General features: G+C 68.1%; 224 protein-coding genes, 2 tRNA genes and 4 pseudogenes (1 of these 230 running past the window's edge). 114 read left to right on the top strand and 116 right to left on the bottom strand.

Annotated features, from left to right (window positions below):
• Positions 1-1,551, top strand: the 3' portion of a protein-coding gene (locus ACQEVO_RS22285) for a DNA/RNA helicase domain-containing protein (RefSeq protein ID WP_432916298.1). It extends 333 nt beyond the left edge of the window; 1,551 of the gene's 1,884 nt are visible here — the last part of the coding sequence; its start codon lies off the left edge, out of view; the stop codon is at positions 1,549-1,551.
• A 43-nt stretch (positions 1,552-1,594) separates the two neighbouring features.
• Here the strand turns inward: ACQEVO_RS22285 and ACQEVO_RS22290 are convergent, their stop codons facing one another.
• Entirely contained in the window at positions 1,595-2,818 is a 1,224-nt protein-coding gene (locus ACQEVO_RS22290) for a DUF7221 family queuine tRNA-ribosyltransferase-like protein (protein WP_432916301.1), read from the bottom strand.
• On the bottom strand, positions 2,815-3,231 hold the full coding sequence (locus ACQEVO_RS22295) for a VUT family protein (RefSeq protein ID WP_432916304.1): 417 nt from the start codon (positions 3,229-3,231) through the stop codon (positions 2,815-2,817). Before ACQEVO_RS22295 ends, ACQEVO_RS22290 begins: the two co-directional genes overlap by 4 nt.
• A 259-nt stretch (positions 3,232-3,490) precedes the next feature.
• On the opposite strand from ACQEVO_RS22295, the gene ACQEVO_RS22300 reads away from it, so the two are divergent.
• Both ACQEVO_RS22300 and ACQEVO_RS22305 read left to right on the top strand, forming a co-directional pair.
• Complete coding sequence (locus ACQEVO_RS22300; protein WP_432916306.1) at positions 3,491-3,643, top strand: hypothetical protein; 153 nt, start codon at positions 3,491-3,493, stop codon at positions 3,641-3,643.
• 73 nt (positions 3,644-3,716) lie between these two features.
• Positions 3,717-4,100, top strand: coding sequence for a nucleotide pyrophosphohydrolase (locus ACQEVO_RS22305; RefSeq protein ID WP_432916309.1), 384 nt, complete (start codon positions 3,717-3,719; stop codon positions 4,098-4,100).
• 422 nt (positions 4,101-4,522) lie between these two features.
• On the opposite strand, the gene ACQEVO_RS22310 is transcribed toward ACQEVO_RS22305, so the two are convergent.
• The 12 genes from ACQEVO_RS22310 to ACQEVO_RS22365 form a co-directional block, all read right to left on the bottom strand.
• Complete coding sequence (locus tag ACQEVO_RS22310; RefSeq protein ID WP_432916312.1) at positions 4,523-4,855, bottom strand: hypothetical protein; 333 nt, start codon at positions 4,853-4,855, stop codon at positions 4,523-4,525.
• A 288-nt stretch (positions 4,856-5,143) separates the two neighbouring features.
• A complete protein-coding gene (locus ACQEVO_RS22315) occupies positions 5,144-6,055 on the bottom strand; it encodes a hypothetical protein (RefSeq protein WP_432916315.1) in 912 nt (303 codons plus the stop codon).
• A 632-nt stretch (positions 6,056-6,687) separates the two neighbouring features.
• Entirely contained in the window at positions 6,688-8,127 is a 1,440-nt protein-coding gene (locus ACQEVO_RS22320) for a DNA cytosine methyltransferase (protein WP_432916318.1), read from the bottom strand.
• The gene (locus tag ACQEVO_RS22325) at positions 8,124-8,510 is read right to left on the bottom strand and encodes a hypothetical protein (RefSeq protein ID WP_432916321.1); all 387 of its coding nucleotides are present in this window, start codon (positions 8,508-8,510) and stop codon (positions 8,124-8,126) included. Before ACQEVO_RS22325 ends, ACQEVO_RS22320 begins: the two co-directional genes overlap by 4 nt.
• A 6-nt stretch (positions 8,511-8,516) precedes the next feature.
• Complete coding sequence (locus tag ACQEVO_RS22330) at positions 8,517-9,539, bottom strand: hypothetical protein (RefSeq protein WP_432916324.1); 1,023 nt, start codon at positions 9,537-9,539, stop codon at positions 8,517-8,519.
• Positions 9,540-9,656: 117 nt separating this feature from the next.
• Positions 9,657-11,126, bottom strand: a complete 1,470-nt coding sequence (locus ACQEVO_RS22335; protein ID WP_432916327.1) for an SLOG family protein — start codon at positions 11,124-11,126, stop codon at positions 9,657-9,659.
• Between the two features lies 1 nt (position 11,127).
• A complete protein-coding gene (locus ACQEVO_RS22340) occupies positions 11,128-13,116 on the bottom strand; it encodes a hypothetical protein (RefSeq protein WP_432916330.1) in 1,989 nt (662 codons plus the stop codon).
• Between the two features lie 15 nt (positions 13,117-13,131).
• The gene (locus tag ACQEVO_RS22345; protein ID WP_432916333.1) at positions 13,132-13,506 is read right to left on the bottom strand and encodes a hypothetical protein; all 375 of its coding nucleotides are present in this window, start codon (positions 13,504-13,506) and stop codon (positions 13,132-13,134) included.
• A gap of 32 nt (positions 13,507-13,538) precedes the next feature.
• Entirely contained in the window at positions 13,539-14,159 is a 621-nt protein-coding gene (locus ACQEVO_RS22350; protein ID WP_432916336.1) for a hypothetical protein, read from the bottom strand.
• A gap of 41 nt (positions 14,160-14,200) precedes the next feature.
• Positions 14,201-16,234 carry a hypothetical protein gene (locus ACQEVO_RS22355; protein WP_432916338.1) on the bottom strand — a complete coding sequence of 678 codons (2,034 nt, stop codon included), beginning with the start codon at positions 16,232-16,234 and terminating at the stop codon, positions 14,201-14,203.
• Entirely contained in the window at positions 16,231-17,289 is a 1,059-nt protein-coding gene (locus ACQEVO_RS22360) for a hypothetical protein (RefSeq protein WP_432916341.1), read from the bottom strand. Before ACQEVO_RS22360 ends, ACQEVO_RS22355 begins: the two co-directional genes overlap by 4 nt.
• Before the next feature lie 357 nt (positions 17,290-17,646).
• Positions 17,647-17,796, bottom strand: a complete 150-nt coding sequence (locus ACQEVO_RS22365; RefSeq protein WP_432916344.1) for a hypothetical protein — start codon at positions 17,794-17,796, stop codon at positions 17,647-17,649.
• 641 nt (positions 17,797-18,437) lie between these two features.
• Between ACQEVO_RS22365 and ACQEVO_RS22370 the strand changes: the two genes are divergently transcribed.
• Entirely contained in the window at positions 18,438-18,638 is a 201-nt protein-coding gene (locus ACQEVO_RS22370) for a hypothetical protein (RefSeq protein WP_432916347.1), read from the top strand.
• A 22-nt stretch (positions 18,639-18,660) separates the two neighbouring features.
• Here ACQEVO_RS22370 and ACQEVO_RS22375 read toward each other — a convergent pair whose 3' ends face one another.
• The 5 genes from ACQEVO_RS22375 to ACQEVO_RS22395 form a co-directional block, all read right to left on the bottom strand.
• Positions 18,661-19,572, bottom strand: coding sequence for an NAD-dependent epimerase/dehydratase family protein (locus tag ACQEVO_RS22375; protein ID WP_432916350.1), 912 nt, complete (start codon positions 19,570-19,572; stop codon positions 18,661-18,663).
• Between the two features lie 15 nt (positions 19,573-19,587).
• A complete protein-coding gene (locus tag ACQEVO_RS22380; RefSeq protein WP_432916357.1) occupies positions 19,588-20,937 on the bottom strand; it encodes a helix-turn-helix domain-containing protein in 1,350 nt (449 codons plus the stop codon).
• 133 nt (positions 20,938-21,070) lie between these two features.
• Positions 21,071-21,994 (bottom strand): tyrosine-type recombinase/integrase, encoded by a 924-nt coding sequence (locus ACQEVO_RS22385; RefSeq protein WP_432916358.1) that lies wholly within the window; start codon positions 21,992-21,994, stop codon positions 21,071-21,073.
• A gap of 106 nt (positions 21,995-22,100) precedes the next feature.
• A tRNA-Ile gene (locus ACQEVO_RS22390) sits at positions 22,101-22,174 on the bottom strand.
• A 149-nt stretch (positions 22,175-22,323) separates the two neighbouring features.
• A complete protein-coding gene (locus ACQEVO_RS22395; protein ID WP_432916361.1) occupies positions 22,324-22,647 on the bottom strand; it encodes a hypothetical protein in 324 nt (107 codons plus the stop codon).
• Between the two features lie 82 nt (positions 22,648-22,729).
• Between ACQEVO_RS22395 and ACQEVO_RS22400 the strand changes: the two genes are divergently transcribed.
• The 3 genes from ACQEVO_RS22400 to ACQEVO_RS22410 all read left to right on the top strand — a co-directional run bounded on the left by ACQEVO_RS22400 (position 22,730) and on the right by ACQEVO_RS22410 (position 25,474).
• Positions 22,730-23,179 carry a nitroreductase family deazaflavin-dependent oxidoreductase gene (locus tag ACQEVO_RS22400; protein ID WP_432916364.1) on the top strand — a complete coding sequence of 150 codons (450 nt, stop codon included), beginning with the start codon at positions 22,730-22,732 and terminating at the stop codon, positions 23,177-23,179.
• A gap of 984 nt (positions 23,180-24,163) precedes the next feature.
• Positions 24,164-24,670 (top strand): glycine-rich domain-containing protein, encoded by a 507-nt coding sequence (locus ACQEVO_RS22405; RefSeq protein WP_432916367.1) that lies wholly within the window; start codon positions 24,164-24,166, stop codon positions 24,668-24,670.
• Positions 24,671-24,796: 126 nt separating this feature from the next.
• Positions 24,797-25,474 carry a VTT domain-containing protein gene (locus ACQEVO_RS22410; RefSeq protein ID WP_432922910.1) on the top strand — a complete coding sequence of 226 codons (678 nt, stop codon included), beginning with the start codon at positions 24,797-24,799 and terminating at the stop codon, positions 25,472-25,474.
• Between the two features lie 306 nt (positions 25,475-25,780).
• On the opposite strand, the gene ACQEVO_RS22415 is transcribed toward ACQEVO_RS22410, so the two are convergent.
• A complete protein-coding gene (locus ACQEVO_RS22415) occupies positions 25,781-27,316 on the bottom strand; it encodes an aldehyde dehydrogenase family protein (protein WP_432916370.1) in 1,536 nt (511 codons plus the stop codon).
• 223 nt (positions 27,317-27,539) lie between these two features.
• On the opposite strand from ACQEVO_RS22415, the gene ACQEVO_RS22420 reads away from it, so the two are divergent.
• From ACQEVO_RS22420 to ACQEVO_RS22450, 7 genes and pseudogenes are all read left to right on the top strand, one after another.
• A complete protein-coding gene (locus tag ACQEVO_RS22420; protein WP_432916373.1) occupies positions 27,540-27,998 on the top strand; it encodes a DNA-binding protein in 459 nt (152 codons plus the stop codon).
• Positions 27,998-28,471, top strand: a complete 474-nt coding sequence (locus tag ACQEVO_RS22425) for a Zn-ribbon domain-containing OB-fold protein (RefSeq protein WP_432916375.1) — start codon at positions 27,998-28,000, stop codon at positions 28,469-28,471. The genes ACQEVO_RS22420 and ACQEVO_RS22425 overlap by 1 nt, the downstream gene beginning before the upstream one ends.
• Positions 28,464-29,534: a lipid-transfer protein gene (locus ACQEVO_RS22430; RefSeq protein ID WP_432916378.1), complete on the top strand. Its 1,071-nt coding sequence runs from the start codon at positions 28,464-28,466 to the stop codon at positions 29,532-29,534. Before ACQEVO_RS22425 ends, ACQEVO_RS22430 begins: the two co-directional genes overlap by 8 nt.
• Positions 29,531-30,685, top strand: a complete 1,155-nt coding sequence (locus tag ACQEVO_RS22435; protein WP_432916380.1) for a thiolase domain-containing protein — start codon at positions 29,531-29,533, stop codon at positions 30,683-30,685. Before ACQEVO_RS22430 ends, ACQEVO_RS22435 begins: the two co-directional genes overlap by 4 nt.
• Positions 30,686-30,886: 201 nt before the next feature.
• The gene (locus ACQEVO_RS22440; protein ID WP_432916383.1) at positions 30,887-32,086 is read left to right on the top strand and encodes a thiolase C-terminal domain-containing protein; all 1,200 of its coding nucleotides are present in this window, start codon (positions 30,887-30,889) and stop codon (positions 32,084-32,086) included.
• Positions 32,087-32,097: 11 nt separating this feature from the next.
• On the top strand, positions 32,098-32,811 hold the full coding sequence (locus ACQEVO_RS22445; protein ID WP_432916386.1) for a TetR/AcrR family transcriptional regulator: 714 nt from the start codon (positions 32,098-32,100) through the stop codon (positions 32,809-32,811).
• Positions 32,812-32,868: 57 nt separating this feature from the next.
• A pseudogene (locus ACQEVO_RS22450) lies at positions 32,869-32,985 on the top strand (type II toxin-antitoxin system prevent-host-death family antitoxin); the annotation flags it as partial.
• 486 nt (positions 32,986-33,471) lie between these two features.
• Here the strand turns inward: ACQEVO_RS22450 and ACQEVO_RS22455 are convergent.
• The 3 genes from ACQEVO_RS22455 to ACQEVO_RS22465 all read right to left on the bottom strand — a co-directional run bounded on the left by ACQEVO_RS22455 (position 33,472) and on the right by ACQEVO_RS22465 (position 36,820).
• Complete coding sequence (locus ACQEVO_RS22455; RefSeq protein WP_432916389.1) at positions 33,472-33,906, bottom strand: hypothetical protein; 435 nt, start codon at positions 33,904-33,906, stop codon at positions 33,472-33,474.
• 251 nt (positions 33,907-34,157) lie between these two features.
• Positions 34,158-35,747 (bottom strand): AMP-binding protein, encoded by a 1,590-nt coding sequence (locus ACQEVO_RS22460; protein WP_432916392.1) that lies wholly within the window; start codon positions 35,745-35,747, stop codon positions 34,158-34,160.
• Positions 35,748-35,899: 152 nt separating this feature from the next.
• Positions 35,900-36,820, bottom strand: a complete 921-nt coding sequence (locus tag ACQEVO_RS22465) for a LysR substrate-binding domain-containing protein (protein ID WP_432916395.1) — start codon at positions 36,818-36,820, stop codon at positions 35,900-35,902.
• An 88-nt stretch (positions 36,821-36,908) separates the two neighbouring features.
• Here ACQEVO_RS22465 and ACQEVO_RS22470 point away from each other — a divergent pair, with 88 nt between their 5' ends.
• Positions 36,909-37,745, top strand: coding sequence for an oxidoreductase (locus ACQEVO_RS22470; RefSeq protein ID WP_432916398.1), 837 nt, complete (start codon positions 36,909-36,911; stop codon positions 37,743-37,745).
• 258 nt (positions 37,746-38,003) lie between these two features.
• On the opposite strand, the gene ACQEVO_RS22475 is transcribed toward ACQEVO_RS22470, so the two are convergent.
• Together ACQEVO_RS22475 and kdgD are read right to left on the bottom strand one after the other, a co-directional pair.
• Positions 38,004-39,593 (bottom strand): aldehyde dehydrogenase (NADP(+)), encoded by a 1,590-nt coding sequence (locus ACQEVO_RS22475; protein WP_432916401.1) that lies wholly within the window; start codon positions 39,591-39,593, stop codon positions 38,004-38,006.
• The gene (gene kdgD / locus ACQEVO_RS22480; protein ID WP_432916404.1) at positions 39,594-40,508 is read right to left on the bottom strand and encodes a 5-dehydro-4-deoxyglucarate dehydratase; all 915 of its coding nucleotides are present in this window, start codon (positions 40,506-40,508) and stop codon (positions 39,594-39,596) included.
• Between the two features lie 105 nt (positions 40,509-40,613).
• Here kdgD and ACQEVO_RS22485 point away from each other — a divergent pair, with 105 nt between their 5' ends.
• The 3 genes from ACQEVO_RS22485 (at position 40,614) to gudD (ending at position 44,489) form a co-directional block, all read left to right on the top strand.
• Positions 40,614-41,597: a LysR substrate-binding domain-containing protein gene (locus ACQEVO_RS22485; RefSeq protein ID WP_432916407.1), complete on the top strand. Its 984-nt coding sequence runs from the start codon at positions 40,614-40,616 to the stop codon at positions 41,595-41,597.
• 127 nt (positions 41,598-41,724) lie between these two features.
• Positions 41,725-43,146 (top strand): MFS transporter, encoded by a 1,422-nt coding sequence (locus tag ACQEVO_RS22490; RefSeq protein WP_432916410.1) that lies wholly within the window; start codon positions 41,725-41,727, stop codon positions 43,144-43,146.
• A complete protein-coding gene (gene gudD, locus ACQEVO_RS22495) occupies positions 43,143-44,489 on the top strand; it encodes a glucarate dehydratase (RefSeq protein ID WP_432916413.1) in 1,347 nt (448 codons plus the stop codon). Before ACQEVO_RS22490 ends, gudD begins: the two co-directional genes overlap by 4 nt.
• 112 nt (positions 44,490-44,601) lie before the next feature.
• Here the strand turns inward: gudD and ACQEVO_RS22500 are convergent, their stop codons facing one another.
• Together ACQEVO_RS22500 and ACQEVO_RS22505 are read right to left on the bottom strand one after the other, a co-directional pair.
• On the bottom strand, positions 44,602-46,593 hold the full coding sequence (locus tag ACQEVO_RS22500) for a TIM barrel protein (protein WP_432916416.1): 1,992 nt from the start codon (positions 46,591-46,593) through the stop codon (positions 44,602-44,604).
• Between the two features lie 10 nt (positions 46,594-46,603).
• A complete protein-coding gene (locus ACQEVO_RS22505) occupies positions 46,604-47,518 on the bottom strand; it encodes a shikimate dehydrogenase (RefSeq protein WP_432916418.1) in 915 nt (304 codons plus the stop codon).
• Positions 47,519-47,637: 119 nt separating this feature from the next.
• Between ACQEVO_RS22505 and ACQEVO_RS22510 the strand changes: the two genes are divergently transcribed.
• From ACQEVO_RS22510 to ACQEVO_RS22525, 4 genes are all read left to right on the top strand, one after another.
• Positions 47,638-48,300: a TetR/AcrR family transcriptional regulator gene (locus tag ACQEVO_RS22510; RefSeq protein ID WP_432916421.1), complete on the top strand. Its 663-nt coding sequence runs from the start codon at positions 47,638-47,640 to the stop codon at positions 48,298-48,300.
• Positions 48,301-48,487: 187 nt separating this feature from the next.
• A complete protein-coding gene (locus ACQEVO_RS22515; protein ID WP_432916424.1) occupies positions 48,488-49,831 on the top strand; it encodes an MFS transporter in 1,344 nt (447 codons plus the stop codon).
• 174 nt (positions 49,832-50,005) lie between these two features.
• Positions 50,006-50,491 (top strand): RrF2 family transcriptional regulator, encoded by a 486-nt coding sequence (locus ACQEVO_RS22520; protein WP_432916426.1) that lies wholly within the window; start codon positions 50,006-50,008, stop codon positions 50,489-50,491.
• A 118-nt stretch (positions 50,492-50,609) separates the two neighbouring features.
• Complete coding sequence (locus ACQEVO_RS22525; RefSeq protein ID WP_432916429.1) at positions 50,610-51,833, top strand: NAD(P)/FAD-dependent oxidoreductase; 1,224 nt, start codon at positions 50,610-50,612, stop codon at positions 51,831-51,833.
• Between the two features lie 226 nt (positions 51,834-52,059).
• Here the strand turns inward: ACQEVO_RS22525 and ACQEVO_RS22530 are convergent, their stop codons facing one another.
• Together ACQEVO_RS22530 and ACQEVO_RS22535 are read right to left on the bottom strand one after the other, a co-directional pair.
• The gene (locus tag ACQEVO_RS22530; RefSeq protein ID WP_432916432.1) at positions 52,060-53,259 is read right to left on the bottom strand and encodes an MFS transporter; all 1,200 of its coding nucleotides are present in this window, start codon (positions 53,257-53,259) and stop codon (positions 52,060-52,062) included.
• Positions 53,256-53,909, bottom strand: a complete 654-nt coding sequence (locus ACQEVO_RS22535; protein WP_432916435.1) for a GntR family transcriptional regulator — start codon at positions 53,907-53,909, stop codon at positions 53,256-53,258. Before ACQEVO_RS22535 ends, ACQEVO_RS22530 begins: the two co-directional genes overlap by 4 nt.
• A gap of 173 nt (positions 53,910-54,082) precedes the next feature.
• Here ACQEVO_RS22535 and ACQEVO_RS22540 point away from each other — a divergent pair, with 173 nt between their 5' ends.
• Positions 54,083-54,877: a thioesterase family protein gene (locus ACQEVO_RS22540; protein ID WP_432916438.1), complete on the top strand. Its 795-nt coding sequence runs from the start codon at positions 54,083-54,085 to the stop codon at positions 54,875-54,877.
• Between the two features lie 7 nt (positions 54,878-54,884).
• On the opposite strand, the gene ACQEVO_RS22545 is transcribed toward ACQEVO_RS22540, so the two are convergent.
• The gene (locus ACQEVO_RS22545) at positions 54,885-55,490 is read right to left on the bottom strand and encodes a TetR/AcrR family transcriptional regulator (RefSeq protein WP_432916441.1); all 606 of its coding nucleotides are present in this window, start codon (positions 55,488-55,490) and stop codon (positions 54,885-54,887) included.
• A gap of 63 nt (positions 55,491-55,553) precedes the next feature.
• Between ACQEVO_RS22545 and ACQEVO_RS22550 the strand changes: the two genes are divergently transcribed.
• Entirely contained in the window at positions 55,554-56,063 is a 510-nt protein-coding gene (locus tag ACQEVO_RS22550; protein WP_432916443.1) for a GNAT family N-acetyltransferase, read from the top strand.
• Between the two features lie 119 nt (positions 56,064-56,182).
• On the opposite strand, the gene ACQEVO_RS22555 is transcribed toward ACQEVO_RS22550, so the two are convergent.
• From ACQEVO_RS22555 to ACQEVO_RS22565, 3 genes are all read right to left on the bottom strand, one after another.
• Positions 56,183-57,982, bottom strand: a complete 1,800-nt coding sequence (locus ACQEVO_RS22555) for a hypothetical protein (RefSeq protein WP_432916445.1) — start codon at positions 57,980-57,982, stop codon at positions 56,183-56,185.
• A gap of 152 nt (positions 57,983-58,134) precedes the next feature.
• Positions 58,135-58,278 (bottom strand): hypothetical protein, encoded by a 144-nt coding sequence (locus ACQEVO_RS22560; RefSeq protein WP_432916448.1) that lies wholly within the window; start codon positions 58,276-58,278, stop codon positions 58,135-58,137.
• A 2-nt stretch (positions 58,279-58,280) separates the two neighbouring features.
• Positions 58,281-58,604, bottom strand: a complete 324-nt coding sequence (locus ACQEVO_RS22565) for a hypothetical protein (RefSeq protein WP_432916451.1) — start codon at positions 58,602-58,604, stop codon at positions 58,281-58,283.
• Between the two features lie 131 nt (positions 58,605-58,735).
• Between ACQEVO_RS22565 and ACQEVO_RS22570 the strand changes: the two genes are divergently transcribed.
• Entirely contained in the window at positions 58,736-59,314 is a 579-nt protein-coding gene (locus ACQEVO_RS22570; protein ID WP_432916454.1) for a TetR/AcrR family transcriptional regulator, read from the top strand.
• 199 nt (positions 59,315-59,513) lie between these two features.
• On the opposite strand, the gene dmpG is transcribed toward ACQEVO_RS22570, so the two are convergent.
• From dmpG to ACQEVO_RS22585, 3 genes are read right to left on the bottom strand one after another with little or no spacing between them, the layout of a single operon-like run.
• The gene (dmpG, locus tag ACQEVO_RS22575) at positions 59,514-60,560 is read right to left on the bottom strand and encodes a 4-hydroxy-2-oxovalerate aldolase (protein WP_432916457.1); all 1,047 of its coding nucleotides are present in this window, start codon (positions 60,558-60,560) and stop codon (positions 59,514-59,516) included.
• Entirely contained in the window at positions 60,557-61,528 is a 972-nt protein-coding gene (locus ACQEVO_RS22580) for an acetaldehyde dehydrogenase (acetylating) (protein WP_432916460.1), read from the bottom strand. The genes dmpG and ACQEVO_RS22580 overlap by 4 nt, the downstream gene beginning before the upstream one ends.
• The gene (locus tag ACQEVO_RS22585; RefSeq protein WP_432916462.1) at positions 61,525-62,367 is read right to left on the bottom strand and encodes a 2-keto-4-pentenoate hydratase; all 843 of its coding nucleotides are present in this window, start codon (positions 62,365-62,367) and stop codon (positions 61,525-61,527) included. Before ACQEVO_RS22585 ends, ACQEVO_RS22580 begins: the two co-directional genes overlap by 4 nt.
• Positions 62,368-62,591: 224 nt before the next feature.
• Between ACQEVO_RS22585 and ACQEVO_RS22590 the strand changes: the two genes are divergently transcribed.
• Positions 62,592-63,455 carry an SDR family NAD(P)-dependent oxidoreductase gene (locus tag ACQEVO_RS22590; RefSeq protein ID WP_432916465.1) on the top strand — a complete coding sequence of 288 codons (864 nt, stop codon included), beginning with the start codon at positions 62,592-62,594 and terminating at the stop codon, positions 63,453-63,455.
• Between the two features lie 12 nt (positions 63,456-63,467).
• Here ACQEVO_RS22590 and ACQEVO_RS22595 read toward each other — a convergent pair whose 3' ends face one another.
• The 4 genes from ACQEVO_RS22595 to ACQEVO_RS22610 all read right to left on the bottom strand — a co-directional run bounded on the left by ACQEVO_RS22595 (position 63,468) and on the right by ACQEVO_RS22610 (position 66,307).
• Positions 63,468-63,959 carry an SRPBCC family protein gene (locus ACQEVO_RS22595; RefSeq protein ID WP_432916468.1) on the bottom strand — a complete coding sequence of 164 codons (492 nt, stop codon included), beginning with the start codon at positions 63,957-63,959 and terminating at the stop codon, positions 63,468-63,470.
• 110 nt (positions 63,960-64,069) lie between these two features.
• Complete coding sequence (locus tag ACQEVO_RS22600) at positions 64,070-65,287, bottom strand: RNA polymerase sigma factor (protein WP_432922913.1); 1,218 nt, start codon at positions 65,285-65,287, stop codon at positions 64,070-64,072.
• Positions 65,284-65,619, bottom strand: a complete 336-nt coding sequence (locus ACQEVO_RS22605) for a YciI family protein (protein WP_432916471.1) — start codon at positions 65,617-65,619, stop codon at positions 65,284-65,286. Before ACQEVO_RS22605 ends, ACQEVO_RS22600 begins: the two co-directional genes overlap by 4 nt.
• A gap of 61 nt (positions 65,620-65,680) precedes the next feature.
• A complete protein-coding gene (locus ACQEVO_RS22610) occupies positions 65,681-66,307 on the bottom strand; it encodes a DUF4203 domain-containing protein (protein ID WP_432916474.1) in 627 nt (208 codons plus the stop codon).
• 155 nt (positions 66,308-66,462) lie between these two features.
• On the opposite strand from ACQEVO_RS22610, the gene ACQEVO_RS22615 reads away from it, so the two are divergent.
• From ACQEVO_RS22615 to ACQEVO_RS22635, 5 genes are all read left to right on the top strand, one after another.
• A complete protein-coding gene (locus tag ACQEVO_RS22615) occupies positions 66,463-67,230 on the top strand; it encodes an IclR family transcriptional regulator (RefSeq protein WP_432916476.1) in 768 nt (255 codons plus the stop codon).
• A gap of 62 nt (positions 67,231-67,292) precedes the next feature.
• The gene (locus tag ACQEVO_RS22620) at positions 67,293-67,547 is read left to right on the top strand and encodes a type II toxin-antitoxin system Phd/YefM family antitoxin (protein ID WP_432916479.1); all 255 of its coding nucleotides are present in this window, start codon (positions 67,293-67,295) and stop codon (positions 67,545-67,547) included.
• Complete coding sequence (locus ACQEVO_RS22625) at positions 67,544-67,936, top strand: type II toxin-antitoxin system VapC family toxin (protein WP_432916482.1); 393 nt, start codon at positions 67,544-67,546, stop codon at positions 67,934-67,936. Before ACQEVO_RS22620 ends, ACQEVO_RS22625 begins: the two co-directional genes overlap by 4 nt.
• Before the next feature lie 74 nt (positions 67,937-68,010).
• Positions 68,011-68,304 carry a methyltransferase domain-containing protein gene (locus ACQEVO_RS22630; RefSeq protein ID WP_432922916.1) on the top strand — a complete coding sequence of 98 codons (294 nt, stop codon included), beginning with the start codon at positions 68,011-68,013 and terminating at the stop codon, positions 68,302-68,304.
• A gap of 10 nt (positions 68,305-68,314) precedes the next feature.
• Positions 68,315-69,130, top strand: coding sequence for a class I SAM-dependent methyltransferase (locus ACQEVO_RS22635; RefSeq protein WP_432916485.1), 816 nt, complete (start codon positions 68,315-68,317; stop codon positions 69,128-69,130).
• A gap of 34 nt (positions 69,131-69,164) precedes the next feature.
• On the opposite strand, the gene ACQEVO_RS22640 is transcribed toward ACQEVO_RS22635, so the two are convergent.
• Complete coding sequence (locus ACQEVO_RS22640) at positions 69,165-69,743, bottom strand: dihydrofolate reductase family protein (protein WP_432916488.1); 579 nt, start codon at positions 69,741-69,743, stop codon at positions 69,165-69,167.
• A gap of 196 nt (positions 69,744-69,939) precedes the next feature.
• Between ACQEVO_RS22640 and ACQEVO_RS22645 the strand changes: the two are divergent.
• The 7 genes and pseudogenes from ACQEVO_RS22645 to ACQEVO_RS22675 form a co-directional block, all read left to right on the top strand.
• Positions 69,940-71,250: pseudogene (locus tag ACQEVO_RS22645) on the top strand (transcription termination factor Rho, short form); the annotation flags it as partial.
• A 245-nt stretch (positions 71,251-71,495) separates the two neighbouring features.
• Positions 71,496-72,113, top strand: a complete 618-nt coding sequence (locus ACQEVO_RS22650; protein WP_432916491.1) for a TetR/AcrR family transcriptional regulator — start codon at positions 71,496-71,498, stop codon at positions 72,111-72,113.
• Positions 72,114-72,300: 187 nt separating this feature from the next.
• Positions 72,301-73,827, top strand: a complete 1,527-nt coding sequence (locus tag ACQEVO_RS22655) for a nitric oxide reductase activation protein NorD (RefSeq protein WP_432916494.1) — start codon at positions 72,301-72,303, stop codon at positions 73,825-73,827.
• 113 nt (positions 73,828-73,940) lie between these two features.
• Positions 73,941-74,744 carry a CbbQ/NirQ/NorQ/GpvN family protein gene (locus tag ACQEVO_RS22660; RefSeq protein ID WP_432922919.1) on the top strand — a complete coding sequence of 268 codons (804 nt, stop codon included), beginning with the start codon at positions 73,941-73,943 and terminating at the stop codon, positions 74,742-74,744.
• A 144-nt stretch (positions 74,745-74,888) separates the two neighbouring features.
• Complete coding sequence (locus ACQEVO_RS22665; RefSeq protein WP_432916497.1) at positions 74,889-75,614, top strand: hypothetical protein; 726 nt, start codon at positions 74,889-74,891, stop codon at positions 75,612-75,614.
• A 35-nt stretch (positions 75,615-75,649) separates the two neighbouring features.
• Complete coding sequence (locus ACQEVO_RS22670) at positions 75,650-76,090, top strand: hypothetical protein (protein WP_432916499.1); 441 nt, start codon at positions 75,650-75,652, stop codon at positions 76,088-76,090.
• Between the two features lie 37 nt (positions 76,091-76,127).
• Positions 76,128-77,093, top strand: coding sequence for an aminoglycoside phosphotransferase family protein (locus tag ACQEVO_RS22675; protein WP_432916501.1), 966 nt, complete (start codon positions 76,128-76,130; stop codon positions 77,091-77,093).
• On the opposite strand, the gene ACQEVO_RS22680 is transcribed toward ACQEVO_RS22675, so the two are convergent.
• Positions 77,078-77,932 carry a 3-hydroxyacyl-CoA dehydrogenase gene (locus ACQEVO_RS22680; protein WP_432916503.1) on the bottom strand — a complete coding sequence of 285 codons (855 nt, stop codon included), beginning with the start codon at positions 77,930-77,932 and terminating at the stop codon, positions 77,078-77,080. The two genes, ACQEVO_RS22675 and ACQEVO_RS22680, sit on opposite strands and share 16 nt — an antisense overlap.
• Positions 77,933-78,143: 211 nt before the next feature.
• Between ACQEVO_RS22680 and ACQEVO_RS22685 the strand changes: the two genes are divergently transcribed.
• The 3 genes from ACQEVO_RS22685 (at position 78,144) to ACQEVO_RS22695 (ending at position 80,644) form a co-directional block, all read left to right on the top strand.
• Entirely contained in the window at positions 78,144-78,722 is a 579-nt protein-coding gene (locus tag ACQEVO_RS22685; protein WP_432916505.1) for a TetR/AcrR family transcriptional regulator, read from the top strand.
• 58 nt (positions 78,723-78,780) lie between these two features.
• Entirely contained in the window at positions 78,781-80,016 is a 1,236-nt protein-coding gene (locus tag ACQEVO_RS22690; protein WP_432916507.1) for an NADH:flavin oxidoreductase, read from the top strand.
• Positions 80,017-80,266: 250 nt separating this feature from the next.
• Entirely contained in the window at positions 80,267-80,644 is a 378-nt protein-coding gene (locus ACQEVO_RS22695) for a hypothetical protein (RefSeq protein WP_432916510.1), read from the top strand.
• A 142-nt stretch (positions 80,645-80,786) separates the two neighbouring features.
• Here the strand turns inward: ACQEVO_RS22695 and ACQEVO_RS22700 are convergent, their stop codons facing one another.
• A complete protein-coding gene (locus ACQEVO_RS22700; protein WP_432916513.1) occupies positions 80,787-82,241 on the bottom strand; it encodes a glutamate decarboxylase in 1,455 nt (484 codons plus the stop codon).
• Positions 82,242-82,757: 516 nt separating this feature from the next.
• On the opposite strand from ACQEVO_RS22700, the gene ACQEVO_RS22705 reads away from it, so the two are divergent.
• Positions 82,758-83,180 carry a VOC family protein gene (locus ACQEVO_RS22705; RefSeq protein WP_432916516.1) on the top strand — a complete coding sequence of 141 codons (423 nt, stop codon included), beginning with the start codon at positions 82,758-82,760 and terminating at the stop codon, positions 83,178-83,180.
• Positions 83,181-83,216: 36 nt separating this feature from the next.
• Positions 83,217-84,845 carry an MFS transporter gene (locus tag ACQEVO_RS22710; RefSeq protein WP_432916519.1) on the top strand — a complete coding sequence of 543 codons (1,629 nt, stop codon included), beginning with the start codon at positions 83,217-83,219 and terminating at the stop codon, positions 84,843-84,845.
• Positions 84,846-84,880: 35 nt separating this feature from the next.
• Here the strand turns inward: ACQEVO_RS22710 and ACQEVO_RS22715 are convergent, their stop codons facing one another.
• The 3 genes from ACQEVO_RS22715 to ACQEVO_RS22725 all read right to left on the bottom strand — a co-directional run bounded on the left by ACQEVO_RS22715 (position 84,881) and on the right by ACQEVO_RS22725 (position 87,997).
• Positions 84,881-86,455 (bottom strand): bifunctional phosphatase PAP2/diacylglycerol kinase family protein, encoded by a 1,575-nt coding sequence (locus tag ACQEVO_RS22715; RefSeq protein ID WP_432916522.1) that lies wholly within the window; start codon positions 86,453-86,455, stop codon positions 84,881-84,883.
• 132 nt (positions 86,456-86,587) lie between these two features.
• A complete protein-coding gene (gene msrA / locus ACQEVO_RS22720) occupies positions 86,588-87,052 on the bottom strand; it encodes a peptide-methionine (S)-S-oxide reductase MsrA (RefSeq protein WP_432922922.1) in 465 nt (154 codons plus the stop codon).
• A 129-nt stretch (positions 87,053-87,181) separates the two neighbouring features.
• Complete coding sequence (locus tag ACQEVO_RS22725) at positions 87,182-87,997, bottom strand: class I SAM-dependent methyltransferase (RefSeq protein ID WP_432916524.1); 816 nt, start codon at positions 87,995-87,997, stop codon at positions 87,182-87,184.
• 351 nt (positions 87,998-88,348) lie between these two features.
• Between ACQEVO_RS22725 and ACQEVO_RS22730 the strand changes: the two genes are divergently transcribed.
• Positions 88,349-89,593, top strand: coding sequence for a cytochrome P450 (locus ACQEVO_RS22730; protein ID WP_432916526.1), 1,245 nt, complete (start codon positions 88,349-88,351; stop codon positions 89,591-89,593).
• A gap of 10 nt (positions 89,594-89,603) precedes the next feature.
• Here ACQEVO_RS22730 and ectC read toward each other — a convergent pair.
• Positions 89,604-89,699 (bottom strand): annotated as a pseudogene (ectC, locus tag ACQEVO_RS22735) (L-ectoine synthase); the annotation flags it as partial.
• A 13-nt stretch (positions 89,700-89,712) separates the two neighbouring features.
• Positions 89,713-90,672: an alpha/beta hydrolase fold domain-containing protein gene (locus ACQEVO_RS22740; protein ID WP_432916528.1), complete on the bottom strand. Its 960-nt coding sequence runs from the start codon at positions 90,670-90,672 to the stop codon at positions 89,713-89,715.
• 391 nt (positions 90,673-91,063) lie between these two features.
• On the opposite strand from ACQEVO_RS22740, the gene ACQEVO_RS22745 reads away from it, so the two are divergent.
• The 11 genes from ACQEVO_RS22745 (at position 91,064) to ACQEVO_RS22795 (ending at position 97,870) form a co-directional block, all read left to right on the top strand.
• Positions 91,064-91,627, top strand: coding sequence for a hypothetical protein (locus ACQEVO_RS22745; RefSeq protein WP_432916530.1), 564 nt, complete (start codon positions 91,064-91,066; stop codon positions 91,625-91,627).
• 5 nt (positions 91,628-91,632) lie between these two features.
• Positions 91,633-92,733, top strand: a complete 1,101-nt coding sequence (locus tag ACQEVO_RS22750) for an SRPBCC family protein (RefSeq protein ID WP_432916533.1) — start codon at positions 91,633-91,635, stop codon at positions 92,731-92,733.
• A complete protein-coding gene (gvpJ, locus tag ACQEVO_RS22755; RefSeq protein ID WP_432916536.1) occupies positions 92,730-93,119 on the top strand; it encodes a gas vesicle protein GvpJ in 390 nt (129 codons plus the stop codon). The genes ACQEVO_RS22750 and gvpJ overlap by 4 nt, the downstream gene beginning before the upstream one ends.
• Positions 93,116-93,910 carry a GvpL/GvpF family gas vesicle protein gene (locus tag ACQEVO_RS22760; RefSeq protein WP_432916539.1) on the top strand — a complete coding sequence of 265 codons (795 nt, stop codon included), beginning with the start codon at positions 93,116-93,118 and terminating at the stop codon, positions 93,908-93,910. Before gvpJ ends, ACQEVO_RS22760 begins: the two co-directional genes overlap by 4 nt.
• A gap of 3 nt (positions 93,911-93,913) precedes the next feature.
• Positions 93,914-94,174: a gas vesicle protein GvpG gene (locus ACQEVO_RS22765; protein WP_432916542.1), complete on the top strand. Its 261-nt coding sequence runs from the start codon at positions 93,914-93,916 to the stop codon at positions 94,172-94,174.
• On the top strand, positions 94,171-94,470 hold the full coding sequence (gene gvpO / locus ACQEVO_RS22770; protein WP_432916545.1) for a gas vesicle protein GvpO: 300 nt from the start codon (positions 94,171-94,173) through the stop codon (positions 94,468-94,470). Before ACQEVO_RS22765 ends, gvpO begins: the two co-directional genes overlap by 4 nt.
• Entirely contained in the window at positions 94,467-94,862 is a 396-nt protein-coding gene (locus ACQEVO_RS22775; RefSeq protein WP_432916548.1) for a gas vesicle protein, read from the top strand. The genes gvpO and ACQEVO_RS22775 overlap by 4 nt, the downstream gene beginning before the upstream one ends.
• Complete coding sequence (locus ACQEVO_RS22780; RefSeq protein ID WP_432916551.1) at positions 94,855-95,643, top strand: GvpL/GvpF family gas vesicle protein; 789 nt, start codon at positions 94,855-94,857, stop codon at positions 95,641-95,643. The genes ACQEVO_RS22775 and ACQEVO_RS22780 overlap by 8 nt, the downstream gene beginning before the upstream one ends.
• On the top strand, positions 95,640-95,861 hold the full coding sequence (locus ACQEVO_RS22785) for a gas vesicle protein (RefSeq protein WP_432916553.1): 222 nt from the start codon (positions 95,640-95,642) through the stop codon (positions 95,859-95,861). The genes ACQEVO_RS22780 and ACQEVO_RS22785 overlap by 4 nt, the downstream gene beginning before the upstream one ends.
• Positions 95,854-96,147 (top strand): gas vesicle protein K, encoded by a 294-nt coding sequence (locus ACQEVO_RS22790; RefSeq protein ID WP_432916556.1) that lies wholly within the window; start codon positions 95,854-95,856, stop codon positions 96,145-96,147. The genes ACQEVO_RS22785 and ACQEVO_RS22790 overlap by 8 nt, the downstream gene beginning before the upstream one ends.
• A 91-nt stretch (positions 96,148-96,238) precedes the next feature.
• Positions 96,239-97,870 carry an acyl-CoA dehydrogenase family protein gene (locus ACQEVO_RS22795; RefSeq protein WP_432916559.1) on the top strand — a complete coding sequence of 544 codons (1,632 nt, stop codon included), beginning with the start codon at positions 96,239-96,241 and terminating at the stop codon, positions 97,868-97,870.
• 163 nt (positions 97,871-98,033) lie between these two features.
• Here ACQEVO_RS22795 and ACQEVO_RS22800 read toward each other — a convergent pair whose 3' ends face one another.
• Entirely contained in the window at positions 98,034-98,792 is a 759-nt protein-coding gene (locus ACQEVO_RS22800; RefSeq protein WP_432916562.1) for a PaaX family transcriptional regulator C-terminal domain-containing protein, read from the bottom strand.
• A 767-nt stretch (positions 98,793-99,559) separates the two neighbouring features.
• On the bottom strand, positions 99,560-100,612 hold the full coding sequence (locus ACQEVO_RS22805) for a GAF domain-containing protein (protein ID WP_432916565.1): 1,053 nt from the start codon (positions 100,610-100,612) through the stop codon (positions 99,560-99,562).
• Positions 100,613-100,840: 228 nt separating this feature from the next.
• On the opposite strand from ACQEVO_RS22805, the gene ACQEVO_RS22810 reads away from it, so the two are divergent.
• Positions 100,841-101,692 carry a mycofactocin-coupled SDR family oxidoreductase gene (locus tag ACQEVO_RS22810; protein ID WP_432922925.1) on the top strand — a complete coding sequence of 284 codons (852 nt, stop codon included), beginning with the start codon at positions 100,841-100,843 and terminating at the stop codon, positions 101,690-101,692.
• A gap of 71 nt (positions 101,693-101,763) precedes the next feature.
• On the opposite strand, the gene ACQEVO_RS22815 is transcribed toward ACQEVO_RS22810, so the two are convergent.
• Together ACQEVO_RS22815 and ACQEVO_RS22820 are read right to left on the bottom strand one after the other, a co-directional pair.
• Positions 101,764-102,447, bottom strand: coding sequence for a DUF3159 domain-containing protein (locus ACQEVO_RS22815; RefSeq protein ID WP_432916568.1), 684 nt, complete (start codon positions 102,445-102,447; stop codon positions 101,764-101,766).
• Between the two features lie 194 nt (positions 102,448-102,641).
• Positions 102,642-103,196 (bottom strand): TetR/AcrR family transcriptional regulator, encoded by a 555-nt coding sequence (locus ACQEVO_RS22820; protein WP_432922928.1) that lies wholly within the window; start codon positions 103,194-103,196, stop codon positions 102,642-102,644.
• A 223-nt stretch (positions 103,197-103,419) separates the two neighbouring features.
• On the opposite strand from ACQEVO_RS22820, the gene ACQEVO_RS22825 reads away from it, so the two are divergent.
• Positions 103,420-104,439 carry a Rieske 2Fe-2S domain-containing protein gene (locus tag ACQEVO_RS22825; RefSeq protein WP_432916571.1) on the top strand — a complete coding sequence of 340 codons (1,020 nt, stop codon included), beginning with the start codon at positions 103,420-103,422 and terminating at the stop codon, positions 104,437-104,439.
• A complete protein-coding gene (locus tag ACQEVO_RS22830; protein WP_432916574.1) occupies positions 104,436-105,521 on the top strand; it encodes an NAD(P)H-dependent amine dehydrogenase family protein in 1,086 nt (361 codons plus the stop codon). Before ACQEVO_RS22825 ends, ACQEVO_RS22830 begins: the two co-directional genes overlap by 4 nt.
• A gap of 70 nt (positions 105,522-105,591) precedes the next feature.
• Here ACQEVO_RS22830 and ACQEVO_RS22835 read toward each other — a convergent pair whose 3' ends face one another.
• The 3 genes from ACQEVO_RS22835 to ACQEVO_RS22845 form a co-directional block, all read right to left on the bottom strand.
• Positions 105,592-106,773: a glycoside hydrolase family 76 protein gene (locus tag ACQEVO_RS22835; RefSeq protein ID WP_432916577.1), complete on the bottom strand. Its 1,182-nt coding sequence runs from the start codon at positions 106,771-106,773 to the stop codon at positions 105,592-105,594.
• A 163-nt stretch (positions 106,774-106,936) separates the two neighbouring features.
• Complete coding sequence (locus ACQEVO_RS22840; protein WP_432916580.1) at positions 106,937-107,611, bottom strand: 3-oxoacid CoA-transferase subunit B; 675 nt, start codon at positions 107,609-107,611, stop codon at positions 106,937-106,939.
• The gene (locus ACQEVO_RS22845; protein WP_432916583.1) at positions 107,608-108,375 is read right to left on the bottom strand and encodes a CoA transferase subunit A; all 768 of its coding nucleotides are present in this window, start codon (positions 108,373-108,375) and stop codon (positions 107,608-107,610) included. The genes ACQEVO_RS22840 and ACQEVO_RS22845 overlap by 4 nt, the downstream gene beginning before the upstream one ends.
• A 184-nt stretch (positions 108,376-108,559) precedes the next feature.
• Between ACQEVO_RS22845 and ACQEVO_RS22850 the strand changes: the two genes are divergently transcribed.
• Complete coding sequence (locus ACQEVO_RS22850) at positions 108,560-109,345, top strand: IclR family transcriptional regulator (RefSeq protein ID WP_432916586.1); 786 nt, start codon at positions 108,560-108,562, stop codon at positions 109,343-109,345.
• A 171-nt stretch (positions 109,346-109,516) separates the two neighbouring features.
• On the opposite strand, the gene ACQEVO_RS22855 is transcribed toward ACQEVO_RS22850, so the two are convergent.
• A complete protein-coding gene (locus ACQEVO_RS22855) occupies positions 109,517-110,425 on the bottom strand; it encodes an alpha/beta hydrolase (RefSeq protein WP_432922931.1) in 909 nt (302 codons plus the stop codon).
• 210 nt (positions 110,426-110,635) lie between these two features.
• Positions 110,636-111,112 (bottom strand): hypothetical protein, encoded by a 477-nt coding sequence (locus ACQEVO_RS22860; protein ID WP_432916588.1) that lies wholly within the window; start codon positions 111,110-111,112, stop codon positions 110,636-110,638.
• A 416-nt stretch (positions 111,113-111,528) separates the two neighbouring features.
• Between ACQEVO_RS22860 and ACQEVO_RS22865 the strand changes: the two genes are divergently transcribed.
• The gene (locus ACQEVO_RS22865; protein ID WP_432916591.1) at positions 111,529-111,960 is read left to right on the top strand and encodes a hypothetical protein; all 432 of its coding nucleotides are present in this window, start codon (positions 111,529-111,531) and stop codon (positions 111,958-111,960) included.
• Between the two features lie 65 nt (positions 111,961-112,025).
• On the opposite strand, the gene ACQEVO_RS22870 is transcribed toward ACQEVO_RS22865, so the two are convergent.
• The 6 genes from ACQEVO_RS22870 to ACQEVO_RS22895 all read right to left on the bottom strand — a co-directional run bounded on the left by ACQEVO_RS22870 (position 112,026) and on the right by ACQEVO_RS22895 (position 118,551).
• Positions 112,026-112,724: an MspA family porin gene (locus ACQEVO_RS22870; protein WP_432916594.1), complete on the bottom strand. Its 699-nt coding sequence runs from the start codon at positions 112,722-112,724 to the stop codon at positions 112,026-112,028.
• A 967-nt stretch (positions 112,725-113,691) separates the two neighbouring features.
• Entirely contained in the window at positions 113,692-115,272 is a 1,581-nt protein-coding gene (locus tag ACQEVO_RS22875; RefSeq protein ID WP_432916597.1) for an MFS transporter, read from the bottom strand.
• Positions 115,269-116,339, bottom strand: a complete 1,071-nt coding sequence (locus ACQEVO_RS22880) for an ABC transporter substrate-binding protein (protein ID WP_432916600.1) — start codon at positions 116,337-116,339, stop codon at positions 115,269-115,271. Before ACQEVO_RS22880 ends, ACQEVO_RS22875 begins: the two co-directional genes overlap by 4 nt.
• A gap of 29 nt (positions 116,340-116,368) precedes the next feature.
• On the bottom strand, positions 116,369-117,097 hold the full coding sequence (locus ACQEVO_RS22885) for an ABC transporter ATP-binding protein (protein WP_432916602.1): 729 nt from the start codon (positions 117,095-117,097) through the stop codon (positions 116,369-116,371).
• Positions 117,094-117,939 (bottom strand): ABC transporter permease, encoded by an 846-nt coding sequence (locus ACQEVO_RS22890; protein ID WP_432916605.1) that lies wholly within the window; start codon positions 117,937-117,939, stop codon positions 117,094-117,096. Before ACQEVO_RS22890 ends, ACQEVO_RS22885 begins: the two co-directional genes overlap by 4 nt.
• Positions 117,940-118,086: 147 nt before the next feature.
• Entirely contained in the window at positions 118,087-118,551 is a 465-nt protein-coding gene (locus ACQEVO_RS22895; RefSeq protein ID WP_432916608.1) for a MarR family winged helix-turn-helix transcriptional regulator, read from the bottom strand.
• 481 nt (positions 118,552-119,032) lie between these two features.
• Here ACQEVO_RS22895 and ACQEVO_RS22900 point away from each other — a divergent pair, with 481 nt between their 5' ends.
• From ACQEVO_RS22900 to ACQEVO_RS22910, 3 genes are all read left to right on the top strand, one after another.
• Positions 119,033-119,413, top strand: a complete 381-nt coding sequence (locus tag ACQEVO_RS22900) for an SHOCT domain-containing protein (RefSeq protein ID WP_432916611.1) — start codon at positions 119,033-119,035, stop codon at positions 119,411-119,413.
• A gap of 46 nt (positions 119,414-119,459) precedes the next feature.
• Positions 119,460-119,771: an amphi-Trp domain-containing protein gene (locus tag ACQEVO_RS22905; RefSeq protein WP_432916614.1), complete on the top strand. Its 312-nt coding sequence runs from the start codon at positions 119,460-119,462 to the stop codon at positions 119,769-119,771.
• 206 nt (positions 119,772-119,977) lie between these two features.
• Complete coding sequence (locus ACQEVO_RS22910; RefSeq protein ID WP_432916617.1) at positions 119,978-125,443, top strand: carboxyl transferase domain-containing protein; 5,466 nt, start codon at positions 119,978-119,980, stop codon at positions 125,441-125,443.
• A gap of 218 nt (positions 125,444-125,661) precedes the next feature.
• On the opposite strand, the gene ACQEVO_RS22915 is transcribed toward ACQEVO_RS22910, so the two are convergent.
• The 4 genes from ACQEVO_RS22915 to ACQEVO_RS22930 form a co-directional block, all read right to left on the bottom strand.
• Positions 125,662-126,213 (bottom strand): hypothetical protein, encoded by a 552-nt coding sequence (locus ACQEVO_RS22915; protein ID WP_432916620.1) that lies wholly within the window; start codon positions 126,211-126,213, stop codon positions 125,662-125,664.
• 326 nt (positions 126,214-126,539) lie between these two features.
• Positions 126,540-127,352 carry an ABC transporter ATP-binding protein gene (locus ACQEVO_RS22920; protein ID WP_432916622.1) on the bottom strand — a complete coding sequence of 271 codons (813 nt, stop codon included), beginning with the start codon at positions 127,350-127,352 and terminating at the stop codon, positions 126,540-126,542.
• Positions 127,349-128,431, bottom strand: coding sequence for a FecCD family ABC transporter permease (locus ACQEVO_RS22925; RefSeq protein WP_432916625.1), 1,083 nt, complete (start codon positions 128,429-128,431; stop codon positions 127,349-127,351). Before ACQEVO_RS22925 ends, ACQEVO_RS22920 begins: the two co-directional genes overlap by 4 nt.
• A complete protein-coding gene (locus ACQEVO_RS22930; protein ID WP_432916627.1) occupies positions 128,428-129,399 on the bottom strand; it encodes a FecCD family ABC transporter permease in 972 nt (323 codons plus the stop codon). Before ACQEVO_RS22930 ends, ACQEVO_RS22925 begins: the two co-directional genes overlap by 4 nt.
• 217 nt (positions 129,400-129,616) lie before the next feature.
• Between ACQEVO_RS22930 and ACQEVO_RS22935 the strand changes: the two genes are divergently transcribed.
• Positions 129,617-130,636 carry an ABC transporter substrate-binding protein gene (locus ACQEVO_RS22935; RefSeq protein WP_432916630.1) on the top strand — a complete coding sequence of 340 codons (1,020 nt, stop codon included), beginning with the start codon at positions 129,617-129,619 and terminating at the stop codon, positions 130,634-130,636.
• Between the two features lie 70 nt (positions 130,637-130,706).
• Here ACQEVO_RS22935 and ACQEVO_RS22940 read toward each other — a convergent pair whose 3' ends face one another.
• Positions 130,707-131,162: a DUF664 domain-containing protein gene (locus ACQEVO_RS22940; protein WP_432916633.1), complete on the bottom strand. Its 456-nt coding sequence runs from the start codon at positions 131,160-131,162 to the stop codon at positions 130,707-130,709.
• Between the two features lie 198 nt (positions 131,163-131,360).
• Here ACQEVO_RS22940 and ACQEVO_RS22945 point away from each other — a divergent pair, with 198 nt between their 5' ends.
• Entirely contained in the window at positions 131,361-131,864 is a 504-nt protein-coding gene (locus ACQEVO_RS22945) for an SRPBCC domain-containing protein (RefSeq protein ID WP_432916636.1), read from the top strand.
• A gap of 30 nt (positions 131,865-131,894) precedes the next feature.
• Here the strand turns inward: ACQEVO_RS22945 and ACQEVO_RS22950 are convergent, their stop codons facing one another.
• Both ACQEVO_RS22950 and ACQEVO_RS22955 read right to left on the bottom strand, forming a co-directional pair.
• Positions 131,895-132,401, bottom strand: coding sequence for a PIN domain-containing protein (locus ACQEVO_RS22950; protein ID WP_432916639.1), 507 nt, complete (start codon positions 132,399-132,401; stop codon positions 131,895-131,897).
• Positions 132,323-132,550 (bottom strand): CopG family transcriptional regulator, encoded by a 228-nt coding sequence (locus ACQEVO_RS22955; protein ID WP_432916642.1) that lies wholly within the window; start codon positions 132,548-132,550, stop codon positions 132,323-132,325. Before ACQEVO_RS22955 ends, ACQEVO_RS22950 begins: the two co-directional genes overlap by 79 nt.
• Before the next feature lie 137 nt (positions 132,551-132,687).
• Between ACQEVO_RS22955 and ACQEVO_RS22960 the strand changes: the two genes are divergently transcribed.
• Positions 132,688-135,069: a protein kinase domain-containing protein gene (locus ACQEVO_RS22960; protein WP_432916645.1), complete on the top strand. Its 2,382-nt coding sequence runs from the start codon at positions 132,688-132,690 to the stop codon at positions 135,067-135,069.
• A gap of 207 nt (positions 135,070-135,276) precedes the next feature.
• Here ACQEVO_RS22960 and ACQEVO_RS22965 read toward each other — a convergent pair whose 3' ends face one another.
• Entirely contained in the window at positions 135,277-136,506 is a 1,230-nt protein-coding gene (locus ACQEVO_RS22965; RefSeq protein WP_432916648.1) for a cytochrome P450, read from the bottom strand.
• Between the two features lie 146 nt (positions 136,507-136,652).
• On the opposite strand from ACQEVO_RS22965, the gene ACQEVO_RS22970 reads away from it, so the two are divergent.
• Positions 136,653-137,285, top strand: a complete 633-nt coding sequence (locus ACQEVO_RS22970) for a TetR/AcrR family transcriptional regulator (RefSeq protein ID WP_432916651.1) — start codon at positions 136,653-136,655, stop codon at positions 137,283-137,285.
• Positions 137,286-137,296: 11 nt separating this feature from the next.
• The gene (locus tag ACQEVO_RS22975) at positions 137,297-137,944 is read left to right on the top strand and encodes an enoyl-CoA hydratase-related protein (RefSeq protein ID WP_432916654.1); all 648 of its coding nucleotides are present in this window, start codon (positions 137,297-137,299) and stop codon (positions 137,942-137,944) included.
• Between the two features lie 47 nt (positions 137,945-137,991).
• Here the strand turns inward: ACQEVO_RS22975 and ACQEVO_RS22980 are convergent, their stop codons facing one another.
• Entirely contained in the window at positions 137,992-138,750 is a 759-nt protein-coding gene (locus ACQEVO_RS22980) for an SDR family oxidoreductase (RefSeq protein ID WP_432916657.1), read from the bottom strand.
• 107 nt (positions 138,751-138,857) lie between these two features.
• Here ACQEVO_RS22980 and ACQEVO_RS22985 point away from each other — a divergent pair, with 107 nt between their 5' ends.
• The 3 genes and pseudogenes from ACQEVO_RS22985 to dhaL all read left to right on the top strand — a co-directional run bounded on the left by ACQEVO_RS22985 (position 138,858) and on the right by dhaL (position 141,669).
• Complete coding sequence (locus ACQEVO_RS22985) at positions 138,858-139,502, top strand: TetR/AcrR family transcriptional regulator (RefSeq protein ID WP_432916660.1); 645 nt, start codon at positions 138,858-138,860, stop codon at positions 139,500-139,502.
• A 197-nt stretch (positions 139,503-139,699) separates the two neighbouring features.
• Positions 139,700-139,894, top strand: a complete 195-nt coding sequence (locus ACQEVO_RS22990; protein ID WP_432916663.1) for a hypothetical protein — start codon at positions 139,700-139,702, stop codon at positions 139,892-139,894.
• An 86-nt stretch (positions 139,895-139,980) separates the two neighbouring features.
• Positions 139,981-141,669 (top strand): annotated as a pseudogene (gene dhaL, locus ACQEVO_RS22995) (dihydroxyacetone kinase subunit DhaL).
• Positions 141,670-141,868: 199 nt separating this feature from the next.
• Here dhaL and ACQEVO_RS23000 read toward each other — a convergent pair.
• Positions 141,869-142,099 carry a hypothetical protein gene (locus ACQEVO_RS23000; RefSeq protein WP_432916666.1) on the bottom strand — a complete coding sequence of 77 codons (231 nt, stop codon included), beginning with the start codon at positions 142,097-142,099 and terminating at the stop codon, positions 141,869-141,871.
• 205 nt (positions 142,100-142,304) lie between these two features.
• Here ACQEVO_RS23000 and ACQEVO_RS23005 point away from each other — a divergent pair, with 205 nt between their 5' ends.
• The 11 genes from ACQEVO_RS23005 to ACQEVO_RS23055 all read left to right on the top strand — a co-directional run bounded on the left by ACQEVO_RS23005 (position 142,305) and on the right by ACQEVO_RS23055 (position 150,004).
• Complete coding sequence (locus ACQEVO_RS23005) at positions 142,305-142,871, top strand: RNA polymerase sigma factor (RefSeq protein ID WP_432916668.1); 567 nt, start codon at positions 142,305-142,307, stop codon at positions 142,869-142,871.
• Positions 142,862-143,476 carry an Asp23/Gls24 family envelope stress response protein gene (locus ACQEVO_RS23010; RefSeq protein ID WP_432916671.1) on the top strand — a complete coding sequence of 205 codons (615 nt, stop codon included), beginning with the start codon at positions 142,862-142,864 and terminating at the stop codon, positions 143,474-143,476. The genes ACQEVO_RS23005 and ACQEVO_RS23010 overlap by 10 nt, the downstream gene beginning before the upstream one ends.
• Positions 143,466-143,834, top strand: coding sequence for an Asp23/Gls24 family envelope stress response protein (locus ACQEVO_RS23015; RefSeq protein ID WP_432916674.1), 369 nt, complete (start codon positions 143,466-143,468; stop codon positions 143,832-143,834). The genes ACQEVO_RS23010 and ACQEVO_RS23015 overlap by 11 nt, the downstream gene beginning before the upstream one ends.
• Positions 143,834-144,163 carry a hypothetical protein gene (locus ACQEVO_RS23020; RefSeq protein WP_432916677.1) on the top strand — a complete coding sequence of 110 codons (330 nt, stop codon included), beginning with the start codon at positions 143,834-143,836 and terminating at the stop codon, positions 144,161-144,163. Before ACQEVO_RS23015 ends, ACQEVO_RS23020 begins: the two co-directional genes overlap by 1 nt.
• 62 nt (positions 144,164-144,225) lie before the next feature.
• Complete coding sequence (locus ACQEVO_RS23025) at positions 144,226-144,717, top strand: Asp23/Gls24 family envelope stress response protein (RefSeq protein ID WP_432916679.1); 492 nt, start codon at positions 144,226-144,228, stop codon at positions 144,715-144,717.
• A 31-nt stretch (positions 144,718-144,748) separates the two neighbouring features.
• Positions 144,749-144,940: a hypothetical protein gene (locus tag ACQEVO_RS23030; protein ID WP_432916681.1), complete on the top strand. Its 192-nt coding sequence runs from the start codon at positions 144,749-144,751 to the stop codon at positions 144,938-144,940.
• Positions 144,937-145,257: an Asp23/Gls24 family envelope stress response protein gene (locus ACQEVO_RS23035; RefSeq protein WP_432916684.1), complete on the top strand. Its 321-nt coding sequence runs from the start codon at positions 144,937-144,939 to the stop codon at positions 145,255-145,257. The genes ACQEVO_RS23030 and ACQEVO_RS23035 overlap by 4 nt, the downstream gene beginning before the upstream one ends.
• Positions 145,254-145,826, top strand: a complete 573-nt coding sequence (locus ACQEVO_RS23040; protein WP_432916687.1) for a DUF6286 domain-containing protein — start codon at positions 145,254-145,256, stop codon at positions 145,824-145,826. Before ACQEVO_RS23035 ends, ACQEVO_RS23040 begins: the two co-directional genes overlap by 4 nt.
• A gap of 127 nt (positions 145,827-145,953) precedes the next feature.
• Complete coding sequence (locus ACQEVO_RS23045; RefSeq protein WP_432916690.1) at positions 145,954-146,529, top strand: alkaline shock response membrane anchor protein AmaP; 576 nt, start codon at positions 145,954-145,956, stop codon at positions 146,527-146,529.
• A gap of 47 nt (positions 146,530-146,576) precedes the next feature.
• Positions 146,577-147,938 carry a glucose-6-phosphate dehydrogenase gene (locus ACQEVO_RS23050; RefSeq protein WP_432916693.1) on the top strand — a complete coding sequence of 454 codons (1,362 nt, stop codon included), beginning with the start codon at positions 146,577-146,579 and terminating at the stop codon, positions 147,936-147,938.
• Positions 147,939-148,039: 101 nt separating this feature from the next.
• A complete protein-coding gene (locus tag ACQEVO_RS23055) occupies positions 148,040-150,004 on the top strand; it encodes a neutral/alkaline ceramidase (RefSeq protein WP_432916696.1) in 1,965 nt (654 codons plus the stop codon).
• A 47-nt stretch (positions 150,005-150,051) separates the two neighbouring features.
• Here ACQEVO_RS23055 and ACQEVO_RS23060 read toward each other — a convergent pair whose 3' ends face one another.
• A complete protein-coding gene (locus tag ACQEVO_RS23060) occupies positions 150,052-150,876 on the bottom strand; it encodes an NADPH-dependent oxidoreductase (RefSeq protein ID WP_432916699.1) in 825 nt (274 codons plus the stop codon).
• A gap of 320 nt (positions 150,877-151,196) precedes the next feature.
• Between ACQEVO_RS23060 and ACQEVO_RS23065 the strand changes: the two genes are divergently transcribed.
• From ACQEVO_RS23065 to ACQEVO_RS23075, 3 genes are all read left to right on the top strand, one after another.
• Positions 151,197-152,423, top strand: coding sequence for a cytochrome P450 (locus ACQEVO_RS23065; protein WP_432916702.1), 1,227 nt, complete (start codon positions 151,197-151,199; stop codon positions 152,421-152,423).
• A 198-nt stretch (positions 152,424-152,621) separates the two neighbouring features.
• The gene (locus tag ACQEVO_RS23070) at positions 152,622-152,888 is read left to right on the top strand and encodes a hypothetical protein (RefSeq protein ID WP_432916705.1); all 267 of its coding nucleotides are present in this window, start codon (positions 152,622-152,624) and stop codon (positions 152,886-152,888) included.
• Between the two features lie 47 nt (positions 152,889-152,935).
• Positions 152,936-153,331: a hypothetical protein gene (locus ACQEVO_RS23075; protein ID WP_432916708.1), complete on the top strand. Its 396-nt coding sequence runs from the start codon at positions 152,936-152,938 to the stop codon at positions 153,329-153,331.
• 271 nt (positions 153,332-153,602) lie between these two features.
• On the opposite strand, the gene ACQEVO_RS23080 is transcribed toward ACQEVO_RS23075, so the two are convergent.
• Positions 153,603-153,675, bottom strand: a tRNA-Asn gene (locus ACQEVO_RS23080).
• Positions 153,676-153,881: 206 nt separating this feature from the next.
• Between ACQEVO_RS23080 and ACQEVO_RS23085 the strand changes: the two genes are divergently transcribed.
• Complete coding sequence (locus tag ACQEVO_RS23085; RefSeq protein ID WP_432916711.1) at positions 153,882-154,130, top strand: hypothetical protein; 249 nt, start codon at positions 153,882-153,884, stop codon at positions 154,128-154,130.
• Between the two features lie 10 nt (positions 154,131-154,140).
• Here ACQEVO_RS23085 and dnaG read toward each other — a convergent pair whose 3' ends face one another.
• From dnaG to ACQEVO_RS23100, 3 genes are all read right to left on the bottom strand, one after another.
• Complete coding sequence (gene dnaG / locus ACQEVO_RS23090; RefSeq protein WP_432916714.1) at positions 154,141-156,060, bottom strand: DNA primase; 1,920 nt, start codon at positions 156,058-156,060, stop codon at positions 154,141-154,143.
• Positions 156,061-156,348: 288 nt separating this feature from the next.
• On the bottom strand, positions 156,349-157,593 hold the full coding sequence (locus tag ACQEVO_RS23095) for a deoxyguanosinetriphosphate triphosphohydrolase (RefSeq protein ID WP_432916717.1): 1,245 nt from the start codon (positions 157,591-157,593) through the stop codon (positions 156,349-156,351).
• 64 nt (positions 157,594-157,657) lie between these two features.
• Positions 157,658-158,356, bottom strand: coding sequence for a YdcF family protein (locus ACQEVO_RS23100; RefSeq protein WP_432916720.1), 699 nt, complete (start codon positions 158,354-158,356; stop codon positions 157,658-157,660).
• 428 nt (positions 158,357-158,784) lie between these two features.
• On the opposite strand from ACQEVO_RS23100, the gene ACQEVO_RS23105 reads away from it, so the two are divergent.
• Positions 158,785-159,687 (top strand): cutinase family protein, encoded by a 903-nt coding sequence (locus ACQEVO_RS23105; protein WP_432916723.1) that lies wholly within the window; start codon positions 158,785-158,787, stop codon positions 159,685-159,687.
• Between the two features lie 63 nt (positions 159,688-159,750).
• Here the strand turns inward: ACQEVO_RS23105 and ACQEVO_RS23110 are convergent, their stop codons facing one another.
• Entirely contained in the window at positions 159,751-160,428 is a 678-nt protein-coding gene (locus tag ACQEVO_RS23110) for an MBL fold metallo-hydrolase (RefSeq protein ID WP_432916726.1), read from the bottom strand.
• A 144-nt stretch (positions 160,429-160,572) separates the two neighbouring features.
• Complete coding sequence (locus ACQEVO_RS23115; protein WP_432916729.1) at positions 160,573-161,958, bottom strand: glycine--tRNA ligase; 1,386 nt, start codon at positions 161,956-161,958, stop codon at positions 160,573-160,575.
• Positions 161,959-162,176: 218 nt separating this feature from the next.
• Between ACQEVO_RS23115 and ACQEVO_RS23120 the strand changes: the two genes are divergently transcribed.
• Together ACQEVO_RS23120 and ACQEVO_RS23125 are read left to right on the top strand one after the other, a co-directional pair.
• On the top strand, positions 162,177-162,527 hold the full coding sequence (locus ACQEVO_RS23120; protein ID WP_280396901.1) for an ArsR/SmtB family transcription factor: 351 nt from the start codon (positions 162,177-162,179) through the stop codon (positions 162,525-162,527).
• A 3-nt stretch (positions 162,528-162,530) separates the two neighbouring features.
• Complete coding sequence (locus tag ACQEVO_RS23125) at positions 162,531-162,971, top strand: Fur family transcriptional regulator (RefSeq protein WP_432916732.1); 441 nt, start codon at positions 162,531-162,533, stop codon at positions 162,969-162,971.
• Positions 162,972-163,031: 60 nt separating this feature from the next.
• Here the strand turns inward: ACQEVO_RS23125 and ACQEVO_RS23130 are convergent, their stop codons facing one another.
• Positions 163,032-164,009, bottom strand: coding sequence for a hypothetical protein (locus ACQEVO_RS23130; RefSeq protein ID WP_432916735.1), 978 nt, complete (start codon positions 164,007-164,009; stop codon positions 163,032-163,034).
• A 106-nt stretch (positions 164,010-164,115) separates the two neighbouring features.
• Here ACQEVO_RS23130 and ACQEVO_RS23135 point away from each other — a divergent pair, with 106 nt between their 5' ends.
• On the top strand, positions 164,116-164,769 hold the full coding sequence (locus ACQEVO_RS23135; RefSeq protein WP_432916738.1) for a TetR/AcrR family transcriptional regulator: 654 nt from the start codon (positions 164,116-164,118) through the stop codon (positions 164,767-164,769).
• Here ACQEVO_RS23135 and ACQEVO_RS23140 read toward each other — a convergent pair.
• The 6 genes from ACQEVO_RS23140 to ACQEVO_RS23165 form a co-directional block, all read right to left on the bottom strand.
• Complete coding sequence (locus ACQEVO_RS23140; RefSeq protein ID WP_432916741.1) at positions 164,751-165,176, bottom strand: YbjN domain-containing protein; 426 nt, start codon at positions 165,174-165,176, stop codon at positions 164,751-164,753. The genes ACQEVO_RS23135 and ACQEVO_RS23140 overlap by 19 nt on opposite strands.
• Positions 165,173-165,982, bottom strand: a complete 810-nt coding sequence (locus tag ACQEVO_RS23145; protein WP_432916744.1) for an isoprenyl transferase — start codon at positions 165,980-165,982, stop codon at positions 165,173-165,175. The genes ACQEVO_RS23140 and ACQEVO_RS23145 overlap by 4 nt, the downstream gene beginning before the upstream one ends.
• 61 nt (positions 165,983-166,043) lie before the next feature.
• Positions 166,044-166,781, bottom strand: coding sequence for a DNA repair protein RecO (gene recO / locus ACQEVO_RS23150; protein WP_432916746.1), 738 nt, complete (start codon positions 166,779-166,781; stop codon positions 166,044-166,046).
• A gap of 9 nt (positions 166,782-166,790) precedes the next feature.
• Positions 166,791-167,435, bottom strand: a complete 645-nt coding sequence (locus ACQEVO_RS23155; RefSeq protein ID WP_432916749.1) for a GntR family transcriptional regulator — start codon at positions 167,433-167,435, stop codon at positions 166,791-166,793.
• Between the two features lie 90 nt (positions 167,436-167,525).
• Positions 167,526-168,401, bottom strand: coding sequence for an ABC transporter permease (locus tag ACQEVO_RS23160; protein WP_432916752.1), 876 nt, complete (start codon positions 168,399-168,401; stop codon positions 167,526-167,528).
• Entirely contained in the window at positions 168,398-169,180 is a 783-nt protein-coding gene (locus tag ACQEVO_RS23165; RefSeq protein ID WP_432916755.1) for an ABC transporter ATP-binding protein, read from the bottom strand. Before ACQEVO_RS23165 ends, ACQEVO_RS23160 begins: the two co-directional genes overlap by 4 nt.
• 307 nt (positions 169,181-169,487) lie before the next feature.
• Between ACQEVO_RS23165 and ACQEVO_RS23170 the strand changes: the two genes are divergently transcribed.
• The 9 genes from ACQEVO_RS23170 to puuE all read left to right on the top strand — a co-directional run bounded on the left by ACQEVO_RS23170 (position 169,488) and on the right by puuE (position 178,299).
• Complete coding sequence (locus ACQEVO_RS23170) at positions 169,488-170,657, top strand: nitrate ABC transporter substrate-binding protein (protein WP_432916758.1); 1,170 nt, start codon at positions 169,488-169,490, stop codon at positions 170,655-170,657.
• A 32-nt stretch (positions 170,658-170,689) separates the two neighbouring features.
• Positions 170,690-171,688, top strand: a complete 999-nt coding sequence (locus ACQEVO_RS23175; protein ID WP_432916761.1) for an isopenicillin N synthase family dioxygenase — start codon at positions 170,690-170,692, stop codon at positions 171,686-171,688.
• An 88-nt stretch (positions 171,689-171,776) separates the two neighbouring features.
• Positions 171,777-173,093 carry an amidohydrolase family protein gene (locus tag ACQEVO_RS23180; RefSeq protein WP_432916764.1) on the top strand — a complete coding sequence of 439 codons (1,317 nt, stop codon included), beginning with the start codon at positions 171,777-171,779 and terminating at the stop codon, positions 173,091-173,093.
• Positions 173,090-173,617, top strand: coding sequence for a 2-oxo-4-hydroxy-4-carboxy-5-ureidoimidazoline decarboxylase (uraD, locus tag ACQEVO_RS23185; RefSeq protein WP_432916767.1), 528 nt, complete (start codon positions 173,090-173,092; stop codon positions 173,615-173,617). The genes ACQEVO_RS23180 and uraD overlap by 4 nt, the downstream gene beginning before the upstream one ends.
• Positions 173,614-174,528 (top strand): factor-independent urate hydroxylase, encoded by a 915-nt coding sequence (gene pucL / locus ACQEVO_RS23190; RefSeq protein ID WP_432916770.1) that lies wholly within the window; start codon positions 173,614-173,616, stop codon positions 174,526-174,528. The genes uraD and pucL overlap by 4 nt, the downstream gene beginning before the upstream one ends.
• A gap of 71 nt (positions 174,529-174,599) precedes the next feature.
• Positions 174,600-174,983, top strand: a complete 384-nt coding sequence (gene uraH, locus ACQEVO_RS23195; RefSeq protein ID WP_432916772.1) for a hydroxyisourate hydrolase — start codon at positions 174,600-174,602, stop codon at positions 174,981-174,983.
• An 18-nt stretch (positions 174,984-175,001) separates the two neighbouring features.
• Positions 175,002-176,270 (top strand): DUF6986 family protein, encoded by a 1,269-nt coding sequence (locus ACQEVO_RS23200; RefSeq protein WP_432922934.1) that lies wholly within the window; start codon positions 175,002-175,004, stop codon positions 176,268-176,270.
• A 7-nt stretch (positions 176,271-176,277) separates the two neighbouring features.
• Positions 176,278-177,339: an allantoicase gene (gene alc, locus ACQEVO_RS23205; protein ID WP_432916775.1), complete on the top strand. Its 1,062-nt coding sequence runs from the start codon at positions 176,278-176,280 to the stop codon at positions 177,337-177,339.
• 3 nt (positions 177,340-177,342) lie between these two features.
• On the top strand, positions 177,343-178,299 hold the full coding sequence (puuE, locus tag ACQEVO_RS23210) for an allantoinase PuuE (RefSeq protein ID WP_432916778.1): 957 nt from the start codon (positions 177,343-177,345) through the stop codon (positions 178,297-178,299).
• A 102-nt stretch (positions 178,300-178,401) separates the two neighbouring features.
• Here the strand turns inward: puuE and ACQEVO_RS23215 are convergent, their stop codons facing one another.
• The 14 genes from ACQEVO_RS23215 to hrcA form a co-directional block, all read right to left on the bottom strand.
• On the bottom strand, positions 178,402-179,637 hold the full coding sequence (locus ACQEVO_RS23215) for a cytochrome P450 family protein (RefSeq protein WP_432916781.1): 1,236 nt from the start codon (positions 179,635-179,637) through the stop codon (positions 178,402-178,404).
• A complete protein-coding gene (locus tag ACQEVO_RS23220) occupies positions 179,634-180,917 on the bottom strand; it encodes a cytochrome P450 (protein ID WP_432916784.1) in 1,284 nt (427 codons plus the stop codon). The genes ACQEVO_RS23215 and ACQEVO_RS23220 overlap by 4 nt, the downstream gene beginning before the upstream one ends.
• Positions 180,914-181,492 (bottom strand): GTP-binding protein, encoded by a 579-nt coding sequence (locus tag ACQEVO_RS23225; protein WP_432922937.1) that lies wholly within the window; start codon positions 181,490-181,492, stop codon positions 180,914-180,916. Before ACQEVO_RS23225 ends, ACQEVO_RS23220 begins: the two co-directional genes overlap by 4 nt.
• 28 nt (positions 181,493-181,520) lie before the next feature.
• A complete protein-coding gene (locus ACQEVO_RS23230; protein ID WP_432916787.1) occupies positions 181,521-181,880 on the bottom strand; it encodes a DUF742 domain-containing protein in 360 nt (119 codons plus the stop codon).
• Complete coding sequence (locus ACQEVO_RS23235; protein ID WP_357422027.1) at positions 181,877-182,290, bottom strand: roadblock/LC7 domain-containing protein; 414 nt, start codon at positions 182,288-182,290, stop codon at positions 181,877-181,879. Before ACQEVO_RS23235 ends, ACQEVO_RS23230 begins: the two co-directional genes overlap by 4 nt.
• Positions 182,291-182,292: 2 nt before the next feature.
• Positions 182,293-183,873 carry a sensor histidine kinase gene (locus ACQEVO_RS23240; RefSeq protein ID WP_432916790.1) on the bottom strand — a complete coding sequence of 527 codons (1,581 nt, stop codon included), beginning with the start codon at positions 183,871-183,873 and terminating at the stop codon, positions 182,293-182,295.
• A 546-nt stretch (positions 183,874-184,419) separates the two neighbouring features.
• The gene (era, locus tag ACQEVO_RS23245; RefSeq protein ID WP_432916792.1) at positions 184,420-185,334 is read right to left on the bottom strand and encodes a GTPase Era; all 915 of its coding nucleotides are present in this window, start codon (positions 185,332-185,334) and stop codon (positions 184,420-184,422) included.
• The gene (locus ACQEVO_RS23250; RefSeq protein WP_432916795.1) at positions 185,327-185,677 is read right to left on the bottom strand and encodes a cytidine deaminase; all 351 of its coding nucleotides are present in this window, start codon (positions 185,675-185,677) and stop codon (positions 185,327-185,329) included. Before ACQEVO_RS23250 ends, era begins: the two co-directional genes overlap by 8 nt.
• Positions 185,670-187,001: a hemolysin family protein gene (locus ACQEVO_RS23255; protein ID WP_432916798.1), complete on the bottom strand. Its 1,332-nt coding sequence runs from the start codon at positions 186,999-187,001 to the stop codon at positions 185,670-185,672. The genes ACQEVO_RS23250 and ACQEVO_RS23255 overlap by 8 nt, the downstream gene beginning before the upstream one ends.
• Complete coding sequence (gene ybeY / locus ACQEVO_RS23260; RefSeq protein WP_280397187.1) at positions 186,998-187,567, bottom strand: rRNA maturation RNase YbeY; 570 nt, start codon at positions 187,565-187,567, stop codon at positions 186,998-187,000. Before ybeY ends, ACQEVO_RS23255 begins: the two co-directional genes overlap by 4 nt.
• A gap of 82 nt (positions 187,568-187,649) precedes the next feature.
• Positions 187,650-188,732, bottom strand: a complete 1,083-nt coding sequence (locus ACQEVO_RS23265) for a PhoH family protein (protein ID WP_432922940.1) — start codon at positions 188,730-188,732, stop codon at positions 187,650-187,652.
• A 192-nt stretch (positions 188,733-188,924) separates the two neighbouring features.
• On the bottom strand, positions 188,925-189,668 hold the full coding sequence (locus ACQEVO_RS23270) for a 16S rRNA (uracil(1498)-N(3))-methyltransferase (protein WP_432916802.1): 744 nt from the start codon (positions 189,666-189,668) through the stop codon (positions 188,925-188,927).
• A gap of 4 nt (positions 189,669-189,672) precedes the next feature.
• Positions 189,673-190,830, bottom strand: a complete 1,158-nt coding sequence (gene dnaJ / locus ACQEVO_RS23275; RefSeq protein WP_432916804.1) for a molecular chaperone DnaJ — start codon at positions 190,828-190,830, stop codon at positions 189,673-189,675.
• A 213-nt stretch (positions 190,831-191,043) separates the two neighbouring features.
• Positions 191,044-192,075, bottom strand: a complete 1,032-nt coding sequence (gene hrcA, locus ACQEVO_RS23280; RefSeq protein WP_432922943.1) for a heat-inducible transcriptional repressor HrcA — start codon at positions 192,073-192,075, stop codon at positions 191,044-191,046.
• A gap of 195 nt (positions 192,076-192,270) precedes the next feature.
• Between hrcA and ACQEVO_RS23285 the strand changes: the two genes are divergently transcribed.
• From ACQEVO_RS23285 to ACQEVO_RS23300, 4 genes are all read left to right on the top strand, one after another.
• Complete coding sequence (locus tag ACQEVO_RS23285) at positions 192,271-192,981, top strand: YbaB/EbfC family nucleoid-associated protein (RefSeq protein ID WP_432916807.1); 711 nt, start codon at positions 192,271-192,273, stop codon at positions 192,979-192,981.
• Between the two features lie 28 nt (positions 192,982-193,009).
• On the top strand, positions 193,010-193,336 hold the full coding sequence (locus ACQEVO_RS23290) for a type VII secretion target (RefSeq protein ID WP_432916810.1): 327 nt from the start codon (positions 193,010-193,012) through the stop codon (positions 193,334-193,336).
• Positions 193,337-194,230, top strand: a complete 894-nt coding sequence (locus ACQEVO_RS23295) for a WXG100 family type VII secretion target (protein ID WP_432916813.1) — start codon at positions 193,337-193,339, stop codon at positions 194,228-194,230.
• A 207-nt stretch (positions 194,231-194,437) separates the two neighbouring features.
• Positions 194,438-194,959 (top strand): hypothetical protein, encoded by a 522-nt coding sequence (locus tag ACQEVO_RS23300; RefSeq protein WP_432916816.1) that lies wholly within the window; start codon positions 194,438-194,440, stop codon positions 194,957-194,959.
• Positions 194,960-195,011: 52 nt separating this feature from the next.
• Here the strand turns inward: ACQEVO_RS23300 and hemW are convergent, their stop codons facing one another.
• Positions 195,012-196,217, bottom strand: a complete 1,206-nt coding sequence (gene hemW / locus ACQEVO_RS23305; protein ID WP_432916819.1) for a radical SAM family heme chaperone HemW — start codon at positions 196,215-196,217, stop codon at positions 195,012-195,014.
• A 290-nt stretch (positions 196,218-196,507) separates the two neighbouring features.
• Here hemW and ACQEVO_RS23310 point away from each other — a divergent pair, with 290 nt between their 5' ends.
• The 6 genes from ACQEVO_RS23310 to ACQEVO_RS23335 all read left to right on the top strand — a co-directional run bounded on the left by ACQEVO_RS23310 (position 196,508) and on the right by ACQEVO_RS23335 (position 202,246).
• Positions 196,508-196,600, top strand: a complete 93-nt coding sequence (locus tag ACQEVO_RS23310; RefSeq protein WP_357054283.1) for an Ms4527A family Cys-rich leader peptide — start codon at positions 196,508-196,510, stop codon at positions 196,598-196,600.
• A gap of 134 nt (positions 196,601-196,734) precedes the next feature.
• Complete coding sequence (locus ACQEVO_RS23315; RefSeq protein WP_432916822.1) at positions 196,735-198,483, top strand: nitrite/sulfite reductase; 1,749 nt, start codon at positions 196,735-196,737, stop codon at positions 198,481-198,483.
• A complete protein-coding gene (locus ACQEVO_RS23320; protein WP_432916825.1) occupies positions 198,480-199,244 on the top strand; it encodes a phosphoadenylyl-sulfate reductase in 765 nt (254 codons plus the stop codon). The genes ACQEVO_RS23315 and ACQEVO_RS23320 overlap by 4 nt, the downstream gene beginning before the upstream one ends.
• Entirely contained in the window at positions 199,223-200,170 is a 948-nt protein-coding gene (gene cysD / locus ACQEVO_RS23325; RefSeq protein ID WP_432916828.1) for a sulfate adenylyltransferase subunit CysD, read from the top strand. Before ACQEVO_RS23320 ends, cysD begins: the two co-directional genes overlap by 22 nt.
• Position 200,171: 1 nt before the next feature.
• On the top strand, positions 200,172-201,500 hold the full coding sequence (locus ACQEVO_RS23330) for a sulfate adenylyltransferase subunit 1 (RefSeq protein ID WP_432916831.1): 1,329 nt from the start codon (positions 200,172-200,174) through the stop codon (positions 201,498-201,500).
• Complete coding sequence (locus ACQEVO_RS23335) at positions 201,500-202,246, top strand: sirohydrochlorin chelatase (RefSeq protein WP_432916834.1); 747 nt, start codon at positions 201,500-201,502, stop codon at positions 202,244-202,246. Before ACQEVO_RS23330 ends, ACQEVO_RS23335 begins: the two co-directional genes overlap by 1 nt.
• Before the next feature lie 24 nt (positions 202,247-202,270).
• On the opposite strand, the gene ACQEVO_RS23340 is transcribed toward ACQEVO_RS23335, so the two are convergent.
• From ACQEVO_RS23340 to ACQEVO_RS23380, 9 genes are all read right to left on the bottom strand, one after another.
• The gene (locus ACQEVO_RS23340) at positions 202,271-203,068 is read right to left on the bottom strand and encodes an HAD family hydrolase (protein WP_432916837.1); all 798 of its coding nucleotides are present in this window, start codon (positions 203,066-203,068) and stop codon (positions 202,271-202,273) included.
• Positions 203,069-203,170: 102 nt separating this feature from the next.
• Positions 203,171-205,240: an Hsp70 family protein gene (locus tag ACQEVO_RS23345; RefSeq protein WP_432916840.1), complete on the bottom strand. Its 2,070-nt coding sequence runs from the start codon at positions 205,238-205,240 to the stop codon at positions 203,171-203,173.
• 414 nt (positions 205,241-205,654) lie between these two features.
• Positions 205,655-207,244 (bottom strand): FAD-dependent oxidoreductase, encoded by a 1,590-nt coding sequence (locus tag ACQEVO_RS23350; protein ID WP_432916843.1) that lies wholly within the window; start codon positions 207,242-207,244, stop codon positions 205,655-205,657.
• 18 nt (positions 207,245-207,262) lie between these two features.
• On the bottom strand, positions 207,263-208,282 hold the full coding sequence (locus tag ACQEVO_RS23355; protein ID WP_432916846.1) for an AurF N-oxygenase family protein: 1,020 nt from the start codon (positions 208,280-208,282) through the stop codon (positions 207,263-207,265).
• Positions 208,283-208,761: 479 nt separating this feature from the next.
• Entirely contained in the window at positions 208,762-209,757 is a 996-nt protein-coding gene (locus tag ACQEVO_RS23360; RefSeq protein ID WP_432916849.1) for a sulfate/molybdate ABC transporter ATP-binding protein, read from the bottom strand.
• 19 nt (positions 209,758-209,776) lie between these two features.
• Positions 209,777-210,583, bottom strand: coding sequence for a sulfate ABC transporter permease subunit CysW (cysW, locus tag ACQEVO_RS23365; RefSeq protein WP_432916852.1), 807 nt, complete (start codon positions 210,581-210,583; stop codon positions 209,777-209,779).
• Positions 210,580-211,419: a sulfate ABC transporter permease subunit CysT gene (gene cysT / locus ACQEVO_RS23370; RefSeq protein WP_432922947.1), complete on the bottom strand. Its 840-nt coding sequence runs from the start codon at positions 211,417-211,419 to the stop codon at positions 210,580-210,582. The genes cysW and cysT overlap by 4 nt, the downstream gene beginning before the upstream one ends.
• Before the next feature lie 84 nt (positions 211,420-211,503).
• Positions 211,504-212,532 carry a sulfate ABC transporter substrate-binding protein gene (locus tag ACQEVO_RS23375; protein ID WP_432916855.1) on the bottom strand — a complete coding sequence of 343 codons (1,029 nt, stop codon included), beginning with the start codon at positions 212,530-212,532 and terminating at the stop codon, positions 211,504-211,506.
• A 139-nt stretch (positions 212,533-212,671) separates the two neighbouring features.
• On the bottom strand, positions 212,672-212,881 hold the full coding sequence (locus ACQEVO_RS23380) for a hypothetical protein (protein ID WP_432916858.1): 210 nt from the start codon (positions 212,879-212,881) through the stop codon (positions 212,672-212,674).
• A gap of 170 nt (positions 212,882-213,051) precedes the next feature.
• On the opposite strand from ACQEVO_RS23380, the gene ACQEVO_RS23385 reads away from it, so the two are divergent.
• Complete coding sequence (locus ACQEVO_RS23385) at positions 213,052-213,714, top strand: class I SAM-dependent methyltransferase (protein ID WP_432916860.1); 663 nt, start codon at positions 213,052-213,054, stop codon at positions 213,712-213,714.
• Between the two features lie 34 nt (positions 213,715-213,748).
• A complete protein-coding gene (locus tag ACQEVO_RS23390; protein WP_432916863.1) occupies positions 213,749-215,773 on the top strand; it encodes a glycoside hydrolase family 15 protein in 2,025 nt (674 codons plus the stop codon).
• Between the two features lie 163 nt (positions 215,774-215,936).
• On the opposite strand, the gene ACQEVO_RS23395 is transcribed toward ACQEVO_RS23390, so the two are convergent.
• From ACQEVO_RS23395 to lepA, 3 genes are all read right to left on the bottom strand, one after another.
• Positions 215,937-217,742, bottom strand: coding sequence for a hypothetical protein (locus ACQEVO_RS23395; protein WP_432916866.1), 1,806 nt, complete (start codon positions 217,740-217,742; stop codon positions 215,937-215,939).
• A gap of 104 nt (positions 217,743-217,846) precedes the next feature.
• Positions 217,847-220,354, bottom strand: a complete 2,508-nt coding sequence (locus tag ACQEVO_RS23400) for a hypothetical protein (protein WP_432916869.1) — start codon at positions 220,352-220,354, stop codon at positions 217,847-217,849.
• Positions 220,355-220,570: 216 nt separating this feature from the next.
• Entirely contained in the window at positions 220,571-222,448 is a 1,878-nt protein-coding gene (gene lepA, locus ACQEVO_RS23405) for a translation elongation factor 4 (RefSeq protein ID WP_432922950.1), read from the bottom strand.
• 112 nt (positions 222,449-222,560) lie between these two features.
• On the opposite strand from lepA, the gene ACQEVO_RS23410 reads away from it, so the two are divergent.
• On the top strand, positions 222,561-223,136 hold the full coding sequence (locus ACQEVO_RS23410; RefSeq protein ID WP_432916872.1) for a type II toxin-antitoxin system PemK/MazF family toxin: 576 nt from the start codon (positions 222,561-222,563) through the stop codon (positions 223,134-223,136).
• Positions 223,137-223,161: 25 nt separating this feature from the next.
• On the opposite strand, the gene ACQEVO_RS23415 is transcribed toward ACQEVO_RS23410, so the two are convergent.
• Entirely contained in the window at positions 223,162-223,962 is an 801-nt protein-coding gene (locus ACQEVO_RS23415; RefSeq protein WP_432916875.1) for an aquaporin, read from the bottom strand.
• A 388-nt stretch (positions 223,963-224,350) separates the two neighbouring features.
• Between ACQEVO_RS23415 and rpsT the strand changes: the two genes are divergently transcribed.
• A complete protein-coding gene (gene rpsT, locus ACQEVO_RS23420) occupies positions 224,351-224,611 on the top strand; it encodes a 30S ribosomal protein S20 (protein ID WP_280397213.1) in 261 nt (86 codons plus the stop codon).
• Between the two features lie 147 nt (positions 224,612-224,758).
• The gene (locus ACQEVO_RS23425; protein ID WP_432916879.1) at positions 224,759-225,004 is read left to right on the top strand and encodes a hypothetical protein; all 246 of its coding nucleotides are present in this window, start codon (positions 224,759-224,761) and stop codon (positions 225,002-225,004) included.
• Positions 225,005-225,222: 218 nt separating this feature from the next.
• Here ACQEVO_RS23425 and holA read toward each other — a convergent pair whose 3' ends face one another.
• Positions 225,223-226,194 carry a DNA polymerase III subunit delta gene (holA, locus tag ACQEVO_RS23430; RefSeq protein WP_432916882.1) on the bottom strand — a complete coding sequence of 324 codons (972 nt, stop codon included), beginning with the start codon at positions 226,192-226,194 and terminating at the stop codon, positions 225,223-225,225.
• Between the last annotated feature and the right edge of the window lie 41 nt (positions 226,195-226,235).

Consider the following 226,235-nt stretch of genomic DNA (forward strand, 5'->3'; position numbering starts at 1 on the left):
GAGCACCTGGTCCGTGGCAGCCGCCTCATCGGCGATAACCTGCACCCCATCGAGCAGGTGCGCGGGTACTGCCGGTATATGGAGCACTACATCGCGGTATTGCATCATCGTCCGGAAGCACTCCACGGGGTCGCGTACCTGCACAATGCAACCCGAACCTCGGTCGGTGGCCTGTTTCTCATGACCCCCGACCGCCTCGGCAGACTGTTCACCGGCAGCGATCGGCAAGCCTTCGGCGAGTATCTGGCTGACCGGTTCGCCCCGAAGTCCGCAGCAGCCGCGGCCGATCGACTGCTTGCGAGCGAGAACAGGGAGCGAAAGCCGCTCTTGCAGGTCACAGCCAAAGAGCTGCCTGCCGCTACCGACCGTACGCTCCTCGACAACCAGCGACTTGCCTACGACACAGTGTTGAACCGGGTCGAAGCAGCCATCAGCGATCCCCGCAAGAGCGTGATCATTATTACCGGCGGCCCGGGAAGCGGAAAGACCATGGTCGCGGTGTCGCTGCTCGCCGAACTGCGGCGGCAGCAGCGTAGCGTCAGCTATGCCACTGGCTCGTCGTCCATCACGGAGACCATGCGCCGATACGCTGGCCGTGGTATTCCGAAAAAGGAATTGAACAATGTGTTCGCGTATTATCGCGACTTCGCCCGGGTCGAGCCCAACTCTCTCCAGGTCTTGCTCTGCGACGAAGCGCATAGGATTCGCGAGACTTCGACGCACCGGCGCCAGTCGCGGTTGTTGCGAACCAACCGCCCACAGGTCGATGAGCTCATGGCCGTCGCCCGCGTTCCTGTTTTTCTGCTCGACGAGTACCAGGTCGTGCGGCCCGACGAAGTTGGTCGCGTTCCCCACATCGAGGAGCACGCGGCGCGGGCCGGCTACCTGGTGCACAAGATCCCTCTCGAGGGGCAGTTTCGTTGCGGTGGCAGTGCCGAGTACGACGAGTGGGTGCTGCGCCTCCTCGGAATCCGAGTCGGTGGACCCACATCGTGGTCAGGACACGGCTTCGACATACGTGTGGCAGCATCCCCGCAGGAGATGGAAGACTTCCTCCGATCGAAGATCGAGGACGACGGTGCCACCGCCCGTATGACCGCGGGGTACTGCTGGCCTTGGAGTGCGCCGAACAACGACGGGTCACTGGTTCCCGATGTACAGATCGGAGACTGGCATCGCCCCTGGAACAAGAAGTCGCCCACGATCGGAGGTGAAGCGCCTCCGTCGACATTCTGGGCCAACGACCCGCGCGGCTTCGGGCAGATCGGGTGTATCTACACTGCTCAAGGCTACGAATATGACTGGGCGGGTGTCATTCTGGGTCCAGACATAGCCTACGACGGCCGCCGACTCCGAGTCCGCCGTGAACATACCGAAGACTCCGCACTGAAAAGCACCAAGAAGAAGGTTCTGCCTGATGAGACTGCAGAAGAACTGATCCGCAACGTCTACAAAGTCCTGCTCACACGCGCTATGAAGGGGGTCGTGCTTTACGCCTGCGACCCAGCTACCAACGAGTATCTCGCCACCCTGGTCAGCGGCGGTACGTAGATCGCAGCGCGATGCACTGGATACTGCGCCTGCCACGCTTCGATTAGGTGAGATCGAACAATGACGGCTCCGAAGAGCCGACCTCTACATGACGATGGCCGCCATCGACACCTTCGGGTTGCGCGTCGGCCAACTCCGCGGCGGTCAGGGTGGCAATAACGTGGTCGGCAGCCGCGCGATTGGCCGGGTCGGCGTCGATATCCCATTTGCGCCGCAATTCGCGTAGTTGATCGAGAAGGGGTCGGTCGTCGGTGTCGGCGATGATCTGCCCGACGCGGGCGGGGCTGAGGCTCATGAGGGTGGCGATCTGGCGGATGGTCATGCCGTCACGGTGAGCCCAGCGAATGGTCGTGTCGCGTTCCAGGCGGGCGGCTTCGTCACGGAAACCCGAGAGCGCCAACCGGTGTGAGGCGCGAGCACTTCTGTCCAGTTTTCTGGACACCGACCGGCCGCGGGAAGGCTTCGCGCAGGGCGGGTTCCGAGTGGCGTGCCCGGCGAGTGAGGCCAGGACGCGGTGTCGCCATTGGAAGGCGTAGCGGATGCAGTTGGCGCAGTTCTTGTGCCCGGTGCAGCCGGGCAGGACCGGGGAGCGGCGGGCGGCATAGGACCAAGCGAGGCTGTCGGAACTGGCGAGCATCGACCCATAGGCACCGAGGCCGGCGGTTTTGATACCGAATCCATGCAACCGGACCCCGGGCACCGCCGCAGTGAGCGCGGCGATGATCGCTGCGGCTTCGGTGGTGGCTTCACGCCGGCACACCGACCCCAACCCGACGGTCGGTTCGGCGGCCAGGTCCACGCCCTGTTCGGCATAGCGAGCCGCGCAGGCGAGGTAGTCGTCCAGTTGGTAGCCCTGCAGGACCGGGATGAACGGCAGATCCGGTGCCAGTGAGCGGAGTTCGAGGTAGTTGTCGACGGTGCGGCGCTGATGTTCGACCACTGACAGGCCGGTGCCGACGAAGGTGTTGGTGCCAATGCGGCCGCCCTGGATGATGATCGGCTCGCACATCCAGTCCTGCGGGGCCGCCCACACCAGCCCCCCGATCTCGTCGCGGTAGCGGCGCACCCGGGCGACATACTGGGCGGGTGTGGTCGTGGTCCAGGCACCGTAGTCCTTCAACTCGGTGAACCCACCAGAGTCCAGGGCCCATTCACCCCGGGCTCGGGGCAGGGTTTTGCGGTCGCGAAGGCGGCGGTCGCAGACGAACAGAGCTTCGGTGGTGGCAGTGAACCAACTCGGCTGATGGGTGCCCAAGAAGAATTTCATCGCCGCACTCTCCGTACCCGCAGGACCCCGATGACCACGCTGGCGATCACGACGCCGTAGGCCTTGCCCAGCACCTGGCCCGGCAGCAGGGCCAGTGACCCGAACGCGATCCACAGGAACAGCATCGAGTCCAGGACCGCACCCGCGATCCCGCCGAGCAGCACCGCCCGTGTCCATCGCGGCGCCAGCCAGGTGAAGATCACAAAATCGGCCAACTCGCTGACCGCGAACGCGACCGCCGAGGCCGTGGCCACCGCAGGGCTCGCTATCAGATAGGAAGCCAGGGCCCCGACTGCCAGCGCGGCCAGGGCGACCTGTTTCCCCCAGAGGTACTGCACCCCGTCACGCAGGACCAGCGCTGGGCCGACCACGAAGACACCGGCGGGGGCCATCAATCCGAATCCGACTGCCACGACCCCGACGTTTTCGACCAGCCAGTTGGCCGCGAGGACCGATCCGAGGTACGCGCCCAGCACAACCGCGGCAGAGCCTCGCTTCTCTGGTGGGAGGATCCCGAGTCGCAGCGGTCGGTCGGGGGCGGGAATTTGCGCGGCGTTCGTCATTATTTCCCCAGTTCAAAGGTGGACGTCCACCCAAATTTTATCATTACATACGGGTGGACGTCCACCATGGGATAATGGGATAATGCCTAGTCAGCACCGATTTCCGGTCATGACCGTTCGAGCGGACCCCGACCTACACGAGCGGTCGAAAGCAGCTGTTGCCGCGGTCGATTCGAACCTGAACGCTCACGTGGTGGCATTCCTTCGCTGGCTCGTGCACGACACCGACGAGTTGCCGACCCGGCCGGCGGAACCCCCATAGCGTGGCATACCCAGATCGGGCCCTGACCCAGTCGGCGCCGCCGCCGGTTCATGGGAGCTGATAGAACAAAGCGATGGCCATCCTTCAGCTCCAAACCCTAATCGCGCGCTTCGCCGCGGAACGAGAATGGGAGCGCTTTCATACGCCAAAGAACCTCGTGATGGCCCTGACCGGCGAAGTAGGTGAACTCTCAGAACTGTTCCAGTGGCTTACCGCCGAGGAAAGCGCGACCGTGATGCACCATCCGACGCGCCGGACACGGGTTGAGGAAGAAATCGCCGACGTCCTCATCTACCTGCTGAGGCTGGCCGACGTCTTGGACATCGATCTCGTGGCAGCTGTCGAGGCGAAGTTGCTTGCAAACGCAGAACGTTACCCGGTCGAAGAGAGCCGCGGCCGCGCCGTGAAACACTCCGACCTGAAGGACTTCCCGCTGAACAAGCCTCAGCAGGGATAACGCCGGAACCTGAGGATCTGCCGGTGGTCGTCTTAACCACCACGACTCGAACCAAGCCACCTCCCCCTAGTTGTGGTCCTACCACACATACCGCGGAACGCTACCGCTCCCGGCCCTGATTACTCGCCCACCAAGCCGCTCCCCTTGTGGTCCCCTTCCCCCGCTTTGCGGTCTCCTTCGCCTTCTCCTTCCGGTTTCCCATTCTCTGAATGCTTTTGTTTGGTGTTGGCTCTTGCCCTGCCCGGCCGACACTCTCTCTGATCAGCGTAGCCAGAGAGAGTGTCGGCCGGGCAGGGCAAGAGCCAACACCAAACGCCCCAGCTAGAAGCGATTTTCGCCGTGATCTGATGCGATTCTGATCCGACTCGCAGTCGGATCAGGTCCGAATCAAATCCGCATCAGGTCCGGATCACGAATTAGGATCAGCGTTCTCGGCGGTCGGATCCGTTCGGGGTCAGCGCATGGGCGGAGCACCACTGCCAGGTCTCGACCCAGCCCTTCCGGTCCGCGGTGGGGATGGCGAACCAGACCCACCCGATCCAGGCTCTGGTATTGCAGCCAGCCCAGGCGTGGAGAAGTCCGGGCACGGTGGCAGCGCTATCGAGGCCGGCCGACTTCGCACGCATCGACACGGCGTCGCGGCGGGGCACGGCCACAGCAGCGAGGACGACGTTCAGGTCCACCAGCACAGGGGACGGTGGATCGACGACGCGCCGCAGCGGGGCCGAGAAAGCATCGTTCCACTTTTCGAACATATTTTCGATTATGCTCGGCGGATGACCACGGTCGGCAACGTGGTACGGATCGGCGAGTCCAGTGACTCCGCATTCAAGGCGCAGGAAGTCGACCAAGACGAGGCGCACGCCGCGATCGAACCGACCAAAAAGGCTCCCGGGCGGCCCCCTTCCCCATGCCGCTGTCGGCCCTAATTATCTAGAAGTCCGACACCTAGCTTCCCACCCCAGAGGCGGCGAATCGCCATAGACGCAACCGAAGGGCTCGTCGACGCGTGACCGGCGAGCCCTTCGGTTGGCGATACCGCCTTACGCCGCTTCCGATGAGCCAGGGAGGGTGTAGCGCTCGGCGGCGAACTTCATGAACTCCGCAATGAGGTTTTCCTCCTCAGCCTCGAACGCCCGCAGCGTGACAGCGAGGTTCGTCGAGCGCCCCCGCGCAAGGGCCGCCTGGCGCTTGAGCTGGTCCTTGGGCGTCTTGAGCAGCTTGCCGTCACGCTCGACTGCCTGTTCGAGCTGGGCCCGGCTGAGGATAGTGGTCTCGTAGAAGCGACGGGGCGACAGCAGCAACGAGGGGCGCACCCAGTCCTTCGGCACAAGCAGCAGCGGCTTGCCCATTACATGGGGCAGAGTCACAGACTTCTGCGTCCATGCGCGGGCGTCGGGGTCCCATACCTGCCGGTTGATTGAGGTAACACCTTCTCCGACCGACTTGAACTGCGGGTAGGTGGCGACCATCTCCGCCGTGAACTCGGCCAACGGGCCGTAGATCAGCCGGGTCGTCAGATCGGAGGGAATGTCCTTGTCGATCCCCTTAACGAAGAGCGGGATGGCTTCGATCTCCCGCAGAAAGCCCACCCGAACCAGCAGATTCAGCTCGTTGATCAGGGCATCCCAGATCCAGCGGCCGACAATTTCCGAGCCGCCATGCCCGTTGATACCGCGTGCCGACATGCCGAGGCGAGTCTCCCTCGGCTCAACGAAGTGCTGCAGAAGATCGAGCCCACGACGCCAGTCAGCGGCCGACCCGGACAACACACATCCCGTGACCTCTTTGAAGAAGGTATCGGTGCAGTAGTTCGCCATGTCAGCGAACGGCTGCGGAGCCCGCATCAACCGGATAGCGTACGTGTCGAGGAACAAGCGGTTATCGACCGAAAGTTCGACGTCCGCGAAGGGAACGGGTCCACCGATCCCGTAGAACTCAGAAATAGCAGGCATGCGCAGCCCACCCCTTTCGTTGTCAGCACCAGACATGGGAAGAGCTGGGATGGCATCCCACTACGACTCCGGCTACGCTGACAGCGACCTGCGAAGTGTCACTGCCGTGCGCTCCACGCCCGGCAAATGGTCTGCCCTACGTTGGCGCGAGGGCAGACCATTTTTTCTTGGGCGACTCCGCTGTCCGCATGGCCGATCACGAAGCGCCAGCATCTTTGCAGGTCATCCAATTGAGAGCCAGGGTACATCGGCCGCGCGACACGAACATGCTTTCGAAACGTTCGCGAGACCTGCGCGAGACCAAGCAAGATCACACGCCGGATTGTAACGAAACGATCACGGAATTACATCGTTGCCATTTCGCCAGTTAGGGACGAACTTCACATGCGCATTGCATGCGAATGGTGGTTCACATCGAATGTCCGAATGTTAGCTTCCTCACATTTCCGGAAAAGCTGACACTTGGGCACGTAAGCGATATTTTGTCGCCCGCTGCCGAAACTTCCTGCTCAGGGATCATCAACGAAGTCATTGGTTCAGAAGGCCAGCCCAAGTGGTCGCGGAATGACTGAGCCATAGCACACAGCGAGACCCGCCACCGACGTGGTGACGGGCCGCGCTGTGCCGATATCTCAAGCAGGCACCTGGATAGGAGCACCAAGGCTCAGAGCTTCGGCAACCGCACTGATCAAGTCTCGGGCAGCGGGCGGGGTGACGGCGTTGCCGGCGAGGCGAACCTGTTCGCGGCGGTTGCCCGCCATGATGTAGCTGCGGTCGAAGGCCATGGCCTGTTTGATTTCGTACGGTTCCAGCATCCGGAACTCGCAGTCCTCGAGCCGGGCGGCTCGGCTGGCCAACCCGTGATGTGTCCCGGCCGCCGCGACCGTGTCCAACGGGTCTCTGCTGGTCTTGGCGGTGTTGTGGTTGCGCAGCGGTATCACCATCGCCCAGCGATCCCGCGTGGTCGCCGTGCCATGCGGATCCTCGGTACTGCGTGAGGTGCCGTTACCGTAGTAAGGCACAAGCACCCCGGTCTCCGACCGTGTCGTCATCGTTCGCATCGGGCCCGCGATCGGCTGGGCCTGCTTCCCATCGCGACCCTCGACCGGCACCAACAGCGCGTCGGTCTCGCGGGTGGTCCGCGTCGGCATGGCCGCGGTCAGCGGTATACCGGTTTCACGCCAGGTGCCGCCTGCCGGGACCAGCACCGGGATGCTGGCGTATTTGTCGAGGCCGGCCTGGATCCGCCCCAACGTCTTCGCCGCCAGCGGTTTCGCGCGGTCGCCGATCCGCTGCCCGCGCAGATTCCAGTCGATGACCGTCGCCGCGGGCAACCATGCCGGTTCGACGATCGTGTTGCGGCAGGTCACCGAAGGGCAGCGCCATGCGTACTGGGCACGGTAGCGGCCCCAGGGCCGTGCTGGGTTCTTCCAAGCCTGCACCGTAGTCACCTCCCGCTCGCAGTTCGGGCACCACGCTCGGGGGCGGGTCCAGCGGTCGAGGTCCGGCGCGGACTCCCCGGCGCGCCAGAACACCACGTACATGCGGTCGCGGGACTGCGGGGCGGGGGTGCCGCCGGCTTGGGCGTGCATGCTGTTGAGATAGACGATCCGATGCCGGTAGCCGAGGCTTTTCATCGCGGTCAGCCAGGAGTCGAATAGCACCCATTTCGCGGCGTCGACGACGTTTTCGACCACAACGGCGCGGTAGCGGTGGTGCTCCGCGAACCGCACCACATCCCACATCGTCGCCCGGGAGCGTTCGGCGGCCTCGTTCGGCAGTACTTCCCCGAACAGGTCCGGTGTGGCGTCGATATTGCGGCGCCGGCCCTTCGCCCCGGAGTGGTTGGTGCATTCCGGGGATGCCCAAAGGATGTCGGTGCGGCGGTAACGCCGGGGGTCGACCTGGGACAGGTCCGCGCAGTCGTGATCGGTGTCCGGATGGTTGGCGTTGTGGGTCTCCACGGCCAGGGGCCAGTGATTGGCGGCGAGCAGGACCTGGACGCCGGAGACCTGGATGGCGCCGGTGCTGGATCCGCCGGCCCCGCAGAACAGATCGGTCAGGGTGATCATCGGGCGGTCTCCGCAGTGCCGAGCTGAAGCTGGGTGGTGTCGTCGAGGTAGCGCCATTGAATGCGGGTGACCTCGGTGTCGGGCCGGCAGCCCTTGTGGGTGGCGCAGAAGAATTCCACGAACTCGGCGGGGCTCATCTGCGGGAAGCCTTCGGCGGTCACCTCGGCCGGGGTGATATCGGCGAGGGGTTCGCGGCGGGTTGAGACGACCTCGATGTCGACGATGCGCACCAGGGGCTCGCCGCGGCGGCGGCCCATGACCTTGCGGCACAGGGTGAGCCGGTCGCCGGCGCGCAACATCTTCCAGCCGACTCGGCGGGTGACGGTCTTGCTGCGGTCGCGGACCTGGTTCTCGGTCAGGGAGACGGACATCAGTCGGGGCATGGGGGTTCACTCCTGGATATAGGTGCGGGCGGCGGTCAGGGTGCGGGTGACGGTGGATGAGGAGACGTCGACGTGGTCGGCGATCCGGGCGTGGGGCCAGTTCTGCTCGTGGCGCAACCGCAGGATTTCGGCGACCTTGCTCGGGTCGCGGCGGCCGGCGGGGTCGGCGTTGCAGACCGCTTCGGCGACGGTCTCCCACTGGTCGATGCGTTTGGTGCGCACCGGCGCGGAGACGTTGCTGCTGTCGTCGGCCTCCGGTGCGGTGTAGTGCACAACCTCATTGCTGGTGCGGCGGTCGCCGATTTCCAGTTCCGGAATGACCGGGCTTGCGGCGAGGGTGGGGCCGGTCGTGTGGGTTTCGGTCCATTCCTCACGCACCGCGACGGTGCGCACGGGTGCGGAGCGGTGCGCAGGATCGGGTTCGGTGCGCGGCTCTGGTGCATTGTGGTGCTCACGGATGATCATGTGGGCCAGGGCGGCGCCCATCCCGAGGACTGCGACGGGGAGGCAAGCGACGAGCACGGTCACCGGGGCGGGAGCTCGGGTGATCTCGGCGGCGGTCATGAGGTGGTAGGCGACCTGGCCCACAGCGCCCAGTGCGAGGCTTCCGAAGGCTGACCACATGGCGTAGCTGCGGGTTTTCTTCGAGCGGATGCGGCCGGATAGCCAGACGTAGAGGGCGTAGGAGGCGTAAGTCTCCATCCCGATCGGCAGCGTGATCGCGGTGTTCACTTCGAAGTTGTCCGCGATCCCGGGCAATGGGTTCACCGGTCCGAAGCCGGTGAGTTCACCGAGCCCGACCCAACCGGACCAGATCGCTACGAACGCTGGCAACGCCAGCAACAGCACCGGCCATGCCCGCAGGGGGCGCTGCTTCTCCGGCTGTGCACCGCCTTGTGCACTGTCGTGCGCACTGGTGCGCACGGCCTCGCTGCTGTGCACCGACTCGGTGAATGCTGCGGGTTGTGGCGCGTGATCGTGTGGTTCGTGAGGGTGGCTGGGCTGTAGCTGGTTCGTGGTGTCGTTCATGATTGGTGGTCCTTCTCTCGTTGTGGTCTCGTGCTGCGGGCCAGCGGTTCTGCCTTGTGCATTGGGCTGGCCCGCAGAGGTTGTCGGGATCCGGAGGCTGGAGCCTGCGGTCGGTGGTCAGCGGGAGCGGGCTGGGCGGCGGATGCGGTCCCACCCGTCGGGGCGCATGACGGCGCGTTCCCGGGCGGTCATGCGCTGGTGGTCAGGCGGTGGCTGTTCCTGCTGAGTTCCTGGCCTGTCCAGATACGGCACGGGTTCGAGGTCGTCGATGCCGTGGCCGGCGTCGAAGTGGTCGGAGAGGTCTTTGCCGTCGCGGGCTTGGACCACCCGCACCTCCCCCACCAGACCGTGCAGGGTGTCGGCGACCTTGGCGGCGTGCCGGTATCCGGGGCGGTCGCGGTCGGCGACCACGAACACCCGCGCTGCCCCTTTCAGCCATTGGGCGTGTTCGGGGTTCCAGGATCCGGCGCCCATGGCGTTGCAGGTCGCGACCAACCCGGCCCGTTCGGCGCGGGCCACGTCCTTTTCGCCTTCGCAGATGTAGATCTCGCGTCCGCGTTTGATCCCGTCCAGCAGTTCGGGCAGCTTCCACGGGATCGGGGCGAAACCGGTCCCCTGCCACTGCTGGCCGGTCCACTGCCGCTGGCTGAACTCCTTGGCCCGGCCGTGCTCGTGCGGGGTTTCCCGGCGCAGTACCGCGCCTTCGGTGCGGCCGTCGGGCCATTTGTAGATGTAGGCTTCGACGTCCTCCCGCGGCCCCGTCGCCGCACCAAGGTCGGGTTTTCGCATGGCGATCTCGAATCCGGCGGCCCGGATCGCTCGCTCCACCGCTGGCAACTTGCCCGGCCCGCCAGCCCGCTGTGTACTGCTGGCCGACCGGGTGTGGCGGCGCTGGCTAGGGTCGCGTTCGGGCAGGTTGTCCCACAGATCGCGCACACGCAGCCCGATGCGTTCCATCACGTCGTGGTCATCGCAGCCGTTGGCGGCGAAGCAGCGCACGATGGTCTTGTGCTGGCCTGGGTCGTAGCGGACCCCAAGGGAAGGGTTGTGGTGGCCGCCGTCGCCCTCGTGCACCGGGCACAGGAACCGGGTCCAGGTCTCCGCCGACCGGTACCCCTTCCCCGGGCCGACCCGACGCTCCAGCGCTTCCACGATCACCTGGTAGGACGCTCCCGTAGGACGCTGGTTCTCCCGGGGCCGCGCCGCCAGGGCGTGGGGGCGTTCGCGTCCCGGGGCGGTGTATTCGCAGACCTGGATCCCTGCGGCTTTGGCGAGCCCGATGGTGTGGGCGGTGCCGCGAGAGTCGGCCTGGTTGAACGCCAGGCAGATATCGGCGCCGGCGGCGACCATCTCCTGATTCCGCAGGGGCCCGGCCTTCTTGCCGTGCTGGTCCCAGTCGGCGCGGTGGACTTCGACTTTCCCGCCCCAGCCTTGCCAGATCTCGGCGGCGATGCGGTCGGCGCCGCGGGAGTCACCGTGGATCAGGACTGCTCGGCTGCCCTTGTAGGCGGCCAGGGCTTCGCGGATGGTGTCGCTGTCGGTCCACGACCGCGACCCGGTGACCAGGATCCGGAATTCGGGCAGCATCTCACCGGCTCCGTTCGATCCGGTTGCGGTGATGCCCGTTGCGGCCTGGCGCCGGCCACGGCTGCGTGTGGCTGTCGTTCCGGAGGCAGTCGGCGCGGTCGAAGGAGGCTTTGAGCACCGGTTCGGCCTGGTCGGGAGGGGCGGAGGGTTCCGGAGGGATCAGGCCCTTCTTCTCCCCGTAGGACAGCAGGACCTCGTCGGGGGCGTTCTGTACCCATTCGCGCAGTCGCTCGCTCATCACCTCGCTGTCGCGCTCGGTAGCGGCCCGATGGCGCAGGTTGGTCAGGAAACTCGCGCGCCGGCCGAGCACGCTGTCGCGCTCCTCCCGCCCGGATTCCGTGCCCAACTCCGGTGCAGGGCTGGGCCTCTCGACTTCTCCGCCGTTGCCGGCGTCGCGGCGGGCGCGGCTCCCGGAGCGCTGATCTTCGGGAGTCATTCGCGCGACTTTGCGCACAGCCTCGTCCCGTTCGCCGCGGTAGCGGTCCACCTCCCGGCCGAGATCCCGATTTCGGGCTTCCAGGGACTGCACACGGGCCTCGGCGGCGTCGAGCTGCGTGCGCAACTCGTCGCGATCCACGGTCACCGAGTCCAAACCCTGTCGCAACACGGCGATCTGGTGGTCCCGCTCCTCTTGGGCCTGCGCCAGCTTGCGGATCCGTTCCTTGATCTCCTCCAGCTCCGACGGTGTCACCTCCGGGTGGGGCCCCCGTGAGACCGGTTCGGGTGCCGGTCGGTGTTGCTGCTGTTCGGCTTGCTGCGACGCCAGGTGCCGGTCGCGGTGCTCGGTGAACTGTTCGGAGACTTCGAACGGGTCGTCGTGCTCCATGTGGAGCGGTGCGTGGGTTCCGGTCTCCCACACCACGGCCGTGACCGGCGTGGATGGTTCGATTTCCAGGTCCCGGGCCCGGGTGGCCGTCCAGTCCAGGGCCTGGGCTCGGCCGGCGTGCCAGCGCTGCTCGACCGTTTCCTGCTCCGCGCCGGGTGCCCGGTAGCGCAACTGTGTCTCGAATCGGTCGGTGTCGGTGCGGGCATGGCTGCGGTCTCGGATCGCCGCCAAGACTTCCGGTGGGGCGAAGATGCCGGCGTCGGGTTTCTGCCAGTACGTGCCGTCGCTGGTGCGGATGATGCCCAGGTGCTGCTCCAGGGCGTCGCCGACCTCGTTCGGTTCGCCGTTGCGCTCGAACAGCGTGCGCCCGGAGGGGCCGGACACCTTGATTCCGAAGGTGGTGTTGTCTGTCCACATGGTGTGGTTGAGCTCGGCGTAAGCCCACTCCAGACCCTCGCGTGTCTCGCCGTACTCCCGTGTCGCGGTCTCCGACTGGCCATCGCCGCCCGTCCAGGTCACCTCGGCTACGAACGGCTTACGCTCCTGCGCCCGGGGTCCTCCGGCGGGCTGCGGCGCCAACCTTCGGGTGGGCTGCTGGCGGTCGAACCACTGCAATTCCCGGGCGACCCGGGCCCGGTACCGCAGTGCGTCGATGCCACGGACCTTGTGAGCGCGGGCGAACAGCATCGGCATCCGGGTATCCGTGTAGGGGAATGCGGTTGCGGCGTCGAGGCCATCCAGGGCTATCCCCTGCTCGATCTTCGTGAGCCGGGAGTTGGACACGATCCGCTGCCGCAGTTCCATGCCGTGGCGGGCGACGGAGGCGGCGTCTTTCTGATGCTGTTCCCAGCTCAGCTGCGGGTCGGTGGCGCGCTGGTCGACGGCGATGATGTGCTGTTGGTAGCGGTGGATCATCTGCGAGGTCCACGACAGGTGATGGGCGCGTTCGGTCTGCTCGGTGCGGCGCTGCCGACGCAGCTCCAGGCTGATCTGGCGGCGGATCTTGCGTTTGTCCCACCAGGTCGCGGCTTGGGCGTGCAACCGCATCATGTGGGCCATCGAGTGCCCGAACTTGCGTACCTCGGCCATGATCTCGTCCTCGACGGGGCGATCGGACATATCGGTTTCTCCTTCACTAAATGGGGTGCCGCCCGGCAACGGCACCGGGAAAGTCAGGGGTCAGCGCGACCGTGTGGGTCGGGCGTCGCGGGCGGCGAGCTGCTGCTCGCGCTCCTCGCACGCAGGTTCGGTGAGCTTGAGGCGGGAGGCGTGGCCGCGGGTGCGGTCCAGGTAGAGGCTCGCGTCACTGAGTTCGTAGGCGGTGTCGTCCAGGGCATCGAGGACGGCGAGCACCTCCCGGTCAGGGGTGGTCGGCTTGCCGAGGGCGTCGACGTCGAGGGCGTCGGGGTCCTCCGCGAGGTGCCCGTAGCGGTTCCGGATGGCCCGCAGTCGGCGCTGGACCTCGCTGATCTGTTCTTCCAGTTCGCCCAGCTCGATGTACAGGTCCGAGGGCACAGGGAGAATCGGGGCGCGGTCGGTGTGGTGGTGGGTCATGGTCGGGGTGTCCTTCCTTGTTGTGGACCTGGTCAGGCCGGGGTGGTACGGCTGGTTTCGTGCTTGGCGCGCGCGTTCTCGGCACGTTTGACCGCGCGGCGGGCGGTGCGGCTGGTCGCGGATGCGGCGGCGGCGATTGCGCCGGTGAGGGCGTGGCTGGTGGAGCCGATGGCCTGCGGGATCGGCGGGCGAAGTGCGGCGTTCCACCACAGGTAGGCCAGCCACCCGGCGCTGTAGACCGCGAGCGGGCCGACCACAACGAGGGGTTCGCCCCACCCGGCGACGACTCCGAGACCAGCCACGACGGCCGAACCTTTGGCGCTGCCGCGGATAAGCCGGGCCCGCGCAGCCCTGGCCGCGGCCTCGCGCTCGACCGCCTCGCCGCCGATCCCGTCCGTGCACTGCCCGGGAGCCTCGTCTTTGACCAGCCGCAGCGTCGGTGTGCCCGAATCGGCGGAGGACGGGGCTTTCGCGGGCGGCCGGACGATATCCTCGTCGGGCGGAGAACCGTCGGCGAGAACGGCGTTGAGGTAGTCGGTGAATTCGTCGCCGATGATGTCGGCGATCTCGCGCGGGTCCTCCCACTTCTGCTGGTCGGCGTCGTGGTCGTTGTCGTCGGGTTCGGGGTTTTCGGGGCGGTTGTTGATACGCATGACGCACTGGTCCTTTCGAATGGATGGAGAAACCGGGCCGGTCAGGCCGCGGCGCCGCCCTCAGCGGCAGGCTTGCGGGAACCGTGGGGCTTCTTCTCGGCGGCCTTTTCGGCGGCGGGAGTGCCCGGCAGCGGCGTGGTTTCGTCCTTCTTGACCTGCACGACCCGGCCCCACTGCGCGCGACGGCCGCGGCCGTAGACGACGTCGCCGGTGTCGAACTGGCGCAGGATGTCGGGGTCGACCAGCCAGCCCTCGCCCACCGAGATCTGGCCTTCGTCGCCGTGACGCTGGCCTTTGATCAAATGCCGCGACGGCAGCGGCATGCGGACGGTGCCGAGGTGCTTGCACAGGTCACCGGCGTTCTCGTTGTAGCCGAGGATCAACCCACCAGCACACGACTTCAAAAGCCGGTTCAGCGACCACTCATCGGCGGCCAGGCCCTCGGCGGACTGCGCGGCGAACGCCAGCGCCACGCCCTGGGAACGGCCGCGCTCGCACACGTCGATCAGGCCGATGGAGCCTTTGTTGGTGGTGGTCGCCGAGACTTCGTCGATGATCACGGTGACGCTGCGCCGCTGGTCCTTGGCGGTGCGGCCGGCGCGCTGCATCACCATCCGCAGGATCGAGGCGACCTGGGCGCGGGCGGCGTCCTTGTCCAGACCCGGGACCGTCACGTAGAGGACGTCGAGGTCGTTGAGGTCTTTGCCGCCGTCGAACACCATCTGCCCGTTGTGGTCCTTGAGCAGGTCGAACAGGTTGGTGGCCTTGATCAGCATGTCGTCGATCTGGTCGACCTTCTCCCCCTGCAACGCCGCGATCATGCGCTTGACGTCGGGCGAGTTGCCCCAGATATCGAGCAGCTTTCGGCCGTTGAGGCGTTCGACGAACTCCGTCGAGGACCGCGGCGGACCGACCGGCGGATCCACCACCAGCGACACCACGCGCCGACGCAGTTCGTCGAAGTGCTGGCCCTCGCTGGTGGATGCTTCACCAGCGGTGAACATCTCGCCGAATACGCCCCGCATATCCCGCGCCGGCATGTTGAAAGCGTCCAACCGGTCGAACTCGGGCACGATCGCGATGCGGGCCGGCTCGACGCCTTTTCGCAGCGCCAGGTCCCGGACCTCACGGCCGAGGATCCGGTCGTCTTCGCCGCCTTTGCACGACACCAGCACCAGCAGCGGGCGCGGGTGCTTGCGGCGCATCGCGGGGACGTCTTTCCAGCGCTGCCAGCCGTTCCACTCGTATTCGAACTTGCCGAACGCGTAGCGCTTGATCAACTCGGTCTTGCCGCCGCCGGTGCCCGCCACGATCCCGACGTGCCGCTGGGCCTGCTTGTGCGGGACCACCAGCCAGTTCTCGTGGCGCGCGGTCAGCTCCTGCCACACGCCCGAGGGCTTTGAGGTCGTGATGTCGGCCAGAGGACCGAGCACGATCCCATCCGCGCTGGTGAACGGAGCACCGTACTTCGCGGCGCGGGCCGCTCGGGCGAACTTGCGGGCGACCATCGCGTCCTTCACCCGCTCGGTGCGCGCCAGCGACTTGAGGCCGACGGTGTGAGTCTTGTGCACGAACTGCGCCCACCAGTACGTCGCCGCCAGCGCCGCGATCGGGGCGCCGAGGGTCAGCATCATCCGAACCCCACCCAGGTCACCGTCGGCGACCCGGGAGGCGCCGGACCACAGCAGGGAGGCCGGGACGGACCAGGATCCGCCCATCAGCGCCGAAGACGCCGGCAGCAACAGCGAGGCGACGGCAAAGTTCCGCAGCCGGTGCGGGGACAGCGGCCACTGGGCGGCCACGGCCACGATCATCACCAACAGGGCGACGATCACCACCCCACACACAGTCGCGGCGCTCGCGGCGTCGCCGACCGTGCTCAGGTCGATGGACGGGAGGTCCCAGCCCTCGATGTGCTTGATCGGCGGCGCTTCTGGGGTGATCGGCCCCGCGTGGTCAGGCTCCGCGCCGGGGGCGGGGACCGATTCGGGTGCGGCCGGTGGCGTGGGTATGTTGGTGCCGAGGGGGTCGCAGTCCTTCGGCGTGATCAGTGAGTGGCATTCGGGATTGCTCATGATGCTTCCTGAGTGAGATGAAGTCCGGAACGGCCACGACGGGCGGCGTGCTTCTGGTGGAGGGCAGCCAGATAGCTGCTCCATTCGTCGTCGAAATCACCGGTGGCCCACAGCAGCCGGTCATGCCCGGGACGCAATTCACGCGGCAGCCGGGCGTAAGCGGCTTGGACCAGGTCCAAGACCCGGGCCGAGCGGCACAGGTAGAGCAGCCCGACAATCTGCTCCTCTTCGGCCTCCAGCGCCGAGCGCACCGCGCCGGCCAGCGCAGCGTCCATGTGGGCGCGTTCGCGTTTCGGGGTCAGCTCAACTTCCAGCGCCCACCACCCGCGCGTGCCGTCGACCTCCCCGTAGAACCGGCCATCGTGGACATGCGGGCGATTGCGCTTCGGATCCCGGCTCGTGCTGAACAGCATCGGCCGCGACTTCGACTCATTGGCTGCCAGTTCCGCACGTCGGCGCAGGTGACGCTCGGATACCCACAAGGTGGGGTCGTTGCCGACCAGCATGATCCGCGCCTGCGCCACCGCCCGGTAGTGCTCGGCATACATCAGCGGCGGCGTCCAATCCGCCGGCCGCCACCCCAAATACCGGGCCGCGGTGTCCCGCTTGGGCACCACCCACGCCCGGCCGCGCTGCACCTGCTTCAACGGATGCACCTGACCGGACCTGATCAAGCCGTTGGCCAGGTCGTAGGCACTGGAGACCGTGGTGGACAAGAACCAGGCCAGCACATCGACCTGCATTGCGTGCATATCCACCAGCCCGGCCACGGCCACGTCCTGGCGCGCGGTCGTCCTGCCGCTGACCGGAGCCGCGAGGATACGGCCCAGGGAGCCGTAGGGGACACCGATCTCGTCGGCGACCTCCCGCTTCGTCATCCCCTGCGCCCGGAGCGCGGCCGCCTCGCCCAGGCACGCCTCGACCTTCGCCAGCGAGATCCCCAACTTCCGGGCGATCTGGCCATAGGTCAGTCCCTGGTCACGCAGGCCCGAGGTGATCTCCGCGCGGTGACGGCGCTCCAGGCCGGCGTACCGCTTCTCCTCGTCGGGGTTCATCGCGCCACCCCCGCCACCTGGTCACGCGGGACACACGATCCCGCCGGCTCCGCAGGTACACCCGCGTTCGCCGACCGGCAGACGTTCGGGGACGGCTCGTAGCTCTGCTGATCGATCCACGCCGCGGTGCAGCCGCCCATCCCGATCAGGATCAGCGCAGCCCAGGCCACCAACTGGCCCGTGATCGGCAGTGCCCGAATCGGGGCAAATACTGCGCCTGTGCCAGTGAACTCGGGGCCGGCCATGCTCTGAAAGGCGTGATTGCCGCGCACCCGGTCGTAATGTGTTGGCCCGTTCACCGCGACCGCCCCCGCTCGACTCCGAGAAGCAGCTGCACCGGATCGTGTGTGTACGCACTCATCGACGCACCCCCGTCCGGCGACTGAACCGCCACAGCGCGATCGCGCCCAGCAGCATCACCGCGAATCCGACAATCTCGGGCTCGACCAGCACCAAGTAACCGATCGAGAGGGCCGCGATCCCGAAGAAGAAAGTCCGTGGCCGCATCAGGAATCACCGGCCCTGGCACTTTTCGCCCCACGGCGGCGACGTGACTGCGCCGATTTGAGCGCTAGCCGGGTGAAGTGCGCTCGCCGCGCGCTATCAGCACGGAACGCCCGTTCTTCCGGGCTCAGCAGCCCATCCGGATCCACGAGACGTTCGAACTTGCTCCACATAGCCGCACGGGCCTTCTCCGTACGTGCAGTTCTGTCAGTTGTCCTGGCCCAGGACTCATAGGCTGCGATCCGCGCTCGCATAGAGCGCTCAGTCGGCGTGCTCATACCGCACGACCTGCGGCAGCGAATCGATCGACTACGATAAACATGCTTCAGGGGCTCCGATCTCTGAAGTGGCAAAGAATGCTGAAGCGGCTGGAACCGCTTTGGTGCTGAACTCCCCGGTAGCTGGAACTGCCGGGGAGTTCTTTTTTCGCTCATCACGAATCGCTGGAACAATCCGCATGAGCGAACAAAACCTTGCTGTGCTTCTCCTTTCGCCCTGAGGGGTGAACTTCTATAGCTCTAAGAATGCTCGAAGGCGGAGTCGTGCGGTGTGCCAATCTGTCACCGCACCTCAGGGTGGCTAGCCACCCCTAACGCTACCAGACCTCTGGACTAATGGCTAGCCACCATGACATGCTGTTACACATGCCAAGCAAGCATCTGAATCCGGCTCGCGTGTATCGGCCCGACGTTGAGCTGTACGAGCGCGCTCAGGCGGCCGTGGCGTCGGTCGACTCGAACATGAACGCCCACATCATCGAATTCTTGCGCTGGGTGGCAGGCGATACCGACAATCTGCCCGCTCGCCCAAAGTCCACGAAAAGTGGACGGGCGCAGATAAAGTGATTCCTATCTCGAAATACCGAACTTACTGAGCCTCAGATACTGCGGACCAGGCGTCTCGGACAATCTCCGCGATGCTCGAACGTTCAGGTGACCAGTTCAGTTCGGACATAGCCTTCGCGGGGTCACTCACTAGCGCCTCGGGTTCACTCACGGGGGGACGATGCTCCAGCGGAATTTGCCGTCCCGTCACGCGCTCGGCGGCCGCCACCACATCCAGAACGCTGTACCCAACCCCACTGCCGATGTTGTATCGCGTCGACTTCCCCGCGGCCGGAAGGTGTTCTACACAAGCCACGAAGGCCGCCGCGGCATCAGCTACATGCAGATAGTCGCGTACCGCTGCTCCTTCTCCGTTTACCGGCAGTGGCCCATGCCCCATAGCAGCAGCGAGGACCCGAGGTACCAGCCGAGTCGGATCCGGGTCGAGTCCACCAGCGACGTTCAGCATCCTGACCGTGATGGCAGAGATTCCAGCACCCTTTGCTTGCGCCTCAACAGCTAGCTCCGCGGCGAGCTTGCTGCTCGCATAGGGATGCGGCGGCGCGTCGGGCATGTCTTCGACCATCGGCTGACTTTTCGGTGTTCCGTATATCGAGCCCGTCGACGCGAGGACGATCTTCTTCACCCCAGCGCGAGCCATAGCGTCCAGCAGTGCGATGGTCCCGGCAGTATTCACGCGGAAGTATTTGAGGGGCTCAGTGAGCGATTCGCGGGCCCGAGCGACGCCGGCAAGATGGCATACCACGTCGACCCCTTCCATCGTCTGACGAAGGGCGTGCACATCGAGGAGATCAGCCAACCGAACTTCAGTGGCACCGGCAACCGTTGCCCCGGCGGCGCGAACCATAGCTACGGGGCTGTGCCCAGCCGCGGCCAAGGCCGCGACAACCTCCCGACCGACATAGCCGTTTGCCCCCGTGACGAGTACGCGCATGCTCCGATCATGTCATCACGGCAGCAGAAGATCGCGATACTTCCAGGTGAGAGCTACACAGGCAGCAGCTGATGCAGCGAGAGGCTCATGGTTGAGGATCCGACGAACGGTAGCAGGGGTCCATTTGATCCCGACCGTCCCAACTTCCGAGGGATAGATTTCACCCTCGGAGTTCTGGGACACCATGTCAGCGAACACCACGTCGAATACATCCGAGTCGATGACCGCCACTGTCAGGATTTCGCCCGCTGGCGCCAGTGGGTCCATGCCGATTCCGAAGCACCACGCGCGAACTTTGCCAGCACGACGCCCCTCGGTGAGAGTCCGAAAAGGTTCATCGTCATAGTCCACTGGCGTTCCACTACTGCCGTCGTGCTCGGGCGCGTCGAGGAACTCCTCCGAGAACTCGCGAAGCATGTTCCGCCATAGATCGAAGTCGCGCGCGACGTTCGCAGGGCCAATGGCTGCGGGCTGGAAAACTCCTGCGGGAATGATGTGGGTGAGCCCCGCTGCAAGCGTAACTTTCGTCGATCCGCGCCGGTGAAGGAAAAAGGTATCGCCATCGGGAGCACGTCGGATCGTCAAGGTGTTGATGCTCGGCAGCACCGGCCGGCGCCCAGTATCGAAGAGGTCGCCAACCATGGCTCGGAATGGCAGATCCTTCAGGTCGAGACTCCGATTCCTTCCCTTCGAAATCCAGGCAGCCGCGGTCTCGTGGGCGATCACTTCACATACATCGACCATGTCGAAGTACGTTGTGAGACCAAATCTCATATGACAGCCCGAAGTACCGAAAGAGACGTTGAGCAGCCGATACGATGTGCGGTTCTCGAAGAGGGTCGGCCGGGCGACACTCCGGATCGCCTGGCTGTAGCGTCCGTACCGCGCTCCGTTCGGTCGCACCGGCCTATACCGCTCGGACTCCAATTCGCTTCCGTCCAGAACAGGCGCGGGAGGGTCAGCGTCAAATTCAAGTTGAATGTCATCTAGGTCGACGGGTGTCGGTGCCATCCAACCGGGGCGGGTAACACAAGTGGTCCCTTCGATGCCGCATACAGGATCCCAGTAGAGGCGTGCCGCAGCCGCCGTGAGCGCATGGCGGTTCTGGTTCAGTGTTTGCCGTACCAGTCGCCAGTCTGTCACAGCAGAGGTGCGCTCGCCCTGGCCTTGATCGGGCGCATCCAGTAGGCCGAAGGTCTCGGGGGGAAGGTCCATCGCCTGGGCAAAGCGGCGCAACTGCTCAACATCTCGACACGTTCGCGCACCGCTGACGTACTTCGACACCAACGTACGATCGACGCCGAGTACGCGGGCCATCTCCGCATGCCCGGACAAGCCGTGCGCCCGCATATAGGCCTTGATCACCTCACCCAGATTTGCGTTATACGCAGGTACTGACATAAGGATCCACCCATCCAGTGACCGACAAAAAACGGTGGCTAGCCACCAAAAATCTTACCAGCTTGAGCGGTGGATAGCCACCACCGGAAAGGCGCACTTACAGCTTGTCCCCCAGCCGTGCGCGCCTGTGCGCCGTCTTTGCCCGCTCGGTCGCGACCGACTTTCCGTACCGATCGAGCATCTGACGCGACCGCCAGCCCGCAAGCATCATCAGGTCCTGCTCCTGACCACCGTTGGCCAGCCAGTTATGGGCGAACCAGTGGCGCAGCATGTGCGGATGAATGTGCTCGATGCCCGCAGCCTTGGCCCGGCGCTCCAGCATCTGACGAACGCCGTGATCCGTCATCGGACCCTGCCGGCCAAGCCAGAGACGGTCACTCTTCGATCCGAATGGATGCTGAGCCCTCGCCCGCAGGTAGCGACGCAGAGCGATCCTGGTCTTGTCGCCGAATGGCGAGGACCGCGGCCGGCCACCCTTTCCGATGACGAGAGCCGTATCCTCCTCGAAATCCAGGGCGTCGACCCTGAGGTTGGCTACCTCGCCGCACCGGCAACCCGTGTCGGCGAACAGCCTGATGATGGCGTTGTCCCGCCTCGACTCGAAATCCGTACCCGCGCATTCCTCCAGAAGCGTACGAAGCGACTCCAGAGACGGCACCGGCACCAACTTGTCCGGCGCGTCGGGGAGAGACATCTTGTCGAACGGATCGGCTTCGATGATCTCCTCAGCGGCAAGATACTTGAAGAACTGCTGGAGACTCCGGTACTGGCTCCGTGCGTACTGCGGCGACAACGGCGCACCAGTCCGGCGATTCGTCCGCTGCAACAGGCTTTCGATGTAGGCGCCGATATGGTCCCTGGTGATGTCAGGTGCGTTGGTGGGCAGGGACTCCGCCAGCAGGTAATCGGCAAAGTACCCGATATGGACGCGGTACACCTCGACCGTCTTGGGTCGCCGGTTCTTGCGTCGAAGCTCGGTCGCGAAGTCCTCGACAAGTTCGCGAATATCGTCCAGATTCACGGTCCCCACCACCTGAGGGTACCGCAATAATCTATTCGTCGAAGAGCGCTGTTCTAGATCGAAAGCTCTCGACAGTTTCACATAACCCCAGGTGAGGGGCCTTTTGTGGGGCGGGTGGGGCTCGAACCCACGACCAATGGATTATGAGTCCACGGCTCTAACCGACTGAGCTACCGCCCCATGCCGCGACCAGGGGTCGCAAGTGTGGGATGGTACCCGCTCGGCGGAACGGTGGCCAATTGCCGGTTCCGGGGTACGCGCGCAGTTCTGACCCTGTGGAGCGCGGCAGATCGGGGCGATCGGCCGGATGACCCACCGCCCCGGACCAGTCATCCGCGGCCGCAGACCCGGTTCAGTTCGGTGGTGTAGGGGTCGAGGTCGGTGACGTTGTCGTCGACCAGCGCGTTCGCGTAGCCGGTGATCGCGGCCTTCTCCTCACCTTGCGCGAGAACCGCCAGACCGTTCAGCCGCTCGGACAGCGCTGTCGCGGTTGCCGCGTCCATGGTGCCGCCGCTCATATCGATCGCGGCGTTGACGAACTCGATGGCCCGGTCGCACAGGGGTGATTGGGCCTGGGCAGGGGCAGCGGGCAGGAAGAGTAGAAGGGCCGCGGTCGCGGTGAGCGCGGTGGCGAACGACGTCGTTTTGATCATGTGGCTTCAATCCCTCTCAGAACCCGGCCGGAGAATGATGCCACAATGCGTCCGAAGGGATGTCGTCGGCGAAGGAGGGGTTGTGGCCGGGTTGTTCGTGCGGGCGTTGCAGGCGCATCAGTGGGTGTACGAGAAGAGCGGTGGGCTGGTGGGACACCGGCTGCTGTTCGGGAATCCGACGCTGCTGCTGCGGACCGTGGGGCGGAAAACCGGCCTGCCGCGGACTTCGGCGCTGACCTACGCGAAGGACGGGGCGGATTTTCTGGTGACCGCTTCCAACGGTGGGTCGCCGCGGCCGCCGGGGTGGCTGGCGAATGTGAAAGCGCGGCCCGAGTGTGAGATCCAAGTGGGGCGGCGCGTGATTCCGGTTGTTGCCCGGGCGACTCTGCCCGATGATCCGGAATACACGCGCCGCTGGGGTTTGGTGGACGCGGTGAACAAGGGTCGGTACAGCGAATACCAGAAGAAGACCCGGCGCCCGATTGCGGTGGTGGTGCTGTCGCCCGCGCAGGGAGCGAATCAGTCGGAGTAGCTTTCCGATCCGACCCGCGCCCGAGTTCTGCGCGATACGAGGTCCTCCGGCGGCCGGCTGGCGAGATGGACGACGGAGGCAACGAGAATCAGGATTGCGAGTACTACCAATGCGGTAACCACGGCACGCACAGTAATGGGGCGCGGGGGGCGCTGCACCCGAGAACGGTCTATGCCTGTTCATGAATTACGTTGTTTGGTAAGCGAATTCGCAAGTAACCCAATATTCTTCGCAGTACGCGCCAGTACACCGGATTATTTGAGACACAGGCGGGGATCTACGAACATTCTGTGGAAATGCGGAGTTCCAACGTATATCAAATTGATATAATTCGGGCGCGCCGCGCCGACTCGGAATCGAATACCCAAGGGCCACAACAAGTTCGAAAACCCGTGCGCCCGTCGGCGAAGCCGGCAGGATTCCCGAGCGCGCTCTACCGAATAATACACGCAACTATCGGTTACATCCATTTCACCGGCGGACGGAACATACGCGAAGCCATCGGCCACCTGTTCCGATGCCGTGCACTGCGAGACGCGTCGGCCGCCTGATCAGCAACCACCGCCTCCGCCACCACCACCGCAGCCTCCTCCCCCACCGCCGCCACCGCAGCTGCTCCCACCACCACAGCTGCTTCCGCCGCCGCTCGATCCGCTGTCACCGGAACTCCAAGCGCCGGAACCACTGTTATAGGTCCAGCCGCCCGGTCGCCTTCCGCCCCCGGCACCCGTCCCCCGGCGTACGCCGGAGCCCGCCTTGCTGATCAGCAGGACGAGTCCCACGATCACCCCCACACAGAGCAGGCCCATCATCAAGAGGACGAAGAACCCCAGAAAGATATCCATGACTCCACGGTAGCGACGAACGGTGCGGCGGCGCACCGGCTTACACGGTCAGGCCGGGGAGACGGCCGGTATGCGGACCCCATCGGATGCCGCCCCGGGCCGGGCACCACGACCTCCCGCGCGCCCGGATAATGGCGGTGTGTTCACTTTCGCCCGATCCCGGCGCCGCCGTATCGATCCCGCCACCGTGGAAGAGGCTGTTCGTGAACTCGAACTTCCCGAGGCCGTGTACAAGACCTGCCCCTGGGAACCACGCGACCTCGTGGCCACCGGATTGCGGCAGTGGTTGCGCTGCTGCGGGCCGGCGCTGGCCGACGATCAGGTGATCGGGATGCCGTCGCGGGCGGTGGACGAGGCGTGGCACGGGTTCATCCTGTGCACCCGGCGCTATGCCGATTTCTGCGATCGGGCCTATGGGCGGTTCCTGCACCACCATCCGGACGGCGCGGGGCCCACCGACGCCGGTGATATGGCGGGACAGTTGGGGCGAACCGTCGTGGCCTGGTCGCTGGCCGCCCGGCCCGCCGAGGAGTGCGTGCTGTGGGATCTGGACTCCCGGCTCGGGCTGCCGGACCCCTGGGGCATCCCGGCGCAGCGGGTCGCGGAGATCGAGGCCACACTGCGCGAGCGCGCGCACGGGCACTGACCGGCTACCGTTCCGCTAAATACGCCCGAAACGGGCAATCCGGAAACCAAGGGCGTATTCTCCTGCGGTATCTTCGGCGGGGTGAGTTACTCAGCCGCCGCAGCGGTCACCACCGAACTTGCCCTGATGCCGGGTTTCCTCGACCCGGTGAATCTGCTCAATTCGTTCGGCACCTGGGTGTTGCTGGGCCTACTCCTCGTGGTGTTCATCGAATCGGGTCTGCTGTTCCCTCTGCTGCCCGGTGATTCACTGCTGTTCACCGCAGGGCTCATCGCCGCGTCCAAGTCGACCGAAATCGAACCCTTCGCGCCCATCGGGGTACTCCTCGTACTGATTCCGATCGCGGCGATCGCCGGCGACCAGGTCGGATACCTGATCGGGTCACGGGGCGGAACGGCGTTGTTCAAGAGCAACGACGCGAAGATATTCAAGAAGTCCTATATCGACGAGTCACACGCGTTTTTCGAGAAGCACGGGCCGATCACCATCGTGCTGGCCCGGTTCGTGCCCATTGTGCGCACCTACGCACCGCTGGTGGCGGGCGCGGCGAAGATGAAGTATTCGGTGTTCCTCACCTACAACGTGCTCGGTGGTGTGCTGTGGGGCGCGGGGGTCACGATGCTGGGTTATCTGCTCGGGCAGATCGAGTTCGTGCGCGACAATATCGACTACATCTTCCTGCTGATCGTCGCCGTGTCGGTGCTGCCCATCGTGTGGGAGGTGTTCAAGCGGTACCGGTCGGGACGGACGGGGAACTCCGCGCCGAAGGACAGCGACGAACCGGTCGACCACCCCGCCGCCTGATACGCACGCCCTTCGGCCATACCTGCGGGCGGGTGGGCACGGACGCCGACCCCGGGCGCACCGGGTGCCGCATTCGGCACGGACCTCCGCACCTCGGCATGCTGTTCCCAGCATTCGGTGGCCGCGTCGTTCGGCCGTTCCCGCGCGCACCTCTGCGACTGCCTCCGAGCCGGCGTCAGCAGTGCGCCTCGGACCCGTACACAACAGCGCGGCCGCCCGGGATATCCCGGGCGGCCGCGGCGTGTACACAGCACCGTGCGGAAGTCGCCCGGCCGCGCGAACGTTTCCGGCGGCCGGGCCGCGATCTCAGCGCACCAGGCGGCGGAGCAGCTTGTTGCCGAACAGGGTGCCGATGGTCTTCTCCAGCGTGGCGGCGGTGGCCTCGCTGTAGGGGTACCAGATGTTCTCCTTCTTCAGGCCCCAGCGATCCAGCAGCACCGGCTGCGGGTGGGCGAAACCGCGCAGCGCGTCGCGGCCGTTCACCTGACCCATCCCGCTGTCCTTGCGACCACCGAAGGGTGCCTCGGCGACGCCGTAGATCACCGAGGCGTCGTTCTGCACCACGGATCCGGTTTTCAGCTGTTTCGCCAACCGGATGACCTTGGCCTTGTCCTTGGTGAACACGCTGCCGCTGAGCCCGTACTGGCAGTCGTTGGCCATCCGCACAGCTTCTTCCTCGTCCCGGACGCGCATGATCGCGACGATCGGGCCGAAGGTTTCCTGCTGCATGATGTCCATATCGTGGGTCACATCGACAACCACGGTGGGCTTGAAGAACACGCCCTGGGCGGTATCGGATTCGCCGCCGAGCAGGACGGTCGCGCCCTTGGCCTTGGCATCCTCGACATGCTTTTCCACGATCTCGAGCTGGCGGTCCCAGAACAGCGGGCCCACGTCCTGCCCGGAGGGACCGTAGGTGACCTCGGCGGCGCGTTTGCGCACCTCTTCGATGAACTTGTCGGCGATGCTCTCCACCACGTAGATGCGCTCGACACCCACGCAGACCTGCCCGGTGTTGAACATCGACAGGTACACCGCGCCGAGCGACGCGCGGTCCAGGTCGGCGTCGGCGCAGACGATCATCGCGTCCTTACCGCCCAGTTCGAGGGTGCAGGGGATGAGCCGGCTCGCGCACGCGGCGGCGATCTTCTTCCCGGTGCCGACGCTGCCGGTAAAGGAGATCTTGTCGATATCGCCGTTCACCAGGGCCGCGCCGGTTTCGCCGTCGCCGTGCACGACCTGCAGGACGTCCTCGGGCACACCGGCCTCGTGCAGGACCTTGACCGCCCATTCGCCCGAGCGCGGAGTGACCTCCGAAGGCTTGAGCACCACCGAGTTGCCGGCGAGCAACGCCTGGGCGATCGGGTTGAGCGAGAGGATGAAGGGGCCGTTCCAGGGCGTGATGACCCCGACGACGCCGAGCGGCTGGTAGTTGATGACCAGCTTCTTCAGCGGCAGCATATAGCCGTGCAGGCGCCGGTTCTCGTCGGCCAGATCCTTGGGGGCGCGCCCGCTCCAGTAGTTCAGGAAATCGCAGGCCGGCACCATTTCCACGGCCAGCGCCTCGACGCGTGGTTTACCGGTTTCCCGCATCACCGTCTCGACGATCTCGTCGCGGCGTTTCAGCAGCACCGAGACCGCGTTGCGGATGATCTCGGCGCGCTCTTTGACCGGCCGGGCGGCCCAGCCCGGTTGGGCGGCGCGGGCCGTGGCCAGCGCCGCGGCGACATCGTCGGCCGTGCTCACCTCGATTTCGCCGACGCGTTCGCGGGTCGCGGGGCTGCGCAGCTCGAGCCGGCGGCGTCCGTCGGCGGTCGGCTCCAGCTGTTCAACGATGGCCATGGTGATCTCTCCTCACCCGAGGAATTGGAACAGGTTCTACTTTAATCCGGAGCTTACGTCATGGCCGCGCGCCGTGCAGCAAGGTTCACCCACGCGCCCGGCCGCGGCGGCGGCCCGATCTATCAATTGATTCAATCAAGTGATTGACATCGGCGGTCACGCGGGTCACGATCGAGGCGCGGTCGCAGTGTGCCCGACCGCGCACCCGAGCCGCAGGAGAACGATGACAGCCGAATCCCCGGGCGCGAGTCTCACCGCGCCGTACACCATCGAATTCCCGTACAACCGGACGGTCGGCGAGAAGATCGGCACGTTCCTCGGCGGTCTGCGCGACGGCGAACTGTACGGGGTGCGTACCGAATCCGGAGCTGTGCTGTGCCCGGCCCTCGAATTCGACCCGGCCACCTCGGCACCCACAGGTGAACTGGTCCGGCTGGAACCCCTCGGCACGGTCGCGCACTGGACCTGGGTACCCACCCGGCCCGGCGACGAGATCGACGCCGATCATTTCGCCTGGGCGCTGATCGCCATCGACGGCACCGAAGGCTCCCTGTTCCACGCCGTGGATACCGGCGGCGACCCGGCCCGGCTGTCCGCCGGCCTGCGGGTACGCCCGCGCTGGCGGGCGGAACGGGTCGGCAGTATCCGCGATATCGTCTGCTTCGAACCGGTGGAGGCGTGATGAGCACCCTGCCCACCCCGGTGGAATCGTTCACCAGCCCGCACAAGGTGGATTACACCTTCGTCGCCGGCACCGGCCGGTCGACCTTCCTGCGCGGGCTGAAACACCGCACACTGCTGGCCCGCCGCTGCGGGACCTGCGAGCGGGTGTACCTGCCCGCGCCGGAGTTCTGCTCGCGCTGCCTCGTCGAACTGTCCGAGCCGTTCGAACTCGGCGGCACCGGTGTGGTGAAAACCTTCTGCGTGGTGAACTTCCCGTTCCCCGGCCAGACGATCGACCCGCCGTACCTGGTCGCCTATATCCAGGTGGACGGCGCGGACACCACCCTCATGCACCTGATCCGGGATGTCGAACTGAGCGAGGTCCATATCGGTATGCGGGTCGAACCGGTGTGGTGCGCCGAGAAAGACCTGGACACATCCATGAACAGCATTCGCTACTACCGGCCGGTCACGGGAGGTTCCGATGCGTGATATCGCGGTGGTGGCATTCGCACAGTCACCGGGTACGGCGGCCGATCGCCGCGACGATATGGCCGAAATACTGCTGCCGGTGATGCGGGAAGCCCTCGCCTCGGCGGGGATCGACCGCACCGAGGTCGATTTCTGGGCGTCCGGCAGTCACGATTTCCACGAGGGACGGACGTTCGCCTATATCGAATCGCTCGATGCGGTGGGCGCGTGGCCGCCGATCTCCGAATCGCATGTGGAGATGGACGCGGCGTGGGCCGCCTACGAGGCGTGGTCGTGGCTGCAACTCGGCGAGGGCGAGATCGCCGTGGTCTACGGCGTCGGGCGCGGATCACTGGCACACGACCTGGACCAGGTGGCCGGGACCCAGCTCGACCCCTACTTCCTGGCACCGCTGCGGCCACATCAGGACGCGCTCGCCGCGCTCCAGGCGCAGGCGCTGATCGCGGCCGGTGCACTGGACGAGAAGCAGATGGCCGAGGTGGTCGCCCGGGCCCGGGCCGGTGCGATGGGTAATCCGGCCGCCCAGGTCTCGGGTGAAGTCACGGTGGACGAATTGCTGGCCGCGCCCTATCTGGCGTCGCCGCTGCGCGAGCACGACCGCGGGCCCATCGGGGATGCCGCCGCCGTGCTGGTGCTGGCCGCCGGTGATACCGCCCGGCGTTTGGCGCAGCGCCCGGCCTGGGTGCGCGGTGCCGATCACCGGATGGATTCGCACTATCCGGGCACCCGGGATCTGACCCGCGCCGACACCGTCGGTATCGCGGCGGCCAAGGCGGCCCGGCAGGCCGGATTCGCCGCCCGCGACGTCGATATCGCCGAATTGCACACCGAGTACAGCTATCAAGAACCGCTGCTTGCGGAGGCACTCGAATTATCCGGCGCGACAATCAATCCCGGCGGCGGACCGCTGGTCGCCCGGCCCACCACGGCGACCGGACTGATCCGGATCGGCGACGCCGCCCGGCACATCCTGAGCGGTCGCGCGGACCGCACCCTGGCGCATGCCACCAGCGGGCCCGCGCTCCAGCAGAACATGATCTGCCTTTTGGAGGGAGACCGATGAAACTCGCGGTCGTCGGAATCGGCCAGAGCAAACAGGCCAAGAAACGCAAGGTCACCATCGGTGCGATGGTGCGCGAGGCGGTAGACGAGGCGATGGCCGACGCCGAACTGGAATTCGGCGATATCGACGCCATCGTGCTGTCGAAGACACCGGATCTGTTCGACGGGGTGATGAACCCGGAGCTGTATCTGGCCGATGCCATGGGGGCGCGCGGGCTGCCCGTGACCCGGGTGTTCACCGGTGGCAGCGTCGGCGGGCACGCGGCGATCTACGGGGCCCATCTGGTGCAGGCCGGACTGGCGCGGCGAGTACTGGTGGTCGCGTATTCCAAAGAGTCGGAAGGTGATTTCACCTGGGCGCTTTCCCGGGGGCTGCCGTTCAGCGCGCAACTGGGCGCGGGGGCGGGCGCGCATTTCGCTCCGGTGATCCGGGAGTACATCCGCCGATCGGAAGCACCCGAGCACATCGGGTGGCAGATCGCGGTCAACCACCGGCTGAACGCCACCCGCAACCCGTACGCCCATATCCAGCTGCCCGATATCACCGTCGAGCAGGTGCGGGAATCGCGGATGCTGTGGGATCCCATCCGATTCCTGGAATCGTGCCCCTCCTCGGACGGTTCGTGCGCGGTGGTGATCACCGGCGAGGACGATGCCCACCACACCGGGCGCCCACCGGCCTGGATCCACGGCATGTCGTGGCGGACCGAGACCGGGCATTTCGCCGGGCGCGACGAGGTGAATCCGGAGGCCGGCCGGCAATGCGCCGCCGACGCCTACCGGCAGGCCGGGATCACCGACCCGGCGCGCGAGATCGATACCGCCGAGCTCTACATCCCCTACAGCTGGTTCGAGCCGATCTGGCTCGAGAACGTGGGCTTGGCCGAGGTCGGCGAGGGATGGAAGGTGGTCGATTCCGGGCAGACCGCGTTCGGCGGGTCGCTTCCGATCAATCCCTCCGGCGGTGTGCTCTCCGGAAATCCCACCGGCGCAACCGGTTTGCTGCGTTTCGCCGAGGCGGCCATGCAGGTGCGCGGGACCGCGGGCGAACACCAGGTGCCCGATGCGCGGCTGGCCGTCGGACACGCGATGGGCGGGGCCGCCCAGTTCCACGCCTTGTGGGTGGTCGGTTCCGAGCCCCCGCAAACCTGACCGCCGGGTACACCGGTGTTATGACCACCCGGCCACTTCCGGAGCCGCACGGACGGACGAACTCCGCCCCGGCCGGCATACCGCCCGTCCCGCGCACGCAGGAAGACGGCGAATCCGATTACCCCCGGCCGGCCCCGAGCAGGCGCGGACCGGGGACGGCACTATCGCGGATCACAGGACCCGCACAGACGAGGAGAGACCATGACCGAGCGGGTATATGTCGCCGGTGTCGGGATGACGAAGTTCGAGAAGATCCAGTCCCGGGACTGGACCTACCCCGAGATGGTCGCCGAGGCGGTGAACCAGGCGCTCACCGACGCCGGAGTGACCTACGACCGGGTGCAGCGCGCCGCCGTGGGCTATGTGTTCCAGCCGTCCACGGCGGGCCAGCGGGCGCTGTACGAGATCGGGCTCACCGGGATCCCGATGGTGAACGTCAACAACAACTGCGCCACCGGGTCGAGCGCTCTGGTGCTCGCGCGGGAATGGGTCCAGGCAGGGCTGGCCGATATCGTGCTCGCGGTCGGGTTCGAGCAGATGACCAAACAGGCGATGTCCGGTGACGGATCGGTCCCGAAAGTCACCACGGTCGACTGGCATATGGACGCCCTGAAAGCGGCCGCCGGTTTCGGCGCCGCCCCGATGACGGCGCAGTTCTTCGGTGCCGCCGCCAATGAACATATGAAGCGGTACGGGACGACGCGAGAGCAGCTCGCCCAGGTCGCGGTGAAGAATCACGAACATTCCACCCGCAACCCGAAAGCCCAGTTCCAGGACGCCTACACCCTCGAGCAGGTGCTCGGTGACAAGCTGGTCTCCGATCCGCTCACCCGCTCCCAGTGCTCCCCCATGTCCGACGGCGCCGGCGCGGCGGTACTGGTGAGCGAACGCTACGTCCGCGAACACGGACTCGACCGGGCGGTGCCGATCCTGGCCCAGGAGCTGGTGACCGATACCGGCGCATCCTTCGAATCGGGTTCGATGATCGATGTGGTGGGCGCGCCCATGGCCCGTATCGCCGGGCAGCGGGTGCTCGAGGCCGCGGGGGTCGGGATCGACGAGATCGACGTCCTCGAACTGCACGACTGCTTCTCGATCAACGAACTGCTCACCTACGAGGCGCTCGGTATGTGCGGCGAAGGTGAATCGGGTGCACTGGTCGAATCCGGTGCCACCACCTACGGCGGCCGCTGGGTGGTGAACCCGTCGGGCGGACTGATCTCCAAGGGGCATCCCCTGGGTGCCACCGGGTTGGCGCAGTGCACCGAACTCGTTACACAGGTGCGGGGCGCGGCGGGCGACCGGCAGGTGGACGGCGCGCGGCTGGGATTGGCGCACAATCTCGGGCTCGGCGGTGCCTGTGTGGTGACCCTCTACGGCGCGCCCGGCGCCGTCTCCTAGAGTTCTCGGTCATGACGCGAAGCCGGGTGCGGACGGGTCGGGACGAACGCCCGCCCGCACCCCCGCACGCGCAACCGGGAACCGAGATCGTCAATTCCCTCGCACCGGATCCCGATCTCCCCACCGATCAACGTCTCATCCTCGCCGCCGAACGCCTGTTCGCCGAACGCGGTATCGACGCGGTGTCCCTGCGTTCGGTGATGGCGGAGGCCGGCGCGAACGTCGCCTCGGTCCACTACCATTTCGGCTCCAAGGACGCCCTGGTCGAAGCGCTGATCAGCCGCCGCAGCGAGCAATTGCACACCCGCCGCGCCGAATTGCTCGACGCCGTGGAGAAATCCGGGGCGCCGGATGCCCGCGCCCTCGCCGACGCGTTCGTCCGCCCGGTCGGCGAACTGGCAGCCGCCGGCGGAACGCCGTGGATCCGGCTGGTCGCCGGCATCATGAGCAGCAATCACCCCGCGCTCACCCGGCTCACCGAAGGTTTCGCCCCGCAGGCCCGCCGCTTCAACGACCTGCTGCAACGGGTCGCCCCGGATACGCCGCCGCGCACCATCCGCTTCCGCCTCACCCAGGCCATGAACCTCACGTTCCAAACCCTGGGCGACCCGGAAGGCTTACAAGGCATGCTCGCGCTCAGCGGCACCCGCCTCTCCCCCGCCGAACTGCTCACCGAACTCATCGACACGGTCACCGCGATCCTCACCGGCCCACCCGACCGCTGAGCAGCGAGCTCCTCGACCGAACGATATCCCCGGTACATCCGCGTGTACCCTCCCAGGGTGGACGATCGGCTGAGTATCCGCGAGGCTCGCGCACAACTGACCTCCGTCGTGAACGCCGCGAGCCGAGACGGGCATATCACCGTCATCACGCGCGGCGGCGAACCGGCAGCCGCGGTCATTCCACTGTTCATGCTTGCCGAAGTCGAGCATGGGAAGACGAGCAGCTCGGCCGTATGGCCGACGAAGCCCTTGCCGAAGGCGGTGAGCCCGAACGCATCACGCTCGGCCAGATGATGGACGAGGTGCTTGCCTCCGACAAAGACGCCGGCGCGTGAAATACGAGCGCATGGACTCCCGTGGCGCGACGCGCACTCCGGGCGATCCCGCAGGAAGACGCATTACGCCTGCTGGTCGCCCTCACTCTGCTGGGTGACGACCCTATTGGGGTGATTGCGTAGAACTGATCATCCTGGCCGTATCCGCGGGACATCGTCGAGACATCTACGGGCGGTAGGGGTCGCCGCTGACCGGGCCGGTCGACAGCGGCGGGGAGTGGCCGCTTCGCCGACTCCCCGCCGCCTGGTGCCGCTGAGTGCCGGATTCGACGGACCCGCTATCACTGCCGGGCGCGAAACCGGTGCGTCGATTGTCCGGTCCGGATCAGGGCACCGCACAACCGGTGCCCGCGTTGATTCCGGTGCGGACCTCGATGGGTGCGCTGGTGACGGTTACGCCGCCCTGTTCGGCGCTGATGAAATGGGTTCCCGGGTTCGGCGGGGTCCACGTGGTGGTCGCGATGATGCCGTTCGGTGTCGCGACCGGCGGATTGAAGCCGACCACCACGCCGTTGTCGCGGAAGGTCACCGGTTGCGTGTTGTTGTTGACCGCGGCCCGCACCTGGTAGGAGCAGGTGGTGCCGAAGGGCGTGGTGATGCCCATGCTCCGGCCCGCATCGGCGCCCACGTTCTGCGGTACCGCACCGGCGCCGGGGGCCGCGAGAGCGAGCGCGGTGGCGACGGCGCCGAGGCCGGTGACGGCGGCTGCGCCGCGGACGGCCCGGCGCCTGGTGCGGGAACTGCTCTGGGTCGTAGTCATCGTTGATCACATCCCAACTGGTTCCATCGTGCGGACCCGGATGGCCCGCTCGCGAGCTGTTGTCGTGGAGCTGTGTCCAGCGTGTCAGTGCTGCGATGGTTCGTTGTCGACGCGCCTCAACGGCGGTACCCAGTCTGATCCGGTTCACCGGATGGGTCCAAGGTTTCGCCGGCATCGGTGTGATAACGACGGACCGAATCGCCGTGCGACCGGGCGGATTGCAGGGCCCCGCCCGGCCGTGCCGGCAATGCTCAGTTGACCTGCCGGCCCTCGCCCCAGTACTGGGCGCGCAAGGCCTTCTTGTCCGGTTTGCCCAGCGGGCTGACCGGGATACTGTCGGCGAAATCGACGGTCTTCGGCGTGTACACCGCGCCCTTGCGATCCTTGACCAGCGCCTGCAATTCCTCGACCTCGACGGTCTGTCCGTCACGGAGCACGACCACGGCCTTCACCGCTTCGCCCCACTTCTCGTCCGGCACCCCGATCACCGCGGCCGCACTGACGGCCGGATGTGCCGAGAGCACATCTTCGACCTCGCGCGGGTAGACGTTGAAACCGCCGGAGACGATCATGTCCTTCTTACGGTCGACGATGTAGAGGAAACCCTCCTCGTCCTGCCGGGCGATATCCCCGGTGTGCAGCCAGCCGAATTCCGTTGCCTCGGCGGTCTGTTCGGGTTTGTTCAGATAGCCGTTCATCACCAGCGGGCCACGCACGCACACCTCGCCCGGTTCACCCTGGGGCACCTCGTTGCCCTTCTCGTCGAGCAGGGCGACGTTCAGCCACGGCACCGGGCGCCCGCAGCTGGCGAGGCGCTCCGGCTTGTCCAGGTCGTGGTCGCCGCGGCGCAGCACCGAGATCGTCATGGGGCTCTCGGCCTGGCCGTAGAACTGGAAGAAGATGGGCCCGAACTTGCGGATCGCCTCGGCGAGCCGGGTCGGCGAAATCGCGGAGGCGCCGTAGAAGACGGTCTGCAGGCTGGACAGGTCGTACTTGTCGAGATCGGGGCTGTCGAGCAGCGCGTACAGCATGGTGGGTACCAGCATGGTCGCGGTGATCTTGTACTTCTCGATCGCCTCGAGGACCTTGGTGGGATGGAAGTACGGCAGCACCACGATCGAGCCACCCTGCTGGGCGGTGGGGTTCCAGAAGGCGGCGCCGGCGTGACTGAGCGGGGTGCACACCAGGAAGCGGACCTCGTCGGGCCATTCCCATTCGGTCATCTGAATCCGCAGCATGGTGGTGCTGCCGCGGAAGCTCATCTCCACGCCCTTGGGCTTACCGGTGGTACCGCCGGTGTAGGCGAGGCTCATGGTCTCGTTGGGGTCCACATCGGGACCCTTCAGCGGCGCGGGGGTGAAACCGGCGGCGAGTTCGATGAGGTCGGTGCCCGCCTCGGACGGGCCGAACGAGAACAGGTTCCGCAGTGCCGGAACCTTGTCCCGCAACTGCGCGGCCCGCTCGTCGAAACCGGTGGGGTCGAAGATCAGGGTTTCCACCCCGGCATCCTCGAGGACGTAGGCGTGGTCGTCGAGCGACCCCATCGGGTGCAGCGCCATGGCCCGGGAGCCGTTCACGTTGTTGGCGCCCTGGGCGAAGATCACCTCCGGCCGGTTGGCCGAGAGCACGGCCACCGGCGATCCGACGCCCAGGCCGGCCGAAGCCAGCGCCTGCGCGAACCGGCTGATCTGATCACGCACGTCGCGATAGGTCAGGGTGGCGTCATCGATATGGACCGCGGTGCGGTCGGCATAACGCTCGAGAGCCTTGCCCAGCAGATCCACCGCCAAGGGCTCGCGGTGCAGGAGGGCGCTCTCGTCGACGTGCGGTTCAGTGTTCATTCGTCTGCCTTTCGAGCCTGCTCGCACGAGCGGCCCAGCGAAGTGACCGTGGCCCCGGCGCGGTCCCGGACCGGCGACCACCCCGCGGGGGCGCCGTGTCCCGGGACCTCGTCCGAGGCTCGCAAACCGCGAAAACTATAACACGTTCTACTTTATCCGGGGGCCGGATCCCCGGACCCGGACATACCGGTCAGCACGGATCGGCAGGCAGCCACATAGCCGCGCACCAAGGGCCGTTCGTCCGCGCGCCGCCAGGCCAGCGCCAGTTCGCTCGGGCCGATCCCGCGCACCGGTCGCACGACAACACCCGCGTGCGCGATCAACGGAGCGTTGCCGGCCGCCAGCAGCACCACGCCGTCGCCGTTCAGGACGGACTCATAGGTTTCCTCCGTACCCGATATCTCGCCACCGATGATCGGAGGCCGCCCACCGCGCTCGTCGACCGCCAGGAAATGGTTGCGCAGCGCGGGCGCCGATTCCGGGAGGGCCAGAAACGGCTCGTCGAGCAGCTCGGTGAAATCGACGATGTCGCGGCCGGCCAGCTCATGTGATTCCGGCAGGGCGACCACTCGCGGCTCGCGGGCCACCACGACCCAGTCGTAACGCCGCGCCTCGGCCAACGGCAGCCAGACATAGGCGACATCGCTGGATCCGTCGGCCAGGCCGGTGCTCGGATCCGTCCAGCCGACCTGGCGCAAAACCGGTTTGGCCGCCGGGTACGCGGCCGCGAACCGCGACCGGACCGCCGGGAGCAGACCCCGGCCCGGACTGGTACTGATGCCGATCGTCAGGGTCGCCCGCTGGCCGGCCTTCACCAGCTCCACCTCCGCACGGGCGGCGTCCCATGCGGCGAGTACGCGGCGTGCGTGCGGCAGCAGCGCCTCCCCCACCGGAGTCAGGCGCACGGAGCGCCCCGTCCGGTCGAAAAGCGGGGCGCCCAATTGTTGTTCGAGCGCCCGGATCTGTTTGCTCAGCGCCGGCTGCGAGACGAACAGGCGCTGGGCCGCGCGGGTGAAGTTCAATTCTTCGGCCACCGCGGCGAAATAGCGCAGCTCGCGTCCGTGGACATCCATAACCAACGGTTATCACACCGGGTCTTGGACAGTTTCCCGGCGACACCGCAAGATCGTTCCCGAAGCACGAACCATGAGGAGACGAACCGTGAGCAATCCCAAGATCTGGCTGATCACCGGCGCGACCAGCGGCTTCGGCCGCGCGCTCACCGAGGCCGCGATCGAGGCCGGCGATACCGTGGTCGCGGTGGCCCGCCGCACCGCCGCCCTCGACGATCTGGTCGCGGCCTATCCGGACCAGATCGATCCGGTCGCTCTCGATATCACCGATACCGCCCGGATCGAGACCGTCGTCGCCGATATCACCGCGCGGCACGGCCGTATCGACGTCCTGGTCAACAATGCGGGCCGGACACAGGTGGGTGCCGCGGAGGAAACCACCGACCGGGAACTGCGCGACCTGTTCGACCTGCATTTCTTCGGCCCGGCCGCACTCACCCGCGCCGTCCTGCCCGGGATGCGCGCCCAGGGCTCGGGCGCCGTCGTGATGATGAGCAGTGTCGGCGGGCAGATGTCGTTCGCGGGTTTCTCGGCCTACAGCGCCACGAAATTCGCCCTGGAGGGCTATGCGGAAGCGCTGGCCGACGAGGTCGCGCCGTTCGGGATCCGCGTGCTGGTGGTGGAACCCGGCGCGTTCCGCACGGGCCTGTTCGGGCCGGGCGCGGCCTACTTCAGCGCCGAGATGCCGGAATACGCGGAGACCGCGGGGACCACGCGCCGGATGGTCGAGAACGGCGACGGCACCCAGCCGGGCGATCCCGCCAAAGCCGCCGCCGCCATCCGGGCCGCGCTCGACGCCGACCACACCCCGCTGCACCTGCCCTTGGGCGAGGATGCCGTGGATACGGTGCTCGGCCACCTCGACGGAGTCCGCGCGGAAGTTACCGCCTGGGAGAAGGTCACGCGGGCAACGGCTTTCGACTGAGTCCGCGGCGCAGCACAATCCCCGGCCATCGGCCGTTCGACACCGGGCGCACACGGCGGACGGTCCCGCCGCGAACCACCGTGCGGACCATCCGTCCACGGCGCCCCTTCGCAGGCAGCGCTTCGTGGGAGCCGGCACTACCCGGTCGCCACGGGGACCCCTATCGAGACGCACACCCAGCCCCAGCCGGCCACGCACGACGGCAGCACCCCTGGACCGACCGGGACTTCCGATGTCGAGAGCGCTGGGCAGCCGGGGTCAGTCCCGGGTGACCGCCCCGTCGACGCGCCGCCAGATCCCCAGCGGGTTATCCGTGCGGATCTCCTCGGCCAGCAGTTCCTCCGGCACGTTCTGGTAGCTCACCGGGCGCAGGAACCGTTCGATGGCACGGGTCCCCACCGAGGTCGTGGCGGGCGCGGAGGTGGCCGGGAACGGGCCGCCGTGGACGACGGCATGCCCGACCTCCACACCCGTCGGCCAACCGTCGAACAGCACCCGTCCGGCGATCAGTTCCAGCTTGCCCACCAGCGGCCGGGCCGTTGCGCGGTCGGCGGCGGTGGCGTGCACCGTGGCGGTGAGCTGGCCCTCCAGCTCGTCGGCGAGGGCGAGCAGGTCGGCCGGATCGGCCGCACGCACGATGATCGAACTCGGGCCGAAGACCTCGTCCTGCAGTTCGCGGGTGGCGCGGAACCGTTCGGCGGTGGTGACGAACAGATGCGGATCACCGGAACAACTCGTGGTGCCCGCGGTGCCGCTCGCCGCGAGTTCCACCCCGGCGGTTCCGGTCAGCCGCTCGACACCCGCCGCGAAGGATTCGGCGATACCGGCGTTGAGCATGGGCGCACCGGCGGCCGACCCGACCGCCGCCCGCGCCGCGGCGACGAATTCGCCGGCACCCGGGCCGTCGGCCAGGAAGACCAGGCCGGGGCTCGTGCACAGCTGGCCGACGCCGGTGGTCAGCGAGGCTACGAACTCTTCGCCCAGCCGGGCGCCGTGTTCGGCCAGCGCACCGGGGAGTATGAATACCGGGTTCACGCTGGACATTTCGGCGAATACCGGAATCGGTACCGGGCGGGCGGCCGCGGCCGCGGTGAGTGCGAGCCCGGCCCGGCGGGAGCCGGTGAAGCCGACCGCGCGGATATTCGGGTCGCGCACGAGCGCGAGGCCGGTATCGACACCGCCGTGCAGCAGCGCGAAGGTCCCTTCGGGCAACTCGTGTTCACGGACCGCTGCCAGCACAGCCCGTGCCACCAGCTCGGAGGTCCCGGGATGCGAGGGATGCGCCTTCACCACGACCGGCGCCCCGGCCGCGAGCGCGGAGGCGGTATCGCCGCCGGCCACCGAGAAGGCCAGCGGGAAGTTGCTCGCCGCGAACACCGCGACCGGGCCCAGCGGGATACGGCGCTGGCGCAGATCGGGTTTGGGCAGTGGGGTGCGCGCCGGATCCGGCCGGTCGAGCCGGGCGCCGGTCCAGCTGCCCTCGCGGACGACGTCGGCGAAGAGCCGCAACTGGCCGGTGGTACGGGCGATCTCACCGCGGATGCGCGCCTCGGGCAGGCCGGATTCGGCGATGGCCCGCTGCGCCAGGGCATCCCCCAGCTTCTCGATCTCGCTCGCGATGCTGTCGAGGAAGGCGGCGCGGCGGGTGAAATCGGTGGCCCGGTATTCGTCGAAGGCCGACCAGGCCGCCGCAGCGGCGCGAGCGACCATGGCGGTATCGGCCTCCCGGAACTCCGGTTCGAGGGTGTCACCGGTCGCCGGGTTCACCGCACGGAAAGCTCCGGTGGTGCCGGGTATCTCGGCCGTTCCGACGAGATTGGCGCCGGTGAGGAGTTCGGCGGTGGTCATTCAGCTCACCTTCTTCACGAGGTCGGCCAGTTCGGCCAGTTCGGTGTCGTCGAGGTCGGTCAGCGGGCTGCGGACCGGGCCCGCGGGGCGGCCCACCACCTTCATACCCGCCTTGATGATGCTCACCGCGTACCCGGGTTTGCGGTTGCGCAGATCGCAGTACGGGATCACGAATTCGTTCAGCGCGTTCAGGACGAAGGCGGTGTCCCCGCGGCGCAGGGCGTTGTAGAACGCGAGCGCGAATTCGGGAACGAAATTGTAGATCGCCGAGGAATAGGTGGTGACTCCCAGCGCCAGGTAGGGCAGCGCGAACATTTCCGCGGTCGGCAGCCCGCCCACATAGGTGAGGCGGTCGCCCACTCCCGCGTAGATCCGGGTCATCTGTTCGATATTGCCGATGCCGTCCTTGAAGCCGACCAGGTTCGGGCAGCGGTCGGCGAGTTCGGCCACCGCCGATTCCGAGTAGGCGGCATTGGCGCGGGAGTAGATGATCACGCCGAGGTCGGTGGCCGCGCACACCTGCCGCACATGCTCGACCAGCCCCTCCTGGCTCGCCTCGGTGAGGTAGGGCGGGAGCAGCAGAATGCCGTGGGCGCCGGCGCGCTCGGCGGAGCGAGCCATCTCGACCGCGGTCGCGGTGCCGTATCCGGCGGGCGCGATCACCGGCAGCCCCTCGGGCGCCTCCCGCACCGCGGCGGTGACGACCTGTTCGACCTCGGCCGGGGTGAGCGAGAAGAACTCGCCGGTACCGCCGGCGGCGAACAGGCCGGAGGCGTCGTAGCCGCCGAGCCAGGCGATGTTCTCCCGGTAGGCGGCTTCGTCGAAGGAGCCGTCGGCCCGCAGATGGGTGACCGGGAAGGACAGCAGGCCGGAGCCCAGCTTCCTGGCGATTTCCTGCGGAGAGGCAGTGGTCATGGCGTGCGCTCCTGTTCGGGGGGACCTGCTGACCTCACCCTAGGAACCATTTATGATTCACGTCCAACACTGATTACATATCTATCAATACAAGGTCGGTATCGGATGTTCACGTTTGTCCAGCTCACCCATTTCGTCGCCGTGGCAGAGGAATTGCATTTCGGCCGCGCCGCCGAACGGCTGCGGATGACCCAGCCGCCGCTGAGCCGGCAGATCCAGCTCCTGGAGAAGGAGGTGGGCGCGGAACTGTTCGACCGCTCCAACCGCACCGTGAAACTCACCCGCGCCGGTCGTGCCTTCCTGCTCGACGCCCGCCGCCTGCTGCAGCAGGCCGAACGGGCCGCGCTCTCGGTCCGGCGGGTCTCGGCCGGCACCGGCGGGGTCCTGCGCCTCGGCTTCACCGGGGCGAGCGTGCACTCCGGGCTGCCCCGGGTATTGGCCGCGGCGCGGGCGGCGCTGCCCGATGTCGATGTGGAGTTACGCGAGATGGTGACGATGGACCAGGTGGAGGCGCTCTCGGAGGGTGCGCTGGACCTGGGCCTGGTCCGCCCGCCGGTCACCCGGCCCGACCTGCGCACCCGCACCTTCGTCCGGGAGGGCCTGATCGCGGCGATACCGGCCGCACATCCGCTCGCCGAGGACACCGGCGCGCTGCCGGTGGGCGCGCTGCACGGTGTCGACATGGTGATGCACGCACCGGTGGAGGCGCGGTACTTCCACGAACTGGTCACCTCGGTGCTGCACGCGGCGGCCGTGGTCCCGGTGGTCACGCAGTACATGACCCAGGTGCACAGCATCCTCGCCCTGGTGAACCTGGGCTGGGGTGTGGCGCTGGTACCCGAATCGGCGGCGGGGATGCGGTTCGATCAGGTGGTGTACCGGCCGCTCGCCGAGGTGGGCGCGCTGGTCGAACTGGACCTGGTGTGGCGGCAGGGGAACGAGAATCCCGCCTTGGGGCGGCTCATGCCGGAGCTGGCGGTGGCGGATACCCCAGCCTCCGACGGTTGGCCGACAGGCGACTACCGCGACGAGGCCGCCGAACAGCGGGAGGGAAATCCCGATACTTTTCCTGTATCAATTCATCCGTAATTAGTGTTGGACGGGAATCACCCGTGCTCTTTACATTTTGTCTGTGAGGCGAGTCACCCGCCCTCATCCGACCTTTTTCCACGGCACCCCGTGAGCGCGGTGGTGGTTCGACCGAAAGGAGTGAACGATGCCGTTCACTCAACAGCAGACGGCGGAACTCCAGTCCGCTGTGTCGAAATTCTTTCGACGCGTCGTACCGCTGTTCATCATCATGCTGATCTGCAATCAGCTCAATCGTTCCAATATCGGCTACGCCCGCGAATATCTCGAGGCCGATGTCGGTATCGGCGCCGCCGCCTACGGTTTCGGCGCCGGTGTCTTCTTCATCGCCTATGCGCTGTTCGAACTGCCGAGCAACGTGATGATGGAAAAGTACGGGGCACGAATCTGGCTCACCCGCATCATGGTCAGCTGGGGCCTGGTCTCGGCCGCCATGATGTTCGTGCAGAACGCCACCATGTTCTATGTGCTGCGCTTCCTGCTCGGCGCGGCCGAGGCCGGTTTCTTCCCGGCCGTCATCTTCTACCTGGCCAAATGGCTACCGAACAGTCATCGCGGCCGCGCCACCGCGCTGTTCGTGGCCGGGTCCTCGGTCGCCGCCGCCATTTCCGGCCCGCTCTCCGGTCCGTTGCTGTCACTCGACGACACCCTCGGACTGCACGGCTGGCAGTGGCTGTTCGGTATCGAGGGAGCGGTATCGGTAATCGTCGGCATCATCGCCTACGCCTTCCTGGATTCTCATATCAAGGACGCGAAATGGCTCACCGCGGGCGAGAAGAAAGCGCTCGTCGACACGATCGCCGCCGAGGAAACCGATAAAGCGGCCAATTCCGGTGTCTCGCATCGGGCTTCCCGCTGGCGCATGCTGCTGGACCCGAAGCTGATGCTCTTCTGCTGGATCTACTTCGCGATCCAGTTGTCGATCTACGCGAATACGTTCTGGCTGCCCTCGATCATCCGGCGCATCGACGGGGTGAACGATATAACCGTCGGCCTGCTCTCCTCGCTGCCGTGGATCTGCGCGGTGGTCGCCATGTACTTCTCGGCCCGGATCGGCGACCGCACCGGCAACCGCAAACCGCTGCTCATCATCGCGCTGCTGACGGCCGCCGTCGGCACCTATTTCGCCGCCATCGCCTCACCGTGGCTCGCGCTGGTATTCCTGTGCATCGCCGCGATGGGCTTCAAGAGCGCCTCGCCGCTGTTCTGGTCCATCCCGCAGTCCGGTCTGCATCCGCTGGTGCTGGCGCCCGCCATCGCGATCATCAACTCGATCGGTAACCTGGGCGGGTTCGTCGCACCGTACGGGTTCGGGCTGGTGAAGGAAGCCACCGGCGAGGTGACCTGGGGTCTGTACGCACTCGCCGCGGCGTCGGTACTCGCGGCCGCCTCGGTGCTGCTGGTCCGCCGGGCCGGCAATCGGCAGGAACTCGCCCATCCCGCGCCGGAGCCGCCCGGGCCCGGCTCCCCCACCACCACAGAATCGCCGGCCCCGGTCCCCGAAACCGGCCGCACCGGCGCCGTCACCACCCTGGAGAAACGCGCATGACCACCCCGACCCGCACCCCTCGCGTCACCGATATGCGCGTCGTGCCGATCGCCGGCCACGACAGCATGCTGCTCAATCTCAGCGGCGCCCACGCCCCCTATTTCACCCGCAACCTGGTGATCCTCACCGACTCCGACGGCCGCACCGGCGTCGGTGAAGTGCCGGGCGGCGAACGGATCCGCGCGACCCTCTCCGACGCACGCGACCTGGTGCTCGGCCGGACGGTCGGCGAGTACCATGCCGTACTGGCCGATATCCGCCGCACCTTCGCGGCCCGCGACGCCGGCGGCCGCGGTAACCAGACCTTCGACCTGCGGGTCACCGTGCACGCGGTGACCGCGGTGGAATCGGCGCTGCTCGACCTGCTCGGCCAGTACCTCGAAGTACCGGTCGCCGCGTTGCTCGGCGAAGGTATGCAGCGCGAGCGGGTGCCGGCGCTGGGCTATCTGTTCTTCATCGGCGACCGGGCCCGCACCGATCTGGCCTACCGATCCGGCGCCGACGAACCCGCCGACGCCGACGACTGGATGCGGCTGCGGCACGAGGAAGCCCTCACCCCGGACGCCGTGGTCGCGCTGGCCCGGGCCGCCCGGCAGCGCTACGGCTTCCGCGATTTCAAACTCAAGGGCGGCGTCCTGCCCGGACCCGAGGAAGCCGCGGCGGTACGGGCGCTCGCCGAGGAGTTCCCGGACGCCCGGATCACCCTCGACCCCAACGGCGGCTGGCTGCTGCGCGAGGCGATTCCGCTGTGCCGCGACCTGCGCGATGTACTCGCCTACGCCGAGGACCCGGTCGGCCCCGAGGGCTCGTTCTCGGGTCGCGAGGTGATGGCCGAGTTCAAACGGGCCACCGGATTGCCGACCGCCACCAATATGATCGCCACCGACTGGCGCGAACTCGGGCATACCGTACGCACCGGGGCGGTGGACATTCCGCTGGCCGACCCGCATTTCTGGACGATGGCCGGTTCGGTGCGGGTGGCTCAGCTGTGCGACGCCTGGGGGCTGACCTGGGGATCGCACTCCAACAACCATTTCGATGTCTCACTGGCCATGTTCACCCAGGTGGCGGCCGCCGCGCCCGGCGAGATCACGGCCATCGACACACACTGGATCTGGCAGGACGGGCAGCGCCTCACCCGCGACCCGTACCGGATCGTCGACGGCGAACTCACCGTTCCGCAGCGCCCCGGACTGGGTATCGACCTCGACGAGGACCGAGTGGCCGCCGCGCACGAGTTGTATCAGCGGGAGGGCCTGGGTGAGCGTAACGACGCCGCGACCATGCAGTACCTGATCCCCGGCTGGACCTTCGACAGCAAACGACCGGCCCTGAGCCGCTGAGATCTCCGGCCCACACGGCGCCGGATACATGGTCGCCCGCAGCCCGATCGGCTGCGGGCGAACGTGTCTGAGCACCCGTCGATCCGGCTGTCACGTGACGCCGGAGCAGCGGCTAGCTCGCTGCGCGGAGCGCGTCCGCTGTCATCTGTGCCGCCAGCCGGACTGCGGCATTGTTCTCGCCGTAGCCCTGGTATCCGCCTATGCGCTGTACCACTTCGAAGAAGAGGTCGGCGCCGACGGTGCGGGTGAAGAAGTGGAAGAACTCGCCGTCGGCGTTCGCGTCGTACAGGATGCCCGCGGACCGCATCCGGTCCAGCAGTTCGGGCGTGAGCGGGAAGCGAGCCCCCAGATCCTCGTAGTAGTTCCCCGGAATCGGCAGCGGCACATACCCTCTGGCGCGGAAATCCGCGACCGTCGCGAAGATATCGGTGCACGAGAACGCGATATGGCTGATACCGCCGCGCCGCGGGGCCGGCAAATGGGCTGTCCCGGAAATACTGCCGGGCACCATGTTCAGCAGGATCCGCACCGGATGCTCGGCCGCGGCACCGCCGGGGCCGGTCCAGGTGAGTGCCTGCGTCCGGATCAATCCCATGGCGTCGGCGACATCGACCCCTTCGTGCGGCTGCATACCGAACACCGAACGCAACAGCAGCATGGTGCCGTCCCAGCTGTCGGCCGGCACCGCCAGCGCGATGTGATCGACACCGGTGAACTGCGGGCGCTCCCGGCGCCACTGCTGTTCGTAGCGGGGGTAGGTGTCGAACGCCGACAGCCAGCCGGCGGCGCTGCCCGGGCCGCGAATATCGACCCAGGTGGCGTCGGTGATCTCGAGTCGCACCACATCCGACTCCGGGCCGTCCTCGGCGCCGGGCAACCGGACCTCGCGGGTGGGGACCGCCAAGGCGCGGGCGCGGCGGGCCCACGCTTCCGGATCGTCGGAGCGAATCCCGATCTGGGAGAGGACGGGCAGATCCGCGGGGATACCCGGCGCGGTCCATACCGTGCCGGGGGTCGCATCGACCGCGAGGGTGAGCGGGCCGTGCCGCCAGAGCTGCAGGTCGTGATCGCGATGCCGGCCGAGCAGATGGAAGCCGGTGTGTTTCAACACGGTCTGCAACTCGTCGGCCATACCCGGACCGGCCGCGAGGCGCAGCGATACCACCCCTTCGATGGGCGCGGGCGGGGGCGGCTCGAACAACTCGAGCCCGCGGGCCTGCGGTTCGGCGGCCTGCACGCGCGCCACCTCTTCCTGCAGATGCAGCAGCGAGCGGTAGGCGTCCGCGGCGGTGCGGCCGGTCGCGGACTGCCGGAAGACGTCGTTGAACACCTCGAGCGACCAAGGCCCGGTGTACCCGGCGGCCTGGACGTGCGCGCCGAAGGCGGCGAGGTCGAAATTGCCCTGCCCGGGGAAGTTCCGGTGATGCCGGCTCCAGGACAGCACGTCCAGCGACAGCCCGGGGGCGTCGGCCAGTTGCAGGAAGAAGATCTTGTCGCCGGGGATCTCGCGGATACCGCTGGGATCGTCGCCGCGGGACAGGATGTGGAAACTGTCCAGGCAGGTGCCCAGCGCCGGATGATCGACGTATTCGACGATCCGCCAGGCGTGCCGGTAGGTGTTCACATGCGCGCCCCACGCCAGCGCCTCGTAGGCGATACGCAGCCCGCGCTGCCCCGCGCGTTCGGCCAGGGTCGCGAGCTGCTCGGCCAACCGCGCATCGTCGTGGACCGCGCTGGGCAGGGGTGAGGAGCAGACCAGCATGGTGTCGCAGCCCAGCGTCTGCATCAGGTCGAATTTACGTTCCGCGCGGTCGAGGTTGCGCTGGAACTGCTGCTCGTCGGCCGAATCCAGATCCCGGAACGGCTGGTACAGGTCGATGGAGAGGCCCAGGTCGGCGGCCCGCTGCCGCAGCTGAGCCGGGGCGAGCGTGGAGCTCACGAAATCGGGTTCGAAGATTTCGAAACCGTCGAAACCGGCCGCGGCGATCGCGGGCAGTTTCTCCTCCAGCGACCCGCTCAGCGATACGGTCGCCACCGAGGTCCGCACCCGGCCGGTGGTCCGGCGCGGGCCGAGCTGCGTGATATGAGCACCTGTCCCGTTCATGGAAGCTCCTTCAAAGCCGGTACGTACGGTCGGCGGAGGACGAAGCGAAGGCCGCGGTATCGGATTCTTCGGCGGCGCACAGCGACAGCAGATGCGCGCGCATCCGGTCTGCGTCCGGTTCTACCCCGGTGAACAGCCGATATGCCTCGACCGCCTGATAGACGGCCATGCCGCCACCGTTCAGCGTGCGGGCCCCCGCCGCCTCGGCAGCCCGCACCAGCTCGGTACGCAGCGGCCGGTAGACAACCTCGGCCACCCACAGATCCGGTCGCAGGGCCGCCGCGGGAACGGCCGAGCCCGGGTGCTCCGCCATCCCCATCGGTGTGGCATGGACCAGACCGTCGGCGCCGGCCAATGCGGCCTCGAGGGTCGCGAGTGGCCGGCTGTCGATCACCGCTCCCGGGAACACGGTCACCAGCGTGCGGGCGAGCCGCTGGGCGCGGACGGCGTCGGCGTCGACCAGGGCGAGATGGCCTACACCCCGGCTGAGCAGGGCGTAGGCAACCGCGGCACCGGCGCCACCGGCACCGATCTGCACCACCGAGCGCACCGGGGCATCGGCCAGTTCGCGATCGAAGGCCCGGCCGAAGCCCGACCAGTCCGTGTTGTGGCCGACCGCCCGGCCGTCGTCGAAGACCACCGTGTTCACCGCGCCGAGCCGGGCGGCGTCCGGTGTCAGCTCGTCGAGGCAGTCGATAACGGCCTGCTTGCACGGGTGGGTGATATTGAGTCCGCGAAAACCCAGGTCGCGGGCGCTACGCACCAGCCTGGGCAGATCGGCGACGGTGAGCCCGAGCGCGTCGAGATCGATGATCCGGTAGAGGTACCGCAGACCTTGCCGCCGGCCTTCCTCCTCGTGGAGGGGCGGCGTGAGGGACGGCAGCACGCCGGTCCCGATCAGGCCGCACAGCACGGAATCGGTCACGTCGACCTCCTGGCCTCGGATAGCTAATGTACGAACTAGTGAGTTAATTAACGCTCATCTCGCCGCCGCGGTCAAGTCTCCGCACCGGCCGCCGGTCGGCCGCCGACTACAGTTGCCCCATGCCCGCGAACGACACCAGCCTGGAAAAACCCGTCAAACGCAGGCGCAACAGCGACCGCACCAAGGAGAACATCCTGGAGGTCGCGACGGGGGAATTCTCGGACAACGGCTACGCGGGCGCCCGGGTGGACGTGATCGCCGAACGAACGCACACCACCAAGCGGATGATCTACTACTACTTCGGCGACAAGGAAGGCCTGTACCGCGCCGTCCTCGAACGCGCCTACGGCGCGATCCGCGCACTCGAGGCCGAACTCGACCTCACCGGTCGCGACCCGGTCGAAGCGATTCGCGCGCTCGCCGAACTCACCTTCGATCACCACGAACAGCATCCGGATTTCATCCGCCTGGTGGCCAACGAGAATCTCCTGCACGGCGAGCACATCCGCAAATCCGACGTGCTCATGCGACTCGGTGCGCCGGCCGCCGACCTGCTGTCGGCAATCCTCGCCGAGGGCCAGGACAGCGGACTGTTCCGCACCGATGTCGACGCCCTCGACGTCCACATGATCATCAGCAGTTTCTGCGTGTTCCGGGTGGCCAACCGGCATACCTGGCAGGCCTTGTTCGGCCGCGACCTGACCGACCCGGCCACCCGCGACCACCAGCGGCGGATCCTGGCCGATATGGTCGTCGCCTTCCTGGAGCGCCCCGCGGCCTGACCCGGCAAGAAACCCGCGCCGGCGAGCACGCATCGGGGACGGCGGTCTCGCATCTAATGAACTATTTGGTTAATAATGGTTGCCACGCGCCGTGAGCCCCGTTACATTGACCTAACCAGGGCGCGATACGCACAAGCGTTCATCATGCGAACATTGCGCGCCGAGATGTCACATTCAGGAGAACCCCATGACCGCCAGCACTCTAGACGTGCCCGGATCCGGCGCGCAGCGCCCGGCCGCCACCGCAAAGGTCAAACGGGCCGCTGTCGCCAGCTTCCTCGGCAGCATGCTCGAGTACTACGACTTCTACATCTACGCGTCGGCGGCGGCCCTGGTGTTCGGCAAGGTGTTCTTCGCCGATTCCGACCCGGCCACGGCCACCCTGCTGTCCCTGGCCACCTTCGGCGTCGCCTATATCGCGCGGCCGGTCGGCGCCGTCCTGCTCGGCCACTTCGGCGACCGGGTGGGCCGCAAACGCGTGATGCTGCTGACCCTGGTGCTCATGGGTACGTCAACATTCCTGATCGGCTGCCTGCCGACCTACGACGCGATCGGGGTCGCGGCGCCGATCCTGCTGGTGCTGCTGCGGGTGGTGCAGGGCATCTCCGCCGCGGGTGAGCAGAGCGGCGCCGGCTCGCTGACCCTCGAACACGCACCCATGGGCCGGCGCGCCTTCTTCACCAGCTGGACGCTCACCGGCACGCAGGCCGGTTTCATCATCGCCACCGTCGTCTTCCTCGCCGTCGCGACCCTGCCGGAATCGGCGCTGCTGTCGTGGGGCTGGCGAGTGCCGTTCTGGTTCAGCCTGCTGGTCGTGGTGGTCGCCTATGTGGCACGCCGCAAACTCGAAGAGCCCGAGGTGTTCCAGGAAGAACAGCAGGGGCAGAAAATCGCGAAGTTCCCCGTCGTGGAGCTGTTCCGCAACCAAGCCGCCGATGTGCTGCGGGTGGTGTGCTGCGCGTTCATCGCCGTGGTGAGCACCGTGTTCGCGGTGTTCGGCCTGGCCTTCGCAACCAGCGACGAGGTCGGGATCAGCAAAACCACCATGCTGCTGGTCGCGGTCTCGGCGAACGCGCTCGCCCTGCTGATGCAGCCGGCACTGGCGATACTGGCGGACCGGGTGGGCCGGAAGCCGGTGTTCATCACCGGAGTCCTCGGCTGCGCCGTCATGGTCTTCGTTTACTTCCACGCCGTCATGTCGGGGAATGTGGCGCTGATCTTCCTGGCCGCACTGGTGTTCATCGGCGTCGCCTACAGCGCCCCCAACGCCATCTGGCCGGCCTTCTACGCCGAGATGTTCAGCACCAAGGTGCGCTTCTCCGGTATCGCCATCGGCACCCAGCTCGGTTTCGCCGCGGCCGGGTTCGCGCCCACCATCGCCTGGACACTGGTCGGGGACAGCCGCACCAACTGGCTGCCGGTGGCCGTACTGGTCGCGGTGTGCTGTGTGGTCTGCGCGGTGGCGGCGTTCACGGCGCGGGAGACCTATCGGGTGCCGCTGACCGAACTCGGCAAACCCGCGCTGCGCTGACGAACCGGCGCCCGCCCTGCCCGCGCCGCGCAGCAGCCCCGGCACTCTTACACGGGTGCCGGGGCTGCTGCGTTATCGAGCCGACAGAATTCGACGCAGCGGCCGGGACTCCCCTTCCCGACACTGTCGCCCTCCCACTTGCTTCCGCAAAAGGGGATATCTAATATCCCTGTTATGAAAATGGGTGAAGGCGTCGAGTGGAGCCTGCACTGCTGTGTCACCCTGGCCTGGGCCGAGGAGCAGTGGCCGGTCTCGATCGGCCGGCTCGCCGCGTGGTTCGACCTGCCCGTGGAGTACCTGAAAAAGCGGCTACAAGCCCTCGTCCGCGCCGGGATCCTCACCTCGACGCCCGGGGTGCGGGGCGGGTTCGGCCTGGCTCGACCGCCGGAGAAGATCACCCTGCTCGATATCGTGACCGCGATCGAAGGCGGCACCGACCCGTTCCGCTGCACCGAGATCCGGCAGCGCGGGCACAGCGGTCGCACCGCCACCACGGATTTCACCCATCAGTGCGGTATCGCGCTGGCCATGCGCCGCGCGGAACTGGCCTGGCGGCGTGAACTCGCGGCGCAGACCATCGCCGATCTCGCCGCCGCGGCACCGGCAGGCTCGGCGGAACGCACCCGGCGCGAGATCGCGAACGCGGGCAGGAGCGGCTGATGGACCGGAACTGTGCGGGAGCTCTGCCCGGGTCCCGGCGCGGCGTACCCGATCACCCGGACGGCTGCGCGATCGCCCCGGGAACTGTTCGAAACTTCCAACCGGCGAGGAGACGAGTGTGTCCGGAATAGTTGTGGTGGGCGGCGGTTTCGCCGGCGTGTGGAGCGCGGCCGGTGCGGTGCGCCTGGCTCGCGCGGCGGGTCGTGAGCTGCCGGTCACCCTGGTCTCCCCCGGCGACGATCTGGTTATCCGTCCCCGCCTGTACGAGGCCGGACCCGACCGGATGCGGGTCGCGCTGGACCGGATCCTCGGACCTGTGGGCGTGCGCCGGGTCGCGGCCGCAGCGACCGGGATCGATACCACCGCGCGGACGGTCACCGCTGTCGGCAGCGACGGCCGAACCGATGAGATCGACTACGACCGCCTGATTCTCGCCACCGGAAGCGAACTCGTCCGGCCGGAACTGCCCGGCGCCGAGCTGCTGTTCGATGTGGACACACTCCCCGCCGCCACAGCGTTGGACGCCCATCTCAACCGGCTACCCGACCTGCCGCCCGGCGACGGCCGGTTCACCGCCGTCGTCGCCGGCGCGGGGTTCACCGGCCTGGAGATCGCCACCGAACTCGCGGACCGGCTCGGCGCGCTCGCCGCGACCCGGGCGCCCGGCGAACGGGTGCGGGTCGTCCTGGTGGAGCGGGCAGACGCTCTCGGCCCGGAACTCGGGCCCGGGCCACGTGCGGAGATCGCCGACGCCCTGGCTGCGCTCGGCGTGGAATCCCGGCTCGGCGTGAGTGTGGCGGCGGTGGAACCGGATCGGGTCGTATTGTCCGACGGCACGCACCTCACCACCCGCACCGCGATCTGGACGGCGGGAGTGCGGGCCGGCGCACTCACCGCCGCAATCCCCGGCACCCACGACCGGCTGGGCCGGTTGGCGGTCGACGAGAACCTGGCGGTTACCGGTGTGCCGGGGGTCTACGCGGCCGGAGATACCGCCGCCGCGGCCGCCGAACCGGGACACCAGGTGATGCAGTGCTGTCAGCACGCCCTGCAACTGGGCAAATTCGCGGGCCACAATGCCGCCGCCGATCTGCTCGGGCTGCCCGCCGCCCCGTTCACGGCGGCCCCCTACGTCACCTGCCTCGACCTCGGTTCCCACGGTGCGGTGTTCACCAACGGATGGGATCGCCGGGTGGTGGCGACCGGGGCGGTCGCGAAGGACCGCAAACGCAAGGTCAACGAACTGTGGATCTACCCGCCCACCGACGATCCGGACGAACTCCTGCGCCAGGCCGACTACCGGTTCTCGGTCCGCCAGATCACCGAACCTCGCCGGGTATAAGCGACCGGCGCCGGTCGAGGAGCCCACTCCGGTCGCCGGCGCGCAGGCCCACCTGAACGCCGGACTCCGTGACCCCGCACGCCGGTCGGGTCTCGCCGGCACAGCAGAAAGACCTGTTCACCGGTCGGCCGTTGTGTCGTACGTTCGGGCTCTTACCGCTGCACTCGGCCCGCGGCACAGTTCGGCCGAGCGCCGGGCCCGTCGAAGAGGGTCGCGGTGGTGCCGGTTATCGCGCGCCGACCAGTTGCTTCTCCGCGACCTCGCCCGCGGGCAGATGAGCCCGCGAATACCGCAGGATGACCGCGGAACCCGACAGCGCGACCAGCACCAGCACACCGAGCAGGACGGGGTAATCCGCTACCGGACCGAGCAGGCTCAGCAGCGACGGCAGCAGGAAGCCCAGATAGGCGAGCGCGTAGTAGGCGCCGGTGAGCGCGGCGAGTTCGTGTGGCGCCGCGAGGCGCTGTACCTCCAGCAGGCCCGAGACCAGCGCGATCCCGTACGCGCAGCCCAGCGCGAGCGCCGCGGTCAGCGCCAGCGCGGGTGATCGGACGATCGCGGCAAACGTGCTGATCAGCAGACCCAGCGGCAGCAGGGTCATCGAGACGAGCACCGCGCGGGCGCTGGTCGTGCGGTCGAGCCGTTTCGCCAGCGGTTGCACCAGGGTGCCGGCGACCAGGGTGCCGACCGTCAAAGTGGTGGAATACAGCAGGCTCCACCGCCCGACCCGGTCGCCGACGAGTTGCGGCATGATCGCGTAGGCCACCGCCGCCGAGCCGAAGATCCACGGGGCCATCGGCATGATCACCCGACGGAAACGGGGATGACGCAGACCAGCGAACTGACCGCGGGCCGGCGTCCCCGGCACTCCGGTTTCCGGCACCCGGAACACCAACGGCAGGACCGCGAGCGCGAGCAGTGCGTGCACGAGATAAGGCGTAACCATGGGCGCCGGCCCCCATTGCGCGAGGCCACCGGCCACGGCCGCGCCCAGCGCGAAACCGGCGGTGAGCCATAGCGCGGCGCGACGGGCACCCGTTCCGGGCGCCGCGCCGGCGCGGTCGCACAGTTCGGTGACCCAGGTGGTGCCGACCGCCATCGCCACCGCGACCCCGCACCCGGTGATCAAACGGCCCACGGCGATCCAGCCCACTCCGGTCGCCCCGGCGGCCAGCAGCAGGCTCGCTGTCAGCGACGCCAGTACCCCGGCGAGCGCGACCGGGCGCCGGCCGAACCGCTCGGACAGCCCGCCGGTTACCAGCAGTCCGGGAACGAGTCCGAGCACGTAGGCGCCGAGCAGCGCGTTCACGGTCAGCGCCGAATAGCCGGCGTCCCGGTACATCACCAGCAGCGGCGTGAACTGGTTACCTCCCCACGCGGAGACGAAGATCGCGGCAAGCGCGGCCTGCGCGGAACGGCCGGTCATCGCCGGTGCGTCCCGTCGAGGTGGGCGCGCAGGGCGGTGGTGAACGCGGCGGCGTCGCCCGCTTCGATGATCTCGATCAGCTCGCCGTGCTCGCGCAGCACCACCGGGATGTGGTCGGGTACCGGCCCCAGCGCGGCCACGTTCATCCGGCGCTGCCGATCGGCCAGCCCGGTGTAGAACCGGATCAGCAAGGCGTTCCCGCCGGCCTCGACCAGGGTGCGGTGGAACCGTTCGTCGGCCTCCGCGAAGGCATGGAGGTCGCCGCTCTCGGCCCGTTCGCGCTGCACCTCGAGCGCGGCCCGCAGTTTTTCGACAGCCGGCGGCACCCGATCCGGGGCGCGCAGCAGCCGCCGCACCGCGGCGCTCTCCACCGCCTCCCGGGCGTCGAGCACATCCTCGGCCTCCCCCGGCGGGACGGGCGCCACGATGGCGCCACGCTTCGGTACCAGCGTCAGCAATTCCTCGGCCTGCAACCGGACAAATGCCTCGCGCACCGGGGTACGGCTCAGCCCGAGCCGGCCGGCGATCTCGGTCTCGCTGAACAGGTGGCCGCCCGGGAGTTCGCCGGAGAGCACCAGCTCCTTGGTGAGCCGGTAGGCCCGATCGGCGGCACTCGCGGGGGGCTCGGAGGGGCTGGAAACAGTCGGCACGCAGCCACACTAGCTGATAGATACAAGCTTGTATGCAAGCATGTACCCCAACTCACAACACCAAGTTCAGGCCTCCGCCACCACAGGATCGGCCGAACCACCACGAGAGGCACTCGGTAACGTCAGCGCCGGTACGACCAGCGGCGATCGCCGAGCAAAGAACGGACAACGACGTGCACGAGGCCTTCTACCTGCCCGACCCCGCGGACCCACAGCGGTTCGTCTCCACCGAACTGACTCGCGGACCGTGGTCACCCGACGCCCAGCACGCCGGACCGCCCTCCGCATTGCTCGGGCATGTGATCGAGCGGTGTGAACCGCGGCCGGGTTTCCAAGTGGGCCGCGTCGCCGTCGAAATTCTCGGCCCGGTTCCGCTGGCCCCGCTCACCGCGGAGGCCCGGCTGGTGCGGCCGGGTCGCAGTGTCGAACTGATCGAGGCGACACTGTCCTCCGAGCGCGGCCCGGTGATGCGCGCCAACGCCTGGCGGTTCAAACTCGCCGACCCCGATCTGGACCTACCGGCACAGTTCCTCCCGACCGGTTCGCGGCCCGGCCCCGAACAGGCGCCGGCACCGGAAGCGTTCCCGTCCACCCAGCCGGTCGGCTTCCACACCGGTATCGAATACCGTTTCGCCGCAGGATCTTTCGCCGAGCCCGGCCCGGCCGTCTGCTGGATCCGGCTGAAGTATCCGATCGTCGCGGGCACCACCCCGAGCCCACTCGAACGCACACTCGCGGCCGCCGACTCCGGCAACGGGGTCAGCTCCGTACTGGATTGGAACCGCTACCTGTTCATCAACACCGACCTGACCGTCACCCTGCACCGGCAGCCGGCCGGGGAATGGGTCTGCCTGGACGCGGTCACCCATCCCCAGCCGCACGGTATCGGCTTGGCCGAATCCGAACTCTTCGACGAAAAAGGCCCGCTGGGCCGCAGCACCCAGACCCTGTTCATCGGCCCGCGATAGGGGTCGATCACCCCGCCCGGCCGGGTTCGGCCGGGACACCGAACCTGGACCGCACGGCCCGGTCCACCCGTTCGGCGTCGCCGGTCGCGAGGAGGTCCAGCAGAGCGCCCCGGAGCACGGCCAGCACCTCGGTGCGCTCGGCGAGCCCCGCCTCGGTGTCCCGTATCCGGCCGGGCTGGGCGGCGGCGAGCAGCGCGAGCCAATCCGCGACCGTCGCCTGCGCGAAACCCGCCCAGGGACCGTCCGGTTCGACCAGCGACCGGGCGTACCCCTCCACCCAGAGTGCGAGCAGCGCGCGATGAGCGGGATCGGCCAGCCAGGTCCACAACAGCGCCGCGACCCGGGGCAACCGGTTCTCCACCGCCGCACCCGGCGGTAACTCGCCGAGCCGGGCGAGCAGCGCGAGTTCGTCCGCGCGAGCCCGGCCCAGCAGGGCTTCGACGAGCCCGTCCTTGCTACCGAACAGATACAGCAGCACCCGCGGGCTGGTCCCCGTGGCCTTCGCGAGGGGCCGCAGGGAAAGCTCTGCCAGCCCGTGCTCGAGCACGTAGCCGTAGGCGGCTTCGAGCAGTTCGGTCCGCCGCGCCGACGGAGTTGCGTTCGAGTGCACCATTTGTGCATTCTGACATCACTGAAACAGTCGTTTCAGTTGCGGCTACCCGATGCGGAGGACCTCATGACCGCGGCCTACGACGACGCGCAGCCCCGGGCGACGATCCGCGAGTTCGGCGAACCCGGCGATCTGGGCTGGGTGATCCAGGCGCACGGCGAGCTCTACGCCGGGGAATTCGGCTGGGACAGCAGTTTCGAAACCCTCGTCGCCGATATCGCCGCCGACTATGCGCGAGCACACGATCCGGCCCGGGAAGCCGCCTGGATAGCCAACCTCGACGGCGAACGGGTCGGCTGCGTGTTCTGTGTCCGCGAGGATGCCGAGACCGCGAAGTTGCGCATCCTGCTCGTCCACCCGAAGGCACGCGGGCAGCGGCTGGGTGAGCGACTGGTCACGACCTGCCTGGAATTCGCGCGCGACGCCGGCTACCGGCGCATCACCCTGTGGACGAATTCGGTTCTCACCGCGGCCCGGCGGATATACCTCGCGCAGGGCTTCGAACTGGTCGACGAAGCTCCGCACCACAGTTTCGGCCGGGACCTGGTCGGCCAGAACTGGTCGCGGGACCTGTAAGCGCCCGGGAGGCTTCGTCCGGAGCGGTCCGCGCGATACCAACTCGACGTGCCGCGATATCGCGAGGCCGGCGTACGTCTCGCCCGTGGACGCGGATATCCGGGAGCGGGCCCGGGTGCTCATCCGCGCACAACCTGGTCCGCGGTGCGAACGGCACGTGCGGAGTGGGCGGCAGTGTCGGTCCACGGCGTGCGACCCGGCACTGTGGTCGCCGGGACGGCACCGGCCGAGTTTGCCGCCGCCGCCGGGACCGCACCCGCCGACATGGGCCCTGCCGCCGGGACGGCACCCGCCGACGTAGCCCCTGCCGCCGACGTGACACCGGCCGCCGACGTGGCACCAGCGGCCATGGACGCCGAGGGTGCACCGCGCATCCCGGCCTCCGAGGTCGCGTCGACGGACGGCGCCACCGAGGCTCGGGGTGAAACCGGCGGCGGCACCACCGGGCCCGCGACGGGACCCGACTGTCGCGGATCGGCGGCACCGTTCTCGCTACGCCAGGTCCCGGCGCGTGACGTCCACGGTGTCGTGGACAACCCCGGTGATGCGGAACCGTCCGTACCGCGTGTTGTGAGCCGACCCGGCTGGTCCGGTGCGTTTCCCGGCCGGCCGTTTTCCGCGGCCGAACCGGGAACCCGTGCCCCGGGAAACCTTTCGGGCGCGCCGAGCGACATGCCGGGGTAACGCGAGACCACTGAACCGCTTTCCGGGTACCGCGATGTCGCGCCCGGATCCCGGGGATACTGCGGAGCCGCGCCGCCCGGATTCTGCGACGTCCCGCCCGGTAACCCCGGATACTGCGGAGCTTCGCCCCCTGGATACTGCGACGTCCCGCCCGGGGCATCTGGATACTGCGGGGCTTCACCCCCTGGATAGCGCGGCGTACCGCCCGGGTGCGACGGCACCGTCGCGGACGGATGCTGGGCCATATGTTCGTCGAACTGTTTCCGGAGAGCGTCGAGCTCGGCGGTGATACTCCGGACATCACCGGCGATCCGGTCGTTCGCGGCCACCGCCTGGCTCAATATTTCCCGGCCGCGCCCGAATGCCTCGTTCAGCACATCGAGCGCATGCATCGGCACCGGCGTTCCGGGAGGCGGGGCGGCGCCGGCGCGCGTGTTGACGGTCTCGATGAGCGAATCGACCGCCAGCTGCCCCTCGTCGGAGACCCGATCGGCGCCCGCGGCGATCAGCGTCAGGGCCTTGGCGTCGAGTTCGGCGAAACCGGCCATGACAGTGTTGAGACGCTGTGCTTTCTTGCTGTAGTCCGGCACGCCCGCTGTTTCCGCGCCGCTCGCGGACTCCGGCAGTTCCGGTGCGGGCGGCGCGGTTCGCTCGCCGGTTCCGAAACTCTTCCACACCGAGCAGAGGTAACCGGGCAGGCTCAGATACATCTCGCCGACCGCACCGGCCCCCGTGAGATCGGCGGGCATCTGCAGATTCGACATCGCCGCGGGACATCCCCCGTTCCCGATATCGGTGGTATCGATCGAGACGATCTGCGGGGACTGCGGCGATACCGCGTAGGCGCCGAACCCGCCACCCAACGCGGCGAGCACCCCGCCCTCGCGTTTGGGGCCGTGTACCAGGACCAGCCCTGCCTTGTGGTCCACGTGCCGCTTGACCGCGCCGGCGATTCCGGTGTCCGCAGCCTTGGCCAGCCCCTTCTCCACCCCCTCTTTGACGAGCTTTCCCGCCAGATTCGCACCCCAGGCACCGCCCACGCCGCCGATACCGGCGACGAGGGCTTCCTCCACCGCGTCGCCCGTATCTTTGTCGTCGACCAGGGTCGCGCCGAGGAAAGAACCTGCCATCGCCCCGAGGAAGGCTCCCGGCGGGCCGAGGAAACCTCCGGCCACCGCGCCACCGATAAGACTTCCGGCATCCGCCCCGGAGAAATCCAAGTCGAAAATACCCACACGGCAAGTTTTTTCGCCGCACGACAGGTGTTTCCGGCTCCTGACAGAACCCTGACGGGTACGCCGGGCTTCTTTGACGACGTATTTCCGGGCCGGGCGCTACCGTCCCCCGCGGACGCGCCACCGGAAACGACTCCGGCGCGCGCCGCCGCTCAGCCGCGCGGAGCGAGCGCGACCACCGGAATGACCCGTCCCGCAGTGCGGGCGAAATCGCGCAGCGCGGGCAGGATCTCGGCCATCGCGCTGTACAGCCGATCGTATTCCGGCCCGGCCACGATCACACGTGCCCGAGCCACGCTCATCGGACGGTGGCCGGAACCGGATTCGGCTTACCCAGCCGCTCGTTCCACCGGAACGCGCCACGCATACCGTGGAAGACGGTCATGATCAGCCCGCCTGCGCAGAGCGCCGCGAATCCGGGCCACCAGTGCGCCGGGAGGTCGGCCCAGTAGCCGAGCAGTACGGCCATGATCAGCCCGGACGCCCCGGCGAGCGCATTACGCACCGGCGCGTTGCCGAGGACATTCGGGAACTCCTCGCCCATCATCCCTTTCGCGAAATGCGGGAAGGCGTTCACGCCCAGCACCCCCGCGAGAAAAGCCGGAACAATCGTTTGCCACATCAGAGCACCCCATTTCAGTCAACGCTTGTAGTCCGAAACTAGCAGGCTCACCACTTTCGGTCAACACTCGTTGTCCGAATTTTTCCCCGGCGCCCGGAACCACCCGGACGGACCGGTCCTAGGCTGGTCAGGTGCCCGATGAACAGCCGACCCGAGCCGAACAGCGTCGCCGTACCCAAGAGCGCATACTGCGCGCCGCCACCCTGCTGTTCGCCGAATCCGGCTACGACCGCACCACGATCCGGGCCGTCGCCGCCGCGGCAGAGACCGATCCGAGCCTGGTCATGCGATATTTCGGCTCCAAAGAAGAACTGTTCGCGCGCGTCTCGGTCCCCGAACCCGACGCACCGATCAGCGGCACCCCGGATCAGGCGGCCGAACAACTCCTCGACGCCCTGGCCGCCAAACTCGGCACCCCCGATACCGCGACCCTGGCCGCCATCCGCACCATGCTCACACAGACCGAAACCGCCGGCACCGTGCGCGCGGCGATGACCGAACGCCAGCGACAGGCGGCCCAGCACCTGAGCCCGGACGACGCGGACCTGCGCGCGGGCCTGATCGGCGCCGTCACCATCGGCGTCGTGATCAGCCGCCACCTACTCGGCCTGGACGCCGTACGCGACGCCTCCCCCGACCACATCATCGAACTCCTGCGCCCGGCCGTCCACGAGATCGCCCACGGCACACCCCGGCACCGCGACAGGTAGCTCGATCCCGGCCGGTCGGACTTCGTCGGATCGGCCCCGCGCGGGCGAGACAGACAGTCAACTGTTCGAGAACGGCGCCGAACACAACCCGGCTCCGGGCACTATCGCACCACTGCGCACAAGTGCTGCCGAACGCAAAACGCTCCCGGAGCGGAGGGTCGATACCACTCGCTCCGGGAGCGCCTCTGCGATCAGCCCGTCAGGCCGGCTGTTGTGCGGCTTCCCGTTCGGCGACCATGGTGAGCGCGATATCGACGATCATGTCCTCCTGACCGCCGACCAGGCGGCGGCGGCCGGCTTCCATGAGCAGGGTGCGGACATCGATCCCGTAGCGTTCGCTCGCCGCTTCCGCGTGCCGCAGGAAACTGGAGTAGACACCGGCGTAGCCGAGGGTGAGGGTTTCGCGGTCCACCCGCACCGGGCGATCCTGCAGGGGCCGGACCAGATCGTCGGCGGCGTCCTGGAGGGCGAAGACATCGCAGCCGTGCTTCCAGCCGAGCACATCGGCGACGGCGACGAACGCCTCGATCGGGGTATTGCCCGCGCCCGCACCGTGTCCGGCGAGGGAGGCGTCGACCCGGGTGACGCCGTTCTCCACGGCAACCACCGAGTTCGCCACGGACAGCGAAAGATTCTCGTGTGCGTGGATTCCGAGTTCGGTCTTCGGGTCGAGCACGTCGCGGTAGGCCAGGATCCGGTCGCGCACACCGTTCATGGTGAGGCGGCCACCGGAATCGGTGACGTACACGCAGTGCGCGCCGTAGCTTTCCATGAGTTTCGCCTGCTGGGCGAGTTCGGCGGGTTCGGCCATATGGCTCATCATCAGGAAGCCCGAGACGTCCATCCCGATCTCGCGGGCGGTCGCGATGTGCTGGGCGGCGACATCTGCTTCGGTGCAATGCGTGGCGACGCGCACCGACCGCACACCCAGACCCCAGGCGCGCCGCAGATCCTCGGCGGTACCGACACCGGGCAGCAGCAAGCTGGTCAGCCGGGCATTCTTGATATTCGCGGCGGCGGCTTCCAGCCAGGTCCAGTCGCTGTGCGAACCGGGGCCGTAGTTCACCGACCCGCCGGCGAGGCCGTCACCGTGCGCGACCTCGATCGCGTCCACACCGGCGGCGTCGAGCGCGGCCACGATCTTGCCCACGTTCTCCGGGGTGATGCGATGCCGGATGGCGTGCATACCATCGCGCAGGGTCACATCCTGGACGAAAACCGAGGTCACCGATTCCGTCGAGCTCATCGTCCATTCTCCTTCTGCTGGCTGTTCTGCGCGATCCGCTCGGCGACCTGCAGTCCGGCCGAGGTCATGATGTCGAGGTTCCCGGCGTAGGCGGGCAGATAGTGGGCCGCGCCCTCGACCTCGAGGAACACCGACACCCGGTGGGTCGGGAACAGGGCGTTGTCCTTCGCCAGCAGCGTATGCACCGGCTGGTCCTGCGGGATCGGGTCGATCTGCACTTCCTGCTTGAGCCGGTATCCCGGCACGTAGGCCGCCACATCGTCGACCATTTTCACGACCGAGGCCTTGATCTGCTCGTGCGAATCCTCGTCGGGCGCGTTCACCAGGCAGAAGACCGTATCGCGCATGATCAGCGGCGGTTCGGCCGGATTCAGGATGATCACCGCCTTACCGCGTTCCGCGCCGCCCACGGTTTCGATGGCGTGCGCGGTGGTCTCGGTGAATTCGTCGATATTGGCGCGGGTGCCCGGCCCGGCGGATTTCGAGGCGATGGACGCCACGATCTCGGCGTAGGGCACCGGCACGACCCGCGACACCGCGGCGACGATCGGGATCGTCGCCTGGCCACCGCAGGTCACCATGTTCACGTTCTGCGCCTCGAGGTGTTCCTCGAGGTTCACCGGCGGCACCACGAACGGGCCGATCGCGGCGGGCGTCAGGTCGATCAGGCGTTTACCCAGCGGGGCCAGGCGGGCGTGGTTCTGCTCGTGCGCCTTCGCCGAGGTGGCGTCGAAGACGATTTCGATCTCGTCGAAATTCGGTAGCGCGATCAGGCCCTCCACACCCTCATGGGTGGTCGGGACCTTCAGGCGCGCCGCGCGGGCCAGACCGTCGGATTCGGGGTCGATACCGACCATCGCGCCCATTTCCAGGAACCGGGAATGCCGCATGACCTTGATCATCAGATCGGTGCCGATATTGCCCGACCCGATGATCGCGACCTTGGTGCGTTTGCCGTTGTCACTCATTGGGAGACCTCCGAAGCGGTGGTGAAGGAAGCCGATACCGTCCCGAGGCCGGAGATGGCGGCGGTGACGGTGGCGCCGGGGTGCAGCGGCCGCATCGGGCCGAGCGCACCGGAGAGGATCACCTGGCCGGCGCGCAGCGGCTCCCCGAAGGTGCGGGCCTGCTGCGCGAGCCAGGACAGAGCGTTGAGCGGGTCGCCGAGGCAGGCGGCGCCGTTACCGGTGGAGACTTCTTCGCCGTCGATGCTCATGCTCATGGTGACCTCGACGGGCTCGAAATCGTCGAGGGTCCGGCGTTCGCTGCCGAGCACGTACAGCCCGCTCGAGGCATTGTCGGCGACGGTGTCGGCGAAGGAGATGTTCCAGTCGGTGATCCGGCTGTCCACGATCTCGAGGGCGGCCATGGCCTCGGCGACGGCCGCGCGGCACTGGGCGATATCGAGCGGTCCCTCGGCAAGATCCGCCCCCAGCAGGAAGGCGACCTCGGCCTCGGCCTTGGGCTGCAGCAGCCGGTCGATCGGGATCACATCGCCGTCGGCATAGGCCATATCGGAGAAGAGCACCCCGAAATCGGGCTGGTCCACCCCCAGCTGCTGCTGGACGGCCTGCGACGTGGCGCCGATCTTGCGGCCGACCACCGTGACACCCGCGGTGATCCGGGCGGCGTTGAACCGCTCCTGGATCCGGTAGGCCGTGGCGACATCGTCGGGACCGATCAGACCGTCCCGTAGCGGCGCGCAGGTTATCCGGGTCTCGGCCGCGGTGATCAGACGCTGCGCGGCCTGGGCGACGATCGACTCGTCGACACCGGACGCACTGGTGCCCTCGACAGTGGTTGCCACCACTACCTCCGTTCTCCTCATCGTTGGGTTGCTACCAGTGCACACCGCTTCGCCCCAGCTGAACAGCGAAATGGTCCACTGACCGGACCACCCGGAGATCCAGGGGCAATCTGTCGCGCGATCCGCACCCCGGACCGCGCGACGGCACACTCACGACGGCGAATGTCCGATACAGCACCTGATACGTTGAGCGCCCTGTACGGCAGTTCGAACAGGAGATCGGTATGCAGGTCGCGGGAAATGTCTTCGTAGTCACCGGAGCCGGAAACGGAATCGGGCGCTGCGTAGCGCGGGAGTTGGTCGGTCGCGGCGCGATCGTCGCCGGCGCCGACCGCGACGAAAAGGCCCTGGCCGGCACCGCGGACCTGGTCGCGGACCCGTCCCGATTCACCGCCCACACCCTCGATATCGCCGACCGCGACGCCGTCGCCGCATTCCCGGCCACCGTCCTCGCCGCCCACGGCCGGGTGGACGGACTGTTCAATATCGCCGGGATCGCCCAAGAGCTGCAGACCATCGCCGACCTCGGGGACACCCGGATCGAAACCCTGATGCAGGTGAATTTCTTCGGCGCGGTGTGGATGACGCGGGCGTTCCTCCCGCATCTGCTGGAGCGGCCCGCGGGTGTCGTCCTGAACACCTCGAGCCTGTCGGCGATCGTCCCGGTGCCGGGTTCGGCCGTGTACGGGGCGTCGAAAGCCGCCCTCGCGCTGTACAGCTACGGCTTGGCGCAGGATCTGCGCGGCCGCTCGAACGTCACGGTGACCACGGTGCTGCCGGGTTCCGTCTGGACCGACCTGGTGCGCAAGGTTTCTCAGCAGATGGGTGCGCCCGAGAACGTCGCCAAGGCTTTCTCGGGGAAACCGGAGCACGTCGCCCGCCGGATCGTCGACGCGACCATGAAGGGCAAAGGCCGGGTCGTCATCGGCAAGGACGCCCGCGTCTACGATTTCGTCCGGCGGTTCAGTACCCGCGCGGCCGATCGGCTGTCGTATCTGCAGGTCGGGCACGGGGTCTATCCGAAACGCACCGCCCCGGTCCGCGACGAACCGGCCTCGGTCACCGGACCCGTCACCCGCCGCCGATAGGTGGTTCGCGGATCAGTACTTCGGGAACGGCTGCCCCGTGCCGGTTGTGATCAGTTGCCGCAGGCTGGTCTCGATATAGAACTTCCAGCCACGGGAGCACGCCTCGAAGCATTCGGATTCGGCGGAGTTCAGGCCCTCGTGGGTGAAATGGAGGGTGGCGCCTTCCGGCGTGCCGGTGATATCGAAGACAACGTGGGTGCCGGTCCACTCGTGCCGGTCCTCGACGAAGGTGAGGAACGAATCCACCACCTGCCAGACGACCCGCTTGCCCGGTACGAGCTCGGTGATACAGAACCGGCTGTACCGGATGCCCTCTTTCCCCTCCCGGGCTGTCTCACCCGCGTACTTGCTGTCGTCGGTGAAAACGAACTCGTCGTGCACTGCGGCGGTATCGCCGATGATGTTCTCGCTCCACCATTTGCGCACGTCGGTGACGGCGGCGAAGACCTCGCCGGGGGTGTGGTCGACGCTGAGGGTGGCGGTCAGCTGCTCGGTATGCGACATTTTCTTGCCTCTCTTTCCGGTGGTGTTGCCCCACCGACGAAGCAGGTCGCCCGGGATCGACATCGCCCCGGATTTTCTCCGGAAATTTTTCGACGGAAATGATCGATCGGTCAGAGGCTGCCGAGGCGATCGGTCAGATAACGGCGTTCGGCCTCGGTCGGCGCCAGTATCAGTGCTTGTTCGTACGCGGCTGCGGCTTCGGCGCGGCGACCGGCCCGGCGGAGCAGATCGGCACGGGTCGCGGGCAGCAGGTAGTACCCCGCGAGTTTGCCCGATTCGGCGAGTTCGTCGACGCGGGCCAGACCGGCCGGGATACCGTCGGCCATGGCGATCGCCACGGCGCGATTGAGGTCGACCACCGGCGAGGGCGCCAACCGGGCGAGCTCCCCGTACAAGATCGCGATCTGCGGCCAGTCCGTGGCTGCAGCGTCGGGCGCGGTGGCGTGGCACGCGGCGATCGCCGCCTGCACCTGATACGGCCCGGGGCGCCGCATGGCCAGCGCGTCGTCGAGCGTCGCCACTCCTTCGGCGATCAGCGCACCATTCCAGCGGGAGCGGTCCTGGTTCTCCAGTGTGACCAGCACACCATCTTCGGTTCGCTGTGCCCGGCGGGCCTCGAGCAGGAGCATCAATGCCAGCAGGCCGCGTGGTTCCGGTTCGGCCGGCAGCAGGCGCATCAGGACTCTGGCGAGGTGGATTCCCTCAGTGGTCAGCGCCCGGCGGCCGTCCGGCTCGTCGTAGCCTTCGTTGAAGATCAGGTACAGCACGGCGAGCACCGCGGACAATCGTTTCGGCAGCTGATTCGCCGGTGGGACCCGGAACGGGATGCCCGCCTCGACGATTTTGCGCTTGGCACGCACCAGGCGCTGCGCCATCGCCGGCTCGGCGGTCAGGAACGCCTTGGCGATCTCCGCGGTACTCAGGCCCGCCAGCGTACGCAAGGTGAGCGCGACCCTGGCCGGGAACGGCAGCGCCGGATGACAGCAGGTGAAGATCAGCCGCAGCCTGTCGTCGGGTATCTCTTCGGCGGCAGGCTCCTCGGCCGTCCTCGCCAGTACGGCGAGTTGACGCATCTTCGCTGCCCCGGCGGTATCGCGGCGCAGCCGATCGGTGGCGCGGTGGCGCGCAGTCGTCGTCAGCCAGGCGCCCGGCCGGCTCGGGACGCCGTCACGCGGCCAGGTCGCCAGCGCCGCGGCGAACGCGTCCTGCGCACAGTCTTCGGCAAGGTCCCAATCACCGGTCAGCCCGATCAGGGTGGCGACCACCTGACCCCACTCGTCCCGATACGCCGCCTCGACCGCGGCCCGAACCCGCTCCGGCACAGTTATTCCCACACGGGGCGAACCTCGACACAACCCCGCCGCGCGTAGGGATGCCCTGCCGCGATCTCGATCGCTTCGTCCAGATCGGCGCATTCGATGATGTCGATACCGCCGACGAAGTCCTTCGTCTCCGCGAACGGACCGTCGGAGACGAACGTCTCCCCATCACGCACACGGACAGTCGTCGCGTCCGCGACCGGACGCAGCCGCGCCCCGCCGAGCCTGGCTCCCCGCCGGTCCACATCCGCCGCCCACCCCTGGTACGCCGGGTCCGCCGCGATCTCCTCGTTGGTGGGCGAAGCTGTTTCATCGTCGCAGATCAGCAGGACATATTTCATGGCGCCAATATGCCCGACCGGCCCACATCGATCAACGCCGCACACGTGCCATGCACTGCGGTCAATTTCCCGGCGCCCCTCCATCCCCCTGGCCCCCGCCCGTGTCATCGTCTCGGTCGACGACGAGGTGCCGGATCCCCAGTTTCTCGGCGAACAGGTGCCGCTGGGTGATCCAGCCGAGTACCGACAGCGCGATCCAGGCCAGCGTCGAGGTGATCTGCTGCCAGCCCGCCTGCGGGTTGCGCAGGAACTCCAGTGAATCGCTCATCCGCGCGACCCCGCTGAGCACCATGCCCGCACCGCCGATCGAGGTGAGCCACAGCAGTGCCCGGGCCCGGAATTTCTCCGCCAGGAACGCGCCGGCCACACAGCACGCGAGCGCCACGATCATGCTCAACGCCCAGTTCTTGTCACCGGGCTGCAACAACATCGCCAGTTTGGTGCCGATCATCGCGCCGGTGAGACCACCGATGAAATACGACGCGAACCGGAAGATCAGCGAGGTCACCACCCACGACGAGAGCGCCCCGATCAACCCGACCAGTAGCAACCACCAGAAGGAGGCATCGAACAGGTCGGCGATCAGCCAGCCGATACCGAACCCGATCGCCAGGATCCCCAGGTGGACCGAGCGGATGCCGTAGAAGCACAGCAGCGCACCGACCACCGCAACGATGATGCCGTTCACGGGCACTCCTCTCGACTGCCGAGCACGAGCGGGACAGGCGATACCGCCCTCACCCTAGCCCCCTCCGGCCCACCCTTCCGGTAGCACGCGGTCGGCCGCGGCGCAGCTCAGCAGTAGAATGGTCCACTGAACGGACCAGCCCGAGAAAGAGAGCCATGCCGGAACGACAACTCGACGACCGGTCCGTCCTGGGCCGTGCACTACTCATCCTCGAGGCATTCGGCGTCGAGGACCAAGCCGTCGGATTGTCCGAGCTCACCCGCCGCACCGGACTCCCGAAAGCCACCGTGCATCGCATGAGCCGCGACCTGGTGGCGGCCCGCCTGCTCAGCTCCTCCCCCGACGGCTACCGTCTGGGCCGCGGCCTGTTCGAGCTCGGTATGCGCGCCGCCACCGAACGCACCTTGCTCGAGGTCGCGATCCCGTTCCTGCAAGACCTGTTCACCCGCACCAGCGAAACGGTGCACCTCGGCGTCCGCGACGGCGACGAAGTGGTCTACATCAGCAAGATCGGCGGCCACCGCCAGGCCCGCGCCCCCTCCCGCATCGGCGGCCGAATGCCGTTGTACTGCACCGCGATCGGCAAATCCTTACTCGCCCACTCCGGCCCCGAAACCATCGACCGCATCCTCGCCGGCCCCCTCGTCCGCCGCACCCCGCGCACCGTGGTGGCCCCGGGCCTCCTACGCGCGCAACTCGCGCACGCCGTCGAAACCGGAGTCACCTTCGAACACGAGGAATCCACCCTCGGCATCGCTTGCGTAGCCGCCCCCATCCTCGACGGCAGTGACGAACCCCCCGCCGCCATCTCGGTCACCGGCCCGGTCACCCGCTTCCGCCCCGAAACCCACGCCGCCTCGGTCCAAGCCGCCGCCGCCGGCATCGCCTCCATCCTCGCCCGCCGCCCCCAAGCCCTGCCCTGACCCCGACGCCGTCCAGGCGATCGACCCTTGCTACGCACGTAGCAAAAGTCTACGCTCGTAGCATGAGTTCGCTACCCGCCAGAGACCTCCGTAATCACACCGCGGAGGTGTTGCGCCGGGTCGAGGCCGGTGAAGAGTTCGAGATTCTGAAGGACAACCGGCCGGTGGCGAAGATCATCCCGCTCCCGCACCGCCGCCAATGGGTTCCGGCTGCGGAGATCATCCAAGAATTGATGCGGCTGGGACCCGACACGACCGGTCTCGCGGAAGAACTACGCGAAATCCTGCCCGACACCACGGATGACCTGCCGTGGTGAGCGCCACGCGAGCGATCGCGGACACATCCATTTTCATCGGTGCGGAGGAACGCCGATTCGACCGTTCCCGATTCGAGGACTACGAATGGGGAGTATCGGTGGTCACGCTGGGCGAGCTACGCCTCGGAGTGATCAACGCCCGCGACCCGGAGGCTGCAGCGCGCAGACTCTCCACCTATCAACTCGCGCAGCGATTCGAACCCCTCGAGGTGGACGAGCTGGTAGCCGAGACGTGGGCCCTACTGGTTTCCCGGCTACGCGGCGCCGGTCGAAAAGTGCCGATCAACGACAGCTGGATCGCAGCCACCGCGCTGACTTACGGAGTGCCCGTCGTAACTCAGGACAGCGATTACGACGGTATGCCGAACCTCGACGTTGTGAAGTTCTGAAGGAACCCGGACCCGTCGACCCACTCGGGTGTTGTCGTTCGATCAGCTCTTCGAGTGGACCGGCTGCAGCAACGATATTCGTCGACAGCGCAGAATCGGTGCCTTTGCCGACTGCCGACTTCGATCTCGCCGTCGCAGCGACAGCAGTCCACTGGTTCGATCTCGATACTGTGCTGCCGAAACTTCATCGCGCGTTGGTGCCCGGAGGTCATTTCGCCTTCTGGCGCAACGCATTCGGTGATCCGACCGCCGACCCCACCCCGTTCCGGCAGCCGGTCGCGGCGATCACCGCGCGCCGCGGCAACCAACCACCGTGGCGCGCAGTGCGTAACCGCGCGACTACAGCGGAAGGTCGGCTCCTGGAGTAGCGTCGGCGGTGTGTCGGACACCCAACTTGTCGGAGTGCAGAAGACTCTCAGCCCCGTCCTCCGAGCCAAAGCACTGGACAACCGGCTACCGGACCCGATCCTCGGCGACGAATACGCCGAGGAGACGATGCGGCGCCTCGACCCCGGCTACGACAAACGCCTGTTCGGTACCAGCCAGATGGGCCTTGCCGCCGTGGTGCGCGCGAAAACCCACGACGACTGGGCGCGGAGCTTCCTCGCCGAGCATCCGGACGCGGTGGTACTGCATCTCGGCTGCGGTCTCGACGCGCGTGTCCACCGGATCGACCCGCCTGCCACGGTCGACTGGTACGACCTGGACTATCCCGCCATCATCGAATTGCGGCAACAGTTCCTCCCGCCGCGCGAGCACTACACCCTGATCGGGTCCAGCGTCACCGACCTGGCCTGGCTGGACCGCATTCCCCGTGGCCGGCCGGTGCTGATGATCGCCGAGGGACTGGTGCCCTATCTGACCGAGGCCGAGCTGCGGCAGCTGCTGACCAGTGTCGTCGAGGCATTCCCCAGCGGCCGCCTACAGTTCGATACGGTGGCGGTCTGGGCGTGGCGCACCTCGAAATGGGACCCCACGCTACGCAAGTACGGGACCCGGTTCCATTGCGGCTTCGACGATCCCGCCGCCCTGGCCGAGTGGCACCCACGGCTCGAATTCATCGATGAGGCACCGCTGAACGATTCGCCGGTGCTCATGGCCAAGGCGCCCGCGAACGCACGCCGCCTGTTCCGCCTGTTGAATCTGCTGCCGGGTATGAAACGCTCTACCCGTATCGTGCGGTTCGGATTCTGAATGTACGCCGGCCGATCAGCGATCTACGCCCTACTCAGGTGTGCAGAGTAGGGCGGTAGATCAGTTCCTGGATATTGCCGTCGAGTGTCCGGTTCTCCAGCAGTTCGAGGTCGAAATCTTCGGCACCGCGGAAAATCGGGTCCAGTCCGCTCTTGCCGGTGATCACCGGGAAGAGCGTGACCTGGATGCGGTCCACCAGACCTGCCGCGAGCAGGGACCGGTTCATCGACAGGCTGCCGTGTGAGCGCAGCGGAACGGTGGACTCCTGCTTCAGCCGGGTGACGATATCGACGGCGTCGCCGTTGGCGAGGGTGGCGTCCGGCCAGTCGAGGGGGCCTTCGAGGGTGGTCGATACAACGGTTGCCGGGAGGTTCCGCATCCGGGTGACCCATGGGTCGCGCACATCGGAGTCCGCGGTGCTCGCGGCCAGCATCTGCGCGAACGCGCGGTACGTGTTCGCGCCGAGGACCATCCTCTGTTCCTCGTTGTATACGGCGAGGCGATGGTCGAGCAGTTCGGGGCCCTGTTTGCCCCAGTACCCGGTCCAGTTGCCGCCGGCGGCGCCGTAGCCGTCGAGGCTGGAGAATACGTCGAAGGTGTAGGTCGCGGTCATCTGCTCTCCTCGGGTGCGGTCGAACGAGTACAGGAATCGAGACCGGATCTCGCGCCGGAACTCATCGCCACGCGCGGGAACAACCCGGCACCGTTGCGTGTTGTATCAGGTGCCGCTACTGTAGGGGCAGTCTTCATCTTGTGGATGTAGGTGGCTCACTCCCTCCCACAAGAATCCGCATTCGCCGTTCCAGTGTTCGAATGCCGTCGACTCGGCACAACGTTCCGGCCGGCCGTGTTCCGGCCGCCACGATGCCGCCGTTCATCACCTCCGCGCCCGTGGCGTGCGCCGATCGCAGCATGCACTGTTCACCGCTACCGGCCATTCACCCAACTCATACCTCAGGAGAAAAGCCATGCAAGACAACATTATTCATAGACAGGACAGCTCGGCCGGCAACAGCCCGGTATCGATCACCGGGATCCTCGACCTCACCGACAACCATGCCGCGCTCCGGGTCGACGGGTATCTACCCGGACCGCGCGACGCTCATGTACCACGGCGCCTGATCCGCGAGTTCGGACTCCGTCGCGGCGACACCCTCACGGGCACACTCGGCACCGACCGGGAGAGCGCGAAACTCCCGCCCTTGGCCCGGGTCGAGAGCATCAACGGCTTACCGCCCGACAGCGCGAAGTCGCGACCGCATTTCGCGGACCTGGTACCGCTGTACCCGCAAGACCGCCTGCGGCTCGAAACCGAACCGCACGAACTGACCACGCGGATCACCGATCTGGTGATGCCGATCGGGAAGGGGCAGCGCGCCCTGATCGTCGCCCCGCCCAAAGCGGGTAAGACCTCCGTGCTCCAGTCCATGGCGCACGGCATCGCCAAGAACCATCCCGAATGCCAGTTGATGCTGGTGCTCGTCGGGGAACGCCCCGAGGAGGTGACCGATCTGTCCCGCGCGGTACCGGCCGAAATCGCCGCCGCGACGTTCGATCAACCGGCCCGCGACCATATCGCGCTCGCCGAACTGGCCATCGAACACGCCAAACGCCTCGTCGAAATGGGCCGCGACGTGGTGGTCCTCCTCGATTCGCTGACCAGGCTGGCCCGCGCGTACAACCTGGCCGCCGCCGGGTCCGGGCGCATCCTCTCCGGCGGGGTCGACGCCGCGGCGCTGGCACCACCGAAGAAATTCCTCGGCGCCGCCCGCAATATCGAGAACGGCGGCTCGCTCACCATCATCGCCAGCGCGCTGGTCGAAACCGGCTCGCTCGCCGACACCGTGATCTTCGAGGAGTACAAGGGCACCGGAAACGCCGAACTGAAATTGGACCGGCAGGCCGCCGACCGGCGGCTGTTCCCGGCGATCGATATCGACCGCTCGAGCACCCGCAAGGAGGAGCTGCTCCTGTCCCCCGATGAGCGCACCGCCACGCATTCACTGCGCGCGACCCTCGCCGGCCGCGATCCCCGGCAGGCGCTGGAGCTGCTGTTGACCGGCCTCGGGCAGACCGGATCCAACGCCGAATTCCTCACCCAGATCCGTACCGCGAACTGATCCTCACCTCCTCGGTGCCGCGTTCAGCAGCGCTGGCCGCCGCCGGTCGACGCGGAAGCCCTGATGACGCTCGCCCGGGCCGCAGATGTTCACGACGATCGAGAGCATTGCAGCGTCTGCCGCGGCATTCGCCCGCCGCGCCGACTCCCTCCGAACTGTAAGACGTTCTGCACCAGTGTGTCACGCATTCTGTTGACTTCCGTCATTGAAACTTTTTATTGACATTTTTCAATGACTACTCCCTAATGGGTTGCGTGAACGCACCGACGCAGCAGCCCCGCGGCCGCGAAGCCCGGCGCCTGGAAACCCGGGAGCGGGTCTTCGAGGCCGCCGTTGCCGAGTTCCGGCGCACCGGCACCGCCGGTGCGGATGTGGGCGCCATCATCGAGGCCGCCGGGGTCGCGCGGGGTACGTTCTACTTTCATTTCCCCAGCAAAGAGCATGTGCTGCTGGAGCTGGAACGGCGTGAAGAGGCACGCGTCGCCAAGGAGTTCGCCCGGTTCGTCGCCCGGCCACACGACCTGCCCGCCGCGCTGCAGAAGGCGGTGCGGCTGGTGCTCTCGGTCGAGCGCCGGGTGGGCGCGATCCTGTTCAAGGATGTCCTCGGGCTGCACTTCGCCCCGACCCGTCCGCCGGACGACGAATGGACCGATCACCCACTGATCGTGCTGGTGGTCGAGGAGATCGGCCGGGCCCGCGCGGCCGGCGAGGCGGCCGACGAGGTCGATCCCTTCCACAGCGCGGTGTTCTTCCTGCTCGGGCTCTACGCCCTGCTCACCACCACCAGCGATTCGAAATCCGTGCGAGCGTCGATGCTCGACAACTACGTCACCGTCGCCCTGCGCGGGATGGAGCCGAGATGAGCATCCGCCGTCCGGCTATCGAGAACAGCACACACCGGAGGTTCCCATGTGGCAAGACATCGTGCGCCTGATCGTCGCCTGGGGCTCCATGGGGGCCGTGATCGGGTTCTGGTACTGGGTCATGCGCAATATCGGGACGTTCTGAGCCACCGGATCGGATGAGCGACCGAGGCACAGGTAACCGGCCATGGATGTCCGCGAAACCCCCGCCGCCGCGCTGGAGCGCAGTTGCGCCGTCACCGCGGTCGCGTTCTCCGCGCGGCGCCGCGAGGGTGCCCGGCTGATCACCGGCGAACGCCGGGCGTTCGGCCTGAACGCCACTCAAACTGTCGTGCACGTGCCCTATCCGCCCCTACCGGGCTGGACCCGCCGCACCGTGACCTGCGGTGTCGCCCTGCAGTGCGCGCCGTCGAAGGAACGTATCGCCCGGTACGCGCTGCACGAACTGTCGCCCCGGGAACTGGCGAGCCTCGCCGTGGTGGAAGGCGCAGTCGCGCTGGGGTGGGTCGCCGCGCGGTTCCCCGGCCTGATCCCGGAACTACGTCGCGTACTGCCCGATCTCGAGATCGGCGATCCCGAACTGGAAGGCCTGGCGATACTCGATCGGGCGGTGGCGGCGGCCCGTTCGTCCCGTATGCAGGCCCCGCACCCGATCCTCGGGGTGCCGCCGCTCACCGTTCCCGCGCGTGGCCGGGTTTCGCTGGCGGTCCGGCGGATGTACGGGCGGATGCCGTGGACAACGCCGCGCACCGACTCCTATCGCGCCATGGCGGTACCCGTCGGCGGGGAGGGTGGGGTGCGCAATCCCAATCTGCCGCCGCCGAGCCGGCCGGAGAACGAGGAACTCGAGATCTCGCCGGACCGGCGGGCCGGGATCCCCTACCCCGAATGGAATATGTGGACCGGTAGTTTCCTGCCCGGTCACGTCGCCGTCCTGGAACGCCGGCAGGCCAGGGCGGCACACAGTCCCGCGCCCGTCGCGGTGGATGTGCGGCGCTGGTTCGCCGAGCGCACCCACCGGGCGATGATCGGCGGCCGCGAAGACGGTTCCGATCTGGATATCGACCGCTATATCGGCCACTACGTGGACCTGCTGACGGGCGCGGCACCGCAGCCGCGAGTGTTCCGGGAACTGCTGCCCGACGCCCGGGATGTGGCCACCGCCGTTCTCCTGGACGGGAGTTCGTCACTCGGGGTGCATCAGGGGCGCACGTTCCGGCTGGAGCTGGCGTGCGCGGACGCGCTGTCGCAGGCGATGGCCGCGGTCCGCGAGCGGCACGGGATCTTCGTGTTCACCGGGAACACCCGGCATCGAGTGGAAGTGCGCTGCCTGAAGGATTTCGAGGAACCGAGTTTCGTGCATCCGGGTGCCCTCGGCCTGGAAACCGGCGGCTACACCCGGCTCGGCGCACCGGTCCGGCACCTGACCAGCCGCCTGCTCGCACAACCCGCGCAGCGGCGGCTGCTGCTGATCCTCGGCGACGGCCTGATCTCCGACGAGGGGTACGAAGGGCGTTACGCCTGGGCGGATGTCGCGCACGCCGTCGAGGAAGCCGGGGAAGCCGGTGTCGCCGTCTACTACCTCGGCATCGGGCCGGTACGCGTCGATCCGCTGCCCACCGTTTTCGGGGCCCGGCGTTCCCGGCGGATTCACCGCGTCGAGGACTTGCCCCGCGTACTCGCCCACGTCCATCGCGAATTGGTGGCCGCGTGAAGGGGCGTGGGGCGGGAGCGAAGAGGCGGCGCCGCCGGGTTGCCACCGGTCGCCACGCCGTCGCGCACGGGACGCGGCGCACGCTGCGCCCGGCGACCGGATGAGAGGTGATGATGAACACGGACTATTACTCGACCGGTAACGATATCGAGTTGTTCGACAAGGCTTTTCAGCGACGCATACCGGTGATGCTCACCGGGCCGACGGGCTGCGGGAAGACCCGGTTCGTGGAATACATGGGGCAGCGGCTGGGGCGGCCGGTGGTGACGATCAGCTGCCACGACGACCTCACCAGCGCGGACCTGGTGGGCCGGTTCCTGGTGACCGCCGGCGATGTGGTCTGGAACGACGGCCCGCTCACCACCGCGGTGAAGGAAGGCGCGATCTGCTATCTCGACGAGGTGGTCGAGGCCCGGCACGATTCGCTAGCGGTCCTGCATTCGCTCACCGATCACCGCCGGTCGCTGTATCTCGACCGGGCCGGCGAGGTGGTGCCCGCACCGGAAAACTTCATGCTGGTCTGTTCCTACAACCCGGCCTACCGCAGTTCGCTGAAGGAACTCAAACCGTCGTTCCGGCAGCGTTTCATGACCTTGACCATGGACTATCTCGATCCCGACCGCGAGGCCGCGGTGGTGGTCGCCGAAACCGGGGTGGCGCGGGAGGTCGCCCGGCGCCTGGTCGACTGCGCCCGGACGATCCGCGAAGCCGACGAGGTCTTCCACTACGAGCCGCCCTCGACGCGGGTCCTGGTCACCACCGCACATCTCATCGCCGCGGGCGCCACCGAATGGGACGCCGCCCAGGCGTGCCTGCTCGCGCCGCTGAGCAGTAACGGCGCGATCGGCGAAGGACTGCGCGAAATAGCGGCGGCCGCCCTGGCCGCCGCGGAGAACCCGGCCGCGCAGCCGGTGTAGAAGGAGGAGCACAGCCCATGAACGAACAGGACCGCCGGCGACGGCGCGCGCTGATCGCCGTCCAGATCTTCGCCTACGGATTCCTCCTGGCGATGTTCCTCATCCAACTGCATATGTATTCGACCCGGGATTGGTAGGACCCCCGTGAAACTCTCGGCTGTATCTCTCCCCTGGCGTGGCGCGGCGGCAGCGTCCGGCCCCAAGGATTCCTACGACGCACACCACGACGAATCCCGCCGTGCCCAGCGCGAAGCCGATTGGTGGCTGACCGGTGGGACTCTTCTGATGGGCACGCTGGTGCTCGGTATCGTCGGCCTGCCGATCTTCCTGCGCGGAGTGTGGCTACAGCGCCGGGCGCAGCAGTCCGGGCTGTCGGTGCGGCCGATCATCGTCACCCTGATCGGCTATCTGGTGATCCTCGACGCCGCGCTCAACAGCCTCGGCTGGGCCCTCGACCTGATCGCCAACCACACGCTGATCAACCGCGTCATCCTCACCGCGTGGGGCAATTTCTTCGACGCGGGCTATTTCTGGCACTACAACGAACTGTGGATCGGCGGTGCCGGCGCACCCGGCGAGAAGGGCTGGGAAGTGGCCCTGATGCTGACCGTGTTCCCGATGCGGATCGCCGCCGCCATCGCCTTCCTGCAGATGAAACGCTGGGGACACCAGTGGATGATCGTCACCTGCTGGTTCGGGCTGGTGATCTGGATCGGCTACACGTTCAACATGACCATGTACGCCGATGTGCGCTACGACGGGGTCGTACTGCCGGTGATCGGCTGGTGGCTCTACGACATCTTCTATATCACGCCGTTCCTGGCGATTCCCTACCTGCACACGGTCAATCGCGAGATCTTCTCCGACTGACCGGACGGCTGCCGAACCGCTCGAAGGACTCCCATATGAGCACCTCCACCCCCACCACCGATCCGGGCACACCCGAACTGCCGCCGGGCACCACCGCACCGTACGCGCGGATGCACAAATGGTTGCGGCGGGCCATCTTCGTCTGCCTGTTCGCGCTCGTCATCGAGGGCGCGTTCACCGTCCCGGCGCTGGCGCTCTGGTACGGCTGGCCCACCCTTTCGTTCACCGAGATCTGCAGTGAACTGATGAAGGTCAGGTACTCCGACGACACCCTCGAATGCCAACACCCCTACCCGTTGTCCGGCCCGCCGTTCGGCGGGCCCCCGGAAGCGGCGGGCCAGCAAACGGCCCGGGACGAGTGGGGTATCCAGCCGAAACCCGGCTGGGACCGGATCGGGTTCCGCGAACTGATCCAGATCCGGGACGATCGCCTGGCCCGCCAGGAGGCCGCACAGCAGCCGCCGCCGCCACGCTGACGGAAACGGCGGCCGCCCGGCATGCAACGATCGGGGCATGGCCGATTTCCTGACCCCGGAACAGATCACCTGCCGCACCGTCGCGGCGCTGGACGCGGCGGTGGGCGCGGGACGCGACCTCGGCCTCACGGTGACCGACGCCTCGGTGCTGTACGACCTGTTCTCCGTTGTCGTCCACCTCGCGCCCGCACCGGTGGTGGCCCGGATCCCCGTGGTGCTCCCGCACGGGGAACCCGATGCCGTGCCGCGCCGGCAACGAGCCGAACTGGATGTCACCACCTGGCTCGCGGAACGGGGCGTGCCGGTACTGAAGCCCAGCCCGCTCGTACCGTCCGAACCTGTTCGGCGCGAAGGGTTTTCGATGACCTTCTGGGAACTCGCCGAGGAGGACAAGAGCCGGGAGCCCGATTACGCGGCGAATTCCGAACTGGTCGCGGGGCTACATGCCGCCCTGCGCGACTATCCGGGCCCGCTGTCGTTCCTGTCCGCGGCCGAGCCGCGGGCCGTCACCGACAGTCTCGCGCAGCTCGCGCACCGGCCCGAGCTGCTCGACCCCGCGGATCTGGACCGGGCCGTGCGCGAGTGGCGGATCCTGGAACCGTACGTACGCTCCCGCGAACTCTTCGAACAGGCATTCCCCGGGATCGATATCCAGCCGGTGCACGGTGATTCCCCGCCCGCCAACATCTTCTACGGGGTGGACGGCGACCGGTACTCCGATTTCGAGCTGATCACCCTCGGGCCGGTCGAATGGGATCTGGCCGGTCTCGGGCCCGACCTCGAAGCCGCCTACGACCGCGGCGCGCTCGGTCACGGTTTGCGGCCGCTGGACAAGGACGTGCTGGGTTTCGTGAACGCGGTCGGGATGCTGCGGGCGGTCGCGACCCTCGCGCTCGCCCCGCAGCTTCCCGTGCTGGTCGATTATCTGAAGCCTGCGGTCGAGCAGTGGCGTTCCCTGCCGTTCGCCGGGGGGATGGCCGCAGCCGGTCAGGAGTACTTGTAGAACCCTTCGCCGGTGGCGACCCCGAGTTTGCCCTTGTCGATGTAGTTGTCCTTCAGCCACGCGGCCAGGTCGCGGGTGTCCTCGCCGGCGATCAGGATGTTGTAGGGCGTGTTCAGCCCGACGATATCGAGGATCTGGAACGGCCCCGTCGGCGCGCCGGTGGCGATCCGCCAGGTCTTGTCGACAGCTTCCGGTTCGGCGTAGCCGCCCGCGGCGAGTTCGATCGCGGAGTTCAGAAACGGCACCAGCAGCGAGTTCAGGACGTAGCCGGATTTCTCCTTGTGCACCTCGATCGGCACCATTCCGATCGACGAGGCGAAATCGACCAGTGCCCGGAACACCTGTGGTTCGGTATGGGTGGTGCCCATGATCTCGGCGGTATTGAACTTCCACACCTGATTGGCGAAATGCAGGGCGAGGAACCGGCCGGGGCGGCCGGTGAACTCCTGCATATCGCTCGGTAGCAGGGTCGAGGAGTTGGTGGCGAAGATCGCGTGGTCGGGGGCGGCGTCGGCAAGTTTGCGATAGGTCTGCCGTTTGATCTCCAGGACCTCCGGTACGGCCTCGATCACCAGATCGGCATCGGCGACCGCGGCCGCGAGGTCGGTGGTGAGGGCGATCCGCGCGCGGGCCTGTTCGGTCTGCTCCGCGGTCGCGCCCATCACCTCGTCGCGATAGGTGGCGGCGAGCGTGGCCAGCCGGTCGGAAGCCGCGTCCAGCGCCGCCTCACTGATGTCGTAGGCCTGCACCGGGTAGCCGTGATAGGCGGTCTGGAAGGCGATCTGCGAACCGAGCACGCCGGTTCCCAGAACTGTGACCGTACGGATCTCGATGGTCATCGTGTTCTCCTCCTCGTCGGATCGGCCGGGCCCCGGGGAACAACCCCTCGCGACGCACAGAACCCAGTGGACCCCGAATGCCCGGGATTGCGGGGATACGACTCGCACCCGGGTTTGCGATCGGATAACGACCCGGCTCACCCGGAACCTTTTCAATCAATATTTCAATCACTGATTGAATTTTGTGCGGCCGGGTGGTTCACTGACCCCCATGCCCCAGAAAGTCTCGGCCGCCACCCGGGAACGCCTGCTCACCGCCGCCGAACGGCTACTGCTCACCGAGCGCTACGACGAGGTTTCGGTACGCCGCATCTGCGCCGAGGCCGGCGCCAACCCGGCGGCCGTGCACTATCACTTCGGATCCAAAGAAGCCCTGGTCGCGGCGCTGCTCGAGGCCCGCCTCGGCGCCCTGTGGGCCGATCGGCTCACTGCGGTCACCACCGATCGGCGCCCCGTCGCCGAGATCGTGGACACGGTGCTCGCTCCCTTCACCGATCTCGCCGCCGACCCGCTGGGCCGGCTGCATCTGCGCCTGCTCGCCCAATGCGTCCTCGGCCGGCAGGTCGTGCACTGGCAGCAACAGTGGTTCCGGATCGACTCGTGGTCCGGGCTGCTCCCGCAGGTGGCCGAGCGGGAAAGCCGGCGCCGCTGGATGCTGGCCTTCGACCTGATCATCATGCGTTTCGGCGCGGCGGCCGCCGACGACCGGCCCATTCCCCCGCACACCGTGGCAACCCTGCGCGACTTCGTCGTCGCCGGGTTGACCGCGCCCACAGAAGACCCTCGATGATGCGATACCCCCGCGACAGCCTCCGCGGATCCCATCGACGAGCCGCGAAGGAGATTCAGTGAACGACGTATTCGCCCCGGCCACCCTGGGGCCACTCACCCTGCGCAACCGGGTGATCAAGGCCGCCACCTTCGAGGGGCGCACACCCGAGGCGCTGGTCACCGACGATCTGATCGAATTCCATCGCGAGGTGGCGGCCGGCGGGGTCGGGATGACGACGGTGGCCTACTGCGCGGTCGCGCCGGGCGGCCGGACCGACCGGCATCAGATCTATATGCGGCCGGAAGCCGTCCCGGGCCTGCGCCGGCTCACCGACGCGGTCCACGCCGAGGGCGCCGCGGCCAGCGCCCAGATCGGGCACGCCGGTCCGGTCGCCAATGCCGCGTCCAATCGCACCCCCGCGCTGGCGCCCAGCCGGTTCTTCAGCCCGCTCGGAATGGCACCGATGAAGGTGCCCGATATCGCGGAGATCACCGAACTGGTCACCGCGCACGCCGACGCCGCGAAACTGGCGGTCGAATCCGGATTCGACGCGGTGGAGATCCATTTCGGGCACAACTACCTGGCGAGCTCGTTCCTGAGCCCGCTGCTGAACCGGCGCAAGGATGCCTACGGCGGTTCGCTGGAGAACCGGGCCCGCTTCCCCCGCGAGATCGCCCGCGCGGTGCGCGAAGCGGTGGGCGACCGGATCGCGGTCACCGCGAAACTGAATATGGAAGACGGGGTCCGAGGCGGTTTCACGCTTCCGGAATCGTTGCAGGTGGCGTCGTGGCTGGAGGCCGACGACGCACTGGACGCGCTCGAATTGACCGCGGGCAGTTCGCTGCTCAATCCGATGCTGCTGTTCCACGGGGCGGCGCCGCGGCGCGAGTTCGCGAAAACACTGCCCGGGCCGGCGCGGTGGGGTTTCCGGTTGATCGGGAAGGCGTTCCTGCGCGAATATCCGTACGAGAAGGCGTATCTGCTGGAGCGGGCCCGCCAGTTCCGCCGCGAACTGTCGATGCCGCTGGTGTTGCTGGGCGGGATCACCGATCTCGAGTCGATGCGGCTGGCCAGGGCGGAGGGTTTCGAATTCGTCGCCATGGGCCGGGCCCTGCTGCGGGAACCGGATCTGTTGCGGCGCATCCGATCCGATGCGGCCACCGAGTCGGCCTGCGTGCACTGCAACGAATGTATGCCGACGATCTACAGTCGCACCCGATGCGTACTCCGGCTCGATCCCCCGGCACCGGCTATCGCCATCGATCGAGCGGCGGGTTCCGGGGCGAGCTCCGAAAAGGCTGACCGGCAATAGTTTTCCCGTGCAGTCGGTCGGCCGGCAGCGCCGGTCGGTGGCGACTTCCACCGCACGCCGGGCAGTGACGCCACGGTGCGGCCGAACGCGATGAGAACGCGGTGCCATCCGCCGCTTCGATCCGCAACCAACGAGCACCTATTGATTGTGCCGTTAGATAGCGGTATGGTTCTGTTCATCGAAAACGCGCTTCCCACAGTGCGATTACCGCAGACGACCCGTCACCGGCGGGTAGACCGATAGAGGAACCATGCGCCGTAGCCCACGCACCCACCGATTCGCCGCCCGTCTCGCCGCCACCGCTGTGATCGCACTGGCGCCGCTGGCCGTCACCGCGGCCCCCGCCCTGGCCGACCCGGTCGCGGTCGCACCCAGCGACGAGGTCACCGATATCAGCCGCCCCGGCCGGCACAACCACGGCCGCCACGACCACGGCTGGAACGGCCGGCACGACCGCGGCTGGAACGACCACAGCTGGAACGGCCGGCACGACCGCGGCACCGGCTGGGACCGCGGCCACCGCAACCGGCACCGGCACGGCCATCCCGGCTGGAACCGGGGCTGGGACCACGGGCACGGCCTGCCCCTGCCCTGGCATTTGCTCCCGGGCACCGGCAGCGCCTTCTGACACAGAACCGGGACGCCGATCGGGAGATGACACCGGCGGGCCCGGTGCTTCCCGACCGGGACGCCCGGCCCGAGGGCGTCGCCTCGATGGGCGCGGAGCAGTCGGCGATCGGCTCCGCACCCATCGAGGTCGCGCCGTACTCTCAGCCCGCGCTGTCCGTCCGGGGAGCACCACCGGACCCCGGCCCCTGGATATCCACGTCGGCACCGTGCGAGAACGACGCCGATTCCTTGCCCCGCTGCGGCGCGCCCTGGGCACGCAACCGGGGCAGTGCCCGTTCGAAGGCGCCGACCAGCAGATCCGCCAAATCGTGGCTGAAACCGTTGCGAACCACGATGCGGAGCACCTCCAGATCCTGCCGATCGGCGGGGAAGGTGTAGGCGGGCACCAGCCAACCCTGTTCACGCAGGGCCGCCGAAACATCGAACACCGAGTACCCGGTCTCCTCCGGTGCGAGCGTGAATGCGAACACCGGTAACTGGCTGCCGTCGGTGAGCAACCGGAACGGGCCCAACTCGGCGATCCGGCGGGCCAGCGCCATCGCGACCTCCCGGCTGTAGCCCTGCACGCGTTCGTACCCGCGACGCCCGAGCCGAAGGAACGTGTAGTACTGCGCCACCACCTGGGCGCCCGGCCGGGAGAAATTCAGCGCGAAGGTCGGCATCTGGCCGCCGAGGTAGTTCACCCGGAACACCAGTTCCTCGGGCAGCGCCGCGGTATCCCGCCACAGCACCCAGCCCACACCCGGATACACCAGCCCGTACTTGTGCCCCGAGGTGTTGATCGAGGCCACCCGCGGCAGCCGGAAATCCCATTCCAGATCCGGATCGCAGAACGGCGCGACCATGGCGCCGGACGCGCCGTCCACATGCACCGGAATATCCCAGCCGTGCTCGTCGCGGAGCCGATCCAGCGCGGCACAGATCTCGGCGACCGGTTCGTAACTGCCGTCGAACGTGGAACCCAGCACGGCCACCACACCGATGGTGTTCTCATCGCAGCGCGCCGCCGCCTCGCCGGCGGTCAGATGGAACCGCTCCCCCGACATCGGCACCAGCCGCGCCTCCACATCCCAGTATTCGGCGAACTTCTCCCAGCACACCTGCACATTGCTGCCCATCACCAGATTGGGCCGCCCGGTGGACTGCCCGGCCGCCCGCCGCCGCTGCTGCCAGCGGCGTTTCAACGCCAGCCCGGCCAGCATGCACGCCTCGCTCGAACCGGTGGTCGAACAACCGACCGCACGATCAGGGTTCGCGGCATGCCAGAGATCGGCGAGTATCCGCACACACCGCTGCTCGAGCTCCGCGGTCCGCGGATACTCGTCCTTGTCGATCATGTTCTTGTCGAAACATTCGCTCATCAGCGCCTGCGCCGCCGGCTCCATCCACGTGGTCACGAACGTGGCCAGATTGAGACGGGCATTGCCGTCGAGCAGCAACTCGTCGTGCACGATCTGGTAGGCGGTATCACTGTCGATCTCGGCGTCCGGGAGCCGGAAGCGCGGCACCTCGATCGGCTCCCGGCTGAACACGGGATTCACCGCGACCTGCTCACGATCGATCCCCGGCGAATGCGCCGGATGGCTCAAAGCCATGGAAAACCTCCGCAGGCATCCGGCCGGGCGCCGGTCGCCCGGTCCGCTCGAATCCACCGAGTATTCCCTGGCCCGCCGTCTTCCCGCCGCACCCCGAAGCCCACGGCGGGTCGCTGTGTTTATTGGCGCCGACTCCGTCGGCGCGGGTTTTGGCCCCCCTAAGTCCCTGCTGTCAGCACTCGACACTCGCGGCTGCGCCGCATCGCATCGAGCACTGACAGCAGGGACGGGCCAAAACCTCCAAGGGCCTCGTAAGACTCGGCACCGCCGTGGTCGCGTTCGATTTGGCTCTGAATGGCTCGCTGAACCCGTCGGCGTCGTGGTTGCGTTCGGGTCGCGGTGATCGGTCCTCCACATGTCTCGCCTCGGCGCCGCGGCCGGGCGGTTAGGCTTGGACGCGGGCCGGCCTCGAATGCTTCTGGACTCGGTTGAACAAATATCGACGGGGATGGCCCGGGTTGCCGGCTGTGTTTCCCGGCATCTTGCATCCGCAATCACCTGGCGAAGGAGATCCGCGTGAAATCCGTCAATCCGTATCTGATGTTCAACGGCAACGCCGAGGAGGCGTTCACCTTCTATCGGTCCGTTTTCGGCGGCGAACTGCAGCTGATCCGGTTCGGCGATATGGGGGAGGCCGAGAATCTGCCCGCGGAGGCCAAGAATTTGGTGGCGCATGTGGCGCTGCCGCTCAACGGTGTCGAACAGATCCTGATGGGTTCGGACTGTCCGCCCGGGCAGACCGTCGATGTGTCGAGCAAGCCGAACTTCACCGTATGCCTGGAACTCAGTGATGAAGACGAGGCGCGGCGGCTGTTCGAGGCGCTCGCCGTCGGCGGCACGGTGGATATGCAACTCGCCAAAACGGAATGGACCCAACTGTTCGGGATGCTCACCGACCGGTTCTCCATCCCGTGGATGTTCGACTTCGGCGGCCAGTAGACCCCGGCCCGCGGCCCGCCTGCGATGAGCTCACCGATGAGCGACCACCCGGAGCCGGCGACCCGGTCCGGTTCCGGGCTGGTCCTCGCCGTACTGTGCGCCGGACAGTTCCTGATGACCCTCGACAGTTCGGTGATGAACGTATCGATGGCGACGGTGGCACAGGATCTGGGCACCACCATCACCGGTATCCAAACCGCCATCACCCTCTACACCCTGGTCATGGCCTCGCTGATGATCACCGGCGGGAAGATCGGCGCGATCGTCGGCCGGCGACGGGTATTCGGGATCGGGCTGATCATCTACGGCGCGGGTTCGTTCATCACCGGCCTGGCACCGAATCTCGGGATCCTCCTGCTGGGCTGGTCGCTGTTGGAGGGCATCGGGGCAGCGCTGATCATGCCGGCGATCGTATCCCTGGTCGCGGCGAATATCCCGGCCGAACGCCGCAATGCCGCCTATGGACTGGTCGCCGCCGCGGGTGCCGCGGCCGTGGCCGTCGGACCGCTGCTGGGCGGAGCCGTCACCACCTACGCCTCATGGCGGCTGGTGTTCTTCGGCGAGGTGGTGATCGTCGCGGTGATCATGCTGCTGCTGCGCCGGATGGCCGACAGTCCGCCCGAGCAGGCCCGGCTGGATATCGTCGGTTCGGTCCTGTCGGTGGGTGGGCTCGGCATGATCGTGTACGGCGTCCTCCGATCCAGTGAATGGGGCTGGATCCAGGAACGGCCCGGGGAGCCAGGCCTCTTCGGCCTCTCCTTGGTGGTCTGGCTGCTGCTCGGCGGGCTGTTGCTGCTGTACCTGCTCCGGGAATGGCTCGCCAGACTGATCCGGGCCGGCCGCGAGCCACTGTTCGACCCGGCGCTGCTGCGCAACCGGCAGCTCAACGGCGGGCTGGGCATGTTCTTTGCCCAATTCTGCGTACAGGCGGGGGTTTTCTTCGCCGTCCCGCTGTTCCTGTCGGTCGTCCTGCAACTCGACGCCCTCGGCACCGGGGCCCGGCTGCTCCCGCTCTCGGTCGCCTTGATCGTGACCGCGGTGGGCATTCCGAAGTTCGTACCGCGGGCCGGCCCCCGGCGTGTGGTACGGCTCGGCCTGGTCTCGATGATCCTCGGCATCCTGTTGCTCGCGGCCGGTATGGACCCCGGCGCGGATGCGCGGGTGGTCGCGATCCCGATGCTGCTGATGGGTGCCGGGCTGGGTGCGCTGGCCTCGCAACTGGGCGCGGTCACGGTCTCGGCGGTCCCCGAATCACGCAGCGCCGAAGTGGGCGGGTTGCAGAACACCGCCAGTTACCTGGGGGCCTCACTGGGGACCGCGCTCATCGGCTCCGTGCTGATCGCGACCCTCACGACCTCGGTCACCGCCGGTATCGAGAACGACCCGCGGATTCCCGCCGCCGTCCAGCAGCAGGCCGCCACCGAACTGACCGACGGTGTTCCGTTCCTCTCCGATACGGAGCTACGCGACGCGCTCGGCGCCGCCGGGGTGGACGAGGCGACGGCCGACGCCGTGGTCGCGATCAACTCCGACGCACGCCTGGACGCCCTGCACACCACGTTCGCCCTGACCGCTCTGCTCGCGATGGCGGCGCTGCTGATCACCCGCCGGCTCCCCGCGCGATCCACGGTCGCGGAGGCCACGGAACCGCAGGGTTCGAGCTGATCACCGGCGACCTGGACCGTGCGCCGATCGCGGGGCTATCCCCGGCGGGGGTCGCCGAGACCGCGCATCGCCAGGGCGATGCGGCCGCTCATCGGGACCCGGAACACCTCGGGTAGCCACGGTGCCCGGCGGTGGTGCGGACGGCTGCGGTTGGCCCACAGCGGATTCGATTCGTCGCGCCGATAGACGGCCAGCTGGCCGGCCACGGTGAACCGCAGGTGGGTCGCGCTGCCGATCACCTCACCGTCGGCGGCGAGCGCCTCGGGCACCGGCAGATGGACCCGCAACTCGGGCATCTGCCGCTCCCCGTACACCCGGCTGTGCCCGATCGCGGCCAGCAGCAGCGCGACCACCGCGCGGGTACGTGACCAGCGCAGATCCGCCCGCAGCCAGCGCACATCGAGCAGGCCCGAATCGAGACGGTCGCGGAAGGCGGGCACCGCGCCGTGCGGATGGTAGGGGCCGTTGCCGACAAACAGGAACCACACCCGTTGCCAGCGGCGGTCCAGATAGATCTCGATGGGTTCGGCGCGGCGCAGGGTGACCACGAGCGCCGCGGCGAACGCGGGCCATTTACCCCAGCGTTTCTGCCATTTCTCCCGCAACCGCACCAGGTCGGGGTAGGCGCCGAGGCTGAATGTGTTGATCAGATGCCTGGTGCGCGTTTCGTTTTCGTCGCCGTATTCGACCGCGGCGATATCGACCGCCACCGCCTCGCCGACGCCGGTCGCGTCGATCACTTCACGCAGATCGTAGACCCCCAGATCGCGCGCGAAATGGTTGAGCGTCCCGGTAGGAATCACCACCAGCGGCAAACCCTTGCGCAACGCGACCGCGGCCACCGCGGCCACGGTGCCGTCGCCGCCGGCCACGCCGACCGCCAGTACCGGCTGCCGCTGCTCGGCGATGGCCTGTTCGAGGTGGACGGCGCAGTCCAGGTCGGGGCTGGTGCGCAGCACCGTCGCGGCGGGCAGGGCGGCGGCGATATCGTCGGTCGGGTCGTAGTTCGCGTCGCCGGAAATTGGATTGACCATCACCACCAGGCCTTTGCCCTCGGCCAGCACCGGCACCTCGGGCACCGGGGCCGCCAGTGCCTCGTCCGATTCCCGCACCGGCCACCAGCGCCGGGTGGCCAGTGCGATACCGGAGCCGACGGCCGCGCCGACGAGTACATCCGAACCCCAGTGCACGCCCGTATGCACCCGGGAATAGGCCACGGCGGCCGCCACCGGCGCCACCACCAGACCCGCGCGCGGGCTCTCCATCGCCACCGCGGTGGCGAAGGCGGCGGCGCTCGCGCTGTGCCCGGAGGGGAACGACGACGAGGTCGGTGCCGGGGCCAGCCGCCGGTGCGCGGGCATCAGTTCGGCGGCCGGCCGGCGGCGCGCGAACACGGATTTGAGCACGATATTGGTGACGAAACTCGCGCCCGCCACCGAGGCGACCCCGCGCAGCGCGCCGCGCCGGGTCGCTCCGCCGCGGGAGGCCAGTAGGGCCGCGCCCACCATCCACAGCACACCATGGTCGGCGCTACAGGTCAGGCGCAGCAGACCCGCATCGGCTTTCGTGGCGGGCAGCTGCGCCACCGTATCCCCCACCGCCTGATCCAATCGCCCGATCCTGCGGAACCGACGGCCTGTCCACCTACTCACCCGCCCGACACTACCGAGCGCGCGGGTGTACCCGCGACCCGTGGCGGCGCCGCCGGATTCGCCGGTGCGGCGCCGGAACCCGGCCGCCACTCAGGCCGTGGTGCGCCGTTTCGGCAGTTTCCAGCCCGGCCGGGGGAAATGGCAGGTGTAGCCGTTGGGGAAATGCTGCAGGTAATCCTGGTGTTCGGGTTCGGCCTCCCAGAACTCGACTGCCGGCGATACCTCGGTGACCACTTTGCCCGGCCACAACCCGGAATCCTCGACGTCGACGATGGTCTCCAACGCGACCCGCTTCTGCTCCTCGTCGAGATAGAAGATCTCGGAGCGGTAGCTGGTGCCGATATCGTTGCCCTGGCGATCCTTCGTCGTCGGGTCGTGGATCTGGAAGAAGAATTCCAGCAGGGCCCGGTAGTCGGTCTGTTCCGGGTCGTAGACGATCTCCACCGCCTCGGCGTGCCCGGGATGGTTGCGGTAGGTCGGGCGGTCGTTCTGCCCGCCGGTGTAGCCGACGCGGGTACCGAGCACCCCCGGCTGCTTACGGATCAGCTCCTGCATACCCCAGAAGCACCCACCGGCCAGGATCGCCTTACGCGTTTCCGTCACGCTTCCTCCTTCGTCCCCCTCATTATCGGCCTCGGTTACAACACCCGGGGCGTCCGGGAAAGTCCCCCGGCCGGACCGCGGTCATACCCGCCGCGCGGTGACCAGCAGATACTCCCATTCCATCCGGCCGTTCCCGAGATCGAACCCGGCGGCGAGATCGGTGAGTTCCCGGTCCAGTTCCGCGGCACGCTCCGGTTCGGCCGCCAGTGCCCGGTAGACGGCGATGGTGGGGCCGTAGTTGGCCTTGAAGAATTCCCGGAACGCGTCGGCGTCGGGGAAACAGTCCACCGCGGCGTGCTCCCGGCGCATCTCCAGCCCGGTGACCTGATCGCCCAGCAGTTCGGTGACGTGCTCTTCCGAACCCCACAGCGGCGGCGGCTGCGCCCCTTCCGGTGGTGGCGGCGCGAACGGTTTCATGGTGGCGAACATCCGTCCGATGAATCCGGTGGGCGTCCAGTTCACCAGCCCGATGGAGCCACCGTCCTTGGTCACCCGGAGCAGTTCACCGGCGGCGGCGCGGTGGAACGGCGCGAACATGATCCCCACACAGGAGATCACCACATCGAATTCGCCGTCGGTGTAGGGCAGCGCCTCCGCGTCGGCCTGCTCCCAGCGCAGACTCACGCCGGCGACCGCGGCATTGCGGCGCCCGGCCTCGAACAGTTCCGGCGTCAGATCACTGGCCACCACCTCGGCGCCGGTGGCCGCGGCCGGTATCGCCGCGTTACCCGACCCAGCCGCGATATCCAGCACTTTCTTCCCCGGTCCGAGGGGGCAGGCCCGCACGAGGCGGCTCCCCAGTTCCGGAATCACATCCGCGGCCACCCGTGGGTAGTCACCCGCCGCCCAGATCGCTCTGTGCTTGGTCTTCAGATCACTGGAAAGGGACTGCGTCATCGTCTGCTCCTCGTGGAACTCGCCTGTCACGGCATCTCGCGCGCCCTCCGGATCACTACCTCTCGCTGCCGCGTGGTCGTCGTCGAATCGCCCGGTCTGCTCGCTACCGGACCGCCCCAATTGTCGGCCTCCCCGAGGTCGCACCGCAATCCCCCGGCCCGCCCGGCTGCGGCGCCGGCGAGCCCGCCTGCCCGCCGCGTAGACATGACGTGGATGGGACATTCGCAGGTAAATCCGCTGAGCCGCAACGCAATATATGCATGGTTCGCGTAGGGTTCCACTTCGGCGCCGGGAGCCGGCCGACCCGCCCGCAGGCTCTCGGCACAGTGTGCAAGACAGTATGGAGCTCTTTTGACGACGCGACAGTTCGACGCCCCCGCCGCCCGCCCGATCCACGGCTCCCCGCTCGCCGACGGCGGCCCGCGGATCCCGCTGTACGCGCCGGAGTTCGCCGAGAACCCGCACCGCGTATACCACGAGATGCGCCGCAGGCACCGGTCGATGGTGCCGGTCGACCTGGCTCCCGGGGTGCCGGCGACGCTGGTGATCGAGCACGGGGTAGCGGTGCGCATCCTCAACGATCACGAGCATTTCCCCGCGGATCCGCGCACCTGGCAGAAGGAGATGCCCGCCGACTGCCCGGTACTACCGATCATGGAGTGGCGGCCGGTACCGGCCCGCAGCACCGGGAACGCCTTCCGGCGCTACCGGTCGGCGAATGTGGCGGCGCTCGCGGATGTGGACCTGCACGGGCTGCGCACGGCGGTCGAAAGTCTGGCGACCCCGCTGATCAACGCGTTCTGCGAATCCGGCCACGCCGATCTGCTCATGCAGTACGCCTTCCCGTTGACCTTCGGAGTCTGCAATACGCTGCTGGGCTGTCCCCCGGAGATCGGGCAGCGGGTATCCGCGGGGATGGCGGCCATGTTCGAAGGCGTCGATGCCGGCGAGGCCAACCGCATGATCAACACTGCGCTCGGCGAACTGGTCGCCCACAAACGCTCGAACCCCGGCGACGATGTCACCACCCGGCTGCTCCAGCACGAGGCACAGCTCGACGAACAGGAGATGGTGCATCAGCTGGCCGGTCAATACGGCGCGGTGATCGAACTCCAGCAGAACCTCATCGCCAACACCCTGCTGCTGATCCTCACCGACGACCGTTTCGGCGGCAGTGTGCTGGGCGGCAGCCTGTCCACCCGCGACGCGCTGGACGAGGTGCTGTTCGACAATCCGCCGATGGCGAACTTCCTCATCACCTATCCGCGGCAGCCGATCCTCATCGAGGATGTATGGCTACCGGCCCATCAGCCGGTGGTGATCAGCATCGCCGCCTGCAACCACGACCCCGCCATCCGCGCGCACGACCAGCGCGGCAACCGCTCACATCTGTCGTGGGGCCTGGGCCAGCGCAGCTGCCCCGCGCAGACCCCGGCCTACCTGGTGGCCCAGGAGGCGATCGATCAGTTGCTCGACGCCCTGCCCGAGATGGAACTGGACCTCCCCGACGGCCCGGACTGGCGGCCGGGCCCGTTCCACCGCTCGCTGACCGCACTGCCCGTGACGTTCCCGCCCGCGCCGCCGTTCCCCGGCTAGACGACGGAACCTAATCGCTGCTCGGAGGTACGGCGGGCGAGAAGACGCAGTACATCCGCAACCGGGTGTCGGCGATGATCGTGTGACGCTCATGGCCGTCGAGCACGGTTCCGGTGATGTCATCGGTGGTCCGCACGATCATTGCCGGTTCCTCCTTCGCTGGTCGCGGGAATTGCCGTGGGCGCGGTGCGCAGGAAATGCAGGAGTTCGCCGGTGGCCTGCCGGGCTTCGGGGATGTTCTTCATGATGAAGTTGTGGATCATGCCGGGGTATTCGTGCAGTTCCACCGGCACTCCGGCCGCGGCACCGAGTTCGGCGACCCGCCGGGCGTCGGGTAGCAGGATGTCGCGGTGGCCGATGAAGACGATGGCCGGTGCGATACCGGTGAGGTCGGCGAACGCCGGACTGATGTGCGGATCGTCGAGAGCGCGTTCGCCCGCATACCAGCGCCCGGCCTGTTTCAGGCCGGAGACGCCTAGTTCCGGGTCGCGGTCGTCGAGATCCAGCGACATCGGGTCGTCGGTGGCCAGATCGATCCACGGGGAGAACAGCGCGAGGGCCCGCGGCTGTGGCCGGCCACTTTCGTACAGGTGGCGGGCCAGGGTGAGCGCGAGGGTGCCACCGGCCGAATCACCGAAGACGATGCGGTTCTCCGGCGCGGTCTCGCGGGTGACCAGCTCGTAGGAGTCCTCGACCATGGGGACGATCGCCCGGTGGTCGCATTCGGGCGCCAGCGGGTACATCGGCAGGCTGTAGGTGCAACCGGTCTGCTCGACGATCCGGGCCGCGAACCGCCAATGATGCGGTTCGGTCGATTCGACGAAGCCGCCGCCGTGCATATGGAAGATATGCCACGGCGAGCCGGGGCCGCCCCGCGGTGCGATCGTGAACACGGGATGGCCGTCGACCTCCCGGCGCGTCACGTCGTACTTCGCGGTGATCCGCCGCGGCGGCCGGGAACGCTTCTGCACCTGGTGCCGCGGTAGTCCGGCGCGCATGGCCGCCGGGTCGGCGTAGAACCGCTTACTGTGCCACAACCGCATCCGCGCGATCAGCGCTCGCGCACGCAACGACGTCATGGTGCGCTCCGCAGCACCCGGGCGCGCCTGATCCCCAGGCCGGCGCCGGAATGAGTACCCGAGTCGGGCATGGTCGTCCTCCCGTCTCATCGCTGTCCGAGCCCGGCGGGCACGTTGCCTCTTCAGGCGCGTGCCACCTCCGGTCTGTCCGATCGGCATTACCGCTGCGGCGGCGACTAAACAGGTGCGGCCGGTAACACGCGGTGTCCACCGGGCTTGCGGGCTTCGGCCGGGCTCGATCTTTCATGCGTTTACCGGGGTTACGCCTGCCGGGTTATCGGCGTACGGTCGGCCATGGAGAGCTTTATGTGGCCTGAGCCACATTTCTACGTCACGGCTATGGCCGCATCCTGTCCGCCCGTGAGCGGGCGATGCCGAACGAGGAGTGCCCATGAAGTGCGGAATGCGGATGGCAGGGGCGGTCGGCGTGGGCTATGTCCTGGGCCGGACCCGCAAGATGAAGCTGGCGTTGATGCTGGCCGGTGTCGGATTGAGTGGCCGGGGCGGGCCGCAGGCGGTGCTGGAACGCACGACCTCGGCGGTTTCGTCCTCCCCCGAATTCACCAAGATCGCCGAAACGGTGCGCGGCGAACTGCTCGACGCCGCCCGGGCCGCGGCCGTGACGGCCGCGAGCAACCGCATCGACTCGCTGAACACCCGGCTGCAGCGGCACGGCGACCTCGGCCGAGAGCTCGGCGACGCGGCCCCGGACCTGGACACGGAGGACGAATACGAACCGCCCGAGGACGAACCGGCCGAGGACGGCGAACCGGCCGAACCCGCACCGGACAAGAGCCGGACCGCCACCCGCGCCCGGCCGGCCGCCACCCGGCGATCCGGTGAGCGCCGGGCACGGACGCCGGCCCGCGCCACCGCCTCGGCCGCTTCCCGCCGCGGGGACGACGCCGGCGGGACGGCCACCAGGGCCGCGCCCGTCCGCCGGACGAGGCGGTGAACGCCATGTCGACGAAAGCTCCCTCGGGACAACTGCAGAACTCGCTGCAGCAGCTCGCCGCCACGATCACCGAACGCGCCGTCTCCGGGGTGACGGACCGGCTGTCCGGAACGACCGAACGGCTCACCCAGGTGGCCGAGGGCGGCGGGAGCGGCTCACTGCTGTCGGCGGTGACCGGCGCGCAGAAACTCGCGGAAGGTAAATCACCGCTCTCGGCCGTCCTGAGCACCGGTGCCGAGAAGATCGGGCACTCGGTCAAGGAAAAGTTCGGGGCCGCCGAAGACGCGTTGACCGGCGGAAAGGGAAAGGGCTCCGGCGGTAAGAAGCTGAAGCTGACGAATATCGTCGAACATATCGACATCGGCGTGCCGATCGATCTCGCCTACGACCAGTGGACCCAGTTCGCCGACTTCCCGAAGTTCATGAAGAAGGTCGAAACCGTCGACCAGGTGTCGGACGAGAAACTCGAATGGTCCGGCAAGGTGTTCTGGTCCAAACGGAGCTGGCAGTCCACGATCGTCGAGCAGGTCCCGTTCGAACGGATCGTCTGGCGTTCGAAAGGGCAGAAGGGCTATATCGACGGCGCGGTGACCTTCCACGAGCTCACCCCCGACCTCACCCGCGTCATGGTGGTGCTCGAATACCACCCCGCCGGTTTCGTCGAGAAGACCGGCAATCTCTGGCGGGCCGCGGGGCGGCGGGTCCGGCTGGAACTCAAGCATTTCCAGCGGCAGGTGATGACCGACAGCGTGCTGCATCCCGAGGATATCGTGGGCTGGCACGGTGAGATCCGCGATCGCGAGGTGGTCGAGGACGACGAGACCGCCCGCCGGCGCGAACAGGACGATACCGCCGAGGGCACGGAGTCGGACAGCGGCCCGGAGGCCGGCGAGGACCTCGACGACGAACCGCTCGACGAGGCACCGGCCGACGACCAACCCGCCGACGAGACACCGGCCGACGACGTACCCGACGACGAGGCATCCGGCGCGGAGGCATCCGATCCGCAACCCACCGGGAAGCGTGCCCGCACCCCACGGCCCGCACCCCGGCGCCGGTCCGCGACCGGAACCCGTGCGAATGCCCGGCCGGGAGCGCGGCAATGACTGTGGAACCGGTCGGGGGCGCCGGCGGCGGGGGTATGACGGCCCGGCCCAATTCGTCGAGCCTGGCCGATGTCGTCGACACCATTCTCGACAAAGGCCTGGTGATCGACGCGTTCGTCCGGGTATCGCTCGTCGGCATCGAACTGCTGACCATCGACGCCCGGGTGGTGGTGGCCAGCGTCGATACATATCTGCGTTTCGCCGAAGCCGTGAACCGGCTCGAAATCTCGAGTAGTGAACCGACCGGCCTGCCGGGTCTGGTCGGGGATATCACCGAGGGCGGCGCCGAGCGCAAGACCAAGGGCGCATTGGAGGCCGCGGGCGAAAAGGTCGTGGACTTCTTCGACGATGTCGAGAGCCGCCGGCAGGAGCACAAGAACCGATGACCAGCGAACAGGCCGGCGAGCCCCACGCGGCGGACGCGGGCGGAGACCACGTCGTCTACGTCTACGGCATCGTGCCCGCGGATGTGGAGCCCGAAGCCGGGGCCGCCGGCATCGGGGATCCGCCGAGCGCGGTCGCCGTGCTGCGGTCCGGCGAGATCGGCGCCTTGATCAGCGATATCCCGCAACGCCCGCTCGGCACTCCCGAGGATCTGACCGCCCATTCGGAACTGCTGGACGGTTCGGCGGCCGTCGCTCCGGTCGTGCCACTCCGGTTCGGTGCGGTGATGTCCGACAGGGAGTCGGTGGAAAAGCAGCTGCTGCAACCGAACCACGACGAGTTCCGGGCGGCGTTGCGGGAGCTGGAGGGTCGCGCGCAGTTCGTCGTCAAGGGCCGCTATGTGGAGGCAGCGATCCTGCGGGAAGTGCTCGACGAGAATCGCGAGGCGGCCCGGCTGCGCGAGCAGATCCGGGGCGCACCGGAGGAAGCCACCCGCGACGCGCGAATGACACTGGGCGAGATCATCTACCGGTCGATCGCGGATAAACGGGCGGCCGATACCCGCCGCGCTGTCGACGCCGTGGCCGGGGTCCGGCCGGCTGTGGCCGAACGGCCACCCACGCACGATCAGGACGCGGTTCACCTCGCGATCCTCGTCGAGCTGTCCCGGCAGCAGGAACTGGAGCAGGCGCTGGCCGAACTCGCCGGACACTGGGACGGCCGGGTCGAGCTGAGCCTGCTGGGCCCGATGGCGGCCTACGACTTCGTGATGAAACGCGAACCCGAGGGCTGAGCCGTGGGCTTGTTGTCGTCATTGTTCACGTTGCCGCTGGCACCGGTGCGTGGGGTGATCTGGCTGGGTGAGGTGATCCAGGACCAGGTCGAACAGCAGCTGCACGATCCCGCGGATATCCGGCGCGAACTCGATGAACTCGAAGCGGCCGCGGCCGCGGGCCGGCTGTCGGAAGCCGAACACCGGGCGGCCCAGCAGCAACTGCTGAACCGGCTGATCCGGCCGCCGGACGACCCACCGGCGGGAAGGAGTGATTCCAGGTGAACGAGGCCGAATCCGCACCACCCCCGCTCACGGCAGCGCAGGCCGGGGCCACGGCGATCGATCAACTGGCCGAGCTGACCCCGAAACAGATTCTGGGCGCCACCTCCACCGAGCCGACGGAGGACGGGTGGCTGGTGGAAGTGGAGGTGGTCGAGGATCGCCGCATCCCCTCCTCTGCCGACATGCTCGCGCTGTACGAGGTGGAGATCGACCCGGACGGAAATCTGCTGGCGTACCGGCGGACCCGGCGTTACGCCCGCGGCAGCGCCGATATCGGCGGACGGGGAATGCGATGACGGTCGTGGGTGGTGGTGGTTCCTCGGTACCGCAGCCGTACGGCGGCGAGCACCGGTCGTCGAACCTCGGCGATATCCTCGAGCGGGTTCTCGACAAGGGGCTGGTGATCGCCGGCGATATCCAGGTGAACCTGCTCGATATCGAGCTGCTCACCATCAAACTCCGCTTGGTGGTGGCCTCGTTGGAGACGGCGAAGGCCGTGGGGATCGACTGGTGGGAAACCGACCCGTGGCTCAACAGCAATGCCCGCGCGCTGGAACAGCGGCAGGATCACGACCTCGCACTCGAGAACCGCAAACTACGCGACCGCATCGCCGAGCTGGAAGCCCGTACCGAGCCCAGCCCGTCGCTGGAACGTCGCCGCGAACTCGAGGAGCAGGACCGTGACTGACGGTCTGGGCGTGTGGCTGTACGCGGTGGCGGGCACCGAAGTGTCTACCGGAGCGCTCGGTGACCTCACCGGTGTGGCTGGCGAGACCCCGCGACCGGTGCGCTCGGGAGAGCTGACCGCCGTCGTCGGATCGGTGCCGCTCGCGGTATTCGGCGATCAGCCGCTGCGCCGCAATCTCGAGGATCTGGACTGGCTGGAGGCCACCGCCCGGGCACACGATGCCGTTATCTCCGCGCTGCTGCGGCGCGGTCCGGTGATCCCGCTACGGCTGGCCACGGTCTTCCTCGACGAGGAGCGGGTCCGGCACCTGCTCGGGGAGCGGCGTGCCGATTTCGAATCGGCGTTGACGCTGGTGCGCGGCCGGACCGAATGGGGTGTGAAGGCCTACTGCGACCGCTCGGCGCTGGCCGCCGCGGTGGCGGAGTCCGATACCGCCGGCGCCGGTGCCGGTAAGGGCACCGCCTATCTGGCCAAGCGCCGCGCGCAACTGTCGGCCCAGGACACCGTGGAGCGCGACGCCGCCGCGCGGGCAGAGGAGATCCACGAGCAGTTGGTGCGGCACGCCGCCGCGGGCCGCTGCCAGCCGCTGACGGATCCGGTGCTGCACGGGCACCGCGACTGGCTGGTCCTCAACGGCACCTACCTCGTCGACGACACCGGCGCCGGCGATTTCGCCGCAGTGGTCACCGAACTCGACCGGGCCTTCCCCGGGATCCGCCTCGAACTCACCGGGCCCTGGCCGCCGTATTCGTTCGCGGGCGTGGACCGGGCCCTCGCATGACCCGCCCCGGCGGCGAACGCCGCGTCGCGCTGATCGATCTGCTCGACCGGGTGCTGGCCGGCGGAGTGGTCATCTCCGGGGATATCCGGCTCTCGATCGCCGATGTCGATCTGGTCCAGATTTCCTTGCGCGCGCTCATCTCCTCGATCAAGACCCTGTCCGGCCCAGCGCTCGAACCGGTCGCACGCGAGCCCCTGGAGCCCGCGCCCCATGACTGAATTCGAGGGGATCCCGCCCCGTATCGACGCGGACCCGGAATCGGTGGAACGCGGTCTGGTCACCCTCGTGCTCACCCTGGTGGAACTGTTGCGGCAGCTGATGGAGCGGCAGGCACTGCGGCGGGTGGACGAAGGCGATCTGACCGACGCGCAGATCGAACGGATCGGTACCACGCTGATGCGGCTGGAAGAACGGATGGACGAACTGCGCGACCATTTCGGCCTCACCCCGGAGGACCTCAATATCGACCTCGGCCCTCTCGGCACCCTGCTCCCCCGGGAATGATGGGTATTGCATTTTTCCATCGCACGACTCAAACTCGTAATATCCACGCCGCACCGATCCGGTTCGCCGTCCACGAAGGAGAACAGTCGCCGTGCCGACCCATCACGTGACCAATCAGGTCCCCCCGCTGGTCGATTACGATGCCGCCGAGGTGCCCGTCATCCTCGAGGCGCTGGAACGCGGCGGCGCCACACACGCCCTGGACGAACTGCACGAGATCGGCCGGCTGGCCGGTAGCGCGCACGCGCAGGAACTCGGTGATCTCGCCGAGGAGCATCAACCGGTACTGCAGACCCACGACCGGTACGGGCACCGCATCGACGAGGTCCGCTACGACCCCAGCTACCACGAACTCATGCGGCACGCGGTCCGCTTCGGGCTGCACGGCGCCCCGTGGGCCGATACCCGGCCCGCCCCGCATCTGGTGCGCGCGGCGAAGACGAGCGTGTGGTCGCAGGTCGACGCCGGGCACGGCTGCCCCATCTCGATGACCTATGCCGTCGTGCCGGCCCTGCGGGCCAACCCCGAACTGGCCGCCCGGTACGAGCCGCTGCTCACCAGCGCGGAATACGACCCGGTCCTGCGCCCGCTCGCCGACAAACCCGGGCTGATCGCCGGTATGTCGATGACCGAGAAACAGGGCGGCTCCGATGTCCGCGCGAACACCACCACCGCGGTCCCGCAGGCGGACGGCTCCTACCGGATCACCGGGCACAAATGGTTCACCTCGGCGCCCATGTCGGATTTCTTCCTGGCCCTGGCGCAGGCACCGGGCGGGCTGTCCTGCTTCTTCGTACCCCGCGTCCTGCCCGACGGCACCCGCAATCCGTTCCACCTGCAGCGGCTGAAGAACAAACTGGGTAATCACTCCAACGCCAGCAGCGAGGTCGAATACGACGACACCGTCGCCTGGCTGGTCGGCGACGAGGGCCGCGGCGTGCCCACGATCATCGAAATGGTCAACTTGACCCGGCTGGACTGCACGCTCGCCTCGGCCACCGGAATGCGCACCGGAACGATCATGGCGATCCACCACGCCCTGCACCGCCGGGCGTTCGGCGCGAACCTCGTCGATCAGCCCCTCATGCGCAATGTGCTGGCCGATCTGGTGATCGAGGCCGAGGGCGCGACCACGGCCGCGCTGTGGCTGGCCGAACTCACCGACCGCGCCACCGCGGGCGACGAGGCCGCCGATCTGCTGCGCCGCATCAGCCTCGCGGTGAGCAAGTACTACGTGTGCAAACGCGGGCCCATCCACGCGGCCGAGGCGCTGGAATGCCTGGGCGGCAACGGCTACGTCGAGGAATCCCGCATGCCGCGGCTGTACCGGGAAGCACCGCTGATGTCGGTATGGGAGGGTTCGGGCAATGTCGCCGCGCTGGACGTCCTGCGCGCGCTGGCCAAACAGCCGGCCACTCTGGGCGCTTTCCTGGACGAGGTCAAGCAGGCCGCCGGTGCCGATGCCGCGCTCGATACCGCGATCGGCCGGCTGGAAGCCGAGTTCACCGATCCGGAGACCCTGCCGCATCGCGCCCGCCGCATCGTCGGCGATATGGCCCTGGTACTACAGGGCTCGCTCCTGGTCCGCTACGGGCATTCCGCTGTCGCCGAAGGTTTCACCCGCACCCGCCTCGGCCACGACCGCGGCGATGTCTTCGGCACCCTGCCGGTGGGCCTGGACACCGGTGCGATCATCGAACGCCTGACCCCGAAGCTCGGCTGACCGCGTTCACCTCCGTCCGCAGTATCCCTGGCGAGGGTGCCGAAACGGAGAATCGCCGGCGCTACCTCGACCTCGGCCACCGAAGCCCGGCCGGGGCCCTGGTAGCGCACCGGCAACCCGATGGCCGGCACCGATACCCGCCGCGCCGCTCGGCGCGGCGAATTCATCGGGCCGGAAGCGGTTTGGTTTCGATCAGGTTCGCGGCGAAGCCCTGGAACTCGGTAACGAACATTTCGTAGCGCTCGCGGATGAGCTGCCCCGGCCAGTCCGCGGGGAGCAGTTCCGGGGGTAGCACCGGATCGTCGAGAAGATGACGTACGGTCGCCGCCGCCACCGCGAACCGGGTGCCCATGGCCTCGGCGTCGCCGAGGGCCGCGAGCAGTTCCCGGGCCCGCTCTGCCCAGCGGACCGGAGCGAACAGCCGGTCGGCCAGCGTGATCGCCGGTTCCTCCGGCTGTCCCGTGAACAGGCTCACGCGCTGCCGCGCCGCGCCGGGCAGCTCGACGGCGATATTGTCCGGCCGGCACCAGACGCCTTCGCGTAATTCGCCGAACCGGGCCAGTCGCAGGGTTTCCCGGAACGCGGCGCGATCGGTGGAATCCGCGGCGCCGACGGTCACGATCGCCAGGATCCACCCGCCTTCCCATACGCGTGGATCCGGGGAGATCGCCCGATCCTGGCGGCGCTGGCGTTCGGCGAGCCGCTCCGAGAGCCGGTAGGTCGCGTCGGCGCCGCGTTCGAGATCACCGGCGGCGACCATCCGGGTCAGCGCGGCGCGCACGGCCGACTCCTGCAACCCCAGCCCGGTGCCGACCCGCACGATCCAGCCGGCCGGAGCCTGCGCCGGGTGGGAACCGAGCAGGACGCTCAGGATCGCCGAACGCGCGGTGAGCGCCCGGACCCGGGCAGGAGTGCCAGACATGGGCTGATCGTATCGACCGCGTGCCGAACGGGTGCTCGCGCGACCACCGGCAGCGAGTGACCGTGCCGGCGCCCGCGGTCAGCAGACAGCAGGTCCGGTCAGGGTCGGTGCGGCGGAAACCGGTGGAATCACTTCGAGCAGCCCGGGGACCGGCCGGACAGTTCCGAGCAGCGGTGCGGCCCCCCATGGACCGCGGCGTCGGCGAAGCGCGGGTTCGAGCGCGGCACGACCTATCCACCCGCCACACCGGCATCAGCAACGGGCCGGCTCGATCGAGACGGGGCCGGCCGATAGTCGGCCGAATGCCGTAGGCACGCCGCGGACCGGCGGCCGGGCGGTTCGACGACCAGCGCACGCATAGCGCACCACGGACCACGACCGGAGGAGCGCGGCGAGCCCCCTCTACCCGCCGCGCTCGGCCGGTTGTGCCCGCGAGCCGAAGCAACCCGAGTGCGGTCCGAATCCTGTCGACCGGCCCCGGATACACCCGCCCGCACCCACGGTTGGTACCGCGAAGGGCTGTGGTGGCGAGGAGAATCGAGTGCATGCCGGCCCTGCTCGATCGGTACGACGGCATGCCGAAGGCAGCCGGGATACCGGACCAGGCGCGGGCAGGGCCCCGGTGGGGGGCGTCTGCAAGGCTCAGGGGAGCCTGCGCGAAACGTCCGCGGCCCGGGAGGGTGGCCGGAAGGGGCCGGCCCTCGAGGTGGACGAGCGGAACGCCGATCGACTCTAAACGATCTTGCAGAAGGTCGCAATGCGAGCGGCTAGCCGCCCTCTACCAGCACATTCCCCGCTTCGTCCTCGATTCCGATCGGCTCGGGATGGACCAGTACCAGCCCGAGAGTGCCGGAAACGGCCGGGTCGATCATCCGGCCGGCGAAGCGCGAATGGACCCACCCGCCCGTCAGCGACCTACTGCGGGTGCGCATGGTGGAGCGCACTATGCCGTGCGCGGCGAGTTCGGTCAGCAGGCCCGGGATCCGCGCGATGTCGTCGGGATGCAACCCGGGTGTCTGCCCGGTCGAGACGCCGTGGCCCGCCCACTTCGGATAGCCGGTCAGCCATTGCAGTACGCACGGCGCCGGCCAGCGGCTCTCCACGACAGCTCCGAACATTTCGGCGGTCTCGGTGATCGCCATCGAGACGGTGGCGTCCAGGAGCTCGAACCCCAGGTCGGCCCGATCCGCAGTGGCGGTCGCGTCCTGGAGGATCACCCGCACCCGCGGTCCGGAATCGGTGCGCAGATAGCGCTGGGCGTAGAGCAGAACTCCCACGGCGCCGTCGGTACGGCGGACGATCACCGACCCCGAGGACCGGTAGCCGGGCCCGGCGGTGAGCAGGTCCTCCCACAGCCGGACGAGATCGGCGATGCGGGCCACCCGCTGGAAGAAATCGAGGGGCCCGTAGACGGCCCGGTCGCGTTCGACGGCCGGGACTCCGGCCAGATCGAGGAACTCCGGTGTCACGTGCAGGCGCGGGGCGCTGTCGGGGAACATCTCCCAGTGCCCCACCGCGCACGGGGCCGCCCGGGTGGTGTCGGCGAGATCGGTGCCGGCGACGATCTGCACTGCGGGGACGCCGTGGTCGGGGCCGGAGACCGGGGCCGCCAGGTAGGTGACTCCGGTATCGGCGGTGCGCACGGCCGGGCGCCCGTCCGCTTCGACCTCCCGGATCAGCCGCTCCACCAGCGCCTTCTCCTGGCCGCGCAGGACCGAGGACACCCGCCGGAAATCGCGCGGCCGCCCACCGGCCGCCACCACCTGCGGTTCGGCGCCGGGCACCAGTTCCACCAGCAGATCGAGATCGAGATCGGTCATCGGCGTCGCCTCCTACTCCACGCTCGGCGGTGCACAGTCTGTCATGGTCACGTGACCGCCCCGGCGCACCGGCGCGGCTCGTCGATCGATGCGACCCAGCTCCCGCCGCATACGTCTGGACAGCTGTCTGGACGTCTGATTGCGGGCTGCGGTAGCGTTTCAGCGGATCGGCTCCCGCGCGCGGATACAGCCGGTCGCCGGGAGTACAGAAAGGGCGTGATGCCAGCAATGCCGAACACCGAGGGACCCCTACAGGGGCAGGTCGCAATGGTCACCGGGGCCGCCCGCGGACAGGGTCGAGCGCACGCCCTGCGCCTGGCCCGCGAAGGTGCCGACATCATCGCGATCGATATCTGCGCGCCCGTCTCCGAGACCGTCACCTACCCGGCGCCCACGCCCGCCGATCTCGACGACACCGCGAAAGCGATCTCCGATATCGGCCGGCAGGTCCTGGCCCGCCAGGTCGATATCCGCGACCTGGCGGCACTGCAGCAGGTGGTGGCCGACGGTGTCGCGCTGTTCGGGCGGCTGGACATCCTGGTGGCCAATGCCGGGGTGCTGAGCTGGTCCCGGCTCTTCGAGATGACCGAGGAGCAGTTCGACACGGTGGTCGGGGTCAATCTGAACGGCACCTGGCGCACGATCCGCGCCGCGGTCCCGGCGATGATCGAGGCCGGTAACGGCGGTTCGATCATCATCGTCAGTTCGTCGGCGGGTGTGAAGGCCACGCCGGGCAACGGCCACTACGCGGCCTCGAAGCACGGCCTGGTGGGTCTCACGAACTCGCTGGCGCTCGAGGTCGGCGAATACGGTATCCGGGTGAATTCGATCCACCCCTATTCGGTGGACACCCCCATGATCCAGCCCGAGGCCATGGCGACCCTCTTCGGTGCACATCCCACGTTCCTGCACAGCTTCCCCCCGGTCCCCTACCAGCCGGCCGGCGGCCACGGCGACGGGCGCAACGGTTTCATGTCCCCCGACCAGGTCTCCGATGTGGTCGCCTGGCTGGCGGGCCCGGCTTCGGCGACCAGCAGCGGCAACCAGATCGCCGTCGACGCCGGCGCGCTCAAGTACTGAGCGAAGTACCGCGGCACGTACACCGAGTGGCCCCCGCCGCTCGAGCGCCGGGGGCCGGTCGCGCGGCGGCATCACGCCTGCGCGAGCAGGCGGGTGCTGCTGCGCCGGAACGCCCAGACCACGACCACCGCGGCAAGTACCGTCAGCGGCGTGCCCATCGCGATCTTGGCGACGGCCAGCCAGGTTGTGGAGTCGGCGAGATACAGCCATTCCTTCACCACGAACCGACCCCCGAAGACGACCGCCGCGGCCAGCGTGGCGATATCGTGCGCACGCAGTACCGACTTGTCGGCGCGCCAGCGATGCGCGTTGCCGTGCAGCAGATTCCACACCACCCCGGTCAGCGGACGCCGGGCGAGCACCGAGGCAGAGGTGACAACGAACCCGGCCAGCGCCGCCCAGATTCCGACCACGAAGAAATCTTTCGCCGAGCCGGTCCACAAGACGATGCCCACCGCCACGGCCAGACCCAGCAGCCCGCCGATCGCCGCGGCGAAGCGTTCCCCGCGCAGCAACCGGAACACGGTGAGCACCACGGCAACCGCGATCGATACACCGATCGTCACCGGCAGCGACACCACGGCGTTCGCGGCCACGAAGACGACGACCGGAACCGTCGAGTACACGAATCCCAGCGGCCCGCCGAGCTGGTCCAATACAGTCGCCCCGGCCCCGGCCGGTACGGCAGTGCCCGGTACGTCGGCGACGGGCGCGGCGGACGGTCCGGTCTCACACGGATTCTTCTGGTCGATCATGGTTTCCGTCCTTCCGACGGTGACGATGCGTGCTCGACAACCAGGAAAACCTGTGCCGTAACGGCATGGTCAAGTGAACATCGTTGCGGCAACGGTGGAACCGGATCCTGTGGCGCTGTCCGGGCGCGGACTCAGCCGTGGCCCCAGCGCACGACCAGTCGGGTGACAACCATCCACAGAGTGGTATGCCGCGCTCAGTTCTCCAGGTAGGCGACGAGCGCGCCGATCAGGCCGTCGAGGGCGTCGTCGAGATCGCCGTAGGTACCCAGTGTGCGTTCCGAGGTGATCCCGCGCATGGCGGCGGGGATCAGGGCGGCCACCTGCCGGATTTTCACCGGGTCCACGCCGAGGTCGGCGAAGGCACGTTCACAGGCCTTGTCCCAGTTGGGTTTCCAGGAGGCCAGTTCGGCGGCGGTGCGCGGGTAGTCGCGTTCGAGTTCGGCATGGTCGCGGGGCAGCGCGGCCCGCAGGGTTTCGATGGCGAGTGATTCGGGGCGGCGCAACCCCGTGGCCATCGCGTGGATCAGGGCGGATACCCGATCCCGCAGCGTGCCGTCCGCCGCGAGCCCGGCGGGCAGGTCGCCGCGTTTGTCGGCGGTATGGCGCAGCACCGCGGCCCACAGGCCGTCGATATCGCCGAATTGGTACTTGATCACACCCCAGGTCGCGCCGATATCGCGGGCGATGCGGTTACCCGAGACCGCGGCCGGGTCGCCGGTGGCCAGCGAGGTGATCGCGGCCTCGAGCATGCTCTCGCGGGACGCGATCCCGCGTTTGTTCGCGCGCCGAGGACCCACCACATCTGTCACGCGGCCCGATTGTACTGGTGACAGCGCGGCCCAACCAGTTTCACAGAACCCTCTTGTTTTATTTCACAGAGGCTTCTATGCTCGGGATCGCCACGCGCCGGACCCCTCGCACCAGGTCGCGAATGGCTCCCGTTGCGCCCCTCGCCGAGCCCGGAGGATCGAGATGGCAAAGCCGCCGCTGTCGATGGAGCCCACCGGCTGGTTCCAGGTCGCCTGGTGCGCGGAGATCCCCGTCGGCGCCGTGCACAAGATGAAGTATTTCGGCCGCGAAATGGTCGCCTGGCGCACGGCGTCGGGACAGGTCGCGGTTTTCGACGCCTACTGCGAGCACCTCGGCGCCCACCTGGGTTACGGCGGGCGCGTCGACGGTGAAAACCTGGTGTGCCCGTTCCACGGCTGGGAATGGAACCGGGAGGGCCGCAATGTGTGCATCCCGTACGAGAACCACCCGAACAAGGGCCGCCGTATCCGCAGCTACCCGGTCGCCGAACGCAACGAAGCCGTGTGGATCTGGTACGACACCGCCGGCCGCGCACCCTACTTCGAGGTCCCCGATATCTTCACCGCGTTCGGCGACCACCGGACCGCCGCCGACTACTACCCGCCGGTGCCCGCGGCCACCCTGTTCCGGCCGGGCCTGGAACTGCATCCGCAGTACGTCATGGAGAACGGCGTCGATTTCGCACATTTCAAATTCGTGCACAAAACGCCGTTCGTCCCGGAATTCACCCGGCACGATTTCGCCGGCCCCGTCTCCTATGTCGACTTCACCATCGCCTTCGACGAGAACATCCGCGAAGACCAGGTCAACAGTGGGGTCGAATCGATCAACGCCGGGCTGGGCTGTTCGATCACCAAGAGCTGGGGCATGATCGACAACCGCACCATGCCCGCGGTGACCCCGGTCGACGACCGCACCTGCGATGTCCGGTTCACGGTGTGGATCGGCCGCAAACCCGGCGACGACAGTCCGGAGATCGGCCGCTACGGCAAGACGATGGCCGATTTCGTCATCGAACAGTTCGACGCCGATATCGAGATCTGGTCGCATCAGCGCTACTCGGACCCGCCGGCCCTGTCGCGCAAGGAATTCGACGGTTTCACCGCCCTGCGGAAATGGGCGGCGCAGTTCTATCCGGACGGCGCACGCACCGAGCAGACGACAGAAAGGTCCATCCGATGAGCACCTCCGAGAAGATCCGGGTTTTCCAGGTGGCGACCGGCAACCTGGGTACCGAGATGATCGGCCGGATCCGCGACCACCCGGACCTCGAACTCGTGGGCCTGCACTGCTATTCGCCGGACAAGATCGGCCGGGACGCGGGCGAGATCGTCGGTATCGGCCCGATCGGCGTCACCGCTACCGGATCGGTCGACGAGATCGTCGCCGCCCGCCCCGATGTGCTCACCTTCCACGGCGTGTTCCCCGACGAGGATCTGTACGAGAAAGTCCTCGAAGCGGGTATCGACGTGGTGACGACCGCCGACTGGATCACCGGTTTCCACCGCGACACCAACCATCCGCATCCCTCGGGCCGCAAGGTCAGCGAGGTCCTCCAGGCCGCCTGCGAGCGCGGCAATTCGACGTTCTACGGCACCGGGATGAATCCCGGCCTGGCGCAGATCCTCGGTATCGTGCACACCGCCGATGTCGCCGAGATCGAGAACATCACGGTCACCGAATCCGTCGACGTCTCCTGCCACCATTCGGTCGACACCTGGAAGGCCGTCGGCTACGGCCGCCCGGTCGACGATCCGACGATTCCCGATTCGCTGCACAAATACACCGCGGTCTTCGCCGATTCGGTGTATTTGATGGCCGACGCCTTCGACCTCGCACTCGACGAGGTGACCTTCGGTTACGAACTCGGCGCCTGCACCAAAGATGTCGACCTGGGCTGGTACTTCCTGCCGAAAGGCTCACTCGGCGCGAACTACATCAAATATCAGGGCATGGTCGACGGGGTGGCGCGGGTGGAATCGCATCTGGAATGGCAGATGACCCCGCACACCGATCCCGCGTGGAATATCAAGGGCTGCTACATCACCCAGGTCACCGGTGATCCGAATATCTACAGCAAACATATGATCTTCCCGCGCAAGGGTATGGACCTGTCGAACCCGGCGAACTTCGCGTCGATCGGGATGACGGTGACCGGTCTGCCCGCGCTCAACGCGATCAAATCCGTCGTCGCCGCCCGGCCGGGGATCATCACCAGCGCCGATCTCCCGCTGCGCAGCTTCGCGGGCCGCTTCAAACGCTGATCCGGCGCCGGAGCCGTCCGCCGGCGGCACAGCCCGGAATCGGCGCGGCCCCCGGTGCCCGGACAGAGAATCAGTGCCCGGCGGCGGCGAGCCGGTGATCGGCTTCGAGCAGCATCCAGCCGCTCAGTTGTACCGAGAGGTCGCGGCTCAGGTTCGCGGCGGTTCCGGAGGAGTCCGTGAGCTGGAGGAAGGTCCCCGGGTGGTCCGGTACCCGGACCGCGCGGGTCCAGTCCGCGCCGAACAGCGGCAGCCCGTCCACCTCCGCGCGATGCTTCCAGGCCGCCTGCGCGGAGGTGCGCACGATGTTCGCGGCGGTGCCATCGCCCAGCGCGAGCGCGGCCAGCGCGAGATACCGGGCGAAAATACCCATGAAAAGCCCGGTATCGTCGCCGGCGGCCGCGGTGATCACCCCCGACTCCGTGAGCCCGGCCTCGGCGGCGGCCACCAGTTCGGCCGCCCGGCGCCGATGCCCGGCGTCGCCCGTGCGTATCGCGAGCTCGGTTTCCAGACCGATGGCCACGCCCTGGCAGTAGGTGTGCACGGACCGGTCCACTCGCCCGCCGGGCTCGTGCACACCGTCGAGGATCAGGCCGCTCGTGCTGTCGCGTAGTCGCGTGTACAAGAAGTCCGCGAGCTCACCGGCGCGGGACACCTCGCCCAGCCGCGCCAGGGCGATACCGGTCGGGCCGATCGCCGGGGTGTTGTAGTAATCGTCGCCGATCCGCCAGGGCACGGCCCCGACCTCGGGATTCCAGCCTTCGAGCAACGCGGTGCGCAGATCGCCGACCGCGTCGCCGAACCGGATACCGAGCAACCGGTCGGCCCGCTCCAGCGCCAGCACCAGCCACGCCATATCGTCGTAGTACCGGTTGGTCCAGCCCGTGAGGTTCCGGGTGCGGATACCGCGCGCGAGGGCGGTGACCCGGTCGAGGCGTTCGGGGGTGCGGGCGCGGTGTGCCGCGTCCACCGCGCAGTCGAGCAGATGCGCCTGCCACCAGTAATGCCATTGCGCGAACACCTGTTCCGGCAGACCCCCGGGCCAGGCGAGCGCGCCCAGGCGCATCCGTGGCAGCCCCCACAGCGCCCGCACATGCCGGGTCACGATCGCACGCTCCGCCAGATCGGCCCGTTTCCCGTACTCCCCAGGACCGACGACCACCTTACGGGTGATCGTCCCCGCCTGTGTCGGTTGCGCCAGCGCCGTGAGAGTGATCCCGGCGCCCGCCGCGAACAACACACTGCGCCGGCTCATCTGTATGTTCCGGCGATCCATCCGCTCGGACCCCTCTTGCCGAAAACGATCATCTGAGCTGAAGAACAGGGCACCGGAATTCTATCCCGGTCCGGCCCTCCGCGCGCGGCGCCGTCCTCCCGGCCGGCTCCCCCGCCGCCGCTAGACCGCCGGAACCCGCAGGTCAGCGCGCGATCAGCGGTCCGGTCACCGTCAAGGGCGCCCCGGTCGCGGCCCGCACCTGATCGACGCTCACGCCCGGGGCCGTCTCCCGCAGCAGCAACGTGCCGGCACCGGCCACATCGATCACGGCGAGATCGGTGATGATCCGGTGCACCACTGCCCGGCCGGTCAGCGGCAGCGTGCATTCTTCGACGATCTTGGGCGCACCGCCGCGATCGGTATGTTCCATCACCACGATGACCCGCTCCGCGCCGTGCACCAGATCCATCGCCCCGCCCATACCCTTGACCATCTTCCCGGGCACCATCCAGTTCGCGAGGTCCCCGGTGGCCGAGACCTGCATCCCGCCGAGTACCGCGGTCCCGATATGCCCGCCGCGGATCATCCCGAACGAAAGCGCCGAATCGAAGAACGCGGCCCCGGGTTCGACGGTGACCGTCTCTTTGCCCGCGTTGATCAGGTTCGGATCCACCGCGTCTTCGGCAGGGTAGGGACCGGTGCCGAGGATTCCGTTCTCCGAATGCAAGGTCACCCGCACCGACGGATCGAGATAGCCGGGGATCAGGGTGGGCAGGCCGATGCCGAGATTCACATAGTCGCCGTCGCGTAGTTCGGCGGCGGCGCGGCGCGCCATCTCCGGCCGGCTCCAGCCGGGCCGGGTGTCGGGGCCGGTCATCCGTTCACTCCTGCCTGTTCGCGGGTGGTGCGCTTCTCGATGCGGGTCTGCTGCGGTCCGGTTTCGACGATCCGCTGGACGAAGATTCCCGGCAGGTGCACCTGTGCCGGGTCGATCTCACCCGGCTCGACCAGTCGCTCTACCTGCGCGATCGTCACCCGTCCGGCCATAGCGGCCAGCGGGTTGAAGTTCATCGCCGCCTTGTCGAACACCAGGTTGCCGTCGGTATCGCCCAGTACCGCGTGCACCAGCGCGAAATCCGCGGTGATCCCGGTTTCGAGTACATAGTGTTTGCCGCCGAACTCCCGGGTCTCCTTCGGTGGCGACGCGATCGCGACGGTTCCGTCCGGGTGGTAGCGCCACGGCAGCCCGCCGTCGGCGATCGGCGTCCCGACGCCCGCGGGGGTGAAGAAAGCGGGGATCCCGGCTCCGCCCGCCCGCAACCGTTCGGCCAGGGTGCCCTGCGGTGTCAGTTCCACCTCGAGTTCCCCGGCCAGATACTGCCGGGCGAATTCCTTGTTCTCCCCCACATAGGACGCGGTGACCCGGCGGATACGGCGCGGGCCCAACAGGATTCCCAAGCCGTGGTCGTCCACACCGCAATTGTTGGAGAACACCTCGAGCTCGCCGGCTCCCGAATCGGCCAGTGCCGCGATCAAGGCGTCGGGAATTCCGCACAAACCGAACCCGCCGACGGCGATCGTGGCGCCGTGCCCGATATCGGCGACGGCTTCCGCCGCCGATTCCACCACCCGTGTGCCCACAGGCCAGCCCTCCTCGTCTTTCACTACGCCGCGTTGCGATCGGTGAGCGAACGCGGTCGATCCAGCGCTACTCAACCAAGAGGCCAGTTCAGATGACAATAATTTCTCCACTTCAGCGGAGAACCGATCGCTCGGCGAACCATCCATCCAAGATGTGTTCACTGAATGGACGTATGCTGAGCGCGTGGAGGACAAGCCGCACGTCATCGGTCGCGCCACCGCACTGCTGCGCGCCCTCGGCGATCACGAACCGTCCGGGGCCTCGACGACCGAACTCGCGCGCGCCACCGCCGTCGCCCGCCCCACGGCCCACCGGATGCTGGTGGCGCTGGCCGCGGCGGGGTTCGCCGATCGCGACAACGCCACCGGCAAGTGGACGCTGGGCCCGGAGATCTACCTTCTCGGAGCGCTCGCCGCGGATCGCTACGATATCGCCGCCGGCGCCCGCGATATCCTGCGCGATCTCGCCCGCGAGACCGGTGAGAGCGCATTCCTGTCGGCCCGCCGCGGCGACGAAACCGTCTGCGTGGCGGCCGAGGAAGGGAGTTTTCCGCTCCGCTCCCATGTGCTACATCCCGGGATCCGGTTCCCCCTCGGCGTCGCCTCCGCCGGACTGGTGATCCTGGCGCATCTGCCCGACCGCGATATCGACGACTACCTCGGCCGCGCCGACCTCACCGGCGGCCACGGCCCCGCGCATTCCACCGCCGCCCTCCGGGACCGGATACACCGCACCCGGGTCGACGGGTATGCCACCAACCCCGGTCTGCTCGTCGAAGGCAGCTGGGGCATGGGCGCCGCCGTCTTCGACCACCGCGACGCACCCGCGTGGGCGCTCAGCCTCACCGGCGTAGAAACCCGGTTCTCCGCCGAGCGGCGGCCGGAACTCGGCACCCTGCTCCTGCGCGCCGCGCACCGTCTGACCCTCCGGCTGCGGACCCGTCTTCCCGCGAATCCGGACCGCGCCTGAGCGGTATTCCGCCCCTGGCGCGAGGGCCCGGCTGCCGACGGATACACAGCCGGCACCCGAACGGCGCCGACCGCAGCCGGCTTCGTCCGGTCGAAGTTTGCCGCGTCAGCCGGCCGGGAGCGCCGCGAGCCGGGCGCGGTGATCGCCGCGCCCCCGCTCGGCCGGTATCGGCTAACCGGCGCCGAGCGCGTCGAGAATCATCGGCCGGGCGGTGGTGATCGCCTGCTCCCAATAGGGCCAGGTGTGGGTGCCGTCGACGATATCGATCCGGGCCGCGATCCCCAGCGCCGCGACCCGGTCGCGGAAGATCTGGGCGGCCATCATCGCCATCGCCTCGAGACCCATCGCGTTCACGGTGTCGCCGAACCAGTACGGCACATCGGCGGCGCCGGGCACACCGTTGCCGGCCGAGATGTACATCGGCAGGCCACGCAGCAGTTCGGCCTGCACCGTCGGATCGTTGCGGCGCCACGCGGGATCACCGGCGGGGCCCCACATATCCTCCATATTGAACCGGCCCTCGTCCCACATCGCGACCCGGACCGCCTCGCTCCACATCGGGAATGTCGGGTTCACGAAACCGGAGAACGATCCGGCGAACTTGAACTGGTCGCGATGGTGCGCGGCCAGCGTCAGCGCCGCCCCACCACCCATGGAGGCACCCACAACGGCGTTGTTGGTGCGTGAAACACCGTATCTCGCAAGGAAATTCGGTAATTCCTCGGTGAGGAAGGTTTCCCATTTGTACGTGGTGGCCTGGCCGTTGGTGCTGCTGGGCCGGTACCAGTCGGAATAGAAACTGGAATTGCCGCCGACCGGGAACACCAGTGTCACATCGTCGCCCGCGAACCGCCCGAGCACATCGGTATCGCTGACCCACTGGCTGTGATCACGCGGCGCACGCAGACCGTCGAGCACGTAGAGCGCCGAACGACCACCGCGCGCCGCCCATTGCACCTGCACCTTCACCGGCCCCATCCCCGACGGCACCATGAGCTCCTGGTAACCGCCGGCCGGCGCCCGTAGCACCGGGGCCGCGATCGGCGCCGCACTCACCACCGCCGCGCCGGCCCCGGTCATCAGCAGTACTGCCGCGACCACCGCGCCGAACGTCCGCAGCCGCCCCCGCACCGCCCGCCGATTCTCTTCTCGCACTTCATGCCCCGTCTTCAGTTCTGATCGCTGCCGCTCACGCTACCGAAACGCCGGCGTTTCCGCCCACCAGGTATCGCGGCCGGGCGATGTGAATACGCACAGCGGTGCTACCGGGTCGCGGCCGGCGGCGACCGTTCAGCCGAATACCGCGCGGGGCTCCGGCAGGTAGGTGCGGGCCTGGTCACGCACGCCGCCCCACACCGCCATACCGATCATCGGCGTATTCGTGGCGATATGCAGTTGCCGCTGCCCGAGATCCACCACGGCGGGCACGACCACGGAGCCGAAGCTCATCGGCTTGTTCCGCACCGCGGGCAGGGCCGCGGGATGCACGCGTTCGGACACCAGCGCCGCGACCGCGGTCGAGCCACCCTTCACCCCGATGAAACCGGCCCTGCGTAGCGATTTCGAGAACTGGTCCACCGACCGGGTGAAATCGGCGACCGCGGCAGGTGTCACTTCCTCGATCTGCCCGACGCAGATCGCAAGCTCGATCGGATTGAGCGCACTCGCGATGACCTGCCCGATCCCGACCAGCGACCACACCGGCCCGACCCAGTTCTGCGTGATCTGCAAGCGCCCCATACCCATGTGGTGCGTAACAGCGTTCATATAGACCGATACCGCACCAGCCGGTCCGTGCTGCCCCGGCGCCGGCTGCGGCGGGATCTGGGCCGGCGGCGCACCATAGTGAGCCGGAGGATATCCCGGTTGCTGTGGATGCCGGGCCGGCGGATACGACTGTGGCGGCATCCCGTACGGCCCCGGCTGCGGCGGGTACCCCGGTGAACCATCCCAAGGCGGCAACGCCATCTTTCCCTCCCTGACGAAAAATGTTCCCGCCCAGACCTTATCCGCACACGGCGCCCCGCGATCCGCCGTGCTACCGGCTTTCCGGCGGGAACTTCTCGGCTCCATGTTTTTTCGTACTTCCATGGGGTATCGCGGTCCTGCGCACTCCGTGCGTACACTCCGGGCCCGCGCAGACTCGCGGCGGTCGGAACGTCATGAACGAGAAGGGTCGATGTATGCGTAAATCCATCCGGTTGTTCAGCTCCGCCGCGGTTCTCGGTGTCGCCGGGCCGGCGGCCATCTTCGCGGCACCGGGCGCCGGCGCGGCGGTGACCGGGGTAACCATCGACGCCGGACCGGAGGGCCTGCGAGCCGGATGCCCTTACACGGTGACGGCCACGGTCGACGCGCCGCCGTCCGAGGCGGGGCCGATCACGATCATCAACAGCGGCGGTGCCATCGGCGGCAACGGCAACCGGCTCGGCGAGGCCGAGTACCACCCCGATAACGGGACGGCGACATTCCGGTGGGTTCCCGAGCAGACGGGCCGCCAGAACATCACCGCACAGCAGTTCACGCCCGGTGAGTACACGTCTTCGAAGTACATCGAGGTCGATGTCCGCAGCCGCGGTATCGATACCGGAAGCGCCTGCCTGCCGCTACCGTAACCCGCGCCCGACCGGTGGTGTCCGCACCGCATCACCGGGGCGGGCCGGTCGCGCGGAGCCCGCGGTCAGAAACTGAAGGGAGTGCCGTACCCGGTCGTCTGGGCGGCGCCGCCGGAGGTCTCGGCGCTCACGGTGACGAACGGTACGGCCGAGGCCGGCGACAGGCAGCCGCCGATGTTCAACGGGGTGTTGGCGTGCGCGAACGTGTACGGGAAGGTCGTGTCCGGATTCAGCGCCGTTTCGCCGACCACCACCGGAGCCACCTCGCCCGGCGCCAGGTTCACCCCGAGTTCACCGGCGAGCGCCCCCTCCACACCGGCACTGGGCTCCACACCGACCAGCGGTGCGACCGTGACAACCGGCGCCTCGCCCTCCTCGAACGTGGTGGCGACTTCGAGTTCGGTATAGGGCGAGATCGAGGTGCCCCCACCGATCTCCGGAACGATCGCGATGGACAGGCCGTCGGAAACATCCACCGCGCAGCCGACCAGGTAGCCCACCGCGACCTTCCCCCCTTGCAGCGCCGCCCCCACCCCGTCGAGGACGACCGAGAAATTCCCGGACACCTTGGTCGCGTGGGTGAACGGCACGCCCCCCGCGACGTCTTCGGCCGGGGCGAAATTCGTGGAGTCCACCGACGCGATCAGACGCAGCCCACCCACGCCCACTTCTCCCGGCGCGGCACCGGCCGGGGTGCCGGCCGCAGCGGCGGCTACCGTCGCCGCGGCGAGCGCCGCCGTGGTGATCGAATGCTTGCGCTTCATATCGCTCCAGTCGAATCGGCATCGAGGAGGAACTTCGACAAGCGGACAGGCACACGCCGCCCTGCGTGTGCAAACCGGAACACTACCGGCGCGACTCGCCCTTACCGGTGTGGCGGCACCGGCGAGTCGCCGGCAATATCCCGGCCTGCTACGAGCGGTATCGGATCAGGACGCGATCGCCCGGTTGTCGACCAGCTTCTTGAAATCGGAACCCGCGTCGATCAATCCCCATTTGAGCAGCCAGCGGTAGGTCTGGTCGAACTGCTCGGGTGCGTACGGCTGGGGATCGGCGAAGCGCAGCCGCCACGGGCTGATATCCGATTCGTCCAGCGTGCCCAGTTCCTCAGGGATCTCCTCGGTGAAGTAGTGCAGGTACGGCGTGACATCGGCATTGATATCGGCGACGGCCCGGCGGACCGCGCGGTCGATCGCCGCGTAGACCTCGGGTTCGACCTTCTCGTCGGCGATTTCGGCGCCGGTGTAGAACGCCTCGGCGATCAGCCGGTACCCCTGCTTCAGCGCCAGGCTGATGTACGGCTCCATCAGGGCGACGGCGTCGACGGTGCCGTCACGCAGGGCCTTGAACCGGTCTGCCGGACCTCCCACGTGCACGACCTTCAGCTCCTCGGGTTCGATGAACCCCTCGAGCGTCTGGATCGCGAGGTAGTGGGAGCCGTGGTGGAAGTTCACCGCGACCTGCTTGTTGCGCAGGCTCTGCGGGTGGAACACCTCGGAATCGGGGCGCACGAAGATCGCCTGGCTGGCGATCGCCGCGCGCTGGGTGACGATCCGGCCGCCGCGGCCCGAATCCTGGGCCCGCCGGACCTGCCCCCATTCGCAGGCGCGATACAGCGAGACCTCGCCGTCCTCGAAACCTTGCGAGAGCCCGCCGAACGAGCTCACCAGATGGTGGTCCTCGATGGGCTTCACGCTGACGTTGTAGGCACCGGGCGCGACGAGCTCGAGGTCAACGCCCTCGTCGAGAAAGTAGCCCTTCTCGAGGCCGACCAGGTACGGGAGGGTGAAGATCGCCCCGGTCCGGACGCTGGTGATCTTGGGCAGCGGGGCCGTGGTGTCGTTGGTGGTCATCGGTTTGTTCCTTTCGTGGGGTGTGGCCGAGCTGCGCTGCGGCCGGGTCCGGATGGTGTGCCGGGAAACAACGATTCGCGGCGACGAGGGCGAGCACGGCCACGAGGGCGGTGGCCGCGTAGGCGATACGCATTCCGCCGGTGAAATCGGGCGCGGAGACGGGTTGCGGACCGGCGAGAAATCCCGCGAGGGATACGGTCACCGCGCCCAGGGTTGCCGTGCCCAGATTCATTCCGACCTGCCGGGAGGTACTGGTGATCGCGCTCGCCGAACCGGCCCGTTCGGGCGGCAGCGCGGCCACGGCCGAGGAGGTCGCGGGTGGGTTCGCCATACCCATCCCGATGCCGAGGAGGGTGAAGGCGGCCAGCACCCAGCCGATCGGCGCGGTCGTCGTAGCCTCCAGCGCAAGCGCTGTCATGGCGGCGATCAGGAAGAGGTAGGCGACGAGGATCGGTTTTCGCGGTCCGTACCGGCCCAGCATCCGCCCGGACACCTTCGCGGCGACGAGGGTGCCGGCCGTGAGCGGCAGCGCCATCAGCCCCGCTTCCCATGGGTCGTATCCGCGCACCTGCTGGAGATAGAGGGTGTTGACGAAATTCATTCCGGTGAGGCAGAAGTAGGAGAACCCGGCCGTCATCACGGCACCGCGAAGTTGCGGCAGGCGGAAAATCGCCGGATCGAGGACGGGATCGACGGCCCGGCCCTCGACCCGCACGACGAGTGCCATCGACACCGCGGTCGCCAGCAGCGCCAGGAGCGTCGAGGCCGACAACCAGCCGTCGCGGGCGCCACCGGACAGGGCGAAGGTCACGCAGAACAGCGTGGCGGCAATGGATACATGCCCCGCGAGATCGATTCGCCGCCGCAGCCGTGGCACCGGCGACTCCGGAACCCATCGCAGCGCGAGCACGACGAGCGCCGCGAACGGCAGGCACAGCAGGAAGACACTGCGCCACCCGACGGTCGCGACGAGCACCCCGCCGATCACCGGCCCGAGCGCCGTCGAAACACCGGCGGTCGCACTCCACGAACCCAGCGCCCGGCTCCGCGCGACCGGATCCTGGAAAGCCCCGGTGAGCAGGGAGATCGAGGCGGGAGTCATCAACGAGCCACCGACCCCCTGCAGTACCCGCCAGACGATCAGTTCGCCGAAGCCGGACGAGAGGAAGCACAGCAGGGAAGCCGTACCGAACAGGACGACACCGATCCGGAAGATCCGCCGCGGACCGTAGCGGTCGGCCAGCGAGCCCGCGAGGAACAGGGTGCTGCCGCGGGCCAGCGCGTTGGCCACGACGACCCACTGCAACCCCGCCACCTCGAGCCCCAGATCCACCTGCAGCGCGGGCAGTGCGACCACCAGCGCCGAGGTGTCGAGCGAGGACAGGAACAGGCTGGAACAACAGGCCAGCAGGGCCGTGCGGGGATGCCGCACGGCCGGCGGAGCCGGCGGGCCGCTCAACTCAGGCTTTCGTACACCGGCCGCTGCGCGGTACGGGACAGCAGGCCGATATCGAGCGCCACCTGGATCTGCTTGTCCATATTGGTGAATACGCTCTGGTCCCAGGCAGACGGGTAGATACCGCGGAGCCGCTCGGGCAGCAGTTCGATCGCCGCCTCCTCGTCCGCGGGTATCCCGAACGCCTCGAAGTGCCGGCCCAGCAGTGCGGGGTCGGCGGTGATGAGGCTGTTGGCCTCGGTGCGCAACGCGACGAATCGTGCGGCGGTGTCACGATTGCGCTCCAGCCACGGCCGATTGAACGCGGCCCCGTTGAGGAACAGCGGGTTCGCGTCGCCGGTGCCTTTCTGCCACAGCTCCGATACCGTCGCGAGCTGGCGGTTGCCCTGTGCGACGAGCCGGGTGGCGTTGGGTTCGATGGCGATGATCGCGTCGAGATCGCCGCGCTCGTACAACGCCAGGTTCGCGATCGGCTGGCCGGGGAAGATCTGGAATTCGCGTTCGAAATCGATCCCGTTGACGGCCAAACCGAGCGCGACTGCTTTATAGGTATCGGAGCTCGCCGGTTGGACACCGATGCGCTTGCCGCGCAGATCCTCGACCGAGTCGATATCGCTGTCCGCGGGGACGAGCCAGCGGCCGTGGTTCCACAGCTGCGGTCCGGCGATCACCACGTCGTGGCCGGAAATATTGGCGTCGGTGGCGCCGAGCGGTCCGAACGCGAAGGTATCGAGTAGCCCGGTCAGCAGATTCTCCTGCCCGGTACCGACCCCGCCGCCGCCGCCGCGGATCAGATCCAGCCCGTGCTTGGTACCGAGGCCGAACTGTTCGGTGATCGGATCGATCACCGAACCCGCTGTCCCGGGTTGAACGGCACCGATTTTGATCGGCCGCAGTGGATTACCGTTCGCGTCGACAGCGTCCGTTTCCGCGTCACCGCAGCCGGCGAGCAGCGCACCGAGACCGAGACCGCCCAGCAGGGCGGCGCCGGCCCGGAGCGCCTGGCGCCGGGTGACGGCCGGCCCCAGCACGGATTCGCGCGTGAAGATTGTGCCGCGTGTTGTGGACACGGGGTACTCCGTTTCTGGATCGATCCGGGTCAGGAAATGTGGGCGATGATGTCGCGGTGCAGGTCGAACAGGCTGTGGTCCTCGGTGGACCGCGGACGCGGAACAGTCACGCGCACGTCCTGCACGATCCGGGCCGGCCGGTCGGCGAGGACCACGACCCGGTCGGCCAGGAAGGCCGCTTCGAGCGCGTTGTGGGTGACCAGGAGTCCGGTGACCGACCGTTCGACGAGCAGGGTTTGCAGCAGCAGCCGGAGCTTGCGACCGGTGAGCTCGTCCAGCGCGCTGAACGGTTCGTCGAACAGGACGACGTCCGGATTCACCGCGAAAGCCCGGGCCACCGCCGCCCGCTGACGCTGCCCGCCCGACAGCACCGAGGGGTACGCGTCGGCGTACTCGCTCAGGCCGACCGCCGCGAGGAGTTCGGGAACCGCCGACAGGCTCTGCCCCGCCGATTGCGCCGCGATCTCGATATTCTTCGCGACACTGAGCCAGTCCAGCAGCCGTGGTTGCTGGAAGACCATTCCCACTCGTATCGGCGCGGCGTTGGCGCCCACCTCGATGGCGCCGGCGTCCGGTGTCTCGAGCCCCGCCACCAGATGCAGCAGGGTGGTCTTCCCGGTGCCCGACGCTCCCACCAAGGCCACCAGCTCACCCGCGGCGACCGCGAGCGAAAAATCCTCGAAGACCGTCTGAACGGTGCCGTCCCGCTTGCCGACGAAGGATTTGCGGATATTGCGCAGCGCGATACCGGCGCTCATACCGAGGACTCCTTACGCCAGCGCGCGGCTCGCCGTTCCAGTGTTTGCAGGATTCCGTATTCGATCGCCGTCATGACCAGCGCGAAGGCAACCGTCCAGGCGAGGACGCCCGCCACGTTGTGATTGGAGAATTCGAGGTTGAGTTGATATCCCACACCGCTCGCCAGCCCGAATATCTCCACCAGGACGATCACCTTCCACGACATGGCGATGCCCAGCCGCGCGCCCGTGAACAGCGAGGGAGCCAGTGCGGGCAGCCAGATTCGCCGCAGCCGGGTCCACCCGGAGAACCGGTACACATGGGCCATCTCGTGCAACTGCGGGTCGACCTCACGCACGCCCTGGGTGATGTTGACGATGAGGGCGGGCGCGGCCGCCAGCGCGACGGCCAGGATCGGGTTGACGACGCTGATGCCGAACCAGATGACGCAGAGCAGGGCCTTCACCAAGCCCGGCGTCACCAGGCCCAGCAGCACCGCCGGCTCGAAGAACCGTTGGACATATTTGTTGCGTCCCATGGCGATTCCGAGCACCACCGAGACCAGGAACGCCACCGCGAAGCCCAGCAGCACCCGGGTCAGAGTGACTTCCAGATTGGTCCACAGGGCACCGCTCTGTGCGAGAGTCACCAGTTCGTCGGCGATGGCGCCGAGCGAGGGCACCAGCGGGCTGTCCATCCGGGCGGCCATGACGTTCCAGCCCACGCCCAGCAGGATGATCAGTGCCAGTGGCGGCGCCACCACACCGAGGAGGGAGGTGACCCGCGAGGCCTTGGCCGGTCGGCGAATCGGTGGTGTCCGGCCCGTCCGTTCGGCTGCGGGCTCGGCGCTCAGCACGGTCATAGGGATCCGTTCGATCGGCCGGCGACGGGTGACGTCGCCGGCGGAGCAGAGGTGAATTGTCGGGACCGCTATCCCGCGGAGGTCAGGCGGCGGGTTCGCGGGGATGCGCGGGTGCCGGACAGATCCGGCACCGGATGCTCGAGGTCGTTACGACGAACGCGGGCCCGTCGCCGACACCAGGAGTTCGAGGCCGTCGCCGAGGGCGACGATGGCGGCGATCTGCTCGGGCGCGAGCCGCGAGATCCGGGCCAGAATGATTTCGGTGAGCTGCCGGCGGCTGCGCAGGAACAGTTCCCGGCCCGATTCGGTGACCTCGATCAGGTTGACGCGCGCGTCCGCATCCGAGGTGCTGCGGACGACATCGCCGGATTCCTCGAGCTTGCGCACCGTTCGCGAAACACTCGCCGGGTCCACACCCTCGTGCGCGGCCAGCTCGGACATCGACAGCGGCCCGAATTTGACGATCGCCGCGAGCGCGCTGCGCGCCGACTGGTTGATCCCCGCGCGATCCATCATCCGGAACTGCCGGGCCGCCTGAATCAGCGCGACCTGCACCCGTTCCACCTCGGCCACCAACTCTGCGCTGGTTGTCGGCGAGTCGGACAGAGTCATCGGCAATTCCTTCGTCAAGACGCGTCCCGGGTGAGGTGACCTGACACATTGTCGTCATCGTGCCGGTTCCCTTCGCTCGCAGGTGCCGGTCACTCGATCCCACCGGCGAGCAAAGGTTAACAACGGTCAAGCAATCGGCCGGGCTTCCGCGGTGGCCCCTGGTCGGCGTTGCCTACTCGAACGCCGCGCCGAGCCGGGACGTTCACGCAGCTCGAGAGCTTTTCCCGGGGCACTCCAGCCCTCGGCCGGGCATTGGGATCTCGGCGATCCGAATGTTCGCCTCGGCCGCGAACGGCCTCCGCCACCGACTCGGCAACAGGGTCGGACGCAACGGACTCACCCGCCACGGGTGATATCGCGGCCGCCCCGGAAATCGTAGACTCGGAAGTTCGGAAAACAGCCGGGTGAACGTGCGCATCAGATCTGCTCGACCTCGAATCAATCCACGCCGTGGATTGCCGCAGCCGAAGGATGGCCACCCATGTTGGACACGTTTTGGGAATTGCTCTGGTACACGCTGCTCGTCTTCGCGTTCGTCGCCTATCTGATCATCCTGTTCCATGTCGTGGTGGATCTCTTCCGCGATCGCTCGATGTCCGGAATAGCGAAAACGCTGTGGATCATCTTCTTGGTGGTGGTCCCCTACCTCGCGGCGTTCGTCTACCTCATCGCCCGCGGCCGCGGTATGGCGGAACGGCAGATCGAAGCGCACAACGCCGCCAAACAGGCGACCGACGAATACATACAAAAGGTGGCCGGAAAATCCGCTGCCGACCAGATCGCCGACGCGAAATCACTGCTCGACGCGGGGACGATCAGCCAGGCCGAATTCGACATCCTGAAATCCAAGGCACTCAGCTGACGAAAAGCCCTATCCGGCCACACCGCCCGCTGGGCCAGGAGGTTTCGTGCCGAAACTGGAGCTGAAAAGGGAATCCGAACTCTCCCGCAACGAAGTATCGGAACGGCTCATCGCACTCGGACACGCCCTCGCAAACGGTTCCGAGACCGAGCTCGGCTCGGCGGGCGATTCGCTCACGATCCTCGTCGCCGACCGGGTCCGGTGGAAGCTGGAGATCGAGGTCGACGGCGACGAGGTCGAGGTGGAGATCGAGATCGGCTGGCGCGATACCACCGAGCCGGCGGCGCAAACGCCCGCGGCAAGGAATCCGACCGGGGCACGTGGGCGCGCGCGCCCACGCAAGAACTCCTCGAAATAATAGCCGCCCGGCGGCCGCATTTCCCCGGTCCGGGGTGCGGCCGCTGCGGCCCCGGCAGCGCCTCGACGGCACTCGCTCGACAAAATACGTGCGAGTAGCTCCCGCACGCTGTGCACATATGCGCAGTGCCGGGGCACACTACCCGTAAACGTATCCGCAATCCCCCGCCCGTCCGGGCTCGTGCTTGCGCAGGAAGGAGTCGGCGAGTGTTCAACCGCATCGCCATCGTGAACCGTGGGGAGTCCGCCATGCGGCTCATCCACGCTGTCCGGGATCTGTCCGCGGAAACCGGGCAACAGATAGAAACTGTCGCCCTGTACACCGATGTGGACCGGACCGCGACGTTCGTACGGGAAGCCGATGTGGCCTACGACCTCGGCCCGGCGTCCGCGCGCCCGTATCTGGACCTGAAGGTCCTGCGCAGCGCCCTGCTGGCGACGAAGGCGGATGCCGCCTGGGTCGGGTGGGGATTCGTCGCCGAGGATCCGGCATTCGCGGAACTCTGCGAGGAGATCGGCGTGACCTTCGTGGGTCCCGATCCGGAGGCCATGCGCAAACTCGGCGACAAGATCGGCGCGAAACTGATCGCCGAGGAAGTCGGGGTTCCGGTCGCGCCGTGGAGCCGCGGCGCGGTCGAGACCCTCGACGATGCCCTGACCGCCGCGAGTCAGATCGGCTACCCGCTGATGCTGAAGGCGACCGCCGGTGGCGGCGGCCGCGGTATCCGGGTCATCACGAACGAGACCGAACTCGCCGATGCCTACGAACGCACCCGGCAGGAGGCCGTGCGCGCGTTCGGCAGCGGCGTGGTGTTCCTGGAACGGCTGGTCACCGGCGCCCGGCATGTCGAGGTGCAGGTGATCGCGGACGGCCAGGGCACCGCGTGGGCGCTCGGCGTGCGTGACTGCTCGGTGCAGCGGCGCAACCAGAAGATCATCGAGGAATCGGCCTCGCCGGTGCTGAGCGCCGAGCAGGCGGCCGAGCTGAAGGCTTCCGCGGAGCGGCTGGCGATCGCGGTGGACTATCGCGGCGCGGCGACCGTGGAATTCCTGTACCACCCGGGTGAGCAGCTGTTCGCGTTCCTCGAGGTCAACACCCGCCTGCAGGTGGAGCACCCGATTACCGAATACACCACCGGCTTCGATCTCGTCCGGGCACAGCTGCTGGTCGCCTCCGGCGGCCGGCTCGAGGGTGAGCCGCCGACCGAGCGCGGTCACGCCATCGAGGCCCGGCTCAATGCCGAGGATCCCGACCGCGACTTCGCGCCCGCACCGGGCCGGATCGCGCACCTGGACCTGCCCGCCGGGCCGGGTATCCGGGTCGATACCGGGGTCAGCGAGGGCGACACCATCCCGGCCGATTTCGACTCCATGATCGCCAAGATCATCGCCTACGGCCGTAACCGGGACGAGGCGCTGGGCCGGCTGCGCCGCGCGGTCGCGCAGACCCGGGTGATCATCGAGGGCGGCGCCACCAACAAGAGCTTCGTCCTCGACCTGCTGGATCAGCCCGAGGTGATCGACGCCAGCGCCGACACCGGCTGGATCGACCGGGTGCGCGCGGAGGGCCGGCTGGTTTCGCACCGCCACTCCACCGTCGCGCTGGCCACCGCCGCCATCGACGCCTACGAGGAAGAGGAGCGGGTCGAACAGCACCGGCTGCTCTCCACGGCCGCCGGCGGCCGCCCTCAGGTGCAGCACGACAGCGGCCGGCCGCTGGACCTGAAGTTGCGCGGCGCGAGCTACCGGGTGCGGGTCGCCCGGATCGGTGCGCACCGGTTCCGGGTCGGGATCGAGGCGGGCGGCGATACCCGCACCGCCGATGTCGACCTCGAACGTTTCGATCAGCACACCGGGCAGGTCGTGGTGAACGGCGTGCGATACCGCCTGATCACCGGCACGCACGGCCCGGTCCACCTGGTCGATGTCGACGGTGTGACCCACCGGATCAGCCGGGACGAGGGCGGCGTCGTCCGTTCCCCGGCACCCGCGCTGGTGGTCGCGACCCCGCTGGAGGTCGGCGACGAGGTCGAGGCGGGCGCCCCAGTCCTGGTGCTGGAGAGCATGAAGATGGAAACGGTGCTGCGCGCACCGTTCCGCGGCCGGGTGAAGGAATGCGCTGTTTCCGTCGGCACCCAGGTGGAGACCGGTGCGCCGCTGCTGCGCCTGGAACCGCTCGCCGAGGACGACGGCGCCGCCGACACCGCGGCCACCGCCGCGGTGGTGCTGGATCTGCCCGATGCGCCCGCCGAGGTGCGGCCGCACGAGCGGATGACCCGCGGCCTGCAGGATCTGCGCAGCCTGCTGCTGGGCTTCGATGTCGACCCGCACGACGATCGCCGGGTCCTCGAGGAGTACCTCACCGCGCGCCGCGCGGCGGTCGCGGACAATCACCGGCCGCTGGCCGAGGAACTCGACCTCATGCAGGTGTTCGCCGATCTGGCCGAACTCAGCCACAACCGCCCGTCCGACGACGACGGCGGCGGCCGCGGCCACGTGCACAGCGCCCGCGAGTACTTCCACACCTACCTGCAGAGTCTCGATGTCGAGCGGGCCGGGCTGCCGGAGTCGTATCGGGCGAAGCTTTCCGCGGCGCTCGGGCACTACGGCGTCACCGAGCTGGAACGCACCCCGGATCTCGAGTCCGCGGTGTTCCGGATCTTCCTGGCCCAGCAGCGCCCCGCCGACACCGTCGAGGTGATCTCGACCCTGCTGCGGGAATGGCTGAACGAGCCGATGCCCGACCGGGTGCTGCGCGAGCCCGTCGGCCTGGCGCTGGAACGCCTGGTGGCGGCGACCCAGGTGCGTTTCCCGGTGATCGCCGACCTCACCCGCGGTCTGGTCTTCGCCTGGTACGGCCAGCCGGTGCTGCGCCGCAACCGCGCCCGCGTCTACACCGACACCCGCAAGAACCTCGCCTACCTCGACGCCAACCCGGACGCGCCCGACCGCGGCGAACGGATCGCCGCGATGGTCAGCGCCACCGAACCGCTGGTGCGGCTGCTGGGCCAGCGGCTGTCCCGTGGTTCCGCCGACAACACGGCGATGCTGGAAGTCCTGACCCGCCGCTACTACGGCAACAAGGACCTCACCGGCGTCCGCACCCGGCAGGCCGGCGACTGCACCTACGTCGTCGCCGAACGCAAGGGCGTGAACCTGGTGTCGGCCGCGGTGGGCTTCGATTCGCTCGCCGACACCGTGCGCGGACTGTCCGAACTGGCGACCGGTACCGCCTCCATCGAGGCCGATATCTACCTGTCCTGGGAGAACCAGCCCGAGGATTTCGACGCCATGGCCGCGGCGCTGCACGAGGTGCTCAACGCGCAGCCGGTGCCCAATCTGGTGCACCGGATCACCGCCACCGTGGCGGGCAGCGACAACGCGGTGATGCACTACCACTTCACGTTCCGCCCGTCGGCCACCGGACTGGACGAGGAACGCCTCATCCGCGGCCTGCACCCGTATATCGCGCAGCGGATGCAGATGAAACGGCTGCACAAGTTCGACCTCACCCAGCTGCCGTCCTCGGACAACGAGGAGGTGTATCTGTTCCGGTGTGTCGCCAAGGAGAACCCGGCCGATGAACGTCTCGTCGCGTTCGCGCAGGTCCGCGACCTGACCGCCTTGCGCGATCACGATGGCCGGCTGGTCACCCTGCCGACCGCCGAGAGCACCATCGCCACCTGCCTCGATTCCATCCGGCGGGCACAGGCCCGGCGGCCGGCGGCAAAACGGCTGCAGACCAACCGCATCGTGATGTACATCTGGCCGCCGATCGATATCACCCGCGGCGAGCTGGAGAAGATCGTCGACCGGGTGCGGCCGACCACGGTCGGCGCCGGGCTGGAGGAGATCCTGCTCATCGCCCGCCAGCCCGATCCGGAAACCGGTGAACTGGTCAAACTCGCGCTGCGGATCACCTTCGACGCGATCGGCGGCACCAAGGTCGTCGTCGGCGAGCGCTCCGACGAACCGGTGGAGCCGCTGGACGAATACCGGCAGAAGGTGCTGCGGGCCGCCGGTCGAAATGCCGTCTACCCGTACGAATTGACCGAACTTCTCGGCGAATTCACCGAATACGATCTCGACGCCGACCACGCGCTGGTGCCGGTGGACCGGCCGAAGGGCCGCAATACCGCGGCGATCGTCGCCGGTGTGGTCACCACGCCGACCGACCGGTATCCCGAGGGCATCACCCGCGTGGTGCTGCTCGGCGATCCCACCAAATCGCTGGGCGCGCTGTCGGAACCGGAATGCCGCCGGATCATCGCCGCGCTCGACCTGGCCGACAGCATGCAGGTCCCGCTGGAGTGGTACGCCTTGTCCTCCGGTGCCCGGATCTCGATGACCTCCGGCACCGAGAACATGGACTGGGTGGCAGCGGCGCTCAAACGCATCGTCGAATTCACCCAGGCCGGCCGGGAGATCAATATCGTGGTCGCCGGTATCAACGTCGGCGCCCAGCCGTACTGGAACGCCGAAGCCACCATGCTGATGCACACCAAGGGCATCCTGGTGATGACCCCGGATTCGGCGATGGTGCTCACCGGTAAGCAGTCGCTGGACTTCTCCGGTGGCGTCTCCGCCGAGGACAACTTCGGTATCGGCGGCTACGACCGCGTGATGGGCCCGAACGGCCAGGCGCAGTACTGGGCGCCGAACCTCACCGCCGCCCGCGGGGTGCTGATGTCGCACTACGATCACACCTACATCGCCCCCGGCGAGCAGGCCCCGCGGCGGGCGGCCACCACCGACCCGGCCGACCGCGATATCTCGGATTTCCCGCACGTCCTGGCGGACAGCGGTTTCACCACCGTCGGCGAGATCTTCTCCCCCACCGCCAACCCGGACCGCAAGAAGCCGTTCGATATCCGCACCGTCATGCGGGCCCTGTCCGACCAGGACCATCCCGTGCTCGAACGCTGGGCCGGGATGGCCGACGCCGAAACCGCGGTCGTCCAGGACGTGCATCTGGGCGGTATCCCGGTATGCCTGCTGGGTATCGAATCGCAGAACATCCCGCGGCGCGGTTTCCCGGCGACCGACGGCCCCGACACCTACACCGCGGGCACCCTGTTCCCGCAGTCGTCGAAGAAGGCCGCCCGCGCGATCAACGCGGCCAGCGGTAACCGCCCGCTGGTGGTGCTGGCGAACCTGTCCGGTTTCGACGGTTCCCCGGAATCGATGCGCAAACTGCAACTCGAGTACGGCGCCGAAATCGGCCGCGCCATCGTCAATTTCGACGGCCCGATCGTGTTCTGCGTGATCTCCCGCTACCACGGTGGCGCGTTCGTGGTGTTCTCGAAGGCCCTGAACCCGAATATGACGGTCCTGGCCATCGAAGGCTCCTTCGCCTCGGTTCTCGGCGGCGCCCCCGCCGCGGCCGTGGTGTTCGCCGGCGAGGTCGGCAAACGCACCGCCACCGACACCCGGGTCCGGGACCTGGAGAAGCGCGCCGCGAACGCCTCCGGCACCGAACGCGCCGCCCTCACCGCGGAACTCGACGAACTCCGCTCCTCGGTCCGCGCCGAGAAACTGGGTGAGGTCGCCGCGGAATTCGACGCCGTGCACAGCATCCAGCGCGCCGTCGAGGTCGGTTCGGTGGACGCCATCATCCGCGCCGCCGAACTCCGCCCCCGCATCATCGAAGCCATCGAGGCCCGGCTCCGGTGATCTGACCGCAGCGGTCCACCACTGAAATCACTCCGATGCCCCCGCCGACCCGAGTCGGCGGGGGCATCGGAGGTTCTCGAGGCCGAACACACCCGGCAGGCCCTCGGCGACTCGAGTCGGCGAGGACATCCCTCCCCCGAGGTGCGGACGCCACACACCCACGCTGAGCACCACCGGATGCCGAGGCCCGGTTCAGGCCCACCCGCCCGGCAGCCCGATTATCGAGGCGGCAGAATCCCCTGGCCGTTCATCACCAGGCCGCCGTTGACGATGGCACCGATGAGGCAGCCGGGCAGGGCGCCCAGGACCAGGAAGATGAGCCCGACCAGGGCACCGATCCCACATCCGACGGCCGCGCCCAAGACGATCGTGTCGTTACCGGCGATATCCTTCAGCGGCGCGGGCGCCGGCGCACCGTTCGCGGCAGCTGCGGGACGGTCGATGGTCAGGGAGGTTCCGGCCGCGTCCACTCGCGCATCGAGACGGACCTGCTGACCCGCGACCTGGTACACCAGCGGTACCTGTTCCAACACTTCGCCGTCGGCTGCGACGACCTCGACCGAGTCCGCAGTAACCTCGAAATTGCCCGATGCCAGAGTGGTGGTTGCGCTGGAGCGGTCGGGCGACCACGCCATCGAGTACCCCACATGCCCCTCCACTTTCCCGGCTACCGGATGCGCCATATTCGCCTCACCGTGTGCCGTACCGGCCATGACGCCGACGGCCGCGGTGGAAAGCAACGCCGTTGCGGCGATTTTGGCGAATTTCATTGTGTTTGCCCTATCTGTGTTCGAAGTGCCGATCGATCGTGTGGATGATCGCATGCCCGGAAGGATCCATTACCGAAATAGCCTTCGCCGCTTGATGATTTGCGCATACGAGACAGTCACGCACATACCGGAACAGACCTGCAGTCCATATCCTTCTCGAACTCACCCCCGACAACGTTGCCGTTCTGACTTTTCGGGTCTGGGAACACAGCCCCAGCGACGCGAGCCCGCCCGTGTTTACGCAGCTGCGACGCCGACTGCCCGACGGAAAGCGCGAGGACAGGCGCCGACCGCCGCACATCAGTGAGGGGATTGTTGTGTCGGAGTCACGTTCCCGTCGGGACCGAGCCCAGCGGAATGACATGCGGACGATCGAGGGTGGGTTCGGTGATCACCTCGGCGGTGAGCCCGAATACGTCGTGCAGCACCTCCGGGCGCACAACATGTTCGGGCGGTCCCTGGGTCACGATGGCGCCGGACTTCATCGCCACGAGGTGATCGCTGTAGCGGGCGGCCAGCGAGATGTCGTGGAGAACCATGACGACGGTCCGATCGTGTTCGCGGTTCATGCGCACGATCAGTTCCAGCAGTTCCACCTGGTGCGCCAGGTCCAGGTAGGTCGTCGGCTCGTCGAGGAGCATGATGCCGGTTTCCTGGGCGAGGGTCATGGATATCCAGGCGCGCTGGCGTTGCCCGCCGGAAAGTTCTTCGAGTCTGGTACCGGCCAGGTCGAGGATGCCGGTGCTGGTCAGGGCGTGCCAGAGCGTCTTCTCGTCGAGGACCGAGAACTGTTCGTACCACCGTTGCCGAGGGTTCCGGCCGCGGGAAACGAGGTCGGCGACGGTGAGACCGGGTGGGGCGGCGGGTGATTGGGGCAGGATACTGATGCGGCGGGCGACCTGGCGGGTGGGTTGGCTGTCGATGGGCGAGCCGTCGAGCAGGACCCGGCCGGAGCGCGGCGCGATGAGCCGGCCGAGGCCGCGCAACAAGGTCGATTTTCCGCAGCCGTTGGGACCGATGATCGAGGTCACCGATCCCGTCGGGACGTCGAAGGTCATATCGGTGACCACGTCGGCACCGCCGTAACCGAGGGTCAGGTTCTCCGTGCGTAGTACGGATTCCGTGGCCGGGCCGCTCACGTAAGCCTCCTCTGGTTCCGCAGGACGAGAAAAATGAGATACGGCCCGCCCAGCACCGCGGTGGCCACCCCCACCGGCAGCGATACCGCCAGCGCGTTCGCGGCGACGGTATCGGCGACCAGCACGAACACCATGCCCACCAGACCGGACAGGAAAAGCGGCGGGACGGCCGCCCCGGTGAGCAGACGCGCGATCTGCGGGCTCGCCAGAGCGACGAATACGAGCGGGCCGGCGACGACGACACCGGTGGAAGCCAGCAGCGTCGCGAGTATCAGCGCGTACAGCCGGAGGCCGCCGATCCGCACGCCGAGTCCGATCGCCACATCGTCGTCCATGGTGAGCAGTACCAGCCGCTGCCCCAGCAGCAACGCACCCGCCAGCAGGGCGAGGGCCAGCAGGCCCATCGGCCGCACCAGCAGCCAGTCTCTACCGTTGAGGGAACCGGACATCCAGGTCAGTGCCTGGGCCGCGTTGGTGACATCGCCGAGCGTCAGCAGCCAGGTCGTCAGGCTCACGGCCAGCCCGTTGACGCCGAGACCGACGAGCACCAGGCGATAGCTGTCGAGCGTCCCGGACCAGGCGAACAGGTACACCATGACCCCGGCCAGGACGCCGCCGGTGAACGCGGCGACCGGCAATCCGGCCGCCGCGGCGATTCCGCTCAAACCTGCCGCCCCACCACCGGCCAGCACCAGCACGGAGACGGCGCCGAGCGACGCACCGGCCGTGACGCCGAGGATGTCGGGGCTGGCGAGCGGGTTGCGTGCGACGGTCTGGGTTATCGCTCCCGCCATGGCCAGGCAACCGCCCGCGATGATCGCGCCGACGGTGCGGGGCGCCCGGAACTCGGTGACGGCGAGATGAACCCGGGTGTTCGAATCGTCGCCGAGCAGCGCCCGGACCACCTCGTCGAGCGGTAACGCGGACCCGCCGTTGGCCACATGGACCGCCGCGGCCGCCAGGACGAGCAGTAACAGCGATACACCCACCGACAGCGCGCGCGGTGCGATGCGCACGGATACCGGCCCGCAACGCACAACACGCGTGGGAGCGAGCAGGTTCCCGGCCGCGGCGCTCATATCGTCACCAAACGGCGGCGCCGGGCGAGGAGCACGAAGAACGGCGCCCCGATCACCGCGAGCACGACCCCGACCGACAGTTCGCCCGGCCGCGCGATGACCCGGCCCGCGGTATCGGCCGAGAGCACCAGAACGATCCCGAACGCGGCCGCCGCGGGTACCGAACGACGGTAGTCGGCGCCGACGAGCGCCCTGGCGATATGCGGCACCAGCAGTCCGGCGAAGGCGATCGGCCCGGCCATGGTGACCGCCGCCCCGGCGAGCAGGGTGATCGCGGCGATACCGGTACACCGGGCGAGCGGTACCGAGGTCCCGAGCGACCGGGCCGTATCCTCGCCGAGCGCCAGCGTATTGAGCGCACCGATGTTCAGCACGGCCAGCAGCAGTCCGGCGGCGACGAACGGCCACATCGCCTCGATCGTGTGCGGGCGCGCCGCCAGCGAACCGACCTGCCAGAAACGCAGGGTGTCCAGGGACGCACTGTCCAGCAGAGCGAGACCGGTGACCAGGCCGCCGCAGAGCGCGGCGACGGCCGCACCGGACAACACCAGGGTGACCGGTGTCGCCCCGTGCCGGGCGGCGGTGCCGACCGCGAAGACCATCACGCTGGCCGCCAGGGCGCCGGCGAAGGCCAGGCCGGCCTCGGCGTGCACGGGAAGACTGCCGAACAGGAAGGTCGCGGCGACGATCGCGAGTGCCGCGCCTTGGTTGATGCCGAGCAGGCCCGGTTCGGCGACAGCGTTGCGCGTATGCCCCTGGGTCAGGATCCCGGCGACACCCAGACATGCGCCGGCGGCGATACCGATGAGTGTGCGGGGCCAGCGGAGTTCGCGGATCGTCACGTCCATATCGGTCCCGGTGGGGGTGAAGATCGCATGCCATGCCTCGGCCACACTCGACGGACTGCTGCCGACGCAGACGCTCAACAGGATCGCCGCCAGTACGGCAGCGATCGGTACGGCGATCATGACCAGCGGTGAACGTGCGGAGCGGAGGCGGTTTCCCGGCGTGAGCGAAGCGATGTTCGAGGAGTCCGGCGGATCCGAGGTGGTGCCGTTCAGCACCGGTGCGCTCGCGGATGCGGTGTCGACATCTCGGTACTCCTTGCTAAGGTCGCCTCTACGTTGGGCAGCCTATCCTTATTCGGCTACTTCCTACAGCCCGGCCCGGATGAAAGGTCACCTCATGAGAGGAACGTCCACTCGATCCATCGCGCGGCGATCACTGATCTCTCTCATGGCGTGCGGCCTGGTATTCGCGGGCGGCTGCAGTGGCTCCGGCGGGACGGATCCGGGCGCACCGGCCGGGAGCGGCTCCCCGATTTCGGTCGAACACGCCATGGGCGTCACGACCATCGACAGCCCGCCGGAGCGGGTTGTCGCCCTGGACCCCAGCTATGCCGACGCCGCACTGCTGCTCGGCGCTCCCCTCGTCGGCTATGTCCAGTACCGGGCGGATCCGGATAATCCGTTCCCGGAGTACCTGGGCGATATCGGCGCGGCGGTCGCCGATTCCGTCAATGTCGGTACGACGGCCGAGCCGAACCTGGAGAAGATCCTCGAGCTCGAGCCCGATCTCATCGTTTCGGCCAAGGTGCGCCACGAGGCACTCTACGACCAGCTGACCAAGATCGCGCCCACCGTGTTCTCGGAGTCCACCGGCCCGACCTGGAAACAGAACATCGTCCTGCTCGGCGAGGCACTGGGCCGCAAGGACCGGGCCGAAGAGCTGATCACCTCCTACGAGGAGCGCGCGGCCGCGGTGGGTGAGCAGATCCGGGCCCGCAAGCCCGATATCACCTACTCGCTCGTCCGCTTCGCCGGTGAGGACACCGCCCGGCTGTACTCCAGCAACTCGTTCATCGGCGAGATCATGACGGATATGGGCATCCCTCGCCCGGCCGGCGCACCCGACACCACGGAAAAGATCTTCACCCCGCTGTCGATGGAACAGATCCTGAAGGCGGACGCGGGGATCGTCATGGTTTCCGCCTACACCCCGCCGGGCGACGAGGGCGACTCCAGCCGAGCCCAGCAGGCCTCCTTCGAAACCAACCCGCTGTGGCAGCGCCTGTCGGGCGATGTCCTGCATGTGGACGACGAACCGTTCGTTCTGTCGGTGAGCATTCAGGGCGCACATGCCTCGATCACCGCGCTGGCGGAGCATTTCGGCGTCGACCCGCGCAAGGACCTGATGCCGGAGTAGACACCGGTCTCCCGGTCAGAAGCGGTGTGCGGCAGGGCGGTCGGCAACTCTGCGGGCAGCGCGCAGTCGATCAGGTCGCCCGTTCGGTGTCAGCGGGCGACCTGGAATGCACGATCTGTTCTCGGAGGATGTCGGCGTGGCCGGCATGCCGCGCGAAGTCCTCGCTCAGGAGCAGATGAACGAACCGCAGGCTGACGTCACCGAGGTGCGGGTACGTCTTGATATCGTCCGGCTCGAAGTCGGCGGCGGCCATCCGGGAGGACGCACTGGCGCGCTCGAATTCGGCGATCACCTCGGCCGGAGTTTCGTCGTCGCCGACCACGAAACTGGGGCCGCCACCCTGTTGTGCCGCCGCCACATTCACTCTCCGGCACCCGCCGGCACATGCTGGAACCAGATCCGCTCGGCGACCGGCGTGTTTCACCAACGCGATCGGCGTGGTGAGCGACGCGACCGGACGGCGGCGGGCCGTAGAGGTCGGCTCGGTGGAAGCCATCATCCGCGCCGCCGAACTCCGCTCCCGCATCATCGCAGCCATCGAGGCCCGGCTGGGGTTATCCGCGGGCTGGTGCCCCCCGTCGCTCAACACACGGTGACGGGGTCCCTGAAGTCCAGTTGATGTCCTGGCCGGTCACGGACCGGCCAGGACATCACTTGTTTCAGGGACAAGTTCGGCCCCGGTCGGACATCGGCTGACACAAGCAGGCACGGCTATGGTAGTTGTGTGTCGCATCGCGCCGAGCCGCAAGACGAAGCAGCAGAGTGGCGTATCACCGTGTCACGCATCATGAATGCGACGCCGCGGCAGATCTGGGCGGCGTGGAAGGACGCTGCCTCGATCGCGCGGTGGTGGGGTCCCGACGGGTTCTCCAGCACGGTCAACGTGCTCGATCTCCGGCCGGGTGGACGTTTCGACGTGGTGATGCACGGGCCCGATGGAACGGATTATGCGAACCTCTACCTCGTCGATGAGGTGACCCCCGAGCGCCGGCTCAGGTACACCAACCAAGGTTCGGCCGAGTTCGGGCTCGCACCGTTCGTCTCGGTTGTGGATATCGAGCCGGTCACCACGGACGGTCCAAGCTCGCGCTCTCCGCGCACGCGGGTGACGCTGACCTCCGAGTTCGCCTCGGCCACCGACTATCGCAAGCATGTCGAAGACTTCCACGCGGTCGAGGGCGCCCACCAACTCCTCGAACGCCTCGAACAGACGGCCTCCCCGAGCTGACCCGTATCCGCGCCGTCGCGCGCTGAACGATCAGCTGTCGTCGGGAAGTAGCCGGAACGCTTCCGCACCCACGAGCGGCCGGATAGCGCGGAAGTCGCGTCGGTCGAGGGTGAGTATGTCCGTGGTGCGGAACTCGGCCGCGAGGGCCACGTTCACCGCGTCTGTCAGGTCGAGGTCGAGCCCGGCGTAGCGTTGTTGTACATCCCTGGCTATGCCGAGGACTTCACGGCCGGTGCCGGGGACGAGGAAGCGCATTCGGTCGACTTGGGCGAGTACGAAGTTCATCACCACGGCCCGTTGCGATCCCCCGAATCTACTACGGGTCAGATGATCGAGTTCGGTCAGAATCATGGGCGACACGACAACCGTTCCGGCCTCACGCAATACCTGTTCACAAGTGCTGGAATCGGCCGAGTCTCGATCGAATGCCGCCAGCAGACCGGAGGTGTCGGCGACGACTAGCACTGACCGTCTGCCACAGCCCGTCGAACTTCCTCTTCGGTCGCCGGCTCGCCGCCGCCGGAGACTTTGGGCCATTCGTCCGGATCATCCCAGACTCGATACGACAAGGCGGCCAGGTGAATACCTTCGCGAATGATCTCGGCCTCGGAACGGCCACGCCGCCTGGCCGCCTCTTTGATCAGCGCGAGATCCTCGGCGTCGGCATAGACATTCGTCCGTTTCATCGACATGTACCATGCACTGCACATGTGCTCGAGCGAGCCCCATCACGAAGGATCGCGGTGGCAGACTGTAGGGTTGCCGACCCGGGCGGTATGCGCTGTGATCTAGTTCGACATCGCGCATGGGGAGGTACCGCACGTTGGCCACATTGAAACCGGGGGCGGTGTTCGCCGGGTACACAATCGAACGCCTGCTCGGTGCCGGTGGAATGGGGGAAGTGTATGTCGCCCGGCATCCGCGGCTTCCCCGCTCCGATGCGGTCAAGGTGCTCGCCGCACAGTTCACCGACGATGACTCGTACCGGCGCCGCTTCGAACGGGAAGCCGATCTCGCCGCGTCGCTGTCGCATCCCGGTATCGTCAGCGTCCACGACCGCGGAGAGTTCGAAGGGCGGTTGTGGATCGCGTTGGAGCTGATCGACGGAACCGATCTGTCGGCATCGCTCATCGCCGCGCCTGCCGGATTACCCGTGGCCGATGTGGTGCGGGCGATCACGGAAGTAGCCCATGCGCTCGACTACGCGGGCGCGCGCGGGTTGATTCACCGAGACGTGAAACCCGCGAATATTCTGCTCGCCGCAACCGGTCACTACCTGCTGACCGACTTCGGGATCGCCCGCATGGGCCCGGAAACCTCCGATCTCACCGGAACCGGCGGGGCCGTCGGCACTGTCGCCTACGCCTCCCCGGAACAGATGCAAGGACTTCCGCTCGATCCCCGGTCCGACCAATATTCACTGGCTGCCACCGCTTTTCATCTTCTCACCGGCACCCAGGCGTTCACCGGTACCAATCAGGCAGCGGTGATCCTGGCTCATGCGCAGCAGCCCGTGCCCAGCGCGCGAGAGCGGCGGCCCGGTCTCGCGCCGGCCGTCGATGCGGTGTTCCGGCGGGCAATGGCGAAGACTCCGGAGCATCGCTTCGCAACCACCGAAGAATTCGCGACCGCTCTCGGCCGGGCCTTCGCGCCGCCCGAGCCGCACGCGGAACAGCCGGCAGAGCCCGCTGACCGTTACGCGGACACAGTAGTCAACCCGGCCGCGGTCGATACCGAACCCCGGGACCCGACCCCGCCACCGGACCTCGGTACGTCAGGGCAAGGACCGGCACGCCGGCAGGTTTCGCTACTCATCGGCACGCTTGTTGCCGTGGTGGCACTGGTTGTCGCCGGTGCGCTCGGTTTCCGGGCCTTCCAGCAGTACGCCGGTGCGAAGGAACACGACGCCGGCGCAGAAGAAGCGGCGCGGTTGCCCCGCCGACCTGTGACGCCGATTCTGCCGTCACTCGAGAAACGACCGGATGCGCCGGTCTGGACGCTGGCGGACATCCCGGGCCCGCCGGGGAACCAGCAGCATGATCCGTTGGCGCGCGGAGGGGATTCCGAAGTTGTCCTGTTCAGCCGCACCATCGACCCCGACCGGGAAGAGCCGATCGAATATCTCGACGTAGTCGACGCGAACACCGGGCGGCTCTGGGCAGGAACCCAGCCGATCGTGGTCGACACGACGGGCTCCTTGGACGTGTGGAGCTGTGCCGTCAGTGAAAGTCATACGGCGGCCGCCTGTCATCTCGGCGACCGCCATGCAATGAAACCCGATACGTTGATTGTCGTCGATTTCGCGACGAGCCGGATCATCACAACTATTACGACCGAGGGAAGTATTTCCGGTTTGACGGCCGCGGGTGGACGTTTTGTTTTCGCCGACATCACCTACCATGTGCCGCCGTCGCTGCGGTCGATCGGCGTGGACGGCCGGGAATTTCCGGCCATCACCTGGCCCGATGCGAGTCCGATGCCGGCTGACGCCTCGGATGATCGCTATTGGATCGAAATCTTCGAGCCGGCCGAGCTGGCCGTGATCAGGTCCGCACCGGACCCGGGACATCCATTGTCGAAGTGGGAATTGCGGGTGATCCGGCTCGAGGACGGAAAAGAGGTGTTCCGGCGTGACTCGGTGGAAGAAATCGGGGACGACGACTGGAACGTCTTCCTGGACGGCTTCGTCGTCGCCGACGGCCAGGCACCGCCCGGGATCTACGACCGGAACGGTGCCAGAACCGCGCAACTGCCGGAGGGTTGGCAGCCGAGCCGACCGCTCACGAACGATTACAGGACGTGGGAGTCGTGGCCGGGTGAGACCTCGGTGCCGACCGCGATCCACATCGACGGTGACAAGACGACCTACGCCGCAATCAGCCCGCGCACCGGGACAGTCCTGTGGAAGCAGCAGTCCTCCAGCGAGGATCCGCTCTGGTTGTACGGTGTCGGAGATCTGATCCGCACCTCGGAATCAGGCCGTGTGGTGGACGCCTACACCGGTGAATCCGTGCTCCCCGATCCCCTGCCGGACGGCCCCGTACTCGGCACCGACGGAAGCCGGATCGCGGTCACCACGGCTCCGGGCGAGGGATACTCACTCGAGGTGTGGAGTAGCGACGGTTTGGTCTGGAAGGTCCCCAGCGAGTCGACACCGATGTCGATCGGCGGAAAAATCTATGTTCAGAACCTGCGGATCTTCTGAATTCCCGCCGTATGCCGCGCCGAGGTCCGCCGCGGGACTCAGCGACCGGACCACACCGCTGGTATTCGAACCCGCAGGCACAAGAGCTTCCCGAACCGATCTCGAGGGCGGGTAGGTCCGTGCTGCGGAACTCCGCCGCGAAGGCCACATCGACCGCTTCTGCCAGGTCGACCTGAGCACATACGAAGCTCATCACCATGAGACCGATCAGTGCGTGCGGCCCACGGCGACGGGTAGTTTCGTCAGCCCGTGCAACGCCAGGCCCGCCCGCGAGACCGCGGGCCCGGCCTGCGCGAGGTCCGGGAAGGCGCGCAACAGTGCCGGAAACGCCACCTGTCCCTCGAGCCGGGCCAGCGGCGCGCCGAGGCAGTAGTGCAGCCCACCGCCGAACGACAGTGGCGGTTCCCCGGCACGGTCCAGCCGCAACGCGTCCGGATCGTCGAACACCTCGGGGTCACGGTTGGCGGCGCCGAGCAGCGTGATCACCCGTTGACCGGCCGGCAGCACTCGATCGCCGATCCGTAGCTCCTCGGGCGCGGTCCGCGAGGTGAGCACCTGCACCGGCGAGTCGTAGCGCAACAGTTCTTCGGTCGCGGTGACGGCGAGGTCCGGGTCGGCGCGCAGAGCTCGCGCCTGATCGGGGTGGTCGAGCAGGGCGCGCAACCCGTTCGCCAGCAGCCCGGTGGTCGTCTCGAACCCGGCGGCGAACAGCAGCGCCGCCATGGTCACCAGTTCGTCGTCGTCGAGCCCGCCCTCGGGACCGGATTCCGCCGCCAGCGCGGAGAGCAGATCGTCGCGAGGTTGCGCGCGGCGCCGCACCACCAGATCGGAAAGGTAGTCGGCGATTTCGGCCGCCGCGGTATCCGCCGCGGCCACCGTATCCTCGTCCAGCCGGTCCAGCACCGCTGTCCAGGTTCGCACCAGCGGCTGGAACCGGGCCCGGTCCGGCGCCGGAACGCCGAGTAGTTCGCCGATCACCGTAACCGGCAGGGGGAAAGCGAAGGCGTCGACGAAATCGACTGTGCCGGAACCGGACATCTCGGCGATCAGCTCTGCGGAGATTCGCTCGATCGCTGCCCGTAACCCCGCCACCCGCCGGGCAGTGAACGAGCCGGAGACCAGCCGCCGCAACCGCGTGTGGTCGGGTGGGTTACGCACCAGCATGCTGGTGAACACCAGCCGCAGCCCGGGTCGCTGCTGCCAGTCCGGGAAGCCGGCGGCGGCCAGTGTCCGCTCCAGCCGCTTCAGCAGCCGGTGGTCACGCACCAGCGCGGTCGCGAGCCGATACCCGCTCACCACGAGGGTGCCGTCGGGAAGCTGCGTGGCCGGACCGAACTCCCGCAACACCCGGTACAGCGGATAAGGGTCGGCCTTGCCGGCGGGCTCGGTGAGCGCTGCCACCACTTGTGCGACACGTGTTTCGGTATCGGTTGCCATGTTCTCCCCGGACCTCGTGTGCACCACTGCCCGGGCCAGCCTACCGACCGCGGCGACCGGCCTGCGGGACGACAACCGTGTCCGTGCAACCACCCGCGATGACCCGCACCCGAATTACAGAGCATTCGCTCTGTTATGCTGCGGTCATGCCCCGCCCTCGCACACACGACCTCGACCACCTGATGGATGTCGCGGAACAGCTGGCCGTGGACTCCGGGCCCGCGGCGGTCACCGTGCGCGCGCTTTCGGCGGCCACCTCGGTCTCCAATGGGGCGATCTATCACGCGTTCGGTTCGCGTGCCGAGCTGATGGGCCGGGTCTGGCTGCGGGCCGCGCAGCGGTTCCTGGCTCTGCAACGCGAGGCGGTCGAGCGCGCGCTGAGCGCCGGGCCCGCCTCCGGGAATGCGGTCGAGGCAGTCGTGGCGGCGGCCGATACCCCGGCCGAATTCCTGCTGCGGCAACCGGTTTCGGGACGATTCCTGCTGACCGTGTCCCGGAAGGAACTGCTCGGCGCCGGCGATATCGGCGACGATCTCGCCGGGGAAATGCACCGGCTGGACCGGGTCCTGGTCGAACTGTTCGCGGAGCTGGCGCGCAACGTCTTCGGCCACACCGACGGCGAGGCCGTCACCGTCATCCGCGACTGCGTGGTGGAACTACCCACCGCCCTACTGCTGCGCGGCCGGCGCGCCCCCGATCCCGCTGTCCGGCGACGCCTCGCGGCCGCCGTCCGCGCGGTCCTGGCCCTACCCCTCCCCGATCCGGCCACCACGAAGTGAAAGGCAACTCGATGACCGCGACACTGCACTACCAGGACAAGATCGCCGTACTGACACTCGGTGACAACGAGAACCGGTTCTCACCGGATTGGCTCGATACCGTCGACACCCACCTCGACACCGTCGAACGCGAAGCTCAGGGCCTGATCACCATCGGCAGCGGCAAGTTCTACTCCAACGGCCTGGACCTGGACTGGCTGATGGCCAACGGCGACCGCGCCGAATGGTACGTCGCCCGCGTCCAGGAACTGTTCGCCCGCATCCTCACCTTCCCGCTGCCCACCGTCGCCGCCGTCAACGGCCACGCCTTCGGCGCCGGCGCCATGCTGGCCATCGCCCACGATTACCGCGTCATGCGCGCCGACCGCGGCTACTACTGTTTCCCCGAGGTCGATATCGACATCCCGTTCACCCCCGGCATGGCCGCACTCGTCCAGGCAAAACTCAGCCCCCAGGCCGCGGTGACCGCCATGACCACCGGCCACCGTTTCGCCGGCCCGGATGCCCTCGCCGCCGGACTCGTCGATGCCACCGCCGGCGAAACCGAGGTCCTCACCACCGCCGTAGACCGGCTCACCCCGCTCACCGGCAAGAACCCCGCAACGCTCGCCGCCATCAAATCCACCATGTACGGCACCGTCACCGCGGCGCTGCGGTGATCAGCCCCTGAGCCGGCCTCGCCGGAGGCCGAGCTTCCGATCAATGGTCATCCCGGAAGTCCGCCGCTGACGAGCAGGTGCTGGCCGCTCACCCAGCGGGACAGCGGGCCGGCGAAATACTCTGCCGCGTCCGCCACATCGTCGACGCTGCCGAGCCGGCCCCCGAGGGGACGCATGGCGAGGTTCTGGGCGCGGGTCGGGTCGTCGTCGGGAAGCTCGGCGAAGACTCCGGCACCTTCGATCTGGGTGGGAATGATCGAATTGACCGTGACACCACGCTTTCCGACTTCCTGGGCGAGCACTTCGACGGTGTACCGGGGTGCCATTTTGCTGGAGCCGTACAGGCCGACCCCGGGAATCGGGAGGCAGGTGGTGCTGGAGCCGATGTAGATGATCCTGCCGTTGTCCTCGATATGTTTCGCCGCCTTCTGCAGGGTGAAGAACGCGCCTTTGGTGTTGATCGAGAACAGGCGGTCGAACTGTTCCTCGGTGACGTCGGCGAGAGGCTGATCGATCAGTTCGACGCCCGCGTTCGCGACCACGATATCGATTTTCCCGAAGACCTCGAGGGACTCCCCGAAGAGACGCTCGAGGGCCTGGACGTCGGAGACGTCGGCCTGGATCGCCACGGCCTTCGAACCGAGGTCTTCGACGTCTTGCACGGTTTTCCGCGCGCTGGTCGCGTTGCCGGCGTAGTTGATCACCACGCGGGCGCCGAGCGAGGCATAGCGCAGGGCGATGGCCCGGCCGATGCCGCGCGCCGACCCGGTGACGAGAGCGACCTTGTCCTGTAGAGCGGTGGTCATGCCGATCCCCAATCCTGTAGACAGCGTCCGGTGGGCTTTGCCGATCCACGACTAGAATATCAGGCAGTTGTCGGATAAATCGGAAACAGGCAGGTCGAGGAGTATTCATGGTTCGCTCAGGACCGGGCAGGCCGAAACGCGACGCGCGTACCCCCGATCACGCGGAGCTCATGCGCAAAGGAATCCAGGCCTTCGCCGAGCTCGGCTACGAGGCGGTTTCGGTCCGCGAACTGAACAACCTGCTCGGTATGGGACATACGTTCATCCACGACAGGTACGGCTCGAAGGACGCCTTCTGGCGCACGGTCGTCGCGCACGAGTGCCGGACGCTGGCCGCCGAGCTGGCGTCCGCCCTGGACCCGGCGCCGGACGACGACCTGGACTGGCTGGTGGCGGCGATCCGGGCTTTCCACCGCGTCAGCGCGCAACATCCGCACTTGAACCGGGTGATCGACTACGAGGCGGCCCGCGAATCCGAGCGGCTGGACCACCTGTTCACCTTGATCGAGCCCCTCGATCGGTCCGCCAGAACGGTTTTCGAACGGCTGGTCGCCGCCGGGCGGATCCGTGACGTACCGTGGCACGTCTTCCATTTCGCCGTCACCAAACCCACCCTGCTGTACGGGCAGGCCCCCTGGGCGCGCAGATTCGGGCACCCCGACAACACCGCGGACAGCGGTTCGGTCGCCGAGGTGATCCTGCACGGACTACTCACCGGAAAAATGCCCGATAACCTGCGGTCGAGCCCTTGACTGACGGCCGATACAGAGGAGACTGGAGATACACCGGAACAACGAAGAGTGAGACTCGTTCGAAGAAGACGTTCGGAGAACGGCGGTCGAACTCCTCGGCGGTCCGGCCAGGCCCCCGGCAAGCCAGTCGGAAACCGGAACAGTCAGCGACGACTGAGGTTCAGGTTTCCGATCGAGACTACCGGGGACTGCTCTGTGTGGGGGATATCCGTTACCGCGTCGGCGACAACAGCACCATCATGCACGCGATCGATGCTCGGGGACGGTTCGACTGCCTGATCGATGCCGCCACCGCCCAGCCGCAGGCCGAATTACCGCACGGCCGTGAAAGCGCTCGATGGACGGAGGGTCGAGGTCACCACGCCGGAATCACCGGATACGCCGCGAGCTGAACCGATATCCGGCTGCGAGGCATCCGGTCGGCGCGGTACGAGCTGACCTAGTATCGGTCGACAGTCGATCGAAGGAGAACGACCTCGTGCGCCGACAGATTCGCAATCAACCGGAAGACGCGCCCGAGGAGGCGCTCGAAGGGCTCTCCCTCACCTATCCCACTCTCATCGCCTATGACCGGGCGCGCGGCCTCGTCACCCGGGCCACTCCGGCGCGCGACAAGGTCGGTCTCGTCTCGGGCGGCGGATCCGGGCACGAACCGCTGCATGCCGGTTTCGTCGGAACCGGCATGCTCGACGTGGCCGTGCCGGGCGCGGTGTTCGCCAGCCCGACGGCGCTGCAGGTGCACGAGGGCACCGTGGCCGCCGATTCGGGTCGGGGCGTGGTGCAGATCGTGAAGAACTACACCGGCGATGTCATCAACTTCCGGATCGCCGGCGAACTGGCCGGTGACGACGACGCCGTCGCCACCGAAATCGTGCTGGTGGACGACGATCTGGCCACCCAGAGCGACGATCCGGACGGCCCGGGCCGTCGTGGCACCGCCGCGGTGCTGGCGGTCGAGAAGATCTGCGGTGCGAGCGCCGAAGCCGGGGCGGATCTGCGCGCGGTCGCCGAGGTCGGCCGCCGCGTCGCACGCAACGCCCGCAGCCTCGCGTTCGCGCTGAGCGCGGGCACCCACCCCGGCGAAACCGCTCCGGCGTTCACCCTCGACGCCGGCGAAGTGGAATTGGGTGTGGGCATCCACGGCGAGCGCGGTACCGGCCGGGTGCCGTTCGCCGATGCCGATACGCTGGTATCGCTGCTGGTCGATCCGCTGGTCGCCGAGCTCGGGCTCGCCCGCGGCGCGTCGGTGATCGCGATCGTCAACGGGCTCGGCGGCGCCTACCCGATCGAACTGTCCATCGCGGCGCGCGCCGTGCACCGGCAACTCGGCGGACGCGGTATCGCTGTCGCCCGCTCGCTGGCCGGCAGCTATGTCACCTCGCTCGATATGGTCGGGGTCTCGCTCACCCTGCTGCCCGCCGACGCCGATCTGCTGCCGCTGTGGGACGCCCCCGTGCGCACCCCCGCCCTCACCTGGTGAAGGAGCCCGACCATGACGAATGAGGCATTACCCGCGGGATTCGGGCAGCGCTGGGTGCAGACGATGTTCGACGCCTTCCTCGATCGCACCGAAGCCCTCGCCGACCTCGACCGCCGCGCCGGTGACGGCGATTTCGGCGCGAATATCGCCGCCGCCCTGCGCCGCGCCCGCGCCAACATCGAGGCCGAAACCCCCGAGTCGTACGCGGCCTGGCTGACCGCGGTCTCGCGCGGATTCCTCGGTACCGGCGGCACCAGCGGACCGCTGTTCGGCATGTTCTTCCGCGAACTCGCCCGCTGCGCAGACGGTTCGGAACCGACCCTGACCGAGCTCTCGCAGGGCCTGACCGCCGGGGTGGCCACGGTGCAGCGATACGGCAAGGCGCAGGTGGGGCACAAGACCATGGTCGACGCGCTCGCCCCGGCGGCGGAAACCCTCGCCACCCGCACCGCCGGTACGCCCGCCGAAGCGCTCGCCGCCACGGCCGAAGCGGCGATAGCGGGTGCGGCCGGCACGGTCTCGCTGGTGGCCAAACGCGGCCGGGCCAGCTATGTCGGCGAGGTGGCGCGTGGTGTCCTCGACCCCGGTGCGGCGGCCGCCGCACTGATCCTGCAAGCCGCCGCGGCGGCCTACGACGAACACGGCGGCGAGATCGACACCGCGTGGCTCGCCGACGCCACCGCCTGATCAATTCGGGTGTGAGTCCGGGCCCGGTCCGATGGGGATAGCCGACGGTAACCGGCCGCAGTTCATCCGCAACGTGTGAAGACGAGCCGCACCCCCGGCCGTAACGTTCGCCGCGTCCACCCGACCGGGCCGTGCCGTGTCCGACCGACGCGAGGAGTGCCGATGGCAGCGACCTTGTCCGTCCACGGCGGCGGGGCCGTTATCGTCCCGCGCGCAGGATCCGCGAAACCGCCACCAATCCCATGGCGATCCCGGCGGTGCCGACGACCGTGGCCACCGTCGAACGGGTCAACATCGCGATACCCGCGGCGAACAGCAGGCACATGGCCAGGGCCAGCAGCGCGGTCACCCACTCCATTCCGGCTATCCGGACGGTCCGGGTACGCCGGGGTACCGGCTGTTCGGCTCTCGGGACACTACGGCGATCCATGGGCAAAACCTTCCGTGTCGTTCCGTTATGTGAGAAGCGCTCGGTCATAACGACCCGGTCGACCGGTGAAGCGCACGGGGCATACCGGGTGACAACGATCACGTGGTGTGCCGGCCCTGTTCCGGGCCTCGCCTCGAGAATCTCCGGCAAACCGGCGTGACGATCTCCCGGCCGCGGTGTCCTACCGGTGAGCGGAGGAGGTGAGATGACCACGATCGACTCGGCACCGGACGCAGGTCCCGACGACGCCACCCTGGTGAGCCGGGCGCGCGACGGCGACGTGCGCGCCTACGAGGTACTGGTGATGCGATACCAGGCCCGGATGTTCCGGCTGGCGTCGAAAATGCTGGCCGATCGTGCCGAGGCCGAGGACGTGGTCCAGGAGGTTTTCCTGCAGGCGTGGCGGCGCCTGTTCCAGCTGACCGACGACGGCGCCTTCGTCGGGTGGATGTACCGGATGACGACCAACCGTTGTCTCAACGTGATCCGGACCCGGCGGCCGCACGCCGAACTGGACCCCGACACCACCGAATCGGCGCGCGCGGACACCCAGCCCGAGCACGCGGTGCAGGTGAGCACGCAACTCGCCGCCCTGAACTCGGCGCTGCAAGAACTGACCCCTGAACAGCGCGCATGCTGGCTGTTGCGGGAAGTGGACGGGCTCGCCTACGACGAGATCGCGTCGATCATCGGAGTGAGCGCGACCGCTGTCCGAGGCCGTATCGCGCGGGCGCGCGCCCAACTGTCCGAGGTGATGAAGCCATGGCGGTGAACGAAACGACCGAACGCAACCATCTCCTGCCGTGCGGGCGGGATCTGGAGCAGGTGTGGCAGCGGCTCGACGAAGAAGACACCGGGCACGCCGGCACGCACGAGGCTTCCTGCCCGCACTGCCGGGCGGCACGGGAAAGTCTGCTGGCACTGCGGGCCGCGACCCGGGAGCTGATCGACGAACCCGACGACCCCCCACCGGACCTGCTCGGACGCATCATGTCGGCGGTCCGTGCCGACGCGCGGCGAGGCCGCATGCTGGACCTGCCGACCCCGCACACCGGCGAAATCCAGGTGAGCGAGCAAGCGGTGGCAGCCATCGTGCGTTATGCGGCCGATTCCGTGGCCGGTGTCCGGGCACGGAATTGCCGGGTGCGGCAGGCCCCGGCCGAATCCGGTGGCCCGGGGCCGCTGGATGTGGAACTGACGATCGCGGTGCGGTTCGGGTCGGCGACCTTGGACGAGGTGCTGCCGCTCGTCCGGGCCCGGGTCGCCGCGGCGCTGCCCGACCACATCGGCACGACGCTGCGCCGACTCGACGTCCACGTGGGCGATTTCTACGACGAGACCCCGGCGGCGGATCGGAGGGACGGAAATGACGGCTGACAAACTCTCGATGGTCGTGACCCCGCCGGTCGTCGCCGCGGTCGCCGCCCGCGCCGCCGCCGCCACGCCGGGCGTGGCCCGGCTGGAACCGGGAGTGCGCGGCCTGCTGGCCGTACTCACCCGCGCGGGCAGGCAGCGCTGGACCGGCGCCGATCCGGCGCCCACCGAAGGAGTACGCGTCCGGGTCACCGGCGCGGGGCTGACCGTGCACGTCGATATCGCTGTCCGGGCGGACGGACCGGCCGCCGAGGTCGGCCGCGCGGTGCAGGAACACATCGCGCGGGAGGTGGGCGAGCACACCGGCCGGCAAGTGGACGCGGTCTGCGTGCACATCCTCGATATCGAACCGGAGCTGTGATGGCCGACGAACAGATCATCGACCGGATCCTCGGCGCGCTCGAGGGCGTGCCCGGACTGTGGCCGGCCGCGCCCCTGCTGGGCGATAAGACGTCATGGCCGTGGGACACCCGGCAGTACGCCGTCGATCTCGGCACGGATGTGGTCGAGGTGCGCTTCGTCGCCGGAGTCCTGCCGCTGCCGCCGCTGCTGGAACGGGCCGGGGCCGCCGTCCGGCCGGTGCTGACCGGCACCCGGTGGGAACACGCCGAGCTACGCCTCGTGGTCACCGAACTCGATGCGGCGGCGGTCGCCGGGGAAGGAGCCGATCGGCTCGGCGCCGGAGCGTGACATCCGGGGCGTTCCGGTGTCGAACAAGTGAGGTCCAGCAATCCGAGAGATCAGGAGGAGAAATGACCGCTCCGACCAGTGACAAGACCACCGCGGGCAACAACGCCGGCGGCCGCGGCGCAGACCAGGTACCCGAGAACACGCCGCGGAAATCCAACCCCCTGGTGACCGACCAGGGCATCACCACCATCGCCGACGTGGTGGTGGAGAAGGTGGCCGGGCTGGCCGCCCGCGAGATTCGCGGAGTGCACGATCTCGGCGGCGGCACCGCCCGGGCGCTCGGCGCGTTGCGGGAACGGATCCCCGGCGCCTCGGCCAGTACCGGACAGGGTGTCTCGGTGGAGGTGGGTGAGACGCAGGCCGCCGTCGATCTGCAGATCGTCGTCGAGTACGGGGTCGCGATCGCCGAGGTCGCCCGGCTGGTGCGGCGCAACGTGATCACCGCGATCGAACAGATGACCGGCCTCGAGGTCGTCGAGGTGAATATCAACGTCAACGACGTCTTCATCCCCGGTGACGACGAGCCCGAAGCCGAGACCGGCCGGGTGCAATGAGCCCCGCCGCCACAGCGGAGAGGAGTGCACGGTGAACGCCACATCGATAGGCCTGGCCGTCGGACTCGCGCTCGGTTTCGCCGCCGCCTTCGGCGGTTTCACCGCGTTCCTGATCGTGCTGGTGTTCGCGGCCGCCGGCCTGCTGGCGGGCCGGTGGCTCGACGGTGAGCTGGATCTGAACGCGGTGCTGCGATCGGCGCAGCGGAACAGGAGCCGGCGGTGACCGCGGTGAGCGCCGACCTGCCGGGTGTGACCACGGTCAGTGACCGGGCGGTGCGCCGGATCGCCGCCCGGGCCGCCCGCGAGGTGGCCGGTGTCGCCGGGACGGTCAAGGTCGACGCCGACGTCTCCGGCGACCGCACCTCGCTCGATATCCGGCTGCCGGTGCACTATCCCGAACCGGTGGGCCGGGTCACCGACGCCTGCCGTGCGCATCTGCTGCGCCGCACCGAGGAACTGACCGGACTGGGTGTCTCCCGGGTCGATATCGTGGTGACCGAATTGGCCACCGAGGCGGCACCGGCCGGGAGAGTGCGGTGATCCGCCGATCCCGGCGCACGGTCCCCGCCGTGCTGGTCGCGCTGGTGGTGGCGGCCGGATGCGTCGCGGTGATCGTCTCGCTGGCGCAACGCTCGGCCGGTGCGCGCGAATATCTCTCCTACGACACGATCGCGCGCGAACTGCACGCGACCACCTGGGGCGAATGGCCGGTCCTCGTAACAGCTCTCGCACTGCTCGTAGCCGGCGCGCTGCTGCTGGCGGTGGCGGTATTGCCCGGCCGTCCCCGGATCCTGCCGCTGGGATCCCGGGACGGTATGGAAGCCGGGGTGCCCGCCGGCGATCTGCGGGCGCTGCTACGCACCGCGGCGAAGACAGTGGACGGGGTCAACTCGGCGCGTATCACCCTGCGGCGCGGCACGGTCCGGGCCGTTGTCGATACCGACTTCCACCGCGGCCATACCGAGATCGCGGACGAGGTCTGCACCGTGCTGAACACCCGGATCCAGGAGCTCGGGCGACCGGCGCGGCGGGTGCAGGTGCGGGTGAAGGGCCCCGAGAAGGAGCCCGGCGGCGGGCGAGCCACCGAGATCGCCGCCCAGTCCCGGTGAACGGCAGGTCTGCGCACGCCCGGGATGAGCCGGGACCGCGGGGCCCGCGTCGGTCAGCAGTCCCCGCCGTCGCGTGTGGTGGCGCCACGGTGTGCAGTCGACTACAGAACGTGAATGGGAGTGTCCGATGGCATATGCGAACCGCCCGGCGAGGCTGAATCGAACACTGCTCGCGCTGCTCGGGGCCGCGCTGGTGGCCGCCGGAGCACTCGCGCTCGCCGCCTGGGCCGGATGGCTGGGCCGGGTGGACCCGGGCACTCCCCTGGTTCCGGGGACGGCGGCTCCGCCCACCTGGGTGTTCTGGGTCGTGATCACCGGTGCGGCGATTCTCGGCCTGCTGTGCCTGCGCTGGCTGCTGGCCCAGTTCTTCCGGATGCCGAAACCGGAGGCGTGGCGAATGGAGACCGAGGGGTCGGCCGGGCGGACGGTGTTGTCGTCGCGTACCGCGGCGTCCGCACTGACCGCCGATATCGAATCCTTCGGCGAGGTCCGTGCCGCCGAGGCGTGGCTGGCGGGTCCCCGCGCGACCCCCGAACTCCATCTGGTGGTCACCGCCGAGCCCGACGCCGATATCGCCCGGCTGCGCGCCCGGATTCACGACGAAGCCGTCCCGCGACTGTGCCGCGCCCTCGAGATCGGCGAACTGCCGGTGCGGCTGGAACTGGGTTTCGCCGACGCCGGGCAGCGCGGCCGGTTGCGCTGAACCGTTCATGACCATCGATCGTGGGAGAGCGTGAAGGTGACTGTGCGATGATCCGGCGACTTGTCGTATTCGGCGGTACGGGCGATCTGGCCGGACGCTACCTACTGCCGGGGCTGGCCGCCCTCCACGAAGCCGGGCGGCTCGACGCGGACTTCGAGATCGTCTGCGCCGACCGGAAGGGCCGCGGCCCCGACCAGTTCCGGGCATGGGCGCAGACCCAGCTCGAGCAGCACGCCGCGGACACCCCGGCCGGATCCCGGCAGGCGATCACCGATTCCGCGCGATACCGGCGCGCCGATATCGGTGACCCGGCGCAGGTGGCCGAAACGATCGCCGGTGCGGGACCGGTCGCGGTCTACCTGGCCCTGCCCCCTTCGCTGTTCCCCACCGCGATCCGGACGCTGCGCACCGCGCACCTCCCGCCCGGCAGCCGCATCGTGCTGGAGAAACCGTTCGGCGAAGACCTCACCAGCGCACAAGACCTCAACCGGTTGCTGGCGGATTTCGTTCCCGAACAGGCCGTCTTCCGGGTGGACCACTTCCTCGCCATGACCACCGTGCAGAACCTGCTCGGCAGCCGGCTGGCCAATCGGGTGCTCGAATCCTTGTGGAACAGTGCGCATATCGCCGAAGTCGAGATCATCTGGGACGAGACCCTCACCCTCGAGGACCGCGCCGGATACTACGACGGTGTCGGCGCGCTCGAGGACATGGTGCAGAACCATCTCCTGCAATTGCTGTGCCTGGTGGCGATGGAACCCCCGATCACCCTGTCCGAACGCGACCTACGCGATCGCAAAGTCGATGTGCTGCGATCGATCCGCCCCCTGACCGACGATGACATCCCGCACCGCACCCGCCGAGCCCGGTACCGCGCCGGCGCCATCGGCGAACGCCACGTCCCCTCCTACATCGACGAACCCGGCGTGGACCCGCGCCGGCGTACCGAAACCTTCGCCGAAGTCGAATTGGCGATCGACAACTGGCGCTGGGCCGGAACGAACTTCGTCCTGCGCACCGGTAAGGCCCTCGGCACCGATCGCAAAGAGGTCGCCGTCCATTTCCGGCCCGTCCCCCATATGCCGTTCGGCCACCACGGCACGACCGCACCGAACGTGCTGCGCTTCGGACTGGACCCGGAAAACCTCACCCTCGGCCTCAACGTAATCGGTGCCACCGTGGACACGCTGGTCCCGCTCACCATGACCGCGCCCATCCAACCCCCCGACCTCCCCGCTTACGGGCGGCTGCTGCTGGATGTCCTCGTCGGCAATCCGGCGCTGTCGATTCGCGCGGACGAGGCGGAAGCGGCATGGCGGGTGGTCACCCCCGTTATTTCGGCCTGGTCGCGTGATCTCGTACCGCTCGGCGAATACCCCGCGGGATCCCCGGGCCCGGCGGAACCGTAGTCACGCCAGGCGATCCCGGCCTCGTCCTTGCTAGGTTGTCAGTGCGACAGACCCGGACCGCTGCCGCGAACCGAAACCACCAGGACAGAATGTAGAGGTCGATGCCGGACTCGAACTACTCGACCGATCGCCATCTGGTCGGGCGTGCCATTGCCGACATCACCGGAGAAGCGGCCGAGGCCGGAATGCTCGGCTACGGCCGGGCCGAGCAGAAAACCACCGGAATACACCTGCGGTTACGCGCCCGCGCCTTCGTTTTCGCCGACCCGCTCGTCGACCGGCGGGTCCTGCTGATCGTGACCGACCTGCCGCTGATCTTCTCCAGCATCACCCAGGAGGTGCTGCGACGCCTGGCGCAGCGATTCGGCGACACCTACACCGAGTCCAACGTGATGCTCACCGCCACCCATACCCACTGCGCGCCCGGCGGCTATGCACACCACCGGCTGTACAACGGCTCGACCGGGTTCCGCCCGCACACCTTCGCGGCGATCGTCGACGGCATCGTCGAAGCGGCCGTGCGGGCGCACGAGGATCTGGGCCCGGCCACCCTGCGCCTGGTCCACGGCGAACTGCACGATGCCAGCGTCAATCGCTCGCGGGCGGCATTCGACCTGAACCCGCAGGAGGACAAGGACTTCTTTCCCGCGGCCATCGACCCGCAGACGACCCTGCTGCGCATCGACCGCGACGGCGAACCGGTCGGCGCGATCAACTGGTTCGCCACCCACGGCACCTCGATGACCAACCGGAACACGCTGATCAGCGGCGACAACAAGGGGTACGCGGCCTATCACTGGGAGCACCTCGTCGAGGGCGTGAACTATCTGGCGGATCCGGATCCCGATTTCGTCGCGGCGTTCGCGCAGACCAACGCCGGTGATATGTCACCCAACCTCGGCGGCAGCCCCGGTCACGGCCCGACCGGCGACGAGGTCGAGAACACCCGGATCATCGGCCTGCGGCAGTACGAGGCCGCGGCGAAACTCGCCGCGGGATATATGCCACGCATGGCCGGCACCGTCGACCACCGCCTCGTCCACGTCGATCTGTCCGCGGTGACCGTATCCGCGGAGTTCACCGGAGACGGATGTGAACACCGCACCGGCAAACCTGCCGGGGGTGCGGCCGCGTTCGCCGGTGCGGGTTTCGACGGGCCGACCAACTGGAAGACCTTCCACGAAGGCCGTAATCCGGGCTGGGATCTTCTGTCGCGGTGTGCGTACTGCTTCGCGCGCGCAACGCGAGACGCGCAGGCGCCCAAGGCGATCGTCGCCCCGGGCGGGCTGCTCAACCGGTTCAAGCCGTATGTGCAGGAAATATTCCCGGTTCAACTCGTCCAGATCGGCGAGCTGTATCTGCTCGGCATTCCGGGCGAGGTGACGATCACCGCCGGCCTGCGCCTGCGGCGGACCGTAGCGGCCGCCCTCGGCGCCGAGCTCGCCAACGTCCTGATCGCCGGCTACAGCAACGCCTATATGCACTACGTGACCACCCCCGAGGAGTACACCGCCCAGCGCTACGAGGGCGCGAGCACCCTGTTCGGGCGCTGGCAACTACCGGCCCTGCAGCAGATCGCGGCGCAGCTCGCGACCGCCCTGCACGACGAGAGCCCGATTCCCGCCGGAACCGCGGCACCCGATCTCGCCGAGCTGAGCAAACCCGCGAAAACCACGCCACCCCCGGACTTCCCGCCGGGCGGCCGGCAGTTCGGTGACGTGCTCACCGAACCGGAGCCGGCGTATCGCGCCGGCGATCGGGTGACCGTCGAATTCGCCGGCGCACACCCCAACAACGACCTCCATCGCGGCAGCACCTACCTCATGGTGCAGCGCTACAACGGCGAGCGCTGGCGCACCGTCGCCGACGACAGCGACTGGACGACCACCTTCACCTGGGCGCCCGGCCCCGCCGCGAGCTCCCGCATCACCATCGTCTGGCACACCCCCGCCGACACCCCGCCCGGCACCTACCGGATCCGGTACTTCGGCGACGCCGCGCAGCCCGGCGGCGAGTGTGTCCCCATCAGCGGGACCTCCCCGGAGTTCCAGGTCCACGGCGACTGATCGCACCCCGCGGAGAACTCGGCAGCCGGGCGGTCCCGCGACGGCCCTCAGCGCAACGGGAAGCCCTGAGCCGTCAGGGATTCCCGCAGCCGGTCCCGGCCCTTCAGCGCTTCCGCCGACGCCAGCCGCGCCAGTACTCGCTGGGTCCACGAATGCTCGAGGCCCTGCTCGGCATAGAACTGCGCGATGCGCTGCTCGTAGCGGTCGAGATCATCCCGATGCGCCGGTCGGTAGGTCTCCTCGTGCAGCACCGCGGCCTGCGGCAGCCGCGGTTTGACCCGGGCATTCTCCGCCGGATCGGGATAGCCCACGACAAGACCGGCCACCGCGAACACCCCGTCGGGCAACGCCAATTCGTCGGCCACCTGTTCCGGGTTGTTGCGGATCGCCCCGATATAGACCGTCCCCAGCCCCAGCGATTCCGCCGCCACCACCGCGTTCTGCGCGGCCAGCGCCGCATCCAGGAACGCGACGTAACTCGATTCGAGATAGTCGGCCCCGTCCAGCGGCGCACCACGCTCGGCAGCCAGACCGCGCACCCGCGCGAGGTCGGCGGTCCACACCAGCAGCAACGGCGCCTGCCGGATCTGCTCCTGATCACCCGCGAGCACGGCCAGCCGGGCCTTCCGCCCCGGATCGCGGACCGCCACCACACTCCACACCTGCAGATTCGATGAGGTGGGCGCGGACTGGGCGGCCGAAATCAACAGTTCCAGCACTCCGTCGGGCAGCGGATCGGGCAGATACCGCCGCACCGACCGGTGCTCGTGCAGAACCTGCAGCACCGGGTTCCATTCGGCCGCTGCCGCCGGCGCGGGCTCACGGTAGCGCTCGGCCACCACCTGGTCCGGAGACGGTGCGATCTGGGTCATGATGCCATCGTCGCCGCACCGGGCCCGGTGGTCAGCGGTTGACCGCAACTCGAGCCGAACCCGGCGCACCGGTTTCCGTCGCTCCCCGCGACACCGGCCCGCCGGTAGCGATAATCCGCTCGACAAGGACGGAACCACGTACCGGAGATCGGCTACGAAGTGATCAATTCCGACCGGTTGGGACAAATAAGGCGTCTTCCTCGATTAGTCTCGCCTCGGCCGTTCCGGTGGCGTCGGCTGAGCTGTTCCCGGGCGCCACATCCGCCTGCACATATGGAGTGACACAGTTGTTTTCGCCCCCGCCCGATGATCGGTCCACCGTGCTTCCGCTCATTCAGGGATCACCCCAGAGCACCGACGGGCCCCGGATTCCGTTCTACGCCGAGGAGATCGCCCAGCATCCGCATCGCGCCTATCGCGAAATGCGCCGCCGTTACGGCGCGTTGGTGCCGGTCGATCTGGCTCCCGGGGTCCCGGCAACTCTTGTCGTCGGATATCACACCGCGCTGCGCATCCTCAACGACCCCGAGCATTTTCCGGCGGACTCCCGCGTCTGGCAGCGCGATATCCCGCGCGATTGCCCAGTCCTGCCGCTCCTGGAATGGCGCCCGTCGGCTGTCCGGAATTCCGGTCACGTGCACGCCCGGTACCGGCAGGCAACCGTTGCCGGGGTGAACGGCGTCGATCTGTTCTCGCTGCACAGCCGAGTGGAAAGGATCGCCGTACCACTCATCAACGCGTTCTGCGCCACCGGTGCGGCGGAACTCATCGGGCAGTATGTGTTTCCGCTGACCTTCGCGCTCATCAACGACATACTGGGCTGTCCCGCCGAGATCAGCCGGCGCGCAGCGGCCGGAATGGCCACCATGATCGAAGGCTCGTCAACGGCCGCCAGTGAAGGCAACGCCATGCTGGAACAGGCCATGGCCGATCTGGTGAGCCTGAAGAAGCACCAACCCGGTGAGGACATCGTCACCCGGATGGTGCACGACCCCGCGAACCTCGACGACGAGGAAATGCTGCACAACGTCTACAGTTTCTATGGGGCAGGGATCGAACCGCTACAGAACCTGATCGTCAATTCGCTGCGCCTGATCCTCACCGACGAGCGATTCGCCGGCGGCGTCCTCGGCGGCAGCCTGTCGACCCGCGACGCCGTCGACGAGGTGCTGTTCACCGACCCACCGGTCGCGAACTATGCGGTGTCCTTCCCCCGCCAGCCGGTGCTGATCGACGGTGTCTGGCTACCCGCACATCAACCGGTGATGATCAGCATCGCCGCCTGCAACAACGATCCGGCCATCGATACCGGGGAGTACACCGACAACCGCGCCCACCTCGCATGGAGCGTCGGCGCACATACCTGCCCGGCGAAGGACGTGGCCTACCTGATGGCGCAGGAGGCGATCGACCAACTGCTCGACGCGCTACCCGAACTACACCTCGCCGTACCGGCCGAGGAACTCACCTGGCGGCCCGGAGCTTTCCAGCGTGCACTGACCGCACTACCGGTGACGTTTCCCGAATCCGCGCCGCTGACCATCTAGTTCACCCTGCCGGATACATGGACATCCGGCCAACCGGAGCAACGTGTTGAGTGAGGGCTGTCATCAGACGACGCCGATCAGTTGGCCGATCGGCAGCGGCACCGTAAATTCCGGCCCGTCCTCGGCGTCGGGACGAGGCTGGATCACAATCCGGAGCTTACGCCGTCGAGCACACCACCCGTGTGCCATACTTAAAGTATGGCAACCCGGAAGATCACTGTCACCGTGCCGGAAGAACTCGTCGAATCGATCAAGGGCCGGGTCGACTCGCGGGGAGTGTCCGGCTACATCGCTGCCGCTGCCGCACATCGCGATGCCATGGACCGGCTGCGGGAGCTGGCCGAACAGATCGAGGAAGAATACCGTCCGCTGTCGGAGGAGGAGCAGCAGGCCGCGCTCGATCGGATCGCCGCCCTCGACGAATGGCATGACGAACACGGCGCACGTCCCGGCAGTGCCGCGTGAACCGGACACGACGAACGGCAGCGCATCAGCCACGGCAACGTGTCTTCGTGTTCGACTCCGAGGCATTGGCCAAGGCAGTCCAGGGTGACCGGGAGATCGCCGCGCTCATCAAAACCGCACCGCAACTCGATATCCCGATCGTCACGTCAGCCCTGGCTACGCTGAATGCGTGGAACCCGCGAGACGGATCCAAGCAGGCCCTGTGGAGTTGGACGTTGTCACGAATCCGCGTGGTACACACCGATGACCACGTAATCGCATCCGCGCGGGACATGTTGAGGAACGCCGGACTACACGGGCACAAATATGCCATCGACGCCGTCCTCGCGGCTGTCGCCGAGCGAGAGTCCGCCAGAGGGTCCGAAACCACCGTATTCACCTCCGACACCGACGACCTGAACCAACTTCTGGCGGGCCGGCCCGTGCGGGTGGAGAAGGTCTGAGAGGACATTCCGGCAATTCGGACGCGCCTCGATCCGAGCAGAACCCGTCCCCCGCCGAGCACCCCCACCGCGTGAGAGAAACCGATCGACCCGCACCTGCCGAATCTGGGCATCGGTGGTCGCGGCGCGGACGCCGGGGCCGGCGTTACCGAGCTGCGGAGATTTCAGTCCGCGGGGATAGTTTGCAGCCGTTTATCTACCATTCCGCGGCGTTGTACGAATTCGGCCCCCGACCGTTCAGATGAAACCGATGGTCAGGGGCCTGTTTCTGCTCCCCCAACTGGACTCGAACCAGTAACCTGCCGATTAACAGTCGGCTGCTCTGCCAATTGAGCTATAGGGGATTGCTCGGTGGTCTCGCCCGTTCCGGGCTGACCGAGGTGAAACTCTAGCGTATGGGTGGGCGCGCGCCCAAATCGCGGGGTCGAGGTCGGCGGACGGGGTAAAAGTGGGTGCGAGCGGCGCCGGTGCGGTGGCGTCGGATCGACAGGTGTCGGTGCGGTCGGGCAGGATGGGGCAGCACGGACTACTGGGAGGAGCTCGACCCAAGATGCTGCGGTTGATCATCGGTATCGCTGCCGGTTATGTGCTGGGCAGTAAGGCCGGGCGGGCGCGCTATGAGCAGATCAGTGCCAGTGCGCGTGCCGTCGCGGGAAGCCCGGTGACCCGCAAGCTGGTGATGGTGAGCCGGCAGAAGCTATCGGAGAAGTTGAGCACCCAGCCCAAGCTCGAGCCCATGGAGCCGCTGGACGAGCGCACCACCGTGATGGTGCCGCACGATCAGCTGCGGCGGCGTTAGGCGGCGGATATCAGGCGGCGAAGTCGCCGCTGCCCATCGCCTGCTCGAGCAGGCTCTTGCGGTACTGCTCGAGTGCCACCAGATCGCCGAACAGCGCCATGTAGGTGTCGGGATCGTCGGTGGACGAGACGCGATGCAGGCGGGACTTCAGTTCCGCGATCTGCCGCCCCACCAGCCCGGCCTGGGCGCTCGCGAGAACTCCGGTGATGAAGCGCGGGATATCGCCGCTGGTCTTCACCGGCAGCGGTTCGCTCGCCAGTTCCGAGACCAGTGCGCGCAGGGTGAGGTCGTCGGTGTGGTCGGTGATCGCGGCGATCCAGTCGGCACCCGTCAGGCCGCTGCACACCCCACCGGCTTCGGCCATGAGTGTGCGGACGGCGATATAAGCGGGGTGGGTGAAGGCCTCGGTTTCCAGGGCGTCGAAGGCCGGGCCGGCGATTTCCGGGTACTGGAGACCGGCGGCGAGGGCCTGGCGTTGGGAGCGCAGTACCGGGTCGCGCGGGTCGGGGCGGGCGGCCGGCTGGGTGGGGCCGGTGTGCTCCACCCGGGGTGCGCGGGCGGGGGCGGCCGCGGCGCCGCGCAGTTTGCGGGCCTCCTCGTCGACGCGACGGTAGACGAGCTGCGGATCCTGCCAGCCGGTCCATTCGGCGAGCTGGGTGGCATAGCGTTTACGCAGGCCGTGATCCTTGATCTGGGCGACGATCGGCACCGCCCAGCGCATCACCTCGACCTGGCTGTCGTAGGTGAGGGCGCCGGTGCGGCTGTCCTCCCGTTTGGCGATTTCCTGGCGCAGCGCGAAATCGAACAGCGGTTCGCGGCGGGCCACCAGATCGCGCAGGGCGGCGTCGCCGGAATGCTGGCGCATCTCGCACGGGTCCTGCCCGTCCGGGGATACCACCACGTAGGTCTGCCCGGCCACCTTCTGGTCACCGAGGAAGGCCTTGAGGGCGGCGGCCTGCCCGGCGGCGTCGCCGTCGAAAGTGAAGATGATCTCACCGCGCCAGAAGTTGTCGTCCATGAGGAGGCGGCGCAGAATGCCCAGGTGGTCGTCGCCGAAGGCGGTGCCGCAGGCGGCGACGGCGGTTTTCACCCCGGCCAGATGCATGGCCATGACATCGGTGTAGCCCTCGACCACCACGGCCTGGTGGCTTTTGGCGATCTCCCGTTTGGCGTGGTCGAGACCGAACAACACCTGGGACTTCTTGTACAGCAACGTTTCCGGGGTGTTGACGTATTTGCCCGGCATGGTGTCGTCGTCGAAGAGTTTGCGGGCACCGAAGCCGATCACATCGCCGCCGAGGTTGCGGATGGGCCACAGCAACCGCCGGTGGAACCGGTCGATCGGGCCGCGCCGGCCCTGCCGGGAAAGCCCCGCTGCCTCGAGTTCCTTGAACTCGAAACCCTTGTTCAGCAGGTGTTTGGTGAGGGTGTCCCAGCCGTCGGGGGCATAGCCGCAACCGAACTGGGTCCAGGCGGCCTCGTCGAAATTGCGGTCGGTGAGATATTTGCGGGCCATCGTGGCGTCCGGACCGCGCAGCCGGGACATGTAGAACTCGTGGGCGGCGGCATTGGCGGCGACCAGCCGGGAGCGGGTGCCGCGGTCGCGCTGGACCGAGGTACCGCCGCCCTCGTAGTTGATCCGGTAGCCGATCCGGTCGGCGAGCTGTTCGACGGCCTCCACGAAACCGATGTGCTCGATCTTCTGGATGAAGGCGTACACATCACCGCCCTCGTTGCAGCCGAAACAGTGGAACAGGCCGTGGTTGGGGCGGACGTGGAAGGACGGCGATTTCTCGTCGTGGAACGGGCACAGACCCTTCATCGAATCGGCCCCACCACGTTTGAGCGCCACGTACTCGCCCACCACGTCTTCGATCCGGACGCGCTCCCGAATGGCGGTGATATCGCGAGCTGGTATTCGTCCGGTCACGGGGACGAGTCTAGGCGATCGCTCCGCCTCCCCTCCGGGCCGTGCACGTCGATATGGCGGCACTCCGGCCGGCACCGCACACCGGCCCCCACCTCGGCGATATCTCCACCTCCGCTCCACCCGGTGCGGGTCTGTGAGCGCCTTCGCCCAGCGGATCCTGGGTACGCGCGGCCTCGGCGCGCCGCGAAGGCCCGGTGCGCAATCTCACCGCGGTTCAGCGCGCTCGCGATCGCGGGCACAAGCTCGCCAGGCACATGGCCCCAGTGTGTCCTGCGGCTCGTGCAGGATTCACAGTTGCGCGGCTACGCGTTCGAGGCGGCTCTCGGTGTAGGAGGCGATCTGGTCGACGATCACCCGCACCCGGGCGGTGTCGTCGGCGGCGGTTTCCCACCACGGTTGCAGGAGCGGGTCGAGGGCGGCGGGTCCGGTGGCCAGCAAATGCTCGGCCACGGCGATCAAGCGGTCCCGCTGGGCGGCCTGACGGAGTTTGTGGTCGGGGTCGGACATGACGTAGCGCAGGGCGACCGTCTTCAGGATCGCGACCTCGGCCGCGGCGACCGGCGGCACCAGCAGGTCGGCGGAGTAGCGGGCCGGCGGACCCGACGTTGCCTCGCGCGTGGTGACCACCGCCGCGTTCGCGAACCGGCCCACGAGTTCACTGGTGAGCCGCTTCAACGCGACCGAACTGCGCAGCGTGCCGTCGTAGCTGAAGACATCGGCCACCACCGGCAGCTCCGAGAGCCGCTGCGCCGCGGCCACCAGATCGTCGACCGACAGCGCGCGATGCTGCACATGCCCCAGTTCGGCCAGGGCCACCCGCTCCACCGGATCGGCCAGCGCGCGCAGGTCGATGCGGCCGGCGATGATCCCGTCCTCCACATCGTGCACGGAGTAGGCGACATCGTCGGACCAGTCCATCACCTGGCATTCCAGCGCGGGCCGCCGCTCCGGGGCATCCTTGCGCACCCAGGCCAGCCGGTCGGCGTCCACCTCGTAGGCCCCGAATTTGCCGCCCGGTTCGGTGCGCTGCCACGGGTATTTGATGCAGGCGTCGAGAGCGGCGCGGGTGAGGTTGAGGCCGGCGCTGTGGCCGTAGGAATCGAGGACCTTCGGTTCCAGCCTGGTCAGGATGCGCAGGTTCTGGGCGTTGCCTTCGAACCCGCCGTGCTCGGCGGCGAAGATATCGAGGGCCTTCTCACCGTTGTGCCCGTAGGGCGGATGGCCGATATCGTGCGCGAGCCCGGCGAGTTCGGCGAGATCCGGGTCGCAGCCGAGACCGTCGGCGATACCGCGCCCGATCTGGGCGACCTCGAGGGAGTGGGTGAGCCGGGTGCGCGGGGTGTCGCCCTCGCGGGGACCCATGACCTGCGTTTTGTCGGCCAGCCGGCGCAGCGCGGCGGAATGCAGTACCCGGGCACGGTCGCGTGCGAATTCGCTGCGGTGCCCGTTACCGCCGACGCCGGTGTCGACCAGGCCGGCCGTTTTGGGGGCCTCGGTGACCAGGCGTTCCCGGTCGTGCTCGGTGTAGGTCATCGCACCAAGTCTGCCAGCCAGGGGTGACGTCCCGGAGTTACCGGCGGCACCGCACGATGAAATGTCACTGACCGGCGGTGTAGCTGAAATCGTCCGCCGAGAAATGGGTGAGCTGATACCAGAGCAGCGCCGCGGTCTCCCGGGCGATCCCGTGCGCCTGCGATTCGCGCGTGTACACGGCCGGGCCGGTACGGGTGGGGGCGGTCCACGCGTCGAGTCCGGCGTCACGGGCCATGGTGCGGGTACGCAGCGAATGCCAAGGGTCGCTCACCAGGACGGCCGACCCGAGCCCGCGCTCCTGCATCGCCGCGGCCACCGCCTCGATACTGCGCAGCGTGTCGGACCCCGTCTCCACCGCGAGCACCGCGTCCGCCGGGACGCCGGCTTCGGTGAGGTACATCTTCCCGGAGGCCGCCTCGGTGTAGAGGTCGCCTTCCTGTTTCCCGCCGACCGTGATCACCAGATCCGAAACACCCTGCTCGTACAGCCGCTGGGCCTGATACAGCCGGGCCTCGAACACCGAGGACGGGGTCCCCGAGTACTGGGCGGCCCCCAGCACCACGATGGCGTCCGCCGGGGTGTAGTCCTCGATCCGCGCCACCTGCCATACGCGCACCGCGGTCCCGAGTAGCAGCACCAGCCCCACCACCACGGCACCGCTGATCAATCGTCCGGTCCAGCGCAGAATCACGGCACCGACCCCGCGCCCGGCAGGGGAATCGGCGCGTGGCTGCGGCCGCGTACGCACTGGTGCCCAGTTCACCCTGTCAAGTCTGCCAGGCGGGTTCCGGGCCCCGGACGGCGCGCGGCCGCCACGACGCGGGTGACGGCGGTGCACCGGTGTCCGGCAGCGACGCCGTCCGGTGCCGGTCCATCGGCTGGGATCCGGCAGACGCGACACCGCCCGAAAACGGGATGGATCGGACATTTTCGGTGACGAGCCGCCTTCACATGTGAATTTCCCGTGGATCAGGGTCGAACACCGGTAGATTGTGCTGCCGATACGGACTTTTTGTGATTGGCTGTTCATCGGCGAGATCTGCTGCGTCACCAGCCGTTCCCCGGTGGCCCCACGGATCCGCCTTACTTATGCGTCAAGCCGCAATGATGCGGCATGTCCTGGAACTGTTTTGGGAATCCTGGGAACAGATAACGGCCCGTGGCCGTCTCGGTGAGCACTTGGAGTACACGATGCCTGGATGGAAGAACGCCGCAGCCGGTCTGGCGGTAACCCTCGCCACTGTCCTCGCCCCCGCGGTGGCCACGACGACCGCCCATGCCGCGCCGGCGCATTGCCCCGGACTGTACGTCGTCGCGATCCCCGGAACCTGGGAGACCTCGAAAGCCGAGCCCGGCAAGGGCATGCTCGCCGCGGTCGCCGACGGCCTGCCCAACGGCGCTGCCACCGACTACGTGGCCTACACCGCGACCGCGTTCCCGTGGGAGGGCGAGGTCTACGGCCGCTCGAAGAACGAGGCGATCGCCGGTGCGCGCGGTCTGATCTCCGAGGTGGCAGGGCGCTGCGCCAACACCCGCTTCGCTCTGCTCGGCTACAGCCAGGGTGCGGACGCCGCCGGTGATCTCGCGTCCGAAATCGGCACCGGGCTGGGTGTCGTCCCGGCCGACCGGGTGGCCCTGGTCGGGCTGATCGCCGATCCGCGCCGCTCCCCCACCGATAACCTGATCGGTCCGGCGGTGCCCGGCGCCGGCGCGGGCGGGCCACGACTGACCGGTTTCGGCTGGCTGAGCAACCGCACCTATACCTTCTGCGCGGTGGGTGATCTGTACTGCTCCACCCCCGAGGGTGATTTCGCCGCCCGGATCGCCGGTTTCTTCGCCCAGGTTTCCAACGCCGACCCCGCCCAGTTCGGCAATTACCACTCGCTGGGTCTGGAACTGCTCAACGACGCCCTGGCCGCCGGTGGCCTCGGCCTGCTGCACGATCAGCTCAACGGCGCGGCCTACGAGGAGCGCAAGCAGCAGATCGACGACTTCGTGAAATCCGGTATCCACCAGAGCTACCCGAACTACCGGGTCGCCGGTGGCGCCACCGCGCTGTCCTGGCTGCGCCAGCAGCTGGTCGCCCTCGCCTGATCCGATCCCGCCGCAGCGACACCTACGGCCCGGCCACACTCCGGCCGGGCCGTAGGCATATCGTCACCAGCCGCGGCTCTTCCATTCGGCCAGTTGCGGCCGCTCGGCACCGAGGGTGGTGTCGTCGCCGTGACCGGGGTAGACGACGGTGTCGTCGCCGTAGCGGCCGAACAGTTTGCTGGTCACCCCGTCGAGCAGGGTGGTGAAATCCTCCGGCCGCCATGTTTTCCCGATACCCCCCGGAAACAGGCAGTCTCCGGTGAACAGATGGGTCCGGCCGGACCCGTCGGTGAGGGCCAGGGTGACCGAGCCCGGGGTGTGCCCGACCAGGTGGATGACCTCGAGCGTGAGGTCGCCGACGGTGACGGTGTCCCCCTCGGCCAGTAGGCGCTGCGGGGCGACCGGTAGCGGGTCGGCGTCCAGCGCGTGCGCGGCGGTCGGTGCGCCGGTCGCTTCGGCGACGGCCGCGAGGGCCTGCCAGTGGTCGGGGTGCTGATGGGTGGTGACGATCAGGCCGACCCCGTCCGGCGCGGCCTGCCCGACCAGTTCGACGATCCGATCCGCGTCGTTGGCGGCGTCGATGAGCAGCGTCGCGCCGGTGGCGGCGCACTGCACCAGGTAGGTGTTGTTGTCCATCGGGCCGACCGACATCTTGGTGACCCGGGCGCCCGGAACCTCCCGGCGTTGCGCCGCGCCACCCGATTCGACGTGGCCCGTATAGGTCGTTTCGATGGTGATCACACCCCGATGCTAGCGAGGCCCGTGGCAGCCGGCGTGACCGCCGAATCACCGCGGGCGCGATCGAACCCGATCGGCCCTCTCCGCTCCTGCCGCCCGGCTACCCGCGAGCGGGCGCCGGAACGGCAGGAACGGCAACGGTGCGGGTCAGCAGCCGAGCAGGCGCTGCGCGAGATAGCCCTCGACCTGGTCCAAGGCGATCCGCTCCTGGGTCATGGTGTCGCGTTCGCGGACCGTGACGGCCTGATCCTCGAGGGTGTCGAAATCGACCGTGATGCAGAACGGGGTACCGATTTCGTCCTGGCGGCGGTAGCGGCGGCCGATGGCGCCGGCGTCGTCGAATTCGATATTCCAGTTCCGGCGCAGCTGCGCGGCGAGATCCTTGGCCTTGGGCGTGAGGTCGGCGTTGCGCGACAGCGGCAGCACCGCGGCCTTGACCGGGGCGAGCCGGCGGTCGAGGCGCAGCACGGTGCGTTTGTCGACGCCGCCCTTGGCGTTCGGGGCCTCGTCCTCGGCGTAGGCGTCGACCAGGAACGCCATCAGTGAACGGGTCAGGCCAGCCGCCGGTTCGATCACGTACGGGATGTAGCGTTCCTCGGCGGTCTGGTCGTAGTAGCTGAGGTCGACACCCGAATGTTCGGCGTGGGTGGAGAGGTCGTAATCGGTGCGGTTGGCGATACCTTCCAGCTCACCCCATTCGCCGCCGGTGAAACCGAAGCGGTATTCGATATCGGTGGTGCCGGCCGAATAGTGCGACAGCTTCTCTTTCGGGTGTTCGAACAGGCGCAGGTTCTCCGGATCGATACCGAGGTCGGTGTACCAGGAGAACCGGGTGTCGATCCAGTACTTGTGCCATTCGGCGTCTTCCCCCGGTTTGACGAAGAACTCCATCTCCATCTGCTCGAATTCGCGGGTGCGGAAGATGAAGTTGCCGGGGGTGATCTCGTTGCGGAAGCTCTTGCCGATCTGGGCGATACCGAACGGCGGCTTCTTACGCGCGGTGGTCTCGACGTTCTTGTAGTTGACGAAGATGCCCTGCGCGGTTTCCGGGCGCAGGTAGTGCAGGCCTTCTTCGTCGTCGACGGGACCGAGGTAGGTCTTCAGCAGGCCGGAGAAGTTACGCGGTTCGGTCCATTTGCCGGGCTGGCCGGTTTCCGGATCGTTGATATCGGCCAGACCGTTGGCCGGCGGGTGGCCGTGTTTGGCCTCGTAGGCTTCGAGCAGATGGTCGGCGCGGTAGCGCTTGTGGGTGTGCAGGGATTCGACCAGCGGATCGGTGAAGGTTTCCACATGGCCCGAGGCCACCCAGACCTGCCGGGGCAGGATCACCGACGAGTCGAGGCCGACCACGTCCTCGCGGCTGGTGACCATGGAGCGCCACCACTGCTTTTTGATGTTGTCCTTGAGCTCGACGCCCAGCGGACCGTAGTCCCACGCCGATTTGGTACCGCCGTAGATCTCACCACACGGGTACACCAGCCCCCGGCGCTTGGCGAGGTTGGCAACGGTGTCCACCTTCGACTTGGGTGCCACGCGAGAACTCTCCATCCACTACGTAATCGCCAGTAGTTACGCTGCCCGGACCGGGCACACGTGATCGCGGCTGCCGCGGTGTTGCTCAGTCGTGCACCGCTGATCGGGTACAGCCTAATGGCCGGTGCCAACCGCTTTTGCACCCGCATCGGCGCGGACATTTGACATGCATATCCGTGCATATCAAAATGGGACCGGTTTCCAATAAGGAGTGGACCATGACAACCGACACCGCCGCCGTCGCCCACAACCCCTACCGGTCCCCCGCCCCGGCCCCGATACCGTCGCGGACCGTGCTGGAGAACGCCGGCGAACTGCTGCGGGCGCTGGCGGCCCCCGTTCGCATCGCCATCGTGCTACAACTGCGGGAGTCGCCGCGCTGTGTGCACGAACTGGTGGATGCCCTCGGTGTCACACAACCGCTGGTCAGCCAGCACTTACGGATCCTGAAATCGGCCGGGGTGGTACACGGCGAGCGTTCCGGCCGGGAGGTCCTCTACGAGCTCGTCGACGATCACCTGGCACATATCGTGGTCGACGCAGTAGCGCACGCCGAAGAAGAAGGGTAATTCGTGTCCGAGAACCTGGTCACCACGAAAGGGACCGCCGCACAGAAAGCAGTCGGTATTCGCACCACGCGGCAACGCAACGCGATCGCCGCGCTCCTGGAGGATATCGACAGGTTCCGCTCGGCCCAGGAACTACACGACGAACTACGCCGGCGCGGTGAGGGAATCGGACTGACCACCGTCTACCGCACGCTGCAGTCGCTGGCCGACGCCGGCATGGTAGACGTGCTGCGCGCCGACAACGGGGAATCGGTGTACCGGCAGTGCTCCACCGGCCATCACCATCACCTGGTGTGCCGGCATTGCGGTCGCACGGTCGAGGTCGCCGGGCCCACGGTCGAGGCCTGGGCCGCGAGTACCGCGTCGAGCCATGGGTTCACCGAGGTCAGCCACACCCTCGAGATCTTCGGCACCTGCCACTCCTGCTCCGGCGTCCGGAGCTGACCACAGACGACAACGGCCCGCCCCCCTCACCAGGGGTGGCGGGCCGTGCCGTTCCCGGGGTCAGGCGGGTACCGGCACCGCTTCCGGATCGCTGGGTACCGGTTCGGAACGGCGGCCGTCGCGCAGCGCGCCGATACCGAGTAGAACCAGCGCCAGCACCGCCCATCCGGCCAGCACCAGCAGCGGGCCCTGCGCTCCGGCCCAGTCGAAGAACGCGACCGAGCGGATCAGCGAGGCCGCCGCACCGGGCGGCAGCAGCTGGCCGATCGTTCCCCAGGGCTGCGGCAGCAGTTCCGGTGCCGAGGTGGCGGCGGAGAACGGGTTGCCGATCAGCAGCATCGTGAGTGCGGCGATGCCGATCCCGGCGCGGCCGATCACGGTGGCCAGGCCGGTGACCGTGCCGGCGACCGCGAACGAGACCAGACCGGCGACCAGCGACAGCTCCAGGTACGGGCCGGGGACGATGGACAGCCAGGTCTGGGTGACCAGCATGCTCAGCAGGCCGCCCGCGACACCGAAGGTGAGCACCCCCGCGATCCGGCCGAGGGCCGAGGGAACCAGCAGGGTCAGCAGTACTCCCCCGGCGATACCCGCCATCACCAGCGGCAGAGCCATTGCGCCGAAACCGGCACCGCGCGGATCGTCCGGGTCACCGGGGACCACATCCTCGACCGGCACGGCCGGCGCCCCGGACATCAGCTGCCCGATCTGGGTGAGCTGCTGGGCGACCGCCGGGCTCGCACCGGAGGCGACCAGCATCCGCGGCGCACCGTTGCCGGTGACGATCGCCCCGTAGACCTCGCGGTCGCCGATGGCCGCCCGGGCCGCCGCCTCGTCGGGCACCGTGGTCAGTTCGAAGGCGCCTGGGTTCTGGCCGGTCAGCCGGGCCTGGACCATCTCCGCTTGCGGGCCGGCGACGGCCAGGGGCAGATCACGCGGGGCGATATTGGTCGCGGGCCAGGCGAAGGCGATCAGCATCAACGCTTGGAGCAGGGCCGCGCCCAGCCCGATGGCCACGGCGCGCTGGATGACGTTCATGACGTTCTCCCCAGAAAATCGAAGGCTCGTTCTTTTTAACGATGTCCCTACCGTCGCACCGGGTACCGCGACTTGTCAAGAACGAACATTCGTTTTAGTTTGGGGTATGCCCCGAGTCAGTGACGAACACCTGGAACGCCGCCGCCAGCAGATCCTCGACGCCGCCCGGACCTGCTTCGTCCGCAAGGGGTTCCACCAGACCTCCATGCAGGACGTCTTCACCGAATCGGGACTGTCGGCGGGCGCGGTCTACCGGTACTTCAAGGGAAAGGACGAGCTGGTCATCGCCCTCGCCTCCACCGCCGCAGGCGATATCCGTGCCCGGATGACCGAGGCGATCGAACGCGACCCACTGCCGACCCCCGCGGAACTCGTCGCGCATATGACGGCCTGGATCGACTCGCAGAGCGGCCCCGAAGGCCGATTGCGGCTGGCGCCACAGGCCTGGTCGCTGGCCCTGATCGACCAGGCGGCCGCCGAACCCGTACGCAAGACGATGACCGGCATCCGGGCTATGTGGCGCGCATACGCCGTGCGCATGCAGGAGCAGGGATGGCTGTCCCCCGGCACCGATATCGACGCGGTGTCCACCGCTCTCTTCGGGCTGCTACCGGGCTATGTCCTGCAAAGTCTGCTGACCGGGGTGGACCGCGACGAGTACATCCGCGGTATCGGCATCCTGCTGCCCTACGGGCCGGCCGGCGCCGGCCGGACAGCGACCAGCGGGACCGGACACGCCGGTCAGGGCAGCAATCCCTGACGCGCCTCCCCGGCCCCGCCGAGCACCAGCAGCAGCATGGTGGTGAGCGCCTGATCGTCGAGTCCCGCCGCCGGGAAGGTGTACCGCAGGATCACATCGGCGAGCTTCCCGTGTGCGATCAACGCGATCGACCCGAACTGCAGCGCCGCGTTCCGCTCGGCGACCCGCTTGTGCAGCTGCGGTTTCAGCGGCCGGTCCCAGGCCAGCACACAGGTCAGCGACAGCACGTCCAGGCCCCGGGTCAACGTGAACGCGCTCAGCGAGCACAACGCGCCCTGGTAGTCGAACCGCAGCGAACCGTCGTTGTCGACCCGGACATCGATATCGTGCAAACCCAGGCCCGCACCCGCGCGCGCCTTCAACTCGATATCGGGCGCCAGCTCGCCGGAATCGGGTTCGGAAGTCATTTGGTACCACCGAACCGGCGGTCCCGCCGCGCGTACTCCAGACAGGCCTCCCACAGATTGCGCCGATCGAAATCCGGGAACAGCGTGTCCTGATAGACGAACTCCGCGTACGCGGACTGCCAGATCAAGAAGTTCGAACTCCGGTACTCCCCCGACGGCCGCAGGAACAGATCCACATCGGGCATATCCGGTTCGTCCATGTACCGGGCCACCATGGCCTCGTTCACCTTCTCCGCATCGACCTCACCGGCCGCCACCCGGCGCGCGATCTCCCGTGCCGCGTCGGCGATTTCGGCGCGGCCACCGTAGTTCACGCACATGGTCAGCGTCATCACGGTGTTGTCCCGGGTCAGCTCCTGCGCGATCTCCAGCTCCCGGATCACGCTGCGCCACAATCGCGGTCGCCGCCCCGCCCAGCGCACCCGCACCCCCATCTCGTGCATTTCGTCGCGGCGGCGCCGGATCACATCCCGGTTGAATCCCATGAGGAACCGCACCTCCTCGGGGCTGCGCCGCCAGTTCTCGGTGGAGAACGCGTACGCCGACAACCACTGGACGCCGATCTCGATACAACCCTCGACGGTGTCCATGAGCACGGCCTCGCCTTTTTCGTGCCCCGCGGTCCGCGGCAACCCGCGCTCCTGCGCCCACCGGCCGTTCCCGTCCATCACCAGCGCCACATGCCGCGGCACCAGTTCCCGCGGGATCTCCGGCGGCCGCGCCCCGGAGGGATGCGGCGCCGGCGGGCGGACTGTACGGGTACCGGCGGACACGTCCGAACCGGCAGAGTCACGACGCAGGATCACGCTGAAAAGGGTAGCTGTGCCGGTTTGCGGCGCCTCCGGCGCCGCAGGTTTCGGCCGGACGCTATGGGAGGCTGCGTTCGATCAGCGGGAGGGTGCGCAGTTCGCGTTCGAGGTGCCATTGCAGGTGGGCGGCGATCAGGCCACTGGCCTGGCGGCGGGCCGATTCCGGGATCTGTGCGACCCGGTCCCAGCGGCCGTGGCGCAGGGCCAGCAGATGGTCGAAGACCGCGGGGGCCGGGGTGGCGGCGCCGGGCGGGCGGCAGTGCACACAGACCGCGCCACCGGCGCCGATATGGAACGCGCGGTGCGGGCCGGGGGTGGCGCAGCGGGCACATTCGTCGACGGCGGGGGCCCAGCCGGCGTAGTCCATGGCCCGCAGCAGGAAGGCGTCCAGGACGAGTTCGTGCGGGCGTTCCCCCGCGGCGATGGCGCGCAGCGCGCCCGCGGTGAGCGTATGCAGCCGCGGGACGGGAGCGCGTTCCTCACCGGCCAGGCGTTCGGCGGTTTCGAGAACCGCGCAGGCGGTGGTGTAGCGGCCGTAATCGGCGACGATGGCGGTCGCGAACGCCTCCACGGTGTGCACCTGGGTCACGGTGTCGAGGTTGCGGCCGGGGTACAGCTGGATATCGACGTAGGCGAACGGCTCCAGCCGCGCACCGAACTTCGACTTCGTCCGCCGCACCCCCTTCGCCACGGCCCGCACCACCCCGTACTGCCTGGTCAGCAGCGTGACAATGCGATCGGCTTCGCCCAGCTTGTGCTGGCGCAGCACGACGGCATGGTCCCGGTACAACTGCACGGGCTCAGTCTATTGGCGGCGGGTGCGTACCAGGAGACCGGCCACATGCGCACACGCCGCCGTCCGCGCGCCCGCGGCGTCACCGGAGCGGATCGCCGCGAGAATACGCTGGTGTTCGTCGACAGCGATCCGCCGGTTGTCGTCGTAGGTCCACATATCCGAGCGGTACAGGTGGGCCTGGCCGTCGAGCCGGGCGAGCGCCTCGCTCAGCGGTTTGTTGGCCGCTATCTCCCGGATCGCGGTATGGAAGTCCAGATCGAGGCGGGCATCGCGGCGTTGATCCGGCCGTTCGCCGAGCAGCGCCCGCTGGTCGGCGATCATGGCCGAGAGGTCCGCGATATGCTGCCTGGTCGCGTGCAGGGTGGCCTGATAGGCGGCGAGTCCGTCGAGTACCTCGCGCACCTCGAAGACCGCCCGGATCGTTTCGTCGTCGACGGTATCGACCTTGGCCCCCGCATTGCGGGTGTAGACCGCGATACCTTCGTTGATCAGCTGCTGTACCGCTTCGCGTACCGGTGTCCGGCTGACGTTGAGTTTCGCGGCGAGTGCGGGCACGCTCAACGGCGTACCCGGTGCCAGTTCACCGGCGAAGATCTGCTCCCGCAGGGTGGCGTGGACCGATTCGGTGAGCAACGCGCGCTCGGTCGTGGTCATCTGTCTTTCTCTGCTGGTCTCGGCCACGCCTCACGCTAGCGCGCGGGCGGGCCGGGAGTCGGATGGTGGGCCGGGCGGGCGCCGGAGCGGCTACTTCTTTCCGGCAGAGGTGTGCCACCCGCCGATCAGCGCTTTGGAGACGGCGCCGAACAGCATGAACACGGCGACGCCGAACAGTGAGGCGAGCACGATCGCGGCGAACAGATCCTCCGATTGCAGGCGGCTGCGATAGACGTCGAGCAGCGTGCCGATACCCGGCTCACCCTTGGCGAAGAACATATCGCCGATGATCGCGCCGACCACGACCAGCCCGGCGGCCGTGCGGATTCCGGTGAGGATCGCGGGCAGGGCGGCGGGGAGTTCGAGTTTGATCAGCCGGTCCCATCCGGAAGCGCGGCCGAGGGTGAACAGTTCGTGCTGGCCGCGGTCCACCGACTGCAAGCCGAACAGCGTGTTGGTGATGATCGGGAAGGCGGCGATGATCACGCACACCAGAGTGCGGGCGGCCGTGCCGTAGCCGAACCACAACCCGATCAGCGGAACGATCGCCAGGATGGGGATCACCTGGATGACCACCGCGTACGGATAGATGGCCCGTTCCAGCCACCGGGCACGGCTCATCAGCGTGCCGACGGCGACTCCGAGGACCGCGGCCAGCACGAACCCGATGGCGGCGATCCGCGCCGTGACGGCGAGCGCTTCGAGCATAGGCACCACATGCGCTCGGTCGAGCAGTGATTCGGTGAGCACCCGGTGTGGCGCCGGGAGCAGGAATCGGCGTTCCGGCGCGAGCACCAGGTAGGTCACCGCATACCACGCGGCCAGGGCGGCGCCGAACGAAGCGAACGGTATCCCACCTGTTCGCAACGCGGCACGCAGCAGGCGCGCGGTGCGCCCGGGCCGGGTCGCGGCGGGGGCGGTGGTCGCGGTACAGGCGGGATGCCCGGTCACCATGGCGACGGTCATCGGGTACCTCCGTGCAGAGAAGCGGACAGCCGGGCGACGTAGCCGGTGAAGCAAGGGTCGTAGCGGAGTTCCGGTTCGCGTGGATAGGGGAAGTCGATATCGACGACGTCGGCGATCCGGCCCGGGCGCGGGGTCAGCACCACGACCCGGTTCGCGAGGAACACCGCCTCGGAGACGGAGTGGGTGATGAACATGGCGGTGAATTTCCGGTCGGTGTAGAGCCGCTGGAGTTCGACCTGCATATCCAGCCGGGTCATCTCGTCCAGTGCGCCGAACGGTTCGTCGAGCAGCATCACCTCGGGCGCCAGGGTGAGGGCACGGGCGAGCGAGGCGCGCATCTTCATACCGCCGGAGAGGGTGTGCGGCAGCTGTTCGGCGAATTCGCCGAGCCCGACAGCCCGGAGGGCGGCCGCGGCGCGGGACCGGCGGGCAGCCTTGCCGAGGTGGGCGAGTTCCACCGACAGCTCGACATTGCGACGGACGGAACGCCAGGGCAGCAGGGTCGGCTCCTGGAATATGAAGCCGATGGATTCGGTGGCGACGGCCACCGAGCCGCTCGACGGTCGGTCGAGTCCGGCCGCCATCCGCAGCAGCGTGGATTTCCCGCAGCCGGACGGCCCCACCACGGCGACGAAATCACCGTGCCGGATCCGCAGGTCGATACCGTCCAGGGCGGTGGTGCCGGTCTCGAATCGCTTGCTCACCTGGTCGAACGACACGGCGGTGTCGTTGGTCGGTGTTCGTGCGTCGCTGTCGGGCAGTGTGTTCGCGAGTCCCATCGCCAGCCTCCGGACTATTGCATGCAAAGAATGCTCTTCTACTGTGTTTAATATCGTGAATTGCATGTATGTCGCTTCGATTGCCGCGGGTTACGACGACATCACAATTGCCACCCTGAAATGCATTGAGATGTAGACAAACGAGCGATTAACAGACTCGAAACGTGACAGACATTGCATGTAATCACTGCCAATGGAGAGTAGGCGGCGTTCGCCGGTGACCACAGCGCCGGCCTTCCCGCCCGCGGGTCCCCCGCGGCGGCCGATCTCCCGGCAGCATCTGCCGCATTCCGCTTCGAGGAGACCTGTGACGATATCGACTACGCGCCGACTCCGGGCGGCCGTCTCGGCTCTGGTCCTTGCCGCTGTCTCGCTGACCGCCTGCACCGGCGGTGGTTCCGGGTCCGCCGCTGTCGCGCTGGAGCCCGCCGCCGAACCGCAACGGCTGGCCGGAGTCTGCCCGGACAACGTGGTGGTCCAGCTGCAATGGCAGCCCCAGTCGGATATGGGCGCGCTGTTCCAGATGCTCGGCCCCGGCTCCACCGTCGACACCGAGGCGCGCTCGGTCACCGGCCCGCTGGTCGCCGGCGGTAAGGACACCGGTGTCGAGCTGACTCTGCGGGCGGGCGGCCCCGCGATCGGATTCCAATCGGTGTCCTCCCAGCTGTACGTGGACGACGGAATCCATCTGGGCATCATGCACGGTGATCAGCTGATCGCCGCCGCGGGCGATCAGCCGGTCACCGGAGTGACTCCGCTGCTGAAATACAGTCCGGCCATTCTCATGTGGGATCCGGCCAGCCATCCGGAGTGGCGCACCATCGCCGATATCGGCAGATCCGATGCCACCGTGGTGGTGTCGAAGGAACAGATCTTTCCGCAGTGGCTGGTGAGCCGCGGGTTGCTCGACCGGTCCCAGCTCGACACCACCTATGACGGTGCGCCGGCGCGGTTCGTCGGCGATCCGACGATCGCCCAGCAGGGATTCGCCAATTCCGAGCCGTACTCGTACGAAGAGGACACCCCGGCCTGGAACAAACCGGTCGCCTACCAACTGGTCAAAGACGTCGGGTTCGAGATCTACGCCTCGAACGTGGTGGTACGCAAGGACAAACTCGAGGCGATGGCGCCGTGCCTGAGCAAACTGGTGCCGATCATCCAGCAATCCGGTGTCGACTATCTCGCCGATCCGGAGCCGGCCAACACCACCATCGTCGATGTGATCGCCGGCGATGTCGCGTATACGCCCTATACCGCGGGTGAGGCCGCGGCCGGCGCGGCGCTCTTGGCCGAGAACGGCCTGCTCGCCGCCGAAGCCGACGGTTCGTTCGGTACCTACGACCCGGCCCGCACCCAGCGCACGATCGACGATCTGGCGCCGGTACTCGCGGCGGGCGGCGCGAAACTGCCGCCCGGTCTCACCGGTGAGCAGCTGTTCACCGGCCGTTTCACCGATCCCGCCATCGGTATCCGGTGACCCGTCCCGTGCCCCACTTCGAAGGAGATTCGATGACCCACAGCCTGACCGAGCTACAGCGCGAAACCCGGATGGGCGCGCTGGGTACCGAAACCGCCGATCGCGAGATCCGGCGGATCAGCCTCGCGGATTTCGACACCCGTCGCGCCGAGATCACCGAGCAATTGTGGTCGGCGGCCACCGATATCGGTTTCTTTCAGGTGATCGATCACGGGATCGATCTGGCTTCGGTGCGCGCCGCGTTCGCCGCCGCGGAGGAGTTCTTCGCTTTGCCCACCGATGTCAAGGCGAAGTACCCGTTGAAGAAGGGTTTCAATTCCGGCTGGGAATCGCTGACCCAGGTCCGGCCGTCGATCGGGACCCCGGACCAGAAGGAATCGTTCCAGGTCACCCGCCCGCATATGGACGATCTGTGGCCGAGCGAGGCGGAACTGCCCGGTTTCCGCGAGACCGCCCTGGCCTTCGAGGCGGCGTGCTGGGAGCTGGCCATGCGACTGCTGTCCTGCTTCGCGGACAAACTGGGATTCCCCCGCGATTTCTTCACCCGGGCCCACGACCCGTCGGCGGTGAGTTATCAGAGCACCCTGCGTATGCTGCACTACTTCGCCGTGCCGGACGAACCGCAGGCGGGCGCTCGCACCTGGCGGGCCGGTGCCCATACCGATTTCGACTGCCTGACCCTGCTGTTCCAGCGGGCCGGCCAGGGCGGGCTGCAGGTATGCCCGGGCCGGGAGATGGACAGCCAGCGCTGGACCCCCATCGAACCGGCCGACGAGGTGATCACCTGCAATATCGGCGACATGCTCATGCGGTGGAGCGACGACCGGCTGCCGTCGAACTTCCACCGGGTGAAAAATCCCGGGCCGGACGATTTCCGCGGCGCCCGGTACAGCCTGGCGTTCTTCGCGCAGGCGAACCGCGAGGTCGTCATCGCGGGACCCGCCGGCAAGTATCCGCCGATCAGCGCCGAGGACTACCTCTACCAGCGGGTGAACGCCAACTTCGAGACCGCGGCCGGGGAGCGGTCATGAGGGGCGTATGGCGCGCGCTGCTGCGGGGCTATCCGGTCTACGTGTGCCTGCCCTACCACCCCGCCTGCTGACCTCCAGGAGTGTCCGAATGATCAAGGCCGTCAACGGCGTCACCGTGTACTCCGGTGGTGGCTGGCTGCCGAATCGGGATGTGCTGATCGAGGCGGGCACCGTCACCGCGATCGAACCGGGCGGCGCCGGCCGGTCCGCCGCGGAGCAGATCGACGGCACCGGGGCGTATCTCGTTCCCGGGTTCGTCAATACCCACACCCATCTCCAGCAGTCGCTGATGCGCGGGATCGCCGAGGGCACACCGCTGCTGGAATGGCTGCTCGCCGTCGGCGCCGAATCGGTGGCGGTCACCCCGGAGCGGGCCTATACCGCGACGGTCGCCGCCGCGCTCGAGGCACTGCGCAGCGGGACGACCGCACTGGTCGAGCATATGTGGCCGCATCCGTCCACCGAGGTGCACGATGCGGTGCTACGCGGACTGCGCGACAGCGGGATCCGCGCCGTGCTGGGCCGGGGTATCGCCGACCGGCCCGACCCCACCCGCCGCTGGGGTTTCGAACCGCGGCTCATCCAGCCGCGGGAGGAGGTACTGGAGCACACGGAGCAGTTGATCGAAGACACTGCCGGCTCACGGATTTCGATCGGGTTGGCGGTGCCGAACCCGCGGTCGGTGACCCCGGCCGGTATGGCGGCGATCGGCGACTTCGCCCGGCAGCGCGATCTCACGGTATCGATCCATCTGCTGGAAACCCGGACCGACGATCTGATGTGCCGGGAGCACGTGGGGATGGGCGCGGTCGAATACCTCGACACGCACGATTTCCTCTGGGATCGGGTGATCGCCGTGCACTGTGTCGAACTCGATGCCGCCGGCCGGGAGACCCTCGCGGCGCGGGGTGTCGCGGTCTCCTACAACCCGGTGAGCAATATGCGCCTCGGTAGCGGCGTGGCGGCGGTACCCGACTGGCTCGACGCGGGGCTCGCGGTCGGGCTCGGCGTCGACGGCGCCGCCAGCAACGACACCCAGGACATGCTGGAATCGCTGCGCATCGGCGCCTACGTCCAGCGCGCGGTGCGGCAGCGGGCGGATCTGCTGGGGTTCGGCGCGATGCTGGATATGGCCGCGGGCGGGGCGAACTCGGCGCTCGGCCTGGCGCCGAGCGCGGGCGGGGTCGCGGTGGGCGACCGCGCGGATCTCACGCTGATCCGCTTCGACCGCGACTTCGCGACCCTGCCCGTCCGCGATCCCGGCGCGGCGCTGCTCACGACCGGCACCAGCCGCGTCATCGACACCGTCCTCGTCGACGGCGAGGTGGTGCTCCGGGACGGGCACAGCACCCGGATCGATGAACACGAGCTGATCCGTACCCTGTCGGAGCTGAACGCGTCATGACCGCGCCGGCCCTGCACACGTTCAATGCTCTCGACCCGGAGGTGGCGCTGACCACCCTGCTGCGGATCTGCGAGTCTCCGGTATGGGCCCGCGCGCTGGTGGCGGCCCGGCCGTATCCGGCACCGGCCGCCTTGCTCGAACGGGCCGACCGGGAACTGGAAGCCCTCTCCGGCGCCGAGTTCGCCCGGGCGCTGGCCGGCCACCCGCGCATCGGCGACCGCACCGGCGGTGCGATGTCGCGGCGGGAACAATCCGGGCTCGCGCACGCCGACAGCGCCACCCGTACCGAACTGCGGCGGCTGAACGAGCGCTACGAACAGCGCCACGGCCAGGTGTATCTGGTCGACGCGGCCGGGCGGTCGGCGACGGAACTGCTCGCGATCCTGACCGCCCGCATCGACAACGACACCGCCACCGAACACGCCATCGCCCGCCGGGAACTCGGCGCCATCAACCGGAAACGCTTGTTTGCGCTGCTCACCGGCGAGAACGCACCCGACCTCCGAGGAGCCGACCGATCATGACCACACTATCCGGAGCCATCGAGCTCGGCCCGCATCAGTACGGGAAATCGGAGAACCGGATCGTCCGCATCTACCGCGACACCGCCCGGCACGAGATCCGTGATATCACCGTATCGACCTCGCTACGTGGCGATTTCGCCGCTGCGTACCTGCAGGGGGATCAGTCCGCCGTCCTGCCGACCGACAGCCAGAAGAACACCGCGTACGCGTTCGCCAAACAGCACGGTCTCGCCGCTATCGAGGACTACGGACTGTATCTGGCACGTCATTTCACCGGCACCGTCGCCCCGGTGCGCAGCGCACGCATCGATATCGAGGAGTACGGCTGGCAGCGCGCCGCGGTCGAGGGCTGCGAGCACGACCACACCTGGATCCGGCGGGGGCAGGAGGTGCGGACCGCGGCGGTCACCGTCGCGGGCACCGGAACACAGCAGCAGGCGTGGGTGGTCGCGGGGATGAAGGAGCTGACGCTGCTGAAATCGACCGGCTCCGAGTTCGCGGGATTCCTGGTGGACGAATTCACCACGCTGGCCCCCACCCAGGACCGGATTCTGGCCACCGCACTGAACGCCGAATGGCGGTACGCGACGACCGAGGCCGACTGGGAGGCCACCTACGCCGGAGTGAAGCGGCTGTTCATCGACCGGTTCGCGCAGGTGCACTCCAAGGCGCTGCAGCAGACACTGTTCGAAATGGGTAGAGCGGTGCTCACGGCCTATCCGGCGATCGCCGAGGTACGGCTGTCGGCGCCGAACAAACACCACTTCGACTACGACCTGGACCGATTCGGCATCGCCAACCACAACGAGGTGTTCATCGCCGCCGACCGCCCCTACGGCCTGATCGAGGCAACGGTGCAGCGAGCCGACGCCCCGGACGCCGGACCGGCCTGGACGAGGGGCCCGGCGTGAGCGAGTCAGGCCCGGAGGCGGCAGCGCAGCGTCACCACGCAGGGCCCTCGCTCACGCCCGAAAAACACAGCGTGAGCGAGTCAGGCCCGGAGGCGGCAGCGCAGCGTCACCACGCAGGGCCTGCCGGCGGCGGGGGTTCAACCGTCAGCACACATGTTCTCGACGCCGTGGCGGGTCGGCCCGGGCCCGGGATCGTGGTAGGGCTGACCGACGCCCGCGGTGTCGTGCTGGCAACCGCGACCACCGACGGCGACGGTCGCACCGGGTTGTCGCCCGCACAGCCGCTGGCGCCGGGCGTATACCGGCTGGTCTTCGCGACGGGGGCCTACTTCCACAGCCGCGGTCAAGAGAGCTTCTTCCCCGAAGTGGTGATCACCTTCGAAGCGGCCGAGGGGCATACGCATATTCCGATGTTGTTGTCGCCGTTCGCGTATTCGACCTATCGAGGGAGTTGATCGGCTGTGCCCGCACCCATCGCCGGCTCCGGCACGCATCCGGTATCCGGTTGCCGGTCCACCGGGTCTCTCGGTGATCGCGCACTCCATCGGATCGATGCCGTGCTGGAACCGGTCGACGCGATGCTCGCGGACCGGTATCCGGAGCACCGCACCGACAGCCAGCCTGTGCACACCGTGTATGTCGGTGCGGCTACCGCAACTCCGGAGACCCCGCGAGTGTGGGGCGAGGCGGCGCTGTCGATCCTGACCGCGCATCGGGAAAGCCTCCGGCAGTGGTCCAACGGTACGACCGTCGCCGCGGTGCAGCGGACACTGGCGCACCGGCCGATCATGGATCTGCGGATCGATTTCGAGGACGGCTACGGGTGGCGGCCCGACAGCGTCGAGGACCGGCACGCACGGGCGGCCGGGCACACCCTGCGAACGCTGGGGCCGGCCCGGCCGGATGTCTGCGGCATCCGGGTGAAAGGCCTTGCCGCGGCCGAGCGGCGGCGGGCCGTGCGCACCCTGGAATTGGTGCTGGATGCCGCAGGCGGGGTGCCGCCCGGTTTCGTGTTCACGGTGCCGAAGTTGCGTGCCGCCGAGCAGGTTCCGGCGGTCGTGGCCCTGTGCGAGGAGTTCGAGCGCGGACACGGTCTCGCGCCGCGTGCGCTGCGGTTCGAACTGCAGATCGAGAGCCCACAGGCGATCATCGGCGCCGACGGGACGGTAACGGTGGCGCGGGCGCTCGCCCTGGCCGATGGGCGCTGCGCCGGATTGCATTACGGCACTTACGACTACAGCGCCGCCTGCGGTATCGCCGCGCCGCATCAATCCCTGGAGCATCCGGTCGCCGATCACGCCAAGGCGGTCATGCTCGTCGCCGCCGCGCAGACCGGGATCCCGGTGTGCGACGGATCGACCCAGATCGTGCCGGAGGGGTCGCCCGACCGGGTGCGGGCGGCGCTCGACCATCATTTCCGGCTGGTCGGCCGGTCGCTGGAACGGGGTTTCTACCAGGGCTGGGATATGCACCCCGGGCATCTGGTCACCCGCTGGGCGGCCACCTTCCATTTCTACCGCGCCGCGCTGGCGGTGGCGGGTCCCCGTATCCAGTCCTACCTGGATCGACGCGGCGGCGGCGTGCTCGACGAACCGGCGACCGCCCAGGCGCTGGCGGCCTGCGTCCTCCGTGGCTCGGCGTGCGGCGCTTTCACCGAGACCGAACTGCGGCGGCACGCACCCGGCTGTTCGGCAACGGTCCTGAACGCCCTCGCCGACCGCACCTATGACATCGAGGAGTGAACACCGTATGCCGACCTCTCGTTCCGCCGAGCCCGGTCTCGACCCGGCCGGTGCTGCCGCTGCACCGGCAGTTACCGAACCCCCGCAGGCCACCGATTTCACCGCGCTGCCCGATCTCGCCGTACGCACCCTCGGCGGTGCCGTCATCTGGGCGACGGACGAAACCTTCGCCGAAAAAGAGAATCTGATCAGCCCGGGCGACCCCGGCCATCGGCGGGCCACCTTCGGGCACAAAGGGCAGGTCTACGACGGCTGGGAGACGCGCCGGCGCCGGACGCCCGGCGTGGACGAAGCCGTCGTGCGGCTCGGGGTGCCCGGCATCGTGCGGGGTGTCGTCGTGGATACCGCCTGGTTCACCGGGAATTTCCCGCCGGAGGTGGCGGTGGCGGCCGCCGCGGTCGAGGGCTACCCCGATCCCGCCGAACTCGCGGCCGGGGCGGACTGGCACACCCTCGTACCGCGCAGCCCCGTCACCGGCGACAGCCGGACATCGTTCATCGTCGATTCCGAACGACGCTGGACGCATGTGAAACTCACCCTCTACCCCGACGGTGGCGTGGCGCGGCTACGCGTGCACGGTGAAGGCCGGCCCGACCCGCAATGGCTCGACGCCACCGGTATCGATCTGGCCGCGGTGGAAAACGGTGCGCTGGTGACCGGCTGCTCGAATATGTTCTACGGCGCGCCACACCAGTTGCTGTATCCCGGACCGGCCCGGGTGATGGGCGAGGGCTGGGAGACCGCACGCCGCCGCGACGACGGTAACGACTGGGTCCGGGTGCGGCTGGCCGGTGCGGGCCTGGTGCGCATGATCGAACTCGATACCTCCTGCTTCCTCGGTAACGCACCCGGCGCCGCGCGCCTGCGCGGGCGTGACGGTACGGGCGCGTGGCGGGACCTGCTGCCCCGCACGGTCCTTCGCCCCGATACCCGGCACCGGTTCCTCGTCCACGATCCCGGGCCTGTCACCGAGGTGCGCCTCGACATCTACCCGGACGGCGGTATGGCGCGGCTGCGCGTCCTCGGCACCCTCACTCCGGCGGGCCGGGCCGGCCTGGGAACGGAGTAGGCGATGACCTATCCACGGGATATGGTCGGCTACGGCCCGCAACCGCCGGACCCGCAGTGGCCCGGCGGCGCCCGGATCGCGGTGCAGTTCGTGCTGAACTACGAGGAGGGCGCGGAAAGCTGTGTACTGGACGGCGATCCGTACTCGGAAACCTTCCTGTCGGAGATGACGCCCGCCACGGCGTTCCCGGACCGGCATATGAGCATGGAATCGCTCTACGAGTACGGTTCCCGCGCCGGTGTGTGGCGGGTCCTGCGGGTGTTCGAACGGCGCGGCCTGCCGCTGACCGTCTTTGCCGTCGCCCGCGCGCTACAGCGCAATCCCGAGGCGGCCGCGGCCTTCCTCGCCGCCGGTCACGAAATCGCCTGCCACGGTTTGCGCTGGCTGTCCTATCAGGACACACCGCGCGAAGTGGAACGAGCGCATATGGCCGAGGCGGTGCGAGTATTGCGTGAGCTCACGGGTGTGGCGCCGCGCGGCTGGTACACCGGCCGGGATTCGCCCAATACCCGGGCGCTCGTGGTCGAACACGGCGGTTTCGGCTACGACTCCGATTCGTACGCCGATGATCTGCCGTACTGGGTGACGGTCCCGGTCGCCGGCACCACGGTCGATCACCTGGTCGTCCCGTACACCCTCGACACCAACGATATGCGCTTCGCCTCCCCGGCGGGTTTCCCCAGCGGCGACCAGTTCTTCGCCCATCTGCGGGACGCGTTCGATGTGCTGTACCACGAGGGCGCCGCGGGCCGGCCGAAAATGCTGTCGGTGGGCCTGCACTGCCGGCTCGCCGGCCGCCCCGCCCGCATCGCCGCCCTGGAACGATTCCTCGACCACATCCAGGTGCACGACGGGGTGTGGATCGCCCGGCGGATCGAGATCGCCGACCACTGGCGAGCCGTCCACCCCGCCCGCGCGTGCGCGCTGGAACGGCCGAGGGGTGTCGCACCTCGCCGCTGATTCGCCCGCGGCATCGGGAGCATGTCCGGACGATCGCCGAAAGCATGTGGCGGGGCCGTGCCCACACCGGCAGGACTCGGGTCCTGCCGCTCCAGCCCGGCCTCAGCCGAGCCGGACCGGGAAAGCCGCTGGATCGTTCTGAGTCAGCACGGGAAGGTTGCCGTGCTCGCCCAGCGGGATCTCGGCGCGCAGATTCGGGAAACGATCGAAAAGAGCGGGTAGTGCGATGGCGGCTTCCAGGCGGGCCAGGGCGGCGCCGGGGCAGATATGGGGACCGTAACCGAAGGAGATATTGCGGTTCGCGGTGGAGCGGGTGATATCGAAGGTGTCGGCGTCGTCGCCGTGCACCCCGCGGTCGCGGCCGATGGCGCGATACGACATGACCACGCCGTCGCCCTTTTCGATGGTGAGATCGTCGACGGTGATGTCCTCGGTGGCGAACCGCATCAGCAGATGGATCACAGGGCCGTCCCAGCGCAGAGTCTCCTCGATCGCCTCCTCCCAGGTGCGGTCCCCGCCCCGGATCGCGGCGAGCTGTTCCGGATGCCCGAGCAACGCGCGGGTGGTCATGATGATCAGGCTCACCGTGGTTTCGTGGCCTGCGGCGACCAGCGCCTTGAGATTGCCGTGCACCTCTTCCTCGGTGAGCGGTGTTTCGCCTTCGGCCACATCGTGGATGAAATCGGAGGTGAGATCGTCGGCCGGGTGCGCGGTCTTCTCCCGGATGAGCCCGGTGTAGTAGTCGTCGAGTTCGGCGAAGATCCGCATCCGCTCGTCGTGCGGGGTGAGCAGCGAGAAGAACTTCTTGTAGGCCTCCAGCAGGTAGGTGTGGTCGGTGCGCGGCACCCCCATCAGTTCACTGACCACCCGCATCGGCAGCGGATAGGCGAAGACCTGCTTCAGGTCCACCACACCGTCCCCGGCACCGGCCTTCGCCAGCTCGTCGAGGAGTTCGGCGGTGAACTGTTCGATCTTGGGCCGCAACGCGCCCAGGCGGCGCGGCGCCAGCGCGCGCGTGGTCTTGATCCGCAGCCGGCGGTGTTCGGCGCCGTCGACGGTGAACATGGACCGGCCGGCGTCGAGCATGCCGATCAGCGGCCATTCGTGGGTCACCGCGCCGGACTGCCACAGATTCCACCGGGTGTGGTCCTTGACCAGACGCGTGTCGGTGAGCAGCTGCCGGGCCAGGTTGTGCCGGGTGACGGTCCACGCCGGGGCACCCAGCAACTCGATCTTCGCCAGCGCGGGGCCCTCGCACAGGGTGCGGGTCTCGCCCGCGAGATCGGCGACCATGGGGTCGATGGTCAGGGTCGCGGTATGCGGGCATTGCTGGCTCACGAGCCACCTCCAACGGCGGGGACAGGAGTGAAACGAACTGGCAGAGAAGTGAACCCGCGCAGGAACGGCGAGGGGCGGCGGGCCAGGGCTCCGGCGGGAACCGACAGGTCCAGATCGGGTAGCCGGTCGAGCAGGACCTCGATCCCGGTGCGCGCGATGATCTCGGCGATCTGCTGGGCCGGATAGGGGCAGCGGTATTCGCCGTGGCCGAACGCGAAATGCGCGGCGTTCCCGGAATGCGCCGGATCGGCGCCGGTGCCGGTGTATTGGCGGATATGCGGGTCGGAATTGGCGGCGGCCAGACCCAGCAGCACCATATCGCCGCGGCGCACCAGCGCCTCGCCGAGGCGGGTATCGCGGGCGACCCAGCGCCCGGCCAGGATCTGGGTCGGCGTATCTTCCCACAGCACTTCGGTCATGGCCTGCCCGATACTGTGCCGGGCGGCGCCGAACGCCGCGGCGAACCGGTCGTCGACCAGCATGAGCCGGATCGAATTGCCGATCCAGTCGGCGGTCGGCAGATGTCCGGCCGCCATCACCGACTGCATGTTCAGCACGTATTCCTCGTCGGCGAACGGCGCGGGATCGGCCAGCATCCGGGACACCAGATCCTGGCCGGGCCGTTGTCTCTTCTGCCCCAGCAACTGCTGCATGTACTCCACGAACCGCTGGTAGGCGGCCGGCGCCTCGGGGCCGCCATCGCAGAGCACCTGCATGGTCTGCGCCAGGTACGGTCCGTCGGATTCGGGCACGCCCATGATCCACGCCAGCGTCAGCACGGGCAGCAGTTCGGCGAATTCGGTGATCACATCGGCGTGCCCGCGTCCGCAGAACCGGTCGATCAGACCGTCGGCGAGTTGTTCGCAGGCGCTGCGCAGCGCGAACGGGTCCACCGACTCCAGCGCGGGCTCCACCAGCGCCACATGCCGGGCGTGCGCGGCGCCGGCGGTGAAATAGATGCCCGGCTGCGGGCGGCCCACCATCGGCAGCAGCGGCCAGTCCGGCGGGATCGCCGGCCACTGGTTCCACAGGCCGGAATCCCGCGGGAACAGCAGGCCGTCCGTGGTCACCTGATGCAGTTCCCGGTAGCCGATCACCAGCCACGCCGGAATACCGCCGATGAGTTCGACCTCCACCACCGGGCCGTGCTCGGACCGCATCCGCGTGTAGAGCAGGGCGGGGTCGGTATGGAAACCGGGGCCGTCGAGCCGGACCGCCCCCGGTGACGCGACCGGGCAACCCGCCGCGGACGTGCCGGTGCCGTACTCCAGCGGGGTCATGGCCGCTCCCCCGCTCCGGCGGGCGGCGCCTGCCGCTCGATGAGGTGTTCGACGAGGCCGATCAGCACCTGTTTGCCCGACTCCCGGGAGCGGGCATCGCAGGTGAACAACGGCACCTGCGGGTCCAGATCGAGGGCGTCACGGACCTCGTCCAGCGGCGGCGGGATGGGCTCGAAAGAATTGCACGCCACCACGAACGGGGTGCCCTGGTATTCGAGCCGGTCGATGGCGTACCAGGAATCGCTGATCCGGCGCGGGTCCACCAGCACCACCGCGCCGAGCGTCCCGGTGAACAGCCGGTCCCACAGGAACCAGAATCGCTCCTGCCCCGGGGCACCGAACACGTACAGCACATATTCGTCGGACAGGGTGATCCGCCCGAAATCGAAGGCGACCGTGGTGGTGGATTTCCCGGCCACACCGGACAGATCGTCCACCCCGACACCGGCGTTGGTCATCACCGCCTCGGTGTCCAGCGGCTGGATCTCGCTCACCGAGCGGACCATGGTCGTCTTACCGACCCCGAACCCCCCGACGACAACGATTTTCAGGCCGTGCCGCACCGAACTCGACAGCGGCGCCCGGGCACGGGTGGGGCGGTCCTCATAGGCTACGGAGTCCAACTAGCACCTTCTCGAGCATGTCGATATCGAACGTGTCGCCGTGGGGCCCCGTGGCGAGTTCGGGGTGGCGCACGGTGACCTTGCCGGCGTGCAGCAGATCCGCGACCAGGACCGTCGCGATGCCGATCGGCAGCCGCAATTCGGCGGCGATCTCCACCACCGCGGTCGGCTGCCGGCACATGGTCAGGATGGCCACGTGTTCGCGCTGCATCGCCGGTGCGGGCGCGCATTCACTGACCACCAGGGTGACCGGGTCGAATTCGTCGGTGGTGGGGGCGGCGCGGCCGCCGGTGAGGGTGTAGAAGCGGTCGGGTTCGTCGTCGCGGCCGAGGCGGTTCACAACAGTCTCGCTCTGCTCCCCCGCGGCGGCGCGGACAGATACTCCCCGACCTGCTCGATCAGCGCCGCCATCTGCGCGCCGACGAGCCCCGCATCGGCGTCGTCATCGGCGAGCACCGCGATCTGGGCGCCCGCGCCGGCGCCGACGATGAAAAGGATCCCGCCGTAGAACTCGGTCATCGATTGGCGCACCCCACCGCGGCCGTTACCGAATTCCGCGGACGCGCTGCCCGCCAGCGCCTGTACGCCGGAGGCGATGGCGGCCAGCCGGTCGGCCTGATCCATGGTCAGGCCGGCGGTATGGCACATCTGGATCCCGTCCGCGGCCAGCAGTACCGCGTGCCGGGCACCGGCGGTTTCGCTCAGCAGCCGCTGTAGCAGCCAATCCAGTTGCGCTGGATCCGATGTCATCGTCATCGATCGTTCTCCCAGTCGGTGGTGATGGAATGACGGGACGAGCGCTCGGCGTCGTTGCCGGGCGACCGGATCGGCCCGCCGAAGGGCTGGGGGTCCTCGTCGGCCCGGCCGGTGACCGCGCGCTGGAACGCCCCCATCGCCGAAGCCGTCGACCGGTGTTTCGCGGTGGTGTCCTCCCGGGCGGAACCGTCGAAGGCGTCGAGGTCGGGTGTGGCGGGCAGCCCTTCGGGATGCGCGGCGGCCAGCGTGCTGCCGCGGCGCCGCTTCGGCAGCACGGTGGTGGTGGTCGCGGCCGTTTCCGCCGGAGCCACCGAGAATTGGCCCGAGGTGTACTGCGGGATCTGGTGCCGGCCCGAAACATAGTGGGGCTGGGTGTGATTACCGGAGCGGTACGGCGCGGCGGTATCCGGTTCGGCGGCGGGTGCGGTCAGGTACCGGGAGCCCGTATCGGTGAGGGCAGCGAACGGACCCGTATCCGAGGCGGTTCCGGCGGCCGGGAGCAGACCGGCCGGTGCGGCGGAATGCCCGGCGGGCAACGCCGGGGTGGCGGGCGGTTCGATACGGGCGGTGAGTTCGCGGGGGATCATCACCACGGCCGCGGTGCCGCCGATCGCCGACGGCCGGTAACTCACCGTGAGTCCGTGTTTGCGGGCGAGCCGCCCGACGACGGCCAGCCCGAACCGGGTGCCGTTCATCGAGGACAGCCCCTCGTCGCCTTCCGCACCGGATACCGTGGCCTGGGCTCGCCGCAGCGACGATTCGCTCATCACCAGCCCGCTGTCCTCGATGGTCACCACCACGCCCGCCGGGATCTCGGCCGCGTAGATATGTACCTCGGTGGTGGGCGGGGAGAACCGGCAGGCATTGTCGACCAGTTCGGACAGGGCGTGGATAACGCCCTCGGCGGCGTGCCCGGCGATCGCGATCTCGGCGATCGCCCGCATCCGCACCCGCTGGTAGCCGTTGACACGCCCGATGGCGGCGCGCAGCACCCGTTCCATCACAATGGGTTTTGCCCAGCGGCGGCCGGTGCGGGCCCCGCTGAGGATGGCGATACTGTCGGCGAGGCGGCCGGCCTGGGCGGTGGCGTGATCCAGTTTCAGCAGATCGGTGAGTACGGCCTGATCGGCGTAACGATGCTCCAGGTCCTGCAAGTCGGCCAGCATACTGGTGGTCATGGCCTGCATCCGGCCGGATGCGTTCGCCAAGGCCGCGATGGCCGCCGACCGGCGCCGCTCGCTGGCGGCGGCGGCCTCCTTCTCCACGGCGACGGCCTGTTCGGCGGCGGCCGCGCGAGCCCGGGTCTGCGCCAGCAGATCCGCCGTCGCCGCACCGCGCCGCTGTTCGGCCACGAACAGACCGCGCACGTACACCGCCGTGGTGACCGCGGTACAAGCGGCGACCACCGCGACCGAAACCCAGAGGGCCGTAAGCATTCGCTCGGCCGGCGCCACCGAGAGCATGGCACCGCCCACCAGGCCGACACCCACGGTCACCGAAATCGCCAGCGCCAGCGCCGGGGCAACCCAATGCCGCCGGCCGCCCGGTCCGGGCACACCCACCGGGCCCGCTGCCACCGATTCATACATAAGTCGGGTACACCCCCGCTCGCGCAAAGTCCTGCCGACTCAACGCCGAGCCCGCATACGGCACCCCATCGTGCCCGTTACCGAATCGTCGGATGAAAAGCGGTTTCGCACCGGCGAATTCGGGTACTGGGCCCGAAGCATATCGGCCTAGTCCAACCAGCGCCACTCGAGTAAGCCAACCCTCAGCTAACACTCAGTGTTTTTTTGCGGCGCCTGTGTTTTTGGTGCTGCCTCCGGCGGCACGGGTTTTGGCCCCCCTAAGTCCCTGCTGTCAGCACTCGACACTCGCGGCTGCGCCGCATCGCATCGAGCGCTGACAGCAGGGACGGGCCAAAACCTCCAAGGGCCTCGTAAGACTCGGCACCGCCGTGGTCGCCGTTCGGGTTCGGGGTTACGAAAGTTCGGGGGTCTCGTAAGACTCGGCGCCGCAGCGGGGGGCGCAGGGGCGGGCGGCTGTGACCGCTACGTCGCGCCTGCCCGCGAATCCGTTCGCTCGCGGCGCGGCGGGTGGGGCCGGCACCTCGCCCGTCGAACTCAGAAGCCGAGTTTGCCGAGTTGTTTGGGGTCGCGCTGCCAGTCCTTGGCGATTTTGACGTGCAGGTGCAGGTAGATGCGGGTGCCGAGGATGTGCTCGATCTGTTTGCGGGCGTTGGTCCCGACTTCCTTCAGCCGGGCACCCCCCTTGCCGATGATGATCGCCTTCTGGCTCGGCCGCTCCACATACAGCAGCGCGTGCACGTCGAGCATGTCTTCGCGTTCCTCGCGCGGCAGCACCTCTTCGATCACCACCGCCAGCGAATGCGGCAGCTCGTCGCGGACCCCCTCCAGCGCGGCCTCCCGGATGAGCTCGGCCATCAGGGTTTCCTCCGGCTCGTCGGTGAGTTCGCCGTCGGGATAGAACGCCGGGCCCGGCGGCATCTGCGAGGCGATCAGATCGACCAGCACCTCCACCTGTTCGCCCTTGACCGCGGAAACCGGGATCACCTCGCACTCCGGTCCGAGCAGTTCGGAAACGGCCAGCAGCTGTTTCGCGATCTGTTCCCGGCCGACCTTGTCGATCTTGGTGACCACCCCGAGCAGCGTCGTTTTCGGCGCCATCTGCCGCACCTGCTGCACGATCCACCGGTCCCCCGGCCCGATCTTCTCGTCCGCCGGAATACACAGCGCGATCACATCCACCTCGGAATAGGTGTCGCGCACGAGATCGTTGAGCCGCTGGCCGAGCAGCGTCCGCGGCCGGTGCAGGCCGGGCGTATCGACCAGGATCAGCTGGGTGTGCTCGCGGTGCACGATCCCGCGGATGGTGTGGCGGGTGGTCTGCGGCCGCGAACTGGTGATCGCGATCTTCGCGCCCACCAGCGCGTTCGTCAACGTCGATTTCCCGGTGTTCGGGCGGCCGACGAAACAGACGAAACCGGACCGGAACTCGCGATCGGCCGGTTCAGGCATCGCTGGCCTCATAACCCTCGGCGATATCGAACACCGCGCCCGAGGCGTCGGCGAAGATGATCCGGGCGCCCGCGGATACCTCACGCACCGCCGAAACCCCCGCGTCGGCGAACTTACCGCCGACCACCACCGCCGCCTCGAAACCCTCCGCACCGCTGGAGATCGCGGCGGCCACCGCCGACTGCAGCGCCGTCAGCCGCAGCGCCTGCAACCCCACCTCACCGGCGGCGTAGGTGCGGCCATCGGTATCGCGGATCGCCGCGCCCGCGGAGCCGCCGGTCCGCCCGAGCGCCCCCCGCGCCAGCACCAGCAGTTTGTTGTCCTCGGCGTCCAGTTCACTCATGGCCTGCTCCCTCGTCGTTGCGGGCGGACGGGCGATCCCGTTCCGTCGCCGCCTCGGTTTCTGTCGTCTGCTCCGGTGCCCGGGTCACCACCACGGTGTGCACCCGGACCCGGCCGCGGGCGTCCGCTCCGCCCTCACCGCGTAATTCGAGCCCGTGCGCGACGACTTCCGCACCGGGCAGCGGCACCCGGCCCAGTTCGTGCGCGAGCAATCCGCCGACGGTGTCCACTTCTTCCTCGTCGATCGGCAACCCGTACAGTTCGCGCAGGTCGGCGATCGGCAGCCGCGCCGACACCCGGTAGCGGCCGGGTTCCAGCTCCTCGATCGGCGGTGTCTCGTCGGTGTCGTATTCGTCGGCGATCTCGCCGACGATCTCCTCCAGCACATCCTCGATGGTCACCAGGCCGGCGATACCGCCGTACTCGTCCACCAGCAGAGCCATATGGTTGCGCCGGCGCTGCATTTCGTCGAGCAGATCGTCGAGCGGTTTCGAATCGGGCATGAACACCGCGTCGCGCATCACCTCGCGCACCCGCACACTGCGCCCGCGATCGGCGTAGGGCACCAGATCCTTCAGATACACCACGCCGAGAATGTCGTCGACGTTCTCCCCGATCACCGGGATCCGGGAATGGCCGCTGCGCACCGCCAGCGACATCGCCTGCGCCACCGATTTATCGGCTTCGATCCACACCATTTCGGTGCGCGGCACCATCACCGCCCGGGCCGCGGTGTCGCCGAGTTCGAACACCGACTGGATCATCCGGCGCTCGTCGTCGGCCACCACGCCGCGTTCCCGGGCCATATCGACGACCTCGCGGAGTTCGATTTCGGAGGCGAACGGGCCGTTCCGGAATCCCTTACCCGGGGTGATCGCGTTGCCGAGCAGGATCAGCAACCGGCTCACCGGCCCCAGCAGGGCGCCGATGAACTGTAGCGGCAGCCCCGCGGCCAGCGCGATGGAATACGCGTGCTGGCGGCCCAGGGTGCGCGGGCCGACCCCGATCACCACATAGGAGACCAGCACCATGATCACGGCGGTCATCAACAGCGCCCACGCACTGCCGAAGAACCGGCTCAGCGCCGCGGCGAGCAGTACGGTCGCGGTGATCTCGCACAGAATGCGCAGGAGCACCATCAGGTTGACGTAGCGCGGCCGGTCGTCCACGATCCGGCTCAACCGCACGGCCCCGGGCCGGTCGCCGCGCGCCATATCGTCGAGGCGCGCCGGCGACAGGGTGTTCAGTGCCGAATCCACGGCGGCGAATACCCCGCCCACCGCAGCGAGCAACACAGCGAGCAGTAACAGGGTTATCTCGTTCACGCGGGGGCGTCACCCGGCCACGATCGGCCCTCTTCCGGCGCCACGAATCCCGTCTTCCCCAGTAGCCGCGCATCCCGTTCGGCCAGTTCGGCCCGCCGCTGCGCCTCGTGCAATTCCTCGTACCACTGTTCGAGCAACCGGCCCTGCAGGGCGAACATCTCTTTTTCCTCGGCCGGTTCGGCGTGGTCGTAGCCGAGCAGGTGCAGCACGCCGTGCACGGTGAGCAGGGCGAGTTCGTGGTCGAGCGAATGCCCGGCCTTGGCCGCCTGGTCGAGCGCGAACTCGGGGCACAGCACGATATCGCCGAGCATGGACGGCCCCGGCTCCGGACTGTCGGGCCGGCCGCCGGGTTCGAGTTCGTCCATCGGGAACGACATCACATCGGTGGGCCCCGGCAGATCCATCCACCGCATATGCAGATCGGCCATGGTGTCGAGATCGACCAGCACCATCGACAGTTCGGCGGCCGGGTGCACATCCATCCGGCCGATCACGAACCGGGCGACCCCGACCAGGTCTTCCTCGGGCACGTCCATACCCGACTCGTTGGCGATCTCGATACTCACCTGATCAGCCTAAAGGGTCGCGCCCGGCGCAGCCCATCCGACGCCCGCGGCGGCACCCGGACCGCCGTCGAGCAGGGCTCCGCTACCCGCGCGCGGCCCGGCCGGCCGCCCGCCGCTGCGCCCGGTTCCCGGACATATGCGGCGGCCCCACCGGCGGCCGCGTTTCGGCCTCGAACTTCTCGTAGGCGTCCACGATGTCCGACACCAGCCGGTGCCGCACCACATCACTGCTGGTGAGCTCCGCGAAATGAATATCCTCGATCCGGGTCAGGATCTCGCTGGCCGCCCGCAGCCCCGACCGCGCGCCGTGCGGCAGATCCACCTGGGTCACGTCCCCGGTAACCACGATCTTCGACCCGAATCCGAGCCGCGTCAGAAACATTTTCATTTGTTCCGCGGTCGTATTCTGCGCCTCGTCCAGAATGATGAACGAATCGTTCAGGGTACGACCACGCATATACGCCAGGGGCGCGACTTCGATAACTCCGGCGGCCATCAATTTCGGAATGGCTTCCGGGTCCATCATGTCGTGCAGGGCGTCGTAGAGCGGACGCAGATAGGGGTCGATCTTCTCGTTCAGGGTGCCCGGGAGGAAGCCCAGGCGTTCGCCCGCTTCCACCGCGGGACGGGTGAGGATTATGCGGTTGACCTGTTTGGTCTGCAGCGCCTGCACGGCTTTCGCCATCGCCAGATACGTTTTACCGGTACCGGCCGGACCGATTCCGAAAACGATCGTGTTCTCGTCGATCGCGTCGACATACCGTTTCTGGTTCAGAGTTTTCGGGCGGATCGTTTTCCCGCGGCGGGACAGAATATCCAGGCTCAGCACCTCGGCCGGGGATTCGGCACTGCCCTCGGTGAGCATGGACACCGTATGCCGGACCGCCTCGGGAGTGATGACCCGGTTCCGGCCGGTCAGGGCGACCAGTTGCTCGACCACCCGCTCGGCGAGCGCCACCTCGGCGGCGGGGCCGGTGAGGGTGACCAGATTGCCGCGGACATGGATATCGGCGGACAGCAGGTCTTCGAGTTCACGGAGGTTCTCGTCGGCCGAGCCGAGAAAGGGGAACACCGACTCCGGCGCGAGTTCGATACTGGAACGGACAGTGTGCGCCGCGGGCCCGGAGGCGCCGCTGTCGGCCGCGGAGGGATTCTGATCGCCGATATCGCCTTGTGATCGCACGTAGTGGCTATGGCCTGCTTTCCGGTCTCGACAGGCGCGGTGAGGCGCACTGTTTGCTCTGCTCGCGAACGGTATCGCTGCTTCCGAGTCTAACTCCCGGCCCCGACAGGTCCCACTGGAATTACGGCGGCCCATGCCCCGGTGACCGGGCCGAACCGTGCGTTCACCGGATCGTCACCAACGGGAGGTGAGCGCACCGAGCGCGCCCAGGGCCACCGTGGCCGCCGTGGAGGTCCGCAGCACCGTGGGTCCCAGCCGCACCGCGTCGGCGCCGGCAGCGGCCAGGGCATTGAGCTCCGCGTCGTCCAGGCCGCCCTCCGGGCCGACGATCAGCGTGATGGCCGGCGCCGTATCCCATGGCAGCCCGGTGAACGAGCCGCTGCCGGATTCGTGCAGGGCGGCGATCACCGCACCCTGCGCCTTCGCCGCCCGGACGGCATCGACCACCTCGGGGGTGCGGTGCAGCGCGGTCACCTCGGGGATATAGGCGCGGCGCGACTGCCGGGCCGCGCCGCGAGCGGCGGCCCGCCATTTCGCCACACCTTTGTCGGCTTTGGCCTCCCAGTTCGAGACACAGCGGGCGGCCTGCCAGGGCACGATCACATCGGCGCCGGCCTCGGTCATCAACTCGACCGCCAACTCCGAACGCTCGGATTTCGGCAGGGCCTGCACCACCGTCACCGCCGGGGAAGCCGGCGCGGCGCGACCGCGGTCGCGGACCAGTAGTTCTAGCTGATTCTTCTGCGCGGCAACGACTTCGGTCTCCGCGAGCAGCCCGCGGCCGTCGGAAAGGCTGATCGCCTCACCCACCCGGATCCGGCGCACCGTCGCCGCGTGCCGCCCCTCCGGGCCGTCGAGCACGGCGATACCGCCCGGCTCCGGGATCTCGTCGAGATAGAAGACGGTGGGCGCGGCCATCGGGTCAGCGTCCGCTGAACGAGGCCCGCAACCGCGCGAACAGGCCGCTGTTGTGCTCGGACTGCGCCGACATCACCTCGGCCTTGTCCCGGCTCCGCAGACCCTTGTACTTGCGCAGCAACTCGGTCTGCTTACTGTCGAGCTTGGTGGGCACGACGATATCCAGATGCGCCATCAGGTCGCCCCGCGCGCTGGAACGCAGCCGCGGCATCCCGTGCCCGCGCAGTACCGAGATCTCCCCGGGCTGGGTACCGGGCGCGATGGTGAGCTCGGTGGGACCGTCCATGATGGTGTCGATGACCACGGTGGTGCCGAGTGCGGCGTCCACCATGGGAACGCGGACGGTGCAGTGCAGATCGTCGCCGTCGCGGACGAACACGTCGTGCGGCTGTTCCACGATCTCGACGTACAGGTCACCGGCATGACCGCCGCCCGGGCCGACCTCGCCCTGCGCGGCCAGCCGCACCCGCATCCCGTTGGCCACACCCGCCGGGATCGGCGCCGCGATTTCGCGCCGGGCACGGACCCGGCCGTCACCACCGCATTTGTGGCAGGGGTCGGGGATGGTCTCGCCGGCCCCGCGGCAGGTCGGGCAGGGGCGGGAGGTGAGCACCTGGCCGAGGAACGAACGCTGCACCGACTGCACCTCACCGGCGCCGCCGCAGGTCTCGCAGCGCACCGGCTTGGAATTGCCGTTGGTGCCCGCGCCCTTGCAGAGGTCGCAGAGGATCGCGGTATCGACGGTGAGGTGCTTGGTCACCCCGACCGCGCATTCGGCCAGGCTGAGCCGGGTGCGTACCAGCGAATCGGCACCGGGCTGAACCCGGCCCCGGGCCTTGCGCGCGCCCCCACCGGCGCCGCCGCTCATCCCGCCGAAGAACGCCTCGAACACATCGCCGAGCCCGCCGAACCCGGCGCCGCTGAACCCGCCGGCGCCCGCGCCGGTCTCCAGCGGATCGCCGCCCATATCGACGATGCGCCGCTTCTCCGGGTCCGACAGCACCTCGTACGCCGCGGAGACCTCTTTGAACCGGGCCTGCGCGGCCTCGTCCGGGTTCACGTCGGGATGCAGTTCGCGAGCCAGCTTCCGGTACGCGCGTTTGAGCTCCTGGTCGGAGGCATCCCTGCCGACACCGAGCAGTCCGTAGTAATCCCGTGCCACTTGAGTTCTCTTAGTCCTTGGTCGCTGTCCACGGCTCCGGCCGCACCCGGCCGGCCGCGTGACTCCTGTTGTGGTGTAGCCGCCCGGCCGCCCGCAATGTTAGCCGGGTCGACTCAACTTTAAACCGGCCGAAGCCCCGAGCCTAACAGCGCCCGGGACAAGACCCACATTCCCGAACGAACCCGTTCGGTGGCGGTGCGAATCAACACATCCTCACCGTTCGGCGAGGACCTCGCCGATGTACCGGGCCACGGCGGCGACGGAGGCGATGGTGCCCGGGTAATCCATCCGGGTCGGCCCGAGTACGCCCATCCCGCCGAGGACCGCGCCCGCGGCACCGTAGCCGGTGGTGACGACCGAGGTCCCACGCATCTCCTCGACCTGGGTTTCCTCGCCGATCCGTACCGTCACCGTCCCCGGCTGCTGGGCGGCGGCCAGCAGTTTCAGGACCACCACCTGTTCCTCCAGTGCTTCCAGCACGTTGCGCAGCGAACCGTGCAGACCGAAATCCGCGGCATTGCGGGTCAGGTTCGCGGTGCCACCCAGCACCAAACGCTCCTCGGGGTGCTCGACCAGGGTTTCCACCAGCACCGTCGAGACCTTGATGAGCACATCGCGCAACTTCGGCGGCGCCTGTTCGGGAAGTTCGGCGACAGCGGCGGACGCGGAGGCGAGCCGTTTACCGTCCATCGCGGCGCCCAGCATGCCGCGTAGCGCGGCGAGGTCCTCGTCGTCGACCACGGTCCCGAGGTCTACGAGCCGCTGGTCGACCCGGCCCGTGTCGGTGATCACCACCAGCAGCAACCGCGCCGGGTTGAGCGCCACCACTTCGATATGACGCACCGTCGACGCGGAGACGGTGGGGTACTGGACGACCGCGACCTGGCGGGTGAGCTGGGCGAGCAGCCGGACCCCGCGGCGCAGCACATCGTCGAGGTCGACCCCCGATTCGAGGAACTGCATGATCGCCTTGCGTTCGGCCTGCGAAAGCGGTTTCACCTCGGCGATCCGGTCCACGAACTGCCGGTAGCCCTTGTCGGTGGGGATCCGCCCGGAGCTGGTGTGTGGCTGCGCGATATACCCCTCGGCCTCCAGGACCGCCATATCGTTACGCACGGTCGCACTGGAAACGCCCAGGTTGTGTCGTTCCACCAGGGTTTTCGAGCCGATGGGCTCCTTGGTGGCGACGTAGTCCGCGACGATCGCCCGCAGGACCTCGAACCGCCGATCCTCGGTGCTCGACATCGACCCCACCTCCTCGCTGTGCTGTACGCCGCCACTACCGGCCGGCGCACCGACTTCCTCGAACCCGGCCCGGACGCCGGGTTTCGCCACCCCAGTCTAGATCCGCAACCCCCGTCCTCCAGGGCGCAGACATCCGAAAAGGCGTGCTAACGTCCCCGGGACGACAGCAGAATCCAGCGCCCAGGGGGGAATTCGGTGTTCGACGACCCGTCGGCAACCGCCGCCGGCTTGGCCCAGTGGGCCGAGCAGATGCAACGCAAAACCCAGCGATTCCAGGTACTGCAGGACCGGCTCGCGCAGCTGTCGGTCACCGAGACCGCCGCCGACAACAGTGTCCAGGTCACCATCGACAGCAACGGGCTGCCGACCGATATCCGGTTCACCGACGGAATCCGGCGCAAGAGCCCCGCCACACTGTCCACCGAGGTGATGGCCTGTCTGTCTCGCGCCCGCGCCGCCCTGGTCTCCCGGGTTACCGCAACGGTCCACGACGTGGTCGGCGACGATCCGATCGGCGCGAACATCGTCGACCAGCTCGGCCGGCGCCTCGCTGATCCGGACCCGGTTCCGGACCCGGCTCGGCCGACGCAACCACCGGTCCCGTCCCCACCCCGGCCCGGGCCCTCGGTCCCGATATGGTCCGATCAGCCGCAACAAACACCTGTATGGAATCAACAACCGGCACCGCCGGCTCCCACATGGCAGGATCCGGCGCCGAACCGCACCGAACCCGCGCGACCCGCTCCCACGTGGCCCGAAGCCACACAACACGCCCCGGCACCGGCCACACCACAGCCGCCGCGGCAGGAGCCGGCCCCTCCACCACCCGCCGATCCGAAGTCGTTGATCCCCGACGACGAGGACCCGGAAGGCGAGTACTACCGCCGCGCCTCGTGGCTGGTGTGAGGCGGCGATGACAGACAATCCGGTTCCCATGCAGGTTGATCCCGAAGCCCTGCGCACCCATGCCACCGCTATCGATGGAATATCCGCACGGCTTGCCACAGCATTGCAGGCAGCGAACTACATTTCCGCCGCCGACGATGGCTACGGAGTGATTCCCAAACCCCTCGTGGACTGGCTTCTCGACAACAACCACACCTCCGCCGTGGAAGCGATCCGGAAGCTCACCGGCAAGGTGGCCGCGGTACCGCAGCAGCTGTCCGCCGACGCGGATTCGTTCGCCGGCGCCGACGACGCGGTCGCGCAGGCACTGCAGGGGTTACAGACGACCATCGCAGGGACCGAGGGGGGACAGTAAGTGTCCAATCCAGTGGGCCGATGGCTCAACGAGACACTGCCCGGTATGGGCGACGAGGCACCGCCCGAGGGCAACCCGCTGATCGCCGACGGCACGAACTTCCGTGAACAGTACTTCCAGGAGACGGCCTTCTTCTATTCCAATGTCGGCTTCGCCGGCGAGGATGGGCCCTGGGGAGTGCTGGAAGGCACACTGGCATTCGACGCCTGGAAGGTCGTTTCCGACTTCAACAAGCAAGAGTGGGTCGACACCGTCTTCGGCGCGATCAACGTCGGTGCCACCGTCTACGGGGCGTTCGGTGACCCGTTCGGTTTCGTCGGCGCCCAGATCGCCGGATGGATGCTCGATCATGTCGAGTACCTGCGCCGGACCTTCGACGCGCTCGCAGGTAATCCGGAGATGGTCGAAGCATATGCGCAGACCTGGACGAAGATCGCCGAAGAACTGACAGCGATCGGCGGCGACTGGCAGGCCGCCATCGACAAAGACCTCGGCACCTGGTCCGGCGAAACCGCCACCGCCTACCGCAATTACGCCGCGACCTCGATCGATCACATCAAAGCGGCCGGTGCCGCCGGCGCCACCTTGGCGTCGATGACCGAGCAGGCCGCCAAGATCGTCGATGCGGTGCGCAGCATGGTGCGCGACATCCTGGTGGCCCTGGCCGGCGCATTGATCGGCTGGACCATCGAACTGGCCATCTCCTGTGGCACCGCGGCGCCGGTGGTAGCGGTCGCGGCGATGACCCGGATCACGGCGGAATCGGTCAAGATTTCGGCCTTGCTCGCGAAACTGGGAATGGCCCTGAAAGATATGGCACCGTTCCGGACCGCGCTCGCGGCAATCCTCAACGAACTCAACGGATCCGAAGAAGCCGCCGCGGCGCCCGCCTGAATCAGGATCAGCCCGCTGATGCCGGCACCGCGCCCGCCGGCCGACGCGCTCAGTTCATCCGACAACACCCGATACAGGACCATCATGAACAACCCTGGAGACAGGCGCCGGACACCGGCTGCCCCGGCGCCGGCACCACACGCCCAGCATTTTCCCGGGGCGGCGGAACCCCGGCCGGTCACGCCCGGACAGCCCTATCAAGGCACTATGTTGCCGCCCGATTTCATCCTGCCGCACGGTGCGACACCGCAATCGCCGATGCCCGAGTACATTCCGGAGCCCGGCGACACCGGCATCGTCGTCGACGCCGACTTCTACAAGTGGACGCCCTTGCCTTACGCGTTCCGGTTCTGCCGGCCACGCATCGTCATGAACGGTCAGGAGGTGCCGGATACCTCGTGGGGGACGAACTTCGTTCCCCTCGCACCGGGGCTCTACCATGTCCGGGTCAGCACCGTGCCGAACTGGTTCATAGCGTGGAATTTCATACCGACGGGGGCGCCCGGCCAGGAAATCGGATTCGCGGATGCGATGATCCCGGTCCGGCACGGGCATCGGACACGGACCTGCTACCAGGCGTCGCTGTCACGAATTTATGCGGGCGCCCTGGGCCCCGAGCCGCGCGAACATTTCCCGGGCCGTCATCTCTTGCTTGTCGCCCATGGCGCATTCGGCCTGCTGCTCGCCGTCCTCGTGGGAATGAGCCTGTACAAGGTGCTCTTCGGATAACGCCCGAGCCGCAGTCGACGAATCGAATCGTCGATCGTGGGCCCGGGAGCTCTCAGCCGAGCAACTGCAGGACCACGCCGTCGGCCAAGAGGCGGCCGCGGTCGGTCAGCACCAACCGGTCGTCGCGCACCGAGACCAGACCGTCCGCGGCGACCTGTTCCGCGGTAGCCCGGCCGGTGGCATCGAGATCGGCGAGCGGCAGGCCGGTGCGCAGGCGGAGGGCGAGCATGACCCGCTCCAGGTAGCGGTCTTCGGCGGTGGGGGCTTCCCAGCCCGCGGCGGGCAGGTCGCCGGAGGTGGTGCGGTCGGCGTAGCGGGCCGGGTGTTTGATGTTCCACCAGCGCACGCCGCCCACATGACTGTGGGCGCCGGGGCCGGCGCCCAGCCAGTCGCCGCCGTCCCAGTAGCCGAGGTTGTGGCGGCAGCGGGCGGCGTCGCCGGACGCCCAGTTGGATACCTCGTACCAGGTGAGTCCGGCGGCGGTGAGGCGGGCGTCGATACGTTCGTAGCGGGCGGCGAGGACGTCGTCGTCGGGGGCGGGGAGTTCGCCGCGGCGGACCCGGCGGGCCAGGGCGGTGCCGTCTTCGACGATGAGGGAATAGGCCGAGACATGGTCCACGCCCGCGTCCAGTACCGCGTCCAGGCTGGCGTCGAGATCGCTGTCGCGTTCGCCGGGAGTCCCGTAGATGAGGTCGAGGTTGACGTGGTCGAACCCGGCGGCGCGGGCCTCCCGGGCGGCGGCCACCGCCCGGCCGGGAGTGTGGGTGCGGTCCAGGACGGCGAGCACATGCGCCGCGGCGGATTGCATACCGAGCGAGACGCGGGTGAACCCGGCTGCCCGGATCTGTTCGAAGAACCGCGGCGAAGTGGACTCCGGATTCGATTCGGTGGTCACCTCCGCGCCGGGTGCCAGGTCGAATTCGGCCCGGACCGCGTCGAGCACACCGGCCAGCCCGTCCGCGCCGAGCAGCGACGGCGTGCCGCCGCCGACGAAAACCGTCTCGACCCGCGGCGTCGGGCTCGGCAGGGTGGCGAATCGTGCGGCCGCGGCCGCGAGTTCCCGGCGCAGCGCTTCCGACCAGGATTCCGGGGAGGCGGAGGTGCCGAGTTCCCCGGCGGTGTAGGTGTTGAAATCGCAGTATCCGCAGCGGGTGGCGCAGAACGGCACGTGGATGTAGATACCGAACGGCCCGCCACCGAAATCGCGCAGCACCGGGGTGGCGTCGCTGTGCGGGATCGCGGTGGCGGGGGAATTCACCCTTCCAGTGTGCCGGGGCCGGGCTCGGCCCGCGGCGACCGGGGTGTTCCGACCGGCGGTGAGCAGCCGGCGGCCCCCTCTCCGGTCATCGCGTACAGCGGGGTGCCTTCACGTCCAGCCCCACCGGCGGCGGTGTAGTTGTGCTGCCGCGTGGCCCTCTCGGACCGACCCCGGGAAAATATGACGGCCGTCACAAATAGCACGGTAGAACCAGGCGATTTCCCGGGAGTTCACGGGAAATACTGGTAGGGCGGTCGGAATGCACGGCCCGGCGTGGCACAATGGGTCGCATGCGCGCATCAGGAGTTCGACTTGTGGCCCGTCGCCACGTCGACTACAAGCGCGTCTGCAGCGCCTGTTGTCTGCCCGGTTCCGCCCGGTAGCTCAGCTGCGCCCCGTCCCGGATTTCCGGCGATATTCCGATTCGAGGATTTCGGCCCGCTGACACCGCGGGTGCGAGCTCAGCCCCTCGCGCCCTCAGCACGGACGTAAGCCATACCCCAGCAGGAGCGAATTCATGACGTCGAGCACCGACGCCACCACCCCCGCGAAGGCCGAGACCCCGGTCAAGGGCGAGGCCCCCGCACGCCCCACTCGCGCCCGCACCGGTAAGCCGGTGCGCCGCCGCGCCGAGGGCCAGTGGGCGCTCGGTTATCGCGAACCGCTCAACCCGAACGAGCAGTCCAAGAAGGACGACAACCCCCTCAACGTCCGCACCCGGATCGAGAACATCTATTCCAAGAACGGCTTCGACAGTATCGACAAGGGCGATCTGCGCGGCCGTTTCCGCTGGTGGGGCCTCTACACCCAGCGCGAGCAGGGATACGACGGCACCTGGACCGGCGACGAGAACATCGATCTGCTCGAAGCGAAGTACTTCATGATGCGGATCCGCTGCGACGGCGGCGCGCTGAATGTCGCGCAGTTGCGCACCCTCGGCGGGATCTCCACCGAGTTCGCCCGCGATACCGCCGATATCTCCGACCGGGAGAACGTCCAGTACCACTGGATCGAGATCGAGAACGTCCCGGAGATCTGGCGGCGGATCGAATCGGTGGGCCTGCAGACCACCGAGGCCTGCGGCGACTGCCCCCGCGTGGTACTCGGTTCCCCGCTGGCCGGGGAATCGCTGGACGAGGTCATCGACCCCACGCCCGCGATCGAGGAGATCGTGCGCCGCTATATCGGCAAACCGGAGTACTCCAACCTGCCGCGCAAGTTCAAGACCGCGATCTCGGGCCAGCAGGACGTGGTGCACGAGATCAACGATGTCGCGTTCATCGGCGTGAACCATCCCGAGCACGGCCCCGGCCTGGACCTGTGGGTCGGCGGCGGCCTGTCCACCAACCCGATGCTGGCGCAGCGGGTCGGCGCGTGGGTGCCGCTGGACGAGGTGCCCGAGGTGTGGGAGGGCGTTGTCGGCCTGTTCCGCGATTACGGCTACCGCCGGCTGCGCACCAAGGCGCGGCTGAAGTTCCTGATCAAGGATTGGGGTATCGAGAAGTTCCGGCAGGTACTCGAGGACGAGTATCTGAAGCGGAAACTGATCGACGGCCCGGCGCCCGAGCAGCCGAGCCGCCCGATCGACCATGTCGGTGTGCAGAAGCTGCGCAACGGGCTCAACGCCGTGGGCTTCTCCCCCATCGCCGGCCGGGTGTCCGGCACGATCCTCACGAAGGTCGCCGAGGCGGTCGAACGCGCCGGTTCCGACCGGGTCCGCTTCACGCCGTATCAGAAGATCGTCGTGCTGGATATCGCCGACGACAAGGTCGAGCAGCTGATCGCGGAACTGGAGCCGCTGGGTTTGCAGGCACGGCCGTCGGTCTGGCGGCGCAATCTGCTGGCCTGCAGTGGTATCGAGTTCTGCAAACTGTCCTTCGTCGAGACCCGCAAGCGCTCGCAGGTGCTGGCGCCGGAGCTGGAACAGCGGCTGGCCGATATCAACGCCGAACTCGATGTGCCGATCACCATCAATATCAACGGCTGCCCGAACTCCTGCGGCCGTTCCCAGATCGCCGATATCGGGTTCAAGGGCCAGCTGGTGGACGACGGCGAGGGGAATCAAGTCGAGGGCTACCAGGTTCACCTGGGTGGCAGCCTCGGCCTGGACAGTGCCTTCGGCCGCAAACTGCGCCAGCACAAGGTGACCAGCACCGAGCTCGGCGATTACATCGAGCGCGTGGTGCGCAACTTCGTCAAACTCCGCGAAGACGGGGAACGGTTCGCGCAGTGGGCCGTTCGCGCCGAGGAAGCCGATCTGCGATGAAACCCGCAAGCGTGGTGACGGGAGAACCCAACGTGACAACCGAGCAGAAACAGCTGCCCGCCAAGCTGAGCACCGACGAACTCCGGGCGCTGGCCGAACGGGGCGCCGCCGAACTCGGGCCGGATGCCTCGGCCGGGGAACTGCTGGCCTGGACCGACGAGAACTTCGGCAGCGGCTATATCGTCGCGTCGAATATGCAGGACGGGGTGCTGGTACAGCTCGCCGCACAGGTGCGGCCGGGTGTGGATGTGCTGTTCCTCGATACCGGCTACCACTTCGCCGAAACCATCGGCACCCGCGACGCCGTGGAAGCGGTCTACGGGGTGAACGTGGTGAATGTGCGGCCGGAGCACACCGTCGACGAACAGGACGCCCTGCTGGGCAAGGACCTGTTCGCCCGGGACGCGGGTGAATGCTGCCGGCTGCGCAAGGTGGTGCCGCTGCGTAATGCGCTGACGCCGTACAACGCGTGGGTCACCGGTATCCGCCGGGTGGAGGCGCCCACCCGCGCGAACGCGCCGCTCATCTCCTTCGACGAGGGTTTCGGGCTGGTGAAGATCAACCCGATCGCGCCGTGGTCCGACGACGAGATGCAGGACTACATCGAGAAGCATTCGATTCTCGTCAACCCTCTGGTGGAGGAGGGCTATCCGTCCATCGGCTGCGCTCCGTGCACACGGAAGCCGGAGCCGGGTTCCGATCCGCGAAGCGGCCGCTGGGCCGGGCTCGCCAAGACCGAATGTGGGTTGCACGCATCATGACCGACGTAATCACCGAACGCTCGATCGGCCTTTCGGATTTCGACACCCTGGCCGCGCTGGAATCGGAAGCCATTCATATCTTCCGCGAGGTCGCGGGCGAGTTCGAACGGCCGGTGATCCTGTTCTCCGGCGGTAAGGACTCCACCGTTCTGCTGCATCTGGCGCTGAAGGCCTTCTGGCCGGCGCCGCTGCCCTTCGCGCTGCTGCACGTGGACACCGGGCACAACCTGCCCGAGGTGCTGGAATTCCGCGATCACGTGGTCGAGAAGTACGGGCTGCGGCTGCATGTGGCCAGCGTGGAAGACTATCTGGCCGACGGCCGGCTCACCGAGCGGCCGGACGGTATCCGCAACCCGCTGCAGACCGTGCCGCTGCTGGACGCCATCGGCGAGAACCGCTTCGACGCCGTCTTCGGCGGCGGCCGCCGCGACGAGGAACGTTCCCGTGCCAAGGAGCGGATCTTCTCGTTGCGCAACGCCTTCGGTCAGTGGGATCCGAAGCGGCAGCGCCCCGAACTGTGGAACCTGTACAACGGCCGGCACGCGCCGGGTGAACATGTGCGGGTGTTCCCGCTGTCGAACTGGACCGAACTCGATATCTGGCGCTATATCGCCCGCGAGAACGTCGAACTGGCCACCATCTACTACGCCCATCAGCGGCCGGTGTACCAGCGCGACGGTATGTGGATGACTCCCGGTAGCTGGGGCGGCCCGCGCGACGGCGAGGTGCTGGAGACCCGTTCGGTGCGGTACCGCACCGTCGGTGACGGGTCCACCACCGGCGCCATCCTGTCCGATGCCGCCGACAACGAGGCCATCCTGGCCGAGGTCGCCGCCTCCCGGCTGACCGAACGCGGCGCCACCCGTGGCGACGACCGGGTTTCCGAGGCCGCCATGGAAGACCGTAAACGAGAGGGTTATTTCTGATATGTCCGACCTATTGAGGCTGGCCACCGCCGGTTCTGTCGACGACGGCAAGTCCACCCTGGTCGGACGTCTGCTCTACGACACCAAATCCGTGCTCGCCGATCAGATCGACGCGGTGACCCGGGCTTCGGTGGACAAGGGCCTGTCCACCCCCGACCTGTCGCTGCTGGTGGACGGCCTGCGGGCCGAACGCGAACAGGGCATCACCATCGATGTCGCCTACCGGTACTTCGCGACGCCGCAACGCTCGTTCGTCCTGGCCGACACCCCCGGCCACGTGCAGTACACCCGCAACACCGTCTCCGGCGCGTCCACCGCACAGCTGGTGATCCTGCTCGTGGACGCCCGCAAGGGCGTGATCGAGCAGACCCGCCGCCACGCCGCGGTGCTGGCGCTGCTCGGGGTGCCGAAACTGGTGCTGGCCGTGAACAAGATCGACCTCATCGGTAGCGACGAACCCAGCGAGCAGGGCCGGCAGGCCGCGGCCGCCAAGGTTTTCGCCGAGATCTCGGCCGAGTTCTCCCACCTCACCCGCACCCTCGGCTGGTCGGACGAGGATGTCCTGGAGATCCCGGTCTCCGCGCTGCACGGCGACAATATCGCCTCGCGGTCGGACAAGACCCCGTACTACAACGGCCCCTCGCTGATCGAACATCTCGAATCCGTGCCGGTGGATGCCGACAATTCCGGCGCCCACGCCGTGGGACTGCGGTTCCCGGTGCAGTACGTGATCCGGCCGCGCACCCCCGACTACCCGGACTACCGCGGGTACGCCGGGCAGATCGCGGCGGGTGCGGTGGCGCCCGGGGACGAAGTGGTGGTGCTGCCCTCCGGTATCCGCACCACCATCGAGCGGATCGACACTCCCGACGGCGAACTCGCGGTCGCCCAGGCGGGGCGCAGTGTGACGCTGATCCTGACCGACGAGGTCGATATCTCCCGCGGCGACACCATCGCCTCCCCCGGCGATGCCCCGGAACCGGTCGGCGAATTCGAGGCGACCGTGTGCTGGCTCGGCGACAAACCGCTGCGTCCCGGTGCCCGGTTGCTGCTCAAACACGGCACCCGCACCACACAGGCGATCGTGGGCGCCCTGACCGAACGCTTCGACGAACAGCGCCTGACCGCCGATCCGGACCCGGAATCGTTGTCGCTCAACGATATCGGTCGGATCTCGGTGCGCGTCGCCGAACCGATCGCGGCCGACGACTACCGCACCAACCGGCACACCGGCAGCTTCCTGTTGATCGACCCGGCGGGCGGGAACACGCTCGCGGCAGGTCTGGTCGGGGATGTGCTCAGCGCGGTAGAGGTCGGAACCGAGGCCTGATGCCGGCACCCACGCTGGTCGCGGTGGCGCACGGCAGCCGGGATCCCCGGTCCGCCGCCACCGTCGCCGCGCTCATGGACCGGGTCCGGGCCGCCCGCCCCGAGGTGCGCGCGCGCCTGGCCTTCCTGGATCTGAACGCGCCCTCGGTGGGGCAGGTCCTGGATACGGTGGCCGCCGCCGGCGAAACCCACGCCGTGGTCGTTCCGCTGCTGCTGGGCAGCGCGTTCCACGCCCGGGTCGACCTGCCGGGGTTGCTGGCGGAGGCGGCGGTCCGGCACCCGCGACTCCGGGTGACCCAGGCCGATGTCTTCGGCGCCGACCCGCGGTTGATCTCGGTGCTGCACAGCCGGGTCCGCGCGGTCTGCGCGTCCCACGGCTGGACAGCCCCGCGCCACCGGGTGGGTATCGCCCTCGCTGCGGTCGGGTCGTCCTCGGCCGCCGCGAACCGGAACACCACCCGCCTGGCCCATCGGTTCAGCGCGCTCACCGGGCTTCCCACCGAAGTATGTTTCGCCACCGCCGCGCCCGCGCTCACGCACGCGGTAACGCGGCTACGCGCTCGCGGCGCCGAAAACCTGCTGGTGGCCCCCTGGTTCCTGGCCCCGGGGCTGCTCACCGACGGGCTGCACGACCAAGATCCCAGCCTTCCACACGCCGCGGTACTGGGCCCCGACCCCGCTCTCGCCGAGGTCGTCTGGGATCGCTACGACACCGCGGCCGGCCGAGCCCTGCCACTCTCCGCCTGATCGGCCGCGGGTCCGGCGCCGGTTTCAGAACCAGCGTTCCAGTACGGCGGCGACCCCGTCGGCCGTGACATCGGCGGTGACCTCGTCGACGAGGGAGTGCAGTTCGGTGGGGGCGTTCGCCATGGCGACCGAATGCCCGGCCCAGGCGAACATTTCGCGGTCGTTGAACCCATCACCTATGGCCAGCGTGGCCTCGCGCGGGATATCCAGCGCCCGGCGCAACCGTTCCAGCGCCCAGCCTTTGGACACACCTTCGCGGGAGATCGTGAGCCACGGGCCGAACTCACCGTAGACCCAGCTGATATCCGGAACGGCCAGCGTTTCCAGCAGCCGGCGCATCTCGGTGACCGAACCCTCGGGCCACCAGCAGTTCAGCCGGGGCGTAGGAACACTGCACAACGTCTGGTGGTCCACCACCACGTATTCCCCGCCGGGATAGTACTCGCCGGGGCTCAGCCCGGTCGCCCAGAAACCCTTCCCGACCTGTTCCGCGGTGAAGATCATGTCCGGGAACAGTTCCCGCAGCGCTGTCACCGCGGGCAGCGGGTCGAAACTGTGCACACCGACCGGCTCGGCGGCTTCGATATCGATCTGCACGGCCCCGTTGGAGCAGACGGCATGCCCACGCACCAACCCCAGTTCGTCCAGTACGGGCCGGGTGGTCAGCACGGTCCGCCCGGTACTCACCACGACATGCGCCTGGGCCGCGACCGCCGCCCGCACCGCGTCCGCCACCCGATCTGTCACCGGCGCACCGGTTTTCAGGAGAGTGCCGTCCACATCCAACGCAATCAGCCGCGGTGGGCCCCCGTCAACGTCCACCCGGCGATTCTCCCGCGGACCGGAGTCGCCCGCACCGCATTTTCCTATTCCGGCCGACCGGCTCCCCACGACATCAGTGGGTATCTGCCGCGTCATACGACCTCAGTCGTCGGAGCCGCCGCCCGAGGACTTTCCGCGCGAACCTTTACCGCGGGAAGATCCGCCGTCGCTGCCCGCGCCACCGGAGTCGGCGCCGCGGGATTTCGAACCGCTCGGCGAATCGGAAGCGCCGGAATCCGAGCCACCACCGAAACCGCCGCCGAAACCGCCGCCGAAGCCACCGGAGTCACTGTCCGATCCGCCGGACGTATCGGATCCTCCGGAGGAGAACCCGCCACCATCCGAACCGCCGAAACCACCGGAATCGCCCGCGCCGAAACCACCTGGGCCGTCCGCACCGAAACCACCGGAGTCGCCCGCGCCGACACCGCCCGGTCCGCCTGTTCCGAATCCGCCCGAATCGGTCGGTCCGCCTGTTCCGGATCCGCCCGAATCGGTCGGTCCCGAGCCGCCCGGTACGCCGAACCCGTCGTCCCCGGACCCTGGCCCAGGAGTATCGACGGCACCGCCGGGTGCCGACCAGCCGCTGCCCGGTCCGTCGTCACCGCCGGTCCAGCTGTCACCCGGTGTATCCGGCAACTCGGGGCTGCCGATATCCGGGAGGCCGGGCGTACCAGCGGGTTGCCCGGGCGGATCTTCCTGCGACCCACCGGGTTCGCCGCCCGTTTCCGCTCCGGGTGGGTCGAGTACAGGCGTATCGTCCGGGTCCGGTCCACCGGGGAGCTCGCTTCCGGGGATTTCCGGTTTCCCGGGGTCGGGATCCGGCCGCACGGGGAGCTCGGGGCGTTCGAAGGGGATGGGGTTCTGGAATCGGGCCGGATCGCTGTAGCGGGATTCCTGGTCGGTGTGCCGGTCCCGGGGCGAGGTATGCGAATCGGTCCGATCGCCGTGTTCCGGTGCCGACTTCGCCGGCGCCGGCGCGGCTCCCGGCATGGGCGGCCCGTACGGTCGCGATACTCCCGCGGGCGCGATACGTGCCGGGGTGCCGAGCGGGGCGTAGGACACGCTCCAGCCGGCACCGGAGCGTTCCACCTGTGCCTCGCCGTGAATTTCGTACAGCACCGCACCCGGGATCTGCGGCAGCATCCGGTCCTGGTCCGGCGCGGTGTCGGCGGCGCCGTTGCCGAGGATGGTGGCCGCCGACATGGCGACAGCGGAGAATACCGCGGCGCCGGAGAAGATCGGCGCGTGTTTCGCGTGAGAACTCACCAGCGCGACGCTGTCCGCGGCCATGGCGGCGGCGCCGAGCGCGACGCATTGACCGGAATCGGCGGCGATCGTCACCGGCAGGCCCAGTTCGGCGAGGGTATCGGCGACCTGCGGCGGCCGGGCCGCCCCACCCACCACCAGGATCCGGCCGATATCGGAGAGCGACACCCCGGCCGACCGCACGGCCGCGCGCACCACCTCGAGCGAATCCCGGATATGTTCGCGCCGCAGCCCTTCCGGGTCGACGAACGACATCAGCGATACCGTGCCGGTCTCCGGTTCGGCCGGGCCGATGGCACGGTCACCGGCGCAGCGAGCGATCATGGCGCCCAGCGGCCGGCCACCGAAATCGTAGGAGCGCACCGGTTTCCCAACCACGGGGTGATCCGGCCAGTCCGCCCCGGTGCGGACCACCGCGACATCGAGGCTGTTCCCGCCGAGGTCGTAGACCAGCACGAACCCGGTATCGAGCGGCCCCTGTTCGGTATCGAGCCAGTGCGCGGCGGCCACCGGTTCCGGAACCAGCTGGACGTGACCGACCCCCGCGAGGTCGAGGCTCTGCCGGAGGAGATCGAGTTGTTTCGTGCTGTACCCGGCGGGATGGGTGGCGACCACGCCGGTTGCGGGCTCGGCGGTGACCAGTCCCTGCACCACGGAGGCGAAGATCGTGGCCGGTGACCAGATCCGGCCGTCCACGTAGACCGATTCCGGGTTGCGGCCGAGATCGGCGAATTCGTTGACCGCCGTGGAGAATCGGGTGATTCCGCCGAGCCGGGCCGAGCCCCGGCTGTCGAATCCGACCGCGGTTCGCCGTGTCCGCACCACCGGCCGGGGTTCGCGTTCACCGACCCGCGCCGAGACAACGTTCACCGTGCCGATGCTGATACCCAGCCCAGAAGTCATTTGCCATCCCGTCAACGCACCGAGACCACGTCCGGTGAAAGAGCCATGGGCGCGGTCGTTTTCCAAACAGCGACCACAGGTTAGCTGCAACAGGCGGGGTAAATCGAATAAATGGCAATGAAAGGTGAAGTTACAGAACCGATCCCCGTTCATCCGCCGGAAAACAAACCGGCAGTTCAATTGTCCGTTTCCTCGGAAACATCTCCTGAACTGCGATTTCAATGCATATAGACGAGGACGAGCGATTGTCCGCCCGGTTGTCCGCGCGTAAGCCCTGCTGACACCCGGACAGTCGACCGACTCCACTTACCCACCGGTAACCGATCAATAGCTGTCCCGGTGCAATTCGGGCCCGCGCAAACGAAGTCCGCCCGCCCGGTGCGATACCGGACGGGCGGAAGCCGAAGGTTTGCTTCAGATGCGGCTGAACAGGCGGCGACCCGGTTTGGCGGTGCGGGTCACCGCGCCGGCGGCGCGGACCTGCGGTCGCCGTTGCCGCAGCAGCCGATCGAACGCCTCGGCACTGCCCGCGGGTTCGGCCAGCCGGCCGGCGTTGAAATCGTCGGCCAACTGCTGCACGGTCTCCTGGGCACAGGATTTGTTGGTCCCGATGAATCCGGTGGGACCGCGCTTGATCCACCCGGTCACGTAGGCACCCGGCAGGACCGCGCCGTCCGGGGCTTCCAGCACACGACCGGCCCGGTTGGGAATGACTCCACGCTGTTCGTCGAACGGCAGTCCGGGCGTGGGCACACCCCGATAACCGACCGAGGTGAGCACCAGCCCGGTTTCCAGCAACTCCGTCTCGCCCGTACCGACCGCCCGGGTCCGGCCGTCTTTCCCCGGCACCAGCTCGGTCCGCTCCACCTCGATACCGGTCACCGCGTCGGGACCCAGTATCCGGTTCGGCGCACTCTGGTAGCGGAACACGATCCGGCGGCGCCGGCCGGCCGGACGGCCGGCCACCTGGTGCAGCAGTTTCAGCTTCTGTTCCACCTGATACGGCAGATCATCGGTGAGCGGGGGCAGCTCGCCCTCGATCGCGATATCCACATCGGTTCCCAGCAGTCCGACGAATTCCGGGACCGTGAAGGCCGATTCGGCGGGACCGCGCCGGCCCAGCACCACAACCTCACGCACCGCGCTGTGCCGCAATGCGTCGAGCGCGATCGGCGAGATATCGCTACCCGCCAGCTCTTCGGGGTCGGTGGTGAGGATGCGGGCGACGTCCAGGGCGACATTGCCGTTGCCCACGACGACCACCCGGCGCTGGGACAGGTCGAAATCGTGGTGCTGATGATCGGGATGGCCGTTGTACCAGGCCACGAAATCGGTGGCCGAGACGTTTCCGGCCAGGCCCTCACCGGGGATCCCGAGTTTGCGATCGGTGGAGGCACCGACCGCGTAGACGACCGCGTGGTGGTAGGCCAGCAGTTCTTCGTGCGAGAGGTGTTTGCCGACCTCGATATCGAAGTACGACCCGAAACCCGGCTGCCGCGACATCACGTCGAAGAGATCGGCGACCTTACGCGTTTTCCCGTGGTCCGGCGCCACCCCGTAGCGGGCCAGACCGTAGGGAACCGGAAGCCGGTCGAAGACGGTCACCTGCACATCCGGCTGCGTGAGCAGTTCGTCGGCGGCGTACATGGCCGAGGGCCCGGAACCGACCACGGCGACCCGCAGCGGACCGCGACCGGCGGTGTCGATCGCCGGTGCGGGAACCGGTTTCGCGAGGATCGGCCGCGGCCGCGCCTGCCGGTAGAAATCGGCATTGATCTCGATGAACGGCTTCTGCTCGTCGGTCAGTTTCTTCGACGAGGTGATGGCGTCCACCGGGCACGCCGAGGCACAGGCACCGCAATCCACGCAGGCCGCGGGATCGACGTAGAGCATCTCCGCGGTGCGGAAATCCGGTTCGTCCGGGGTCGGGTGGATGCAGTTGACCGGGCAGGCGTAGACGCAGGAGGCGTCGCTACAGCACGACTGGGTGACGACGTAGGGCATCGAGTCGGGACCCGTCGCTCAGGCAGCGGCGCCGGGCACGGCGCGCAGCGGTTCGGACCGGTACCGGGTGGTGTGCCCGGCGATTCCCAGCATCTTCCACACCCGCTTGGCGATCGGGTTCATCAGGCCGATCTCCTCGGCCAGGGCGCGGACGTCACCGAAGTAGTCGCTGAAGGTCTGCTTGGCTTCGGCGGAACCGTAGAACAGCTCCTTGCGCACGCTCTTCGGGATGTCGAACTCCTCGAAGAAGGTTTTGGGCGGGGTCGCGATGGCGCGGCCCAGAATCCACATGATCAGCGGCATGGCCAGCGACAGCACGAACTTGTTGCGGCGCGAGGACTCCGGCACGTGCTGCTTGAGGAATTCGTGCGCGAAGGAGATGTGGCGGGCTTCCTCGGCCACGTGGATGGCCATCACACCGCGCATGATCGGATGTACTTCCTCGCCGGAGCGCAGGATGTCCTTCTGGATGTGGTCGATGGGCTCTTCGCCGGCCAGCACGGCCATGAAGAACAGGTTGGGGAAGGCGACCGCGACCGGGACCGCGAGGTGGCGCAGCTGCCGGACCAGCGGTCCCATCCCGGGTACGTCGACGCCGATCCGGTTCACCATCTCCTGGAACATCAGGGTGTGGTTGTGCTCCTCGATCATCTCGTGGGAGCAGTAGCGGAACTCCGGGTCGCCGTTGGGCAGCCCGAAGACGTGCTGCATCATGCCGCTGATCAGGATGGCCTCGAACTGCAGGCCGACCTTGGCGACATTGGCCTGCCGGTACTTGCCGAGTTCGATCTTCTGCTCCTGCGACAGCGCCTGGTACCAGGGGTGGCGGCCGAGGGTGTCGGCGGAGACGGGCAGGATCCAGCGTTCCGGCCGGGCGTTCACGTCGAAGTCCGGGTGGTCCCAGTCGATATCTTCGAACGGGTCGAAATGCCGGTTGACCGAGCCTTCCGACAGCAGCAGCAGCTTTTCGGCGTACTCCTGGGCCTGCGCGACCAACTGGTCGTCGGAGACCGTGGTGGCTGAAGACGTCATCGTCATGCCTCTCGTCAATGATTCCGGCTTAACTGTTTCCCATAGTTACAGCTATGGCGGGGTACGTCAACACAGGCACCGGCCCAGCCGGATCACATCCGCTCGACAGAGAACATCACCGCAGCTGACTGGGTGTTTCCGCTGACCGGCCACGGAGTTCGGCAGAGCGGCCGAGCAGCGCCACGCGAGCCGCTCACACTGCCATTTCGATACAACAGGTCACAGGTATCTGCCCGCTATCGCCCGCGGATGAGGACCGGATCCGTCGCCGAGGCGTGGCAAGGGGAGCGAATCTCCGGCTACGTCGCCGGATCGCGGGGCGACGGCCGGTCGGCATGGTGTCGCGCACGCCCGGCCGAGACCCGCGGCGGGCCCGCCGGACCGCGATGCGAACGGCCGAGGCGAAGGCGAAGTGGATTTCTGACCGCAACGTGCACCGTGGGCTCATTGTGCGGCGAACGGCCCGGGCCCGGGCGGAGGTACGCCTACACCATCGGTAGATCGGGAATGCGGGTTGCGCGGGCGTAGACGGTTTCGCCCTCCGTCAGCCGCAGCGCCTCGGCGTCACCGCGGGTCACCTGGGCAACGAACAGGTCGCCGGTGGCGGCATTGCGCATTTCCACCCGGACTTCGAACCCGAGCCGGACCACCCGTTCGATGGTCGCCCGGGTGACACCGGCCGATTCCGCTGTGCCCTCGTAGGCGGCCAGCGCCATACTGGGGTCGCGGCCGACCCGGATATCGTGCGGCCGCACCAGATGGCCGTTGAGCCGGGCCACGGCACCGAGGAAGGTCATGACGAATTCGCTGGCCGGCCGGTCGTACACATCCCCGGGGCTGCCCACCTGTTCGATCCGGCCGGCGTTCATCACCGCGATCCGGTCGGCGACGTCGAGAGCTTCCTCCTGGTCGTGGGTCACCAGCACGGTGGTCACGTGGACTTCTTCGTGCAGCCGGCGCAACCAGGTGCGCAGATCCGCGCGCACCTTGGCGTCCAGGGCGCCGAACGGTTCGTCGAGCAGCAGCACCTGCGGGTCGACGGCCAGCGCGCGGGCCAGCGCCATCCGCTGACGCTGACCGCCGGAGAGCTGGGCCGGATAGCGGTGCTGGAAACCGTCGAGGCCGACGATGCCCAGCAGTTCGTCCACTCGCTTGGCGATCTCGTGCTTCGGCCGTTTGCGGATGGTGAGACCGAAGGCGACGTTGTCGCGGACGGTCATATGTTTGAACGCCGCATAGTGCTGGAAGACGAATCCGATATCGCGTTTCTGCGGCGGCACCCGGGTCACATCGCGACCCCCGATGGTCACCACACCCGAATCGAGGTTCTCCAGCCCGGCGATCGACCGCAGCAGCGTCGACTTACCGGAACCGGAGGGGCCGAGCAGGGCCGTCAGCTCACCGGAGGGTATCTCCAGGCTGACATCGTCGAGCGCGGCGAAGGAACCGTAGTTCTTGCGCGCGTTGGTCACGGTGATCATGGGCGGCCTCCGGCGACGATCAAGACGCGTCCCGTTTACGTTCCAGGAGCGTCATCAAGAGCAGGGTGATGAGCGCGAGACCCATCAGCAGGGTGGCGGCGCAGTAGGCGCCGAAATCGTTGTGATCGTTGATATAGCGTTCGTGTACCAGCAGGGTGAGGGTCTGCGAGACACCGGGGAAACCGGACGACACCATGATCACGGCACCGAACTCGCCGAGTGCGCGGGCCACGGTGAGCACCACACCGTAGGTGAGGCCCCAGCGGATGGCGGGCACGGTGATCCGCCAGAAGGTCTGCCAGCGGGAGGCACCGAGGGTCGCGGCCGCCTGTTCCTGATCGTCGCCGATCTCGTGCAGCACCGGTTCCACCTCGCGCACCACGAACGGCATGGTGACGAAGATGGTCGCCAGCACCATCCCGGGCAGCGCGAAGATCACCCGGAAACCCCATTCGGTGACGACACCGAACCAGCCGCCCACACCCCACAGCATGATCAGCGCGACACCGACCACCACAGGGGACACCGCGAACGGCAGGTCCACGATCCCCTGCAACAACCGCCGTCCGGGGAAATTGCCGCGGACCAGTGCCAGCGCGATCACCACACCCAGGATCACGTTCACCGGCACCACGATGATCAGGATGATCATCGACAGGTTGAAGGCGGAGATGGCGGCGGGCGTGGTGATCTGGTCGACGAACGCGCCGATCCCGTGCTCGAACGCCCGGTACAGGATGATGCCCAGCGGCAGCACCAGCAGCACGAACAGATAGCCGAGCGCCAGCACCCGCAGCGACACCCGGCTGGGTGCGGACAGTTTCATCGGGCCTCGCGTTCCTTCCGGGCCGACCGTTCGGCGAACACCCGCAACACCAGCAGCACGACGAATGCGATCACCAGCAATGCCACCGAGACCGCCGCCGCGTTCACCGGCCGGTCGATTTCGATCTGCTGCTGGATGTACTGCGAGGCCACCTGGGTATCCCGCGGGATATTGCCGCCGATCAGCACCACCGACCCGAACTCGCCGATCGCGCGGGCGAAGGCCAGGCCGCCGCCGCTGATGATCGCGGGCGCCAGGGTGGGCAGCACGATCCGCCGGAAGGTGGTCCAGTTGTCGGCGCCCAGCGACAGCGCCGCCTGCTCGACTTCCCGATCGGCCTCGATGAGCACGGGCTGCACCGATCGCACCACGAACGGCAGGGTGACGAACGCCAGCGCGACCACCAGGCCCGGCTGGGTGGCGTTCAGATGGATATCGATCGGGCTCTTCGGCCCGTAGAGAGCGAGCAGCACGATACTGGCGACGATGGTCGGCAGCGCGAACGGCAGATCGATCAGCGCGTTCACGAAACCCTTGCCGGGGAAATCATCGCGGACCAGCACCCAGGCGATCAGTGTCCCCATCACGACGTTCACCAGTGCCACCACGACGGACACGAGCACCGTCACCCGCAGCGAGGCCAGGGCCAGCGGATCGGTGATCGCACCCCAGAAACCCGACCAGCCGTCGTCGAAGGCGCTGACGGTCAGCGCGGCCAGCGGCAGCAGCACGATCACGCTCAGCCACAGCATCGCGGTGGCGATCCCGAGCGGGCCCACCGAACCGGTGAACCGCAACCAGGACCCGAGCGGCCGGCGGGTGGGTGCGTCGCGCACCGCGGCCGCGGCGGGCGCGGGTTCGGTGTCGGGGCTGCGTTCGGTCACGAGTATCGAGTATCGCGTGTGTCCGGGGTCACCCGGCTACTCGGTCGCGTTGTTGTAGGCCACGGCGATCGCACCGTCGTCGGGGGCGAACAGGTCGGTCTCCACCGTCTCCCACCCACCGAGGTCGGCGATCGTGTACAGCGTGGCCGGTTGCGGGAACTGTGCGGCGAACTCGGCGGCGACCCCGGGATCGACCGGACGGAAACCCGCCTCGGCCCAGGCACGCTGCGCGGCCGGGGTGTACAGGAAGTCGCGGAACGCCAGTGCCTGTTCCGGATGCTGGGCGTGTTCGAGCACCGCGACCGGATTCTCGATCTTGAACGTGGTCTCCGGGACGATATGTTCCACCGGATCGCCGTGCCGCTGCGCGAAGATCGCCTCGTTCTCGTAGCTGATCAGCACATCGCCGGTGCCCTGCAGGAAGGCCTCGGTGGCCTCCCGGCCGGATTTCGGCTGGACCCGTACCTGGGTGAGCATCCGGTTCAGGTAGTCGATCCCGGCCTGCGGGTTCCGCCCCCCGTCACTGGCCGCCGCGTACGGTGCCAGCAGGTTCCATTTCGCCGAACCGGAACTGAACGGGTTGGGGGTGACCACCTCGACATCCGGGCGCAGCAGGTCGTCCCAGCCGCGGATATTCTTCGGATTCCCCGCCCGCACCACCAGGGTGACGACCGAACCGAACGGGATCCCGCGAGTGGCGTCGGCGTTCCAGTCCGGATCCACCAGCCCGGCATCCACCAGCCTGGTGATATCGGGTTCCAGGGAAAAGCTCACGATATCGGCGGGGGCGCCGCGCGCGATCTTGCGGGATTGATCGGCGGAGGCACCGTAGGACTGGCGCACCTCCACACCCGCACCCGCCTCGGTCTCGTTGAAGGCCGGTACGACCAGGTCGTAACCGGGTTTGGGGATCGCGTACGCGTACAGATCGACCGTACCGCCGCTACCGTCGGCCCCGCCGCCCCCGACCTCGTCACTGGAACCGCCCGCGCACGCGCTCAGCAACACCGGCAACGCCACCAGGGCCGCGAGCAGGCGGCGAGCCGGGCGACCGGTACGTGCCATCGTCGATCTTTCCGCGCCCGATCCGCGCCGCTCTCGGACGGATGCGGCGCCACCGAGGCCGATCACAGGGTGAACAACCAGGCGATGACCACCAGCACCAGCAGCGCCACCAGCGCCAGCTGTACCCGCGAGCGCGGCATCAGCCCACCTCGTTTCCGGTATCGCGGCCGTTGCCGGTTTCGTCGCGGCCCAGCGCACGATCGGCCAGGTGCAGGGTCCGGTCGATGAGGTAGGCGATACCGAAACTGATCGGCACCATCCCCACCAGCACCACGAGGAACTGCGGGATGAACGGCAACCCCGCCACCCACAACTCGAACCCGTCCCACCAGCCGGCAATACGCTCCACGGCGACCAGCGTAGAACACCGCGGTAGGGGCTCCGCCCACCCGGCACGGGCGGCGGCCGGACAAGCGGTCCGCAATTCGCCGCTCCGAGCCGGAGCGCGGGCGACGGTATCGCGCCGCCGAGCCCGGCTCGGGTTGACCTCGAGTGTGCTCGAGGTTGCAGGCTGAAGTCATGACCGAGACCACCGAGGTATGGAACTCCGCCTACGACAACGACACCGCGCCGTGGATCATCGGCGAACCGCAACCCGCGATCGTCGCCCTGGAACGGGGTGGACGGCTCCGCGGCCGGATCCTCGACCCCGGCGCGGGAGCCGGCGAACACACGATCGCGCTCACCGCGCTGGGTTACGACGTGCTCGGGGTGGACCTGTCCCCCAGCGCCGTCGCCTACGCGCGCCGCAACGCCGCGGCCAAGGATGTACCCGCCGCCCGGTTCGAGGTGGCCGATATGGTCGCCCTCGCCGATTCGCCGGACAACGCGCTGGGCATCTTCGACACCGTCGTCGACAGTGCCCTCTTCCATGTGTTCCTGGAGGACGACGGGGCGCGAGCCGCCTATGTCCGGGCATTGCACCGGCTGTGCAAACCCGGCGGGTGTGTGCACGTCCTGGCGCTCTCCGACACCGAACCGGGATTCGGTCCCCGCATCGGGGCAGACCTGATCCGCGATTCCTTCATCGGGCCGGGCTGGGAAGTCGAGGACATCCGGCCGGACCGGTACTACGGCCGGATCACCCGGGCGAATGCCGATCAAGTCGGCGATCTGGTGGTCGACGCATCGGGCAAGGTCGAACTCGCCGCATGGCTGGCCCGGATCCGGCGCATGGAGTGAGCCGTGGTGGACGACTCGGGCTCGGCGGCACATCATGGGTGCTATGCCGAGTCCCGAGCACGCGCCACCGGCCGCCGGAACACCGGACCCTCCGGCGGCGCCCCGCCGCCAGAACAATTTCCCGGCAATCGACGACTACGCCTTCCTCTCCGACTGCGAGACCACCTGCCTGATCGCCAGCAGCGGGGCGGTCGAATGGATGTGTGTACCCAGGCCCGATTCCCCCAGTGTTTTCGGCGCACTGCTCGATCGCAGCGCCGGCCATTTCCGGCTGGGACCGTACGGGCATTCGGTTCCGGCGGCCCGGCGGTACCTGCCGGGCGGGATGATCCTGGAGACGACCTGGCAGACCTCGACGGGCTGGCTGATCGTGCGCGACGCGCTGGTCCTGGGCCCGTGGCACGACACCGAGCAACGCAGCCGCACGCATCGCCGCACCCCCACCGACTGGGATGCCGAGCATATGCTGCTGCGCACCGTGAAATGTGTGAGCGGCTTCGTCGAACTCGAGTTGAGTTGCGAACCGTCGTTCGACTATCACCGGGCCACGGCCTGCTGGGAATACACCGGCAAGGTGTACGAGGAGGCGACCGCGGTCTGTGCCGCCGACCCCACCGCCGGCCCGAACCTGATACTCACCACCGACCTGCGCCTGGGCCTGGAGGGCCGGGAAGCCCGTGCCCGCACCCGGATGTCCGAGGGCGATAACGCATACGTCGCGCTCACCTGGTCCGACACCACCGCTCCGCGCAGCTTCGACGAAGCGGCCGCCAAGATGTGGACCACCATCGAATGCTGGCGGCAGTGGATAACTCTCGGCGATTTCCCCGATCATCCGTGGCGGCGCTACCTGCAACGCAGCGCGCTCACACTGAAGGGCCTCACCTACGCGCCGACCGGCGCGCTGATGGCGGCGGGCACCACCTCGCTACCGGAAACACCCGGGGGGGAACGCAACTGGGACTACCGCTACTCGTGGGTGCGCGATTCCAGCTTCGCCCTGTGGGGCGGATACACCCTCGGTCTGGACCGGGAGGCCGACGATTTCTTCGCGTTCCTGCACGACGCCACCACCGGACCCGACGGCGAACCGGTACCGCTGCAGGTCATGTACGGGATCGGCGGGGAACGCGAACTCCCCGAATCCACCCTCGACCATCTCTCCGGCTACGGCCACGCGCGACCCGTGCGCATCGGCAACGACGCGTACCAGCAGGAACAACACGATATCTGGGGCACCATGCTGGACGCGGTGTACCTGCACGTCAAATCGCGGCAGCATTTCCCGGAAACCTTGTGGCCCATGCTGAAACGGCAGGTCGACGCCGCCATCGCGAACTGGCGCGAACCCGACCGCGGCCTCTGGGAAGTACGCGGCGAACCGCAGCATTTCACCTGTTCGAAAGTGATGTGCTGGGTGGCGCTGGACCGCGGCGCGAAACTGGCCGAACTGCACGGGCAGGCCACCATCGCCCGGCGCTGGCACGAGATCGCCGCGGAGATCCACGCCGATGTCCTCGCCCACGGGGTGGACGAGCGCGGCCGGTTCACCCAGGTCTACGGCGGTACGACGCTGGACGCCTCCCTGCTGCTCGTGGTGCTGCTCCGCTTCCTACCGGCCGACGATCCGCGGGTCCGTGCCACCGTGCTCGGGATCGCCGACGAGCTCACCGAGAACGGGCTGGTCCTGCGCTACCGCACCGAATCCACCGACGACGGCTTGTCCGGCTCCGAGGGCACATTCACCATCTGCTCGTTCTGGCTGGTTTCGGCGCTGGTGGAAATCGGCGAGATCGACCGCGCCCGGGTGCTCTGCGAACGGCTGCTCACCCACGCCAGTCCGTTGAAGCTCTACGCGGAAGAGATCGACCCCTACACCGGACGCCACCTCGGCAATTTCCCGCAGGCCTTCACCCACCTGGCGCTGATCAACGCCGTCACCCACCTCATCCGGGCCGAGGAAGCGGAACCGGCCGGAACCTTCCGTCCCGCGCATCACCAAACCGGTAACGCCACCCCGTGGCGCAGCCGTCCGCGCAATATCGGCGGTACCCGCTGACGTTCCGCGGTCTCGGGCTGTGCCTGTTTGTACCCGAGCGCGGGCCCTACGTGGTCACGCTGCGCTACCGCCTCCGGGCCCGACGCGCTCAGGCTGTGTCCATGGCGCCCGAGCGCGGGCCCTGCGTGGTGACGCTGCGCTACCGCCTCCGGGCCTGACGCGCTCAGGCGGCGGCGATACTGTCGGCCTGCTGCCGGAGGTCGCGCAGCTTACCCAGATCGGTATCGAGCCGAGCGAGCCGTTCCGCGCCCCGGTCGCCGTACTGCGACCCGGCCTCCTCGGCCACCCGCAGCGCCTCGTCCGCCGCGCGCAGGGCGTCGGTGGCGATATCGGTGAAATGGTCGCGCAGGACGCGCTGGACTTCGCGCAGGCGGGTACGTGATTCCTTACCCACCTGGAAGACCACATCGTCCATCAGCCGCGATACCGCGGTTTTCGCCTCGGCCTGCCGGCGCAACCGGCGCGCCCGCCGGTCTTCCCACAGGGCGTGCAGGCCGAGCAGAATACCGGCCCCGGCCGAATACCAGTTCACCAGCGACATGCCGAGCAGGCTGGTCGCCAGGCCGACCATCAGGATACCGCCGTAGGAACCGCGCAGCGCCGACAGGAACTGTTCGGTGACACCGGCTTTCGCACTCTGCAACGGTTCCAGCGGCGCCACGTCCTCGAGCAGGTCGGAGGCGTACTGCGGACGGATATCGGGGAGATCGGGGCGGCGGTGATCGGCGGGGAAACGCGCGGCGACCTGTTCGCCGAGTTCCTCCGCCCGATAGTTCGCGATCTCGAAATTCTCCGCGACCGCCGCGGCGATCCGGCCCTCGAGATCACTACCGAACCGTTTCCAGCGGGTCGCGGGATCGGTTCCGGAGATCTCGGCCTCCGCGTCCCGCATCAGCATCCGCAGCCGGTGCCGCAGATCGTGCTCGATATCGGCCATCAGTTCGGTACTGCCGTCGGCCAGGGTGATCTGCCAGGTCGCGGTGCGCTGCCGCAGCTGATCGGCCTGGTCGCGGGCCGTGGCCAGCTGCTGGGTGACATGCGCGCGCCGGCGCGGATCACGCAGGGCGTCGGCCTCGGTGCGCAGCACCACACCGAGATGGTCACCGACGAGCTGGATATCGCGGACCGCGGATTTCACGGCCATCGCATCGGCATGACCCACCACATAGTCGCGCAGATGCTCGATCAGCTGCGGCAGCCCGGATTCGACCGCCCGCTGCTGGTTACCGGATTGCTGCGCCTGATGGTGCAGCAGCGCCGACACCGGGGCCACCGCGTAGCCCAGCCCGGCCGCGTCGAGCAGCTCCCGGTTGCGCTCCTGCACCTGCATCCAGTGCGGATTGCGGTCGATCTTGTTGAGCACGCAGATCACCGTCGGGCAGACCTGCCCGATCTGCCGCAGATGCGCGATCTGGTCGCGGCTGTACTCGGCACCGGCGTCGCCGACGTACAGCACCGCATCGGCGGCGGCGATCATCGACCACGTGGTGCGATCCTGGAGCGCGGCACCCGGCGCGTCCATCAGCACGATCCCCTCGGCCAGCAACGGGCTCGGCTGGGTGAAATCGGCGCGGATCACGCCCTGGGCGGTGAGCGCCGGAGCCGGGTTCAGCGGATCGACCGGCTGACGACGGACCCGGCCGCCGCCTTCCCGGCGGATCAGCGTGGCCGTCGGTTCGGGGCCGTACTCCACGATCGCCGGCACGCTGATCGGCGTGTCGGTGGCACTGATCGGCGCGCCCGCCAGCGTGTTCACCAGCGTGCTCATCCCGCTCTTCGGCGGACCGACCACCACCAGCCGAACCCGCGTATCGGCGACCCGCGCCCGGACCATACCGAGCCGGCCCCGCAGATCGTTACGGCTGGCGGTGCGGGAAACATCCCGCAGCTCGTCGATGATCTGGATGAGCGGGGCCATCACCTCCGGATTCTTCACCGTGGCGGCCCGCGGTCCGGCTACGGCAGACAAGCCCTGCTCCTTCGCTCTCGGTCACAACACGTCGTTCGGCCGGAATCCGGCCGATATCCTCCCCGCCCACCCGACCGGACGAATCCGGGATCGGCCGTGAACCGTCAGAAATATACCCAGAAAGCGGGGTCGGCAACCGAATCATCGGCCACCGCGGCAGTATGCGGCATGAATCCGGCCGACAGGTCACCGGTGAGCCCGCCACCGGCGAACCCGAGCACGGTGTGATCGGGGTAGGGATCGGCGGCGAAACCGGAACCATCGTACGGAACGACCACGGCACCGTGATCGGCGACGGGCTTCACCTGTGGCGCGGGCAACGGTGTCGGCATCGGCTGCGGCACGGCCGGTGCCTGTGCGTCCGGCACACTCGGCTGATCCGGCACGCTCACGGTGGGAACCGGCGTCACGGGCTGGTCGACGGTCGGAACCTGGTGGGTCGGCACCTCGACCGTGGACGGGGTCGCGCCGCCGGTCCCCGTGCCGCCACCGATGGGTTCGGTGGTGGTGCCGCCGGCGTCGCCGGTGGACGGGTTGGGGACGGTGGTGGTGACGCTGCCGGATTCACCGGTGGTCGAGCCGCCCTCGGTGCCGGTGGTCGGCTCCCCCGAACTGCTCGTCGGCGACGATCCGTCGGTTTCGGTGAGTTCGGAGGTCGTGGTCGAACCGTCGGGTGTGGTGGTGCCGTCGGTGGTGGTGCTGCTGCCGTCCGGCGTGGTGGTACCCGAGCCGGGACCCGTGGTGGTCGATCCGTCCGGCCCGGTCGTCGTCGAGCCACCCGGGCCAGTGGTGGTGGAACCGCCGAGGCCGGTGGTCGTGGAACCGTCCGGGCCGGTGGTGGTCGATCCGCCGGGGCCGGTGGTGGTCGTATCCGGCGTCGTGGTGGCACCGTCGGAGGTGGTGACGGGCGCGGTCGTGGTCGGCAGCACGATGGTGGACTGTTCCGGCAGGCCGGGTTCGGCGGGCGGCTGTGTGTCGGGCTTCGGCGGCTGCGGCAACCGGTGGAACAGATCCGGCAGCTGCGCCGCCGGCGCCGTCAACGGCGACTGTCCCGCCGGCGGCTGGAACACATGCGCCACCGGGGTGGTCGCCGCATCGGGCTGCACCGTGGTCTGCAGCGGTGTCGCCGCCACCGGCTGCACCGCCGGTGCCACGGCCGCGGGCGCCACGGGCGGCGGTACCGGCACGGCGACCACGGGCACGGGGGCGACCGGCGCCATCGGGGCGGGCGCCATCGCCGGGGCAGGCGCCATCGCCGCGGCGGGTATCGGAGCCGGACCACCGGCCATCGGCACCGGGGCACCGGGTCCCCCGGGGAGACCGGCTGCCGAGGGGGCCCCGGGAACCGCGGCCGCGCCGGGACCGGCAGCCGCAGTCTGGCCGGATGCCAGACCCGTTCCGGTACCACCGGCCGGGACCGCGGAATCCGCGCGTTGTCCTGCTCCGTCCAGTTCGGGCGCGGCCGCCGGCCCCGCCGGATCCGGCTGCGGGCCGGGTGCCGCGTCCGGGGCACCGGCGCCCGTCTGCGCCCACCCCATGTACTGATCGAGTTGTTCGTCGAGCGCGAAGGCGTCCTGCGTCGTGATCCCGAAGTCCCAGTCGCTGTCGGCCCGGAAACCGTCCGGCCCCAGCGCGATATCGATGGACAGATCGGAATCGACGGTGACGGACCCGCCGACACCACCGAGCGCGAAGCCCGCCATCCCGCCGGTGTGCAGGTCGAGGGAGTACTCGAACCAGTCGGCATCGGCTGTCTCGGCGGAACCGTTCTCCCCGGCCGTACGCACACCGCCCAGGAAATCGGGCAGCCCGAAATCCCCGCCGCCCGAATCGGAATCCATGGTCCGCGATACCGATTGCGGCTGCCCGGCGGCACTCGGATCGAACCCGGACAAGTCGAAGATATCGGTCCGGAACGCGTCACCGGGTGCGGGCAGCTCGAAACCGCCCGGCGCACCGAACCCTTCGGTACCGGGTACGGGAAAGTCGCCGGCTCCCGGGAAGGGGAAGCCGCCGTCGTCCGGGCCGGGACCGTCCGCGCCGAGCCCCGGAATACCGTCGAGGCCCGGGATCCCCTGGGCGGGTGGACCGAACTCCGGGACACCCGGGAAACCCGGCTCGGGTACTCCGGTACCCGGACCGAAGCCGCTACCCGGTGCCTCGCCGCCGGGCCCGCCGGGAACCAGCGACAGCCCCGGGACCTCGTCCATCGACCGCGGTGCGAAGGGCGCGGCATCGTCGAAATCGAAATCGTCCGGCCCGCCGACCTGGATATCGAGAGTGCCGTGCGGCAACGGCATGGTGACACTCGCGTCGCCCGGGGAGCCGAACGGCATATCCTCCGGCGCAACCGGTTCGGGGTCCGGGAAGGTGACCACCGGGCTCGGCACATCGGGATCCGGGTCGACATTGCGCGCCCAGCCGGCGTTGCGGCTGTCCAGTTCGCCGGGCGACGCCGGGACCCCGCCACCGTTGGCGGCAATCAGCGCGCCACCGGTCACATACGCGCCACCGCGCGCGACGCGGGCGGTGCCGCTGGCAATACGATAGGCGGTGTCACCGCCCCGCTCGGCGACCTCTTCTTCGCCGTCGAACGGCAGATCACGCGCCATTCCATAACTCCACTCTCGCGTTCACCAGCGACCGCACCGTCGTCGACCCGGCCCGGATCCGTTACCAGCCTATTGTCGACATCTACGACTGTCACATTTTCGTTATCAGCCGATATCCAGGAACGGGCGGGCCCCGGCGAAGACGGTGGCGCGACGGGCAATCGCACAGCCACTCTCCCGCGGGAGCGGCAGGCGGATACTACCCGGACGGGGTGACTACTTCTTGTCCTTCGGCTTATCGGATTGGGCATCGGAGGACAGGGCGGCCACGAACGCCTCCTGCGGAACGTCCACCCGGCCGATGGTCTTCATCCGCTTCTTGCCCTCCTTCTGCTTCTCCAGCAGCTTGCGCTTACGGCTGATATCGCCGCCGTAGCATTTGGCCAGCACGTCCTTGCGGATGGCGCGGATGTTCTCGCGGGCGATGATCTTCGACCCGATGGCCGCCTGGATCGGCACCTCGAACTGCTGCCGCGGGATCAGCTCGCGCAGTTTCGTGGTCATCTTGTGCCCGTAGGCCTGCGCGGCATCACGGTGCACGATGGCGCTGAACGCGTCCACGGCCTCACCCTGCAGCAGGATATCGACCTTCACCAGCTGCGATTCCCGTTCGCCCGCTTCCTCGTAGTCCAGCGAGGCATAACCGCGGGTGCGCGATTTCAGCGAATCGAAGAAGTCGAAGATGATCTCGGCCAGCGGCAGGGTGTAGCGCAGCTCGACCCGGGTCTCCGACAGATAGTCCATCCCGCCCAGGTCACCGCGCCGCGACTGGCACAATTCCATGATGGCGCCGATGAATTCGCTCGGCGCGATGATGGTGACCTTGACCACCGGCTCGAACACCGCGCGTACCTTGCCTTCCGGCCAGTACGAGGGGTTGGTCACGATATGTTCCGCGCCGTCCTCCATCACCACGCGGTACACCACGTTCGGCGCCGTGGAGATCAGGTCGAGACCGAACTCGCGTTGCAGGCGTTCGCGGGTGATCTCCATATGCAGCAGTCCGAGGAACCCGCAGCGGAAGCCGAAGCCCAGCGCCACCGAGGTCTCCGGCTCGTAGGTGAGCGCGGCATCGTTGAGCTGAAGTTTGTCCAGCGCGTCCCGGAGGTCCGGATAGTCGGATCCATCCACGGGATACAGGCCGGAGTACACCATGGGCCGCGGTTCGCGATAACCGGTGAGCGGTTCGGTGGCGCCGTTGCGGGCGGAGGTGACGGTATCGCCGACCTTCGACTGCCGGACATCCTTCACCCCGGTGATCAGGTAACCGACCTCGCCGACCCCGAGCCCCTGGGTGGGTTTGGGCTCCGGCGAGACGATCCCGATCTCCAGCAGCTCGTGCGTGGCGCCGGTGGACATCATCTTGATCTTCTCGCGCGGGGTGAGTTTGCCGTCCACCACGCGGACGTAGGTGACGACGCCGCGGTAGGTGTCGTAGACCGAGTCGAAGATCATCGCCCGGGCCGGTGCGTCGGCGTCGCCCACCGGCGCCGGCACCCGTTCGATCACCCGGTCCAGCAGTTCGGTCACGCCCACACCGGTCTTACCGGACACCCGGAGCACGTCCTCGGGCTCGCAGCCCACGATATGGGCCAGTTCGGCCGCGTAACGCTCGGGATCGGCGGCCGGCAGGTCGATCTTGTTCAGGACCGGGATGATCTCCAGATCCTTGTCCAGTGCCAGGTACAGATTCGCCAGCGTCTGCGCCTCGATCCCCTGCGCGGCGTCCACCAGCAGGATCGCGCCCTCGCAGGCCTCCAGCGCGCGCGAGACCTCGTAGGTGAAGTCGACGTGCCCCGGCGTATCGATCAGGTGCAGGACGAAATCCTCACCCTTGTGCGCGCCCGATTCGGGCGTCCACGGCAGCCGGACGTTCTGGGCCTTGATGGTGATCCCGCGTTCACGTTCGATATCCATCCGGTCCAGGTACTGCGCGCGCATCTGCCGTTCCTCGACGACCCCGGTGAGCTGCAGCATCCGGTCGGCCAGCGTCGACTTGCCGTGATCGATATGCGCGATGATGCAGAAGTTCCGGATCCGCGACGGATCGGTGAACGTCGTATCGGCGAAGCTGGCGGGCACTCCACTCCTCATGGGGGTATCGGGCGTACTGGCCACCATCGTCCCATGGTGCGCACGGCCGCCGGTCCCCCAGGTCCCGCCGCGGTGATATTCCACCGGGCGGGTGTGCCGTTATTCTCCTGAGATGGCCCGCAGTTGGAACAGTCTCGGCAAGCAGCTCACCGCGATCGCGATCCAGCAGGGCCCGAAACTCGTCCGGCGGCAGGCACCGCGACTGGTGGAAGCACTGTTCGACCGCGGCACCGCCACCCGCCGCGCGCCGCGCGCGGTCACCGGCCCCAAGGGCATCCCGGTCCGGCCCGCGGCCTCCACACCCGTCCCGACCGCTCAGCGCGCCCGGCGGGTCGTCTACGCACCACAACTCGACGGCCGCGCCGACCCCGGCGAAATCGTATGGACCTGGGTCCGCTACGAGGACGACCCGGCCAACGGCAAGGACCGCCCGGTGCTGGTGGTCGGGCGCGACGGGCGCACCCTGCTGGGCCTGATGCTCAGCTCGAACCCCGACCGCGACCACCATCCCGACTGGGTCGGTATCGGCGCCGGCACCTGGGACCACCAGGGCCGGCCCAGCTGGGTCCGGCTGGACCGGGTGCTCGACGTGCCCGAGGACGGTATCCGCCGCGAGGGCGCGATCCTGCCGCGCACACTGTTCGACCGGGTCGCGCACCGGCTGGTCCGCGAATACCACTGGAGTTGACGCGCGGCCCGGCAGCGGCGGCCGGTCAGGCCTTCAGTTCCCGCGACCGTCCGAACAGCAACCCGTACAGCAGCGCTCCCAGCACGCCGCCGATCAGCGGGAACACGATGAACGCCCACAGCTGGGCCATCGCCCCGTCCTGGTAGGGCGCCACTGCCAGGCTGCGCGCCGGATTCACCGAGGTGTTGTCGACCGGAATCGAGATCAGGTGGATGACCGCCAGCGTGAAACCGATCGCCAGACCCGCCTGCGGGGCATCGGAGAGCTGATCGGTCGAGGCGAGGACCACGAAGACCAGCAGTGCGGTGAGCATCACCTCGATGATGATCATCGCGGCCATCCCGTACCCCTCCTGGAGCACGAAATTGCCGGCCGGACCGGTCACCGCGGACGGACTGTGCTCACCCCACCCGTTGGCGCCCAGCCCCGACACCGCGCGATCGTAGGAGGGGAGATTGCGCGCGACGGCGAACAGCACCAGACCGGCGACCAGGCCGCCCACCACCTGCGCCACCATGTATCCCGCCGCACTGACCGGCGACAACCGGCCCAGCAGCAACTGCCCCAGGGTGACGGCAGGATTCACATGACAACCGGAGATCGGGCCGATCGCGTACACGAGCAGCAGCAGGCTCAATCCGAAAGCCAGCGCCACACCCAGCGGCCCCACCTTGTCGCCGGCGATCACCGCCGTGCCCACACCCCCCATCACGAGAACGAATGTGCCCACCGCCTCGGCCGCCCATTTCTTGCCGTCGGACTGCACATTGGTGGCTTCATGACTGGCCTGGACGACCTGCTGTTCCTGCTGCGCACTGGAGGACATGAAAAACCGCCTTCCGAGAGGATCACTGCGCCGACGCGGACGCACACCGGATAGTTCCTGGTCCTGCTGGGAAAACTCGTGCTGTGCCCATTTCGCATGGGCGAGGGTTCTACGTGATCACGCGTCACTACCGACTCCGGGGCCGACTCACCCATGCGGAGATTTATTCGGACCTTACGCCGCACAAACGATCATCTCAACGGCATCGGGCCAGGTCGCGGCATGCGGCCGCACCCGCGATTTCGTGGCCCCGCCACATGCTGGTAATCTGGCCACCCGGCGTTGCCGTACCCCGTGCCCGGAGAAATCCAGGCTTGGCTGAATCCAGGGCCGGTACGCGCATACAGACTTTCCCGACCGAACCAGACAGGAACCAGAGGATACCGGCGTGGCCAATATCAAGTCCCAGATCAAGCGGATCCGCACCAACGAGGCGCGGCGCCAGCGCAACCAGTCGGTGAAATCCGAGCTGCGCACCCATATCCGCGCCTTCCGGGCGGCTGCCGCGTCCGGTGACAAGGAAGCCGCCACCGCGCGCCTGCAGTTCGTGAGCCGCAAGCTCGACAAGGCCGCCTCCAAGGGCGTCATCCACGCCAACCAGGCCGCCAACAAGAAGTCGGCGATGGCGCTGGCACTGAACAAGCTCTGATCGTTCGATCTCTTTCGCACAAAGCCGCCGCGGCGTCGACGACCACGGCGGCTTTTGGTGTACCCGGGCTCGGTCAGCGCGTGTTTTCCGAGGCAGTACCGGATGGCGCGCGCCCGGCGGTCCGGCGCCTGTCGTAGCATGCGGCGCATGGTTATGTTGTATGCGAACCAATCGGTCGTCCAAGCCGAGGACCTGCCCGGCGTCATTCGCGCCGCCGAGGTACTCGGTATCGGCGTGAAGATCGAGAACGTACTGGTACCCGCCGATGACGACGGCAGTCAGGTCTGCGTCTGGATGGTCACCCGCGACGAGGAGACCCCCGTCTACGAAGAGTGGGAGGGGCGTTTCGAGGAGGTCGCGGAGGAAGCCCTGGAGCTCAGCGCGGTCGAATAACCCGCCTCCGCCGGATCCGCCTCGTGCCGCGCGTACGCCCGGCCGTGTCCGCCTCACTGCGGCCGCGGTACAGCGACCGCTCGGCTATGTCGTCCTGATAGCAGCGTCGGCGTTGCCCGCGAACGCGGCACCGCAGCGATGCCCTCGCACCACCCCGGGCCCCCTGCGGCGGGTCCGCAGCTGTGTCCCGCATCCGGAAGCCTCGGCCTGGTGGCCGGTCAGTCGCGTCCTTGGAGCGCCAGCAATTTCAGCACCGCGTCCTCGAGGGCGAAGCCGGAATCCGCGGCCCCACCTTTGACATCGGCGTTCAGTGTCGCCACAACCTGCAGCGCGGAGCCGATCGCGGCCGGGGTCCAGCCGCGCGCCTGAGCCTGCGCCTTCTTCACCTTCCACGGCGGCAGACCCAGTGGTCCCGCCAGTTTGAACGGATCCCCGCGACCCGCCGAACCGACCTTCGCGATGGTGTGCACCGAATCCGCCAGTGCGTCCGCGAGCACCACATGCGGGACGCCGCGGTCCTGTGCCCAGCGCAGCGCCTCCACCGCGCCCGCCCGGTTCCCGGCCACGGTGAAGTCCGCGACCTCGAAACCCGATACCTCCGCCTTACCTGAGTAGTACCGCCGCACCGCCGCGAGGTCGAGCTTGCCGCCGGTATCGGCGACCAGCTGCGAGCACGCCGCCGCCAGTTCCCGCAGCTCCGACCCGACGGCGTCCAGCACCGCCGCCACCACCTCACCGGATACCCGCGCCCCCGCGGCCCGGAATTCCGCGCGCACGAATTCGGCCCGCTCCGAGGCCTTGGTGAGCTTCGCGCATTCGTGCACCTCGGCCCCGGCCTTGCGCAGCGCCGGCACCATCGCTTTGGCCCGCCCGCCACCGGAATGCACCACCATCAGCACCACCCCTTCCGGTGGTGCGGCCACGGCGTCGGAGATCACGGCCACGGCATCCTTGCCGGCCTGATCGGCGGCCTCGAGAATGATCACCCGGTCCTCGGCGAACAGCGAGGGGCTCAGCAGTTCGGCCAGCTCCGCGCTACTGGCATCACCGGCGCGCAGCCGGTCGACGGGCACCCCGTCCGGATCCGGCGCACCCGCCCGCACCTGCGCGACCACTCCCGCCACCGCCCGCTGGATCAGCAGCTCTTCTTCCCCCAGCACCAGGTGCACCGCCGCCACTCGCTCGCTCACGGCTCCGATCGTACGGCCGGACCCGCACAATCCCCGGTATC

This window comes from Nocardia sp. CA-290969 (assembly GCF_050936135.1).
Taxonomy (GTDB): Bacteria; Actinomycetota; Actinomycetes; order Mycobacteriales; family Mycobacteriaceae; genus Nocardia.

What these genes read in the sequence shown, in the direction of transcription:
- ACQEVO_RS22290 (WP_432916301.1), bottom strand. Translation starts at nt 2,818, where the DNA reads ATGAAATTCTTCTTGGGCACCCATCAGCCGAGTTGGTTCACTGCCACC.
- ACQEVO_RS22300 (WP_432916306.1), top strand. Translation starts at nt 3,491, where the DNA reads ATGACCGTTCGAGCGGACCCCGACCTACACGAGCGGTCGAAAGCAGCT.
- ACQEVO_RS22305 (WP_432916309.1), top strand. Translation starts at nt 3,717, where the DNA reads ATGGCCATCCTTCAGCTCCAAACCCTAATCGCGCGCTTCGCCGCGGAA.
- ACQEVO_RS22310 (WP_432916312.1), bottom strand. Translation starts at nt 4,855, where the DNA reads ATGTTCGAAAAGTGGAACGATGCTTTCTCGGCCCCGCTGCGGCGCGTC.
- ACQEVO_RS22315 (WP_432916315.1), bottom strand. Translation starts at nt 6,055, where the DNA reads ATGCCTGCTATTTCTGAGTTCTACGGGATCGGTGGACCCGTTCCCTTC.
- ACQEVO_RS22320 (WP_432916318.1), bottom strand. Translation starts at nt 8,127, where the DNA reads ATGATCACCCTGACCGATCTGTTCTGCGGGGCCGGCGGATCCAGCACC.
- ACQEVO_RS22325 (WP_432916321.1), bottom strand. Translation starts at nt 8,510, where the DNA reads ATGCCCCGACTGATGTCCGTCTCCCTGACCGAGAACCAGGTCCGCGAC.
- ACQEVO_RS22330 (WP_432916324.1), bottom strand. Translation starts at nt 9,539, where the DNA reads ATGAACGACACCACGAACCAGCTACAGCCCAGCCACCCTCACGAACCA.
- ACQEVO_RS22335 (WP_432916327.1), bottom strand. Translation starts at nt 11,126, where the DNA reads ATGCTGCCCGAATTCCGGATCCTGGTCACCGGGTCGCGGTCGTGGACC.
- ACQEVO_RS22345 (WP_432916333.1), bottom strand. Translation starts at nt 13,506, where the DNA reads ATGACCCACCACCACACCGACCGCGCCCCGATTCTCCCTGTGCCCTCG.
- ACQEVO_RS22350 (WP_432916336.1), bottom strand. Translation starts at nt 14,159, where the DNA reads ATGCGTATCAACAACCGCCCCGAAAACCCCGAACCCGACGACAACGAC.
- ACQEVO_RS22355 (WP_432916338.1), bottom strand. Translation starts at nt 16,234, where the DNA reads ATGAGCAATCCCGAATGCCACTCACTGATCACGCCGAAGGACTGCGAC.
- ACQEVO_RS22360 (WP_432916341.1), bottom strand. Translation starts at nt 17,289, where the DNA reads ATGAACCCCGACGAGGAGAAGCGGTACGCCGGCCTGGAGCGCCGTCAC.
- ACQEVO_RS22365 (WP_432916344.1), bottom strand. Translation starts at nt 17,796, where the DNA reads ATGCGGCCACGGACTTTCTTCTTCGGGATCGCGGCCCTCTCGATCGGT.
- ACQEVO_RS22370 (WP_432916347.1), top strand. Translation starts at nt 18,438, where the DNA reads ATGCCAAGCAAGCATCTGAATCCGGCTCGCGTGTATCGGCCCGACGTT.
- ACQEVO_RS22375 (WP_432916350.1), bottom strand. Translation starts at nt 19,572, where the DNA reads ATGCGCGTACTCGTCACGGGGGCAAACGGCTATGTCGGTCGGGAGGTT.
- ACQEVO_RS22395 (WP_432916361.1), bottom strand. Translation starts at nt 22,647, where the DNA reads ATGATCAAAACGACGTCGTTCGCCACCGCGCTCACCGCGACCGCGGCC.
- ACQEVO_RS22410 (WP_432922910.1), top strand. Translation starts at nt 24,797, where the DNA reads ATGCCGGGTTTCCTCGACCCGGTGAATCTGCTCAATTCGTTCGGCACC.
- ACQEVO_RS22415 (WP_432916370.1), bottom strand. Translation starts at nt 27,316, where the DNA reads ATGGCCATCGTTGAACAGCTGGAGCCGACCGCCGACGGACGCCGCCGG.
- ACQEVO_RS22420 (WP_432916373.1), top strand. Translation starts at nt 27,540, where the DNA reads ATGACAGCCGAATCCCCGGGCGCGAGTCTCACCGCGCCGTACACCATC.
- ACQEVO_RS22425 (WP_432916375.1), top strand. Translation starts at nt 27,998, where the DNA reads ATGAGCACCCTGCCCACCCCGGTGGAATCGTTCACCAGCCCGCACAAG.
- ACQEVO_RS22430 (WP_432916378.1), top strand. Translation starts at nt 28,464, where the DNA reads ATGCGTGATATCGCGGTGGTGGCATTCGCACAGTCACCGGGTACGGCG.
- ACQEVO_RS22435 (WP_432916380.1), top strand. Translation starts at nt 29,531, where the DNA reads ATGAAACTCGCGGTCGTCGGAATCGGCCAGAGCAAACAGGCCAAGAAA.
- ACQEVO_RS22440 (WP_432916383.1), top strand. Translation starts at nt 30,887, where the DNA reads ATGACCGAGCGGGTATATGTCGCCGGTGTCGGGATGACGAAGTTCGAG.
- ACQEVO_RS22445 (WP_432916386.1), top strand. Translation starts at nt 32,098, where the DNA reads ATGACGCGAAGCCGGGTGCGGACGGGTCGGGACGAACGCCCGCCCGCA.
- ACQEVO_RS22455 (WP_432916389.1), bottom strand. Translation starts at nt 33,906, where the DNA reads ATGACTACGACCCAGAGCAGTTCCCGCACCAGGCGCCGGGCCGTCCGC.
- ACQEVO_RS22460 (WP_432916392.1), bottom strand. Translation starts at nt 35,747, where the DNA reads ATGAACACTGAACCGCACGTCGACGAGAGCGCCCTCCTGCACCGCGAG.
- ACQEVO_RS22465 (WP_432916395.1), bottom strand. Translation starts at nt 36,820, where the DNA reads ATGGATGTCCACGGACGCGAGCTGCGCTATTTCGCCGCGGTGGCCGAA.
- ACQEVO_RS22475 (WP_432916401.1), bottom strand. Translation starts at nt 39,593, where the DNA reads ATGACCACCGCCGAACTCCTCACCGGCGCCAATCTCGTCGGAACGGCC.
- kdgD (WP_432916404.1), bottom strand. Translation starts at nt 40,508, where the DNA reads ATGACCACTGCCTCTCCGCAGGAAATCGCCAGGAAGCTGGGCTCCGGC.
- ACQEVO_RS22485 (WP_432916407.1), top strand. Translation starts at nt 40,614, where the DNA reads ATGTTCACGTTTGTCCAGCTCACCCATTTCGTCGCCGTGGCAGAGGAA.
- ACQEVO_RS22490 (WP_432916410.1), top strand. Translation starts at nt 41,725, where the DNA reads ATGCCGTTCACTCAACAGCAGACGGCGGAACTCCAGTCCGCTGTGTCG.
- gudD (WP_432916413.1), top strand. Translation starts at nt 43,143, where the DNA reads ATGACCACCCCGACCCGCACCCCTCGCGTCACCGATATGCGCGTCGTG.
- ACQEVO_RS22500 (WP_432916416.1), bottom strand. Translation starts at nt 46,593, where the DNA reads ATGAACGGGACAGGTGCTCATATCACGCAGCTCGGCCCGCGCCGGACC.
- ACQEVO_RS22510 (WP_432916421.1), top strand. Translation starts at nt 47,638, where the DNA reads ATGCCCGCGAACGACACCAGCCTGGAAAAACCCGTCAAACGCAGGCGC.
- ACQEVO_RS22515 (WP_432916424.1), top strand. Translation starts at nt 48,488, where the DNA reads ATGACCGCCAGCACTCTAGACGTGCCCGGATCCGGCGCGCAGCGCCCG.
- ACQEVO_RS22520 (WP_432916426.1), top strand. Translation starts at nt 50,006, where the DNA reads ATGAAAATGGGTGAAGGCGTCGAGTGGAGCCTGCACTGCTGTGTCACC.
- ACQEVO_RS22530 (WP_432916432.1), bottom strand. Translation starts at nt 53,259, where the DNA reads ATGACCGGCCGTTCCGCGCAGGCCGCGCTTGCCGCGATCTTCGTCTCC.
- ACQEVO_RS22545 (WP_432916441.1), bottom strand. Translation starts at nt 55,490, where the DNA reads ATGGTGCACTCGAACGCAACTCCGTCGGCGCGGCGGACCGAACTGCTC.
- ACQEVO_RS22550 (WP_432916443.1), top strand. Translation starts at nt 55,554, where the DNA reads ATGACCGCGGCCTACGACGACGCGCAGCCCCGGGCGACGATCCGCGAG.
- ACQEVO_RS22565 (WP_432916451.1), bottom strand. Translation starts at nt 58,604, where the DNA reads ATGTGGCAAACGATTGTTCCGGCTTTTCTCGCGGGGGTGCTGGGCGTG.
- dmpG (WP_432916457.1), bottom strand. Translation starts at nt 60,560, where the DNA reads ATGAGCTCGACGGAATCGGTGACCTCGGTTTTCGTCCAGGATGTGACC.
- ACQEVO_RS22580 (WP_432916460.1), bottom strand. Translation starts at nt 61,528, where the DNA reads ATGAGTGACAACGGCAAACGCACCAAGGTCGCGATCATCGGGTCGGGC.
- ACQEVO_RS22590 (WP_432916465.1), top strand. Translation starts at nt 62,592, where the DNA reads ATGCAGGTCGCGGGAAATGTCTTCGTAGTCACCGGAGCCGGAAACGGA.
- ACQEVO_RS22595 (WP_432916468.1), bottom strand. Translation starts at nt 63,959, where the DNA reads ATGTCGCATACCGAGCAGCTGACCGCCACCCTCAGCGTCGACCACACC.
- ACQEVO_RS22605 (WP_432916471.1), bottom strand. Translation starts at nt 65,619, where the DNA reads ATGAAATATGTCCTGCTGATCTGCGACGATGAAACAGCTTCGCCCACC.
- ACQEVO_RS22615 (WP_432916476.1), top strand. Translation starts at nt 66,463, where the DNA reads ATGCCGGAACGACAACTCGACGACCGGTCCGTCCTGGGCCGTGCACTA.
- ACQEVO_RS22620 (WP_432916479.1), top strand. Translation starts at nt 67,293, where the DNA reads ATGAGTTCGCTACCCGCCAGAGACCTCCGTAATCACACCGCGGAGGTG.
- ACQEVO_RS22640 (WP_432916488.1), bottom strand. Translation starts at nt 69,743, where the DNA reads ATGACCGCGACCTACACCTTCGACGTATTCTCCAGCCTCGACGGCTAC.
- ACQEVO_RS22650 (WP_432916491.1), top strand. Translation starts at nt 71,496, where the DNA reads ATGGGTTGCGTGAACGCACCGACGCAGCAGCCCCGCGGCCGCGAAGCC.
- ACQEVO_RS22655 (WP_432916494.1), top strand. Translation starts at nt 72,301, where the DNA reads ATGGATGTCCGCGAAACCCCCGCCGCCGCGCTGGAGCGCAGTTGCGCC.
- ACQEVO_RS22660 (WP_432922919.1), top strand. Translation starts at nt 73,941, where the DNA reads ATGAACACGGACTATTACTCGACCGGTAACGATATCGAGTTGTTCGAC.
- ACQEVO_RS22670 (WP_432916499.1), top strand. Translation starts at nt 75,650, where the DNA reads ATGAGCACCTCCACCCCCACCACCGATCCGGGCACACCCGAACTGCCG.
- ACQEVO_RS22675 (WP_432916501.1), top strand. Translation starts at nt 76,128, where the DNA reads ATGGCCGATTTCCTGACCCCGGAACAGATCACCTGCCGCACCGTCGCG.
- ACQEVO_RS22680 (WP_432916503.1), bottom strand. Translation starts at nt 77,932, where the DNA reads ATGACCATCGAGATCCGTACGGTCACAGTTCTGGGAACCGGCGTGCTC.
- ACQEVO_RS22685 (WP_432916505.1), top strand. Translation starts at nt 78,144, where the DNA reads ATGCCCCAGAAAGTCTCGGCCGCCACCCGGGAACGCCTGCTCACCGCC.
- ACQEVO_RS22695 (WP_432916510.1), top strand. Translation starts at nt 80,267, where the DNA reads ATGCGCCGTAGCCCACGCACCCACCGATTCGCCGCCCGTCTCGCCGCC.
- ACQEVO_RS22700 (WP_432916513.1), bottom strand. Translation starts at nt 82,241, where the DNA reads ATGGCTTTGAGCCATCCGGCGCATTCGCCGGGGATCGATCGTGAGCAG.
- ACQEVO_RS22710 (WP_432916519.1), top strand. Translation starts at nt 83,217, where the DNA reads ATGAGCGACCACCCGGAGCCGGCGACCCGGTCCGGTTCCGGGCTGGTC.
- msrA (WP_432922922.1), bottom strand. Translation starts at nt 87,052, where the DNA reads ATGCAGGAGCTGATCCGTAAGCAGCCGGGGGTGCTCGGTACCCGCGTC.
- ACQEVO_RS22725 (WP_432916524.1), bottom strand. Translation starts at nt 87,997, where the DNA reads ATGACGCAGTCCCTTTCCAGTGATCTGAAGACCAAGCACAGAGCGATC.
- ACQEVO_RS22740 (WP_432916528.1), bottom strand. Translation starts at nt 90,672, where the DNA reads ATGACGTCGTTGCGTGCGCGAGCGCTGATCGCGCGGATGCGGTTGTGG.
- ACQEVO_RS22745 (WP_432916530.1), top strand. Translation starts at nt 91,064, where the DNA reads ATGAAGTGCGGAATGCGGATGGCAGGGGCGGTCGGCGTGGGCTATGTC.
- ACQEVO_RS22750 (WP_432916533.1), top strand. Translation starts at nt 91,633, where the DNA reads ATGTCGACGAAAGCTCCCTCGGGACAACTGCAGAACTCGCTGCAGCAG.
- gvpJ (WP_432916536.1), top strand. Translation starts at nt 92,730, where the DNA reads ATGACTGTGGAACCGGTCGGGGGCGCCGGCGGCGGGGGTATGACGGCC.
- ACQEVO_RS22760 (WP_432916539.1), top strand. Translation starts at nt 93,116, where the DNA reads ATGACCAGCGAACAGGCCGGCGAGCCCCACGCGGCGGACGCGGGCGGA.
- ACQEVO_RS22775 (WP_432916548.1), top strand. Translation starts at nt 94,467, where the DNA reads ATGACGGTCGTGGGTGGTGGTGGTTCCTCGGTACCGCAGCCGTACGGC.
- ACQEVO_RS22785 (WP_432916553.1), top strand. Translation starts at nt 95,640, where the DNA reads ATGACCCGCCCCGGCGGCGAACGCCGCGTCGCGCTGATCGATCTGCTC.
- ACQEVO_RS22790 (WP_432916556.1), top strand. Translation starts at nt 95,854, where the DNA reads ATGACTGAATTCGAGGGGATCCCGCCCCGTATCGACGCGGACCCGGAA.
- ACQEVO_RS22800 (WP_432916562.1), bottom strand. Translation starts at nt 98,792, where the DNA reads ATGTCTGGCACTCCTGCCCGGGTCCGGGCGCTCACCGCGCGTTCGGCG.
- ACQEVO_RS22805 (WP_432916565.1), bottom strand. Translation starts at nt 100,612, where the DNA reads ATGACCGATCTCGATCTCGATCTGCTGGTGGAACTGGTGCCCGGCGCC.
- ACQEVO_RS22810 (WP_432922925.1), top strand. Translation starts at nt 100,841, where the DNA reads ATGCCGAACACCGAGGGACCCCTACAGGGGCAGGTCGCAATGGTCACC.
- ACQEVO_RS22815 (WP_432916568.1), bottom strand. Translation starts at nt 102,447, where the DNA reads ATGATCGACCAGAAGAATCCGTGTGAGACCGGACCGTCCGCCGCGCCC.
- ACQEVO_RS22820 (WP_432922928.1), bottom strand. Translation starts at nt 103,196, where the DNA reads ATGCTCGAGGCCGCGATCACCTCGCTGGCCACCGGCGACCCGGCCGCG.
- ACQEVO_RS22825 (WP_432916571.1), top strand. Translation starts at nt 103,420, where the DNA reads ATGGCAAAGCCGCCGCTGTCGATGGAGCCCACCGGCTGGTTCCAGGTC.
- ACQEVO_RS22830 (WP_432916574.1), top strand. Translation starts at nt 104,436, where the DNA reads ATGAGCACCTCCGAGAAGATCCGGGTTTTCCAGGTGGCGACCGGCAAC.
- ACQEVO_RS22835 (WP_432916577.1), bottom strand. Translation starts at nt 106,773, where the DNA reads ATGAGCCGGCGCAGTGTGTTGTTCGCGGCGGGCGCCGGGATCACTCTC.
- ACQEVO_RS22840 (WP_432916580.1), bottom strand. Translation starts at nt 107,611, where the DNA reads ATGACCGGCCCCGACACCCGGCCCGGCTGGAGCCGGCCGGAGATGGCG.
- ACQEVO_RS22855 (WP_432922931.1), bottom strand. Translation starts at nt 110,425, where the DNA reads ATGACCGGGGCCGGCGCGGCGGTGGTGAGTGCGGCGCCGATCGCGGCC.
- ACQEVO_RS22860 (WP_432916588.1), bottom strand. Translation starts at nt 111,112, where the DNA reads ATGAACGCTGTTACGCACCACATGGGTATGGGGCGCTTGCAGATCACG.
- ACQEVO_RS22865 (WP_432916591.1), top strand. Translation starts at nt 111,529, where the DNA reads ATGCGTAAATCCATCCGGTTGTTCAGCTCCGCCGCGGTTCTCGGTGTC.
- ACQEVO_RS22870 (WP_432916594.1), bottom strand. Translation starts at nt 112,724, where the DNA reads ATGAAGCGCAAGCATTCGATCACCACGGCGGCGCTCGCCGCGGCGACG.
- ACQEVO_RS22885 (WP_432916602.1), bottom strand. Translation starts at nt 117,097, where the DNA reads ATGAGCGCCGGTATCGCGCTGCGCAATATCCGCAAATCCTTCGTCGGC.
- ACQEVO_RS22890 (WP_432916605.1), bottom strand. Translation starts at nt 117,939, where the DNA reads ATGACCGTGCTGAGCGCCGAGCCCGCAGCCGAACGGACGGGCCGGACA.
- ACQEVO_RS22895 (WP_432916608.1), bottom strand. Translation starts at nt 118,551, where the DNA reads ATGACTCTGTCCGACTCGCCGACAACCAGCGCAGAGTTGGTGGCCGAG.
- ACQEVO_RS22900 (WP_432916611.1), top strand. Translation starts at nt 119,033, where the DNA reads ATGTTGGACACGTTTTGGGAATTGCTCTGGTACACGCTGCTCGTCTTC.
- ACQEVO_RS22915 (WP_432916620.1), bottom strand. Translation starts at nt 126,213, where the DNA reads ATGAAATTCGCCAAAATCGCCGCAACGGCGTTGCTTTCCACCGCGGCC.
- ACQEVO_RS22925 (WP_432916625.1), bottom strand. Translation starts at nt 128,431, where the DNA reads ATGAGCGCCGCGGCCGGGAACCTGCTCGCTCCCACGCGTGTTGTGCGT.
- ACQEVO_RS22930 (WP_432916627.1), bottom strand. Translation starts at nt 129,399, where the DNA reads ATGATCGCCGTACCGATCGCTGCCGTACTGGCGGCGATCCTGTTGAGC.
- ACQEVO_RS22935 (WP_432916630.1), top strand. Translation starts at nt 129,617, where the DNA reads ATGAGAGGAACGTCCACTCGATCCATCGCGCGGCGATCACTGATCTCT.
- ACQEVO_RS22940 (WP_432916633.1), bottom strand. Translation starts at nt 131,162, where the DNA reads ATGCGGGAGCGGAGTTCGGCGGCGCGGATGATGGCTTCCACCGAGCCG.
- ACQEVO_RS22950 (WP_432916639.1), bottom strand. Translation starts at nt 132,401, where the DNA reads ATGGCCCAAAGTCTCCGGCGGCGGCGAGCCGGCGACCGAAGAGGAAGT.
- ACQEVO_RS22955 (WP_432916642.1), bottom strand. Translation starts at nt 132,550, where the DNA reads ATGAAACGGACGAATGTCTATGCCGACGCCGAGGATCTCGCGCTGATC.
- ACQEVO_RS22965 (WP_432916648.1), bottom strand. Translation starts at nt 136,506, where the DNA reads ATGGCAACCGATACCGAAACACGTGTCGCACAAGTGGTGGCAGCGCTC.
- ACQEVO_RS22970 (WP_432916651.1), top strand. Translation starts at nt 136,653, where the DNA reads ATGCCCCGCCCTCGCACACACGACCTCGACCACCTGATGGATGTCGCG.
- ACQEVO_RS22975 (WP_432916654.1), top strand. Translation starts at nt 137,297, where the DNA reads ATGACCGCGACACTGCACTACCAGGACAAGATCGCCGTACTGACACTC.
- ACQEVO_RS22980 (WP_432916657.1), bottom strand. Translation starts at nt 138,750, where the DNA reads ATGACCACCGCTCTACAGGACAAGGTCGCTCTCGTCACCGGGTCGGCG.
- ACQEVO_RS22985 (WP_432916660.1), top strand. Translation starts at nt 138,858, where the DNA reads ATGGTTCGCTCAGGACCGGGCAGGCCGAAACGCGACGCGCGTACCCCC.
- ACQEVO_RS23000 (WP_432916666.1), bottom strand. Translation starts at nt 142,099, where the DNA reads ATGGATCGCCGTAGTGTCCCGAGAGCCGAACAGCCGGTACCCCGGCGT.
- ACQEVO_RS23005 (WP_432916668.1), top strand. Translation starts at nt 142,305, where the DNA reads ATGACCACGATCGACTCGGCACCGGACGCAGGTCCCGACGACGCCACC.
- ACQEVO_RS23010 (WP_432916671.1), top strand. Translation starts at nt 142,862, where the DNA reads ATGGCGGTGAACGAAACGACCGAACGCAACCATCTCCTGCCGTGCGGG.
- ACQEVO_RS23015 (WP_432916674.1), top strand. Translation starts at nt 143,466, where the DNA reads ATGACGGCTGACAAACTCTCGATGGTCGTGACCCCGCCGGTCGTCGCC.
- ACQEVO_RS23020 (WP_432916677.1), top strand. Translation starts at nt 143,834, where the DNA reads ATGGCCGACGAACAGATCATCGACCGGATCCTCGGCGCGCTCGAGGGC.
- ACQEVO_RS23025 (WP_432916679.1), top strand. Translation starts at nt 144,226, where the DNA reads ATGACCGCTCCGACCAGTGACAAGACCACCGCGGGCAACAACGCCGGC.
- ACQEVO_RS23045 (WP_432916690.1), top strand. Translation starts at nt 145,954, where the DNA reads ATGGCATATGCGAACCGCCCGGCGAGGCTGAATCGAACACTGCTCGCG.
- ACQEVO_RS23050 (WP_432916693.1), top strand. Translation starts at nt 146,577, where the DNA reads ATGATCCGGCGACTTGTCGTATTCGGCGGTACGGGCGATCTGGCCGGA.
- ACQEVO_RS23055 (WP_432916696.1), top strand. Translation starts at nt 148,040, where the DNA reads ATGCCGGACTCGAACTACTCGACCGATCGCCATCTGGTCGGGCGTGCC.
- ACQEVO_RS23060 (WP_432916699.1), bottom strand. Translation starts at nt 150,876, where the DNA reads ATGACCCAGATCGCACCGTCTCCGGACCAGGTGGTGGCCGAGCGCTAC.
- ACQEVO_RS23070 (WP_432916705.1), top strand. Translation starts at nt 152,622, where the DNA reads ATGGCAACCCGGAAGATCACTGTCACCGTGCCGGAAGAACTCGTCGAA.
- ACQEVO_RS23085 (WP_432916711.1), top strand. Translation starts at nt 153,882, where the DNA reads ATGCTGCGGTTGATCATCGGTATCGCTGCCGGTTATGTGCTGGGCAGT.
- ACQEVO_RS23095 (WP_432916717.1), bottom strand. Translation starts at nt 157,593, where the DNA reads ATGACCTACACCGAGCACGACCGGGAACGCCTGGTCACCGAGGCCCCC.
- ACQEVO_RS23105 (WP_432916723.1), top strand. Translation starts at nt 158,785, where the DNA reads ATGCCTGGATGGAAGAACGCCGCAGCCGGTCTGGCGGTAACCCTCGCC.
- ACQEVO_RS23120 (WP_280396901.1), top strand. Translation starts at nt 162,177, where the DNA reads ATGACAACCGACACCGCCGCCGTCGCCCACAACCCCTACCGGTCCCCC.
- ACQEVO_RS23130 (WP_432916735.1), bottom strand. Translation starts at nt 164,009, where the DNA reads ATGAACGTCATCCAGCGCGCCGTGGCCATCGGGCTGGGCGCGGCCCTG.
- ACQEVO_RS23135 (WP_432916738.1), top strand. Translation starts at nt 164,116, where the DNA reads ATGCCCCGAGTCAGTGACGAACACCTGGAACGCCGCCGCCAGCAGATC.
- ACQEVO_RS23140 (WP_432916741.1), bottom strand. Translation starts at nt 165,176, where the DNA reads ATGACTTCCGAACCCGATTCCGGCGAGCTGGCGCCCGATATCGAGTTG.
- ACQEVO_RS23155 (WP_432916749.1), bottom strand. Translation starts at nt 167,435, where the DNA reads ATGACCACGACCGAGCGCGCGTTGCTCACCGAATCGGTCCACGCCACC.
- ACQEVO_RS23160 (WP_432916752.1), bottom strand. Translation starts at nt 168,401, where the DNA reads ATGACCGTCGCCATGGTGACCGGGCATCCCGCCTGTACCGCGACCACC.
- ACQEVO_RS23165 (WP_432916755.1), bottom strand. Translation starts at nt 169,180, where the DNA reads ATGGGACTCGCGAACACACTGCCCGACAGCGACGCACGAACACCGACC.
- ACQEVO_RS23175 (WP_432916761.1), top strand. Translation starts at nt 170,690, where the DNA reads ATGACCCACAGCCTGACCGAGCTACAGCGCGAAACCCGGATGGGCGCG.
- ACQEVO_RS23180 (WP_432916764.1), top strand. Translation starts at nt 171,777, where the DNA reads ATGATCAAGGCCGTCAACGGCGTCACCGTGTACTCCGGTGGTGGCTGG.
- uraD (WP_432916767.1), top strand. Translation starts at nt 173,090, where the DNA reads ATGACCGCGCCGGCCCTGCACACGTTCAATGCTCTCGACCCGGAGGTG.
- pucL (WP_432916770.1), top strand. Translation starts at nt 173,614, where the DNA reads ATGACCACACTATCCGGAGCCATCGAGCTCGGCCCGCATCAGTACGGG.
- alc (WP_432916775.1), top strand. Translation starts at nt 176,278, where the DNA reads ATGCCGACCTCTCGTTCCGCCGAGCCCGGTCTCGACCCGGCCGGTGCT.
- puuE (WP_432916778.1), top strand. Translation starts at nt 177,343, where the DNA reads ATGACCTATCCACGGGATATGGTCGGCTACGGCCCGCAACCGCCGGAC.
- ACQEVO_RS23220 (WP_432916784.1), bottom strand. Translation starts at nt 180,917, where the DNA reads ATGACCCCGCTGGAGTACGGCACCGGCACGTCCGCGGCGGGTTGCCCG.
- ACQEVO_RS23235 (WP_357422027.1), bottom strand. Translation starts at nt 182,290, where the DNA reads ATGACATCGGATCCAGCGCAACTGGATTGGCTGCTACAGCGGCTGCTG.
- era (WP_432916792.1), bottom strand. Translation starts at nt 185,334, where the DNA reads ATGCCTGAACCGGCCGATCGCGAGTTCCGGTCCGGTTTCGTCTGTTTC.
- ACQEVO_RS23250 (WP_432916795.1), bottom strand. Translation starts at nt 185,677, where the DNA reads ATGAGTGAACTGGACGCCGAGGACAACAAACTGCTGGTGCTGGCGCGG.
- ACQEVO_RS23270 (WP_432916802.1), bottom strand. Translation starts at nt 189,668, where the DNA reads ATGGCCGCGCCCACCGTCTTCTATCTCGACGAGATCCCGGAGCCGGGC.
- hrcA (WP_432922943.1), bottom strand. Translation starts at nt 192,075, where the DNA reads ATGTCGAGCACCGAGGATCGGCGGTTCGAGGTCCTGCGGGCGATCGTC.
- ACQEVO_RS23290 (WP_432916810.1), top strand. Translation starts at nt 193,010, where the DNA reads ATGCAGGTTGATCCCGAAGCCCTGCGCACCCATGCCACCGCTATCGAT.
- ACQEVO_RS23300 (WP_432916816.1), top strand. Translation starts at nt 194,438, where the DNA reads ATGTTGCCGCCCGATTTCATCCTGCCGCACGGTGCGACACCGCAATCG.
- ACQEVO_RS23310 (WP_357054283.1), top strand. Translation starts at nt 196,508, where the DNA reads ATGCGCGCATCAGGAGTTCGACTTGTGGCCCGTCGCCACGTCGACTAC.
- ACQEVO_RS23315 (WP_432916822.1), top strand. Translation starts at nt 196,735, where the DNA reads ATGACGTCGAGCACCGACGCCACCACCCCCGCGAAGGCCGAGACCCCG.
- ACQEVO_RS23320 (WP_432916825.1), top strand. Translation starts at nt 198,480, where the DNA reads ATGAAACCCGCAAGCGTGGTGACGGGAGAACCCAACGTGACAACCGAG.
- cysD (WP_432916828.1), top strand. Translation starts at nt 199,223, where the DNA reads ATGTGGGTTGCACGCATCATGACCGACGTAATCACCGAACGCTCGATC.
- ACQEVO_RS23330 (WP_432916831.1), top strand. Translation starts at nt 200,172, where the DNA reads ATGTCCGACCTATTGAGGCTGGCCACCGCCGGTTCTGTCGACGACGGC.
- ACQEVO_RS23335 (WP_432916834.1), top strand. Translation starts at nt 201,500, where the DNA reads ATGCCGGCACCCACGCTGGTCGCGGTGGCGCACGGCAGCCGGGATCCC.
- ACQEVO_RS23345 (WP_432916840.1), bottom strand. Translation starts at nt 205,240, where the DNA reads ATGACTTCTGGGCTGGGTATCAGCATCGGCACGGTGAACGTTGTCTCG.
- ACQEVO_RS23350 (WP_432916843.1), bottom strand. Translation starts at nt 207,244, where the DNA reads ATGCCCTACGTCGTCACCCAGTCGTGCTGTAGCGACGCCTCCTGCGTC.
- ACQEVO_RS23355 (WP_432916846.1), bottom strand. Translation starts at nt 208,282, where the DNA reads ATGACGATGACGTCTTCAGCCACCACGGTCTCCGACGACCAGTTGGTC.
- ACQEVO_RS23360 (WP_432916849.1), bottom strand. Translation starts at nt 209,757, where the DNA reads ATGATCACCGTGACCAACGCGCGCAAGAACTACGGTTCCTTCGCCGCG.
- cysW (WP_432916852.1), bottom strand. Translation starts at nt 210,583, where the DNA reads ATGAAACTGTCCGCACCCAGCCGGGTGTCGCTGCGGGTGCTGGCGCTC.
- ACQEVO_RS23375 (WP_432916855.1), bottom strand. Translation starts at nt 212,532, where the DNA reads ATGGCACGTACCGGTCGCCCGGCTCGCCGCCTGCTCGCGGCCCTGGTG.
- ACQEVO_RS23385 (WP_432916860.1), top strand. Translation starts at nt 213,052, where the DNA reads ATGACCGAGACCACCGAGGTATGGAACTCCGCCTACGACAACGACACC.
- ACQEVO_RS23390 (WP_432916863.1), top strand. Translation starts at nt 213,749, where the DNA reads ATGGGTGCTATGCCGAGTCCCGAGCACGCGCCACCGGCCGCCGGAACA.
- ACQEVO_RS23400 (WP_432916869.1), bottom strand. Translation starts at nt 220,354, where the DNA reads ATGGCGCGTGATCTGCCGTTCGACGGCGAAGAAGAGGTCGCCGAGCGG.
- lepA (WP_432922950.1), bottom strand. Translation starts at nt 222,448, where the DNA reads ATGAGGAGTGGAGTGCCCGCCAGCTTCGCCGATACGACGTTCACCGAT.
- ACQEVO_RS23410 (WP_432916872.1), top strand. Translation starts at nt 222,561, where the DNA reads ATGGCCCGCAGTTGGAACAGTCTCGGCAAGCAGCTCACCGCGATCGCG.
- ACQEVO_RS23415 (WP_432916875.1), bottom strand. Translation starts at nt 223,962, where the DNA reads ATGTCCTCCAGTGCGCAGCAGGAACAGCAGGTCGTCCAGGCCAGTCAT.
- ACQEVO_RS23425 (WP_432916879.1), top strand. Translation starts at nt 224,759, where the DNA reads ATGGTTATGTTGTATGCGAACCAATCGGTCGTCCAAGCCGAGGACCTG.